Source organism: Paludibaculum fermentans (assembly GCF_015277775.1).
Classification (GTDB): Bacteria; Acidobacteriota; Terriglobia; order Bryobacterales; family Bryobacteraceae; genus Paludibaculum; species Paludibaculum fermentans.
On record NZ_CP063849.1, the window covers coordinates 8379789 to 8610474 of the forward strand.

General features: G+C 63.1%; 202 protein-coding genes and 1 tRNA gene (2 of these 203 only partly in view). 98 read left to right on the plus strand and 105 right to left on the minus strand.

All coding sequences use genetic code 11. From position 1 onward, the window contains the following. The 13 genes from IRI77_RS33185 to IRI77_RS33245 all read right to left on the minus strand — a co-directional run. Positions 1–1136: the start of an InlB B-repeat-containing protein gene (locus tag IRI77_RS33185; protein ID WP_194449223.1), read on the minus strand. It extends 3190 nt beyond the left edge of the window; the window shows 1136 of its 4326 coding nt (coding positions 1–1136); the start codon lies at positions 1134–1136; the stop codon falls past the left edge of the window. A gap of 200 nt (positions 1137–1336) precedes the next feature. Further along, a complete protein-coding gene (locus IRI77_RS33190; RefSeq protein WP_194449224.1) occupies positions 1337–1591 on the minus strand; it encodes a hypothetical protein in 255 nt (84 codons plus the stop codon). 572 nt (positions 1592–2163) lie between these two features. Then, positions 2164–3807, minus strand: coding sequence for a methyl-accepting chemotaxis protein (locus tag IRI77_RS33195; protein WP_194449225.1), 1644 nt, complete (start codon positions 3805–3807; stop codon positions 2164–2166). A gap of 941 nt (positions 3808–4748) precedes the next feature. Then, positions 4749–5597, minus strand: a complete 849-nt coding sequence (locus tag IRI77_RS33200) for a hypothetical protein (RefSeq protein WP_194449226.1) — start codon at positions 5595–5597, stop codon at positions 4749–4751. Next, positions 5594–7321, minus strand: a complete 1728-nt coding sequence (locus IRI77_RS33205; protein ID WP_194449227.1) for a hypothetical protein — start codon at positions 7319–7321, stop codon at positions 5594–5596. The genes IRI77_RS33200 and IRI77_RS33205 overlap by 4 nt, the downstream gene beginning before the upstream one ends. Continuing rightward, a complete protein-coding gene (locus tag IRI77_RS33210; RefSeq protein WP_194449228.1) occupies positions 7305–8000 on the minus strand; it encodes a glycosyltransferase family 2 protein in 696 nt (231 codons plus the stop codon). The genes IRI77_RS33205 and IRI77_RS33210 overlap by 17 nt, the downstream gene beginning before the upstream one ends. A 3-nt stretch (positions 8001–8003) precedes the next feature. Further along, entirely contained in the window at positions 8004–8453 is a 450-nt protein-coding gene (locus IRI77_RS33215) for a PqqD family protein (RefSeq protein ID WP_194449229.1), read from the minus strand. Positions 8454–8480: 27 nt separating this feature from the next. Beyond that, complete coding sequence (locus IRI77_RS33220) at positions 8481–9479, minus strand: glycosyltransferase (RefSeq protein WP_228486449.1); 999 nt, start codon at positions 9477–9479, stop codon at positions 8481–8483. A gap of 200 nt (positions 9480–9679) precedes the next feature. Further along, positions 9680–11863 (minus strand): glycosyltransferase family 2 protein, encoded by a 2184-nt coding sequence (locus IRI77_RS33225; RefSeq protein ID WP_194449231.1) that lies wholly within the window; start codon positions 11861–11863, stop codon positions 9680–9682. Next, positions 11856–13091: an ABC transporter ATP-binding protein gene (locus IRI77_RS33230; protein ID WP_194449232.1), complete on the minus strand. Its 1236-nt coding sequence runs from the start codon at positions 13089–13091 to the stop codon at positions 11856–11858. The genes IRI77_RS33225 and IRI77_RS33230 overlap by 8 nt, the downstream gene beginning before the upstream one ends. Then, positions 13088–13915: an ABC transporter permease gene (locus IRI77_RS33235; protein WP_194449233.1), complete on the minus strand. Its 828-nt coding sequence runs from the start codon at positions 13913–13915 to the stop codon at positions 13088–13090. Before IRI77_RS33235 ends, IRI77_RS33230 begins: the two co-directional genes overlap by 4 nt. Continuing rightward, on the minus strand, positions 13912–15105 hold the full coding sequence (locus tag IRI77_RS33240) for a nucleotidyltransferase family protein (protein WP_194449234.1): 1194 nt from the start codon (positions 15103–15105) through the stop codon (positions 13912–13914). Before IRI77_RS33240 ends, IRI77_RS33235 begins: the two co-directional genes overlap by 4 nt. 172 nt (positions 15106–15277) lie before the next feature. Further along, complete coding sequence (locus tag IRI77_RS33245; protein WP_194449235.1) at positions 15278–15433, minus strand: hypothetical protein; 156 nt, start codon at positions 15431–15433, stop codon at positions 15278–15280. A gap of 141 nt (positions 15434–15574) precedes the next feature. Here IRI77_RS33245 and IRI77_RS33250 point away from each other — a divergent pair, with 141 nt between their 5' ends. From IRI77_RS33250 to IRI77_RS33295, 10 genes are all read left to right on the plus strand, one after another. Beyond that, complete coding sequence (locus IRI77_RS33250) at positions 15575–16396, plus strand: enoyl-CoA hydratase/isomerase family protein (protein ID WP_194449236.1); 822 nt, start codon at positions 15575–15577, stop codon at positions 16394–16396. Positions 16397–16784: 388 nt separating this feature from the next. Then, on the plus strand, positions 16785–17690 hold the full coding sequence (locus IRI77_RS33255) for an alpha/beta fold hydrolase (protein WP_194449237.1): 906 nt from the start codon (positions 16785–16787) through the stop codon (positions 17688–17690). A 141-nt stretch (positions 17691–17831) separates the two neighbouring features. Continuing rightward, positions 17832–19064, plus strand: a complete 1233-nt coding sequence (locus IRI77_RS33260; protein ID WP_194449238.1) for a carbohydrate porin — start codon at positions 17832–17834, stop codon at positions 19062–19064. A gap of 163 nt (positions 19065–19227) precedes the next feature. Further along, a complete protein-coding gene (locus IRI77_RS33265; RefSeq protein WP_194449239.1) occupies positions 19228–20400 on the plus strand; it encodes an AAA family ATPase in 1173 nt (390 codons plus the stop codon). Positions 20401–20851: 451 nt separating this feature from the next. Next, positions 20852–21556: a hypothetical protein gene (locus IRI77_RS33270; RefSeq protein WP_194449240.1), complete on the plus strand. Its 705-nt coding sequence runs from the start codon at positions 20852–20854 to the stop codon at positions 21554–21556. A 324-nt stretch (positions 21557–21880) separates the two neighbouring features. Next, positions 21881–22729 carry a hypothetical protein gene (locus IRI77_RS33275; RefSeq protein ID WP_194449241.1) on the plus strand — a complete coding sequence of 283 codons (849 nt, stop codon included), beginning with the start codon at positions 21881–21883 and terminating at the stop codon, positions 22727–22729. A 350-nt stretch (positions 22730–23079) separates the two neighbouring features. Next, a complete protein-coding gene (locus IRI77_RS33280; RefSeq protein WP_194449242.1) occupies positions 23080–23787 on the plus strand; it encodes a hypothetical protein in 708 nt (235 codons plus the stop codon). A 143-nt stretch (positions 23788–23930) separates the two neighbouring features. Further along, positions 23931–24200, plus strand: a complete 270-nt coding sequence (locus IRI77_RS33285) for a hypothetical protein (RefSeq protein ID WP_194449243.1) — start codon at positions 23931–23933, stop codon at positions 24198–24200. Between the two features lie 216 nt (positions 24201–24416). Beyond that, positions 24417–24611 carry a hypothetical protein gene (locus IRI77_RS33290; protein ID WP_194449244.1) on the plus strand — a complete coding sequence of 65 codons (195 nt, stop codon included), beginning with the start codon at positions 24417–24419 and terminating at the stop codon, positions 24609–24611. Between the two features lie 239 nt (positions 24612–24850). After that, positions 24851–25024, plus strand: coding sequence for a hypothetical protein (locus IRI77_RS33295; protein ID WP_194449245.1), 174 nt, complete (start codon positions 24851–24853; stop codon positions 25022–25024). 238 nt (positions 25025–25262) lie between these two features. On the opposite strand, the gene IRI77_RS33300 is transcribed toward IRI77_RS33295, so the two are convergent. Genes IRI77_RS33300 through IRI77_RS33325 form a run of 6 tightly spaced genes read right to left on the minus strand, consistent with a single transcriptional unit; the run spans position 25263 to position 29866 of the window. Further along, positions 25263–25592 carry a rod-binding protein gene (locus tag IRI77_RS33300; RefSeq protein ID WP_194449246.1) on the minus strand — a complete coding sequence of 110 codons (330 nt, stop codon included), beginning with the start codon at positions 25590–25592 and terminating at the stop codon, positions 25263–25265. Beyond that, complete coding sequence (locus IRI77_RS33305; protein ID WP_194449247.1) at positions 25589–26689, minus strand: flagellar basal body P-ring protein FlgI; 1101 nt, start codon at positions 26687–26689, stop codon at positions 25589–25591. Before IRI77_RS33305 ends, IRI77_RS33300 begins: the two co-directional genes overlap by 4 nt. 9 nt (positions 26690–26698) lie before the next feature. Then, the gene (locus IRI77_RS33310) at positions 26699–27286 is read right to left on the minus strand and encodes a flagellar basal body L-ring protein FlgH (protein ID WP_194449248.1); all 588 of its coding nucleotides are present in this window, start codon (positions 27284–27286) and stop codon (positions 26699–26701) included. Between the two features lie 4 nt (positions 27287–27290). Next, a complete protein-coding gene (gene flgA / locus IRI77_RS33315) occupies positions 27291–28310 on the minus strand; it encodes a flagellar basal body P-ring formation chaperone FlgA (RefSeq protein ID WP_194449249.1) in 1020 nt (339 codons plus the stop codon). After that, the gene (gene flgG, locus IRI77_RS33320; protein ID WP_194449250.1) at positions 28307–29098 is read right to left on the minus strand and encodes a flagellar basal-body rod protein FlgG; all 792 of its coding nucleotides are present in this window, start codon (positions 29096–29098) and stop codon (positions 28307–28309) included. Before flgG ends, flgA begins: the two co-directional genes overlap by 4 nt. Positions 29099–29116: 18 nt before the next feature. After that, positions 29117–29866 carry a flagellar hook-basal body protein gene (locus IRI77_RS33325; protein WP_194449251.1) on the minus strand — a complete coding sequence of 250 codons (750 nt, stop codon included), beginning with the start codon at positions 29864–29866 and terminating at the stop codon, positions 29117–29119. A gap of 497 nt (positions 29867–30363) precedes the next feature. Here IRI77_RS33325 and IRI77_RS33330 point away from each other — a divergent pair, with 497 nt between their 5' ends. From IRI77_RS33330 to IRI77_RS33395, 14 genes are all read left to right on the plus strand, one after another. Then, positions 30364–31779 carry a hypothetical protein gene (locus IRI77_RS33330; protein ID WP_194449252.1) on the plus strand — a complete coding sequence of 472 codons (1416 nt, stop codon included), beginning with the start codon at positions 30364–30366 and terminating at the stop codon, positions 31777–31779. Next, positions 31776–32093: a flagellar hook assembly protein FlgD gene (locus tag IRI77_RS33335; RefSeq protein WP_194449253.1), complete on the plus strand. Its 318-nt coding sequence runs from the start codon at positions 31776–31778 to the stop codon at positions 32091–32093. The genes IRI77_RS33330 and IRI77_RS33335 overlap by 4 nt, the downstream gene beginning before the upstream one ends. A gap of 27 nt (positions 32094–32120) precedes the next feature. After that, on the plus strand, positions 32121–33371 hold the full coding sequence (locus IRI77_RS33340; protein WP_194449254.1) for a flagellar hook protein FlgE: 1251 nt from the start codon (positions 32121–32123) through the stop codon (positions 33369–33371). Between the two features lie 21 nt (positions 33372–33392). After that, complete coding sequence (locus IRI77_RS33345) at positions 33393–33641, plus strand: FliM/FliN family flagellar motor switch protein (RefSeq protein ID WP_194449255.1); 249 nt, start codon at positions 33393–33395, stop codon at positions 33639–33641. A gap of 11 nt (positions 33642–33652) precedes the next feature. After that, positions 33653–33964 carry a flagellar biosynthetic protein FliO gene (locus tag IRI77_RS33350; protein ID WP_194449256.1) on the plus strand — a complete coding sequence of 104 codons (312 nt, stop codon included), beginning with the start codon at positions 33653–33655 and terminating at the stop codon, positions 33962–33964. Next, positions 33961–34683 (plus strand): flagellar type III secretion system pore protein FliP, encoded by a 723-nt coding sequence (gene fliP, locus IRI77_RS33355; protein WP_228486450.1) that lies wholly within the window; start codon positions 33961–33963, stop codon positions 34681–34683. The genes IRI77_RS33350 and fliP overlap by 4 nt, the downstream gene beginning before the upstream one ends. A gap of 6 nt (positions 34684–34689) precedes the next feature. Then, positions 34690–34959, plus strand: coding sequence for a flagellar biosynthetic protein FliQ (locus IRI77_RS33360; protein ID WP_194449257.1), 270 nt, complete (start codon positions 34690–34692; stop codon positions 34957–34959). Continuing rightward, positions 34949–35719, plus strand: a complete 771-nt coding sequence (locus IRI77_RS33365) for a flagellar biosynthetic protein FliR (protein ID WP_194449258.1) — start codon at positions 34949–34951, stop codon at positions 35717–35719. Before IRI77_RS33360 ends, IRI77_RS33365 begins: the two co-directional genes overlap by 11 nt. Positions 35720–35728: 9 nt before the next feature. Continuing rightward, positions 35729–36796 (plus strand): EscU/YscU/HrcU family type III secretion system export apparatus switch protein, encoded by a 1068-nt coding sequence (locus IRI77_RS33370; RefSeq protein WP_194449259.1) that lies wholly within the window; start codon positions 35729–35731, stop codon positions 36794–36796. Positions 36797–36841: 45 nt separating this feature from the next. Further along, the gene (gene flhA, locus IRI77_RS33375) at positions 36842–39007 is read left to right on the plus strand and encodes a flagellar biosynthesis protein FlhA (protein ID WP_228486451.1); all 2166 of its coding nucleotides are present in this window, start codon (positions 36842–36844) and stop codon (positions 39005–39007) included. Beyond that, positions 39004–40131 carry a flagellar biosynthesis protein FlhF gene (locus IRI77_RS33380; protein ID WP_194449260.1) on the plus strand — a complete coding sequence of 376 codons (1128 nt, stop codon included), beginning with the start codon at positions 39004–39006 and terminating at the stop codon, positions 40129–40131. The genes flhA and IRI77_RS33380 overlap by 4 nt, the downstream gene beginning before the upstream one ends. 19 nt (positions 40132–40150) lie before the next feature. Next, a complete protein-coding gene (locus tag IRI77_RS33385) occupies positions 40151–40897 on the plus strand; it encodes a sigma-70 family RNA polymerase sigma factor (RefSeq protein WP_194449261.1) in 747 nt (248 codons plus the stop codon). Between the two features lie 11 nt (positions 40898–40908). Then, complete coding sequence (fliN, locus tag IRI77_RS33390) at positions 40909–41739, plus strand: flagellar motor switch protein FliN (protein ID WP_194449262.1); 831 nt, start codon at positions 40909–40911, stop codon at positions 41737–41739. A gap of 64 nt (positions 41740–41803) precedes the next feature. After that, positions 41804–42211, plus strand: coding sequence for a hypothetical protein (locus IRI77_RS33395; RefSeq protein ID WP_194449263.1), 408 nt, complete (start codon positions 41804–41806; stop codon positions 42209–42211). Positions 42212–42247: 36 nt separating this feature from the next. Here the strand turns inward: IRI77_RS33395 and IRI77_RS33400 are convergent, their stop codons facing one another. From IRI77_RS33400 to IRI77_RS33420, 5 genes are all read right to left on the minus strand, one after another. Next, a complete protein-coding gene (locus IRI77_RS33400; protein WP_194449264.1) occupies positions 42248–43114 on the minus strand; it encodes a PDZ domain-containing protein in 867 nt (288 codons plus the stop codon). Between the two features lie 117 nt (positions 43115–43231). Then, positions 43232–44395 (minus strand): DUF4097 family beta strand repeat-containing protein, encoded by a 1164-nt coding sequence (locus IRI77_RS33405; RefSeq protein WP_194449265.1) that lies wholly within the window; start codon positions 44393–44395, stop codon positions 43232–43234. Positions 44396–44397: 2 nt separating this feature from the next. Further along, positions 44398–45321, minus strand: a complete 924-nt coding sequence (locus IRI77_RS33410; RefSeq protein WP_194453892.1) for a HEAT repeat domain-containing protein — start codon at positions 45319–45321, stop codon at positions 44398–44400. Next, entirely contained in the window at positions 45318–45935 is a 618-nt protein-coding gene (locus IRI77_RS33415) for an RNA polymerase sigma factor (RefSeq protein ID WP_228486452.1), read from the minus strand. The genes IRI77_RS33410 and IRI77_RS33415 overlap by 4 nt, the downstream gene beginning before the upstream one ends. A gap of 89 nt (positions 45936–46024) precedes the next feature. Next, positions 46025–47752, minus strand: coding sequence for a S1 RNA-binding domain-containing protein (locus tag IRI77_RS33420; protein WP_194449266.1), 1728 nt, complete (start codon positions 47750–47752; stop codon positions 46025–46027). A 90-nt stretch (positions 47753–47842) separates the two neighbouring features. Here IRI77_RS33420 and IRI77_RS33425 point away from each other — a divergent pair, with 90 nt between their 5' ends. The 3 genes from IRI77_RS33425 (at position 47843) to IRI77_RS33435 (ending at position 51096) form a co-directional block, all read left to right on the plus strand. Then, positions 47843–49126, plus strand: a complete 1284-nt coding sequence (locus tag IRI77_RS33425; RefSeq protein WP_194449267.1) for a sensor histidine kinase — start codon at positions 47843–47845, stop codon at positions 49124–49126. A 164-nt stretch (positions 49127–49290) separates the two neighbouring features. Then, entirely contained in the window at positions 49291–49629 is a 339-nt protein-coding gene (locus IRI77_RS33430) for a winged helix-turn-helix domain-containing protein (RefSeq protein ID WP_194449268.1), read from the plus strand. 90 nt (positions 49630–49719) lie between these two features. After that, on the plus strand, positions 49720–51096 hold the full coding sequence (locus IRI77_RS33435; RefSeq protein WP_194449269.1) for a sigma-54-dependent transcriptional regulator: 1377 nt from the start codon (positions 49720–49722) through the stop codon (positions 51094–51096). Positions 51097–51100: 4 nt separating this feature from the next. Here the strand turns inward: IRI77_RS33435 and IRI77_RS33440 are convergent, their stop codons facing one another. Beyond that, complete coding sequence (locus IRI77_RS33440; RefSeq protein ID WP_194449270.1) at positions 51101–51961, minus strand: DMT family transporter; 861 nt, start codon at positions 51959–51961, stop codon at positions 51101–51103. Between the two features lie 128 nt (positions 51962–52089). Here IRI77_RS33440 and IRI77_RS33445 point away from each other — a divergent pair, with 128 nt between their 5' ends. Both IRI77_RS33445 and IRI77_RS33450 read left to right on the plus strand, forming a co-directional pair. Continuing rightward, entirely contained in the window at positions 52090–53130 is a 1041-nt protein-coding gene (locus IRI77_RS33445; RefSeq protein ID WP_194449271.1) for a UDP-glucose--hexose-1-phosphate uridylyltransferase, read from the plus strand. A 14-nt stretch (positions 53131–53144) separates the two neighbouring features. Continuing rightward, positions 53145–55010 carry a family 16 glycoside hydrolase gene (locus tag IRI77_RS33450; protein WP_194449272.1) on the plus strand — a complete coding sequence of 622 codons (1866 nt, stop codon included), beginning with the start codon at positions 53145–53147 and terminating at the stop codon, positions 55008–55010. Between the two features lie 9 nt (positions 55011–55019). On the opposite strand, the gene IRI77_RS33455 is transcribed toward IRI77_RS33450, so the two are convergent. Both IRI77_RS33455 and IRI77_RS33460 read right to left on the minus strand, forming a co-directional pair. Beyond that, positions 55020–57395 carry a serine/threonine protein kinase gene (locus IRI77_RS33455; protein WP_194449273.1) on the minus strand — a complete coding sequence of 792 codons (2376 nt, stop codon included), beginning with the start codon at positions 57393–57395 and terminating at the stop codon, positions 55020–55022. A 5-nt stretch (positions 57396–57400) separates the two neighbouring features. Continuing rightward, positions 57401–57988, minus strand: coding sequence for a sigma-70 family RNA polymerase sigma factor (locus IRI77_RS33460; protein WP_194449274.1), 588 nt, complete (start codon positions 57986–57988; stop codon positions 57401–57403). Positions 57989–58230: 242 nt separating this feature from the next. Here IRI77_RS33460 and tssK (IRI77_RS33465) point away from each other — a divergent pair, with 242 nt between their 5' ends. Further along, positions 58231–59583: a type VI secretion system baseplate subunit TssK gene (gene tssK, locus IRI77_RS33465; RefSeq protein WP_194449275.1), complete on the plus strand. Its 1353-nt coding sequence runs from the start codon at positions 58231–58233 to the stop codon at positions 59581–59583. Here the strand turns inward: tssK (IRI77_RS33465) and IRI77_RS33470 are convergent. Continuing rightward, the gene (locus IRI77_RS33470; protein WP_194449276.1) at positions 59573–60934 is read right to left on the minus strand and encodes a hypothetical protein; all 1362 of its coding nucleotides are present in this window, start codon (positions 60932–60934) and stop codon (positions 59573–59575) included. The two genes, tssK (IRI77_RS33465) and IRI77_RS33470, sit on opposite strands and share 11 nt — an antisense overlap. A gap of 73 nt (positions 60935–61007) precedes the next feature. Here IRI77_RS33470 and tssK (IRI77_RS33475) point away from each other — a divergent pair, with 73 nt between their 5' ends. The 15 genes from tssK (IRI77_RS33475) (at position 61008) to IRI77_RS38445 (ending at position 86627) form a co-directional block, all read left to right on the plus strand. Continuing rightward, positions 61008–62357 (plus strand): type VI secretion system baseplate subunit TssK, encoded by a 1350-nt coding sequence (gene tssK / locus IRI77_RS33475; protein WP_194449277.1) that lies wholly within the window; start codon positions 61008–61010, stop codon positions 62355–62357. Between the two features lie 30 nt (positions 62358–62387). After that, complete coding sequence (locus tag IRI77_RS33480; RefSeq protein ID WP_228486453.1) at positions 62388–63110, plus strand: DotU family type IV/VI secretion system protein; 723 nt, start codon at positions 62388–62390, stop codon at positions 63108–63110. A 7-nt stretch (positions 63111–63117) separates the two neighbouring features. Next, positions 63118–66600, plus strand: coding sequence for an ImcF-related family protein (locus IRI77_RS33485; protein ID WP_194449279.1), 3483 nt, complete (start codon positions 63118–63120; stop codon positions 66598–66600). Positions 66601–66721: 121 nt separating this feature from the next. Beyond that, on the plus strand, positions 66722–67249 hold the full coding sequence (gene tssB / locus IRI77_RS33490) for a type VI secretion system contractile sheath small subunit (RefSeq protein WP_194449280.1): 528 nt from the start codon (positions 66722–66724) through the stop codon (positions 67247–67249). Continuing rightward, positions 67242–68741, plus strand: a complete 1500-nt coding sequence (gene tssC, locus IRI77_RS33495; RefSeq protein WP_194449281.1) for a type VI secretion system contractile sheath large subunit — start codon at positions 67242–67244, stop codon at positions 68739–68741. Before tssB ends, tssC begins: the two co-directional genes overlap by 8 nt. Before the next feature lie 45 nt (positions 68742–68786). Next, the gene (locus IRI77_RS33500) at positions 68787–69263 is read left to right on the plus strand and encodes an Hcp family type VI secretion system effector (protein ID WP_194449282.1); all 477 of its coding nucleotides are present in this window, start codon (positions 68787–68789) and stop codon (positions 69261–69263) included. A 12-nt stretch (positions 69264–69275) separates the two neighbouring features. Next, complete coding sequence (locus IRI77_RS33505) at positions 69276–69785, plus strand: Hcp family type VI secretion system effector (protein WP_194449283.1); 510 nt, start codon at positions 69276–69278, stop codon at positions 69783–69785. A gap of 31 nt (positions 69786–69816) precedes the next feature. Beyond that, positions 69817–70542, plus strand: a complete 726-nt coding sequence (locus IRI77_RS33510; RefSeq protein WP_194449284.1) for a type VI secretion system accessory protein TagJ — start codon at positions 69817–69819, stop codon at positions 70540–70542. Then, complete coding sequence (gene tssA, locus IRI77_RS33515) at positions 70529–72469, plus strand: type VI secretion system protein TssA (protein WP_194449285.1); 1941 nt, start codon at positions 70529–70531, stop codon at positions 72467–72469. Before IRI77_RS33510 ends, tssA begins: the two co-directional genes overlap by 14 nt. A gap of 17 nt (positions 72470–72486) precedes the next feature. Continuing rightward, complete coding sequence (gene tssE / locus IRI77_RS33520; RefSeq protein ID WP_194449286.1) at positions 72487–72984, plus strand: type VI secretion system baseplate subunit TssE; 498 nt, start codon at positions 72487–72489, stop codon at positions 72982–72984. Next, positions 72974–74812, plus strand: coding sequence for a type VI secretion system baseplate subunit TssF (gene tssF / locus IRI77_RS33525; protein ID WP_194449287.1), 1839 nt, complete (start codon positions 72974–72976; stop codon positions 74810–74812). Before tssE ends, tssF begins: the two co-directional genes overlap by 11 nt. Next, positions 74776–75915: a type VI secretion system baseplate subunit TssG gene (gene tssG, locus IRI77_RS33530; protein ID WP_194449288.1), complete on the plus strand. Its 1140-nt coding sequence runs from the start codon at positions 74776–74778 to the stop codon at positions 75913–75915. The genes tssF and tssG overlap by 37 nt, the downstream gene beginning before the upstream one ends. A 3-nt stretch (positions 75916–75918) precedes the next feature. Then, the gene (gene tssH / locus IRI77_RS33535; protein WP_194449289.1) at positions 75919–78555 is read left to right on the plus strand and encodes a type VI secretion system ATPase TssH; all 2637 of its coding nucleotides are present in this window, start codon (positions 75919–75921) and stop codon (positions 78553–78555) included. A 29-nt stretch (positions 78556–78584) separates the two neighbouring features. After that, entirely contained in the window at positions 78585–81398 is a 2814-nt protein-coding gene (locus tag IRI77_RS33540) for a type VI secretion system Vgr family protein (RefSeq protein WP_194449290.1), read from the plus strand. Between the two features lie 195 nt (positions 81399–81593). Next, complete coding sequence (locus IRI77_RS38445) at positions 81594–86627, plus strand: serine/threonine-protein kinase (protein WP_194449291.1); 5034 nt, start codon at positions 81594–81596, stop codon at positions 86625–86627. 8 nt (positions 86628–86635) lie between these two features. On the opposite strand, the gene IRI77_RS33550 is transcribed toward IRI77_RS38445, so the two are convergent. The 3 genes from IRI77_RS33550 to IRI77_RS33560 all read right to left on the minus strand — a co-directional run bounded on the left by IRI77_RS33550 (position 86636) and on the right by IRI77_RS33560 (position 89418). After that, positions 86636–86962 (minus strand): hypothetical protein, encoded by a 327-nt coding sequence (locus IRI77_RS33550; protein ID WP_194449292.1) that lies wholly within the window; start codon positions 86960–86962, stop codon positions 86636–86638. Positions 86963–87089: 127 nt separating this feature from the next. After that, entirely contained in the window at positions 87090–88616 is a 1527-nt protein-coding gene (locus tag IRI77_RS33555; protein WP_194449293.1) for an LssY C-terminal domain-containing protein, read from the minus strand. Beyond that, positions 88609–89418 (minus strand): phosphatase PAP2 family protein, encoded by an 810-nt coding sequence (locus IRI77_RS33560; protein ID WP_194449294.1) that lies wholly within the window; start codon positions 89416–89418, stop codon positions 88609–88611. Before IRI77_RS33560 ends, IRI77_RS33555 begins: the two co-directional genes overlap by 8 nt. Positions 89419–89880: 462 nt before the next feature. Here IRI77_RS33560 and IRI77_RS33565 point away from each other — a divergent pair, with 462 nt between their 5' ends. Then, complete coding sequence (locus IRI77_RS33565; protein WP_194449295.1) at positions 89881–90909, plus strand: LacI family DNA-binding transcriptional regulator; 1029 nt, start codon at positions 89881–89883, stop codon at positions 90907–90909. 20 nt (positions 90910–90929) lie between these two features. Here IRI77_RS33565 and IRI77_RS33570 read toward each other — a convergent pair whose 3' ends face one another. The 3 genes from IRI77_RS33570 to IRI77_RS33580 form a co-directional block, all read right to left on the minus strand. Further along, on the minus strand, positions 90930–92243 hold the full coding sequence (locus tag IRI77_RS33570; protein WP_194449296.1) for a HEAT repeat domain-containing protein: 1314 nt from the start codon (positions 92241–92243) through the stop codon (positions 90930–90932). A 13-nt stretch (positions 92244–92256) separates the two neighbouring features. Continuing rightward, positions 92257–93102 carry an MqnA/MqnD/SBP family protein gene (locus IRI77_RS33575; protein ID WP_194449297.1) on the minus strand — a complete coding sequence of 282 codons (846 nt, stop codon included), beginning with the start codon at positions 93100–93102 and terminating at the stop codon, positions 92257–92259. 72 nt (positions 93103–93174) lie between these two features. Next, positions 93175–96045 (minus strand): PAS domain-containing hybrid sensor histidine kinase/response regulator, encoded by a 2871-nt coding sequence (locus tag IRI77_RS33580; protein ID WP_194449298.1) that lies wholly within the window; start codon positions 96043–96045, stop codon positions 93175–93177. A gap of 197 nt (positions 96046–96242) precedes the next feature. Between IRI77_RS33580 and IRI77_RS33585 the strand changes: the two genes are divergently transcribed. Next, positions 96243–96821, plus strand: coding sequence for an alpha/beta hydrolase (locus IRI77_RS33585; RefSeq protein ID WP_194449299.1), 579 nt, complete (start codon positions 96243–96245; stop codon positions 96819–96821). A 199-nt stretch (positions 96822–97020) separates the two neighbouring features. Here the strand turns inward: IRI77_RS33585 and IRI77_RS33590 are convergent, their stop codons facing one another. The 11 genes from IRI77_RS33590 to IRI77_RS33640 all read right to left on the minus strand — a co-directional run bounded on the left by IRI77_RS33590 (position 97021) and on the right by IRI77_RS33640 (position 107479). Continuing rightward, on the minus strand, positions 97021–98379 hold the full coding sequence (locus tag IRI77_RS33590; RefSeq protein ID WP_194449300.1) for a putative bifunctional diguanylate cyclase/phosphodiesterase: 1359 nt from the start codon (positions 98377–98379) through the stop codon (positions 97021–97023). A gap of 86 nt (positions 98380–98465) precedes the next feature. Beyond that, positions 98466–99803, minus strand: a complete 1338-nt coding sequence (locus tag IRI77_RS33595; protein ID WP_194449301.1) for an amidase — start codon at positions 99801–99803, stop codon at positions 98466–98468. Between the two features lie 4 nt (positions 99804–99807). Continuing rightward, a complete protein-coding gene (locus IRI77_RS33600) occupies positions 99808–99999 on the minus strand; it encodes a hypothetical protein (RefSeq protein ID WP_194449302.1) in 192 nt (63 codons plus the stop codon). Next, complete coding sequence (gene aroE / locus IRI77_RS33605; protein ID WP_194449303.1) at positions 99999–101543, minus strand: shikimate dehydrogenase; 1545 nt, start codon at positions 101541–101543, stop codon at positions 99999–100001. Before aroE ends, IRI77_RS33600 begins: the two co-directional genes overlap by 1 nt. Positions 101544–101600: 57 nt before the next feature. Next, positions 101601–102323, minus strand: coding sequence for a hypothetical protein (locus IRI77_RS33610; protein WP_194449304.1), 723 nt, complete (start codon positions 102321–102323; stop codon positions 101601–101603). A 37-nt stretch (positions 102324–102360) separates the two neighbouring features. Continuing rightward, positions 102361–103245, minus strand: a complete 885-nt coding sequence (locus IRI77_RS33615; protein WP_194449305.1) for a tetratricopeptide repeat protein — start codon at positions 103243–103245, stop codon at positions 102361–102363. A 95-nt stretch (positions 103246–103340) separates the two neighbouring features. Next, the gene (locus IRI77_RS33620; RefSeq protein ID WP_194449306.1) at positions 103341–104120 is read right to left on the minus strand and encodes an OmpA family protein; all 780 of its coding nucleotides are present in this window, start codon (positions 104118–104120) and stop codon (positions 103341–103343) included. Between the two features lie 59 nt (positions 104121–104179). After that, positions 104180–105565 carry a PD40 domain-containing protein gene (locus IRI77_RS33625; RefSeq protein WP_194449307.1) on the minus strand — a complete coding sequence of 462 codons (1386 nt, stop codon included), beginning with the start codon at positions 105563–105565 and terminating at the stop codon, positions 104180–104182. After that, positions 105562–106350: a TonB family protein gene (locus IRI77_RS33630; protein ID WP_194449308.1), complete on the minus strand. Its 789-nt coding sequence runs from the start codon at positions 106348–106350 to the stop codon at positions 105562–105564. Before IRI77_RS33630 ends, IRI77_RS33625 begins: the two co-directional genes overlap by 4 nt. Before the next feature lie 7 nt (positions 106351–106357). Continuing rightward, positions 106358–106795, minus strand: a complete 438-nt coding sequence (locus IRI77_RS33635; protein ID WP_194449309.1) for an ExbD/TolR family protein — start codon at positions 106793–106795, stop codon at positions 106358–106360. Positions 106796–106801: 6 nt separating this feature from the next. Continuing rightward, the gene (locus IRI77_RS33640; RefSeq protein ID WP_194449310.1) at positions 106802–107479 is read right to left on the minus strand and encodes a MotA/TolQ/ExbB proton channel family protein; all 678 of its coding nucleotides are present in this window, start codon (positions 107477–107479) and stop codon (positions 106802–106804) included. 163 nt (positions 107480–107642) lie between these two features. On the opposite strand from IRI77_RS33640, the gene recN reads away from it, so the two are divergent. Genes recN through IRI77_RS33655 form a run of 3 tightly spaced genes read left to right on the plus strand, consistent with a single transcriptional unit; the run spans position 107643 to position 110307 of the window. Continuing rightward, positions 107643–109322, plus strand: coding sequence for a DNA repair protein RecN (gene recN, locus IRI77_RS33645; RefSeq protein WP_194449311.1), 1680 nt, complete (start codon positions 107643–107645; stop codon positions 109320–109322). After that, positions 109315–109788, plus strand: coding sequence for a WbuC family cupin fold metalloprotein (locus IRI77_RS33650; protein ID WP_194449312.1), 474 nt, complete (start codon positions 109315–109317; stop codon positions 109786–109788). The genes recN and IRI77_RS33650 overlap by 8 nt, the downstream gene beginning before the upstream one ends. 39 nt (positions 109789–109827) lie before the next feature. Then, entirely contained in the window at positions 109828–110307 is a 480-nt protein-coding gene (locus IRI77_RS33655) for a hypothetical protein (RefSeq protein WP_194449313.1), read from the plus strand. 2 nt (positions 110308–110309) lie between these two features. On the opposite strand, the gene IRI77_RS33660 is transcribed toward IRI77_RS33655, so the two are convergent. The 5 genes from IRI77_RS33660 to IRI77_RS33680 are packed head-to-tail and all read right to left on the minus strand — an operon-like array spanning position 110310 to position 117181. Beyond that, positions 110310–110630, minus strand: coding sequence for a hypothetical protein (locus IRI77_RS33660; protein WP_194449314.1), 321 nt, complete (start codon positions 110628–110630; stop codon positions 110310–110312). A 2-nt stretch (positions 110631–110632) separates the two neighbouring features. Next, a complete protein-coding gene (locus IRI77_RS33665) occupies positions 110633–111397 on the minus strand; it encodes a hypothetical protein (RefSeq protein WP_194449315.1) in 765 nt (254 codons plus the stop codon). After that, positions 111355–114621 (minus strand): efflux RND transporter permease subunit, encoded by a 3267-nt coding sequence (locus tag IRI77_RS33670; RefSeq protein ID WP_194449316.1) that lies wholly within the window; start codon positions 114619–114621, stop codon positions 111355–111357. Before IRI77_RS33670 ends, IRI77_RS33665 begins: the two co-directional genes overlap by 43 nt. Next, the gene (locus IRI77_RS33675; protein WP_194449317.1) at positions 114618–115916 is read right to left on the minus strand and encodes an efflux RND transporter periplasmic adaptor subunit; all 1299 of its coding nucleotides are present in this window, start codon (positions 115914–115916) and stop codon (positions 114618–114620) included. The genes IRI77_RS33670 and IRI77_RS33675 overlap by 4 nt, the downstream gene beginning before the upstream one ends. Continuing rightward, positions 115913–117181: a TolC family protein gene (locus IRI77_RS33680; RefSeq protein WP_194449318.1), complete on the minus strand. Its 1269-nt coding sequence runs from the start codon at positions 117179–117181 to the stop codon at positions 115913–115915. The genes IRI77_RS33675 and IRI77_RS33680 overlap by 4 nt, the downstream gene beginning before the upstream one ends. Positions 117182–117381: 200 nt before the next feature. On the opposite strand from IRI77_RS33680, the gene IRI77_RS33685 reads away from it, so the two are divergent. The 5 genes from IRI77_RS33685 (at position 117382) to IRI77_RS33705 (ending at position 121270) form a co-directional block, all read left to right on the plus strand. Further along, entirely contained in the window at positions 117382–118476 is a 1095-nt protein-coding gene (locus tag IRI77_RS33685; RefSeq protein WP_194449319.1) for a two-component system sensor histidine kinase NtrB, read from the plus strand. Beyond that, positions 118473–119840, plus strand: coding sequence for a sigma-54-dependent transcriptional regulator (locus IRI77_RS33690; RefSeq protein WP_194449320.1), 1368 nt, complete (start codon positions 118473–118475; stop codon positions 119838–119840). Before IRI77_RS33685 ends, IRI77_RS33690 begins: the two co-directional genes overlap by 4 nt. Before the next feature lie 136 nt (positions 119841–119976). Continuing rightward, a tRNA-Ser gene (locus tag IRI77_RS33695) sits at positions 119977–120066 on the plus strand. Positions 120067–120492: 426 nt separating this feature from the next. Beyond that, complete coding sequence (locus tag IRI77_RS33700) at positions 120493–121107, plus strand: hypothetical protein (protein WP_228486454.1); 615 nt, start codon at positions 120493–120495, stop codon at positions 121105–121107. Beyond that, positions 121088–121270 (plus strand): hypothetical protein, encoded by a 183-nt coding sequence (locus IRI77_RS33705; RefSeq protein ID WP_194449321.1) that lies wholly within the window; start codon positions 121088–121090, stop codon positions 121268–121270. The genes IRI77_RS33700 and IRI77_RS33705 overlap by 20 nt, the downstream gene beginning before the upstream one ends. A 1010-nt stretch (positions 121271–122280) precedes the next feature. Here IRI77_RS33705 and IRI77_RS33710 read toward each other — a convergent pair. The 6 genes from IRI77_RS33710 to IRI77_RS33735 form a co-directional block, all read right to left on the minus strand. Further along, complete coding sequence (locus tag IRI77_RS33710) at positions 122281–122961, minus strand: Rossmann-fold NAD(P)-binding domain-containing protein (protein ID WP_194449322.1); 681 nt, start codon at positions 122959–122961, stop codon at positions 122281–122283. Positions 122962–123608: 647 nt separating this feature from the next. Further along, complete coding sequence (locus tag IRI77_RS33715) at positions 123609–124562, minus strand: TIGR01777 family oxidoreductase (protein ID WP_194449323.1); 954 nt, start codon at positions 124560–124562, stop codon at positions 123609–123611. Next, positions 124559–125044 (minus strand): SRPBCC family protein, encoded by a 486-nt coding sequence (locus IRI77_RS33720; protein ID WP_194449324.1) that lies wholly within the window; start codon positions 125042–125044, stop codon positions 124559–124561. Before IRI77_RS33720 ends, IRI77_RS33715 begins: the two co-directional genes overlap by 4 nt. Positions 125045–125052: 8 nt before the next feature. Continuing rightward, positions 125053–125742, minus strand: coding sequence for a TetR/AcrR family transcriptional regulator (locus tag IRI77_RS33725; RefSeq protein WP_194449325.1), 690 nt, complete (start codon positions 125740–125742; stop codon positions 125053–125055). After that, complete coding sequence (locus IRI77_RS33730) at positions 125721–126146, minus strand: DCC1-like thiol-disulfide oxidoreductase family protein (RefSeq protein WP_194449326.1); 426 nt, start codon at positions 126144–126146, stop codon at positions 125721–125723. Before IRI77_RS33730 ends, IRI77_RS33725 begins: the two co-directional genes overlap by 22 nt. Beyond that, on the minus strand, positions 126146–126544 hold the full coding sequence (locus tag IRI77_RS33735) for a hypothetical protein (RefSeq protein ID WP_194449327.1): 399 nt from the start codon (positions 126542–126544) through the stop codon (positions 126146–126148). The genes IRI77_RS33730 and IRI77_RS33735 overlap by 1 nt, the downstream gene beginning before the upstream one ends. A 252-nt stretch (positions 126545–126796) precedes the next feature. Between IRI77_RS33735 and IRI77_RS33740 the strand changes: the two genes are divergently transcribed. Together IRI77_RS33740 and IRI77_RS33745 are read left to right on the plus strand one after the other, a co-directional pair. After that, a complete protein-coding gene (locus IRI77_RS33740) occupies positions 126797–127177 on the plus strand; it encodes a MarR family winged helix-turn-helix transcriptional regulator (protein ID WP_194449328.1) in 381 nt (126 codons plus the stop codon). Further along, positions 127174–127989, plus strand: a complete 816-nt coding sequence (locus IRI77_RS33745) for an NAD-dependent epimerase/dehydratase family protein (RefSeq protein WP_194449329.1) — start codon at positions 127174–127176, stop codon at positions 127987–127989. Before IRI77_RS33740 ends, IRI77_RS33745 begins: the two co-directional genes overlap by 4 nt. A gap of 1633 nt (positions 127990–129622) precedes the next feature. Here the strand turns inward: IRI77_RS33745 and IRI77_RS33750 are convergent. Together IRI77_RS33750 and IRI77_RS33755 are read right to left on the minus strand one after the other, a co-directional pair. Continuing rightward, entirely contained in the window at positions 129623–131209 is a 1587-nt protein-coding gene (locus tag IRI77_RS33750; protein WP_228486455.1) for a Gfo/Idh/MocA family protein, read from the minus strand. A gap of 262 nt (positions 131210–131471) precedes the next feature. Beyond that, positions 131472–133739, minus strand: coding sequence for a GH92 family glycosyl hydrolase (locus IRI77_RS33755; RefSeq protein ID WP_194449330.1), 2268 nt, complete (start codon positions 133737–133739; stop codon positions 131472–131474). Positions 133740–133865: 126 nt separating this feature from the next. On the opposite strand from IRI77_RS33755, the gene IRI77_RS33760 reads away from it, so the two are divergent. Next, complete coding sequence (locus IRI77_RS33760; protein WP_194449331.1) at positions 133866–135485, plus strand: GH35 family beta-galactosidase; 1620 nt, start codon at positions 133866–133868, stop codon at positions 135483–135485. Between the two features lie 5 nt (positions 135486–135490). Here the strand turns inward: IRI77_RS33760 and IRI77_RS33765 are convergent, their stop codons facing one another. The 4 genes from IRI77_RS33765 to IRI77_RS33780 all read right to left on the minus strand — a co-directional run bounded on the left by IRI77_RS33765 (position 135491) and on the right by IRI77_RS33780 (position 138185). Next, positions 135491–136423, minus strand: a complete 933-nt coding sequence (locus IRI77_RS33765) for an ankyrin repeat domain-containing protein (RefSeq protein WP_194449332.1) — start codon at positions 136421–136423, stop codon at positions 135491–135493. A gap of 7 nt (positions 136424–136430) precedes the next feature. Then, positions 136431–136673 carry a hypothetical protein gene (locus IRI77_RS33770; protein ID WP_194449333.1) on the minus strand — a complete coding sequence of 81 codons (243 nt, stop codon included), beginning with the start codon at positions 136671–136673 and terminating at the stop codon, positions 136431–136433. Between the two features lie 93 nt (positions 136674–136766). Then, on the minus strand, positions 136767–137036 hold the full coding sequence (locus IRI77_RS33775; protein ID WP_194449334.1) for a hypothetical protein: 270 nt from the start codon (positions 137034–137036) through the stop codon (positions 136767–136769). 51 nt (positions 137037–137087) lie between these two features. Then, positions 137088–138185, minus strand: coding sequence for a PKD domain-containing protein (locus IRI77_RS33780; protein WP_194449335.1), 1098 nt, complete (start codon positions 138183–138185; stop codon positions 137088–137090). Positions 138186–138272: 87 nt separating this feature from the next. Here IRI77_RS33780 and IRI77_RS33785 point away from each other — a divergent pair, with 87 nt between their 5' ends. Next, complete coding sequence (locus tag IRI77_RS33785; RefSeq protein ID WP_194449336.1) at positions 138273–139229, plus strand: ornithine cyclodeaminase family protein; 957 nt, start codon at positions 138273–138275, stop codon at positions 139227–139229. Here the strand turns inward: IRI77_RS33785 and IRI77_RS33790 are convergent. The 4 genes from IRI77_RS33790 to IRI77_RS33805 all read right to left on the minus strand — a co-directional run bounded on the left by IRI77_RS33790 (position 139219) and on the right by IRI77_RS33805 (position 143193). Then, on the minus strand, positions 139219–141528 hold the full coding sequence (locus IRI77_RS33790) for a xanthine dehydrogenase family protein molybdopterin-binding subunit (protein ID WP_194449337.1): 2310 nt from the start codon (positions 141526–141528) through the stop codon (positions 139219–139221). The genes IRI77_RS33785 and IRI77_RS33790 overlap by 11 nt on opposite strands. Before the next feature lies 1 nt (position 141529). Beyond that, a complete protein-coding gene (locus tag IRI77_RS33795) occupies positions 141530–142048 on the minus strand; it encodes a (2Fe-2S)-binding protein (RefSeq protein WP_194453896.1) in 519 nt (172 codons plus the stop codon). Between the two features lie 88 nt (positions 142049–142136). Further along, positions 142137–142838: a hypothetical protein gene (locus IRI77_RS33800; RefSeq protein ID WP_194449338.1), complete on the minus strand. Its 702-nt coding sequence runs from the start codon at positions 142836–142838 to the stop codon at positions 142137–142139. Between the two features lie 13 nt (positions 142839–142851). Next, positions 142852–143193 carry a PadR family transcriptional regulator gene (locus tag IRI77_RS33805; RefSeq protein ID WP_228486457.1) on the minus strand — a complete coding sequence of 114 codons (342 nt, stop codon included), beginning with the start codon at positions 143191–143193 and terminating at the stop codon, positions 142852–142854. 132 nt (positions 143194–143325) lie between these two features. Between IRI77_RS33805 and IRI77_RS33810 the strand changes: the two genes are divergently transcribed. Next, the gene (locus IRI77_RS33810; RefSeq protein WP_194449339.1) at positions 143326–143652 is read left to right on the plus strand and encodes a PadR family transcriptional regulator; all 327 of its coding nucleotides are present in this window, start codon (positions 143326–143328) and stop codon (positions 143650–143652) included. Between the two features lie 89 nt (positions 143653–143741). Here the strand turns inward: IRI77_RS33810 and IRI77_RS33815 are convergent, their stop codons facing one another. Next, a complete protein-coding gene (locus IRI77_RS33815; protein ID WP_194449340.1) occupies positions 143742–144338 on the minus strand; it encodes a hypothetical protein in 597 nt (198 codons plus the stop codon). 166 nt (positions 144339–144504) lie between these two features. Here IRI77_RS33815 and IRI77_RS33820 point away from each other — a divergent pair, with 166 nt between their 5' ends. Then, positions 144505–145692 (plus strand): ankyrin repeat domain-containing protein, encoded by a 1188-nt coding sequence (locus IRI77_RS33820; protein ID WP_194449341.1) that lies wholly within the window; start codon positions 144505–144507, stop codon positions 145690–145692. 54 nt (positions 145693–145746) lie between these two features. On the opposite strand, the gene IRI77_RS33825 is transcribed toward IRI77_RS33820, so the two are convergent. Beyond that, complete coding sequence (locus IRI77_RS33825; protein WP_194449342.1) at positions 145747–148494, minus strand: TonB-dependent receptor; 2748 nt, start codon at positions 148492–148494, stop codon at positions 145747–145749. Between the two features lie 131 nt (positions 148495–148625). Here IRI77_RS33825 and IRI77_RS33830 point away from each other — a divergent pair, with 131 nt between their 5' ends. Both IRI77_RS33830 and IRI77_RS38245 read left to right on the plus strand, forming a co-directional pair. Further along, positions 148626–149177, plus strand: a complete 552-nt coding sequence (locus tag IRI77_RS33830) for an RNA polymerase sigma factor (protein WP_194449343.1) — start codon at positions 148626–148628, stop codon at positions 149175–149177. 119 nt (positions 149178–149296) lie between these two features. After that, positions 149297–150118, plus strand: coding sequence for an anti-sigma factor family protein (locus IRI77_RS38245; protein WP_228486458.1), 822 nt, complete (start codon positions 149297–149299; stop codon positions 150116–150118). A gap of 88 nt (positions 150119–150206) precedes the next feature. Here IRI77_RS38245 and IRI77_RS33840 read toward each other — a convergent pair whose 3' ends face one another. Both IRI77_RS33840 and IRI77_RS33845 read right to left on the minus strand, forming a co-directional pair. Beyond that, positions 150207–150836 (minus strand): NAD(P)-dependent oxidoreductase, encoded by a 630-nt coding sequence (locus tag IRI77_RS33840; protein ID WP_194449344.1) that lies wholly within the window; start codon positions 150834–150836, stop codon positions 150207–150209. A 12-nt stretch (positions 150837–150848) separates the two neighbouring features. Beyond that, complete coding sequence (locus IRI77_RS33845; protein WP_194449345.1) at positions 150849–151265, minus strand: hypothetical protein; 417 nt, start codon at positions 151263–151265, stop codon at positions 150849–150851. A gap of 432 nt (positions 151266–151697) precedes the next feature. Between IRI77_RS33845 and IRI77_RS33850 the strand changes: the two genes are divergently transcribed. After that, a complete protein-coding gene (locus IRI77_RS33850) occupies positions 151698–152405 on the plus strand; it encodes a hypothetical protein (RefSeq protein ID WP_194449346.1) in 708 nt (235 codons plus the stop codon). A gap of 331 nt (positions 152406–152736) precedes the next feature. Here IRI77_RS33850 and IRI77_RS33855 read toward each other — a convergent pair whose 3' ends face one another. Continuing rightward, a complete protein-coding gene (locus tag IRI77_RS33855; RefSeq protein ID WP_194449347.1) occupies positions 152737–155013 on the minus strand; it encodes a GH92 family glycosyl hydrolase in 2277 nt (758 codons plus the stop codon). A gap of 178 nt (positions 155014–155191) precedes the next feature. Between IRI77_RS33855 and IRI77_RS33860 the strand changes: the two genes are divergently transcribed. After that, complete coding sequence (locus IRI77_RS33860) at positions 155192–156277, plus strand: alpha/beta hydrolase (protein ID WP_194449348.1); 1086 nt, start codon at positions 155192–155194, stop codon at positions 156275–156277. Between the two features lie 23 nt (positions 156278–156300). Here the strand turns inward: IRI77_RS33860 and IRI77_RS33865 are convergent, their stop codons facing one another. After that, complete coding sequence (locus IRI77_RS33865) at positions 156301–156801, minus strand: rubrerythrin family protein (RefSeq protein ID WP_194449349.1); 501 nt, start codon at positions 156799–156801, stop codon at positions 156301–156303. Between the two features lie 227 nt (positions 156802–157028). Beyond that, positions 157029–158405, minus strand: a complete 1377-nt coding sequence (locus tag IRI77_RS33870; protein WP_194449350.1) for a sulfatase family protein — start codon at positions 158403–158405, stop codon at positions 157029–157031. Positions 158406–158555: 150 nt separating this feature from the next. Here IRI77_RS33870 and IRI77_RS33875 point away from each other — a divergent pair, with 150 nt between their 5' ends. The 5 genes from IRI77_RS33875 to IRI77_RS33895 all read left to right on the plus strand — a co-directional run bounded on the left by IRI77_RS33875 (position 158556) and on the right by IRI77_RS33895 (position 163003). After that, positions 158556–159740, plus strand: a complete 1185-nt coding sequence (locus IRI77_RS33875; protein WP_194449351.1) for a glycosyltransferase family 4 protein — start codon at positions 158556–158558, stop codon at positions 159738–159740. Continuing rightward, positions 159737–160657 (plus strand): hypothetical protein, encoded by a 921-nt coding sequence (locus IRI77_RS33880; RefSeq protein WP_194449352.1) that lies wholly within the window; start codon positions 159737–159739, stop codon positions 160655–160657. Before IRI77_RS33875 ends, IRI77_RS33880 begins: the two co-directional genes overlap by 4 nt. Before the next feature lie 125 nt (positions 160658–160782). After that, the gene (locus IRI77_RS33885) at positions 160783–160989 is read left to right on the plus strand and encodes a hypothetical protein (RefSeq protein WP_194449353.1); all 207 of its coding nucleotides are present in this window, start codon (positions 160783–160785) and stop codon (positions 160987–160989) included. After that, positions 160989–162119, plus strand: coding sequence for a glycosyltransferase family 4 protein (locus IRI77_RS33890; protein WP_194449354.1), 1131 nt, complete (start codon positions 160989–160991; stop codon positions 162117–162119). Before IRI77_RS33885 ends, IRI77_RS33890 begins: the two co-directional genes overlap by 1 nt. Beyond that, complete coding sequence (locus IRI77_RS33895; RefSeq protein ID WP_194449355.1) at positions 162116–163003, plus strand: hypothetical protein; 888 nt, start codon at positions 162116–162118, stop codon at positions 163001–163003. The genes IRI77_RS33890 and IRI77_RS33895 overlap by 4 nt, the downstream gene beginning before the upstream one ends. Here the strand turns inward: IRI77_RS33895 and IRI77_RS33900 are convergent. Beyond that, positions 163000–163992 carry an HlyD family secretion protein gene (locus tag IRI77_RS33900; RefSeq protein WP_194449356.1) on the minus strand — a complete coding sequence of 331 codons (993 nt, stop codon included), beginning with the start codon at positions 163990–163992 and terminating at the stop codon, positions 163000–163002. The two genes, IRI77_RS33895 and IRI77_RS33900, sit on opposite strands and share 4 nt — an antisense overlap. Positions 163993–164095: 103 nt before the next feature. On the opposite strand from IRI77_RS33900, the gene IRI77_RS33905 reads away from it, so the two are divergent. Beyond that, positions 164096–164359, plus strand: coding sequence for a hypothetical protein (locus tag IRI77_RS33905; RefSeq protein WP_194449357.1), 264 nt, complete (start codon positions 164096–164098; stop codon positions 164357–164359). A 25-nt stretch (positions 164360–164384) separates the two neighbouring features. Here IRI77_RS33905 and IRI77_RS33910 read toward each other — a convergent pair whose 3' ends face one another. Further along, entirely contained in the window at positions 164385–166622 is a 2238-nt protein-coding gene (locus tag IRI77_RS33910) for an APC family permease (protein ID WP_194449358.1), read from the minus strand. A gap of 47 nt (positions 166623–166669) precedes the next feature. On the opposite strand from IRI77_RS33910, the gene IRI77_RS33915 reads away from it, so the two are divergent. Beyond that, positions 166670–167992: a CCA tRNA nucleotidyltransferase gene (locus tag IRI77_RS33915; protein ID WP_194449359.1), complete on the plus strand. Its 1323-nt coding sequence runs from the start codon at positions 166670–166672 to the stop codon at positions 167990–167992. On the opposite strand, the gene IRI77_RS33920 is transcribed toward IRI77_RS33915, so the two are convergent. Continuing rightward, positions 167961–168440: a SixA phosphatase family protein gene (locus tag IRI77_RS33920; RefSeq protein ID WP_194449360.1), complete on the minus strand. Its 480-nt coding sequence runs from the start codon at positions 168438–168440 to the stop codon at positions 167961–167963. The two genes, IRI77_RS33915 and IRI77_RS33920, sit on opposite strands and share 32 nt — an antisense overlap. A 45-nt stretch (positions 168441–168485) precedes the next feature. On the opposite strand from IRI77_RS33920, the gene IRI77_RS33925 reads away from it, so the two are divergent. Together IRI77_RS33925 and lhgO are read left to right on the plus strand one after the other, a co-directional pair. Beyond that, positions 168486–169685 carry an O-antigen ligase family protein gene (locus IRI77_RS33925; RefSeq protein ID WP_194449361.1) on the plus strand — a complete coding sequence of 400 codons (1200 nt, stop codon included), beginning with the start codon at positions 168486–168488 and terminating at the stop codon, positions 169683–169685. 41 nt (positions 169686–169726) lie between these two features. Continuing rightward, complete coding sequence (gene lhgO / locus IRI77_RS33930; RefSeq protein WP_194449362.1) at positions 169727–170935, plus strand: L-2-hydroxyglutarate oxidase; 1209 nt, start codon at positions 169727–169729, stop codon at positions 170933–170935. 31 nt (positions 170936–170966) lie between these two features. Here the strand turns inward: lhgO and IRI77_RS33935 are convergent, their stop codons facing one another. Further along, positions 170967–172760 (minus strand): SPFH domain-containing protein, encoded by a 1794-nt coding sequence (locus tag IRI77_RS33935; RefSeq protein WP_194449363.1) that lies wholly within the window; start codon positions 172758–172760, stop codon positions 170967–170969. Between the two features lie 211 nt (positions 172761–172971). Continuing rightward, positions 172972–173505 carry a hypothetical protein gene (locus tag IRI77_RS33940; RefSeq protein ID WP_194449364.1) on the minus strand — a complete coding sequence of 178 codons (534 nt, stop codon included), beginning with the start codon at positions 173503–173505 and terminating at the stop codon, positions 172972–172974. Here IRI77_RS33940 and lepB point away from each other — a divergent pair. Then, a complete protein-coding gene (gene lepB / locus IRI77_RS33945) occupies positions 173499–174119 on the plus strand; it encodes a signal peptidase I (protein ID WP_194449365.1) in 621 nt (206 codons plus the stop codon). The two genes, IRI77_RS33940 and lepB, sit on opposite strands and share 7 nt — an antisense overlap. Positions 174120–174130: 11 nt before the next feature. Here the strand turns inward: lepB and IRI77_RS33950 are convergent, their stop codons facing one another. After that, positions 174131–174646, minus strand: coding sequence for a hypothetical protein (locus IRI77_RS33950; RefSeq protein WP_194449366.1), 516 nt, complete (start codon positions 174644–174646; stop codon positions 174131–174133). 86 nt (positions 174647–174732) lie between these two features. On the opposite strand from IRI77_RS33950, the gene IRI77_RS33955 reads away from it, so the two are divergent. Beyond that, positions 174733–175107, plus strand: coding sequence for an ACT domain-containing protein (locus IRI77_RS33955; protein ID WP_228486459.1), 375 nt, complete (start codon positions 174733–174735; stop codon positions 175105–175107). Here IRI77_RS33955 and IRI77_RS33960 read toward each other — a convergent pair. Then, on the minus strand, positions 175104–176135 hold the full coding sequence (locus IRI77_RS33960) for a glycoside hydrolase family protein (protein ID WP_228486460.1): 1032 nt from the start codon (positions 176133–176135) through the stop codon (positions 175104–175106). The genes IRI77_RS33955 and IRI77_RS33960 overlap by 4 nt on opposite strands. A gap of 69 nt (positions 176136–176204) precedes the next feature. Between IRI77_RS33960 and IRI77_RS33965 the strand changes: the two genes are divergently transcribed. After that, positions 176205–177098, plus strand: coding sequence for a metallophosphoesterase (locus tag IRI77_RS33965; protein WP_194449368.1), 894 nt, complete (start codon positions 176205–176207; stop codon positions 177096–177098). Here IRI77_RS33965 and IRI77_RS33970 read toward each other — a convergent pair. Further along, positions 177095–177433 (minus strand): P-II family nitrogen regulator, encoded by a 339-nt coding sequence (locus tag IRI77_RS33970; RefSeq protein WP_194449369.1) that lies wholly within the window; start codon positions 177431–177433, stop codon positions 177095–177097. The two genes, IRI77_RS33965 and IRI77_RS33970, sit on opposite strands and share 4 nt — an antisense overlap. Positions 177434–177619: 186 nt before the next feature. Here IRI77_RS33970 and IRI77_RS33975 point away from each other — a divergent pair, with 186 nt between their 5' ends. Both IRI77_RS33975 and IRI77_RS33980 read left to right on the plus strand, forming a co-directional pair. After that, positions 177620–178084 carry a VOC family protein gene (locus IRI77_RS33975; RefSeq protein ID WP_194449370.1) on the plus strand — a complete coding sequence of 155 codons (465 nt, stop codon included), beginning with the start codon at positions 177620–177622 and terminating at the stop codon, positions 178082–178084. Positions 178085–178282: 198 nt separating this feature from the next. After that, positions 178283–179374: a sugar phosphate isomerase/epimerase family protein gene (locus tag IRI77_RS33980; protein WP_228486461.1), complete on the plus strand. Its 1092-nt coding sequence runs from the start codon at positions 178283–178285 to the stop codon at positions 179372–179374. Between the two features lie 64 nt (positions 179375–179438). Here IRI77_RS33980 and IRI77_RS33985 read toward each other — a convergent pair whose 3' ends face one another. From IRI77_RS33985 to IRI77_RS33995, 3 genes are all read right to left on the minus strand, one after another. Beyond that, positions 179439–180248, minus strand: coding sequence for a GlcG/HbpS family heme-binding protein (locus IRI77_RS33985; RefSeq protein ID WP_194453900.1), 810 nt, complete (start codon positions 180246–180248; stop codon positions 179439–179441). A gap of 257 nt (positions 180249–180505) precedes the next feature. Continuing rightward, positions 180506–181114 carry a DUF1349 domain-containing protein gene (locus tag IRI77_RS33990; RefSeq protein WP_228486463.1) on the minus strand — a complete coding sequence of 203 codons (609 nt, stop codon included), beginning with the start codon at positions 181112–181114 and terminating at the stop codon, positions 180506–180508. Positions 181115–181141: 27 nt separating this feature from the next. Further along, positions 181142–181978, minus strand: a complete 837-nt coding sequence (locus IRI77_RS33995; RefSeq protein WP_228486464.1) for an SDR family NAD(P)-dependent oxidoreductase — start codon at positions 181976–181978, stop codon at positions 181142–181144. Here IRI77_RS33995 and IRI77_RS34000 point away from each other — a divergent pair. After that, complete coding sequence (locus tag IRI77_RS34000; RefSeq protein ID WP_194449372.1) at positions 181977–182753, plus strand: SDR family oxidoreductase; 777 nt, start codon at positions 181977–181979, stop codon at positions 182751–182753. The genes IRI77_RS33995 and IRI77_RS34000 overlap by 2 nt on opposite strands. Positions 182754–182862: 109 nt before the next feature. Continuing rightward, positions 182863–184332: an InlB B-repeat-containing protein gene (locus IRI77_RS34005; protein ID WP_194449373.1), complete on the plus strand. Its 1470-nt coding sequence runs from the start codon at positions 182863–182865 to the stop codon at positions 184330–184332. Positions 184333–184425: 93 nt separating this feature from the next. Here the strand turns inward: IRI77_RS34005 and IRI77_RS34010 are convergent, their stop codons facing one another. Together IRI77_RS34010 and IRI77_RS34015 are read right to left on the minus strand one after the other, a co-directional pair. Then, positions 184426–186306 (minus strand): alpha-amylase family glycosyl hydrolase, encoded by a 1881-nt coding sequence (locus IRI77_RS34010; protein ID WP_194449374.1) that lies wholly within the window; start codon positions 186304–186306, stop codon positions 184426–184428. 228 nt (positions 186307–186534) lie between these two features. Continuing rightward, on the minus strand, positions 186535–187668 hold the full coding sequence (locus tag IRI77_RS34015) for a pyridoxal-phosphate-dependent aminotransferase family protein (protein ID WP_194449375.1): 1134 nt from the start codon (positions 187666–187668) through the stop codon (positions 186535–186537). Positions 187669–187700: 32 nt separating this feature from the next. On the opposite strand from IRI77_RS34015, the gene IRI77_RS34020 reads away from it, so the two are divergent. From IRI77_RS34020 to IRI77_RS34030, 3 genes are all read left to right on the plus strand, one after another. After that, positions 187701–190004 (plus strand): ATP-dependent RNA helicase, encoded by a 2304-nt coding sequence (locus tag IRI77_RS34020; protein WP_228486465.1) that lies wholly within the window; start codon positions 187701–187703, stop codon positions 190002–190004. 3 nt (positions 190005–190007) lie between these two features. Then, a complete protein-coding gene (locus IRI77_RS34025; RefSeq protein ID WP_194449377.1) occupies positions 190008–191198 on the plus strand; it encodes a TlpA disulfide reductase family protein in 1191 nt (396 codons plus the stop codon). Positions 191199–191286: 88 nt separating this feature from the next. Further along, a complete protein-coding gene (locus IRI77_RS34030; protein WP_194449378.1) occupies positions 191287–192657 on the plus strand; it encodes an ATP-binding protein in 1371 nt (456 codons plus the stop codon). Positions 192658–192701: 44 nt separating this feature from the next. On the opposite strand, the gene IRI77_RS34035 is transcribed toward IRI77_RS34030, so the two are convergent. Further along, positions 192702–193910, minus strand: coding sequence for a glycoside hydrolase family 172 protein (locus IRI77_RS34035; protein ID WP_194449379.1), 1209 nt, complete (start codon positions 193908–193910; stop codon positions 192702–192704). A 101-nt stretch (positions 193911–194011) separates the two neighbouring features. Between IRI77_RS34035 and IRI77_RS34040 the strand changes: the two genes are divergently transcribed. After that, positions 194012–194410 (plus strand): DUF4260 domain-containing protein, encoded by a 399-nt coding sequence (locus tag IRI77_RS34040; RefSeq protein WP_194449380.1) that lies wholly within the window; start codon positions 194012–194014, stop codon positions 194408–194410. Here the strand turns inward: IRI77_RS34040 and IRI77_RS34045 are convergent. After that, the gene (locus IRI77_RS34045; RefSeq protein ID WP_194449381.1) at positions 194386–195156 is read right to left on the minus strand and encodes a GNAT family N-acetyltransferase; all 771 of its coding nucleotides are present in this window, start codon (positions 195154–195156) and stop codon (positions 194386–194388) included. The two genes, IRI77_RS34040 and IRI77_RS34045, sit on opposite strands and share 25 nt — an antisense overlap. Continuing rightward, positions 195153–197573: a primosomal protein N' gene (gene priA, locus IRI77_RS34050; protein WP_194449382.1), complete on the minus strand. Its 2421-nt coding sequence runs from the start codon at positions 197571–197573 to the stop codon at positions 195153–195155. The genes IRI77_RS34045 and priA overlap by 4 nt, the downstream gene beginning before the upstream one ends. 53 nt (positions 197574–197626) lie before the next feature. On the opposite strand from priA, the gene IRI77_RS34055 reads away from it, so the two are divergent. Next, entirely contained in the window at positions 197627–198013 is a 387-nt protein-coding gene (locus tag IRI77_RS34055; protein ID WP_194449383.1) for a hypothetical protein, read from the plus strand. A gap of 191 nt (positions 198014–198204) precedes the next feature. On the opposite strand, the gene IRI77_RS34060 is transcribed toward IRI77_RS34055, so the two are convergent. Both IRI77_RS34060 and IRI77_RS34065 read right to left on the minus strand, forming a co-directional pair. Further along, positions 198205–199032 carry a hypothetical protein gene (locus IRI77_RS34060; RefSeq protein WP_194449384.1) on the minus strand — a complete coding sequence of 276 codons (828 nt, stop codon included), beginning with the start codon at positions 199030–199032 and terminating at the stop codon, positions 198205–198207. Positions 199033–199112: 80 nt separating this feature from the next. Next, positions 199113–200093, minus strand: a complete 981-nt coding sequence (locus tag IRI77_RS34065; RefSeq protein ID WP_194449385.1) for a bifunctional heptose 7-phosphate kinase/heptose 1-phosphate adenyltransferase — start codon at positions 200091–200093, stop codon at positions 199113–199115. Between the two features lie 129 nt (positions 200094–200222). Between IRI77_RS34065 and IRI77_RS34070 the strand changes: the two genes are divergently transcribed. Together IRI77_RS34070 and IRI77_RS34075 are read left to right on the plus strand one after the other, a co-directional pair. Beyond that, positions 200223–201395 (plus strand): DNA polymerase Y family protein, encoded by a 1173-nt coding sequence (locus tag IRI77_RS34070; protein WP_194449386.1) that lies wholly within the window; start codon positions 200223–200225, stop codon positions 201393–201395. Beyond that, a complete protein-coding gene (locus tag IRI77_RS34075; RefSeq protein WP_194449387.1) occupies positions 201392–203281 on the plus strand; it encodes a DEAD/DEAH box helicase in 1890 nt (629 codons plus the stop codon). The genes IRI77_RS34070 and IRI77_RS34075 overlap by 4 nt, the downstream gene beginning before the upstream one ends. Here the strand turns inward: IRI77_RS34075 and IRI77_RS34080 are convergent. Continuing rightward, on the minus strand, positions 203263–204408 hold the full coding sequence (locus tag IRI77_RS34080) for a redoxin domain-containing protein (protein WP_194449388.1): 1146 nt from the start codon (positions 204406–204408) through the stop codon (positions 203263–203265). The genes IRI77_RS34075 and IRI77_RS34080 overlap by 19 nt on opposite strands. A gap of 71 nt (positions 204409–204479) precedes the next feature. Between IRI77_RS34080 and IRI77_RS34085 the strand changes: the two genes are divergently transcribed. Both IRI77_RS34085 and IRI77_RS34090 read left to right on the plus strand, forming a co-directional pair. Then, on the plus strand, positions 204480–205571 hold the full coding sequence (locus tag IRI77_RS34085; RefSeq protein WP_194449389.1) for a sialidase family protein: 1092 nt from the start codon (positions 204480–204482) through the stop codon (positions 205569–205571). Beyond that, complete coding sequence (locus IRI77_RS34090; RefSeq protein ID WP_194449390.1) at positions 205568–205915, plus strand: hypothetical protein; 348 nt, start codon at positions 205568–205570, stop codon at positions 205913–205915. Before IRI77_RS34085 ends, IRI77_RS34090 begins: the two co-directional genes overlap by 4 nt. Positions 205916–205921: 6 nt before the next feature. On the opposite strand, the gene IRI77_RS34095 is transcribed toward IRI77_RS34090, so the two are convergent. After that, entirely contained in the window at positions 205922–207511 is a 1590-nt protein-coding gene (locus tag IRI77_RS34095) for a hypothetical protein (protein ID WP_194449391.1), read from the minus strand. Beyond that, the gene (locus IRI77_RS34100; RefSeq protein ID WP_228486466.1) at positions 207508–208284 is read right to left on the minus strand and encodes an ABC transporter ATP-binding protein; all 777 of its coding nucleotides are present in this window, start codon (positions 208282–208284) and stop codon (positions 207508–207510) included. Before IRI77_RS34100 ends, IRI77_RS34095 begins: the two co-directional genes overlap by 4 nt. Before the next feature lie 103 nt (positions 208285–208387). Here IRI77_RS34100 and IRI77_RS34105 point away from each other — a divergent pair, with 103 nt between their 5' ends. The 6 genes from IRI77_RS34105 to ppdK all read left to right on the plus strand — a co-directional run bounded on the left by IRI77_RS34105 (position 208388) and on the right by ppdK (position 218099). Continuing rightward, positions 208388–210445, plus strand: coding sequence for a prolyl oligopeptidase family serine peptidase (locus IRI77_RS34105; RefSeq protein ID WP_194449392.1), 2058 nt, complete (start codon positions 208388–208390; stop codon positions 210443–210445). Between the two features lie 42 nt (positions 210446–210487). Beyond that, positions 210488–211513, plus strand: a complete 1026-nt coding sequence (locus IRI77_RS34110) for a glycoside hydrolase family 53 protein (protein ID WP_194449393.1) — start codon at positions 210488–210490, stop codon at positions 211511–211513. Positions 211514–211621: 108 nt separating this feature from the next. Continuing rightward, positions 211622–212275 carry a DNA repair protein RecO gene (recO, locus tag IRI77_RS34115; protein ID WP_194449394.1) on the plus strand — a complete coding sequence of 218 codons (654 nt, stop codon included), beginning with the start codon at positions 211622–211624 and terminating at the stop codon, positions 212273–212275. A gap of 9 nt (positions 212276–212284) precedes the next feature. Continuing rightward, entirely contained in the window at positions 212285–213202 is a 918-nt protein-coding gene (locus tag IRI77_RS34120; protein ID WP_194449395.1) for a glycine--tRNA ligase subunit alpha, read from the plus strand. Further along, on the plus strand, positions 213199–215307 hold the full coding sequence (gene glyS, locus IRI77_RS34125; RefSeq protein WP_194449396.1) for a glycine--tRNA ligase subunit beta: 2109 nt from the start codon (positions 213199–213201) through the stop codon (positions 215305–215307). Before IRI77_RS34120 ends, glyS begins: the two co-directional genes overlap by 4 nt. A gap of 41 nt (positions 215308–215348) precedes the next feature. Next, on the plus strand, positions 215349–218099 hold the full coding sequence (ppdK, locus tag IRI77_RS34130; RefSeq protein ID WP_194449397.1) for a pyruvate, phosphate dikinase: 2751 nt from the start codon (positions 215349–215351) through the stop codon (positions 218097–218099). Positions 218100–218167: 68 nt separating this feature from the next. On the opposite strand, the gene IRI77_RS34135 is transcribed toward ppdK, so the two are convergent. From IRI77_RS34135 to IRI77_RS34155, 5 genes are all read right to left on the minus strand, one after another. Beyond that, the gene (locus IRI77_RS34135; protein WP_194449398.1) at positions 218168–218791 is read right to left on the minus strand and encodes a hypothetical protein; all 624 of its coding nucleotides are present in this window, start codon (positions 218789–218791) and stop codon (positions 218168–218170) included. Positions 218792–218804: 13 nt separating this feature from the next. Next, positions 218805–219554, minus strand: coding sequence for a hypothetical protein (locus IRI77_RS34140; RefSeq protein WP_194449399.1), 750 nt, complete (start codon positions 219552–219554; stop codon positions 218805–218807). Positions 219555–219661: 107 nt separating this feature from the next. Further along, the gene (locus IRI77_RS34145; protein ID WP_194449400.1) at positions 219662–220033 is read right to left on the minus strand and encodes a VOC family protein; all 372 of its coding nucleotides are present in this window, start codon (positions 220031–220033) and stop codon (positions 219662–219664) included. A 137-nt stretch (positions 220034–220170) separates the two neighbouring features. Continuing rightward, positions 220171–221064 carry a helix-turn-helix transcriptional regulator gene (locus IRI77_RS34150; RefSeq protein ID WP_194449401.1) on the minus strand — a complete coding sequence of 298 codons (894 nt, stop codon included), beginning with the start codon at positions 221062–221064 and terminating at the stop codon, positions 220171–220173. A 22-nt stretch (positions 221065–221086) separates the two neighbouring features. Then, a complete protein-coding gene (locus IRI77_RS34155; protein WP_194449402.1) occupies positions 221087–221677 on the minus strand; it encodes a UbiX family flavin prenyltransferase in 591 nt (196 codons plus the stop codon). Positions 221678–221870: 193 nt separating this feature from the next. On the opposite strand from IRI77_RS34155, the gene IRI77_RS34160 reads away from it, so the two are divergent. Beyond that, positions 221871–222374 (plus strand): PEP-CTERM sorting domain-containing protein, encoded by a 504-nt coding sequence (locus tag IRI77_RS34160; protein ID WP_194449403.1) that lies wholly within the window; start codon positions 221871–221873, stop codon positions 222372–222374. Here IRI77_RS34160 and IRI77_RS34165 read toward each other — a convergent pair. The 6 genes from IRI77_RS34165 to IRI77_RS34185 form a co-directional block, all read right to left on the minus strand. Then, positions 222359–223189, minus strand: a complete 831-nt coding sequence (locus IRI77_RS34165; protein ID WP_194449404.1) for a 3-keto-disaccharide hydrolase — start codon at positions 223187–223189, stop codon at positions 222359–222361. The genes IRI77_RS34160 and IRI77_RS34165 overlap by 16 nt on opposite strands. 116 nt (positions 223190–223305) lie before the next feature. Beyond that, positions 223306–223554 (minus strand): hypothetical protein, encoded by a 249-nt coding sequence (locus IRI77_RS38790; protein WP_407674020.1) that lies wholly within the window; start codon positions 223552–223554, stop codon positions 223306–223308. Then, complete coding sequence (gene aceE, locus IRI77_RS34170; protein ID WP_407674021.1) at positions 223551–225989, minus strand: pyruvate dehydrogenase (acetyl-transferring), homodimeric type; 2439 nt, start codon at positions 225987–225989, stop codon at positions 223551–223553. Before aceE ends, IRI77_RS38790 begins: the two co-directional genes overlap by 4 nt. 154 nt (positions 225990–226143) lie before the next feature. Further along, entirely contained in the window at positions 226144–226980 is an 837-nt protein-coding gene (locus tag IRI77_RS34175) for a DUF2520 domain-containing protein (protein WP_194449405.1), read from the minus strand. Continuing rightward, positions 226931–228958, minus strand: a complete 2028-nt coding sequence (gene uvrB, locus IRI77_RS34180; RefSeq protein WP_194449406.1) for an excinuclease ABC subunit UvrB — start codon at positions 228956–228958, stop codon at positions 226931–226933. The genes IRI77_RS34175 and uvrB overlap by 50 nt, the downstream gene beginning before the upstream one ends. 23 nt (positions 228959–228981) lie before the next feature. Continuing rightward, positions 228982–229818: a YihY/virulence factor BrkB family protein gene (locus IRI77_RS34185; protein ID WP_194449407.1), complete on the minus strand. Its 837-nt coding sequence runs from the start codon at positions 229816–229818 to the stop codon at positions 228982–228984. A 201-nt stretch (positions 229819–230019) separates the two neighbouring features. Here IRI77_RS34185 and IRI77_RS34190 point away from each other — a divergent pair, with 201 nt between their 5' ends. Beyond that, positions 230020–230686, plus strand: the 5' portion of a protein-coding gene (locus IRI77_RS34190) for a M20/M25/M40 family metallo-hydrolase (RefSeq protein ID WP_194449408.1). The gene runs 341 nt beyond the window's last position; only the first 667 of its 1008 coding nucleotides appear in the window; it begins with the start codon at positions 230020–230022; its stop codon lies off the right edge, out of view.

Sequence of the window (230686 nt, forward strand, 5' to 3'; positions counted from 1 at the left end):
TAGGAGGTTCCGGCCAGCGCGACGACCCCGCCCAGGCCCGATGGCACCGCGGCCAGGTCCCCGCTGGTGGCCGTCTGCCATACCACGACGGTTCCATCGGGCCGGATACCCGCACCAGTACCATTCGCCGCGGCTAACACCCGGGACAGCTTCTCCGTGGGCACAGGCAAGGCGGCCGCGCCACCCCACGAGGTGACTTGGCCGGTGGAATCGAGCGCCACGGCGATGTTGATCCCGAGAGAGACCTGCACGACATTGGCCAGGCCCGCGGGGAAGGTCACCAGCGGGTTGGAGCCCACAGAGACGGCGGCCAGGGTGCCATCCGCGCGCACCGCCACGGCGGCGGTACTGCTGGCGGCAATCGACACAATGTTGGAAAGGCCGCCGGGAATGGCCAGTGTTCCGTACCTCGACCACGCGGCCACGGTCCCGTCGCCCTTCAAGGCATAACACGTGAGATCGCCCATCGCGATGGCGACCACACCCGTCAGCGCCTTGGCTTCGCTGGGAGTATCCCGGCCGTAGTAATCCCATTGAACGACGGTGCCGTCCTTCCTGAGCACAAGCGCCTCGCGCTCCGAAACCGCCAGGGCGACGGCGTCGGTAAGCCCCGGGGGCACGAAGTTGAGAGGCAGGTTCGTATTGTTCGTGGAAGCGAGGCCATACAGCCGACCTTCTGACGCAATGCTCGTCACGTCGGTGGCCAGGTTGTCTGCGATATTGGAATCCCCGCCGCCGGAGACCGTCACCAGATTGCTGACCGGGTCGGGCGCGCCAGCACCCACCGCCGCCAGTACGCTAATGGCCGGCAGCATCTGGCCCGGGGCGAAGCTATCGCTCCGCGTGCAGGTGTTGGCTACACAGGTCCAGCCGGGTCCGGACATCGTAGTGATGGCAATGCCCGATGGCATGGATTCCACCACCGAGATCGTCCCGGAAGTGGCCCCTCCGCCGGAGTTGGTGACCCTGATCAGATAGACCGCGTTGGTCTGCCCCCGCAGGAAACTGCTGGTGTGCGTGAGGGCAATGTTCAGGTCGGGGCCAGCCGCGGCCGGGGTCTGGCCGGCGGACGCGCCTGGAATCACCAGGAATAGATAGGCAGCCAGCGCGGGAAAAGAGCGAGTGTTGAGTCGCAAACCAACCTCTGCACTAAAATGTCACAGCCGATTTAGGCAGGTCAATCGGCTTCATCAGTGAACCTGAATAAAACTTCTCCAATCACAGCCCGGACTGCGCGTATATTTTCGGGATCAACTCGAAAATGCCATCGCGGGTACAGATCTAATCTCACCCTATTGCGAGAACGCCCGCGCCGCCCGAAATGACCCGGCTGGGTTCATAAAACCGTCCACACGCCGGTCTTCACCCAGCCCGAATCCCTGGACAGAGGGTCAAGACTCCGTTGATACACATTCTTGGCGCCGGCCATCGGCCCTTTTATAGGGACAAGCACACTCAAATGCACCACGCCGGTTGGATGAGTGACCGTCGCGAGTCCGGTATCGACGGAACAGGCGCTGCTGTCGACGGTGTTCGAGGTCACACCCGGGCTCTCCGGTCCCACGAAGAAGACCAAGTCGCTGGAGCACATCGACAGTCCGATTCCTGCCCAATCCTCCATGCCCGTCAGCCTGACCCGTCATACCGCGAATCACAAAAACGCGATTTCCAATGGAGTCAAACATGGCGCCGCGGGCTGCCAAAGCAGAAGAAACCGCTACGAACCCCGACCGTCAGGGAGGGGGCACCACCGTGTTTCGCACGGCGCATGTTAGTAAGCCGGTACACGCTCCTGGCGCGTCTTCAATGGAGTCCGAGTATCCGCCCTGCGGGCCGCCAAAGCGGATGAATCCACAGCGACCCCAGACTGTCGGGGCCCCTACCACGCTACGAACCGCGACTGGCAAGGAGCGGGCCACGGACACCTACGCGTCCGCAATGGAGCGCCATCACCCACGAACGCTAAACCTGCTCAGTCCGCTATCTCTTTCCATCGCGCCGCCGGCCACTCTGCCCAAACCACTAGAGCCAGTCCGCCCGGAAGGCCCGGCTCTGTGCCCTATCCCCCAAATAGTGCAAAACAGCCTGCAATCAGAAGGCAGCAGGCTGGGGACCTGGAAGAACCTCCTCCGCCAGGCCCTTCCCGGGCAGGCCCTTTAAACGCTATTTGAATCGATCTTCCCGCGAGAGCGCTTCGCTCAGATCGGACGCGCCAAGTGGCATTGGCATTCGCCTCTCGCCGGCAGGCCGGTCGACCGCCGCGTGCAACGGACCCAAGCTGGAATGCGATTCTCCGTGCTGGCGGGACGCCGAGCCTCGGATGCCCACTCGCTGCGTTTGATCGTATTGTCCATGCGCCGCTGCGCCGCCGCCCACCATGGCGGTCAACCGTTCCACAATGTCCTTCAGCGTGTCAGACTGCGCGTTCAATTCCTCGGCAGAAGAGGCGCTTTCCTCGGCGCTGGACGCCGTGGACTGCGTCACCTGATTCATCTGCGCGATGGCTTTGCCGATCTGCTCGATACCACGCGCCTGCTCCTGGCTGCCCAGGTTCACCTCGTCCACCAGCGCCTTCACCCTTACTGCTTCCTCGGTGATCGCCCGAATTGCCGAGGCCACCTGATCCACTCTCACCTTGCCGTGATTGGATCTGGCAATTGATTCCTCGATCAGCGCCGAGGTGTCCTTGGCTGCCTGGGCACAACGCTGCGCCAGATTGCGCACTTCGTCGGCTACCACTGCAAAACCCATGCCCGCCTCCCCGGCGCGAGCCGCCTCCACCGCGGCATTGAGAGCCAGGATATTTGTCTGGAAGGCGATCTCGTCAATCACCTTGATAATCTTTGCAATTTTGTCGCTTTGGGCGTTGATCTCACCCATAGCCGCTACCGATTGGTCCAGCGACTGGTTGGTCTGCGCGAACTTCTCCTGCGAGTGGGTTACCAGTTCGGCGGCGGAACGCGAGTTTTCACTGTTCTTACTTGCCATGGAGTGGATTTCTTCAGTGGAGGCGGAAGTCTCTTCAAGCGCCGCTGCCTGCTCGGACGCTCCATGCGCCAGCGACTGGCTGGAGCAGGCGACCTGCGACGCCGCACTGGCGACCTGCTCGGCGCCTTCACTCAGTTCGCTGACCGCCCGGCGTAGGGCGGAGTTGATCTGCCGGACCACCACTACAACAATGCCGCCCACCACCAGTGATAGGGCCGTCAGGATGATTGTGATCCATCGGTCCCGAGAGACCGAATCCTCCGTCTCGGCGGCAACTTTGGCCATCAATGCGGTCTGCTGGCGCTCAAGCTGCAGGCAGATCCTCCCGATATTGAGCAGCAGAGGCATGGCCTTCTCCTTCAGGATGTCCGCCGCCGCCTCCGTCCGGTCTGAACTCGCCTCACGATAGAGTTCCGTGTGCAATCCAGCGGCTTCCTCCACCGCGCTCTTGATCTCCCGGATCATCTGGCGCGCTTCCGCCGTCTCGATGAGCGGTATGAATTCAGCGATATCCTTGTTGGCCGCGGCCACACTTTCGGCATACTCCTGGTTGTACCGCGCCATGGTGGCCTTGTCCTTCATGAAGGCGCGCGCAAGGATGCCTCGCTCGGCGCCTACCATGTCAGATTGGATACTTTTGATATCGGTCGCCAGGTAGACCTTTCTAGCATTTACGTTAACCACCTTCTTCACACTGGCCTCCAGAACCCTGTTGCTCTGCAGCGCGAGGGCGCTCACTGCGAAACTCAGCACCAGCGCGGCCGCAAAGCTTAGGAACAACTTTCTGCCGACAGTCATCTGCGATACTCGCGATCTCATCTGAATTCGTACTCCCTGCTCGTTTGAAGATTCCCGTCACCACACTTGCGCTTTCAGCGCGTGGAGATCGTTGCCGGTCAACACACAGCAGATCTCCAGCAAGATTTCGACTTTATCCTTTACGCTGGCCAAGCCCGCCAAGAGTGGCGCGGCCCTTTCGGGCGCCGAAGTCCGGTGCGTTTGCGCTTCTTGCTGCGTCCAGAAGGAGCACGCCTGCTAGTGCTCACATCGCGGTCCGCAGTCGCACGGAACCCGGCTTACCCATTCCTTCATCCACGAGGATGCAGTTGCCCCGTTTACGCGAATTCCGGAACAAGCTGAACATGGGGATCATGTTGCTGGCGCAGGCCGATCACGTCGCTAATTGGCGGCGCGGATGTGCCACCGCCACGACCTGCTGCAATCCGGCAACCGCCATGCTGGTGCAGTCACCAAATCTGAAACTCTCACGTTCGAACCCAAAACCAGTCATCCTCCGTCTGAATAGTCGTTTCGGATCGAAGCCCCCTCTTCTCCCTTCAATGCAATCGTTACGGCGTTAGTGCTGCCTCGTGTCTCCGTCCGCACCGCCTCCCCGAGCTACGCTCGAAGCCGGCCAGGCGATGTCGAATGGTCCCGCCTATAGGGCGCTGATGCTCTTATCGGTGAAATTGAGGAAACCTTAGCGGGTCTGTAGGTCGATTCGGTAGCTCAGGGGCTTGCGGCTGCGGGCTGCCCGCCGCCATCCGTGCACGCATGGGTATCGAGGATGGGACTCAGGACGTTGATCCAGACAATCCCCTTCAGCACCGCCTGTCGGCGTTCCGCACGACACGGCCCCGGTCCTCCACGCAGCCTTACCCTCAACACCGTCATGAGTACTGCCCGCACCAGGAGTCCGCTGAACGTCGCACATCATTTTCAGCATCCTGCCGGTCGAACGTGTTCCGGCCAGTAGACCGTTAGTGCCGGCCAGCTACGCGAATACGCCGGTACATACGAAGGGGCCACGTCAGCACCCTCTCGCCGATCCCAAGCGGTATGCTGCGCACCAGGGCCGGGTTCCACTCATGCAGGCGAGTCTTGGCAAGATAATGCCAACGAAGCAGACGCGCGACCTCGTCCCAATCGATCGAGACCCGGCCGATCATGGCCGCGTCACAGCTCCAATGCAGCCCATCGGCATACTCGCAGCCCAGGACGCGCACCAGATCGTGCTCGGCGCTGGTCTCGCGAGCCTTCCACCCCGCCAGTTCCGGCAGCACAACGTCGCTATTCGGCAGCCCGCGCCAGTGTACCCGCACCCCGACCCCGGCACGATTGCGGAGCCGCACCGGAGGCGCAAATCGCAGTTCGAACCAACTGCCCGCTGGAGAACGCCCCTCCACCGTCCACCCGGCCTGCATCAGGGTTTCCACTGCCCGATTCACATCGGCCGGCACCACGTCGAGGTTCAGGCTTTCGATACTCCGCATGACGCCCGCCGGCCAATACCGGTCCGCCCAATCCACCGGACCCGCGGCCTGCGCGGGCACGTCCGCCCCTGCCAGCACCGACACGGCTTCGGCCAACACCTTCCGCCGCATCTGCGCCTGGCTCCACCCCCGCCGGCAGATGCCGGTCAGGATTGCGCGTTGTGGATCGCCTGCAAGCCATGGTTCCAGCCGTGCCGCCAACGCTGGCAACAGGCGAAAGCTCGCCGCATCCAGCCGGTCCATGTTTGCGATGGCCCGCCATGCCCGCCACGCCTCCAAGGCCGGCTCGTCCTCGAGCATTAACGCATCGAGCAGGAACAGGTGTGGCGCCTTCACGCCTGCCTCATTTGCTGCCGCCGGCGGTCGAGGCTCTCCTTTAGCCTGCGCAAGTCCTGTTGAGAGAGCAACGTCCGCGATTCACCGGCCGCCTGCGGAGCCCGCACCAGCACTGCCTCGAGCTCGACGCCGGTGAGTCCCTGCGCCGCGGCATTGGCCAGCCACTGCTGCACCTGTTTACCCTCCTGGGCAGGGTGTGGATCGAACAGGCCGCAGGTTCGGAATGCGCCCTTGCGCACCAGCCATCGCCGCCCGCCGTTCGAGGTCCGGACGGCGATCCAGGCGGCCTCGGGATGTTCGCCGGCGCCGCGTACCCAAGTTTCAAGCGCGCCTGCCACCAACCGATCTCCCGGCTCCAGAAACAACAGGCACTCAGCGAACGACTCGCGGATCGCGCGATTCCACGCGGCGCCCGTGGGCATGCGGTGATCGAAAGTGTGGACCTGCAAATGCACGCCGCCCACGCGCCGTTTCTCTTCCTCCGGCCGCGCGCCATGATCGATCGTAACCAGCGCCTCCACGCGGCCGTAGTGTTGCGCGTCCAGCGATGCCCGTAGCGGTTCCCACTCGCCCGCGTCCTCTTCGCGTAAGTGCACGATCACCGTCACGAACGGGCGATGGTCGTGCGCCTCCGCCGGCAGCACCGGGCCCGTCGCTGCCGCCGCCTCGCGAATGGCGTGCACGATCCCGGCCGGGTCCGTGCCCAGGTTCAGCATCGAATGCGGGACTTGCTGGGCCATGCGGGAAAGGAATCGCACGGTTTGCCCGTTCACGTGTGGCAGGTGGACCAGGGTGCCCGAGGACAACGCCCACTCCACATCACCCGCATCCACAAGACCCAGTGTGGTTTCGGGTTGCCCCGAAATCCGCGGCGTGAGCACAAGGCGCACCGGCAGGCTCTCCGGCATGTTGTCCGCAAACCCATCGCGCAGGAATAGAACTGCCTTTTCAAAACCCGGGGATTCCACGGCGCGGCATCGCGCCGCCAGTTCCGGATATCGCTCCAGGCTGCGCCTGTCCAACTTCGCCGTCGCGTACAAGCTGTAGGCGCGGGGGGCAGGATCGAACGCCAGCGCCACATAATCGTCGCCGATGAACTGCAGGCCGTGGGCCAGGCAGGCAAGCGATGTCGACGATTTGCCCGCTCCGCCCTGTCCTGGCATCAGCACGCCGCGGCCGCCGTCGCCCACCACGGCCCCATGCACCAGTTGGTGTCCGTTGTGCGCCAACCACCAATGCAGGATGCTGCGCAACGGGCACGAAAGCACCCACGCGGGCAGATGCCGGCTTGAGGGAACCCAATAGATGGCGCGCCGTGCTTCGAGGTCCATCAGGTTCACTGAGCCCTCGCCCCACTGATACGCCGAGCGGTAACGCGGGCTGTCGAAGCCCCAGATGTTGCCCCGCGTGGTGAAGTCTTCGTGCGGCCGGGGCGGCGCCACCGGCATCACGCCCGTGGTTTCAGAATCCCACACCAGAATTTCGCAACGCGGCCCGGCGGGCAACTCGGCCACCGGGAAGGCGAGTCCCGGTGCAATTGACTCCACCAGTCCTTCGCCCGCAAAGCGGATGCGCACGGCGGTGCCGGCCACGCGAAAGTCGCGCACCACCTCACCGCATCGCGCCGCGGCACGATGGAAGCCTTCTTCGAGCTGTTCAAAAAATAGAGCCTGATCCCGCTCCGGCGTCAGGGACGGGCGCACCAAGTCAGGATGCTGAGCCATCTTGTCGCCGCTCGGCCGCGCGCCGGCGGTCCAGTGCCGCCTTGATCACCTGCAGGTACTCGCGCCGTACGTCCTTGTTTTGCAACGTGAAGTTGTCCGGGTGCAGCCGCCGTTTGTGCAGGACTTCGTCGAGGGTAAGCGATTTAATCCCTGCCTCCTGCGCTCGCATGTACCAGTCGACGAATTCCGCCTTCAGGTCGGTGCGCAGCGGACCCACGCGATCAAACGCGCGCCGCCGCGCCATCATTCCGGAAATCAGCGGCGCCGGATGCGGCGTTTCATCGCAGATCAGCGTCGCGGCCACCTCTGGCGAGAGGTCCGGACTCCGGAACTGCACCAGATGGTTGAACACGATGTCCAGGTCCGGGTCCTCATCCAGCGCCGCGCTCTGCCTGGCCACCTTCTCGGGCATCCACAGGTCGTCCGCATCGAGGAAAACCAGCACGTCGCCCTTCGATTCCCTGATCCCGAGCATGCGCGCCCCGCCCGGCCCTTGATTGCGCTGCCAGCAATAGCGAACGGGCTCGCCGTAACTCTCGGCGACGCCCCGGGTGCCGTCGGTAGAGCCGTCGTCGATAATCAGGATCTCATCGGGAGGCAGGGTCTGCCCCAGCGCGCTATCGATTGCCTCGCTCAGATATCGTTCCGAGTTGTACGCCGTAATAATCGCACTGATCATCGTCTATGCGCCCTTGGCCTTGTCCACCGGAGGAGCCGGGTGGGGCCAGCCGGCGTCGGTGACGTCGTGCACGGGATCGAGCAACAGCATCTCGGCGACGTCGTCGAACTTGGCAAGGACAGGCGGTGCATAGGCGGGCGGCAGTGTGGTCTTGGGCGGTGTTGCCTTCGCCAGGGGCGTGGCCGCGGCCGCGGGCCGGATCAACTCCTCGGCCTGGAACTCCGCTAGGAGTCCGTCGAGGTCGGCGCTGATGCCCGAAGTCCCCGCATACTGCTGTGTAATACGGTCGCAGATCTCGGGCTGGGAGACTCCCTGGGTGAGCAGTTCCCAAAAGAACATCCCAACCGGATCCAGGCTATAGTAGCGCCCGCTCTGGAGATTCAGCAGGATGACTTCATCGCCGAAATTTTCAAATACAACATCCGGAGAGTTACACTCAAATACAAGATTCATTCAGGTTCAATCCCCACTGTTTACTTTCTATGATACGTGGAATGCGCCGATCGATGCTCGCATCGCGGCGCCCGCTTCTTCCCAAAGCTGTTGCGCGAACCTGGCGCCTTCTTCAACGAGTTCCGCCGCACGCGCCGGGTGGTCGAGCACCTGCCGCACGGCTGCCTCGAACTCCTCCGCGGTTTCCGCGCGCAGGTAGTGCCGGCCAGGAATCGCCCCCAGGCCCTCCGCACCCTTCAGGGAACTGACCACCGGCAGGCGCGCCGCGAACGCCTCGATGATCTTGAACCGCGTCCCACCGCCATGCTTGAGCGGCACAGCCAGCACCGAGGACTGCCGCAGATAGGGCAACATTTCAGGCACCACGCCGGGAACGCTCACGCGCGGATCCTTCGCTTCCGCCACAAGCGCTGGAGGCGGATTGGCGCCGGGCAGCAGAAGTCGTATGTCCGGATATTGCGGGCCCAGGCGCGGCAGCAACTCATGAATCAGAAAATGCGCGGCGTTGACGTTGGGATAGTAATGGTACAGCGCCGGGAACAGCAGCACGGGCCAGGAATTGGGCGCTATTTCTGCAGGCCGGGCGCACGCAACCTGATACTCGGCGGGGTTCACTGCGTTCGGCACGTGGTGCATCGGCGTGGTAATGCCGTACTCGCGGCGCATGATCTCGCCATCTTCCTGGCTGCAGAGCCAAATCTGCTCCGCCGCCCGCACCAGCGCCTCTTCCACGCGGCGGATCCGTTCTGACAGGATGCGGCGCTGAAGCCGTAGCGGTCCGGACGTTTCGATGGCTTCCACCTGCCTGGCGACGTCGATCTCGACATTGTGCGAGTTGAGAATCAGCGGAATGCCGGCATCCCGAATGGCGTCATAGTAGCGATGCAGCCAGATCGTCTCGAGAACGATTGCGTCCGGCTTGAAGCCCAGGACAAAGTGCCGGAACGCCTCCACCGCCCGCTCATCGTAGTACCCGTCCGAGGGAACTCCGTTCGGCCGCCGCATCCAATCGCTGGAAGTCTCCATGCGCGCTGGAGAGCCAATTCCGCACCACGCCGACTCAGCGATCCCGGGAGGCGGAGGGCCGCTGCCGGCGAGTGAAAACACTCCCGTCTCCGCAAACTTCTGCAGCCATTGGATCGTGCCCCAGATCCGCAGCGGCGCACCCCCGATTGGAGGGTATGCCGGCAATGTGCAACACACCACAATTCTCATGATGCCAATCTTTAGATCTTACCTAGGAAGGCCCGCATCTTGATAGTCACCTCGCCTGACTCGCTACACGCGGCCGCTTCCCGCAAATTCGCCAGCGCGCCCGCCGCGTCTCCCGCCACCCAACGTGCCTGGGCCGCGTCGATCGCGAGCAGTGCGTACATTTCCCGCGCCCGCCATCGAAGCTTTTCCCTCGACTCCGCCGGCAGGTAGCTTTGGGCGACCTCGATCGCCGCAAGGGTATCGGCGATCTGCGCCCCAGTGGCCGTGAGCCGGGCCGTCTCGGTAGCCTCGCTTTCCCGGAACCAGGCCAACGCCCGCGGTTCAAACCATACGCGAAAGTGAACGCTGATCCGCTGCCACATCTCCCAATCGAACGCCGAGCGCGCCTGCGCGCAATAACCGCCCACTTGCTCGTAGGCCGCGCGCCGGACCACCATGGAGGCGGCCTGGACCCGGCTGAGCGTGGCAATTCTATCCACCCATCCATCAATCACGCCCGCCGATTCGCGTTCCAGCGCCGAGAGCCGCGTCACCCGCCTCTGCCGGTCGACATGATGATGACGGCAGAATGCCGCACCTACTTCGTCGATAGCGCCGGCTTCGTCCAGCGCGTCATAGAACCCCGGCCCTACCCAATCGTCGTCATGCAGAATGTGGATCCATTCGCCCCGCGCACGGCGCAGGCATACGTTGAATATCTCCGGGTGTCCTGCGCGTTCCGGATGGGCGTAGAACTGCACGCGGCTGCCTCCGAGCGTACGCACCAGGGCCTCGATCTCCGCGTGCATCGGATCCGCGGGCCCATCGCTGATCACCTCAATCTGCATCTGCTCTGGCGCCCGCGCCTGATCCAGCACGCTCTGGAGCGCCTGGCCGAGGGTGTCGAGCCTCCGGTATACGGTCAGCATCACTGACCACAGCGGACGGGGCATTCCATCGCCAACCGGCTCGATGCGCGGAAACACTGGTGCTTCCGGCAGCGGCGGCCGGGAGTCGCGCTGCATCACACCGAGAGTCACTAGCTGCTCGCTATTTTCGAACCGGACGGACTGGCTCTCGTCATAGAACTTCAAATCGCCATCGCGTCCCAGGCCGCGGACGTACTCCCGATTCTGCTCGATCCAATGGAAATCCTGCTGTTGGTTCGCCACTGCCGCCGCGTAATCGGGGAGCGTGGAGAAGAACTTGAAGTGCAGCAGGCATCCTGTCTCCCCCGCGAGGCGGTCCGCCGGAGCGTTGGTCCAGTGCTGTCCCCCGGCCAGGATCGTGCTCGCCCGGTACTTCACCAGGGGAACCTTGCTCAGGATGTATCCGCCCGCCTCACCGAACAGCCTCTGCCTCATGCCTCCGTACAGGAACGGCATATTCGCGAAGGGGCCGGCACTTTCCACGCGCGAATGGAAATGCTGGCGGTCGAAATAAGGGCACACGTCCTCGAACCGCTGTCCCGCCTGGTACACGGTCTCTCGCAGGCTCCGGCTGGAGTACATGTCGAGCAGCACTGCGCGCATGCCCACCGCCCCGCGGTGATCGAGCCCGCGGCACAGCTCTGCGATGCCCCGCGTCTCACAGTCCGGGTAGCAGAACAGTTCATCGGCATCCACGATGAGGCACCAATGCCCCGCGGCGTAGTGGCGCAGAACCGGCTCGAACCAGGCCGCGCCGGAATTCGATTCTCGAAACGGCAGCGCGGAACGCCACAGGCAGACGTCCTCCTGCGCATTCAGGTACGCCCCGCTGCCATCAGTCGAATCGTTGTCGATGGCGAAGAATTGTCGAATTCCCAGCCGCCGGTAGTAATCGAGGAAATACGGCAGGCGGGCACGCTCGTTGCGCAGCACGGAGCACACGACCGGTTCGCCGGGCGCCAGCGACGGAATACGCGAGCCCACGCGCTCCAGTCGGTAGTGCCGGAACACTGCCTCGATTCCTTCCAGCAACAGCAGCACATCGACAAACCGTTTGTGGAGCTGCGATTCATGAGGGTGGTGGTCCAGGGCGTCCCGAAAAACCGTCAGCGCTTCCTCAAACCGGCAGTTGTCCTGCAGCAGGTGCCCCAACCGCATGGCCGCGTCGGCGTGTGCTGGATCGAGCGCCAGCACCTGGCGATAGCCCGCGATCGCACGCGCGATGGTCCCCTTGCCATGCCAGGCCCGCGCCAGGAGATATTGCCTGTGAGCCTCGGCCTTATTCACGCGTCACCGTCCAGTCGAGCTTGGGCCGTGCTCCTCCTTCGATGAAGCCCGTGTAGCGCCCCCGAGCGCCATCCCGCGTTTCGACGGCGTGGAATGCCACGGCATCCGGCTCGCGAAAATGCACACGCGATGGCTGCAACGATTCCATGGCCACTGTCACGCGCATTAACCCGCTGCCCAGCAAATGCGGTGGAATCCACGCCACTTCGCGATATCGGCCGGCCGGCCGGGCCCGGCCATGCCATTCGTTGCCCGCATCGGTGGCCCAGAGAAAGGCGCCGCGCTCGTTGTGCAGAACCAGCGAAGGCAGCAGCCCCGGAGCCTCCCGCAACACTTCGTACTCGATCTCGATACCGCAACCTTCCCCGATATCCACCGACGTGTACGTGGCTCCATCGCGGCCGCAAACCCGCACGCCGCCCAGTCGCACGATGCTGTCGCCGGGAGCTAATTCGGTCTCATCGTAACGCCGTTGGCCCTGCTTTGCGCTGCCCATGTCCAGGTATCTCGTTGCCACCTCGGCTGCGCTCCCCACCGCCACTACGCGTCCCTGCTCCAGGCAGACCACACGCTGGCACAGCCGCAGTACCGTTTGCAGGTTGTGGGACACCAGCAGCACCGTCTGCCCGCCGCGTCCGGCGCGCTCCAGGCGCTCTTCGGTCCGCTTCTGAAAATCGGCATCGCCCACTGCCAGCACTTCGTCAATCAGCAGGATCTCCGGGTCGACGTGCGCGGCCACGGAAAACGCCAGCCGCATGTACATGCCGCTCGAATAATGTTTGACCGGTTCATCCAGATGCCGCTCGACGCCCGCAAAGGCCACGATCTCATCGAAGCACCGCGCGATCCCGGCCTGCGTCATTCCGAGGATCGCGCCGTTCAGGAAGATGTTCTCGCGTCCGGTCAACTCCGAATGGAATCCCGCGCCCACCTCGAGCAGGCTGCCCACGCGCCCTCGCATCTCCACGCGGCCGCTGGTGGGTCGCAGGATCCGCGACAGGATCTTGAGCAATGTCGACTTCCCCGCGCCATTGCGGCCGATCACTCCCGTCACCTCGCCGAACTTAGCCTCGAAGCTCACGTTGTCCAGCGCACGAAACCGGCCCGCTCCAGTTCGTACGGGCGGCTTCTCCAGCCCTATGAGGCCTTTAAACGTGCCATACCCTCCCGCCTGCCCCAGCATGAACTCCTTGCTGACGCCTTGAACGGAAATGGCGGGCCCACTCATACGCGCTCCGCCAAATCCGCATCGAGCCGTTGGAACACCCAGACGGCGGCAGCCATCAGCAGCGCGATCGCCGCGGCCGATTGCGCCAGCAGGCCCCAATCCGGCACGGTTCCGAACAAACACACGCGAAACGCTTCCAGAATTCCTGCCACCGGATTCCAACCAGCCCACCGGCGGATCGCCGGAGGCATCCAGGCGACGGGGTATAGCACCGGGCTCGCATACATCCACAACTGAACCAGAAACGGAACGGCATTTTTCAGGTCTCGCAGCAGGGTGGTCAGGGTCGCGGCCATCACCGCCGCGGCCATTGCCACCGCGACGGCGACCGCACCCACCGCCGGCACCAACAGCCAGCTCCACACCGGCCCATAGCCGTACCACAAAGTCACCGGAAGCACCGCGGCCACCGCCACCAGCCCATCCAAGGTCAGCGCCGCCACGATCGCCAGTGGCAGCACCGCTCGCGGAAAGTAGATCTTATTGATCATGTCGAAATTGTTGAGGAACGTCGGACTGGCGCTCGTCACTGAGTTGCCCACAAAGGTCCACACGGCGAGTCCGCTGAATACAAAAAGCGGATATGGCGGGCCGCCGGTGTCCAAACGCAGGCGCGAGAAGACCGCCCCAAAAATCAGCATCGGCAGCAGGGGCTGGAGGATGGCCCACCCCGCGCCCAAAAAGGTGTGCCGGTAGCGAAGACGCAGGTCGCGAATCGCCAGCCGGTAGAGCAGGGGGCGCGCGTGCCAGTGCTCCAAAAGCTGTGTCCGGAGGGATACGCCTGCCGGAGTGATGATCGTGATTACTGAAGATTCCGGTTTCAATCGGTCCCGTATTTGACCCGTGCTAGCGCCCGGGCGAGTTTCATCGTCCGCAGGTTCGGGATGGAGCGCGCCAACATTGCTATCCGAGCCGTCCAGTTCATCTCGTGTTCCAGCTTCTGTTCGATCACCTTCATGTTGCGGCGATAGCTTGACCAGCTTGTCCCCAGACCGCGGGCGATCTGCCGAAGCGGGCGCGAATGCACCAGGTAAAACACATCCTTGGGTAGCGCGCCATGCCGCATCTGGTAGTGAAACAGCTCCACCAGGCGGGCCGCCGATGCTCGCGACACCGGGCTCACCAGCCCCTCCAAATACCGGCATGCTCTGCTTGCCGGCGTCCCTTCGTCGTAGGAACTCAGAACGCCCAGCACCGCCAAAGCGGGCACTTCGACACCCGCTTCGACAATGCGAGTCATTGCGCTGTGCAGTTCACCGTCCCTCTCGAGGACCTCGCAGCGCAACTTGGTGTCCATCAGGTCCCGGCAGATCATATCCGCGGCAAAATTCTCCCGGACCACATGCCGAATCGTCAAAAGCAGCGCATCGACCGGATCCGGTACTATAATCCACTGGTCGTGCAGCCGTTCCTTCCGGGAGCGCGACAGCAACTCCTCGGCCTTCACTCCGCAGCCATGCAGTTCCCAGTGCAAGTCGATCTCACTGCCATCGGTGTACAGCGTGATCGCCTGATTCCCTGCAAAACCAGGAGAGTTTTCGACAAACTGCGTGTACTCCGCCAGCGTCCCGCCATCTTCACGATGGAACCCGTTGGCTTCGAGGCATGCGACGGCCTGCGGCACGTCCTGGGGCATGACCAGCAAATCGGCGTCGTGAATCGTCCGGCTAGGCGCGTCGCGATACAGCACGGCCATGGAAGCCAGGCCCTTGAACACCAGCGCGCGGACACCAGCCGCTTCCAGTGCCGCGATTCCGGACACGGCTTTGGTGGCTCGGCGAGCGGTATCGCCCCGGGCTCGCAGCAGTTCTCTCCGGAGATGGAGTGTCTCAAGCGGCGCCATGCTGACCCCGGATACACCTTCGGCAAACTGCGGGAGCACTTTCCACTGGATGGCCCGGTTAGTACCGTCGAGGCATCCATTGCCGTCGGCGATCGCCTGGGCCGCCCGCCGCGCGCGCCCTGTGGCTCCGAGTACTAATTCGGCGAGTAACGGGGCTAACCCGTCTGGCATTCCTGCATCACCTTCCCTGTCCGCGGGCATAGACTGGAACAATCCTGGCTAGTTCTCCATAGAGTCCGAGCGACGAGGCCGGGTGGAACGTGATCAGACAGCGAGGAACGTTTGAAGACTTGGTTCCTCAGTCCGAACCAGAATAGCCGATTCGGCGCCCGAACCCTTCATCTTAAGTATGCTTCATCCCAAGCCGCGCACAAAACCGCGCAACTGAGGCCAGAACCTCATCAACCGTCTTCGTCCATACAAACGGGTTGGGCGCCTGGTCGGTGATGGCCACGTAAGACTTGATCGCCGCCTCGAGTTCGCGCGCCAGCGCCGGCATTAGTCCTCATTCGGTGTCGATCCCCCCACTTTCGACGCGGTGCTTGGCGGCGGGGGCCCTGTTTTCAGTGAGTACCTTTTGGAACGTCACGTGCCCTTTCCTGCTCTGTCCGACAGACACGATCCCAATCAGGAGCCCTGCATGAAGCCGATCCAGATCACAGAACATTCCGCCGCCTACTGGCGAGTCACGTTGAATATTGCGCCACTCAACATATTTGGGCCGGCGAACCTCCCCCAGCTCGAACATGTGGTGTCTCTGCTGGAAACCGATGATCGCGTCAAGGTGGTGGTGTTTGACAGTGCCATCGACGGCTTCTTCCTGACTCACTACGACTTCCTGGCGCCAATGGAGGAGTCCGCCAACCTTCCTCCCGGTCCGACGGGGCTGCAACCGCTGCCGGATATGCTCGTTCGTTTGAGCCGGGCGCCTGTGGTTTCCATTGCGTTGATTCGCGGGCGTGCTACAGGAGTAGGTAGCGAACTCGCGCTGGCGTGCGATATGCGCTTTGCCAGTCGCGAGAAGGCCGTATTGTCGCAATGGGAGGTAGGCGCGGGGCTGGTTCCCGGCGGTGGCCCCATGGCTCGGCTGCCTCGGCTGATCGGACGAGGCAGAGCACTGGAAGTCTTGCTGACAGCGAACGATATCGGCGGAGAACTGGCCGAACTCTACGGCTACGTCAACCGCTCCCTCCCCGATCATGAGCTGGATGGGTTTGTCGATACGCTGGCGCGCAGGGTTGCTTCGTTTGACAAACAAACCATGGCAGAGACGAAACGCCTCGTGAATCAGGCAAGCCTGCCTCCGGATTCGGAAATCGCGCCGGAATGGAGCTCATTCATCGATTCCCTGGGGCGGGCGGCTGCTCGTGAGCGGATCGGCCAGCTGATGGATCGGGGCTTTCATCATCCGGGTGATGTGGAGACCCGGCTGGGGCACTACCTCGGCCAATTGACTGTTTGAAGCGCGAAGGGAAGGGCCCGTTTGGCACCGGCCCTTCCCTCGGCCATCGTTCGGACTTCATCCGCATTGCGACGCCAATCCCGATCATCCGAATCTGCTTCGCGAGGCTGTCCTCCATCGATCTCTTTCGCGTTGACTGTCCGAAGTCGTTCATCGCACGCGGAGCAGGTTCAGGTTCAAGCAGAAGCGCCCGAGCTTCGACGCCATCAGAATTTCGCTGTGCGCTGAGACCTTCGATGGTACGCGGTACGGGCGAGCGAAGGGTGCAGTTCCCCAACCAGATGCAACAAATTTGCGCAGTCTACGGCATTCCGTGTTGCCTACTCGCTCCGCCTATGGAATGGAAACCAAATCGTGAGGTGCGGCTGTGCTGAAGAGAAGAACTTTTATGACGACGCTCATGGCTGCGGCCGCTGGATCAACAGCTCTCGGCGACACACGTCTGCCTTACCGCACCGCATACCGCAGCATTGATATCGATCGCCTTTCGATCTTTTACCGGGAGGCCGGGCCTAGGGATGCGCCCGTCCTCCTGTTGCTGCACGGCTTGCCCTCCTCTTCAAGGATGTTTGAGCCGCTCCTCAGCCGGCTGTCTGACCGGTATCATCTGATCGCACCGGACTACCCCGGGTTTGGCCATAGTTCCTGGCCAAACCCAAGGGACTTTGCCTACACGTTCGATCGCTACGCCGAGATCATGACTCGTTTCACTGAGGCGCTGTCCCTTCAGCGCTACACCCTTTACGTGCAGGATTATGGTGGACCGGTGGGGTTTCGGATGGCTTTGTCCCATCAGGATCGCATCGAGGCCATCATTGTTCAGAATGCTGTCGCCCACAACCCGGGCTTGGGCGCAAATTGGGAAACCCGGCGGGCCTTCTGGGCGGACCGCGCGGCGAATGAAAGTGCGCTTCGCGCGAATCTTCTGTCCCTGGCCGCAACACGGACCCGCCATGTCGGTAGCGATCCCAATCCTGAGCGCTACGATCTCGATCTCTGGAACGACGAGTTCAATTTCCTGAACCAGCCCGGCCAGGCCGCCATCCAAAGCGATTTGTTCTACGACTATCGCACCAATGTCGAGGCGTATCCGAAGTGGCAGGCATGGCTGCGCAGGAACCAGCCGCGTCTTCTGGTGCTATGGGGCAAGTACGACATGTCCTTTGATCGATCCGAGCCTGAGGCGTACCGCCGTGATGTGCCAAACGCGGAAGTGCACGTCCTCAATGCCGGTCATTTCGCACTGGATACGGCTTCCGATGAGATTGCGGCTTTGATCCGCGCTTTCCAGTAGTGATCCGCGCTCCTGGCGTGATCGCCCCGGCGTGCGCACCGTTGGCCGCAATCGTGATGCCGGCCAGGAGGCTCTCTTGTATGGAAACTCCAACGCGAGGTTTCTATGAGGCATAGTCCCGCGAACATGGCGAGGGCATCGATGCTCGCGCTCCTGTCTGGCTGCTGCCATGTTCCGGCGGCTGCCCAGGAACTGGTCGAGGTCAGAGGTGAGTCCGGCACGAATAGCCCCTACATGTTGCGAGACTGGGGCGGCGAGCGGACCAGGCTGGCGAACCAGGGCGTCGCGTTCAGCCTCCTGTACGTGGACGATACGCTCTCGAATACGCGCCGCGATGTCGCCAACTGGAGCCGGGTCCGTGGAACCCTGGACATTGATCTCGGGAAAGCCGGAGTAGTGCGCGGACTCAAGTTTCACATCACCGCGATGTGGCAGGCCGGAAGCAACCTGGGAGCCCACCTCGGCGCGATTGCAAACCCCAGCAGCCTGGCCAGTATCAACCTGTTTCGGCTCGACTCCTGGTGGTTCGAAAAGGAACTCTCACGGCAGAAGTTGTTCATCCGCGCCGGCCAGTTCTCCGGACTCGATTCCTACGGCGTTCAACCCTATGGCGACTCCTTCATCAACGAACCGCTCGGCTACGCCATGGGAAATCTCATCCCGGCAACCTATGAACCCTTCTCTCCCGCCGGTACGCCGGCCTTTGAAGTTCGTTACGTCCCGGCCAAACGCGTTTACGTAAAAAGTGCCATCTTTTCGGGCAACCGGGATCCCCTTCATGACGACGAAACCGGTACGCACTTCAAGTTTAAGGACGCGCCCGTCATCGCAGCGGAGGTGGGCTATTTGGTCAAGCCGGGCTTGCTGCCTGCTGGCGATGGGTATGCAGGCCTGTACACCTTTGGCGCCACAATCAATACCGGCCCGTTTGCGAATATCGGCAGCGGCCGGCAGGCTCGGACGAACTATCTCCTGTACTTCACGGTAAACCAGCAGGTCTATTCCTCTCGTGCACACGCCAACAGGCGCATGGACGCGACCGCCACCTTCGATTGGACACCGGAGGACGTCTCCAAGACCTTCTCGCAACTGGCCGTCGGTCTGCGCTATCACGGTTTGCTTCGCCATCGGGATCACGACACAGTCTCGGTGGGATTCGTCCATAGCCGCATCAGTGGAGTCTTGAACCGCTCGCTGTCCCGGGCTGGACTCTCCCCATTCGGGGCCGAGAAGCTGCTGGAGCTGAACTACGCCCTTCGGCTCAATCGGTGGCTCACCTTCCAGCCCGTCTTTCAGTACTATTTCGACACGGGAGCGGATCCGCAACGCCGCAACAATGCAGTGGCTGGCTTTCGCACAATGTTTGTCCTTTAGCCGTATGCGCCAGGGGTTCCGCTGGCAGTCTGCGGTGGACGCGCGGTGAGGGCTCGCGAGTCCAGGGTGCGACACTGCCACGGGCCGCCATCCCTTTATCTCGAATCCCATGGATACTTTGCCTGGAATGGCCCGGCCCGCAGCCAGGATATGCTGAAATCTCATGATCCGCATTCTTGCTGTCCAGGGCTATCGATCCTTGCGCGATCTGTTGCTTCCGCTTGGGCAGTTGAGCGTGATCACCGGAGCGAACGGAAGCGGTAAGTCCAGCGTCTATCGCTCGCTGCGGTTGCTGGCCGATGCCGCCCTGAATTCGGTGGTGGCTTCTCTCGCCCGCGAGGGCGGCTTGCCGTCGACCTTCTGGGCCGGTCCGGAGACAATCCCTCGCGGTGTTCGCCAGGGGCTCTATGGAGTCGAACCCGTCGCCAGGCGGAAGGCTGCGAGTCTCAAGCTCGGCTTTGGCGGCGATACCTACGGCTACAGCATCGATCTGGGCTACCCTCCTCCGCCACCGCCCGAGACCATGTTTGCGCTCGATCCGCGCGTGAAGCGCGAGTGCATCTGGCATGGGCCGGTCTACCGGAAAGCTTCGGCGCTGGTCGATCGCAGAAACAACTTCGTCTGGCTCGCCACAACGCGTGATGAAGAACCGGTGATCCTGACGCAGCACCTCTCTGACACCGACAGCATGCTCGCCAGTGTCGCTGACCCGCAGCGAGCGCCCGAGATGCTGGCCATTCGCGAAGCCGTTCGCGGATGGCGATTCTACGACCATTTCCGCACCGATTCCGATTCGCCTGCCCGCACCGCACAGATTGGCACCTTCGCGCCCGTGCTTCACGATGACGGCAGCAATCTCGCGGCGGCCCTGCAGACGATTCGCGAGATCCGGTCGGACGAAGCGCTCACTTCGACCATCGAGGACGCCTTCCCCGGCAGCCGGCTGGAAGTGGAAGCGCAGCATGGGCGCTTCGAGCTTCAGTTGCTGCAGAAGGGCCTGCTTCGGACGCTGTCCGCGGCGGAGTTGTCCGATGGCACACTGCGTTATCTCCTCTGGGCCGCAGCCCTGCTCACTCCGCGTCCGCCGGAACTTATGGTGCTGAACGAACCGGAGACCAGCCTGCATCCGGACCTCCTGCCGGCGCTGGCCCGTCTGATCCTGGCCGCGGCCAGGAGCACGCAAATCATCGTGGTCTCTCACGCACCGCTACTCATTGATGAACTCATGACCGCCCCGTTGTGCACCCGCCTCCATCTGGTGAAAGACTTCGGAGAAACGAATCTGGAGGGCGCGACCGCATTCAGCAAGCCCAAATGGAATTGGCCTCTCAGGTAAGGTCTGCCCTGCCGGCTGCATCGGGCACGGGTTCGCAGATCACGTCAAGTAACTCGCAAACCGCCCAAGCCCCTGGCCTCTCAGTCGGTTGCTCAAGGGAGGTAGGCGCTGCGTGTGGATTCCAACCGGCTGCACCCGTGGTGTGGAGTGGACTGCCCGCCGCCGCGCATCGCCGCGGATGGGAGGGCTCATCGAGTTTGCCGGCATCGCTCCGGCCAGCTTCCAGGTTCCGCGACTCTCGACTCGGGGATGACCACGCCGTGATAACGCCCCTTTCGGAGAAGCCGCACCATGCTGTAATGAGTGCGTGATGAGATCCGCCTGGGTGATCCTTGTGCTTGAACTGTCAGCTTGGTGTGCGCCCAAACTTCAGCCGGCATTCCCTTCCGAAGTCCGCCCACCAGAGGAGTCGCTCCTGCTTCCCCTGCTGAGAGCCGTTTGCGGCGACGGCGTGCGGACCGTGACCGCGGAAGGCCAGAAGGCGTTGGGCTGCGGCGCCGGGTCGATGGACGAGATATTGGCGTCACGAATGGGGCAGCGGCGTCACCCGTGGATGCCGTACGTCCTTTGGGAAGCGGATGGCGTGATCTTCGGTCACTTCTTATCCCCGGCGAGCGAGGATGCCGCTGTCAATTGCTTTGCCTGCGAAAGCCACCCGGCGCTTTACGGTGGCACGCTGCTGCTCACCAGGAAGTCGGGTCAGTGGGTGCCTGTCTGGTACAAGGCCAGTGTGATCACTCGTCATTGCCGGCGAGTCGCGCTCGCGACCGGACGGCAGATTCTGGTGTGTGAAGAAACTGACGGAGGGATGGGCCATAGTCTCCACGGTCTCTATACCGTCAACTTCACGAATCCCAAATTCGCTTGGCATAGCGTTGTTTTGAGGGCCGACACTTATGGCGACGCGATGCTTGGAGGTGTGCAGCGGCAGTCCATTGATCGAGTCGCCTTCGATGACGCCGGTCCTGGTGAGATTCGTGTGCGAGTTTACGCACGGCACGGACGCATCCATTTGGGCTCCGAGCAGGAGGCTGAACGCCTGCCAGTGCCGAAGGTCTCCAGCTTCGAGATTGACTTCCGCCTGGTCGGGGACACGTTCACCGTCACGCCCGAAACCGCCTCAGCTGCGCGCCTGTTCGGAGTCCGGAAACGGTAATCAACATCCCGGGAATCTACCTTCCCGTTGAGCCCGATGCTCAACGTGCAGGCGAGCACGGGGTGCATCCGCCTGCACGAACATGCCGCGACGATCCCCCACCGCGTCCCACCAGCGCAAGATGCGATCGCAGAAACCCGGCCCCGGGCAACCGTTCCGCGGTGATGTGCTCCAGAGCGGGACGGCGCTGCTCCAGTTCAGCCAGTCATTCCTTGCAGGATATTGCACATATGTACGCGGATGGCCCCCATAAAGCTCCGCACAATCACGTTCGATATTCTCCGCATGTACTGGTTTTTAGGCATACTCGGCATCTTCCTCTTCTTGGCGCTCCGGCGCAGGTTCTCCGCGCGGGCCCGCATCTGTAAGCACGTCTTCGCGGCGCAGCAGGCGCTCACACGGCGGGACTTCCAGGCGTTCGACCAGAACCTGCAGCGGTCCCGGCAAATGGCGGAAAAGCTCTGGAATGAGGGCCTGCGTCTCGAGTTTCGTGGCGATCTGGCACTGCTGGGCGTGCAAGGTGCCTATTGGTGCGGTGATATCGCCGCCGCTGAACAGGAGGCCCGCCGCGCCATCGAGGTCCTCACCTCGGTGGATCCAGCCGACCGCAAGGGAAAACTCTGCATGGTCCACGTTTTCCTCGGCGACATCTTTCTGGACCGCGAGAAGCTCGCCGAAGCGGCAGAGGCGTTCCGTGCTGCGGCGAATCTGGCGGAGCGGAGCACGGCCCCATTCGCGGCCATCTTTCCACTGCAGAAATTGGCGGATGCGCTGCTGGAAGCGGAAAAGCGAGATGAGGCCGTGTCAGTGATCGACCATTGTGTCGAGATCGAGAACGAATTCTACGCGAGTGGTAAGGCTGGGGAGAACCTCTCCCGTGGGATCTCCATGACCGCTCCCGACCAGAGCTTGGTGCGATCCGATTTCGCCACAGCCGAAAGACTCTTTGACGAAAAGGTTCGTTACTTTGCCGGCTCTGCTGCCAACTCGACCGGCATCGACGTGTTGCGCTATCAACTACATCTGGCCGAGGCACAATACCACCAAGGCAACATCGAGAAAGCGCAGGCAACCCTTACCTCGGCCTGTGCCGCCGTGGAAGAGCAGTTTGGATCGCGGCACCCGCGAGTCGAGCGCGTTCGCCGCAAGCTCGAGTCTCTGCGGCAACACTGACCAGTCGGGCATCCTGCCATTCACCGCAGGCATCGAGGCATTGCGGATGCCCTGCATGGGTGCTCAACCGTCCACAAGGTTCTCGCCATAGCGCTAGCCGCGCGTCCCCCCTGCACCTCTCGCCAGGAAACGCGCCGGCCGCCCCCCGAGACGCCCAGTCGCACCGGGCCGGTTTCTCCTTCAATCTCCGCATTAAGGATTCTTCAGTCACCACGGCTCAAGCTCTTTTTTCTCTTTCTTTTCAACATCCGCTCCTCCAAAACAGCCCTTTTCCCCTTGACACCCCCTTTACATTGGAATCGCGCCGGCAACTGTGCCGGCATTTTTTATGGAACAAGGAGATTCACATCATGGCAACCGTTGCTCAGATCACCGCCAACCAGGCGAACGCGAAACATTCCACCGGACCCGTCACCATCGAAGGCAAGGCCCGCGCCGCCCAGAACGCCCGCCGACACGGCTTCACCGCCCAGCACCTCACCATCACCCTCGAGGACCGCGCCAGTTTCACAGCGCTCGAAGCCTCCCTCCGTCTCGACACCCGGCCCGCGAATTGCCTCGAGGAAGAGATCTTCCATCGCATCCTCACCCACACCTGGAACCTGCGCCGCATCGAATCCTTCGAGTGCCTGATCCTTGCCGAAACGGACCCATTGGCCGAAACCGACTCACACGGAGCCCAGCTCGAGCACTATGCCCGCTATCGCCGCGACCTCGAACGCGGCCTCTACCGAGCCATCAAGGAGCTCAGCAAACTCCAAACCGAACGCGCCGCCCTCGCCCAGCAGCATCCAGATGTCGTGAAAGCCGTCCGCGAGAACGTCCCCCTGGCCGAAGTTACCCGCCTGACCAGCAACACCGACGAACTCTTCTTCTACGAAGGCTATGGCCGGCCCCGCCGCGCCTTCGAACACCTGACCACCGGCATCGAGACCAATCACCCCGACAACCAGGACCCTCTGGCTGACCTCCAGCCGATCCGTATTCCACGAAATGAAGCCAATCCGGCCGTCGAAGAGGGGCTGCCCGCCGACTTCTACAAGGTTCCGAAGCACTGAATCCCACCTCCAAGCGAAGGCGCCGCGCATCGACGAAACGAAGCCGCCGGCAAACTCCGCCGCCGGTAGCACCCCCCAGCCGGAAGTAGCGCCGGCCATGCTCTTTGAAAATTTCCCCTCTATCCCCGGTCCGGGGAATCCCCATGCTGCGGGTGCCGACCCTGACGGCCCCCGCGGATCAACGAAACGAAGCCACCAGCAGTGCCCATCGAACCGGCGTGCTCTTCTTTGACGAAGGCGATGGCAGGACCCTTCCGGGCTCTAAATCGCCGCAGCACCGGCATCGATTCCAACCACCCGGCAACCAGGACCCGGCGGCCGGCCTCCAGCCGATCCGTGTTCCACGAAACGAAGCCAGTCCGGCCGACGAAGACGGGCTGCCCAACCTGCTCTTCAACGTTTCAAGGTGCTGAAGACCACACCGTCGCCAGGGCGCGCCTCATTGACGAAACTAAGCCGCCGGCGAATTCCGCCGCCGGCAGTGTCCCCAGCCGGAGCCAACTCCGGCCAGGTTCTTTGAGAATCCCGCCTCTATCTCCAGCCTGGGGAGTCCCCGTACTGATGCCGCAGACGCCAGCGGCCTCCACGGATCAACGAAACGAAGCCGCGGGCAGTGCCCCTCGAATCGGGTGCTCTTCTTTGACGAAGGCGATGGCCGACCCCGCCTGGCACTCAAGCACCGCAGCACCGGCATCGATTCCAACCACCTCGGCAACCAGGACCCGCTGGCCGACCTCCAGCCGATCCGCGTTCCACGAAACGAAGCCAACCCGGCCGCCGAAGACGGGTTGCCGGCCGGGTTTTACAACGTTTCCAAGCGTTGAAGACCACCCCAGCGCCAGGTCGCGTCGTGTTCACGAAACGAAGCCGCTGACGAGCTACGTCGCCAGTAGCGCCCCCAGCCGGAGCCAGCGCCGGCCATGCTCTTTGAAAACTTCACCTCTATCCCTGGTTCGGGGAATCCCTGTACTGCGGTCGCCGGCCCTGACGGCCCCTGCGGCTTAACGAAACGAAGCCACGCGCAATGCCCATCGCACCGGCATACTCTGCTTCAACGAAGGCGATGGCCGACCCCCCTCGGGCGCCGGCACACCACACCACCGGCATCGATTCCAACCCTCCCGGCAGCCAGGACCTGCTCGCCGATCACCCGCTGAATTACGTTGCACGAAACGAAGCCAGCCTGGCCGGTGAGGCAGGACCGCCAAACCTGGGCGACGACCTGACGGGCCTCTGAACACCGCGTCCGGATGGCGTCGCCACGCTTTTGCGAAACAAAGCCGCTGACCGGTTCCGCCGCCAGTTGCACGGCCGGTCAGATCCAACTCCGGCCATCAGCTTGCCCGAACGCAACGAGCTCCACCGCCTGCGATCGATCAGGAAAGTGCCGGGATCATGTCACAAGCCTCCGGGGCAGGAGACCGGCAGACAAGCCGATGGGCTGCGCGCCACTCGTGCACTCAGCAGGATGGGGGCTACTGACTCGTCGAACTCAGTGGCTCGCTGGAGCGGGTCAGCCCTTGCTCGATCAGCGAGGCCAGGCCAAAGCCGCCCTGCTGCGCCATCACCTGTGCAAGGTGCTGCTCGGCGAAGTCGCCCATGGCGGAACTCGCCTGGTCCTCGCCCGTGCCCATCCAGCCGCCACCCGTGGACTCTCTCATGGAGTGCATGATCTGGCCAATCAGGAGAGCTTCAAACTGCGCAGCCGTTTGTTGAATGTGGCGCTTGTCATTCAAAGCGCCTTTTGCGATCTGCGTTGGATCCGGGCCCAGTGGTGTGCCCGTTTGAACGAGTGAACTGGTCATAGAACCTCGATTTCCGCGTCTAGCGCGCCGGCGGCTTTCAGGTTTTGCAGGATGGCAATGATGTCTCGCGGGGTGGAGCCCACCGCCGTCAGTGCGCGTACCAGATCCTCAACGGTGGCTCCTTGTTTGAGTTGGATACTCTTGGCCGGTTCCTCCTTGGCCGCAACGGTCACCGACGGCTTGGTGACTGTCTGGCCCGCGGCTAGCGGAGCGGGCTGGGAGACGTCGAGCGTGGTTTCCACGGCAATGCTCAGGTTGCCATGCAGGATCGCGGCCGGACGAATGCGAATGCCGGATCCGGCGGTGATGGTCCCTGTGCGTTCATTGATAATGATGCGTGCCGGCCGGTCAGCCTCCAGCGTCAGTCCTTCGATCTCCGCCACAAACTCGACGGGCTTCTGAGTCCAGTCTGGAGGGATGCCCACTGAGACCATGCCGGCGCTCTCGCAGCGCGCCGTGCCATCGCCGAAGCGCTGGTTCACAACAGAGGCGAGCCGCGCCGATGTCGTAAAATCGGCCATCCGGAGTTGCAGGTGGATTCGATCGCCCGGCTTAATGCCGGAAGGCGGCGTACGTTCGACAATCGCTCCATTTGGGATGCGGCCCGCTGTGGGGTGGTTGACGGTGGTGGAGTTACCGCTCTTTCCGGCAACAAATCCGCCCGTGACGACCGCACCCTGTGCCACGGCGAAGACCTCACCGTTGGCGGCCTTGAGGGGGGTGAGGATGAGGGTCCCGCCTTGCAGGTTGGAGGAATCTCCAATAGCGGAAACCTGTACGTCGATCCGCGTGCCGGGTTGCGCGTAAGGCGGCAGGTTTGCGGTGAGCATGACAGCCGCCATGTTGCGGACCTGCATGGCCGACGGCGCCACCTGGACACCCATGCGATCCAGCATGTTGGCCAGCGACTGCGCGGAAAAGAAGGTTTGCCGCTTGTCGCCTGTGCCGTTCAGGCCGACAACCAGGCCGTAGCCCAGCAGTTGGTTGTCCCGCACGCCCTCGATCGAGGCGATCTCTTTGACCCGGGTGCCGGACTTCGCCGCCGGCGCTATGGCCATCAGGGGAAAGAGAGCCGCAATGGTAAGTGTGAGCGTCATGGATAGCGCCTAGAACGGGAGAATGCCCAGCATCAGCCTGTAGAGGAAGTTCGGCCGCCGGATAGCGTCGTTGACCACGCCTCGCCCGTCTACCCGCACTTCCAGGTCAGCCAGCCGGTCAGACGAAACATTGTTGTCCGTGCTCAGGTCTTTGCCTCTGAGAATTCCGCGGATCGAGACCTTCTGATGCTCGGAATTGATCATCACGTCCTTCGTGCCTTCAACAACCATGTTTCCGTTGGGCAGCACATGGGTGACCCGGGCCGATACTGTGGTTCTCAGCTCCGTCTCCCGCGAGGTCGCGCCTTGGCCCTCCAGCTTGTTGCTGCCGCTGAGGCCCGCCAGGGAGGACAGCGGTCCAGGAGTTTTCACGGGGCCGCCCATCGCGGAGATCGAGGCACTCGCGTTCGATTTCCGGCTCGTGCTTGTGGTGCCCTTCGAAACCGCCGAAGCCTTGTCCAGAATCACGATAGTCACGAGATCGTTCAGTTGGGTAGCGCGCGAGTCGCGGGCGAGGTCGGCCAGCCGGCCGGATTGATCGTACAGCGAGCCGGGTGACGTGACCGGCGGCGGCGCTTGCCTCTCAGCATCCTGCAAATACCTATCGAGCGAACTCAGCTCCTGTTTCTTTGGCTTTCGCGCCGCCGGCCATGACGGGGCGGCGGACATGGCCAGCACGAGTGCCAGCGCGCATGGAATTCTGGTTGTCATTGGGATCAGCTAATTGGACGGCGGCCCGGCCAGGCGCTTCCACCAGCGCCTTTAACCGCTTGCCGGTTTGCGTGTTCTCGACCAGGATGGATTCGCCCTGCCGGCCTGAGGCCAGCGCGCGGCCCTCGAATTTCACTTGCGCGGATCCTGCTGCCACGGTCACTTGGAGGACGTCCCCCTGCGATACCGCCGCCGGCCTGGTCACGAGGTCGATGCGCATCGCGGTCCCCGGGCGGATGGCGCGCCGGCATTCGAAACCGATCAGGCCAGCTTCCTCGTTCGCCGGCATCGGATCGTGCGGCGCGGCGAGTCGCGTCTCGCGCACAATGTCGCTAGCGGCGATGATGTGCCCCGCCGCAAGCTCTGTGGCCGCATAGAAACCCGCCTGGGGAACCGACACGCGGACCGTAGCCCAAAAGGGTGCACTGCGATGGCCGTCGTAATTCACATGGCCCCGCCAGAGTAAGGGTGCCTTTGCCGCCAGCGGTGCGGGTCGTGCCAGCGACCTCAGTTCAAAGCGAAGTTGCCCGGCAGGCATCGGCATGCGGCAGAAATCGACAAGCTCCAGGTGAGCTTCCGGCGCCAGGGCGGCACGCAGCGCCTTTTCGATCTCCTCTGCTGAGTAAGTGTGCGAAGGACGTTCGACACAAATCGACTCCGCCGGCTGTTCGGCGGGCGGCAGCGCCGGCGCGCCGTGACGCGCCAGAAACGTACTCAGTTGGGCCGCCGACCAGGAGCGCCGAAGCCCTGGTGCCGGCGTGTAGCCAAGAACCGTAGCCGCCGGCAGCTTGGCAAAGGCCGGCAGTATCCCTGCGAGGTCGGAGGCTTGCACCTGCAGACGGTCGATCTGGAGGCAGTCCGAGGCGGCTGCCGTGCGGCACACGAGCGCGAATAGGATGAAGCGTCTCATCGAGTCATGTTGTTCACTTGCTGGTACATTTCGTCGGCGGCCTTTACAACCTTGGAGTTGGCTTCGTAGGCGCGCTGACTGACGATCAGGTCAACGAACGCCTCCACGACGGAAACGTTGGACTGTTCGACATAACCCTGGAGCAGGGCCCCCAATCCTTCCTGCCCGCCGGGCGTTCCCAACGTTGGCTCTCCGGAGGCGTCCGTCGGCGCGTAGAGGTTCTTCCCGATGCTGTTTAGTCCCGAAGGATTAGTGAAGTTTGCAAGTTGGATCTGGCCGCCCAGTTGCGCTGCCGTCTGGCCCGGGAGGCTATAGCTCACGGTTCCGTCCGAACCGATGGTGATGCTTTGAGCTTCCGGCGGGACAGTGATCTGCGGTTCCAGCGCATCTCCGTCGCCGGTGACGATGTTCCCATCGCTATCCATTTGAAACTGTCCGGCCCGCGAGTATGCAATCTCCCCGTTCGCCCGGCGGATCTGGAAGAAGCCCCGGCCCTGGATCACCAGGTCCAACGGGTTGCCGGTCGAGGAGAAACTGCCCTGCGCGAAAGAGATCTCATTCGCCGAGACACGAGTTCCGAGTCCAAGCTGAAGTCCGCTGGGCACGACAGTCTGGGAGCCGGCTGCGGCGCCGGGTTGCACAAGCGTCTGATAGAGCAGGTCCTGGAACTGGGCGCGGCGCATCTTGTAGCCGACAGTATTGGCGTTTGCCAGATTGTGCGCGATGTTGTCGACGTTCGTCTGCTGCGCTTCCATGCCGCTGGCGGCGCTAAACAATGCTCGTATCAAGAGTTCTCTCCTTATTGGCTACGCGGTGACGCGGGCCACCTCTTCGACGGCGCGGCGGCTCATCTCCGCGCCGAGCTGGCTGGCTCTCTGCAGCGCCTCAAACTGTCTGAGCACTCCGACAAGCTTGACCGCGGCCTCGGATGCGGAATAGTTGGAAGCCTCGAGGCTGCCCTGCCGGACTTCGGCGCGCGCCTCGGTCAATCCCTGCACTCCACGGGCATCCAGGGAGAAATACAGCCCCTCCCTGCGTGCGGCCTGCGCCTTCGAGCCCAGGTTGACGAGCTTGAGGCGGCCCATCGCCGCTCCGTCCTGCCGCACAGTGCCATCGGGATCGACTGAGAAGGGGGCCTCCGGGTTCAGCCGGATGCGCCGCGGCTCGACCGTGGAGAGCGCGTACCCATCCATGGTGGTAAGGCGCCCGTCGCGAGTGACCTGAAGCCGGCCGTTGCGCGTGAGCAGCGTGCCGTTGGGGCCATCGACCTGGAAGAAGCCTGTTCCAGACAGGGCCAGGTCCGTGCTGTTGCCGGTCGAAGTCAGCAGCCCTTGTCCGTAGTCGGTGTGATGCGTTTCGATCACCGGCGCGCTGGTCTGGGGAATGCCCCCCTCCTCGGACGCGAGTAGGCTTTCCTCGGCCATGTACAGGCTATAGGCCTCCCGGTCCGCCTTGAATCCCGGCGAGGAGACATTGGCCAGGTTGTTTGCCAGGAGGTCGAGCGTTTCGAGCCGTGAGCGCATGCCCGCGGCGGCGGTCGTAGTGAGTGGGTCCATCGGACAATCCGCGATTACCAGAGCAATTGTGGGACCAGAAAAAAGCAACGAATTCAGCGCAAAAAGCCGATGTGAACTTCAAAGCGGAACAAGCTGAAGCTCCGTTCGGTGCCAATTCGGCACAGTGTTCCGAATAGGGAAAGCGCAAGCTGTTGAGGCTGAGCGACCTTGCGTATGGTCTTCCGCTTGCATGGGTGCATTGCGTGAATGCGATGGCCTTCAGCCCGGATGCGGCACTGATTCATCAAGCAGTGATGCAAGGAACGAGAAGTGTTCCGGAGCCTGCCTCGACACCTGCTCAAGCCACAGAAGAACTCGGGGCGTTTTTATCGGCATTAATTGAGAATTACGGGTCTGAAAAGCCGATATACACAAATGAAGCAGGACCGCCCGAGGCTGCTGGAGGGTCCTCCTCTTGCCCCCGGAAACGGAGTGCGCGCAGTCAGGACCCGTGCGATCCAGTTGGGGACCGCGTGGCTTCACGAGATGCGGCGGCAATGACCGGGCTCAACTTCTTCCCGGCGGCTGTGTTCGTGCCTCCGGTCGATCATCCATTCTCCTGGATGGTGCCGGCCAGCGCCGGCTTGCATGAGGTGGCCACGCAACCCGAAGAGAATTGCCAGCAGGAGCTGCAGGATGCCGGTGCTCCGGAGACCGCTCCTGTAAGGACGCAACGGGCTTCTGCGAGTGGGACTGAACTGCCCTTTCAACTCACGGTGCCTGACAACCCGGATGTCGCGCGACCTCCCTCCGTGGGCGCGACGGATGCTCGCGATGCGCTGCCGGTTCCAGATCGGAAGCCTGCCTCTCCGGTGCCGGAAGCCGTCACTCGGGAGAGGCGGCCGATCAGGGCTGGGGAACTGCCCGGAGCCCAGGTTCAAAAGCGTGGACCGGCAACGACGGAGCGGAAACCTCTGCCGGAAGTCATGACCGGCGAGATGCGGCCTCGATTCGTCCAGGTCGAGACGGCTCAGGATACTCCATCGCGATTGCTGGACCGGGTGGCACCGCAAACCGCGGACCCTGCCGTGGCCCAGCTCTCGGCGCAGGTCACGGCGGCGTCCGACAGGCATCCTGCCCGGCCCGGCATTCTACTGCGTGAATCGGCAGTCCAGGACACGAAGGGCGATCGGCCGGAGGTGCCAGGCGGCACCCCTGCCCCCGCTGTTGGCGCGAGTTCCGCGGAAACGCAGGACCACGCCGGTTCAGACCAGAATCGGGATGCTGACCGGCAGGACCGGGAGAGCCCGGCGGACACCAATGCACGGCAAAAGGTGCAGGGGCGGAACGAGCCGGTGCCATCGAGCGGGATGAGCCACCCTCGGCCGGAATCCCCCCAGGGCGCCTACGTGGGCGGAGCGAATGGCATGCCGGCGGCGGAGCGGCCAGTTCATCCAGCGGAGCTCCGGGAGTCCGGTTCTGCGGCAACGCGCGCTCCCTCCGGGACAAACCAGGCAGCACAAGCCGGCAGTGAGACTTCACAGGTCCAAAGCGTACAGATCCAGATTGAGGATGAATCCGGGACCGGCGTCAATCTGCGGTTTGTGGAGTCGGGCGGCGGCGTGCGCGTTTCCGTGCGCACCCAGGATGCCTCGCTGGCGGATGCCCTGAATTCCAACAGCCATGCTCTTGAGGGCAGGTTGCAGGCGGCCGGGTGGGCTAGCGAGTTCCGTCCGGCGGCAGGCGCTGCTTCCGTGTTGCGGGAGGCTGCTGCTGCCGATGCCCGGCCCGCACAGGAGAATCATGCCCGCAGCGAGGCGGCGCAGCCCGTGGTGCGCGGCACGCAAATGGGGTTTGGCGCCGGCACCAGTGATTCGTCGAGCGAGCGGCCCTCCACCTGGGCCGACCAGAACGAAGACCTGCTGACCGCTATTGCGCTAAGGCGATTGGCAAACAAAGGAGCCAAGTCATGAGTGCGGTGAATAACACATACGGCCCCCAACAGTGGGCCGACCTGGACGGCACATCCAAGAGCGATTCGACGGCCAAGACGGCTTCGACCGGGCCGGACGCGCTGGCGAACAAGGAGGTGTTCCTGCAATTGCTCGTTGCGCAATTGAAGAATCAGAACCCCATGGACCCCGCCGATGGCGTGGAGTTCGTCTCTCAGTTGGCGCAGTTCACGCAGCTCGAACAGTCGCTCTCGATGAGCCAGGATCTGTCCGCGATTCGCGGGGCTTTGGTCCCTGCCACCGACGCAACAGGACAGGACACCGCTCAGCCCTAGGTTCCAGACGATCCATAGAGGAGAAAGATGTTTACCTCATTTTCGACGGCGCTCAGCGCCCTGGGTGCGCATACCACCGCGATTGACGTGGTCGGCAACAATCTGGCGAATCTGAACACTCCAGGCTACAAGGCAAGCGTGGTCGCCTTTAGCGACCTGGTCACTCAGTCGCTGGGCGCGGGGCTGGGCGAGACTCAGGTGGGTTTCGGCGTTGCCCGGCCCACAACGATTCGCCAGTTCTCGCAAGGTGCGATTCAGGCCAGCTCCGGCCCGCTGGATGTTGCAATCCAGGGAGACGGATTCCTGGTGGTCCGCGATCCGAACTCGGACAGCGTGCTTTACACGCGGGGAGGAAATCTCCAAGTCAACAAGGCTGGGAGCCTGGTCACTGCGACGGGGTTCCGCCTGCAGGGCTGGAACGAGGTGAACGGAGTTCTGGATACGACGCAACCTCCGACGGATGTCAGCGTCCCGGTGGGTACTCTGCGCGCGCCCGTGGCGACGACGAACATCTCGTTCGATCTGAACCTGGATGCCTCCGCCACTGCCGGCCCGCCCGCTACCACGTTTTCCACCTCGATCGAAGTATTCGATTCCCTGGGCGGTTCGCACACCGTGTCGGTCACCTTCACCAAGACCGCAAATCCAGGGGAGTGGACTTACGGCATGTCGGTGCCTGACGCTGACCTCACGACCCCGCCTTTCACCGCGGTAACGGGGACAGTTCAATTTGATTCTCTAGGCAAGATGAGTGCACCTCTCGTGACGGACCCCAAACCCGGCATGGTGGTCACTGGACTGAGCAACGGCGCCGCTGACCTGTCCATCGCCTGGAGCCTGTTCAATGGGCCGACGCCGCGGCTGACGCAGTTTTCGGAGTCATCCGCGGTGTCGGCGAATTCACAGGACGGGTTCGCGGCCGCCCAGTTGGTGAGGGTGGGCATAGGGGATGGCGGACGAGTGCTGGCGCAATACTCAAACGGTCAGCAAGTGGCAGTGGGCCAGTTGGCCATGGCCTCGATCCGGAACCCGGAATCGATGATCGCGGTTGGCAACAACAACTACCAGCTCAGCGCCCGGACCGCACTCCCGGCGGTTGGCCTGCCGGACACCGGAGGCCGCGGGAAGATCATGGGCGGGGCGGTGGAGTATTCCACGGTTGATATCGCCAGGGAATTCACCAATCTCATCGTGCTGCAGCGCGGGTACCAGGCGAACGCGAAAGTGGTGACCGCTGTGGACGAAATCAGCCAGGACACGATCAACCTCAAGCGATAGAACCAGGCCTTGGTTTCCGCGATGACGACCCTGCAACAGATCAAGTCCTTGTCCAATGTCCCACTCGATGTCGAAGTGGAACTCGCGCGGCGGATGATGACGTTGCGGGAAGTGCTGGAACTGGAAGTGGGCAGTGTGATCAGAATGCCTCGTTCCGCCGGCGAGAACATCGACATTGTGGTCTGCGGCGCCCTGGTCGGCTTCGGCGAGATAGTCATCATCGAAGACACCATGGGCGTCCGCATCACAGATTTCAACGTGGAGGAGTAGACGTGCCGCTCATGGATCAGTTGCTGGCGGTGGGATTCGTCCTGTGTATTGCTCTCGCAGCGGTGTGGGCGATCCGTCGAAGACAAGGTTCGCACTTCACATGGCCGGCCTCACGCAAAACCGGACAGCGAGAAGTCGCCGTTTTGGAGCGGCTTCCGTTGACCGGACAGCACACCCTCCATCTGGTCAGGGTTGGAAACAGCACCTTGCTGGTGGGGACGCACCCCATGGGGATAGCCTTCGAGGCGACGTCTCCAGCCAGCTTTCAGGATCTGCTGCTCCAGGCATCGAGAGACCGCATCGGACAAGGCGGAGCGGAGTGAAGACCCTATTCATCGGAGCAGTGGCCCTGCCGCTCGGCGCCGCGCCAACGGTGGCCGGGCGCATGCTGGACGGCGGACTCAAGGGTGGTGAGGGTTTGACAGTTCCACTCCAGATCCTGCTGATGATGACGGCCCTGACTGCTCTGCCGGCCCTCATCGTCTCGATCACTCCATTCCTGCGGATTACGGTCGTCCTGCACTTCCTCCGGCAGGCCCTGGGTACCCAGACGACCCCGTCTAACCAGGTAGTCGTCGGCCTCGCCCTGTTTCTGTCCCTGCTGCTGATGCGGCCGGTGCTCGTCGAGGCTTACGAGGCCGGTTGGCTCCCTCTGGAACAGGGGCGGGTTACGCGCACGGAGGCGTGGGAGAACGGCTCGAAGCCCCTGAAGAAGTTCCTGATCCGCTTTGCTCGCGAAAAGGACATCGCCCTGATGCTCGAGATCACCAGGACACCGCCGCCACGATCGGCGGCCGAGCTCGATCTGGGAATCCTGGCGCCTGCCTATGTGTTGTCTGAACTCAAGACCGGGTTCCAGATTGGCGCCGTGCTCTTCCTGCCGTTCCTGATCATCGACATCATCATCGCGTCCGTGACCCTCTCCATCGGCATGGTGCAACTGCCGCCGGTGATGGTCTCGGCGCCCTTCAAGATTCTGCTTTTCGTTCTGGTGGATGGCTGGAATCTGGTCGTTGGTTCCCTGATGCGAAGTTTCAACTGAGGACTTATGAATTCGCAAATCGTGGTCGACGTAATCCGGCAGGCGCTGATGACAGCCTTCTGGTTGAGCCTGCCCCTGCTGGCCATTGGGTTCATCGCGGGCATTGTCATCAGCCTGCTGCAGATTGTGACTTCGGTGCAGGACCCGGCGTTTGGCAGCGTACCCCGGCTGGTTGCATTTCTAGCCGGTATCGTCCTGTTCCTGCCATGGATGCTCATGCGGCTTTGCAGCTACACTATCGCCCTGTTTGGCGACTTTGGCCGTTATGCCCGTTGAATTTCACTTCGAGATCTCGACGGCCCTGGGCTTCCTCCTGGTGGTGGCCAGATTAGGCTCCGCATTGCTCTTTGTTCCGATTCCGGGGATCAAGGCCGCTCCTGAACTCACCAGGGTTTTCCTGATCTGCGCGATGTGCGTTTCACTCTTTCCTCTGTGGCCACGGTACTCCGCCGCTGACTTCAGCCTGGGTATCTTCGTGCTCTGGCTGGTGGGCGAGATGCTCTTCGGGCTGGCTACCGGCCTGTTGGTGGCCTTTCTCTCGGACATGCTGGTGTTCACCATCCAGGCTGTCTCCGTCCAAGCCGGGTTCTCTTACGCTTCCTCCATTGATCCGAACAGCGAGGCGGACAGCAGCGTGCTCCAGATCGTGGCGCAGTTGATGTCGAATCTCCTGTTCTTCAGCGCGGGCGGCGACCGCCTGGTGCTGCAGGCATTTGCGAACAGCCTGCGAGTTTGGCCGCCAGGGCATGTCGAACTGGGCTGGCCGGCCGCCAGAGTCGTCGCTGGCGCTGGGGCGATGATGATGGAGCTGGGCTTGCGGCTGGCTCTGCCGATCGCGGCTCTCCTGTTGCTCACCGATATCACGCTAGCCTTGCTGGGCCGCATTCAGGCTCAGCTTCAATTGCTTTCCCTCGCATTTCCGGTGAAGATGCTCGGGTCGCTGGCGGCGTTGGCCGCGCTCACTTCGCTGGCGCCCCTGCTGTTCCAGGCGGGACTGGAACGCGTTCAGGCGATGGTCGGAGCGCTGGTCCGATAGGGAGAGACGATGTCCGATCGTGATCAGCGCACAGAGAAACCTTCCGCGCAGCGGCTGAAGAAGTCGCGCGACGAGGGGCGCTTCCCGGTGAGCCGGGAGTTCGTGGCGGCCGTCCAGTTTGCCGTTTTCACGGCTTTCGTGACGGGGCTGATCGAATCCTGGTGGCCTTCCGCGTTGAGGGGCATGCGGGCGTGGTTGGCCGGCGCGTGGGCTTGGGAGCTCAATCGGCAAGGTGTCGTTGCGGCGGTTCAGACTCAGATCGCGCCCTTGGGATTCCTCGTGCTCGGAATGGGCGGAGCCCTGATGGCCGCCAGTCTCATGACGCAATTGGCCAGCACCAGCTTTGGGTTTGCCCTGTCCAAGCTGGCGCCGGACTTCGGCCGGTTGAATCCAATCTCCAATCTCAAGGAACTGCCAGGCCGCAACCAGCGCGCCCTGGTCGAGGCTATCATCCTGTTGCCGGTCATGTTGACCGTGCTGTGGCTGGTCGTGGCCGGCAGCCTGCAGGAGTTTCTCCGGCTGCCGCTGATGAGCCTGAACAGCGGCATCGGCGTGGTAGGCAGTTCGCTCTCCGATCTTCTGTGGAAGGCCTCTGGCGCCTTTCTCGTATGGGGCGCAATTGACCTGTTCCGTCAGCGTCAACGCTTCCAGCGCGACCTGAGGATGACCAAACAGGAGATCAAGGAGGAGTTCAAACAGAACGAAGGCAATCCGGAAGTCAAGATGAAGATCCGCCGCATGCGGCGTGAACTTCTGCGCAGGCGGATGATGTCCGAAGTGCCCACCGCCACGGCGGTGATCGTCAATCCAACGCACTTCGCGGTGGCGCTCCGGTATGAGTTGCAAAGCATGGCCACGCCAAAGGTGGTGGCGAAGGGCAAGAACTATCTGGCGCTCCGAATCAAGGAAAAGGCGCTCGCCTGCAAGGTACCAGTGATTGAGAATCCTCCCCTGGCGCAAGCACTGTATAAGCATGTGGAGGTTGGCCAGGAGATTCCAGCTCACCTGTATCGCGCAGTGGCTGAAGTCCTGGCTTACGTCTTCCGTCTGATGGGCGGACGACGACCCGGCGCGTAGACGCCTGAATGGCCGGAATATCCGGCGAGAGAGAAGCGACAAACGATGACCACACCGGTAGCGCCTGCCTCAGCCAGCAGTGTTGCCCAGCACCCGTCTTCGCTGGGACGGCCCCGGACTCAGGGTTACAAGCCCGCGAGTGCGCCGGGCGCTCAAGCCGGCCTGGGTCTGAACTGGCGGGAGATGATCAGGCCCGAGGTCGCCGTGCCCATTTCGGTGCTCGGCATCCTCATGGCAATGATCACGCCATTGCCGGCGTTCCTGCTGGATATTCTGATCAGCGCCAATATCACCCTGTCAACGATCGTGCTGCTGGTGTCGATGTACATCCGGCGCCCCGCTGATTTCAGCGTCTTCCCCACCACCCTTCTGTTGATGACGCTGTTCCGGCTGGCACTGAACGTGTCGAGTTCCCGGTTGATTCTGCTGAATGGCAGCAAGGGAACCTCCGCTGCCGGCGAAGTCATCGAGTCGTTTGGAAACTTCGTGGTCGGCGGCAACTTCGTGATCGGTGTGGTGATCTTTCTCGTGCTGATTGCCATCCAGTACGTGGTGATCAATCACGGTGCGGTTCGCATTTCGGAAGTGACTGCCCGATTCACCTTGGACGCCCTGCCCGGGAAGCAGATGTCGATCGATGCCGATCTGAATGGCGGACTCATCAATGAAGCCGAGGCCAAGGCGCGGCGGAAGTCTCTCTCGGCGGAGGCCGAGTTCTACGGTGCGATGGACGGGGCCACCCGGTTCACACAGCGCGACGCCGTGGCCAGCATCCTCATCACGGGCATCAACATCATCGCCGGGTTCCTGATCGGAGTACTGCAGCACAACATGCGCATGGCGCAGGCGCTGGAAACTTACACAGTGCTGACCATCGGCGATGGACTGGTCACCGTGATTCCTGCGCTGATGATCTCGATATCCGGCGGATTGATCGTCACGCGGGCCAGCTCCGAGCAGGAGATGGGCGTGGACTTTGAGAAGCAGATCTTCGGCGCCCACCAGCCGCTGCTGCTTGCTTCCGGTGTGCTGGGCGCAATGGCGTTATTCCCCGGACTGCCGAAGATCCCATTCCTCCTGCTTGCCGGCGGCGTCGGCTATACGGGCTACCGAATTCGGCAGAAGCAAAGAATGGCTGTAACGGCTCCACCTGCTCCACAGCCCCAGGCCGCAAAGGACAGCCTTGAATCATTGATGAAGGTGGAGCCGCTCTCCGTCGAAGTAGGGCTCGGGCTGGTGAAGTTGGTGGAGGGCGCGGAGAACTCACCGCTGCTGCGCAGGATTGCGGGCCTGCGGCGGCAATTGGCTTCGGAACTGGGCTATATCCTGCCGCCGGTGCGAGTGACGGACAACCTCTCGCTGAAGGTCCGCGAGTATGTGGTCCTGCTGAAAGGCGCCGAGATCGCCCGATGCGAGTTGCCGCAAGGTTGCGACCTGGCCATACCGCCCCCCACAGGATCCGTGCCGGTGCAGGGGATGCCCACGAAGGATCCGGCCTTTGGGATTCCAGCCCTATGGATCAGTGCGGAACTGGCGGAGCGAGCACGAGCCGCAGGCTGCACCGTGGTGGACCCGCTAAGTGTGATGACCACGCATCTGTCGGAACTGGTACGGCGCCACTGCCACGAGATCTTTTCGCGTCAGGACGCGAAGCGGGTCTTGGACCGTGTCTCTGAAGAGAACCCCAGAGTGGTCGACGACCTGGTCCCAAAGCTGCTTCCGTTGCCCACCGTGCAAAGGGTATTTCAGAACCTGCTGCGCGAGCGGGTCTCCATCCGGGACGCCAATACCGTGCTCGAGAGTCTGGGCGAGGCGGCCGGCGTCACACGCAATCCGCTGCTGCTGACGGAGTATGTCAGGCAATCGCTGCGGCGCTCCCTCGTCAAACCGCACCTCAATACCGCCGGGGAGCTACCCGTATTCTTTCTGGACCCGGAGTTGGAGCGTGCCATCGAGCAGGCAGTGGAGCACGGAGAGAGTACCTCGCATTTGAATCTTCCTCCGCAGAAGGTGGGCGAACTGTTGGAGGCTGCCCGCTCCGCTGTGAATTCCGGCAAATCGGGTTGGGCCCTGCTGGCGAGCGCAGGCTCACGTTCGTTCGTGAGGCAGATGCTGGAGGCCAATCACCCGCAGATCACCGTGCTCTCCCACGGTGAGGTTCCCCCTGGCACCAAGGTCGTTTCCATGGGCGTGTTGAGAGGCGCCAAATGATGTCAAGCCGCAGGACTTTTTACGCGAATAGTGTGGAGTCTGCCGTCGCGCAGGCACGCCAGGAACTCGGCGATGAGACCCTGTTGGTGGAAGCAGGCGCCACCAGCGGCGGCGATCGCCACCTTGGCCCGTATGCGGCGACGGTGGAAACCGAGGCTCCCTCCGTCGGCTCGATTCCAGATCCGCCCGCAATACTGGAAGCAATGCGACGGGAGGGCGACCACACCGGTCTGGAAGCCATCCAGTCGGAGATTGGACGGCTATCAGTTCTGGTGCGCAGCCTCGCCTCCCATTTGCCCAGCTTCTCCTACATGCCGGAGCTGACCGCGGCGGCGGCTCACCTGGAGGCATCCGGCCTCCCTCAACTGCTGGTGAGTCAGATTCTGGAGCGCGTTGAGCGGCGCTTGGGGCTTCGGCAATCGCAGGACCGGCTGAGTGAACTGCCTGTTCGCCGTGGGATTGCGGCGGAGTTGGAGAGTCTGCTTAGCGTGGGCTCCGGGCCGGAACAGCCGGAGGGCCACCGCCGGGTTCTGGCGCTTGTCGGGCCGCCGGGTGCGGGCAAGACCACCACTCTCACGAAGTTGGCGATGCGTTACGGGGTATCGAGCCGTGCGCCGTCAGTGATTCTCAGCACTGACTGTTATCGTGTCGCGGCCGCGGAGCAGCTTCGTGCCTATGCCGCCATTCTGGGGCTGCCTTTCGCCCTGGCCGAAAATTCAGGCGCCCTTTCGAGATTGCTGGTAGAGCAGCGGCACAAAGAAGTCGTTCTCATCGATACACCCGGCTGCGGGCCCAGTGACCTGGAGTGCTTCGAGGAGTGGGCCCGGGCGTTCACCAGCCACCCCGAAATCGAGAGACACCTGGTGCTGCCAGCCACGGCCCGCTACGAGGACCTGATGCGGGGGTGGCGCCGGTGGGGCCGGCTCAAGCCTGCCCGGCTGATCTTTACACATATCGATGAGACGGCATTCCACGGCAGTTGGCTTGGGTTTGCCATATCGACGGGGCTGCCCATTTCCTGCCTGGGCACGGGCCAAAGGGTTCCGGAGGATCTGGAGATGGCGTCGAAGCCCCTGTTGATGGATTTGCTGTTCGGCGGCGCAGCCAGGGCGGCGAATGCCTGAAACAACGAGGTGAAGTGAGATGAATCCCTATTCAAAGGCTGCCGTCGTATGCGGCGAAGATCGCGAGCAGCTGATTCTGGAGCATCTGCCGCAGGTCAGATTGATTGCCCGGAGGATCCACGAACGGCTTCCGGAAAGCGTAAGCCTCGACGATCTGATCTCGACTGGGATAGTCGGCCTGATCTCCGCCATCGATCGGTTTGATCCCAATCAAAACGTCAAGCTCAAGACGTATGCGGAGTACAAGATCCGAGGCGCCATTCTCGACAGCCTGCGAGGGCTCGATTGGGCGCCGCGCCAGCAGAGACGGCGCAGCAAGCAGATTGAGCTTGCCATTGCGGGGCTGGAGCAGGAACTGCAAAGGGCACCCACCGAGGAGGAGATCGCCGCGGCAATGGGCGTCGAGCTGGAAGAGTATCACGAGTGGCTGGTGGAGATTCGGGGGCTGAACATCGGCAGTCTGGAAGGCTCTCCTGGAGAGGAGGGGCGCGACCTTCTGCGTTTCGTCTCCGACAAGGAAGCCGACTGGCCCTCGCGAGTTCTCGAGCGAAGTGAGTTACGAAAGATACTGTCGCAGGCGATCTCGCGCATGCCCTACATCGAGCGCACGGTGATCGGCCTCTACTATCACGAGGAACTCACCTTGCGGGAGATCTCGAGAGTGGTCAACCTGCATGAATCCCGGGTTTCGCAACTGAAGACCCAGGCCATCCTCCGTCTGAGGACCTTTCTTCGCAAGAAGTGGCCGACTGAACGAGGGATCTGAGAGAGACCACCATGGCTGAGACGACAGAGTGGCTTGCCAAGGAATGGGCACAGGGCCTCGGCCCGGCGATCGGCGCCATGACTGGAGCTTTGGCCCAGGCCGCCGCGGTGAAGCGGGAGGTGCCGCCGGATGTCCCAACGTCTGCCCTGATCTGGCGCCAGTTGTTGGATGCCGGGGAGGAAACGGCGGTGTGGGTATGGCTCCCGGAGTCCATCTGGCTGGCCGTGGGGAGACAGGTTCTCGAATCGGCGGGTCTGACGGAGGAGGGCGGAACATCTTCCGACACCGCGGAAGCGCGCAGCACGTTCCTGGAAGTGCTTCAACAGTCGCTGTCGCCCATCAGCCGAGGGGTTGGCGGCCGCCTGGAACGGGAGATCTGCCTGCTCGCCGGAGAACAACGGGACGCCGTCCCGGCCGGGCTTGAATGGAAAGCAGTGACCGTCCGCACGGCCATAGGAGATCTGGGCTGCGGTTGGATTGCAGCCAATAGGGAATTGCTGGACTGCCTGCAACCAGCGGCCGATGCTCCACAACAGGAGCCGGAGGAAAAGCTCTCATCGAAGGGCGGAGGGGGCCGGCCATCGCGGACGCTCGACCTCCTCATGGAAGTGGAACTGCCGGTGGGCGTCTCGTTTGGCCGTGCTCAAATGCGGCTGAAGGATGCCATCAAGCTCACCACCGGCAGCATTGTTGAGCTGAATCGATCGGTGGCGGAACCGGTGGAGATCATCGTGAATAACTGCGTTATCGCACGCGGCGAAGTGGTCGTGGTCGAGGGCAACTACGGTGTCCGGATCAAGGAGATCATCAGCCGGGATGAGCGTCTTCGTACTTTGTTCTAAGGATATTGGGACTCGCCGGCTAAAGATTTGGACTTCATCAGCCGTTATACGGAAGGGGTTGGCCATGGATTGGATTGTTCATCCGATTAGTTACTACTTCCTGCTCGCCGTGGGCTTGTCGCTTTCCCTCTTTCTCTTCATCTCAGTCAAGAAAGAGAATGCCGGGCTCCGCCAGGAGTTGGCCGCTGAGCGGCGCCAGAGAGACGCCGCCATGATTGCCTTTCAATCGTCGTTGAGCCGGTTGGAAGTCGCGCTTCAGGAAGCAGGCGAGCACGCCGACGCACCGGCTATGCCGCCTCCGCCGCCCACAGCCTCGATGAACATCAACAAGCGAGGCCAAGCTCTCCGCATGCACCGCCGCGGAGAATCGCTGGAGCAGATTGCCGCCACCCTGCAGGTGCCGCGGAGTGAAGTCGAACTCCTGCTGAAAGTGCACCGCGCCGTCATCGACCAGGCCCGAACGGACGGCTGATGCGGCAGGCGGCTAGTGCACTGAATACGGTCCAGGCTACCGGACGCTGATCGCCTGACCGCGCGGCCCTGTCCGGTCGCTGCTTTCATCATCGATTGCGACTGTCAGCGTAAGCTCTTTCTTCTCCCGCATGAGGACCACCGGGTAGGTTTGACGTGAATTCGTTTTTGCCGCACGGATGGCATTCGTCACGTCGCGGGGTGAGGTCACGCGAGTCTCGTTCACCTTCATCAGTACGTCGCCCGCCTTGATCCCCGCCTTCTCTGCCGCGGTGCTCTTCATCACCGAACGCACGAGTACGCCTTCCTTGACTCCGAAGTACGTTGCCAGTTGCGACTCGCCAAGCGATTCCGCTTCGACGCCCAGCATCGTGCTGCGCCAGGACATCATCGCTTTGGGAATGTCCGGCATCGCCATCTCTTTGGGCATTTCCACCCGGAAACTCTCCAGCGGGGCCGCGCTGGAGAACGACGATTTCCTGGAGCCAATGGTAGCCGCCAGCGTCTGGTTCGATCCCGCACGATTGATGGCCAGTTTTACGGTGCGGCCGGCCGGTGTTTCGCGTACGAACCGGACGAACTGTTCGGTACCTTCCACACGCTGACCGTTGTACTCGAGCACGACATCATGAACTTTCAGGCCGGCTTTCGCGGCGGGACTGTCGTCATCGACGCGGGTGATCTCGACACCGTACTCGTCCTTGAGCTTCAGGGCTTTGCTGCGTTCTGAATTGATCTCCTGGACGCCCACGCCCAGAAAGCTGCCGCCCAGCCCATATATCTTGATCACTTCCGGTCCGCTCGAGGCCGCCGGCGCGGGCGTCTGCGCGGAGAGAATCACCACGGACGTCGAAAGAAGAACGATCCGGGTGAGTCTCGAGGCAATTTTCAGATCCAACTGCATGTCACGTTTCCCTTCTTGCCTCCGGGCTAGCCCGGAGTGCTTCGTTCCGGTCGAAGCCGGAACGGCAAGTGAGCGGTTCAACTGGAATCAGCGGCGCGCCGGCTACCGCTTACCCCACTATTTCATACGCCGAAGAAAGATCGCTCCGTTGGTCGCGGAGAGCATCAGCACCGGGCCCCCGCCATTCAAAGATCCCTGCGCCAGCACCCTGCGGTTGCGGCCAACCTGTGAGGGCTGGATCTGGATCTCCGGGAAGTCGGAAACCACGCGGCCGAGCCACGTCGACGACTCATTCAGCGCCTTGACCGTCACTGGCATTTTAGACGGAACTGATACCGTAATGTCACCCCGGGAGGTCGCAAGAAACGAGTTCTCGATCATCAGCCCCGGCGCCAGGGTGGCGTAGATGTTGCCGCTCGCCGTAGCTGCGCGCAACGCGCCGGAAACGCTCTTCAGCCGGATGGTTCCACCGCCGGATTCGCACCTGACACCTTTGGCGCTGCCAATCTGGATCGTGCCCCCGCCGGTCTCGGCCGTGACGACGCCACCTGCTTGTTCCACCTCAATGAGCCCTGCCGAGGTATGCGCGAAGACGGACTCCGCCACTTTGCCCACGTGTATGTTTCCCGCCGTGGAGAGCCTGAGCCAACTGGCGGCTTCTTCCACCAGAATCTCGCCGCCCGCGGTTTCCAGGACCGCTTCCTTGCCCACCTTGCCGACTTTGATGCAGCCGCCGCCTGAGAGACCGCGGATGCTGCCTGTGACGGACGAAAAGGTGAGGCACCCCCCGCCCGTGCGGGCGATGACGTTCCCGTCGATATCGTCCATATCGACGTTTCCGGCCGCCGTAACGGCCTCAATCTCGCCTTTTAGGTATTTGCCGCTCAGCGAGCCGTTCCGGCTCTCCATGTAGACCTGCCGCATTGTGCGCGGGATCGTGACAACCAGTTCCGAGGTAACCACCGGTCCGTCTGGAGTCGTAGCGACCAGGATGCAGACGCCGCCGTGTTCTTGGGCCCGCAGGCGGGCAGCCTGAATCTTATGTTCGGCTTCCGCCCGGGAATTACCAGCAGTCTTGCACGACCATTTGAAGCCGACGTCGTGCCGGTCGTCCGTCAGGACAGTCAACCGGCCCTGGGTCACCACCTTGAGTTTGGAGGCCTGGCGGCAGGCGGAACCCATGGTGGTGCGGTTCCATCCTGCTGGATCGGAACTCCAGGCCGACTCCTGTGCGTGACCGGTGAGGCCGGTTAGCACCAGGATCGGAAGCAGATGCCGCATGACTAGAAAGTACCGACGGAAGCCCTCATCTCGGTCAAAGCCTTCTGGCTCTTGGACCGGACGTAGCTATTCTCTTCACGGCGAAGGAGTTCCTGCAGCACTCCAGCCACTTCGGGCTCTTTGTTTTGAACCAGGAGGTCGATCGCCTGGGTTCGAACGCCTGGGTTGTCGTCCGAAAGCAGAACCTGGGCTAGGACTTTGCGCGTTTCCGGATCCTGCGCATAGGCCTTGAGGCCTTCAAGAGCCTTCAGCCGGACGCCGGCGTTCGGGTCGCCCCGCAATGCATTGAGCAGCGCGCGCCGGACTTCGTCATCCGAGCATTGCCGCTTCAAAATGTCGATGGATTCAACGCGGAGGCCCGGGTCGCCGGGATCCACCGCAGCCGCCAGCAGGAGCCGCCGGATGTTGGCGTCTTTGACATCGCCGCTGACCTCGCGCTGATGCGTCTCGTCGAACATCACGCGGACTCGTCCGGATTCGTCCGGGTCCACATAGCGCACACGGCTCACCATCGGAGCGGTGTCACTGGAGGTACCCATGTGGGAGAGGACGGGGGAGTCGGAGGGAACGAGGCGGGCGGCGAAAAAACCAAGGGCCAGCATTGCGACGGCACCAATCGGTCTAAGCCACATTGGCGGGGCCACAACCCAGTTTCGCCACATGCTTGCCAGTGCGATGCGTCGGCGGGGTGCCGATCGCTCTTCCTGGACTTTAACGGCCAGATCGCGGCGGCAACGGGCCAGAAGGCCGGCCGGGATCTCGGCCTCACCCGGATCCAGCATCGAGTTCATCGCCTCAAGCCGGACGCGTTCAATCTGGCACTCGGTGCAGGACTCAAGGTGCTGTTCGACCAGTTCCTCTTCGTCAAACGACAGTTCGCCGTAGACAAGGAACACAAGTTGCTGCTTGGCAGTCTCGCAGGTCATACGAATTCTCCCAATGCCGAACGCATCTTCTGGGTGGCGCGGAACAGGCAGTTCTTGGCGGCTTCCTCGGTGGTGCCCAGCGCTTCGCCGATGGCGCGCAATCGCATGCCCTGATAGTGCCGCATCTCGAAGACCATGCGCTCGCGGGCGGTCATGCCCGTCAGCGCCTCTTCGATCTTGCCGCGCAATTCTCTACTTAGGAGTGAACGTTGGGGGTCGCCGTGAGCACGCTGCTCGGGGAGGGAATCCAGCCGATCGAGGGGGCCGTCCTCGGTCTCCATGATCGTGGATTCGGTCTTGCGTACTTTCTTCTTACGGAGATGATCGAGGCAGAGGTTAGTGACGATGCGATACAGCCAGGTGTGAAAGCTGCAATCGAAGCGAAAGCTCTGCAGGTTGCGGTAGACCCGGAGAAACGCCTCCTGATAGACGTCGTAGGCGTCTTCCGGGGACCGCAACAGGTTCATTGCCAGGCGCAGCACGTTCTGATCGTAGTTCCGGACCAAATGCTCAAATGCATCCTGGTCACCCGCCTGAGCGGCACGGATCAGCGCGGCCTCGTCCATCCTTGATGTCGACTCGGCGGTTCGGGCCATGCCGACCTCGATCGCCAAAGAAGCTCCACTTTTCACCGTTACCTCTTGCGGGGCGTTCCCCGAAGAGTCTAGACGAGGTAGACGAGAAAAGGTCTCGTTAAGTTCCGTCAATCCGCCAGTTCGACCTCGATCCGGCGGTGTGCGGCCTCCATGGCCGTAATGCGGAAGCGGCGAATCTGACCAATGCGCAACGTGTCCTTGGAATTGGCGGCGGCCGAGGAGGCTCCACCTTTCCAGCGGGAGGCGAGCATGGCGGCCAGATCGTCCACATCAGCGGCCGACGGACCGGCCGATTGAGCGGCTGCCACGTCCTCGCGGGTCTTGCAGCGGGCATGGACGCCCTCGCCCAGTTCGATCTTGGCGTGAGAGCTGTGCACTTCGACCACCCGGCCGGTGAGCAGCTCGGCAATCTGGTGCTCGGAGATGAACGTATCGGCCGAGGTCGGTTCCAGCTGCTTCATGCCCAGCCGGATCCGCTTCTTTTCCTTGTCGACCTCGAGCACGACGGCCTTCACCTTCTGGCCGGCATTGAGCATCTCTTTGGGGTGCTGAATGCGCTTTTCGCGGGTGATGTCGCCGACGTGGATCATGCCTTCGATTCCATCGCCAAGGTCGACGAACGCGCCAAACTGAGCCAGGTTGGTGACCGCGGCTTCCACCACGGTGCCTGCCGGAAACTTGGTTTCCACCTGATCCCAGGGGTTGCCGAGTGCCTGCTTGAGGCCAAGCGAGATGCGCTTGTCGGCGGCCTTGATCTCAATGACCACGGCTTCGACTTCCTCGCCGATCTGCAGGACATCGCTGGGCTTACGGATGCGCTTGGTCCAGGACATCTCAGAGAGATGGATGAGACCGTCGACCCCGGGTGCGATTTCGATAAAGGCGCCGAAATCCGCCAGGCGGACCACTTTGCCCTTCACACGGTCGCCAGACTTCAGGGTGGCGATGGTCTGCGACCACGGATCAGGTGTCAACTGCTTGAGACCAAGGGAGATCTTCTTGGCTTCGCGGTTGATCTTGAGAATTTTGGTCTCGATAGACTGGCCGGGAGTAAACAGCGAAGATGGCTTCTCCACGCGGTGCCAGCTCATATCGGTGACGTGCAGCAGCCCGTCGATGCCGGGGGCGATTTCCACGAAGGCGCCGAAGTCGGTCAGGCTGCGGATGCGGCCCTGGACGACCATGCCTTCCTTCAAACCGGAAAGCGCGGCCTGCTTGGCCACAGCCGACTGCTCTTCGAGGACAGACCGGCGGTCCACCACCACGTCGGGACGGTCGGGATTGGCGACGTCCAGTTTCGTGATGCGGCACTCGATCTGCTGGCCCACGAGGCGAGCCAGGTCGCTCATTTCGCGGATACCGCTGCGCGAGGCAGGCAGGAAGGCGTGTACACCGTCAGCCACCTGTACTCGGAGGCCGCCCTTGACCAGTTCGCTCACCATGCCGGCGATGACGTCCTTGGCTTCGAAGGCTGCCTGGAGACCGGTAAAGTCCTTGGGCTGCTCCACGCGAATGGTGGAAAGGGTGTAGTACCCGTCATCCGTGCGACCGCTGATGTTCACCAGCAGGATGTCGCCGGGGGCCAGATTCGCGGGCAGACCGGGGGTATCGGGCTTAAGGATTCCCTCCATCTTACGGCCGACATTGACGACGATTGCTTCTTCCGACACCGAGACGATGGTGCCTTCCATTGCAGCGTCGTGGCCTTCTGCGCCGTGATGCTCGGCTTCGAACTGCCGTAACACGTCCCCGAAGCTGGTTTCTTCGGGTGTAGCGGCCGACGGTTCAACCGGATTAGTGGCGTCGATGTTCTGTGGGGATTCGAGGGAATTCATGGACAAACTCGCGAGACGATACCTATTGTGCCACAACACGGCAACGGGTTGGCGCGGGATCTCGACACCCGGCTGCGCTAAGATGGCGGCTTGCAGGACGAATCGCCCACTCCCCGGTGGAAACGGATTCTGTACCCTCAGGATCTGGTTTGGCTTCTGCTGTTCTCCGCGCTTGCCTGGGTGAGTCCCACGCGGGGTACGGCGGAGTTGGAGATGCTGACGGCCCTGGCTATTCTCCAAGTGGTTGCTCCGCGGATAGAAGCACTGAGTTCGCGGAGAGGGAATCTGGCCGTCACGGCGGTCAAGCTGGTGCTGGGATTCCTCCTGATCGGTGTGACCGGCGGGATCGCCTCCAGTTACTACCTGATCCTTATACTGCCGGTGGTTTCGGCGGCAACCACCCTTGGGGCCCTGGGTACTACCGCCGTCACTTTGGTCGCCTGCATTGCCTACCTGGCGTTCATCCCACTGGCCTACAGCCTGGACTACATGATGGACTGGGTGTACCTGCGGGATCTGAGCCTTCGCGTAATCTTCCTGCCGGTGGTCGCCTACCTGACGTACGGGCTGGTGGAGGCGAATCGCAATGAGGCACGGCGGGCCCAGGCGGCCGCGGCTGATCTGGAAGAGGCCAATCGCCGGTTGCGCGAGGCCGAGGCTTCGGTCCGGCGCAGCGAGAGGCTGGCCGCATTGGGGCAGTTGACGGCCGGACTGGCTCACGAACTGCGGAACCCGCTGGGCACGATGAAGGCGTCAGCGGAGATCCTGATGGAGAAGATCGAGCCCGGCAACGAGCTGGGCCACGAACTGGCCGGTTATATCTCCACTGAGGTGGACCGCACGAATTCGCTCATCACCCGGTTCCTCGAGTTTGCGCGTCCGGTGAAGCTGCGGCTGGCGCCGACCGACCTGAATGCGCTGATCGACATGGTAATTGACCAACTGGGCCGGATTACCCCGGATTCGCCTCTGCTGATCCACAAGAACTACGACCCGGGAATTCCCCTCATAGAGGCGGACGCGGAGCTGCTGGAGCGGGTGATTCTTAATCTGATCCGCAACGCCGTGCAGGCATCGGAGCCCGGCCGTACGGTGACGGTAAAGACCCGTGGCGGACCAGGGATTGTCGAAATCGCGGTGATTGATCGCGGCCACGGGATTCAGCCGGAACATCGCGAGCAGATCTTCAACCCCTTCTTTACCACCAAGCCGAGCGGGGTTGGGCTGGGTCTGGCGATCAGCGCCAAGATCGTGGACGAGCATGGTGGACGGATCACGGTAGAGAGCCAGCCGGAGCGCGGATCGTTGTTCCTGGTGACCCTGCCGCAGGCCCCGCCGAGCGATCGCAAGGCGAAAGCCGAATCCGCGCTTTAATCTATGTAAACTCGGCTCGCGAGAGAGATATTTCTTCAGCGAGCCGAAACTTTCTGCGAACAATTTTCGACGCGGTCCGTCTATTGAAAGCATAGGGCCATGACGCCTTTGGCACTGACCAAGGACGGGAGCCCTAGGAACCTCACTTGAGGAGTCGAATGATCATGAGTTCGCTTGCAACTATGAATGGGCTGACAATCGGCGCGACGGCAGTGGCCGTTGCGGCACCTTCGGCCGTGTCCTCCACGCGGCTGACCCGAAAAGAGCGTGAACTGCTCACAACTCTGATGCAGAATCCGGGCCGGTGTATCAGCCGGGAGACGTTGCTTCGAACGGTCTGGAAATATTCGGACGGGGCGCGCACGCGAACAGTCGACGTGCACGTGCAGAGACTGAGGCGGAAGCTGGGGCGTGAAGCCGCGGCCATCAAAACCATTGTTCGCCTGGGTTATTGCTGGTTTCCTGAACCCGAAGTAATCAGCCGTCCGACGCCGGTCTGGTAACACCCTCCCCGCGATCCAGCGGAACCGCGCACCCGCCCGGCGACGTCTCAATTGTCGAGACGTATCGCTTGAGAGATGATAAGGGCGGGCATGATGGCGCGCATCCTAATTGTTGAAGACGAAGAAAAACTACGCCGCGTACTGAGCCTGCAGCTTGAGTCGGCCGGATATGAGGTTGAGACTGCGGGCTCAGCCGAGGCGGCGTTGCGCATGAGCGACCGGGCCAACTTGGTGTTGACCGATCTGCGCCTGCCCGCCATGGACGGACTCTCGCTGCTGCAGGCTATTCAGCGGCAAAACGCGCGCCTGCCTGTGGTCGTCATGACTGCTTTCGGCACGGTGGAGATCGCCGTCGAAGCCATGAAGAAGGGCGCGGCCGATTTTCTGCCGAAGCCGTTCTCGATGGACCACCTCATGGCCGTCGTGCGCAAGGCGCTGGAAGTTCAATCCCTGCGTGAAGAGAACACGCGGCTCAAAGAGGAACTCGGGCACCGTTATCGCTTCGAGAACATCATCGGCTCAGGGCCAAAGATGCAGGAGATCCTGGCGTCAGTGCTGCGCGTGGGGCCCATGCGTACGACTGTCCTGCTGTGTGGCGAGAGCGGCGTCGGCAAAGACCTGATCGCGCGCGCCATTCACCACCACTCACCGCGCAGTGCCCACCCGTTCGTCAAGATCAACTGCACCGCCATCCCCGAGAATCTGATGGAAAGCGAGCTCTTCGGCTATGAGAAGGGTGCGTTCACCGGAGCCGCGACCAGCAAGCCAGGCAAGTTTGAACAAGCTGAGGGCGGCACGGTTTTTCTGGATGAGATCGGAGACGTGCCGACCGCCGTGCAGGTGAAGTTGCTGCGGATCCTGCAGGAGCGCGAGTTTGAGCGCCTGGGCAGCAACAAGACCCGCCAGATCGATGTCCGCGTGATTGCGGCTACAAACGTGGATCTACGCCGGGCCCTGGAAGAAGGCAACTTCCGTGAGGATCTTTACTATCGGCTGAATGTCTTTCCGCTGACGATCCCCCCACTGCGGGAGCGTGCGGAGGACATCCCGGTGCTGGCGGAGAACTTCCTCCGCAAATTTGCGAGGGAGTTGGGCTCGCAGGTGGAGGGTATTTCCGAGGCGGCGAGCCAGAAGCTGATGGCCTATCACTGGCCGGGCAACGTGCGCGAGTTGGAGAATGCCATTGAGCGCAGCCTGCTTTACGCGACGGGAACGCAGTTGCAGCCGGAAGACATCCGATTGGACCACGCGCCGCGGCGAGCGGTCCCTGGCAGCGCCGGAAACGGGAATGGCTCAGCGATCGTGAACGATTTCCTGCCGGAGGGGGTTTCGCTGGAGGAGCACGAGCAGCAGTTGATCCGGGAGGCCCTTCGCAGGGCGGCGGGCAACAAAAGCCAGGCGGCGCGGCTGTTGGGGCTTTCGCGCAACGCGCTGCGCTATCGCCTGTCGCAGATGGGGCTGGAATAGCTGGTCAGGCTGCGCGGCGCTCGTGCCAGAGCTTCACGAAGGTGCTGGCCAGGATCACGCCTCCGCCCGCTAATGCGCGTGCGGCCGGACGTTCACCGTGGAAGAACCAGGTAAAGATGGGATTGCACACAGGTTCCAGCAGCAGCAGGGTGGACGCTTCGAAAGCCGGCACCTGTTTCATGCCCCGCGTCAGCAACAGATAGGCCAGGCCGATCTGCAGGATGCCCAGGTAGAGAAGTACGGCGGTGTCCACTCCAGAAATCGAAGGAATGGGCAGCGCCATGGGCATGGAGATCGCGAAGGCTAACGAATTACCGGCGACGACCGTAGCCAGCGCTCCGCCCTGGTTGCCCGGAGTGTGAGCCAGCCAACGGAGGCCCGCGAGTGTGAAGGCGTAGGCAGCGCCCGAGATCGCCGCATAGATATTGCCCAGGGCCGGGTTGGGCGCCGTGGCAATGGGATTCTCAACGCCTGTGAAGAACAAGGTCATGCCGGCGACCAGGGCCAGCGTGAACAAGATATCGCGTTTGTGGATGCGTTCTTTGAGGAACAACGGGCCGATCACCAGCAGGTAGGCCGGCGCGGTGGATTGAAGATAGATGGCATTGGCCGAGGTAGTCAGCTTGATGGCCAGGACGTAGGTGACCAAGGTGGCCGCGTAAGTGAGGCCCACGGGCCAGACGCGCCAAGTCCAGCCTTTCCTCGCCTCAGGAACGAGAGCCAGCAGGGCGATCGCCGCTACGATGCTCCGCAGGCCCGCGGTCTGCCAACCGTTCAAGGTGGTTCCCTTGATCGCCGCTCCTCCGGTGGAGAAGAGCAGGGCTGCGCCCAGAACCATCAGGCGGCTGAGGAGAATGGTGTTCACTGATGCGGCGGCTCCGAATAGGTGAGTCTAGCAGGCTCTGGCCGCAGACCCGCTGCTGCGCGGCTTCCGCCACAGGCTGCTAGCCGTGCTGCGTATCGCGATAGGATATCCGGGAGAGCTGTGTCTGAATGATTGACCTCAAGGAACATCCCCACCGCCGATTGAATCCGCTGACCGGAGAATGGGTTCTGGTTTCTCCGCACCGGACAAAGCGCCCCTGGCAGGGGCAGATGGAAAAGGTCCCGCCCGAAACGAGGGCGGCCTACGATCCGAAGTGCTATCTCTGCCCTGGGAATGAGCGCGCGGGGGGCCATAGAAACCCCGCTTATTCCGGGACGTTTGCGTTTGACAATGATTTTGCGGCGTTGATCCCCGGCACGCCGGCCGGCCAGGTGGCTCCGCATGCCCTGCTGCAGGCTGAGGGAGTGTCGGGACTTTGCCGGGTGATCTGCTTTTCCCCGAGGCACGATTTGACCATGGCGGAGATGGCGGTCGAAGAGATCCGCAGGGTCGTGGATACGTGGACTGAGCAGTACGTCGAACTGAACGGAACTCCCGGGATCGCCTACGTCGAGATCTTCGAGAATCGCGGCGAGATGATGGGCTGCTCGAACCCGCATCCACACTGCCAGATCTGGTCCAGTTCCACAATTCCGAACGAAATCGCAAAAGAAGACGCGGCGCAAAATTCCTATTTTCGTGAAAATGGCCGCACGCTGCTGTCCGATTATCTGGAGTTTGAGCTTTCGGCCGGCGAGCGCCTGGTGAGCGTCAATGAGCATTTTGTGGCGCTGGTGCCGTGGTGGGCCGTGTGGCCGTTCGAAACGATGGTCATCAGCCGGCGGGCCGCGTCCGGCCTGGACGAACTGACATCGGATGAGCGCAACGGACTGGCGGATATCCTGAAGCAGCTGACTACGCGCTATGACAACCTGTTCGAGGTGTCGTTCCCCTATTCCGGCGGATTCCATCAGCGCCCCGCCACGAGCAGCAGGGAAGCCTGGCATCTGCACGCGCACTACTATCCGCCGCTGCTGAGGTCCGCCACGGTGCGCAAGTTCCTGGTTGGTTACGAGATGCTGGCGATGCCCCAGCGGGACATCACGCCCGAGGCGGCGGCGTTGCGGCTGCGCGAACTTAGCGATATTCATTTCAAACTAAAGATCTGACAGGAGCCCCATTCATGCGTGCGATGCGAATTACCGGCAGGGTGCTGGTTGTCCTGACAATGCTGGCGTGTGCGGCCTTGGCGCAGCCGGCGTTCTATCTCAAATCCGGCGACCGCGTTGTCTTTTACGGCGACAGCATCACCGATCAGCGGTTGTACACGACGTTTGTCGAGACCTTTGTCCGGACGCGATATCCCCAGCTGGATGTCAGTTTCGTGCACTCAGGTTGGGGTGGCGACCGTGTCACCGGCGGAGGCGGCGGACCTATCGGCCTGCGGTTGCGGCGGGATGTCGCGGTCTACAAGCCGACCGTGGTGACCATCATGCTCGGCATGAACGATGGCCGCTACCGGCCCTTCGACCAGACGGTTTTCGACTGGTACAAGACGGGGTTCGAGTCGATGGTGCAGGATCTCAAATCGCTTGCGCCCGCGGCCCGGATTACTCTCATCCGCCCTTCCCCGTATGACGAAGTGACGCGCCCGGCGATGGCCGGCGGCGGCTACAACCCGGTGCTGGTCAAGTTCGGTGACCTGTTGCAAGAGATGGCCGCCAAGCAGAGCATGCAGGTGGCGGATCTGAACGGGCCGGTGGTCAAGATGCTGGAACGGGCGCAGGCCACCAATGCTGACTTGGCGGCGCGCATCATCCCGGACCGCGTGCATCCCGGCGCCGCGGGTCACCTGATCATGGCGGCCGCGCTGCTGGATTCCTGGGGCGCTCCCGGGGTGGTGAGCGAGGTCGAGATCGATGCCAAGGGCGCGAAAGTGGTTGTGGGCAAGAACACCGCCATTAGCGGTCTCTCGGCCTCGAACGGAGTGAGCTGGAGCCAGACGGATCAAGCGTTGCCCATGCCTGTTGACCTCAACGACGCGGCAACCGCGCTGGCGGTCAAGTCTGCCGATTTCCTCGAGAAGTTCGACCGGGAGACGCTGAAGGTGAGCGGCCTGAAGCCCGGGCACTACGCCTTGCGGATTGATGGATTGCAGGTGGGCGTGTTCACCGCCGAGCAGTTGGGCGAAGGCCTGAACCTGGCCGCCTGGCCCACGCCGATGATGAAGCAGGCGAACGAAGTCCACGCCCTGACGATGAAGCGGACTGGGATCCACAATACGCGCTGGCGCACGATCGAAGTGCCGTTGGAAGCCGACCACCTGGCCGGAGCGAAGGCCGCGATGGATGCGCTGGATGCTCTCGATACGGAGCTGGACGCGAAGCAGCGGGCCGCCGCGATTCCCGTGGCTCGTAAGTATGAATTGGTTCCGGTGACGGCCGACGAAGCAAGGATTCCGGCCGGGTTCACTCCGATCTTCAACGGCAAGGACACAACCGGCTGGCACATCAGCACGACGAATCATCATGGCACGACGCCGGACTGGCACGTGGAGAATGGCGTCCTGGTGGGCATGCAGAACCCGGTGGGCAAAGGCGGGATCCTGCTCACCGACAAGAAGTACAAGAACTTTGAGGTCTACCTGGAACTCAACCCGGATTGGGGCTGTGACGGCGGGCTTTTCCTGCGCTCCAACGAACGGGGCGAGGCGTACCAGGTGATGATCGACTATCGCGACGGTGGCACCCTGGGCGGAGTCTATGGGGAGCGGCTGAAGGACGTGACCTCGCTCAGCATCAAGGACTGGGAGAAGTACTACAAGCGCGGCGAGTGGAACGTGATCAAGGCCCGGATCGAAGGGGAGATCCCACGCATTTCGGTGTGGATGAACGGTACTCTCGTCACGCAGTGGTCTGATGTGGCGAACCATTCCGTTGACGGCGCTTTGGACGGCATGATCGCCGTGCAGGTGCATGGCGGCACGCAGATCTGGAAGGAAGGCGGCAAGCAGAAGTTCCGCAACATTGCCGTGCGGGAATTGCCCTAACCAAGCCGGCTACTTTTTGACTACGGCCGTCTCGGCGATCAGCTTGCGCAGGTCATCGAGGCGGCCCTTGATGACAGCATTCGCCGGGTCCTCCTGCACCTGCAGGGTGGCCCGGCGTTCTGCTTCCCGGTAGTCGTCCAACGCTGCTGCCGTTTCGCCTGCCTGCTGGTAACAGTCACCGCGGGTTTTCAGGAAGGTGACGAGGCCGTAGCCGAACTGCCGGTTTTGTGCGTCCCGCTGATAGAGATTCCGGAGGGTCTCGATGGCCGGATTGAGTACCGCTACGGCCTCTTTGGGGCGGCCGAGGTTGAGGAGGGTCGCGGCCTGCCCACGAATCAGGGTGACGCGGATTCGCATGTTTGCCAGGGAGGAGTTCTCCACCGCGTCCATGCGATCCAACGCATCGAGGGACCGGCGATACCAGGGCAGGGCCTCTTCATTCCGGCCGAAATCCTGCATGCATTGCCCGAGTTTCATGCAGGCAATGCTGACGCCACGTCTGGCGCGCGTGAGCACGGCCGGGGCGACGTCGGTCCGTTTGGAGAGCACCTCGACCGTGGCCAGTTGACTCTTGAATGCCGCGATGGCGCCCTCTTTGTCGATCACGACTCCAGTGCCGATTCCGGCCAGATGGTCGCCCAGGGTGCCGCGCGCGCCCGAGAGCTCCACCAGGATCTCCGCCGAGTTTGGAGCCCGCGCATCGAGTCCCTCCAGCAGCCGGATGCAGTGCCGCATGTATTCCACCCCTTTCGGAGTTTCTCCGGAGTAGGCGGTCACCTCACCCAGGCTGGAATACAGCAGGGCCCGGGACTTCTCCATCGGAATGGGCCCGGAGCCTTCGGGGATTCCTTTCAGCAACTCCAAGCCGCGCCGGTAGGTCTCCAGCGCTTTCTTGGTATCTCCAATGTTGGTGGAGTAGGGATTGCCGTACAGATTCCCCAGGCGTGCGTAGGCTTCCGCCAGTTCGCCCAGCATGGCGGGATCGCCCGTCGCTTCCTTGGCCAGGTTTTCGTAGTGCGCCAGGGACTTGGTAATCAGCAGTTGCTGGGCGGGCGTGGAACCAGGCATGTCCTTGACGATGTCGAAGAGGTCGAACAGGCTCAACCGGGCGAGGTCGCGCACCTGGACAAACCGTTTTTCCGCCCTTAGCCGTTCGGTTTTGGCAATGTGCGCTTCCCAGAGCGTCGTGATGAGACCTGCGATGAGCAGGAGGACCGCGGCTGTCGTCGACAGGACGCCCGCCCTGTGGCGGCGGACGAACTTCCCGATGCGGTAGGCAGTGGTCTGCGGGCGCGCCGTGATGGGCCGCCCTTCCAGGTAGGCCTGGATATCCGCGTCGAACTGCTCGACGCTGGCGTAGCGCTCCTGCGGTTCCTTGCGCAGCGCCTTGGCCACGATGAGGTCCAGGTCCCCGCTCAACTCCTTGCGGAGCGCAGGGGATTGGACCGCGTGACTGGGCGGCGGGCATTCCTCGTTCTGGATGGCGATGAACCATTCAGCCACGGTGCGTTGAGTGGTGGAGTAAGGACTGCGGCCGCACAGCAACTCGAAAAGCATCACGCCCAGCGAGTACACGTCGGATTGTGCGTTGACCAGTTTCCCCAGGGCCTGCTCCGGGCTGGCGTAACGTGGCGTCATCATGACCGAGGTCGTGGACGTCATGTCCTCGTCATCGGGTTCGTCCACGAGTTTGGCGATACCGAAGTCGAGCAGCTTCACTTCGCCGCTGGAGGCAACCATCACATTCGATGGCTTCAGATCCCGGTGAATCACCATGTTGTGGTGGGCGTAACTCACTGCTGCGAAGACGTGGCGGAAGATCTCCAAACGGGCCCGAATGCCCAGGTTCCGGCTGTTGCAGTATGCGTCCAGGGGCTGGCCCTCGACGAACTCCATGATGAGGAACGGCATCCCGTCGGCGGAGAGGCCGCCGTCGAGCAGGCGCGCGATGTTCGGGTGTTCTAGGCCGGCCAGGATCTGCCGTTCCGCCAGGAACCGGCGCCGCAGATGTTCGGAATGCAGCCCGCGCCGCAACAGTTTGGCCGCGGCCTTCTTCTGGAACTGGTCGTCGGCGCGGTGCGCCAGGTAGACGTCGCCCATTCCACCCGAGGCCAGGGCGTGGTCAATCTGCCAGACGCCCAGCATGGAGCCGAGGGCGGGATCCACCACCGGTTGCTGGGGCGGATCAATCAGCGCCGCGAGAGCTGCCGGATTCTCGAAGAGAGCGTCGGCCGCCGAGGTGGCATCGATCATCCGCAGGACGGCATTCAGCATGATGTCGTCGCCGGCGCAGCTCTGGCTCAGGAATTGGGTTCGTTCGTCCCTGGGCAGAATTCTGGCTTCGTGAAACAGCTGCTCGACGCGTTGCCAGCGCGAATCGGTCATATTCTCTATAGCGGATCGGAGCGGTGCGATTCCATCTGTATTTGGAGCCAACTCTTTGCAAAAGCCCAATCCCGTTCCACTGTCGCCCGGCCAACATTGAGGACGCCCGCAATCTCGTGCTCAGTGAGTCCCGCAAAGAACTTCATCTCGACGACGCGCGCCTTGCGGGCATCCAGGGCTTCGAGCCTGGCCAGGGCCTGGTCGATGGCCAGGATGTCCATGTCGGGATTCGTGGAGGCGATTGCGTCCTTCATCTCAACCTGAATGGCTCCGCCCCCTCTTCGCTGGGCCTGGCGGGCTCGTGCGTGGTCGACCAGGATATGGCGCATGACAGTGGCGGAGACTGCGAAAAAGTGGCCGCGATCCCGGATATCCACCGCGCTCTGTCCGATCAGGCGCACGTAGAGTTCGTGCACCAAGGCCGTCGGCTGCAGTGTATTCGCGTTTTGTTCCCTGGAAAGTGCACGACGGGCCAAGGCGCGCAGCTCATCATAGACCTGCGACATAAGCACGTCTCGAGCACTCAGGTCGCCGTCACTCCAGCGCCTGAGCAATTGAACCGTATCGTCCGCCGAAGACCCAGGAGAGGACATGATTTTGAGAGGCCGAGGAACCCCTACAGGGTTTGAGCATAACAGGGATCCGGATCGCCGTGGGCCGCATGAGGGGACAGTGAGGGTTTCCACGCTTACGTTAATGATGAGGTTCATTCGAGGGTCGAGAGCGGCGCTCGGGGTGCCAACCCGCCCGGGATGGTCTGGCCGAGGTGCTTCGGCTGAAGCCTGGAGACAGCATGGCTATTGCCGGTGCAGGCTCTGTGCTAACGTGTGATTCGATGCGGATCCTCCAGCCGGTACTGTGGTCCAAAGGGACATTTCTGACGCCTCAGCATTTGCAGGCGCAGGACCGGTTTATCGAGAGCCTGCTGCACTTTCGCGCGGAGGCGCTGCATTACAGGCCGTGGGGTTTCTCCCGGCTGAAGCTTGATCATGAGGCACTGAATGGAGGCGCGGCCGGACTCAGGGAGGGCAGCGGGCTGTTTCCGGATGGCTCTCCGTTCGAGATTCCCGGTGCGGATACGCCGCCCGCCGCCAAGCATCTAGCCGAGTATTTCCGGCCCGGGCAGGAGACGCTGGACATCTTCCTGGCCATTCCCGAATACCGTGAGAACTCAGTGAATGTCTCGGTGCCCGGCCGCGGGCTCGACACACGCTATCTGGCTGAGGTGGCTGTGTTTCGAGACGAGAACAGCGGCCAGACCGAGCGGCCGGTGCAGGTGGCCCGGAAGAACCTGCGGATCCTGGTCGAAGGAGAGAACCGGCAGGGGCACTCGCTGCTGAAGCTTGCTCGCGTCCGGCGAACCGCTGCCGATACCCTGGAGTTCGACCCTCGATTTGTGCCACCGCTGTTGGATATCCGGGCGAGTGAAACGGTGGTAGGTACGGCGCGCCGACTGTTGGAGATCCTCTCCGCCAAGAGTTCGATGCTGAGCGCCTTGCGCAGGCAGAAGAACCAGAGCCTGGCCGAGTTTACCGTCGGTGACATCGCCAACTTCTGGCTGTTGTACTCAGTCAATTCGCATTTGCCGGGGCTGCGCCATCTCTATGAAACGAGAGGCGGACACCCGGAAGAGTTGTTCGCGCTGATGCAGTCGCTGGCGTCGGTCCTCACCACATTTTCCATGGAGGTCCAATCAAGAGATCTCCCCTCGTACGATCACGAGGACCTGGGTGAACGGATGGCCGAGCTCGAATCGGTACTGATGCACCTGCTGGAGACGGTTGTACCCAGCAACTTCGTGTCCCTGCCGCTGCGTCTCGTCCGCCCGTCCATCTACGGGGCGACGCTGAGTGAAGAGAAGTACCTTCAGAACACCAAGCTGTATCTTGCGGTTGCCGCGGACATCGGCGAAGCCGAGTTGATGGTGAAGGGGCCGCAACTCATCAAGGTGTGCTCCGCTACCCACATTGAGCACCTGGTCCGCCAGGCATTGCCGGGTGTACCGATTGCTCATCAGGTGGCTCCGCCTAGTTCAATTCCTGTGAAGTTGAACTACCAATACTTCAGCCTCAGCCAGTCGGGCTTGGCTTGGGAGGCCATAGAGCGGGCACGCAATCTGGCCGTTTATGTGCCGGGCGACTTCCCTAACCCGAAGCTGGAGCTGATCGTTCTGTTGCCTACCTCTTGAACACCAGAACAACTACCGTGATCAACAAGAGAATGAGCAGGAAACTGAGTACCGCAACCAGGATCCCCAGTAAATTGTTCTTCTTGGGTGGCGGCGGCAGTGGTACGGCGCCGGGCATCGGGGCGGAATTGAACGGCGGGGCTGGAGCCATGTCTCCTGATTGCTGGAGATGAGGTCCCTGCAACACGCGGGTGAATTCGCTGGGGCCGGCGGGCCGCGCGGTTTGCGCCAGCGGCATGGAGCCGGGACGGTCCGAGCCGGAAAACAAACCCGTTGCGCCTGCCGGAATCGGCGAATGAGCTGGAGGCGCGGGTGTGGAGCCTTGGGCGGGCAATCCGTGCTGATCTTTGCCGAACTGGATCGTGAAATCGCTGGGACCGCTGAAGGGGCGGCTGGCGGGATCGGACGGGGGTGGTGCGACGACCCCGCGTTCGATCTCCTCAACGGGCAGGGAACTCGCGCCGAGAGGCGATCCAAAGAACTTCGCGAAATCGCCCTCGTCCGACCTGGGGGGCGGCGGAGGAGGCTGCAGCGGGGACTGGCCTGCCGGCGGCCGGTAGGCGGGAGGCTGGGGCACCGGCGGTCTGGGCGGCTCGTTGACGAGCGGACGATACTGCGGTTGCGGCTGGGCCTGGGGCGTGGCGGGCTCCGGCTGGAACGGCGGTTGGGGGACTGGAGACGCCGGCTGTGCGACGGCACCTCCAAACATCCGGGTGAACTCGCCGGGCGTGTGCGCCGCGGCTGGCGGTGCAATGGGCTGAGCCGGAGTCACTGGTGCAGCCGGCTGAAAACCAACCGGGGGGACCGCCGGGGGTTGGGCCGCGGGTTGAGCCGAGTCGAACAAGCGAGTGAACTCGCCCGGCTCCGCTTTCGGCGCGGGCGGCGGAGCAGGGGATTGGGCCGGCGATCCGGCGAACATGCGCGTGAATTCGCCGGGTTCCGCCCTGGGCGGTTGCGGGGCAGGGGCACTGGGAACGGGCGGTGGAACGACAGGCAGCGGCGGAGGTTGGGGCGAAGCGGCCAGGGAGACCGCCGTCGGCTCGTCATTGCCGCCGTGGAGTCTCGTGTTGATCCACTGTTCGAGATTTGTGAAGTTTTCATCGAACGTCGTCACGACGTACGGCGGCTCGGCTGCCTCCTGGACTTCCACGACCACGCCCATCAATGTGGTTGGGTCCAGCCGCATCTGATCCCTCAGATGGAGGAGGAGCGGTGAACGCCTGCTGTCGTCGCCCATACCCCACAAGTGGAGCAACACGTTCCGTCCCGTTTGGATCTCCCGGGCTTGGAAGGACTTCGGTTCCCCGTTCCGGACCAGCTTCACCAACTCGTATCTGCTATAGAAGCTCATGGTTCCCGCCGCCTCGATCGAGTACTATTATAAGTCTCGCGGAGGAGACGGCTCGCCAGAAAATGGAGTGCATATGAAGACGCTGAGCCGTGTAGTCTGGTCGGAGGGAATGCACCTCGGGCCGCAGCATTTTCAGGCTCAAAACCGGTATTTCGAGAACCTCGTCCACTTCACGGCCGCTAACCTGGCCTATGAGCCCTGGGGGTTGGCCGCGTTTCAACTGGACAAGGACGCGATTCGAAACGGCCTGGTCACGCTGATCCACGCGAGCGGAATCTTCCCTGACGGGCTGGTCTTCGCCGTGCCCGATCCTGACTCCGGTCCGGCTTCCCGCGCCATTGCCGAAGTGTTTCCGCCGATGCGGGAATCCGTGGACGTCTTCCTGGCTATCTCGCCGTTTCAGGAGATCAGCGCCAACTGTTCGGCCAGTGAACAAGTGGAGCCCGGGCTCCGTTATGCGCCGCAGACGGTGGACATGCCCGACGAACTTACGGGCATGGACTCAAAGCAGTTGCGGCTGGCGCGCAAGAATCTCCGCATCCTGGTGGAATCTGAACTCCATGGCGAACTGGCCATCCCGATTGCACGGGTCCGCCGCGACGCCGCCGGGCAGTATGTCTACGACTCGAACTTTGTCCCGCCGGTGCTGCGCATCCAGGGCAGCGAACGGCTGATGGTACTGCTTCGCAGGTTGGTGGAGATCCTGGACGAGAAGAGCCGGGCGGTGGCCAAGCCGAAGGATCTTTCGGCCGGGACGGCTTCCGGCTTCTCCGCGCAAGGGATTAGCAATGCATGGTTTCTGCATTGCGTGAATGCGTCGCTTACGCCCCTGCGGCACCTCTGTTTCAGCAAGTCGGGCCACCCGGAAGAGTTGTACACGGAGATGGCGCGCCTGGCCGGGTCGCTATGCACATTTGGCCTCGACTCGCATCCCGCGAACCTGCCGCTTTACAACCACGCCAAACTGGCTGAGTGCTTCGATACTCTCGATCACCACATCCGGACCCACCTGGAACTGGTGGTGCCCAGCAATTGCGTGAGCATTTCGCTGACGAAGTCAGCCAACTACTTCTGGGAGGGCCAGATCGCCGACTCCAGGACGCTGGTGCATTCCCGCTGGATCTTTGCGATCCGTTCCAAGATTGGCGAGGCGGAACTGATCTCGGGCACGCCGCGACTGGTCAAGGTATGTTCGAAGGAGTTTGTGCCTAAGCTTGTTGCTCGCGCCCTGCCGGGGATGACCCTCAAGCACATCCCTGTGCCGCCGCCGGCAATTAACCCCCGGGTGGACTACCAGTATTTTAGTGTTGATAAGGCAGGACCCTGCTGGGAGCACATGGTCCAGTCCCGTCAGGTGGGCGTTTACGTGCCCGGCGAATTGCCTGATCCTGAGATTGAGCTGCTGGTTGTACTGGAGTCATAAAGTAAGGAGCCGGAGCCCCGTCAAAATTCTATGAATGCATCGCCTACGGCAGTCCCCTCACCGGAAACCCCGGCCCAACGGCGCAACGAGAATCTTGCCTTAGTTTTCCAGGAGATGTTGACCGCGGTGGTACGGCTTCGCTCGAACCGCCAGGCGGTCAACGATGCGGAGTCTTTCCGCAATCAGGTGCGGCAGGCCATCCGCCTGGCGGACCAGGAAGGGCGCAAGCTGGGCTATACGGAGGACGACATCCGCCTGGGCGTCTTCGCTGTGGTGGCGTTTCTGGACGAGTCCGTTCTCAACCTGCAGAACCCGGTGTTCTCCGACTGGGTCCGCAAACCGCTGCAGGAGGAGTTGTTCGGCCGGCATACGGCAGGCGAGATCTTCTTTGAACAGCTTCAGCACCTGATGGGCCGCCGCGAAACGACGGAGTTGGCCGATCTGTTGGAGGTCTATCAGCTCTGCCTGCTGTTGGGTTTTGTCGGCCGGTATTCGATCAGCGGCCGTGGCGACCTGAGGGCGATCATTGAGGCGCTGAACGACAAGATACGGCGGATCCGCAAACCTCGCGGCGAGATTTCCCCTTCCTGGCAGTTGCCGGAGCAGAAGTTCGTGCAGAGCGGGGGCGATCCCTGGGTGAAGCGCCTGCAATGGGTGGCCTTGGGATCGGGCATTCTGGTTCTACTTCTCTTTGTCATGTACAAGGTTTTTCTGGGCTCGGGGCTGACATCGCTCCAGAGTCTGGTGCGCTGAGGCAATCATGCTTCCGACCTCTTATTACTTCATTGCCGCTTTCGGCATGGTCTCGTACCTGGTCCTGACGTGGTTCCTGGTCGACCTGCTCAAACTGCCTTATTCCGCGGTCTGGATTGCCCGCATTGTGATCTCCGCGATCGGACTGCTCGCCGGAGGCCTGTTCCTCTGGTGGAAGGCGAAACGGGGCGTGGCAAAGGGCGACGGCACGGCGGCGCAGCTTCCGTCCGAATCCGAGGAGATGGACCCGCTGTTTCGGGATGCCGAAACCCGCCTGGCTGCATCCACCCTTGGCCACGATGCCAAGGTTGGGACCCTGCCCGTCATTTTGGGCATCGGCGATCCCGGGTCGGCCAAGACCTCCACTTTCGTGAATTGCGGCGCCGAGCCGGAGTTGATCGGCGGCCACGTCTACCAGGAGGGGTACATTATCCCCACGCGATCGGTGAACCTCTGGTTTGCCCGGAACGCAGTCATGGTGGAGGCCGGTGGACAGGTTTTCTCCGATGGGAATCGATGGAACGCATTGCTGCAGCGTCTGCGAGCAGCCCGGCTTCGCTCTCTGTTCTCCAAGAAGCAGCAGGCGCCGCGATCGGCGGTTGTCTTCTTCGACGCTGAGGCGTTTCTGAAGCCAGGCGCTCAGGAGAATGCCACCGTCGTGGCCCGGCGGCTGAATGCCAGGCTTGGGGAAGTGAGCCGGACGCTTGGCGTCCAGTTGCCGGTTTATGTGATTTTTACGCGTTGCGACAGGATTCCGTTCTTTGCCGAGTTTGTCGGCAATTTCTCGGAAGACGAGGCGCGTCAGGTGGTGGGCGCCACCGTGCCGATGGCGTTCAACGCGCGCGTGGGTGTCTACGCCGAAGAAGAGATCCGGCGTCTTACCTCCGCCTTCCACGATATTTTCCTGGGGCTGGCGGACCAGCGGCCCGCCCAGTTGGCGCGCGAGGCCAATGCCCAGAAGTTGCCGGGTGTTTACGAGTTCCCGCGCGAGTTCCGGAAGATTCGGGCCCTTGCCGTGCAGTTCATGGTGGACCTTTGCCGGCCCAGCCAGTTGCAGACCAGCCCTTACCTGCGCGGGTTCTACTTCTCAGGTGTGCGGCCCGTCGAGGTGAGGGAGGTCGTGCAGGCGCCCCGCTTGCAGCCAGGTTCCTCGCGATCGAGCGGAGCGACCGGCATCTTCTCAATGGGCGAGAGGGGCGAGATGGTGGAACAGCCCCAGCAGAGTGTCCAGATGCGGCGGGTTCCGCAATGGGTCTTCCTCAGCCGGTTGTTCAATGAAGTGATCCTGCGCGACCAGGCAGCGTTTCAAGCCAGTGCCGCGGGCGTGGGAACGGATAACGCGCGCCGTCTGCTGCTGGCCGCCGCGGCAGGGTTGGCACTCGTTTTCGGGGTGGGCTGGACGACTTCGTATTTCGCCAACCGGACGCTGCAACGTCAGGTATCGGAAGCGGTCGCTGGCATTGGTTCAGTTTCCGGCGGCGGCCAGGATCTAGCGCCGCTCGATGCCCTGAAGCGGCTGGACTCGCTGCGCGAGAACGCTGAGCTATTGTCACGCTACAGCAGGGAAGGCGCGCCCTGGAGCCTGCGCTGGGGCCTGTACACAGGCGACGACCTGTTGCCCACAGTCCGCCGGTTGTACTTCAGCCGGTTCAATCAGTTGATGTTCGGCGCCACGCAGGCTGATCTGCTGGACCACCTCAAAAAGCTGCCCTCCAGTCCGGGACCAACCGACGAGTATTCCTTCACCTATGACACGTTGAAAGGGTACCTGATCACTACTTCGCACCACGACAAAAGCACTAAGTTGTTCCTGTCCCCATTGCTCCTCAAACGGTGGGCGGGCCAGAGAACCGTGGATGCCGACCGGCGCTTGCTGGCGCAAAAGCAGTTCGACTTCTACAGCGAGGAATTGAAGTTCGCCAATCCCTTCAGCTCTGAGAACGACACGCTCGCGATTGAAAGGGCCCGCAAGTTCCTGGCGCAGTTTGCGGCCACCGAGCGGATCTATCAGTTCATGCTGGCGGAAGCGAGCCGGCGGAACCCGGCCATCAATTACAACCGTCAGTTCGCCGGCTCCGCCCAGGTGATTCTCAACGGGAAGGACGTGGCCGGAGCATTCACAAAGGATGGCTGGGTGTTCATGCAGGATGCCATTAAGAACTTTGAACGGTTCTTCGCCGGAGAAGAGTGGGTGCTGGGATCGCAGACTTCCGCCGCGCTGGACCGCGCCAAGATCGAGCCGGAATTGCTAGCCCGCTATCAGTCAGACTTCACCGGCAACTGGCGCGACTACCTCAAGAACTCGACCGTCCTCCGTTACGCCAGCGTGGATGACGCCGCGCGCAAATTAGGAATGATGTCGAACAACACCTCCTACTTGTTGGCGTTGTTCTGCCTGGCGAGTGTCCACACCTCGGCCTCTACGAACGCAGACATCAAGTCGGCGTTCCAGCCGGTCCAGTTTGTGACTCCGCCAGCCTGTCCCGATCGCTACATTGAAGCAGCGAACCAGAACTACATGAATAGCCTGGTCGCGCTGCAAGCTTCGCTGGAGCAGGTGGTTCGCGCCAAGAACCCCAGTGACCCTTCCGTCAATGCAACGCTGCAGGAAGCGTCGCGCGCCAAAACAGCGGCCCGGCAAGTCGCCCAGAGTTTCCGCATCGACAAGGAAGGCCACGTCGAGCAGATGGTTCAGAAGCTGATGGAGGATCCCATCACCTATGTTGAAGCGCTGCTCGGCCGTTTGGGACCGGCCCAGATCAACGGAGAGGCACGCCGCTTCTGCGTCGACTTCCAGGGCGTGGTCAACAAGTATCCTTTCAATACCTCGTCGCAGAACGATGCCTCCCTGGAGGAGATCAACACCGTCTTCAAACCGGGTAGCGGGTCCATGTGGGTGTTCTACGAGCAAACGCTCAAGAACCACCTCGTTCGCCAGGGATCCCAGTTTGTCTCCGGCGGCAGTGATTCCAGCATCCGCATCACTCCGCAGTTCCTCAGATTCTTCAACCGGGCGGCCGCCTTTAGCGACGCTCTGTACCGCAGCGGCGGCTCGCAGGATCCGCAGCTCAGCTACACCTTGAAGGCCCTGCCTGCCGAGGGAATCCAGGGGCTGACCCTGACCCTGGATGGGCAGACGCTCAAGTCGACTGGCGCCGGCGGACAACAGGCGTCGTTCCAATGGCCGGCTTTGCGGACTCGTGAAGCACGCCTGGCCGGCAGCCTGGGCGGAACCGAGTTGGGCTTCCTGAGTTACAACGGGCTGTGGGCGGTGTTCCGCTTCTTCGGAGACGCCGATCGCTGGCAGGCTTCGGGCAGCGGCTACAACTTCGAGTGGGTGCCGCGACAGGGGCAATCCGGCCAGCCCATGACACTTTCGACCGGTAAGCCATTGACTGTCAGGTACTTCCTGGATATGGGGACAACCGCCCCCATCTTCCAAAAGAATTATTTGTCAGGCTTCCAATGTGTGAGTCAAGCCGCCCAGTAATTGCGCTTGATCAATTGAAGCGTCACAGAGTGGGTCCTTGACTCCGGTCCTGGATGGTTTTAGATTAGGCGACAGTCCGAAGCGAGCCTTTTGGGAGGGCGCGCAGAGGCGGAGGAGAAAAATGGCAAGAGAGAGTGTCCATGCGAAGCTGGAACGCGTGCGTCCGCCGCGTGTCCATGTGACTTACAACGTTGAGGTTGGTGACGCTGTCGAGATTAAAGAGATCCCCTTCGTGATGGGGGTGCTCGGTGATTTCAGCGGTCAACCCGAAGAGCCGCTGCCGCGCATCAGGGAAAGGCGCTTTGTCGAGGTCACGCCCGACAACTTCGATGGCGTCCTGGCCAGCATGAAGCCCCGCGTGGCGTTCACCGTCGAGAACAAGTTGAGTGACGACCCCAATGCCGGCAAGATCGGTGTCGATCTCAGGTTCTCCAGCATCGAGGACTTCGAGCCGGAAAAGGTCGCCCGCCAGGTGAACCCTCTCCGCGAGCTGCTCGAGCTCCGGACCAAGCTCAGCGATCTGCGAGGAACCCTCCAAGGCAACGAGAAACTGGAGAAACTTCTCCAGGATGTACTCGGCAACTCGGAGAAGATGCAGCAGATCAAGGATGAGATGGATAGTGCTGAGGGAGGCGAATCCAATGGCTAAGTTGAAACCGGCGGCGGCCGCTGCCGCGCAGAACGTCACGGTGGAAAAGACCAAGCAACCGGGCCTTCTCGACCAGATTGTCGATCAGGGGCGGATGGCCCGCGATCCCGCGCAGCGCCAGTGGGGCAAGTCCCTGGTGAGCGAGTTCGTGAGTCAGATTCTACAAGGCGAAATGACGGTTTCGCACGATCTGGAGGCGATGATCAATCAGCGCATCTCCCAGATCGACCATCTCCTTTCGCTTCAGTTGAACGAGATCCTGCACCACGAGAAGTTTCAACAGCTGGAGTCGACATGGCGCGGACTGCGGTACCTCCTGGACCAGTCTGAGACCGGGACGCAACTGAAGATCAAAGTTCTCAATGTCGGCAAGAAAGAACTGCTTCGCGACCTTCAGCGTGTACCTGAGTTCGACCAGAGCCAGGCGTTCAAGAAGGTCTATGAGCAGGAGTTTGGCGTATTCGGCGGCGAGCCGTTTGGCGCCTTGATTGGGGACTACTACTTCGGGCGCGGACCGGAGGATATTGAACTGCTCGAGCGGATGTCGCAAGTGGCCGCTGCAGCTCATGCGCCGTTCATCTCCGCCGCATCGCCGGAGCTCCTGAACCTCGAGGATTTCACCCAGCTCGACAATCCGCGAGACTTGGCCAAGGTGTTCGACACCACGGACTATGCCCGTTGGAAGGGCTTCCGCATGAACGAGGATTCGCGCTACATCTGCCTCACCATGCCGCGAGTCCTGATGCGCGTGCCCTACGGTCGCGAGACCAGGCCCGTGGATGAGTTTTCGTACGAAGAGAATGTGGACGGTCTGACTCACGATCGTTACCTGTGGGGCAATGCGGCCTATGCGCTGGGCTCCAAGATGACGCAGGCGTTCGCGCGCTATGGCTGGTGCGCGGCGATCCGAGGTGTGGAGGGTGGCGGTCTGGTGGAAGGGCTGCCGGTTCACACGTTCTCCACCGACGACGGCGACACTGTCATGAAGTGTCCTACCGAGACGATCATCACCGACCGGCGCGAGAAGGAATTGGCGGATCTGGGGTTTGCTCCCCTGGTCCACTGCAAGGGCACGGACTACGCGGCCTTCTTCAGCGTGCAGACCTGCCAGAAGCCGAAGTTGTATGACAAGCCGGAAGCCAATGCCAATGCACGGCTTTCCGCGCAACTGCCGTACCTCATGGCGGTCAGCCGTTTCGCGCACTATCTGAAGTCGATGATGCGGGATAAGATCGGAAGCTTTACTTCGCGAGCCGAGTGCGAGATGTTCCTGGGCAACTGGATCGCGAACTATGTCACTTCGGACGATTCTGCCTCGGCAGCGGTCAAGTCCAAGTATCCGCTCCGTGAGGCGCGGGTTGAAGTGGCGGAGGTGCCCGGCAAGGCGGGTGCGTATAAGGCGGTGGCGTTCCTGAGGCCGCACTTCCAGTTGGACGAGCTGAGTGTTTCGCTCCGGCTGGTGGCTGATCTGCCTCAATCGGCGCGCAAGTAGAGGGCGCGCTGGGCATACTGGGGATTCGAACAGGAGGAATGAACTATGTCTGCGATTTGGCATCTCAAGATTCCAAATATCGATGGCGAGAGCGAGATCCAGGGTTACCAAAACCAAATCCAGGTTCTTAGCTTTAGCTGGGGCGCCAGCAACACGGCGGGGGTCTATGGATCGGGCAGCAGCCATGGCGGCAGCCAGATCCAGGAGTTTCAGTTCTCCAAGAAAGTGGACTCGGGCAGCCCAAAGCTGTTTGCTCACTGCGCCAGCGGCAAGCACATCAAGGAAGCGACGCTGACCGGCACACGCTCCGGTACAACCGGTGGCCGCGAAGAGTACATCAAGTATCTCTTCACCGACTTGATCATCTCTTCCATCAACTGGGCGGCTGGATCGGACCAGCCGTCGGAGAGCATCAGCTTCAATTTCGGCAGTATTAACGTCCAGTACTTCCAGATCGAGGGCGGCAAGAAGACCGACCAGGTCTTGGGCGGCTGGGACATCCAACAGAACGTGGCGCAATAGGGGGCATGAGTCATGGCTGATACTCCTCATCTACTTCAGGTTGAAGGCATCAAGGGCGAGTGCAAGGAAACGAAGTACCTCACCTGGATCAACATCGAGTCGTTCTCCTGGGGCATTTCCAACGAAGTGACGACGAAGGGTACCGCGCGCAGCGCCGGTGTCCCCGACTTCGCCTCGTTCACGGTCACCAAACCAACAGACAAGGCTAGCCCCAAGCTCTTCCTCGCCTGCTCCAGCGGCCAACACTTCAAATCGGCGAAAGTCGTCTTCCGTCGAATGGGCAAAGCGGTGACAGCCGGTCAACCCTCATCTCTCGATGAGTTTTTCGAATGGACCTTTGGCGACGTGATGGTCAGCAGCTATCAGAACGGCGGGTCTGACCAGGCCTCGGCTAGTGAAAGCATCTCGTTTAGCGCCGCCTCGGTCTCAATGAACTACTTCGTGATGAAGAATGGCCAGCGCACCGGTGGAGTTATGGCGGGTTACGACATCCGCAAGATCACTGAGAGCATCGGCACATAGTGGTTTCGCGCAATAATGCGACAAGCTCGCTATGAACCCTCATCAACTGTTCAATGAAGGCAGGCTGACCGAGGCGATCAACGCCGTGGTCAGCCTGCTTCGAGACAACCCCGGCAATGCGCAGCAGCGGACTTTTCTGTTCGAGATGCTGTGCTTTGCCGGAGAATACGATCGCGCTGACAAGCACCTGGATCTCCTCGCCGGTGGGACACACGACCGTCAGATGGGCGCCATGCTGATGCGCGCCGCTGTCCAGACGGCCCGTACCCGCGACGACATGTTCGCCAACGGCGAGGTTACGCCCGCCGCCGCTGGCCCGCCGGTCTCCGGTGTTCTCAACGGCAAGCCGTTCAGCTCGATCTCCGACGCCGATCCGCGAGTGGGACCACGCCTCGAGGTCTTCGCGGCCGGCAACTACCTGATGCTGCCCATGGCGCATCTGGCCGAACTCGACATGGAGCCGCCCAAGCGGCTCAGAGACCTGCTTTGGGCACCCGCGCATCTGCGCTGTGGCGCCAATTTCGGCGGCGGCCAGGATCTTGGCGACGTAATGCTTCCAGCACTCTCGCCGCTCTCCAGCCGTCACTCGGATGATCTCGTTCGCCTGGGCCGGGTCTCCTCCTGGGAGACGGACGGCTCGACGGAAATGCTGTTCGGTCAGAAGTTGCTGCTCGTGGATGGCGAGGAATTCCCGTTCCTGGAGATCCGTTCGCTTAAGATTTCCACGCCCTCCGGAGAAGCAGATGCCGTTACGTGAGGACATCCTCAGCCCGATTGCCGGAGACAATCCGAGTGGTCAGGATATCCGCTACACCCCGTTGTTCGAACAGATCAAAGAGGCCAGGCGGGAAGAAGAAGCCCTGTCTCAGGGGGTTTGGCAGCGGGTTCTCAAAACGGCCGATTGGCCGCTGGTCATCCGGCTGATCTCAGAGGCCCTGGCCAAGAAGTCGAAGGATCTTCAGTTGGCGGTCTGGCTTGCGGAAGCCCTGGTGCGCCGTGATGGCTTCACCGGACTCCAGGAGGGCGTCAATCTGTGCAATTCCCTCCTGGCTGAATTCTGGGATTCGCTCTATCCGGAACTGGAAGACGGCGACCCCGAATTGCGCTCCGTGCCGCTCGCCTGGCTGGCCTCGAAACTCGACACGCCACTGCGCCAGGTTCCGCTCACGCCGCATGGGATCAGCGCCCTCCAGTTCGCCGAGTCACTGCAAGTTCCTTCAGAAGAGGAGGCGGGTGGAAGCTCGAGCAAGGCGGATGCCCGGCGCGAGGCGGTCAACGAGGGGAAGACGACGCCGGAGGCAGTTGACGAAGCTCTTCGCGCCACGCAGTCGGCCTTCTTCGGGCAAAACATTGCCGTGTTGGAAGCGGCGCGCGAATCGGTCGACCAGTTGAATCTCATCGCCGACGAGCGTTTCGGGGAATACTCGCCTGGCTTTAGCGATCTCAAGGAGTGCCTGGACCAGCTCATCAATTCGACCCGCATTCTGTCGCAACGCCGTGCGGCGCCCGGTGAAGCCGCGGCTGCTCAGCCGGCCCAACGGGCCGAGCGCCAGCAACAGGCGTGGGTCGAGGACGACAAGCCGCTGTGGTCGTCGTCGCCCGCGGACGACGATACGCCGCTCTGGCAGACCAGCGACTCCACCCCCTCCGAGGAGCCACAGCAATCCGGGTTTCAGGAAGAGACTCCGCTCTGGCAGTCTTCGGTGGAGACTCCGTCCGAACCCGCCAACATCTTCGAAGAGTCGCCACAGCCGCAGCATTGGAGCCACGACAGCGGCAGTTCCGGGGGCTTTCAGGCGCGTGAGCCGGCGGACGCCGTCGATTGCGCGGCTCGGCTGAATTCCATCGCTCAGTGGTTGCGCAAAGCCAATCCGCGCAGTCCCGCTGCCTATCTGCTCCTGCGCGGCTTCCGTTGGGGGGAATTGCGCGCCCTCGGAGCGGAGCTCGATCCGGAATGGCTGGAAGCGCCTCCCACCGACATCCGGCAACAGATGCGCCGCTTCGCGCAGGAAGAGGATTGGGCGCAGCTGCTGGAAGCTGGAGAAGAGGCAATGGCCCAACCCTACGGCCGTGCCTGGCTCGATCTGCAGCGTTACTCCCTGATGGCCTGCGATGAGTTGGGCGAGGAGTACGGCTTGGTCAGCCACTCCATCGTCGGGGCCCTCAGCTCGCTGCTCCAGGAATACCCTGACCTGCTGGAGTCGACGCTCACCGACGATACACCCACGGCGAACGCCGCCACGCGCCAGATGCTGGCGGCCAAGGGGTGCCTTCCCAATTCCAAGGGCCCCACCCGTCCAGCGCCGGCGTTGCCCGATCGCAACGATGACACGATGATCGAGGACGCCATCCGGCGAGGACGGGTGGAGGTGGCGCTCGAACTGGTGTCGCGCCGCATGGCTCTCGAAACCAGTGGGCGCGGCCGCTTCCAGCGGAAGATTCAACTGGCGAGAATTCTGGTGGCTTCCGGACGCCACGCGGTCTCCCTGCCGCTGCTGCGCGAACTGTCGGCGGAGATCAGCCAGCGCGGGTTGTCCGAGTGGGAGATGCCGGCGATCGTGGTGGAGCCGCTGGTTCTTTTGTATCGCTGCCTCGAGCATGAGCCGGAAGCGGCGGACGAGCGCAAGTCGGTCTACACCCTCATCTGCCGGCTGGATCCTGTCAAAGCGTTTGAGTTGTCCTGACGCGGAGTTTGGGGACCATGGCGGAACGGCGGAGTCGGCAAGAAATACTTCCATCGCTACTCGACCGTCTGACCGACGAGGAACCTCGCAACCGGTCTGAGGGCGAGGTATCGCGCGGCCAGGCCCTGCGCGACCTGAAGGCCAGCCTGCGGCGCGATATCGAGTGGCTGCTGAATACCCGGCGCCGCATCACGGAGATCCCCACTGGCTCGGTCCAACTGCCCGAGTCGCTGTTCAACTACGGTCTGCCCGACCTGACTGGCTTCGCCTTGAACACGGAACGCGACCAGGCCGAACTCGTCAGCCTCATCGAGCAAGTGATCGCCACGTTCGAACCCCGCCTCCGCACCGTCATCGTTTCCATGCAGCCCATCACCGCCGCCGCCCGCATCATCCGGTTCCAGATCGAAGGGATTTTGAGGGTGGAACCTGGCCCTGAGCGCATCCAATTCGATACCCTACTGGAACTGACCAGCGGAACCTACAAAGTGGAGGGGGGGCCCGGTGCGCAGTGATCTGCTGAACTACTACGAACGCGAATTGGCCTATGTGCGGCAACTCGGCGCGGAGTTTGCCTCCAAGTACCCGAAAGTAGCCTCGCGTCTGCTCCTCGAGCCGAACCGCTGCGAAGACCCCCACGTGGAGCGCCTCATCGAGGCCTTCTCGTTTCTCGCCGCGCGCCTCCACCTCAAACTCGACGACGAGTTCCCCGAACTCACCCAGGCCCTTCTGGGGATCCTCTTCCCTCATTACATCCGCCCGCTGCCGTCCATGACGGTGGCGGAGTTCTCCCTGGATGTTGAACGCTCCGGACTCACCACCCGGACGGTCCTGCCGCGCGGGTCAGCCCTCTTCTCCCGTTCCACCGGCGGCGTCCGGCTCCAGTTCCGGACTGGTTTTGATCTCGAGCTCTGGCCCATCCGGGTGGCGGCCGCGCAGTGGGTGACACCCGAGCGGTTGGCTCAGCCGATCCGCACCGCCGATGCCCCCGGCGCCCTCCGCGTAGAGCTCGCCTGCGGCCATGGCGCGTCGTTTGCGGCCCTGCCCATCAACTCGCTCCGCTTCTTTCTCAACGCCGAAGCTAGTATCGTCTACCCGCTCTACGAGATGCTGGCCGGCCGGTGCCTGCGGATCATCGCTCGCGACCTCAATCCGCGCTCTCAGAAGTCGCCGGTTGTGCTCCCGGCTTCGTGCCTCCAGCCCTGCGGTTTCGCACAGGATGAGTCGCTGATCCCGTATCCGCGGCGCTCGTTCGATGGCTACCGGCTGCTCCAGGAGTACTTCGCCTTCCCCGAGAAGTTCCTGTTTCTCGAGTTGAAGGGCTTGGAAGTGCTGCGCGAGGCCGGGTTCGGCGAGAACATCGAGCTGGTCTTCCTTTGTGGCGACTGTGAACGGCCCGACTGGCTGCCCATGCTGCAGCTTGGCGTCAGCGAACGGACCCTGCGGCTGGGCTGCTGCACGCTCGTCAATCTCTTCCCGCACACGGCTGATCCGGTCACGTTGGACGGCACGCGCTTCGAGTACCCCGTCGTGCCCGATGCCCGCCGCCCCGACTCCTACGAGGTCTTCTCCATCGAGTCCGTTGTCGGCACGAACCCGGTCACCAGCGAGGTTCTCAACTTCGACCCCTTCTATTCCGTCAGGCACAGCCCCTCCGGCCGGCAGGGTGAGCTCTTCTGGCACGCTACCCGCCGCGATTCCAGCGTGCGGATGGATGACAATACCGATCTATGGCTCTCCACCGTCGATCTTGCCGGACAGCCCCGGCGGCCCGAAATAGACACCTTGACCGTCCGCTGTCTCTGCACCAACCGTGAACTGCCGTCCCGAATGCCGTTCGGGGAGGAGGGCGGAGACTTCGAGCTCGACGTGGCTTCGACGGTCACTCGGGTCATTGCGCTGCGCAAACCGACCCCCACCATCCGGCCGTCTTTGGGAGGTGCCGTCCTCTGGCGGCTGCTCTCGCAGCTTTCCTTGAACTATCTTTCGCTGATCGAGGAGGGGCGTGACGCGCTCCAGGAAATCCTCCGTCTCTACACACCGCCCGCCGGATTTGGGGAACGCCAGGTGGAGGGAATTGCCACACTCACCAGCCGTCGCCACTTTGCCCGCGTAATGGGCGATTATGGGATCTCGTTTGTGAGGGGCATGAAGGTCCAGGTGGAACTCGACGAGGAGTGCTTTGTGGGGGCGAGCGCTTATCTTTTTTCCAGCGTCCTCGATCGTTTCCTCGGACTTTATGTCAACATGAATGGGTTCAGCCAGCTCGAAGTGTGGAGCCGGCAGCGTAAGGAGATCCTGAAGCAATGGCCCGCAAGGTCAGGCTACGGAATCCTGCTCTAAAGCAGCGGGCGGCTGGGGGCGCGCCGGATGTGCCGTCGACCCCGCACGTCCAGACACCGTCCTCCGTTCCTGCTAGCCCTGCCGACACCGGGCCCGTGCTGCCCCAGCATCTGCTGGAGCACCCCCAGGACTATCGTTTTTTTCAGGCGGCCCGCCTCCTGCAATTGCTCCAACCGGAGAGCGCCCCCCTCGGCCGGTTCGAAGACCCGTCGAAAGAAGCCGTCCGGTTTTCCGCTCACCAGACGCTGGGTTACCCGGCCAGCGAGATCCAAGCCCTCGATGTGCCGGAGTCCGGCCAGCCCAAAATGGCGGTGAACTTCCTGGGCCTCACGGGACCTGTGGGCGAACTGCCAGTGACTTATACCTCCTACATCACTGAGCGCCTGCGCGCCGGCGATCGGACAGCGGCGGAATTCTTCGACCTCTTCAATCACCGGCTCACCTCGCTCTTCTACCGCAGTTGGGAGAAGTACCACTTCCAGGTGCCCTATGAGCGGGGCGAGGAGTCCGGTCTCAGCGATACCCTGCTCCACTTCGTCGGCCTCGGCACTCCGCGGCTGCAGAACCGCCAGGACATCCCCGACGAGTCGCTCAAGTTCTACGCCGGGCTGCTCTCCCAGCAGCCGCGTTCCGCCATCGCCATGCAACAGATCCTGACGGACTATTTCGACGTTCCCGTCGAGGTCGTTCAGTTCGTCGGCTCATGGCGCAAACTGGATCCGGGCAGCCTGTGCCTGCTCGACGACGACCCGGACGCCGTGCCCGCTGCGCGGCTGGGACTCGGCGCCGTCGCGGGCGACGAAGTCTGGGATCAGCAATCCACCATGCGTCTGCGCATCGGCCCGCTCACGCTCGATCGCTACCGTGAGTTCCTGCCGGACGGCGCAGCCTTCCCCGCCTTGCGGGCACTTGCCCGTTTTATCAGCCGGGATGAGTATGATTTCGAAGTGCAGCTCGTTTTAAAGCGCGAAGAGGCCCCAGGCTGCCTGTTAGGAGCCGAGGGAGAGGACGCGCCCCAGCTCAGTTGGCTGAGTTGGATCAAATCAAAGCCAATGGATCGGGACCCTGACGACACGGTCTACCGGTTATGGGAGGTTGCTTAACAGATGGCCGCAAATCTAAAGTCGCTTGTCAGCAAGCTAAATGACACCGCCCGACAGACCCTGGAATCCGCCGCCGGACTCTGCGTGGCGCGTACTCACTACAACGTCGAAATCGAGCACTTCCTGCTTCGGCTTCTCGAAAACTCCGATGGCGACAGCAGTCGCATCTTCCACCACTTCGGGCTCGACCCATCCCGCCTCGACGCGGAGTTGAACAAAGCCCTCGACCGCTTTAAGCGCGGCAATGGGCGCACGCCCGCGTTCAGCGAGTCGCTGATCCAGATGTTCAGCGACGGGTGGACCCTCGGCTCGCTCGAATACAATGCCGCGTCGATCCGCACTGGCTTCACCGTACTCGCGCTGACCCAAAACGAAGCGCTGTGGCGGATGGCCCGTGAATCCAGCCGTGAATTGGGCCGGATCCAGCCCGAGCAGCTCAAGAGCGAGCTCATGGGCATTATCGCCGGCTCCATCGAAGACGCCGAAGGCGACGAGGCTCTGGAAGAAGGCGCCACCCCTGCCCCTGCCCGCAAGACAGGCGGGAAGACCCCCAACCTCGATCAGTTCACCGTCAACCTGACGGAGCATGCCAAGGCCGGCAAGATCGACAGCGTACTCGGCCGCGATACCGAGATCCGCCAGCTGGTCGACATCCTGATGCGCCGCCGGCAGAACAACCCCATCCTCACTGGTGAGGCCGGCGTCGGTAAGACCGCCGTTGTCGAAGGCTTTGCGACGCGCGTGGCCAATGGCGACGTGCCTCCCGCGCTCCGCAATGTGACGGTCCGTACCCTCGACCTGGCACTATTGCAGGCCGGTGCGGGTGTCAAAGGTGAGTTCGAGAATCGCCTGAAGGGGCTCATCGAGGAAGTGAAGTCCTCCGCGACGCCCATCATCCTCTTCATCGACGAGGCCCACACCATGATCGGCGCCGGCGGTCAGGCCGGCCAGAACGACGCCGCTAACCTGTTGAAACCCGCCCTGGCGCGCGGTGAACTGCGGACGATCGCCGCTACGACGTGGTCGGAGTACAAGAAGTATTTCGAGAAGGATCCCGCCCTTGCCCGCCGCTTCCAGGTCGTCAAAGTGGAAGAGCCCAGCGAGGACGTGTGCTGCACCATGCTGCGCGGCATCGTTACTTCGCTCGAGAAGCACCACAATGTGCGAATCCTCGACGAAGCGGTGAACTCGGCCGTCCGCCTCTCGCACCGCTATCTCGCTGGACGCCAATTGCCCGACAAGGCAGTCAGCATCCTCGACACCGCCTGCGCCCGCCTGGCCCTGGGGCAGAATTCGACGCCTCCGGCCATCGAGGACGCTACCCGCGAAATCGACGACCTGGCCGTTCAGGTTCGGGTTCTGGAGCGCGAAGTGGCGGTCGGCGCCGACCATACGGAACGCCTGGCCAAGATCGCTGAGCGCAAGCAGAAGGTGGAAGCGGAATTGGCCGCCTTGCAGGAACGCTGGACCAAGGAGAGCGGCCTGGTTCTCAAGGTTCGCGAACTCCGCCAGGCCATCGAAACCGCAACGCCCGGCTCCGACGTCTCCGCCCAGCGTGCCGAGCTCGACAAGCTGTCGGCGGAGGTCGCTGAACTCCAAGGCGAGACGCCGCTCACTCGCGCTTGCGTCGACGCCCAGATCGTCAGCGAAGTCCTGGCTGCCTGGACCGGCATCCCCGTCGGCAAGATGCTGAAGGACGAGATCCAGACCACGCTGAACCTCGCCAGCCTGATGGGCCAGCGCGTCATCGGGCAGGACACCGCCCTGGACGTCATTGCCCAGCGCCTGCTCACCTCCAAGGCTTCGATGGACGATCCCAACCGCCCCATCGGCGTCTTCATGCTCATCGGGCCCAGCGGCGTCGGCAAAACCGAAACCGCGCTCGCCCTGGCCGACCTGTTCTACGGCGGTGAGAAGAGCCTCATCACCATCAACATGTCGGAGTTCCAGGAATCGCATACAGTCTCGACCCTGAAGGGCTCGCCTCCCGGCTATGTGGGCTACGGCGAAGGTGGCGTGCTCACGGAAGCCGTGCGTCGCAGGCCTTACTCCGTCGTCCTGCTGGACGAAGTGGAGAAGGCCCACCCCGACGTGCTCGAGCTCTTCTACCAGGTGTTTGACAAGGGGCACATGGAAGATGGCGAAGGCCGCGAAATCGACTTCAAGAACACGATCATCCTGCTCACCTCCAACGCCTGCACCGACACGCTGATGAAGCTGGTCGCCGATCCGGAGACTGCGCCTTCGCCCACAGGGCTCATCAAGGCCATGAAGCCGGAACTCGACAAGATCTTCAAGCCCGCGTTCCTCGGCCGCATGGGGCTCATCCCCTACTTCCCGGTTCGCGACGAGGCGCTGAAGTCCATCATCCGGCTCAAGGTTGGCAAGGTGCAGAAGCGCATCCTCGAGAATCACCGCATCCCGCTCTCCTACGACGAAGCCGTGGTGGACGAGATCGCCAATCGCTGTACCGAAGTGGAAAGCGGAGCCCGCAACATCGACAACATTCTCGGCAACACTGTATTGCCCGAGATCTCCCGGGTCCTGCTGACTGAGTTTGCGGAGGGACGCCGTCCCGCTGCCTTCCAGATCGCCGTGGGCGAAGGCGGGCAGTTCGTTTACACTTCAACGCCCAGCTAAACCAGGCCGGGTGCGCGGAGGCACTGTGTATGGGGGATCTGAAGCAGGCGAATCGGTTTCTTCAACTGGAAACGCCTCTCGGGGAAGACCGGCTGCTGCTCAAGTCGTTCGAGGGTACCGAAGAGATGTCTGGGCTGTTTCGCTATCAGCTCGAGATGGTCTCTGAGGAAAATGACCTGGACCTCGATCAACTTGTCGGCAAGCCGGTCAGCTTCGGAGTGCGTCTTCGGGAGAAGAAGGAGTTCCGCTGGTGGAACGGGGTCGTCAGTAAGGCTTGGCACTATCCTGACGAAGACAGGCTGGTGCACTACGGCGCGGAAGTAGTGCCGTGGTTCTGGTTTCTCACCCGTTCCACCGACTGCTTCATCCGCCAGAAGATCGAGGTGAAAGACGTCCTCAAGGATGTCTTTCGCCGCTTCGGCTTCAATCAGTACTCCGATCAGGTCAAACGGCCCCACACGCCGTGGCCCTATCTGACTCAGTATCGCGAGACGCACTTTGCGTTTCTCAGCCGCCTCATGGAGGAAGAAGGGATCTACTACTTCTTTCAGCATGAGAAAGGCAAACACACGATGGTGTTCACCGATGACAACGGCGTACACCAGCCCAGCCCGCATCAGTCGAGGATGAAGTTCCAGACGAACCGCGGGCCCGGTACCTTTCACGCTGAAGATTCGATCTACCACTGGGAGTTCCACAGCCAGTTCGAATCAGGAAAGTACGCCCACGCGGAGTGGAATTTCCTCACCCCCGAAATCAGCCTCAACTCTGAGGTGCCCGCCAAGACGAAAAAGGCTGCGGTGAAGCAGTACGAGATCTTCGACTACCCGGGCGAGTACGAAGAACGTCCCGAAGGCGACAGTTGGGCCACAACGCGCATGGAAGAGCAGGAACTCGATGACGAGTTCTGCAAAGGCTCCGGCGATAGCCGTGCACTCTCTCCCGGCTTCAAGTTCGATCTGTACGGGCACGATCGCAAGGACCAGAACCGGCAATACGTCGTCACCGAAATCAAGCACAGCGCCGAGGAAGGCAGCTTCTTCGCCGGCGACCTGAGTGGCCCGGGCCGCTACACCAATTCCTTCAAGTGCATTCCGGCCACCGTGCAATACCGGCCGAAACGGAAGACGCCCAAGCACACCATGCGCGGCGTCCAGACCGCCATTGTCGTGGGCCCCAAGCCGGAAGAGATTCATACTGACGATCATGGACAGGTAAAAGTCCAGTTCCACTGGGATCGCGAGAAGAACAAGAAGGACGAAGACCGCTCCTGCTACATGCGCGTAGCCCAGCCCTGGGCCGGCAAGAACTGGGGCGGCATGTTCCTGCCCCGCGTCGGCCAGGAAGTGCTCGTCGATTTTCTCGAAGGGGATCCCGACAGGCCCATTATCGTCGGCCGGGTTTACAACGCGACCCAGAAGCCGCCGTGGGAGTTGCCCAAGAACAAGAACTGGAGCGGTTTTAAATCGCGCTCCACCCGCGAAGGCTCAGCCGACAACTATAGCGAGTTGCGCTTCGACGACACGAAGGGCAAGGAAGAGTTCCTTCTCCACGCCGAACGCGACATGACCATCACCGTGGAACACGACACCAACGAGCATGTCGAACACAATCGCTATCTCACGGTCGACGGCATCCAGAGCGAGCAGGTGAAGCAGGATCTCCATTCCGATGTCGAGGGCGAACGCCGCGAACAGGTGGGCAAGAACCTGTCCCTGAACGTGGGCGGGCAGGCGCACCAGAAGGCCGCGAAACTCTACACGCTCGAATCCGGCGGCGAAATCCACCTGAAGGCCAAAGGCCGCATCGTTCTCGACGCCGGCGCTGGCATCACATTCCTTGGGCAGGGTGGTTCTTCCTACATCGATGTCACCGCGGCGGGCATTGTCATTCAGGGACCCATGGTCTACCTGAATTGCGGCCTCCCCAACGCCGGCCTCGGCATTCCCTCCATGCCCGAACTGCCCATCAAACCTGGCGACCTCATGCAGGGCGGCTTAACGGGACTGACAGGCCCTCTCGCTGGCGCAGCCGCCGGAAATCTGGGCGGAGCGCTTGGCGGGATTGCCGGCGCGGCGGGCGGCCTGATGGGCTCCGTCGGCTCTCAGTTGGGCGCGGCTCTTGGCGGGGCAGCGGCGGGTGCCGCTGGCGGCCTCACTTCCGCCTTGGGCCCGTCTGGTGCCCTGGGCAGTGCCGCCGGCCTTCTGGGTGGTGCCGCCGCCCAGGCCGGCGCGAGTCTCGCAACGGCCGTGGCCGGCGTCGCACCGGGGATTCAGCCGGCAAGTGGCGGTCTCCTCGGGCAGGTGCAGGCGGGGGTGCCTGGCATCGGTGGGATAGCCGGAAGAGCGCAGGAGGCCCTCGGACAGGTCGCTGGCCAGGTGGAACAGGCGGCCGGGGCATTGGCCGGTCAGGCGCAACAGGTGCTTGGGCAGGTTGGTGCTCCCGCTCAGCAGGCCCTCGGCCAGTTTGTCGACCAGGCGCGGCAGGCAGTAGGGCAGATCGCTGGCCAGGCACAGCAGGCTCTTGCCCCGGTCGCCGGCCAGGCTGAACAGGCAGCCGGCCAGGCAGCCGGCAAGGTCCCTCAAGCTATTTCCTCCGCCACTGGGGCAGCCGCCGGGCAGGCCGCTGGGCTATTCGGGCAGAATCCGGCATCCCCTGCCGCTCAGGCTGATGCGGCTTCCAATACGCCAAGCACGGTTGGGCTGCCGGCGGCCGCCGGTTCTCCACTTGCATCCTCACCGGCCGGCGGTGAGGTATTCCTGCCCGCGGCCGAACAGCCCGTCGCACGGCCCGACCCCAGGCCTCGACCCATTTCCAAGGAGGATGAAAACACATCGCGGTAGGGCCGGCCGCCGCTCGGCCCGGAGCAGCTTCATTCGTCCGCAACCCGAGCCATCAGGCGTCCGTCCCAACCCATGGCTCCTCCAGCCGCCCTGAATCGCGGTCCAGCGCCCTGTACGCGAGGTGGAAACACTCGATTTTACGCTGTAGATTGATATAGTAATCTGACTGAATTCGTAACTTGAAGGAGAGATGCGATGCATCCCCCGGTGTCCGGCCGCTCCCGCTATGAGCTGCGGGAAGTCCTCGGACGTGGCGGCATGGGCGTTGTCTACAAAGCGTATGACACGCTCATGCACCGCGAGGTGGCCCTAAAAACCATTCTCGACGTCCAGAGCAAAGCGGCTCTTGACCTGTTCTACCGCGAATGGGGCCTCCAGGCCTCCATTACGCACCCGAACATCGCCGAGATCTACGACATCGGCGAGATGCAGCACGAGGGAGCGGTGCGCCCCTACTTCGTGATGCCGCTCCTGCCCGGCACCACGCTCACGGAACTCATCCGCACCTCCAGCGCCCGCCTCACCATCGATCGCGCGCTCGGCATCCTCACCCAGGTCTGCCGGGGGCTTCAGGCTGCCCACGATCGCGGCCTGATTCACCGCGACCTGAAACCCAGCAACGTTTTCGTCCTGGAAGACGACTCCGTCCGCATCATCGATTTCGGCATTGCGCACGTCGAGACCTCCGCCCAAACCAGCGTCCGGGGCACTCTCGCTTACATGGCGCCCGAACTGCTCCAGATGAAGCCGGCCAGCGTGGCCAGCGACATCTTCGCCCTGGGCGTACTCAGTTACGAATCCCTCACCCGCCGCCGCCCATTCGAAGGCTCGAATGACGCCGAACTTTCCCGCGCCATCCTCTACAGCAGCCCTCATCCCATCTCGGAACTGGTGCAGGGCGTTCCGCTGAATGTTTCCCGCACCATCCACAAGGCGATGGCCAAACAGCCCTGGCACCGCTACGCCAGCGCGCGCGAATTCGGCGAGACGCTCATCAAGGCGCAGCGCGGCGAGCCTATCGATTTCTTCGACTCCGCCAAAGTGCTGCCCCGCGTCGAACGGGCTTCCCGCGCCTATGAACGCGGCGAGTATCAGGTCGCCACCGAGATCCTCAATGAGCTCGAATGTGAAGGACATATCGAACAGGAGATCCTGCTGCTCCGCCGGCAGGTGGAACAAACCCAACGCCAGTTAACTGTTCGCGGGTTTTTGGACAGCGCCCGCCGCTTCGCCGAGGAGGAAGAGTTCGCCCTTTCTCTCCGCAAGGTCCAGGAAGCGCTCGACCTCGACCCCGAGAACACCGACGCCCAGGCCCTGCGCAATGAGGTGGAGAAGCAGCGGCGTGCCCGGAAGATCGAGGAATGGGCCGCGCTGGCCAAGAAGCACCTCGAGAACAATGCGTTCACCCATGCCCGCACCGCCCTGCAGAGCCTCCTGGAACTCCGCCCGAACGAACCCAATGCACTGGCGCTGCTCGCCGAGATTCAGCGCAAGGAGCAGGAGTTCGAGAAGATCCGCCAGGAGAAGAGCCGGTTAGTGGCCAGCGCCCGCGACGCCTGGCAGCGCGGCGAAGTCACCAGCGCTTTGACGAACCTCGAGAAATGGGTCAATCTCGACGGCCAGGCGCCGGAGACTGATGCTGAGCGGATGGTCTCGCTGCAAAGCTTCTACAAGCAGGTGCGCGGCGAGCATGAAGCGCTGAAGAACTCCTATGACAAGGCGCGTCACCTGCTCTCCGAGGGTGATCACGCCGGGTCGCTGGCCATCTGCAATCAGTACCTGGCCAAGTATCCAGGCCATGCCCTGTTTCAAGCGCTGAAGTTCGACGTCGAAGAACGCCAACGGCAAAACCTCTCCGCCTACATCGCCGAGACCGACCGGCGCGTCGACAACGAAGCCGACCTGGATCGCCGGGTCGCTGTTCTCGAAGAAGCTCTCCGCCAGCATCCCGGTGAAAGTCATTTCGAACGCGCGCTGAAATTGACCCGCGACAAGCGCGATCTCGTCTCGAGCGTCGCGTCGCGCGCCCGGCTCCACGAGGACGAGGGCCGCTTCGGCGAGGCGCTGGACCAGTGGGAAGTCCTCCGCGCGATCCATGCCTCCTTCCCCGGCCTGGAGTATGAGATCGATCGCGTTCAGAAGCGCCGTGACTCCCAGGCCCTGGTGGATGCCCGCTCAGGCTGGATTCGCCAGATCGACCATCACATCGAGGCGCGGGACTTCACCAAGGCGGCCGCCTCCGCGTCTCAGGCTCTCGCCGAGTTCCCCGGCGACCAGGAACTGATCGAACTGCGCAAGATGGCGGACGAGAAATACGCCCAGGTCAACCTGGCCGTTTCCCTGCTTGAGCAGGGCCGCGCCGTCGCCGCCGAAGGACAACCGGAAGCGGCGCTGGAACTCCTGCACAAGGCCTACCAGACCGATCGGGACAATCCAATGATCCGGTCGGCGCTCGTCAATGCCCTCGCCTTGCGGGCTAAGAACGTCGCGGACACCGATCCCACCAGTGCCGACGAGCTGGTCGGACAGATTCTGAAGATTGATCCCGGCCATACCATCGGCTTGAATTTGCGGGCCCTGCGGGCAGACAAGAAGAAGGAAGAGTTCATCGGCTGGTGCACCGCCCAGGCACGCAAGCTGCAGGCGGCCGGCGACCTGGAAGGCGCCATCGTGATCGTGCAGGAGGGCCTTTCCAAATACCCCAACGATGCCCGCCTGAATCAGCTTTACACTACCCTGGATCGCACCCAGGGCGGCATCCGGAAGATGCCCCAGCCGCCTCCACTCCCCGCACCTCCGCCGCCGGCTGCTGCCGCACCCGGACCACCGCCACCCGTCGTGCCACCGAAGCCCGGGCCGGCGCCCAGCGTTCCTCAGCCGCCAACCCGGGTTCCCACGATGGCGCCCCCGGTCGTACCACCACCGCCGGGGCCTGGCGGCAACGTGCCTCCTCCTCTGCCTGTGCAGTCGCCTCCCGTGGTGCCGCCTCCGCCTTCCGCTGCGGTGCCGCTGCCTCCGCAGGCTTCCGTGAATGTGCCGCCGACCCCACCATTGCCGCCGCCGGGCCCAGGTGTGCCCCCGCTTCCTGTCACTGAGCGGCCCATTGCCGGTAAATCTCCCCTGCCGGCAGAGCCGGCGGTGCCGCCCACCACGGTCATTTCACCTGTCGCTCCGCCGACGGTTCTGAAGTCACAGGCCCCACCGCCGCCTCCGGCCAAGCCTTCTTCGCTCGCCACCCTGGTCAACAGCTCAAAAACCATACGCTATGGTCTGGTGGGAGCGGCGGCTCTCATCCTGATTGCCAGTGTCGCGGCAATCTTCAAAAAAGCTCAGCCGGTGGGACCAGTTCTCGTCAAAGTCGAGGTGCGCACGACACCGCAGGGCGCGAAGATCTCAATCAGCGACCAGGATCGCGGAGTCTCCAATCTCAAGCTGGACTTGACACCCGGTGAGTATCGCGCGGCCGCCGAGTTGGAGGGCTACCAACCGACATTCAGTACTTTCACGGTACGACCAGGTGCCCCGATAGTCGTTGATCTGACTCTGCTGCCCTGGAAGCCCGCCGTGCGCGTCGTGAGCGAGGCCGAAGTGACTCAGGCCACTCTTTCCGGCCAGACCATGAATCCCGGTGCGCCAGGCGAGTATGCTGTTGATTCGCTGGGAGAAGGCTCTTACCAGTTGCGGATCGTGTCACCGAAGGGGGAGGTCAGTGCCGGCCTCCAGCTTTCGCCCCGCTCCGTGGCAACGTTGGCCGGGCCCATCCAGGTCAAGGACTTGGGGCTGATGCTCGTGAATCAGTATCTTGACCGCGTTGTGATCTATTACAGCGATCCCACCAGCAAGGTGAGCCTCGACGGCCAACCTGCCCAGCCGGTGCCCGTGGATGGCTTATCCATCAATGGGGTGAAGACTGGAGCCCACACCGTGAATGTCGAAGTCGGCACCACTACCCGCACCCTGACGTTCACCATGGCGCAAACGCCTATCGTTCAGGCGTTTGTCCTCGGCAAGGCCGAGGCTGATATGGGCACGATTCTGGTGAAGGCCGGCGAGGAGAACGTCAGCGTCACGATCAATGGCTACCCGCACTATCTGAAGACCCGCCAGGGGCAGGTCCGGCTGGTCAGCATTAAGCCGGGTACTTACAAGTTGGCGATTGCAAAGGATGGCTTCGAGGTGCCGCCCGCCCAGAATGTTGAGGTGAAGAAGGGCGAAGAGGCGATCGTCGAGTTCAAGCTGAAACAGATCGCCAAATTGGCCACCGCTAAAATCCAGGGCGCTCCGGGCGCTCAGCTTTTCATTGATGGGCAGGCCGCTGGTTCGCTGGCGCCCGACGGAACCTTCTCTGTGGATGTTGCGCCAGGCAGTCACAGTTTTGAGCTGCACCGCGGTACGGCGAAGTCCAAACCTGTCACCCGGGACTTTAAATCGGGTGAGACCGTACAGGTTGCCGTCGATCTGCCCGCCCAGCAGGTGAATGGCACGGTTCGCTTCGAGGTCACCCCCTCGGATGCCACCCTCACGATACGGCGCGCCAACGAGCCCGAATCCCAGGCGCGGCCGGTGAGCCAGAATCCGCTTTCCCTGCCGGAAGGATCTTACATCGTCTTCGCCGCCTCTCCGAAGCATACGTCTTCGGTCGCGAACCTAAATGTCCAGAATGGGGTGAGCCAGACGCTGACCCTCTCTCTGCGCGCCCTGGAGGATCGCCAGCCCAAGAAAGCCGCCGAGACCCATGGGCTGGGAGACTTTGACGACCCGAACGGCTGGTCGAATGAGGGAGAGTGGAACGTCCGGAAGGGTGGGAAGTATGTCACCTACCGTCTGGCAAACACGGCGGCTGTCTTCCAGTTCCAGATTCAACAGCGCAAAGGTAAGCGGCTTCAGTGGTTCCTGCACTATACGGATTCTCGCAATCATGTGCTGTTCCGTCTGGACAAGACCAGCTTTTCGCGGGTCCTGGTGGCCGGCGGAAAATCGACCGATCAGGCCAGAATCGAGCACCATCTGCAGGATACCGGCACGTACGAAGTCCGCATCACCGTCGATTCCGATCGCATCGTCCACGAACTGCGGAATGGCGATCGCTGGGTGGTTGTCGACTCCTACAGTGAGAAGGGAGTTGATCTGGCTGCCGGTAAGTTCGGGTTCTACGTGCCGGAAAGCCTGATCCCAGGGCACGACGAATACGGAGTGAAGAAGTTCACAATGGTCACGAAGCCGCGCTGAGCGCCCGGCTAGTCCGTGCCGCAGGAAGCAGGGAAGATCATGCACAGCAGGCGGCGCGCCACGGGCATCCGTTTGGCCTTGCCCGTTCGTGCCCCCGTCTCGTTGTCCTGGATCTGGGCGCCGCTTTCCCTCATCCGGTTCAACAACTTACGCCCGGCGTCATCCACTTCCGTGACTCCGGTGACATCCACAACAAGGTCTTTCTTGCCCAGAATCGATTGTGCAGTCTGCCAACTGCACTCCAGTTGGCGGATTGACCGCTCATCCAGCGGTCCTCGTAGTTGAAAACGGAAACAGGCGCGTTCGTCGTGTTGGTAGATCGTCAGCGCTTCCATGGTTCATAGATTTAGACGCGTTCACTTGGGAGGACGTTGCAATTCCTCTTCGGATTGTTCGACGCGCGTTGTCTACCAATCAGGTGGGTTGCTGTTGGAAGTGGGTTCTGGGGGATAAGGGTTTGGGCTAATCCAGCGGACTCTCGAGGTCCTCGCCGGCACTCTCAATGAGTATCGGCCGCTGCCTGTGTTTCCGGAACGAATTGATTCCCTGAAATGCGAGATAGTACAGATTCCCGCGGATGATGGCGTGCCGGTTCTCGAGGATAAACCGGCGCAGCAGCCGGGCGGAAGGACGAATCCGCTGGGGTGGAATCTGGGAGGCGGCGGTCAGGTCCACGGTCGGGGTGCATGCCTTGAGCCGTACAACAGCCATCCGTCCGTCAGTGGAGATGCGGCCATAGGGTTCATCGGAAAAGTCCGGCCGGTCGATCAGGTCGTCGTCTTCCACGCAGCCCGCAAAACTCAGGTCCTCCACCACTTTGTGCCGCTCTCTGTCGATATACGGGTCGATACGATGTGTATACGACATGCCTCCGGCACGCACCCGGATGCCGGTGTCGTGCGTCGCGGCGGCTACCCACACCTCGCGCCCCTCATATTGATCGGGCTGCTTCCAGACCCGGATATGGTGGCGCTTGGCGATGGTGTTCAAGGACCGTTGGAACACCAGGTCCGGCGGGCGCCCGTGCAACTGCAGCAGGGATACCGGCGCTGTCGGATAGGCGTCCTGGGTCGTCATCGCCTTGTAGCCGCGCAAGACCGTCTGGGGCGCCATGGTATCCGCCGTAAACCAGCCTGATCTTTGGAACGCCTGCTCAAGATCCTCGCGGGACCCGATGAACAGGAGATTCGTAATGTCCGCTGACTTTCCGCTGGTGCCGCGGGTGGTGAGCAGCGGCTGCGCAGCGGCCAGGGATACAAGCTCAGCCGGGGGGGACGGCAAGAGAGATGTTGGAACAGCCGGCAAAGGCTGGAACCTGCTTCTCGTGCTCAGCACGAGGTCTGCGCCGGCGGGCAAATGGATCTCCGGCTCGGGAAAGCGCACCAGCAGCATGCGCAAACCGGCGATCGCCGGGGCCATGGCGGGGTGGAAGTTCGACTGCAGCCACGTGAAATGGGCAATGCCCGAGAACCCAATGGAGGCCCGGCCAAACATGGACAGGTCCGGGCGCCGCCACATCCCCAGCAACAGACCGGGCGGTCCGCTGGTGGCCAGGATCCCCTTGATGCGGCCATTCTCCAAAACCTGCTCGCGGGCGTTGTCTACTTCCATCAGGCGCGCGGTGAAAGGCTGTTTGTCCCCGCCTGGCGGCTGCCATTCGTAAAACTCCAGCTGCATGGACGCTCTTTCATGGATGAAGCCGCGCCCCACTCTGGTTGTCTTGGCCACTCGTCCACGCACGATGCTGTTGCGCGGAATCAGAATCCGTCCATCCTGCTCCACGGGCGCTACGACAATCGCCTGGAACTCGTCGCCCGGCCTGGAGGAAAAACTCGACAACGGCGAGAGCAACCTGACCGTAACCACGGTCCCTGAATTGGTAGGAAGCGTGTTGAATGCCCCTGCGTTCGCCAGTTCCGGCGTCAACAGCAACACCCAGGCCAATACAGCAGCGGCCCGACAGGCCAGAAGCGTGAAGAAACTAACCACGGCTGATTCTCCGGCTGATTCCAATGGCAATAAAACTCAGGAGAATGCTGGCGGCGCCGTCCACGGCATAGTGATAGCGCCCGTAGACTGTGGCGATGGTGATCAGGACCGCCATGACCATCAGCAACCTTCCGACCCAGGGTTTCTCCGGCAGCGCATACCGCATGCTGAGGGCGCACGAGAAGGCTGTCGCCACATGGCCGCTGGGGAAGACGCCTGTTTGGATGTCACCCCAGGACAAAACCCACAAGTTGAAGCGCCGGAAAACCGTATCCACGGCTGGCAGGTCGAGGTGTGCAAACTCCAGCCTCGGCGAGGCCGATGGAAAGAAGGGGAGCAGTGCGTAGACCAGCAGCGTGCTCAGCAGATACGGAAATAGAAACTCGTCAACGCGGTGGCGGCGGCGGTATATGTAGAGCGCCGCGATCGACAACGGCGGAATTGAATAGAGCAGGGAATAGGCAAGCTCCAGCACCGACGGAATCAGCCTGCCCTGGCTCTCGATCAGGCTGCGGAGCGACCAGCCATCCAGCACCACTCGGTCCCACTGCAGCCAGGTCGACTCCAATCCCCGCAATGTGTGGGAGGAGGCAAACCAGTCCATTTGCCAGTAGGCGAGCAGCACCAGCGGCGCCGGCGCCCAGTCGCGGGCAATCTCGGCCGCCTTCCGTCCGCTGGAAGCAGCTGCGTAACCCAACGCCAGCACCACGACCGGGGCCGCATAAGAAGCGAACCGTTGCGCGGGCGTCAATTCAAACCGGTACGCGAGGACTGCAGTGTAGAGGAAGAAAAAGACCAGCAACCACTCCGCGGAACGAACGGACGCAAAGGTGTCGCTCCATATTCCTGGAGCGGCGTTAACTGTGCCAGATTCTGAGAGACTGCGCTGGCCAGTCCCGTTCATCCCGATTTCTGGTTGCATCGCCGAACTGCTTGGCTCTTGCCCTCATCCAGCGTCCCTCGACCCGTTACGAGGAAGGAGCATGGACTATTCAGGGTACTTTATCAGAGCGAATGCCCCAATGGGGTAGTTTCTCGCCCACCTTAGACAAATTTAACTATATCTGGTACTGGGTGGTACTCCCACTGAACGCTGTTCTTTCAACCAGTTTTGAGGGGTACACCTGTCAATCGATGGCTTCGTTCGGCTTCCACGGCACGGGCCCATCCCGGCGTTCCGGGCCCGGATTGCTGTATTGTTGGAGTAAGGCGGTGCGCCTCCAATTCGAGACACGCGTCGCCCTCCCCGAATTGAGCCCATCGAATGCCGAGAAACCTTGAAGAAGTAGCCAAACTGGCAGGGGTCTCCACCTCCACCGTATCCCGAGTACTGAACAATGTAAGCGTGGTGAAGACGTCCACCCGCACACGCGTGCTGAAGGCGGTGGCGCAGCTCAATTACCATCCGAATCTTCACGCCCGCACGCTGGCCGGCGGCAAAAGCCGGACGATCGGGATGATCGCCTCCAACATGGAGAATCCCTTTTTCTTCGACGTCTTCAAAGCGTTGGAGGCACATGCCCAGGCGAGCGGGTACGAAGTCGTCGTTGCCAACACGGACTACGATCCCCAGCACCTCGTCAGCAGCATCCGCCTGATGATTGGACGCCGCGTCGCCGGCCTCGCCGTCGTCGTCTCCGAGATGGACCAGGAATTGATTCAGGAACTGGCCCAGTCCCAGATTCCATGCGTCTTCTATGACGTCGGCTCCGCGCGCCGCAACATCACCAACATCCGTGTCGACTACCGCAAGGGGGTCGAACGCATCGTCGAGTATCTGTACGACCTCGGGCACCGCAGCCTGGCCTTTATCGGCCACCACTCCGGCTTGGGGCCCACCAGCGAGCGCGAGAGGGCCTTCGTTGCCTCGGTCTCCCGGCATGGCAGCGATGTGGAATGGCGTACCGTGGTCGACCGCGACGGCCTCGATGGTGGCCGAAATGCCACGCGAGAGTTGTTGGATGGCGGCTTTCAGCCCAGCGCCATCATCTGTGTGAACGACTTCATGGCCGTCGGTGTCCTTAGGGAATTGCGGGAAAGGGGCCTCTCCGTGCCTGGTGACGTGTCGGTGACCGGGTTTGACAACATCAAGCTATCTGAGTACAGCGCCCCGCCGCTGACGACGGCTCACATCCCTCGCGCAAAAATTGGAGAACTGGCGTTCACTGCGTTGATGCAGAACGAGGAAACCGTCCTGCCCGCTGGACGCGAGGTGGTCATCGAGCCGGAACTCGTGCTGCGAGGCTCCACTGGACCTGCCGGCCGCGGAGCCGCTAGGAAAAAGGTCTCCTAAGCGGGCACTGCCACTTCTGTCTATTGGATGCTGGACTTCAGGATGCGCAGGCTCCGCAGCGCCTCGCGTGCAACAGCCGGATCCTCGTCCTTCGTAAGTGCTTCCAGCGCCGGGATTGCCTCCGCCGTCTTGGTAGTTGACAAGGCCTGGGCTATGCCCGTTTTCTCGTCCGGTGTCGAGGTGGGCTGAATCGCACTGATGATTGCTTTGCGCGTGTTGGGCTTCTTCAACGCCAACTCGCCGAGGAACGGCAAAGCCACATTGCGCCAGGCACGCTGATTCAGGTTGTTGATCAGAAAACCAAGCGGATTCAGGCTGCCCGTATCCGTGTCGCCGAGCATGACCAACGCAAACGCCTGGCACAGCCGGGGAGAGCTCTTCTTTTCTCCAGCCCAAGCCTTCTCCAGGGTCGGACGGTCTTCCGGGACTTCCAGGCGGCCCAGGCCCTCCGCGGCACCGCCGCGCACGTCGTCGTCCTTGTCGCCCAGGAGCTCTACGAACAGGGAATGATTGGCTGGCTCTGGGATCTGCGCCAGGGCGACGACCGCGGCCCGCCTTACCTTCTTGCTCTTCGCATTCTCCAGCACTCGCTTCAGCTCCGGGATCGCCTCGCGCGGTCCCAGGATGCCCGCCGTTTCAATGGCTGCTATTTGAACTTTCTCGTCAAGATCCCGCACCAGGAATACCAGGCTTGGTCCGGCTGACCGGTCGCGAATCTTCTGGATGGCAATCAGGGACTCGTACATCAGCCGGCTGTCCTTTGACCGCAGGGCCCCTGTCAGCGCCGGCAGGCCCGCCTTCGCCCGGAGAATGCCCAGTGCCCTCGCCGCGTTGGCGCGGGAATCCATAGACGATCCACCGGATACCAGCTTGGAAAGGGCGTCCGTGATCTCTCCGCGGATGGGCGTATCCGGGTCAATCGCCTCGTCATTGCCGTCCACCCATTTGCCTGCCACCATATCGCCGGCGCGCCGCAGCGACGCGGAGATCCCGTGGGACACATACCCGGGCAGGTAGAAATTCACCAGCCCGTCGGTGGCGCGAATCTGCACTTCCGGGTCATTGTCGCCGCAGGCCTCGGTCAAAGGCTCAAGGCTGCGCTGCGTGCCGATCTCGACCACGGCCTTTACCGCCTCGCGACGCACTTCGACGTCGATGTCCTTGAAGTACGGCGTGATCTTCGGTATGGCCGTCGATCCCTGCTTGACGTAGTCCCGCAGGCCCTTGATCTTGAGCTTGTTCGTCTCCTTGTCCTGCCATCCAAACGAAGGCGCACAGAGCACAACCAGCCCCGCGCCGAGCAGTCTCAGGGTCGAACTGACAGGCAATTTCATGGGAAGCAAACAGTTAACGGACGAACTCTACCTGGACACGGTTCGGAATCAAGCCTGCTTCGAAGCCAAGGTCCAACAGCTTCTGGGCTGCCTTGGGGATGATTTCACCCGCGTCGACAGTGTAGTGATTGACGTACATTCCAACGAACTTCTCAGCCAGGGCCGGTTCCATGTCACGGGCGAACTGCATGGCGTAATTCAAAGACTCTTCGTGGTTGTCCAGCGCGTAGGTGATGCTGTCCCGCATCAGGCGGCTGCATTCGGTACGGATATCGTCGGGCAGCTTGCGCAGCAGGGCATTGGCGCCCAGGGGGAGCGGCAGGCCGTACGTGGATTTGAACCACTTGCCCAGATCGGTGATGTGGTGGAAGCCGCCCTTGGAGTAGGTCAGCTGCGCCTCGTGAATCACCAGCGCCGCATCGACGGTCCGTTCGCGCAGCGCATCCAGCACCTTGTCGAACGGCACGACCACGGCTTCAAAATCCGGCTCCATGATCTTCAGCGTCAGATACGCCGTGGTCAGCTTTCCGGGGATCGCGATGCGCTTGCCCTTCAGTTCGTCGATGCTCATGGGCGCATTCGAAACGAGCATGGGGCCGTACCCGTCGCCAATGGAGGATCCGCTGGCCAACAGCATATACTTGTCGGCCACGTAGGGATAGGCGTGATACGAGATTGCTGTCAGGTCGTACACCCCCTCCATCGCCTTCCGGTTGAGCGACTCAATGTCTTCCAGCACGTGGCGGAACTGAACGAGACGGGAGCGGATTTTTCGCGTTGCCAGCGCGTAGAACATGAACGCGTCGTCAGAGTCCGGGCTGTGCGCGCAAACGATTTCCAGCGGAGAAGAAGGCTGCATAGAGGGAGAAACCTTAAATATACCAGACGGGGTCCCCTCCGGATGTTCTCAGTCAGACCAAAACGGATAGGATTATTGCCCGGCCAGCGCTTTGAGCTCCGGGTGTACAAGTTGCATCACCTGCACAAGTTCTTGATTCGCCGCGGCAGCGGAGGTCAGATCCCCTGCCTTTGCATTCTGTTCCACACGCAGAGCACAGACTCGGGCCCGTTCCGCGCCGAACTGGGCCAGTAAGCCCTTCAATTGATGGGCCGCGCCAAGAATGACATCCACCTTTGCCTGGTCGAACCCGGACTGCACAGTACCCATGAGCTGTGGGTACTCCTCCAAAAATAAGCCGGCCAACTCGGCCAGAAGCTCCGCGTCGCCACCGACGCGATCCAATGCTGATTCCTGATCTAGTTCTTTCATCTTTCTCTCCCGTTCCACTGTGGGGGGCTCCCTTTCACTTTCGCGCTTTGATGGCGGATTGCCAAGTGCGAGAGCCTCAATCTTCTGAATGAGCTCGAGCATGCGAATCGGTTTGCTCAGATATGCATCCATGCCGGCCTCCAGGCACAGTTCGGCGTATCCGGGCATGGCGTGTGCCGTCATAGCGATGATCGGCAGGTGGCGCTGCCGCGCAGACTCCTCCTCCCGGATTCTGCGCGTTGCCTCAAGACCATCCAAATCAGGCATTTGCACATCCATCAGGACAAGATCGAAATTGCCGGACCGGGCCGCTTCCACGGCTTGGCGTCCCGTGCTGACGAGCTGCGGCCGGTATCCTGCCTGTTCCAGCATCCTCACCACCAGCCGCTGGTTCACCGCATTGTCCTCGGCGACAAGAATCTGGAAAGGCCTGCTCCCCCGCGGCAGGATGGTCTCCGATGCGGACGCGGCTGGTTGGTGGCCTGGCTGGTGGGCATCAGCTACCAGGGGGAATGGGACCGTGAAGGCGAACGTACTACCGGCGCCTTTGAGGCTGGTGACGTATATCCTGCCGCCCATCAGGCTCACCAGTTGGTCCGAGATCGAAAGGCCCAGTCCCGTGCCGCCTCGCAGCCGGGTGCTCGAGGTGTCGCTTTGGACAAACGCGTCGAAAATCTCAGCGCGGCTCTGCTCGTCGATGCCGATGCCGGAATCTTCAACCACAAATTGGAGCAGCGCGGAGGCGCCGGGCGCCGGCAGCCGTTCGACCCGCAGTCGCACGGTGCCGCTATCCGTGAATTTGACGGCATTGCCCACCAGGTTGATCAGCACTTGCCGCAGCCGCCCGCTATCCCCGATCAGGCGCTCCGGAACATCTTCCCCAATGTTCCAGGCGACGTCCAGCCCCCGTGTCGCGCCGCGGTGCACCAGCGGCCGCATCAGATTGTCCACCACCCGCCGGAATTCAAAGACATCCGGCCGCAGTTCGATACGGCCGGACTCAGCCTTCGACAGGTCCAGCAGGTCGTCCACCAGGCTGAGCAGGGACTCCGTCGAGAACCGGACCAGTTGCAGATACTCCCTTTGTTCTTCGGTAAGCGCAGTGGCCAGGGCCAGCTCCGTCATGCCGAGGATTCCGTTCATTGGCGTACGGATCTCGTGGCTGATATTGGCCAGGAACGTGGTTTTGGCGGCGCTGGCCGTCTCCGCACTCTGCGCCACCTCCTTCGCCCATTGCGTCGTACTTTCCAGAAACTCGTTGGCGGTCCGCAACTCCTGCTCCACCCGGACCCGTTCCGTGATATCTCTCAGCACCATCAATAGCAGCGTCGGCTGTCCCTGCCGGTCAAGGAACGAGTTCGTGATCTCCAGCCACAACCGCCTTCCCGACGCCAGATCCAACTCCCTGACTACGGCGGTACCCAGCGATCGGGCACGGAACGCCGCCTGGAACCGTCTGAGTTCCTCTTCCTCGTGACCGGGCCATTCTCTCCAGGCGGCAGTAAAGAGCCGTCCCTCCAACTGCTCCCTGGACCGCTCCGCAAGCCCGCAGAATGCCGGGTTTGCCGCAAAAATTGTGCCGGACTCCTCCACGAACACCATCGCGTCGCCCGCGCTGTCCCAAATCAGCTGGAACTCCAGTGCTGCTTCGTTGCGGCGGCGCTCCGCTTCAATTTGCTGGGTGAGGTCCGTGGCCGTGATCACAACAAATTCCGGGACACCTTCCTCGCTACGCAGCAGCGAGGCGGACCATGATATCTCCACAGTGCCGCCCGCCTTGTGCTGGAGCGTGGCCAACCCGAACTGTGGGCTGCCTCCCGCGGCCAGCCGTTCCAGGCAGGCCTTGGCGCCGGCTCGTTTATCGGGCGCGACCAGATTGGCCAGCGCCTCGGCCGACCGCACTTCCGACTCGTGCAGCCCGGTGAGCCGCTCACAGGCCCTGTTCCAGCGGATCAGGTTCCCCTGCATGTTCAGCACCGCAATCAGCGCGCTCGACGAATCCAGCACCACCCGGGTGAAGTCCCGCTCTCGCGCCAGTGCGAGTTCAATCCGTTTCTGGCTGGAAATGTCCTGGCCGACGCCCAGCAGGACCCGGCCCCAGTAGGGTGAATCCATCAGGGTCTTGGTGAGCAGCAGCGTCCGTCCGCCCGATGGGCTGTCCCCGTCCACCTCCGTCTCCACCTGCAGCGGGTCGATGCCGCCATCGAACACACGCTGGTCCTCGGCTTCAATGGCTACGGCCTTGTCCACGGGCACGAAATCCCCATCTGTCCGCCCCACGATTCCGTCCAGGGTGCGATTCATTCCTCGCCGTACCTGGGTGTTCGCAAAGACGAACCGCGATGCGTTGTCTTTCACGAATACCCAAAGCGGCAGCGCGTCCAGGAACCGCTGCAACTCGGTGCGGACCGCGAGTTCGGTGCGCTCCCGCTGGCTGCGCCGCGAGCGCTGCCGCAGAATCCAGCCTAGGCTGGAACCCAGCACGATTCCCATCGCAATGACGAAGAAGATCGCGGGACCTTCAAATCTCAATCGAATTCCTCCCCCACATCACCACGGCCGCCACTCGCAGAACTTCAGGTATGGGCCATGTTACAACACCTATCATGTTCTCTTCGTCAGTAAGTGGGGCATTTCCCATTCACCGTCCAGCCCGATTTCTGCTGGACGTCCCGGAGGCGTTGGAGAGCTCCCGCCCCGTTCTGGTAGTGGCGCTCCACGGGTATGCCATGAACCCTACGGAAATGATCGGATTCACCAGGAATCTGCTCGGTCCTTCTCCGGTCATTGCGGCGTTGGAAGGGCCGAATTCCGTATTTCTCGGTAAGGATCCGCGTGCCGCGCGTTCAGGCTTTCACTGGGGTACGCGCGACACGGTCGATTTTCACGTCGACGTTCACCACCAAATGGTCCAGGGAATGGCCGGCTTGCTGGTGGAGGGCTTCCCGGCCGGCGCCGGACGGCTCCTGCTCCTTGGATACTCCCAATCCGTCGGTTTGAACTACCGCTTCGTCGCCCGCAATCCGCGCGTGTTCCGGGGTGTCATTGCCCTTTGCGGTGGCATCCCCGGTAACTGGGATGCCACCGGGGCGGATCCGATCGAGAGCCCCATATTCCACTTGGCCCGGACCGAAGACGAGTTTTTCCCCGCCAGCGAGGCGCCCGCCGTGGAAGCGCGCCTGCGCCGGCGTGCCTCCGACGTCACGTTCCACATGGAGCCCGGCCGCCACCGATTCCCCTTGAAGGCGGCTACCCCCGTGCGGGCGTGGGTCGATCGCGTCTTTAGTGAGCCGGTTGCCGGCGCGTAGGCATGGGCGTCGAGTCCCAGCGAATGGTAAACCGCGGTTCCAGTATTGAATGGGTATGGTTTGAACCGTTCGTACGGGATAGCTCTGCGGATTCCCTGGGCATACTCAATTCAACAGAGAATACAATTTCTCCTCCAAACCTTGGCCGGCCTTCAACCTCCTCCGAAGGCCGGCCACGATCATTTCAGGCCGCGGGGCGTCAGTAGCCGCCAGGCCACGGGGCATGAAAGTGCGTCGTCAGGCGCTCTGGCTGCATCATCAGTTCGGCAATGCCCGCGGAGGGCACCGGGTTGCCGATGAGGTACCCCTGAACCATGTCGCAGCGCGCGGCGCGCACGAGTTCCAACTCCCCTTCCGTCTCTACCCCCTCGGCCACAACTTCGAGACCCCGGTGATGAGCGAGTACGGTGATGGTATGCACGACCGGCAGGCTGCCCGAAGGTTTGGTGATCTCACTCACAAACGTCCGGTCGACTTTGACTACATCCAGCGGCAACCGGTGCAGATAGGTGAGCGGTGAATACCCTACACCGAAGTCATCGATCGCGATGCGCACGCCCGAGGAGCGCAATTCACGCATTCTTGCGGCCGATTCCTCAATATCCCTCAGGATGGTCCCTTCCGTGATCTCGAGTTCCAGCGCATCGCCATTGAGTCCGGTTTCCCTCAGCACGCGCCGCACCATCTCTACAAAGTGAGGACAGGAGAACTGCAGCGGTGAAACGTTAACGGCGACCCGCGGTACGGCCAGTCCTGCTTGGCGCCACGCCATCATCTGACGGCACGCGGCCTCCAGCACCCACGCACCAATCGGCGCGATCACCCCGATCTCCTCGGCCAGCCGGATGAAAGTCTCCGTCTGCACCCTGCCCAACTCCGGATGATTCCAAACCAGAAGGGCCTCCAGGCCGCGCAGTTTCCCATCGCGATCCACTTGCGGCTGGTAGCGCAGGGTAAGTTCATTGTTTTCCAAGGCCCGGCGCAGCGCACCCTCCATCTGGTAGCGCTCCTCCGGACGCAGCCCGTTCGGATTGGTGGCCCGTTCCAGCACGCCTCCTCCGCGTGCCTTCGCCCGGGCCACCGCCAGCGAGGCCCTGCGCAGCAATTGAGGCGCGGAGCCACCGTCTTCGGGATATATGCTCAGCCCCAGGCTGGCTGAGGCGAAGATCTCCCGCTGGTCCAGTGGGATTGGAGGTTCAAGGATGTTCAGGATGGCTGCCCCGCTCAGCATGGCCTCCCGCTCTTCGAGGCCCGGCACGACAATGGCGAAGTCATCGCCGCCCAGTCGCGCGAGAGACCCGTTTCGCGGCAGCCATCGGGAGAGCCGATCCGCCACTTCCCGCAGGATTCGGTCGCCGGCATCATAGCCCAGCAGGTCATTGATATGCCGGAATCGGTCGATGCCCAGGACGCAGACGCCGATTGCGCCTTCGGGTTTCCCATGGATCGTCCGTTCCAGGACAGCTTCCAGGGCTCCGCCCCGCATCAACCCTGTCAATGTGTCACGATCCACAGGGCTCGGCTCCTGCACCTGCTGTGTTGCTGCGTTAGCGGGCATGGGACTATTCTTAGCCAATTCTTCTTGTTTTCCTATGGAAAAATTGCGCTAAATGCTTCGCATTTGTCCCACTTTTCCTATCCGGACTAGGCGGGTGGTCTTTGCCTGTGCCAGTCCGCCTGGGACTGCGCATGATGTGCCGCCTGCAGCAGCGTGTTTTCGCAGTTTGCCTTTGCAATCAAGCAGATAGACTGGACTGCATTGTCTCCGCGCGGTCCAGGGAGGGCAAGTACAGGTAGTCCCGCCAGATCCGCGGCCTCGATATGGCTCGAGAAACCAGGGGGCCTCCCAGGCGTACTAGCACCCTCATCTCCCGAAATTTCGCCTCGAAGCGCCGATTGCAATGGCGCAATCAGAAGATCCAGGGGGGCGAGCAATTCCAGCATGGCCGATTGAATCTGCCGCCTGACCCGGGTAGCTGTCAGGTACTGCACCGCCGGGAGCTCAAGGCCGGCCCTGAGGCCCTCCGCCTGGGATCGATCCGAAAGGCGGTCGACGCTGCCCGAGGCGACCAGATCCGCAAAGGCGGCCGTACTCTCCGCGGCCAGGATCGTGCGATGGGCTGCTCCGAACGGGAAGTCGGGCAGGCGCACTTCAACCAGCGTTGCGCCCGCCTGTTTGAGCAGGTCGAGGACCGCGCGCAGCGGCGCAGCCGGAGGCGTGGCGAAATCCTGGGGCGCGAAGCCGATCCTCATCTCGGAGACCGGCTTCTCATACTGCAGCGCAAAGTGAAAACTCTTCCCGCTGGACCCCGAATCCCTGTCGTCTCCGCCAGCCACGGCGTGCAGCACATGGCCGCAATCCTCGGCCGAACGGGCAATGATGCCAACCCGGTCCACCGTCCACGCGACCGGCAAGGCGCCAAACCGGCTCACCAGCCCGTACGTCGGTTTCAGGACCGTGAGCCGTTGCGAACTGGCCGGCACCAGCAGCGAACCGCCCGCTTCGACACCCAATGCATACGGCGTAAACCCGTTCGCCACTGCCTCGGCGGCGGGGCAGCTGTGTCCGGGCATCAGGCTGCCCGCTCCGCCCAACTCGCGCGCGATGGCCTTGGCGGCCAGGACCGCGCCTGCCTTACCCAGCCGGTCTACGATGGCTGCATTTGTGTCGAATACCTGGCCTGCGAAAATCGATGTGCCCCAGGTGGTCGGATGCCCAACAACACTAAGGGAATCCTCCACACAGAACGGCACGCCCTGCAACGGGCCGCGGGTCCGGCCTCTTTTCAACTCCCGGTCCACGTCACGAGCCTGTTGGTGCGCCGCGTCCTTGAGTATCAGCGCCAGGGTGCGCCGGCCCCCTGTCTCCATCCGGTCATGGAAGGCGCGCGCCAACTCGACGGCCGTGAAATCCTTCCTGACGAGCCGCTGGTTCAGTTCGACGGCGGTAGCGAAGAAAACCTCGGGCGGAATCGAAGCCATGGCATCAAGGTTGAAAGCGGAAGGCTGGAGGACACTCACGCGGCAGCTTCACTTTTGCCAGTTCCGCGCCATCCTGGCGCAGCCTCTGCCGTTGGCCGTCGGCCGCTGCCGCCTGCACGGCCGCGCTCAGCGGCGCCGCCGGCAGTCCGAGAATCAGGGCCAGGGCACGACGGGAAGGCCGCGAATCCTTACGCATCAGTGCGCCGCCTTGTGGTTCTGATGGTTGCTGATCGCCTGCTGCTCCGCTAGTGCCTCGGTAGCGGCGCGTTCCATGACAGCCTTGGGGGCGGTTTCGCCCGTGAACAACGTGAACTGCCGGGCAGCCTGCTCCAGGAACATCTCCAGTCCGTGAATCACGGCTTTGCCCTGGCTGGCGGCGCGCCGCAGCAGTTCCGTCTCATGAGGCGTATAGACCAGATCGAAAACCAGGTCGGCCGGGATCGTATCCTCGAAGAAACAGGACTCCGTGTGCGGCCACATACCCAGCGGCGTAGCGTGAATCAGGGCGTCAAAGTGCCGTTGCTTGGCCTGTTCCGGCAGCAGCGGTTCGGCATCGCAGATCTTGGCCAGTGCCCTCACCCGGTCCGGATTCCGGCCGGTAATGGCCAGCTTCGCTCCGGCATCTGACAGCGTAAAGGCGGCTGACCGGGCGGTTCCCCCGTTGCCCACCACCAGCACCGACGACTTGGCCACCCGGATCCGCTTCTCCAGCGGGACCCGGATTCCCTCGGCGTCCGTATTCGTACCGCGCCACTTGCCGGCCTTCTTGAATACCGTGTTGATCGCCCCGATACGCTTCGAAAGGGGATCCACGGCGTCGAGATAGCGAATCACCCGCTGCTTGTGCGGGATGGTGACGCTAAAACCGGTCAGTGGCAGCTTGTCCGCCAGGACGAAGAAGTCTTTCAATTGTAGTGGTGAGACCAGGAACGGGATGTAGAGTCCGGCAATCCTCCGCGCCTGCAGTGCCCGGTTGTGGACTGCGGGCGAGATACTGTGCCGCACCGGATCCGCGATCACTCCAAACAGCTTGGGCGCCTTGAGCGTTTTGTCCACCCGGTACAGGTTGCGCAGTGTCCGTGCGGAGACCTGTCCGGCCGCCGTACCTTCCACCGCCGACGGAGCCGCGTACGTGTATACCCCACCCATGAAAGGAGATAGGACGCGCGTCGGAAAGCCGGTCTCGCTCATTGCGAGCAGAATCACCGGCACCTTGGGGTAGGCTTTGGCCAAAGACAACACGCGAAGGTTGTCGGACGGTTTCCTGGCTGTCGTGACGATCTTGTACGCCGCGGCAGGCACCTTCAGCATGCGCCGCATGACGGGATCCATCGCCGGAGTGCCTTCGAAGTTGTGGTAGCTGACAATCACCTGGGCACGGCCTTCCAGCAGGCTCATGTGCGCCATCGGCGTCTCAGCGCTCTCAATTTCGACATCCACTGCGCGGGCGCCGGCATCCACCGCCGCGGCCAGAATCCGGAACTCCTCCTCGATGCTGCCATTGAACCGCCCATGGTTCTGGTGCCTGCGGCAGGTCGCCAGCAGGAAGGCATCGGGATAGAGGCTCATGAACTGCCGGATCACGGCCATGCCGTCCATGGGGCGGGGTAGGTAATCGAGCCTGAACTCAAGGAAGCGCTCGCCGGCATCGGCTTCCTTGCGCGCATGTTCGAGCAGCTTTTCGGGGTCCGCCAGACCCAGGGCAATGCAGATGCGCGGAAGAGAGGAAGGAGAAGGCATTGTTACGATTTACTTCGATTGAAGTGAGGATATCATTTGACCCGCCCCCGCTGTGCGCTAGTTGGTGAGGGGAGGCTCGGCATCGCTGGCGGCCCGCTGGGCATCCAGCCGGGCGCGCCACTCCGCCAGAAGGGCAATCGGATCCTCAACATGCAGGCGCTCGGCGCCACCCGCACAGGCCGCCAGCACTTCGTCGAGCGTGGTGACCCCGCTCGAAACCTTCATCCGGCAGACATCCTTCAGCACTCTTTTCCCGAGAAGCAGATCGGCAGCGGGCAGGCTCACAAAAGTGACCTCGCAGCGCTTGCAGATCTTCATGCCGATTACCTTCAGATCTTCCGTCAGGCGTGGATGGTCCAGGATCACTTTCAGCGTGACGCCAGCCTCCAGGCACGACCGGCCCATCTGCAACAGTTCGGTCTCCACATGTTGGAACTGGCGGGATAACAGCTTGCCGAGGTTCGGCACTGTCTCGATCTCTTTCGCGCCGCGGCGGATCAGATCTCGCGCTTCGTATAACTTGACGCCGGTGGTCTGCCCGCCTTCCGGATAACCCGCCGTGGATGCCGGCAGAATAGGGGTACCCGACAGCATCCGAACGGCGAAGTCCAAATCAGAGGGCCGGACCGTGATGCAGGCGACCCCTGCTGTCTGCCCGCGCTGGATTCCGTCAGAAACCTCCTCGTCCGTGAAATCCGGACGCAGCACGGCATACTCCAGGCGCTGCGCCAGGTCTTCGTAGGTCTTGAACTCGACGGCGGTCTCGGTGGCAGGGTTCATAGAAATCTCCCGGTTCGACGACTCGGGCGAAGGCCGCCTACTTCTTGCGGGTTGAGCTGCGCGGAGTCGAACTCAGGCCAAGGTCCTTCAACTCGGCGCGAGCGCGCGTGGCCGCATCGGAATTCGGATTGGCCGTGATAATGGCGCGGAACTCCTTCTCGGCGTCGGAACGGCTGCCCAGGCGGAGGAGCGTGCGGCCCTTCATCAGGTGCGCATCATTCGTCTTGGCATTCTTTGTGTAGGCCACCAGTACCTTGTCGAAGGCCGGCAGGGCTTCATCAAACTTCTTCTGGTTGTAGAGGATCTCGCCGATGTGGAACTGCGCGCTGGAGGCGAAATCCGTGTCGCCGAACCAGGCCAGGTAGTCGTTGAACTCCTTCAACGCCAAGTCGTAATTGCCGCCTGTCTTGTCCCGGAAGGCATCCTGATAGAGGCTCTGGGCGGACACACCGGGCGGCGGGCCGGAGGAGGAAGGGGCAACGGCTCCACCCGCTGAGGGCGGCGGCGGCGGTGCCTGCATCGTCTTGATCGTATTCTCGAGATCCACCATCCGCTGGTCCAGCTTCCCGATGCGGGTATTGATCTCCGCTACAGTCTCGCGGATGTACCCGAAGTCGTTCGCCAGGCTGTCGACCTTGCCGCTGACGCCGGAGAGCGGGCCATTCATCTGCTTCTCCAGCCGGTCTTTCAATCCGCTGTCGAGGACGGTCAGCGCGCGGCTGTTGCCCGCAAGCTGGTCCTGAATCGCCTTCAAGGTCGCCTCAATGTTGGAAAGCCGGTCGCTTTGCGACTTCGCGTTAGTGCGGACCTCCTCCTGGAGTAGAGCCAGATCGCGCCCCAGTTCGACGATCTCTTTTTTCTGGGCGAACGAGGCGAACGGCAACGCGAGAACAAGCACGGAAGCAATTGCGGTGATTCTCATGGACGATCCTTTCTCATTTGGCACCCCACCGGTGAGTAGGGGCAAAACGGGGGTGCGCCCGGACGACGCACCCCCTGATGTGACAAACAGGCTACTTACTGGACGCCGACGAAATGAGCCCGCCGGTTTTTCTGCCAGCAATCTTCATTCGAATCCGTACAGAACGGCTTTTCCTTGCCGTAGCTGACCGTCTTGAGACGATCCGCCGGAACGCCCATCTGCGTCAGGAATTCCTTGACGCCGGCCGCACGGCGGTCGCCCAGGCCGATATTGTACTCGGCTGAGCCGCGCTCGTCGCAATGGCCTTCCAGGGAGATCACCGCCGACGGGAAGTCACTCAGGATCGACTTCAGGGCATCGGCGTTGCGCTGCAGGGTGGCGCGGCCGTCTTCCCTGACTTCGCTCTTGTCGTAGTCAAAGAATACGTCCTGGATATCCCGCGTAATCCGATCGGACAGCGAAGCAGTGGCCTTCGGCTCCGGAGGCGGAGGCGGAGGCGGTGTGGTCACGGTGACAGTCACGGCGGAGACCGCATCGCCGCCATCGCCCTTCGCGGTCATTCTGTAGGTGGTGGTCGCCGACGGGAACACCTGGCGGCTGCCCGATCCGGCTACGACGCCGATGCCGTTGTCGATGGTCACTTCCGTCGAGTTCGAGACATTCCACCGCAAAGTCGAGGACTCGCCCCGCACGATCGTGGATGGTTCGGCCGTGAAGCTGCTGACGACGGCGGCCGGGCCCTTCTCCACCTTTGGTTGATCCTTCACCACGGGAGTCGGTGGAGGTGGTACGACGGGCGGTTTCTTCTTACAGCCTGCCGCGAAAAGAAAGAAAGACAGGGCCAGCATCGTGCCAGCGATGTGACGTTGTTTCATGACGACCGATGAGCCTCCTGTGCTCGATTACTCAAACCGGCTCGGAACTCCATAGTGGTTCACTTGGTCCACACCGGCTTCTCGTTGAACCCCTGTGTGGTGACCTGTTTCACTTCTGTTCCATCAGCCAACATCGTGAAAATCTGGCTGCCCCCCGCCCGGTTGGACGAAAACACCAGGTGGCGCCCGTCCGGCGCCCAACTCGGATTCTCGTTTCTGCCCTGGCCATGAGTCAGCTGTACGGTCTCCCGGGAGGCCACATCCATGATGAAGATGTTCCAGTTGCCGGGAGCAAAGCCGCGGGTCCAGGCGAACGCAATGGCCTTTCCGTCGGGGTGCCAGGCCGGGTTTGAGGCCTCGCCTTCTCCCGTCGTCAGGCGCATCGGGTCTGCACCGTCCATATTCATTCTATATATTTGCTGCAGTCCGCCGCGCCCCGAAACGAAGACCATGTCCGTTCCGGTCTTCGGATTCACCTTCGGCTCGACTTCGATGGCGCGCGAAGTGGAAAGCCGGCGCAGGTTGCTGCCGTCCAGATTGGCAATGTAGATCTGGGCGAACCCGCTGATGCTCGACGAGAACAAGACCGATTGGCCGTCCGGCGAGAAGCCGGGCGTCGCGTTCATCGGTGCTTCCGGGTTGAGGAAAGGGATGAACCGGCCTGTCACGGTGGAGTACATCATAATGCGAGGTTGCCCCTTCGCATAAGTGGTAAATGCAAGCCTCGTACCATCGGGTGAGACCGCAGGGAACGTCGTGATGGATCTGAACGAAGTAATCGGCTTCTGGTTCGAACCATCGAAATCCATCGACCAGATCTCCTTCGATCCAGTCCGCGTCGAAATGAAATAGATCTTCGACCCCGCCAGCGACGGCGCTCCAAACTGGGCCAGGATGTCGGCGGCATAGTCGTGCCCCAGCTTGCGGGCTCCATCCGCGGTCAGCGGTGCGTTGTACAGCTTGCGGAACAGCTTCGCACCCGTGACATCCGCGACCGAGGCGTTGTACAGGTGCCCGAACACCACAAACTGCCCGCCCTGTTCAGCCGCATAGCCGAAGCCCAGCAGGGTGGCGTTCACCGGAGATCCGCTCCAGTCCGTCAGGCACCGTCCGCCGCAGTTGGCCGGCGTAGGCGGTTCGCCGCGCCGTCCGGGCGTTGGAGCCGGGGTGGGGCGCAGGTCTGATTCCTGCTGGGGCGGGTTCAGCGGGTAGAAACTCTTCGCCACCATGTTGAAGAGGCCCGAGCGCTGGATATCGTCAAAGACCGTCTGGTTAAAGGTGTCCACCAACGGGCCGGCTCCACCGGCACCGCGGAAGTCCGGCAAGGCGATTTTCGGCTTGTCCTTCTTGATGATTTCTATCTTGATCCGGTCCTGCGACTGGCTGTAGGCGAGCGCGGCCAGAAACCCGACGGCGAGCAGGCTGAGTGAGATTGTTTTTTTCATCGTTTCAGTTGGAACCAGAACTCAATGTGCGCCGGATTCCCTTCACACTCCCGAGGAATGGGCTGGAAGGGCGCGGCTTCGGTGATGGCGCGCTGCGCCGAATAGTCAAGCGTTCGGTTGCCGCTCGACTGGGAGACATTGATGCCCGTAACCTGGCCGGAGCGGGCCAGGTCGAAGGTGATGATCGCTGGCGGTAGAGTATGAATGCGTGCGTCGACCTGGCCGGTGCGCCACTTCTGGCCTACCCTGTCGCGCAGCAAGGTCGCATAGGCCCCGCAGTGGCTGCCAAAGGGAGAATTGGCGCCTACCCCGACCCCACCCGATCCCGGCGCCATGCCATAGATCGGTGACGTCGCAGCCTGCCCCGCGTTGCTATAAACCTGGTTGCTCTCGTATTCCCGCTTATCAACGCGGTTCGAAGCCCGTTCCGTCCGCTCCGCCTTGTGCTTCTTCTTTGACTTCAGCGCGATCGCCTCGCGGTCGTCCTTCACGGCCTCTTTGGTCTTCGGCTTAGGCTTTACTTCCTCGGGGATCTCCGACTCGGTGTCTTCCGCCACCGGGTTCTTGGGACCCGTCCGGCCCGGCAGCGGAATCCGCTGGACGGGCGTGACGGAAACAGAGCCGCCCCCCATGGAATTCGGGTCGCCCCAGGAGACGGTCTTGCCGAACTGGAACACCGTCAGGAGGCCGATCGTACCGAAGAGAGCACCGTGCAGCACGAGAGAGCCGATGAGCGGTCTCTTCAGCGAGTCTCGTTCTGCCAGTACGTCGACGTGTTGGTCCATGTGCCGATTACTTCGCCGGTCCGGAATCCTCGGGTTGTGTTACCAGGCGTACGTTCATTCCTGCGCGGCCCAGCACATCCACAACCTGGGCAATGGGTTCGTAAACCGTGTGGCGGTCGGCCCGCAGGTACACCGCCGTGGCGCCCGGGAAACGGCGCTTGATCTCGGGCCCGATCTCGTTGATGTTCACCTTCTTCTCGTTCAGAGAGAGGTTGCCTTGCCGGTCCAGGGTGGCCACCGGCAGTTCCTGGGTACTGTCATTGCCGGATTTGATGCGCGGCACTTCCACTTCCAGGCCGAACTCCATCACATGCGCCGTCAACATGAAGATCACCAGCAGCACCAGAACGACGTCTACCAGCGGGACGATGTTGATCTCAGCCAGCGCGCCGCTGCTCCTGCCGTTGCGGCGTCCGAATCCGCCATTGTTCATCGAGAAGGCCATGAGCGTTTACTCCTCGAAGTGGCGTTCAGTCAGGTTGAGGAATTCCAGCGCGAAGTCTTCCATCCGCGCGCCAATCTCTTTGATGGAGTGGCCCATCACGTTGTAGGCGATGGCCGCCGGGATGGCGGCCGCCAGGCCCGCCGCGGTAGCCACCAGGGCGTCTGCGATGCCCGGTGCGACGGCGCGCAGGCTGGCGCTGCCGGCTGAACCCAGTCCCTGAAACGCGTTGATGATGCCCAGTACGGTGCCGAACAGTCCAATGAATGGCGACACCGTCGCTGTGGTCGCCAGCCAGCTCATGCTGCGCTCCAGCCGCGTGAGCTCTTCGCTGATCCCCAACTGCAGGGTCCGCTCCAGCGCGACCTTGTTGACGATCTGGCCTCTCGACTTCATCTGCCGCACCACTTCCTCATACCCGAAGTCAAATACCCCGGTCAGCGGTGCCTTGTTGAACTGCTCCGCGGCCACGGCCACGGCGTCCAGGTTCGGAGCCTTGCGGAAGGCACGGAGGAAAGTTGTATTCGCTTCGGCAGCGGTCTTGAACTGGCTCCACTTGGCGAAGATGATCGTCCAGCTCAACAGTGAACCGATGAGCAGGATGGCCAGAACGATCTTCGAGATGAGGGAAGCGCCCAGAACCAGTTCAACGATGGAAAGCTGCAGGAACGCGCCAATGAATGGCATGGTCGACGATTGACTCCTTCAATGTCCTTCAAATTCCATGATATCCAAGGATCGCCCGGCGGGCGGACTCCTGGAACAATTTCGCCTCTTTATGTACGACGATCCGCGGCTCGCGAAAAGTTGCCAACAACCGGCCGGGCCGTTGAATTTATACTTGGTCTGAATGCTGGTGGAACTCGTCGTCGAGAACTTCGCGGTGGTGGAGCGGCTGCGGTTGCCCCTACACGCGGGGCTGAACGCCCTGACGGGCGAAACAGGCAGCGGTAAGAGCTTGATGGTGGACGCCTTAAGCCTGCTGCTGGGGGGGCGCGCCTCGGCCGACATGGTGCGCACCGGGGCGTCCCGGGCCTTCGTGTCCGGCCGCTTTGAAGTGCCGGCCGGCCCGGAGTTCAGCCGCGTCCTGGAAGCCGCCGGCCTGGAAGCAGAGGATGGAGAAATCCTGCTGGAACGTGAGATCCTGGCCTCCGGCAAGTCGCGCGCCTTTGTCGCCAGCCGGCCCGTAGCCGCCTCATTTTTAAAGGAGTTAGCCCCTTTTCTCGGCGATATCCACGGCCAGCACGATCAGCAGAAGCTCTTTTCCGGCGACTCGCAGCGGGAACTACTCGACGAAGCGGCCGGCGTGGCCGAGACCCTGGCCGAGGTGGAGAGCGCCTATGCGGATTGGCACGCCCTGGTCCGCACCCTCCAGGATCTGAACCGCACTGAGCAGGAAAAACTGCGCATGGCCGACCTCTGGAACATGCAGCGCAAGGAGATCGAGGCCCTCGAACTCAGCGCCGGCGAGGATGCCCAGCTTGAAAACGAGAAGCGGGTCCTCAAAAACGTCGCCCGGCTCAGCGAAGCGGCCACTATCGCCCACGACGCCCTCTCGGAGTCCGAGCATGCGGTCGCCAACGGCTTGGGTCTGGCGCTAAAAAAAGTTGAAGAGTTGGCGAAAATTGACGAAAGTCTCTCCGGCCTGCTCGAGACCCTCCGCCCTGCCCAGATTGCGGTGAAGGAAGCAGCCATGGAGCTCAGCCACTACCTGGGCCATCTGGAAGCCGACCCCAAGCGTCTGGAAGACCTGGAGAACCGCCTCGCCCAGATTGAAAAGCTCAAGAGGAAGTACGGCTCGACCATCGATGAGATCCTCACTTTCTACGCCCAGGTCTGTGACCAACTGAACGCCGTGGAATCCGCCGGCGAACGCCGCGCGGAACTGGAAACAGCCATCGCCACCCGGGAAGCCGAATACAAGGTGAAGGCGGAACGGCTGCGGGCCCTGCGCTCCAGGGCCGCGAAAAAACTGGAAAAGGCGGTCGAAAGCGAATTGGGCGGCTTGGCGATGAAAGGCACCTCGTTCCGCATCGCCATGAAGCCAGCGGATCCCGCCCCGCACGGCATCGACGCCGTCGAGTTTCTGGTCTCCGCCAACGTTGGCGAGGAGCTTCGCCCGCTGGACAAGGTCGCCAGCGGTGGCGAACTCTCTCGCGTGGCCCTGGCGTTGAAGACCTGCATCGTGCCGAAGTCCCACGGCCGCGTCGCCCGCACGCTCGTCTTCGACGAAGTAGATTCAGGCGTCGGCGGAGCTGCCGCGGAAACCATCGGCCGCCGGCTGAAGAAGATCTCCGAATCGAATCAAGTGCTGTGCGTCACGCACCTGGCTCAGATCGCCGGCTTCGCCGATCATCACTACGTCGTGTCGAAGCGCGAATCCGCCGGCCGCACCTCGGCCCAGGTGGATGAGATGCTCGGCGACGAACGCGTTCGCGAGATTGGCCGCATGCTGTCCGGCCAGCACCTCAGCGCCGAGGCCCTGCGCCATGCCGAGAAGCTGATAGAGGAGTACGCCCGCCGTGGCTGACGTCCAACTCATCACCACTGATCTGATCGAAGCCCTGCGCGTCCGTGCCGCTGCCGCCCCTCGTCTGCGCATCAACCATAACTTTCACAGCGGTCCTGCGGACAACCCACACCGCTTCCTCAACGTAATGATGCGGGGCACCTACGTCCAACCGCACCGCCACAAGATACCCGCCAAGGCGGAAAGCTGGGTGCTGATGAACGGCAGCGTCCGCCTCTTCACCTTCGACGAGCAGGGCGTCGTTGCCGGCAGTTGGCTGCTCTCGGCGGAAGGCCCGGGGCGTGGGATCGACGTCGCCCCGGGTCTCTGGCATACAGTCTGTGTTGCCAGCGATTGGGCTGCCGTGTACGAGGTGAAGCCCGGCCCCTGGGATCCGGCCACCGACAAGGAGTTCGCGCCCTGGGCCCCAGCGGAAGGGGATCCGGGCGCCGTGAACTATCTGGAAAGCCTGCTTTCCCTGCCGTAGCTCCACACCGGCTAGCATAGAGGTAAGGAGCGGGCGCCAATGAATCGAACTCTGTCCAGACGAGCCTGGCTCTCCGTGTGTCTATTGCCCGCGGCAATTACCGCAGGCTGCAACGCCGTTGGGTGGCAGGCGGGCGAACTCTGCAAAGCATGCCAGCGCCCCGTTCACAAGAACTCCCGCACGGTGGCCCTGCTCGACGGGAAGCAGGCGGTCTTCTGCTGCCCGGCCTGTGCCCGCTCCGAGCATCTGCAATCCACCAAGTCCGTCCAGATCGTCGAACTCACAGACTTCAACACCGGCAAGCCGCTGGCGACCGCCGGCGCCTACGTGGTCCGCAACAGCGACGTGAATCCCTGCACGGAGCACACGCACGCGCCGGGTCCCGACAAAAGGCCCATGCAGACGACCTTCGACCGTTGCAGCCCCGGCGAACTGGCCTTCGCGGGCAAATCCGATGCCGAAGCCTTCGCCCGCCAGCACGGCGGCCAGGTGATCGACTTCGCAACCCTGGCCCGATAGTTCTACTTCGCCGCCTCGATCTTCTCCACCTGGATCGTCTTCCCGCTCAGCGTACCCGTCACCTTCACCTTGGCCGCCGCGAACTTCTCCGGCGCCGCCTGGTCGCTTAGCGTGTACACGTTCTTCCCGTCATACAGCGCGTACTTATACCGCTTGTCCATCTTCACGCAGTCGCGCACGCATTTGGCGTCATTCGCGGCGCCCATGGCTTTGTGGTCGCCTCCGCACATCGTGTCCGTAATCACGCCGGTGAAGACCTGCGACCCTCCGGCGGCCATCATCAGGCCGGCATACATCAGGGTGAGGGGAATTAGTTTCTTCATGATCAATTGCCTTTCTCGGGTATCGAAGTCAGCAGCTCAAGACCATGAACGGCGTTGAGCTTCCGCCAGGCGAGGTTGAATCGCTTCTCGTCCAGCGGCTGCTTAAGTTGAAAATTGAAGCCCTTGCGGCTGCCATAGTGCGTGCTGGCGCGCTCGAAGGACGTAATGGTCAGTTGATACGGATCGGAGCTGCTGATGTTCTCGATGTCCTGGTACCGCCAGGTGCGCGACGCTTCCTTGCGGTCGGTCACATACACCACCCGGTCGTTCGCAAACCCCAGTGTGCCCTGGGAGCCGTTCAGCTTGCCCAGTAGTTTGACCGGCAGTTCCCACAAGGCCTGCACCTGTTCGTCCGCCACCGCCGCGACGAACCTGCGGTCCAGCCGCGTCTTCAGCATCTCGTACACCGGCCGCACATCCTGGCCCGGCAGCAGCTTGAACTCGTACTCCTGGTCGAGCCCCAGCGCCCACTTCCGGTCCTGGTACGTCACGATCCGGATCTTCTCCGGCGAGATGTAGAGCTGCTCGATGTCCTGGTAGCCCCAGTGTCCATGGTGCAGTTGATCCGGAGTCTTCTTCTTCCGGCTCTGCTCCTGGAACGTGATGCCATGCTCATCCACCACCAGCGTCGCCGGCTGATCCTTCCGCACCAGCAGATGGTCGTGCAGCGCCTGGAACCGGAACTCGGCGGCCTGCACCGAAACCGCCGCCAGCGCGAACACGGCTAGGCCTGTGCGTGCGATTGCTTTTTGACTTCGCTGTTCCATTTCCAAACCTCGTAAATTGCGGGATACACCACCAGCTCCAACAGGAACGACGTGAAGATGCCGCCGATCATCGGCGCGGCAATACGCTTCATCACATCGCCGCCCGCTCCGGCCGACCACATGATCGGCACCAGACCCAGGAACATGCAGGCCACGGTCATGAACTTGGGCCGGATCCGCTTCACCGCGCCGTCGTGAATCGCATCCTGCAGTTCGCCCAGCGTCGACATCCGCCCGTCCTTCTTGGCCTTCTCATAAGCCAGGTCCAGGTAGAGCAGCATGAAGACCGCCGTCTCGGCATCGACGCCCATCAGCGCGATCAACCCCACCCACACGCCGATGCTCATGTTGTAGCCCAGCGCGTACAGGAACCAGATCGCGCCCACCGCCGAAAACGGCACGGCCAGGATGATGATCAGCGTCTTCGTCAGCGACTTTGTATTCAGGTACAGCAGCATCAGCACCAGGAACAGCGTCACAGGCAGGATCACCGTCAACCGCTCTTTCACGCGCTGCATGGCCTCATACTGTCCGCTCCACGCGATCGTGTACCCGGGCGGCAGCTTGATGTTGTCGCGGACCAGTTTCTTCGCCTCTTCCACATAACTGCCGACATCCCGGCCCGCCACGTCGACGTACACATACCCGTTCAGCAGCCCGTTCTCATCGCGCAGCATCCCGGGCCCCGTCACCGTCTTGATGCTCGCCAGTTCCGAGATCGGCACCTGTTTCTTCGCGTCCATCGTCGGCACCAGCACCCGGCCCAGCATGTTCACATCGCTGCGGAAGTCGCGGAAATAACGCACATTCACCGGATACCGCTCGCGGCCCTCAATGGTCGTCGTTACGTTCTCCCCGCCGATCGCGCTCATCAGCACATCCTGCGCGTCCGCGATCGTCAGCCCATACCGCGCCAGCTCATCCCGCTTCCAGTCGAAGTCGAGGAAATACCCGCCGCCCGTCCGCTCCGCGAAGACGTTGCGAGTTCCCTCGATCCTGGGCAGCAGCGCTTCCACCTCGCCGCCCAGCCGCTCGATCTGGCGCAGGTCGGACCCGTAGATCTTGATCCCCACAGGAGTCCGCACGCCCGTCGTCAGCATGTCGATACGGCCCTTGATCGGCATGGTCCACGCATTCGACGCGCCCGGCAGCTTCAGTGCCGCATTCATCTCTTCCACCAACTGGTCCTGGGTGATGTGATCGGGCGTCAACCGCCGGAACACGCCCTTCGACCACTCCGGCGCCCAATCCGAATACCACGTGCTCACCTTGCGCCACTCCGTCTCGGGCTTCAGCACGATCACCGTCTCCATCATCGACAGCGGAGCCGGATCCGTCGACGTCTCCGCCCGGCCCGCCTTGCCCATCACCGACTCCACTTCCGGAAACTTCTTGATGATCCGGTCCTGCACCTGCATCAGCCGCTGCGCGTCGTTCACGGAAATGCCCGGCAGCGTCGAAGGCATGTACAGCAGCGAGCCCTCATTCAATGGCGGCATGAACTCCGAGCCCAGCTTCTCGAAGACCGGAATGGTCACGAGAACCATCGCCACGGCGGCCGCAATCACTGCGTACTTCCACCGCAGCGCCCAGCGGCACACGGGATCATAAATCCGGATCAGGATGCGGCTGATCGGGTGGTGCTCTTCCGAGTGAATCGTCCCCACCAGCACCGCGTTCGCCACCCGCGCCAGCCAGGCCGGACGGAACTGGAACTTCTGCATGTGCGTGAACAGCAGCCGCATGGCCGGGTCCAGCGTGATCGCCAGCACGGCGGCTACGATCATCGAGAAGTTCTTCGTGTACGCCAGCGGCTTGAACAACCGCCCTTCCTGCGCCTCCAGCGTCAGCACCGGCAGGAAGGACACCGCAATCACCAGCAGTGCGAAGAAGCTGGGCCCGCCCACCTCCTTCACCGCATTCACCACCACCCGGTGGTAATCCTCCTTGCGGCCGGTCCGTTCCCACTCTTCCAGCTTCTTGTGCGTCTGCTCGACAACCACAATCGCCGCATCCACCATCGCCCCAATCGCAATCGCGATGCCGCCCAGCGACATGATGTTCGACGTTAGTCCCATCATCTTCATCGGGATGAACGAGATGATGATTGCAATGGGAATCGTGAACACCGGGATGATCGCGCTGGGCACATGCCACAGGAACACCAGGATCACCAGCGAGACGATGATCATCTCCTCGGTCAGCGTGCCCTTCAGGTTTTCAACCGACCGCAGGATTAGGTCCGACCGGTCGTACGTGCTGACAATCTTGAGCCCCGCCGGCAGCCCCGGCTCCACTTCCTTGATCTTGGCCTTCACGCGCTCAATCACGTTCAGCGCGTTCTCGCCCTGCCGCATCACGATGATCCCCGACACCACGTCGCCCGTGCCGTTGTAATCCGCCACGCCGCGCCGCATGTCCGGACCCAATGTCACCGTACCCACATCACTCACCCGGATCGGCACCCCGTTCTCACTCGCGCCCAGCGCGATCTTGCCGATGTCTTCCTCGCTCTTGGCGTACCCCCGTCCGCGCACCATATACTCCGCGCCGGCCATCTCGATCAACCGCCCGCCTACGTCGTCATTCCCCTTCCGCACCGCCTCCACCACCCGCATGATCGGGATGTTGTAGGCCTGCAGCCGGTTCGGATCCACGTTGACCTGATACTGGCGCACGAACCCGCCGATGGGCGCCACTTCCGCCACGCCCGGCACCGACTTGAACTGGTAATTCAGGAACCAGTCCTGCAGCGACCGCAGCTCCGCCAGCGACCGCTTGCCCGTCGTGTCCACCAGCGCATACTGGAACACCCAGCCCACACCAGTCGCATCCGGACCCAGTTCCGTCTTCACACCCTGCGGCAGCCTCGGCAGCACCGACGACAGATACTCCAACGTGCGCGACCGCGCCCAGTAGATGTCAGTCCCTTCCTCGAAGATGATGTAGACGAACGAATACCCGAAGTCCGAGAACCCGCGCACGTCTTTCACCTTCGGCGCGCCCAGCATCGTGGTGACGATGGGGTACGTGACCTGGTCCTCCATGATGTCCGGACTGCGGTCCCACCGCGAGTACACGATCACCTGCGTATCGCTCAGGTCCGGAATCGCATCCAGCGGCACCGTCCGCATCGAGTAGATTCCGCCCACGACAGCGAACCCCACCAGGATGAACACCAGGAACTTGTTCGCGGCCGAGAACTCAATAATCCGGTCGATCATTGCTTTGCCGCCTGCCCATGATCGTGCGTCGCCGCGCCGGTGCCCGGTGACCGCATCTGGCTCTCGCTATCGATCAGGAAGTTGCCTGACGTCACCACCTTTTCGCCCGCCGCCAACCCCTTCAGGATTTCGATCCTGTTGCCGATCCGGTCGCCCGTCTCCACCGCGCGCGGCTCCAAATACCCGTCTCCGCGATCCACAAACACCGTCTTCCGCAACCCCGCGTCCAGCACCGCATCCGCCGGGACACTCACGCGCCGCGGCGACGACACTGTGAAATCGACGTCCACGAACATGTCCGGCTTCAACAGCAGCCCCGGATTCTCCGCCTCCAGCCGCACCTTCAGCGTGCGCGTCATCGGGTCCACCTGGGGCTGGATATAATTCACCCGCGCCGCGATCTTCCGTCCACCGGCGTAGCTCAACGTCAGCGTGGCGCCCATTCCTTCGCGGATCATGCTCATCTCGTTCTCGAACACATCCGCCATCACCCACACGCGGCTCAGGTCCACAATGCTGTAGAGCTCCGTCTCCGGCATCACGCGCTGCTTCGGAAACGCATTGCGCGTCATGACATAGCCGCTGATCGGCGCATGCAGCGTGATATTCGTCACCGGCAGCCGCGACTTCTCGATCCCCGCGATCTGCTCCGCCGTCAGGTCCCACAGCTCCAGCCGCTTCCGGGCAGCGTTGATCAGTGACTCGCCCTGCGCGCCGGTCCCCGCCAGCGTGCTGTTCCTCAGGATCTCGCGGCTCTTGAGAGCTAGCAGATACTCGTGCTGGCTCGCCAGTAGCTCCGGGCTGTACAACGTCAGCAGCGGCTGGCCCTTCTCCACCAGCTTGCCGGTGAAGTTCACAAACACCTGGTCGATCCAGCCCTCTGTCTTCGACTGGACCCTCGCCTGGCGCGTCTCGTCGATCGCCACCTTGCCCACCGCCCGGAAGCTGTGCGACCCCGCCGCCTCTTCCGCTACGCCATACCGCACGCCAATCAGTTGCTGCTTCTCCGCTGACACATGGATCGTGCCCGCCGGCATGCTCGCCAGGTCCCCGCCCGCCGCCTTCGTGCCAGCCGAATCCGCCTCGTCCGGCACCAGCCTCATTCCGCAGATGCCGCATTCGCCCGGCTTGTCCGACCGGAAGTTCGGATGCATCGGGCAGTGGTACCCGTGCGGCTTCTCGGCCTGGTGCAAGCCCTTCGCCTCGCGCGGACCATACCACCGCCCATACCCGAAACCGCCTACGAACGCCGCCGCCAGCAGCACCAGGGCCAGGAGGACCTTCAGAACCTTCATGGCAGCAGGCTCCTCCCCGTCATCTCTTCCAACCGGCTCACGGCGAGGTAGTAGTTCTGCAGCTCTTCGTAGTAATTCATCTCGTACTCGACCACCGTGACGTAATTCATCAGCACGGTCAGAAAGTCCACTGATCCGGTCTCGTAGGACGACAGCGACGACTCCAGCGCCAGGCTCGACTGCGGAATGACCGTCTGGCTGTACAGCTTGATCAGTTGGTTCGACGTCTCCGCCATCAACTGGTCGTCCTTGATCCGGAAGTGCAGCGACTGGTTGCTCGCTTCGTAATCGCGCCGCGACGCCGCCAGCGTCTGCGACTGCTCCGTCACCGCTGGCCGCTGCTTGCGGAAGAAATAGAGCGGGATCTTGAAGTCGGCGCTCAACTGATACATGGGCGGCATCGAGCCCATGTTGAAGTACCCCGCTTTGATCGTGTAGTCGGGATAGTATTCCTTGCGCGCCATGTTCACCGCCAGCTCCGCGCGCTGGATCATCTTCTCGTCCTTCAGCAGCATCGGCGAGTTCTGCTTTGCCGCCTCGTACAACTCCTCCAGTCCCACCTTCATCTCCTGCGGCAACAGCGCATCCGGCTTCTCCAGCGACGACCCCGGAGCCCGGTTCACCAGGCTCACGATCTCCGCCTCCCGCGCCCGCTTCTCGCGCTCCAACTGGATCCGCTTCGTCGCCAGAATCGAGATCTGCGTCTGGGCCTTGAACACATCCTGCTGCGCCGCTTTGCCCACCGAGTACCGCGCTTCGGTGATTTTCAGCAGCCGCCTCAGCAGGTCAATGTTGCGATCCAGAACCTCCACGACCTCAAACGCGTAAGCCCGCCGGTAGTACGCCTGCTTGATCCTCGACACCACGCTCAACTGCGCCTGCGTGTAGTTCTGGAACTCGGCCTCGTACTCCTTCACCGCCATATCGCCCTGCAGCTTCCGCTTGCCCGGCCACGGCACTTCCTGCGACACCATGAAGCCGATATTCGACGTCGGTTCCTTGCCTAGTCCTGCGCCTGGCCACGGCCGCCCGTTGCTGGCAAACCCTGGCGAAAACATCGGGTCCGGCAGGCTGCTCACCTGGCCCGGCCGCTGCCGCGCCGCTTCATACCGTTTCTGCGAGGCCAGGATCTCCGGATTGTTGCTCAGGGCCTCAGCCAGCAAGGCCTTGAGGCTGCCGGGCGGTTCGGCGGCCCGCAGCCACCCCAGTGCCATCAGCACCGTCAGGCTGAACCGGATTGCGAAGATGGGCGGGCGTGTATCCATCACTGTCCAGACAAGGGCAGTTCCTGGGCCAACCTCGCGGACTTGTCTATCTCTTTCCGGGTCAATGCTTTGTGCTCGGCACCAGCCCGCCGCCCGTGTCGAACCTGGAGACTTTCAGACGGCGATTGTCCAAAATGAGGCACCGCCGGAAGTCCGCTCGCCGCGCCCATCTACGTTACACTCCCTACATCGGGACCCCTGTGGAGCCAGAACGCCAGAAAACCAATTGGGTCGCCATCGCCCTGGTCGTGGCCGCCATCGCCGCCATCAGCGCCGGCCACTACTTCACCCCGCCCAGCCAGTTGATGTGGCATGGAGTCTTCCAGCGCGCCTACTACCTGCCGGTCGTCTTCGCCGCCATCACCTTCGGCTGGATCGGCGGACTCGCCGCCGCCGCCACCGCGGGACTCGCCTACCTCCCGCACATCATGACCGCCTGGACCGGCATGCGCCACTACGAACTCGAGCAATACGTCGAGATCATCATGTTCTTCGCCGTCGGAGCCGTCACCGGCATCCTGGCCGACAAGGAACGCCATCGCCGCCTGCAACTCCAACAAACAGCTCAACAACTCAGCCACGTCTACCAGGAACTCCAGAGCACCTTTGAACAGGTAAAACGCGCTGATCGCCTCTCTGCCATCGGCCAGCTCGCAGCCGGCCTGGCCCACGAGATCCGCAACCCCCTCGCCAGCATCGACGGCGCCGCCGAAGTCCTGCTAGTGGGCGGCGAACCCGAAGAGGTTCGCCAGGAGACCCTTGGCATCATCCGCAAGGAATGCGCCCGCCTCAACCGCCTGCTCTCCAGCCTCCTCGACTTCGCCCGCCCCCGCCATCCGGAATGGCGCGAAGTGAACGTTGCCGGAGTTCTCGACAAAGTCCTTGAACTCGTCGCCCACTCCGCCAAGAATGGCATCCGGTTTGCCAAAGAGTTTCACGGCGGTCCGCCGCGTCTGGTCTGCGACGAGGAACAGTTGGCCCAAGTCCTTCTTAATCTCATCCTGAACGCCACCCAGGCCATGCCGAGGGGCGGGGAAGTGCGCGTCGACGTCGAATCCAGCCGCGAAAGCCTCGAGATCCGGGTCAAGGACCAAGGCGAAGGCGTGCCCGAGGAACTGCTCGACCGCATCTTCGATCCCTTCTTCACCACCAAGGACACCGGCACCGGCCTCGGCCTCTCCGTCGTCCACCAGATCGTCTCCCAGCACGGCGGCAAAGTGGCTGTCACCCGCAATCCCGATAGAGGACTGATGTTTACCCTTTCGTTCCCGCAGAAACAGGCCGTACAACCGTGACCGGCAAACGCATCCTGATTGTCGACGACGAGGAGAGCCTGCGGCGCGTCACCCAGCTCCGCCTGCAGCAGGCCGGCTACGAAGCCTCTACCGCCGCCGATGGCGATGAAGCCCTCGCCTTCCTCCAACGCCACCCTCAGGATCTGGTCCTGACCGACCTCCGCATGCCCGGCATGTCCGGTCTCGACCTGCTGAAGCGCATCCGTCAGGACTACCCCGAAATCATCGTCATCGTCGTCACCGCCTTCGGCACCATTGAGTCCGCCGTCGAAGCCATGAAACACGGAGCCTTCGACTACATCATCAAGCCGGTGAACTCCGACGCCCTCCGCATCATTCTCGCCCGAGCCCTGGAGCACCACGAACTCCGCCGCGAAGTGCAGTCCCTCCGCACCGCCATCGACCGCAAGTTCGGCTTCGAAAGCATCATCGGCCGCTCCAAAGCCCTGCTCTCCACCCTCGAGAACGCTGCTCGCGCCGCCCAAAGCGCCTCCACCGTCCTGGTCCGGGGCGAAACCGGCACAGGCAAGGAACTCCTGGCCAAGGCCATCCACTTCAACAGCCCGCGCCGCGACCGCCCCATGATCGTCATTAATTGCGGCGCCATCCCCAGGGAACTCCTGGAATCCGAGCTCTTCGGTCACACCCGCGGCTCCTTCACCGGAGCCGTCGTCGCCAAACAAGGCAAAATCGAGATGGCCGACCAGGGCACCCTCTTCCTGGACGAAATCGGGGAAATGCCGCTGGAGCTCCAGGTGAAGCTGCTGCGCCTCATCCAGGAACGCGAGATCGAAAAGATCGGCGCCACACAACCGGTGAAGGTCGATGTCCGCATCATCGCCGCCACTCATCGCAACCTGCAGGCCATGGTCGAAAACGGCACCTTCCGCGAAGACCTCTACTACCGCCTCGCCGTCATCCCGCTGGAACTCCCGCCCCTCCGTGAGCGCCCGGACGACGTGCCTGAACTGGTGGCCATGTTCTTCCACAAGTTCAAACAGCGCCTGGAGCGGCCCGATCTCATCCTGCCCCAAACCCTATTGCCCCACTTCTCCACTTACCGCTGGCCCGGCAACGTCCGCGAACTGGAGAACATCGTGGAGCGCCTGGTAGTCCTCTCCCCAGGTCCGGAAATCACGATCGCCGACCTCCCCGAAGACCTCCGCCGCCAGCGCGACCCCCTGGAAGCGATCCAGCTTGAACTCCCCCCGCAAGGCATCAGCCTCGAAGCGGTGGAGAAGGAGCTGGTTTTGCGGGCCCTCCAGAAGTGCAACTGGAACCAGACCAAGGCGGCGGACTACCTGGACATCAGCCGCAAAGTCCTGATCTATCGTATGGAGAAGTTCGGATTAAAGAAGGACTAGCCGGTCTTCCAGCCAATCAGCTCTGGATAGGAGGGCGGACCCCCAGGTCCGCAGGCGGTCCCCTGACCGCCCTTCTTCCCCAATCGAGGCCCCCCATCGTTGCGGAACCCCCCTGGATTCAGCTAGTCTAGTGTGTGGTGAGGTGCGAGAGTGGTTGAATCGGGCGGTCTCGAAAACCGTTGAACCTTTACGGGTTCCGTGGGTTCGAATCCCACCCTCACCGCCAGTTCCAAGGCGTTCGCGACAGGAACTGGCTCCGGCCGTTAGCTTCTCCAAACTAACCCTACTGTCGGCCACAGGTTTGTCCCAACTGCCAGCCACTGGCTCTCCTCCTACTTCATCGCGACATCCTGAATAATCTGATAACCCGGTCAGCGGGATCCCCGCGCCGCATAACCCTGCACGCCCTACACACCGGAGGGCCCGAGCCTTCGGCCGCATTGCCATGATGAGAACCCCCGGCATCCCTTAATAGCAGGTGGCGGTACTAAAGGAAATGCCGTCTCCCTTTAATTGCGCGTGGGTGAAGTCCAGCCAGGGATGCCCGTTAGGATCCCTTTCCCTATCACGCCTGGTCCGCTCGCTTCGACGCGGGCGGAATGCAATTGGCGATTGGTCTTCGGAGCCGGCGACGCCCAGCCAACGCCCCTGGATGTTCACATCGGCGTCCATCGGCGTCCATCGGCGGCCTGATTCGCAATTCGCGATTCGCGAATATAGATTGGATGGCATGGTGCTGAAGCCACAAGACGTGTATGTGGTGCTCAAGATCTTGGCATCCCGGGCGGATCGTGCGCCGTACTCCCAACTGGCCGCGGAGTTGGTCATGAGCCCATCTGAGGTGCACGCTTGCGTGCGCCGCTCGGAAGGTAGCCGCTTACTCCACGGGCCGCAAAGGAAGAATCGGCGGAACTTTGCCGCGCTCGAAGAGTTCCTCGTGCACGGGCTGAAGTATGTCTTTCCGCCCGAACGGGGCGAAGTCACCCGCGGGGTTCCCACCTCGTATGCCGCCGAGCCGCTTCGCGGCCTGATCACGCAAGGGGATGACCTGGTTCCCGTCTGGCCGTACGCGGAGGGCAAGCAGCGGGGCATCGCGTTTGAGCCGCTGTACAAGACTGCCCCTATCGCCGCTCTGCGCGACTCCTGTTTCTACGAGTATCTGGCCCTCGCCGACGCCTTGCGGGACGGCCGCGCCCGTGAGCGGAAGGCGGCCGAGGCGGGACTGTGCAGGCGTTTCAGGGAAGCAAATGAACGACTCAAATCGTGAGCAGTTAGTTGTCGCTGCACGGCTCCTGCGCCCGCTGCTTGGGGAACTCGTGTTTGTTGGCGGGACGGTCACCGGCCTCCTGATTACGGACCAGACCGCTGCCGGACCGCGAACAACATTCGATGTGGATGCGATCGCCGAGATCACCTCCTACGCGGAATAGGAAGCGTTTGGAGAGCGGCTGCGAGCTTTGCAATTCCATGAAGACGCCCGGGAAGGAGCGCCTCCGTGCAGGTGGGTCCAACACGAGACGACGCTCGATGTGTTGCCCCTTGACGAGAATATTCTCGGGCTCTCCAACCGCTGGTATCGATCTGCGATGGAACCTTTGGTCATTGAACGGTTGCCGGCGACCTCGAGATCCGCATTATCACAGGTCCGTATTTTCTCGCTACGAAGCTCGAAGCGTTCAAGGGCCGTGGGCAGGGCGACTTCTTCGGTAGTCACGATCTGGAGGACCTCATCTCAGTCGTGGATGGTCGCGCGGAACTTGTCGCGGAGGTCCAGGCGGGTGTCGCTGACCTCCGCGCCTACTTGCGCGCCGAGATCAGTGGCCTACTGAAGACGCCCGGATTTCTTGACGCACTGCCCGGATATCTCATTCCGGACGCGGCGAGTCAGGCTCGAATCGACCCCGTGCTCCGGCGCCTGGAAGCAATCGCATCGCAGTAGGCGCCTGGTCGGCTGTGGAACGGGCGACGCTTGGAATCACAGAATGGGTGCGGAATGACCGCTGGCGCCGCCTTCGGCGATCGCCAAGTCATTGAAAATGCGTGCGCTTGTCAGATTTTTGCCCATTCATGATGCGGGTATATATACCCGCATCATAGATGGGCGCGGTTTCGTGTAAAGAATCCCTCAATCCATTGTAAATAAGCCACTTACCTCCCTCTTCTTGAGCAAGCGTGAGAGATCCAATTGCTACAGGTATATATACCTGATCCAACCAATCATTCACCCGACCATCCACAGCACTGCCCCTCTCGCCCAGGAGCGGCATGACGACTCTCGCCAGGCGGTTCGATACGACCGTAACGACGTCCAATGAGGCAACGCATCTCCACGCGGGAGAGCCTTCCCCGTGTTGCAAGTCTTTCGCCTCGCCTTCGAGCGGGGACATCCCGCAACGCCATAGTGCCGGCCACTCGAAGGCCGGCTCGACACGGCCACGGGCTACCGGGTGAGCGCCCGAGACCGCTGCTTCATCGCTCCATTTTCGAAGTATGCGACCCCGGTAGTCGTGCTATTCGTGAATTCGGCCGCGAAGGCGCGTCCAATGTCATCCTGTTCGATCGTTCCGAACCGTCCCGGAATGAGGCGTCCCAGCCAGGCAACGTAGGCGGGCGTGTGCACGTTGCCGCCAATGATGCCGGGGCGGAAGATCGCGAGGCGCTTGAACCCGATCGCTGCGACCTTCTCCTCCTTCAGGCCCATGACGCGCACGTAGCGGATCCTGCTCTTCGAGTTGCTGCCCACTGCGGAGAGGAGCGCGAATCGCTCAATGCCGCCGTTGTGGCAGCCTCGGGCAAAGCCACCGGCGACCCCGAGTTCGAGGGCCTTCAACTCTTCCTCGGTCCACTGCGCACTGCCTTTGCCGACACCAACACAGGAGGCCCCATAGACTGGGTTGCCGAGCGCCCGCATACTCATCGCGAGTTTGGTCACTTCCGCTGGAAACCCGGCCGCTCCCGTGTCCAGAATCACCTGCCGCAAACGATCGCTCGCGGCCAGCGGCGTCGCCTTGCGGTTGACCATCACGACTTCAGCACACGACGGCAGGGCAACCAATGCCCGCACCACGGCGGCACCCACCTGCCCACTACCACCGATGATCAGGACGCGAAAGGCTGGCATGCTTCAAGCGTACAGGTGAATCGGCCGGACAAATTTCTCCCCCCGAACCCAAGGGTCATACATGACGACAGCGCCGCGCTCCCATAAGGTCGGATGAATCGGATGCCCTTCAGCCTGACCGGTCCCACCGCGAATCGCCTAAACCCGGCCTCCAAGTGGCGGAGGAATCACCCAGGAACTCAGCCCAGACGGCCCTCTCCTTTCCACGATTCCGCCGGTCCCCTCAACCATCGAACCCAGAACGGCGATCCCCGCCCGCCCTTCGGACAGAGCTCCGCGGCATATCCAGCAGATACTACAAGGGCGCCGGGCTGAGCCGTCTCACTGCACGATGCCCCTTCCGCAGGACGTTCCGGCTGGGGCATCCGGGTGCAACGGTGGCGGCGCGAATGCGGACCCTAGGGCCGGAGCCGCACTCGACCTGCACTTCTTCACCAGCCTCCATGGTGGGGCGGCTACCAGCTGAAGTTCAAGCTGATCGAGGAGGCCAAGTATGCACCCTGGGCAAGAACCTGGAGGCCGGAACCGTGGTATCGCCACCTTCGCTGACAGGACGGCGTAACGCCCAGAACGTGCACGGACTGCAAGCACCACCCAGGCATTGCCGAAAGACCGATGGACGCCCGTGGCCCTGCGCGCCGCGCGTGCTAACCGGAATTCCGGCGTGAGCGGGCAACCAGGTCTCGGGCTGCAGTGGGCCACTCCGGAAAAGCAAACGGAAATCCGGCGGCCAGCAGGCGGCCCGGCAGAACACGGCGGCTTTTCAGGATTAGCTCCGATTCGGTGCGCATCAGGAAAGCGCCGGCCTCAATGAGCCACTGCGGGTTGGGCAAGGCAAGCCGGGCGCCCCACGCTTCGCGCAAGGCTCGCAGGAAATCGGAATTGGGGAGCGGTTCCGGCGAAGAGACGTTCACAACGCCGCTCAACTCTTCACGTGCGATCAGGAACTCGATCGCCCGGACGAAGTCCGCTTCGTGAATCCAGGAAACAAACTGCGTCCCCGAGCCGTGTCTGCCGCCCACACCATGGCGGACGAGGCCCAGGAGAGTATCGAACACTCCTCCGCGGTCCGGGCTGAGGGTAAGGGCGCTGCGGATAGCGATCTTGCGCGTGAGCGGAGTCGGCGTCGAGAAGAACGCCTCTTCCCATCCTTTTGCAACTTGAATCGAAAAGTTCCACGTATCAGGAGCGCCCGGCTCGTTACCGCCCAACTCGCCGTCTGCTTCCGTCATCGCGCGATCCAGGGCGTGCCTGTAAATGGTCGCAGTGCTCGCGTTGATCCACAGCCGGGGCGGCTCAGCCAGAGAAGAGACGACCTGATTCAACAACCGGGTGCTGAGGATCCGCGACTCGTAAATATCAAGTCGATTTCGCGTGGTGTACCGGCAGTTTACGCTCCTTCCGGCGAGGTTGACGCACACATCGCTCCGTTCGAGGTCGGCTACCCAGTCGCCAGGGGTGACGCCGTCCCACGCGCGAACGCGCCACGGAGCTGGAGCAGGATTCCGGCTCAACACCGTGACGATGTGCCCGTGCGCGTGGAAATGACGAGCCAGCATCCGGCCTACTTGGCCGCTGCCGCCCGGAATGACGATTCTCATGCAGGCAGCAGCCTTTCCCAAGTGCCGGATTCCGCGAGTTCCTTCAGAACCGCATTCCTCTCTCGCAGCAGGCTTCGCATGTACCTGCGAAGCACCAGGATCTCGGCCACGCGCCCGATGACCGGCAGCGGAGCGGCGAAGCGGAATAGATCTTCCATCTCCGTCATGTCCGGAGAGGTCGCCCGGAAAATATGATCGTGCTGCATGGACTGAAAGGGGCCCTCGACCATGGTGTCTTGAAAGTACACGGGCCGATCCATCGCGGTGATCTCGCTCGTGAGCCGCTGCCAGACGGCAAAGTGCTTCGCGCGCCAGGTGACACGTTGTCCAAGGTCGACCAGCCCGGAATGGATGCCGCCCTCGGCAACGGCCGCCTCACCCCAATGAACATTTCCGGCGAGGTGTGCCTCGACGCTGCGCGCCAGGTCGAAGCAACGTGCGATGGGCGCCCGGATGACAGTAACTTCTCTTAGCGTGACCATAGCCGTACTTACACCGCAGCGCCCTTCACGATCTGGACTATCTCCAGCGCGGCTTTGCGTACGGGCCGCATCAGGGGCAGTGCTGAAACTCGAAGCAGCAAGGCAATGCTCCTCGCCGCGATCGCGAGAAGCCGATGGCTGTTCTCCTGGTTGGGTGACTCGTCGATGACCCAGAAGTAGATGGCCCCCATCTGAAAGAACCAGAGAACGTCGGGCAAGTGCGGTTCGAGGTCCTTCGGAATCCGCAGGCCGCAATCGACCACGATGCGGCGAAACCAGCCGATGTCGATGGCCCGGATCTCCCGGGTCTGCGCGCTGAAGGGCGACAGTGGATATCCGGGATCGGCGCCGTTTCGCAGCAGCGCGCGCATGATTCGTCTGTGAGGCGCAAAGTGAGCCCACTTCACTCGAATCAGTGCTAGTAAACGCTGTTCCAGTCCGCTGGCACCATCCAGGGCCGCCTCGATCTTGCGCTGCATTTCGTCCGAGGAACGCCGATAGAACTCCATCACGATCGCGTCCTTGGACGGGAAGTAGTAGTATGCGGCGCCGGTGGCTACGCCGGCCTCGTCCGCGATGTCTCGCATCGTGGCCGCCTCGAACCCGCGGTCATGGAACAGCTTCAGGGCGGCGCTCAGAATCCGCTGGCGCGTCTCTTCGCTCTTCGGCGTGGGTTTTACCTCGACCCGGTCTGGCATCGCGGAGCCGCCCCCTTCCTGAGCTGTTGCTCAATGTCCCGCTCGCTTCGAAGACGCAGCGCGCTGGAGAGTGCGAGACGGTTTCCTGAAACGGCGGCAAAAGCCTCCCGGGCCAGCAGCAATAGCGCCGGGCTGGTCAACCGGAAAGCAAGCTGGCGGTAGTCTCTCAACGCCCAAAGACAAACGATCCTGCCGCGATTCCCTAACCAGACTTCACCTGTATCCGCCACCACGGACAGCTCGCCCGGCGAGAGCTGCGGGAACGCGCGCTGAGCTTCCGCGGATCCGGCCGCCACGAACCTAAGTCCAATCAGGGGAACTTGCCGTCCGATCCAATCCTTCGCAAACGTGCAGAGACCGCAGGCCGCGTCGTAGACGATCGTGATGCTTGTGACAGGCGGCATTACGACTCCGAAGGGATGGATATCCGGGCGTCGGGCGGCATCGGCGGCCGCAGCTCCGCCTGCCCTCGCCGTCTCAGCCGGCTAAAGACATAGATATTGAGAAAGTGCATCGCGCCCAGCACGATCAGCACCAGGCCGAGTTTCTCGCACACGAGCTCCATCGCAGCCCTCGCATCCCCCACTTGGACTGTCGTGCGCAGAGCCAGCGCAACGTAGCCCACGTTGATGAGATAGAACCCGACAACCAGCAAATGGTTCACGGAATCGGCCAACTCGCGGTTGCCGTGGAATGCATCGATCAGGAAACTACCGCCACTCCGCCGCAGCGTCCGGGCCACCCAGACCGTCACGGCGAGGCTAATAGCCAGATAGGTGACGTAACAGACGACAATGTACATGCGCTCCCTCCTTTCGAAGGCATCACAAATGTTGAACGCGTTCAAATTGAAGGGTACTCCTCACGCTGGCTCGGGTCAAGAGAAATATGAACATGTTCAAAACCGCACTTGCCTGACGAAGACCACGGGCCGGATCTTCGGCTTGACATTTTGTTAGGAACCTAGCAATATTGTTAGGTGCCTAGCAAGTTTAAAGGGCAAGATTCGGTTGGAGCCTGGGCGAAGCGTTGCTATTTCGCGGGTCGAGCCGCGATGGAGGCTCTCCTCCAGCCGCACGGCCTCGGAGCCACTCAATGGTATGTGCTGTATCAACTGGCTCATGACGGGCCGACCATGCAGCGCGATCTGCTGCGTATGCTCCACATCGAGCGAGCGACGCTTAGCGCTGTTGTGGGATCGCTGGTCAGCAAAGGTCTTGTCGAGCAAGTGCCAGACCGCGTCGATCAGCGGCAGAAACTTCTCCAGTTGACTGCGGCTGGCAACAAGATGTGGGGTAGGTTGCCCGATCTAACGCTCATCCACAAGGTGGCATTCGATGGTATCGACGCCGCATCGATCGCCACCGCGATCAAGGTGCTCCAGACTGCTACCGAACGCCTTGAGAAGTTTTCACGAAATGGAGTGGACGTATGACAATCCTGGTAACTGGCGCGACCGGACTTGTGGGAGCGAGGCTCGTGCCACGTCTCGTCGAGGCCGGCATCGGCTGCCGCACCCTCATGCGCGGCGGAAAAGAAGCTCCCGCTGGAGCGACGGCCGTGGAGGGCGACCTTCTTGATCCTGCGTCGCTGGCACCAGCGGTCAAGGGCGTCTCGGCGATCATTCATCTTGCCGCACTTTTCCGCACGCCCGACACCGGCCTGATCTGGAAGACCAACCTCGAAGGTACGCGCAACCTCATCGTCGCTGCGCAGGAACATGCTCCCGGGGCACGCTTCATTATGGCGAGCACCACCAACGTCTATAACGTGGACAGCCCGCGCCCCAGCCGCGAGGATGACGCTGCGAATCCGGCAATGGCTTACCCGGCCAGCAAGATCGCGGCCGAGAACGAACTGCGTCAAAGCGGACTGAACTGGTCGATCCAGCGGTTCGGCTTCGTCTATGGCGACAAGGACGGACACCTGGAGTCGCTGCCAAACCTTGTGCGCAGGGCGGGATGGCATCCTGCCCAGAGGATGAGCATGGTCCACCATCGTGATATTGCCGTTGCGATGAAACTCGCACTCGCTGGGGCGATGGACGGGCGTATTGTCAATATCGTCGATGAGGCGCCAACCTCAATCTATGAGCTCAGCGAGTTGGTTGGCGAAAGAATGGAGCCGCTGAACGAGCCGCTGAAGAATCCATGGCACCTCCACGTCGATGGATCACTAGCTCGTCAGTTCGGATTCCAACCAACTGTGAGGACTGTTCATCAGGCCGCGCAGGAGAATCTGATGTGACGGGTCTTGATGCCTGATCCCCAGGCCACAACGCCAAATGGCCCACACTCGCATCCAGCTTGTGAGAAACCATGCGGACAGACAAAGTGTCGGACCGGAATGCCCGTTAGCCTGACTTTCTCTGCAGAGCCCCGGCCGATCTCAGCATCGCGCCCACACGGGTCATCTCCGAAAGCATCGCCCGGAAACGCTCGGCCCACGCCAACCCCGGCCTTCCAGAGGCAGCTCTTACCCAAGCGAATCCACGCCCGCTTACCCTACTTCTCCCCCATTTTCAGCGTTAAGCGATCTTCGATGCCCGCGGAAGTCACTATATTTTCCTTTTTGATTCAGCAACTTCCAAATCCCCGGTCCGGGAACCAGCCAATCCGTGTGCCATGATCAAGCAGTCTGTGGCGGAAGTCCCGCAAGCCGCGCGGCAAGCGCTTGCGAGCCCAGGGCGCGAAGATCCGGCCGAACTAGTGCCGGCCACTCGGAGGTCGGCTCGACACTGCCATGGGCCGCAACCCCTTACCGCCCTTTGTGTTCGCTCCGGCGCCGGTCTTCCACCTCCGAGAGGGAGGGTCGCTGGGAGGCAGCCGCAAGATCGCGTTGAGGTTGCATTTCGTGACCGGCGGCGGTGCAAACGCGGCTGCGCGACTTCCGCCACAGTTTGCTAGGCTCGACTGGCTTCGAACCCGGTCGAGCGGATCGGACAACCACTGCAGGCGTCCATCCGAAGTTCTTTGACAGCCGAACCGCATCCCGCTAATCGACGCCGATGCTCCAGTTCCTTTGTCCCAGGCTGGAGCGTCGGCATCGGAGCCCGCATTGCCGCCATTCCGGGTTGAACAAAGCCATTTTGGAATGCGCACCGAAAGCCGATCGGGCCGCCGTCTCGGCACTTTTGGCCAAACAAACCCACTTTCAATCGAAAACCACCAGCTCGGCAATAGAACAGACAAACCCATTCCGGCCTCGAACGTCCCCGGCCCCCACCGGTGCCAAGCCTTGAATCCAGCGCACGTGAGGGAACAAAGCCACTTTCGACCGGACCCCTGAAAACAAGCCCGGCACGATCCACCACCTGGAACGCCCATCCACCGGTTTTGAGCGAACAAACCCACTCGGACCTGGACCCCAGCCACCCGGTTCGCCCCATCGGCCTCCCTAATCCACTCTCGCTGAGCGAACAAAGCCACTTGCACCGGATCCCAACAACCCAGCCCGCCCCATCAGCCCCAGCCTCGCTCAATCCACAGCTTCTGAGTGAACAAAGCCATCTGGAACAGGGATTCTCGAAGCCAGCCTCCACAAACCGCACTCTCCTCCAGGCATTGCCGCACAAGCGCTAACTTGTTTCCGGGAATATCTCCGCCTGCGATTTGCGCCTGCCAGGGCTTCGGCTTGCAGTCTGTGGCGGAAGCCCGCGACTGAGCCAAGGTCCGCCGAACCCTGCAGCCAGGCCCGCCGGGCGTTCAGTCCCGGAGCGAAGCGACGGGCTCGCCCACGCACCCAATTCGTCCCCTCTCACTCCATCGGCAGCCGGAGAGCGTGCGGTTCGTCCAGGCGCGGACAAAACAAAGGGGGCACGATCTCAACGATCGATGCCCCCATTTCGAAGAAACAGAACTCAGCTGAGTCGACGCCGAGCCTACAGCTTCAACTCCCACCCCTTGCGAAGGAATGGCTGCAGATACTTGTTCGCTTCCGGACTGTTCGTAAACCGGCCCTTCTCCCCGTCATAATTCAACTTGCCGGGCACCCGCAGCGCAATCGCCCCCAGCGCCAGCCACTCAATGTACTTCGCCGCCACCGGGAACTGGGACACACCCGGAGCTCCGCCCTTACATGCGCGGATCCAATCCTGCTGATGGTTGATGCCCCGCTGCAGCATCTGCGGCGGCAGTTTGTACTCCGCCCAGCGCGACGCCGGCAGCAGCCACACACCCTCGCCGCGGGTCGTCGTGGCCATGTACCCCTTCGAGCCCACGAACACCGCTCCATTGCCCGGAGCCCGCATCTTCGCCTCCGCGGTCAGCGCGCCGCCCGGTCCACCCGGACCACCAGGTCCACCCGGCCCGCCCGGACGCGGACCCATGCCCGGAGGCCGCGGTCCACCCGGAGCGAACACACCCGGAGCCGGCTTTCCATCAATACCCAACCGGTCGCCAACCATCATCGTTCCGTCGCCCGTACTCAGGAAGGGCCGACCCTTTTCCGCCAGATTGTTCATCGATGGGAACAGCCGGTCTCCCTCAGCCATGCCCGGAGGATTCTCGAAATCGCCGCGCATATTCTGGTAGGCGTGGACCGTCACTGGCGGCATGTTCGCCCGGGCAGGGAACTCAAACACCAGGTGCGCCCGCAGCGGCCACAGCCACTCGCTCTTGCCCTCCACGAACACACACTCCACGCTCGTCGGCGAGGCCTTGTCCAACTGCAGCGCCAGGTGCGCCGGCCCCAGGTTGTGCACCAGCCAGTCGCCCAGCGAACCGCCCGTCGAGAAGTCCTGGAACGCCCGCCACTGGTTCGTCATCAGCGGATTGAAGTCCCGTGGCTTCGCCGGGCCGAGCCACAGATCCCAATCCAGCGTCCCGGGGACCTCTGTCTTTTCCGGACCCGTCTCGGGGATCTTCGGCTGCCCGCCGTAGATGCCGCCCGTCCACGCATGCAGTTCCTTCACCTCGCCGATATCGCCCGACCATAGGATCTCGCACGCCGTCTTCGTGGCTTCGTGATTGAAGCCCTGATTCCCCATCTGCGTGGCCACTTTGTACTTGGCGGCCGCTTCCACCAGCAGCCGCGTCTCGTGCACCGTGCGCGTCAGCGGCTTCTCGCAGTACACGTGCTTGCCGTGCTGCATCGCGGCCAGCGCGATGGGCGTGTGCATATGGTCCGGCGTCGCAACCATCACCGCGTCCACCGTCTTCTCGGTCTCCAGCAGCTTGCGGAAATCCTTGTACTTTGTCGCCTTCTCGTACGTCGTGAAGGCCTTCGCGGCCCGCTTCTCATCGACGTCGCAGAGCGCAACGACATTCTCCGTGGGCGTCACGCCCATCAGGATCTCCGGACCCCGGATGCCCACGCCAATCGCGGCGATGTTCAGCTTCTCGTTCGGCGATTTGTAGCCGGCAGCCCGCAGGGAAGCCACGCTTCCGAAGCCGCCTGTCGGAATTGCGCCGGCCAGAAGAGATCCATAAAAGAAGTAACGTCTCGAAAATCCGCCGTCTGGCATCATGGCCTCCTAATCGATATGAAGTGCGGCTGGTTGGCTCTAACAGGCGTCGCTGTCAGGAGGGTGCACCGGCCTGGAGTCTTCGGACACCGAAAGGCGCAGCACTCATCCGCTCGTTTCTGCTCGTTGATTCTATTGCGATTGCCTGCCGAGAGCAAGCAACCGGCCCCCACGGCGAAACCCGAGCACCTATCGAAAGGCCCGCGCCGCGAAGGGCGGACTCTTCCGCCCCACGCACCCAATCTTGTTCATCGGGATCTGATCCCTACTTCGTCATCGACGGCGGAGCCGCTTCCACCGCCGAAGCAAACTGCTTGTTCGGCTCGGCGCCCATTCGGAACACGATCTTCCCTCCATCCGCGATCGCCGAATGCGGGAACCACGCCTTTTCATACGGCTTGCCATTCAGGGTCACCGACTGGATGTACTTGTCATCCGCCGACTTCCTGACAGCCTCCACCACCAGTTTTCGGCCCGCGCCCATGTCGATCGTCGCCCGGTCAAACAGCGGCGTCCCGAAGACATAGTTCGCACTCGCCGGATCCACGGCATAGAAGCCCAGCGCGCTGATCACATACCACGCCGACATTTGGCCGCAATCTTCATTGCCCGACACTCCATCGTCCGGCGTGTTGCCATACAGATGATCCAGCAGATACCGCACGCGCTCCTGCGTCTTGTACGGCGCTCCGCCATAGGAATACAGGTAGGCGATGTGATGGCTCGGCTCGTTGCCGTGCGCATACTGCCCCACCAGTCCCGTCATGTCGGCCACCTTTTCCCCCACCGTCTCCGTCGACTGTGCGAACAGCGCATCCAGCTTGTCGATAAATGCCTGCCTGCCGCCCAACAGGTTGATGTAGCCCTTCGGATCCTGCTGTGCCCCCCACGTTGCCTGCCACGAGTTCGCTTCCGTGTAGTCGCGCCACTTCTTCGAAACACCGGTCGTCTTTGGATCGAACGGACCCGCCCACTCGCCATTCTCCAGCCGCGGCCGGACAAAGCCTGTCGACTTGTCCCATAAATTGCGATAGTTCCCCGCCTGGCCCAGCAACTTCTCGTACTCGCCCATCTTCCCGAGTTCGCGCGCGATCTGCGCCACGGACCACGCGTCGTAACTATACTCCAGCGTCTTCGTGGCCGACTCCTCTTCCTTATCGCTCGGAATGTAGCCCAGCTTACGGTAGTAACCCAGCCCGCGGTAATCGTCTACCATCGCCCGCTGGTACAACTTCGCGTAGGCCCGCTCGTAGTCGACACCCTGGATGCCCTTCATCATCGCCTCGGCGATGACCGGAGCTGAATGGTAGCCAGTCATGCAGAATGTCTCCCGCCCCTGCAGCGGCCAGATCGGGACACCCGCCGGACTCTCTTCGCCCATCCGGATCAGGCAGTTCAACAGGCCCGGCAGCCGGTCCTGCTGCATCAGCGTGTACAGCGGATGCAGCGCGCGGTACGTGTCCCACAGCGAGAACGTGCTGTAGTTGTGCTCTCCGGCCTTCATCGTGTGGACCGCATTGTCCATGCCCCGATACTGCCCGTCGACATCGTCAAACAGCGTCGGCGCCAGCATCGTGTGATACAGCGCGGTGTAGAAGACCTGCGCCCGCTTCTCGTCCTTGGTTTCGATGGCCGCCCGCGAAAGCTCCTTCCTCCAGCTCTCCTTTGCCTTGGCCTCGACCTTGGCGAAATCCCAGTCCGGAATCTCCGTCTCCAGGTTCTTCATCGCTCCTTCGACACTCACCGCCGAAAGCCCCACCTTTACCTGGATCACTTCGCCGGCCGTCGTCTTGAAATGCACCAGCGCCTTGACACTCCTGCCCTTGGCCTCACGCAACGCCGCGTCCAAGGTCTTGCCATCGGCGACGATCTCGGACCGCCCGAACGGCTTCGAGAACTTCATCGCGAAATAGATGTATCGGCCCTTGGCCCACCCATTCACGCGCCGCCCGCCGGTCACCGTCGAATCGCCCACAAACTTCAATTCCGCTTCTGTGACCCTCTGCGGTCCGCCGTTGGCGTGCGCCAGATCCACAATGAAATGGCTCGAGTCGCTGGCCGGGAACGTGTACTTGTGGAACCCGGCGCGCTCAGTGGCGGTGAGCTCCGCCTTGATGTTGTAGTCCTTCAGCAGCACCGAATAGTAGCCGGGCACCGCGGTCTCGTCCTGATGGGAGAACCGGGACCGGTAGCCCTGCTCCGGATTCTCGCGCGTGCCCGGCTCAGTCTTTGCCGGACCGGTACCCGGCATCACCAGCACATCCAGCAGGTCGCCCACGCCGGTGCCGCTCAGGTGCGTGTGGCTGAAGCCCATGATCGACGAATCGGAATAGTGATAGCCCGAGCACCAGTCCCAACCGCTGTCAAAGGTGTCGGGACTCAGTTGCACCATGCCGTGGGGCAGCGTCGCGCCGGGGTATGTGTGGCCGTGCCCGCCCGTGCCGATGAAGACGTTGACGTGGCGGCTGGGATCTCCCGCGGCGAAGAGTGTTATGGACGAAAGCAGTAAAACAGGTATGAAACGATCAAACATCACTGAGTAAAACCTCACTTTGAGTGTATGCCCGCGCCACCCGCCGCGCCGCATGGGGTTCTTCCGCCGTTCAATCGCTGTAGAATGGCCCTCGGTCATTCCTGGCCGCGACGAGAGGATCTTTGTATGCTCCGATTGTTCAAACCCGCCCTGCTGGCGGCTGCGCTGATCTGTTGCGCTGTTGCCGCGCCCATGCCGCAGATCGTCAAACAGGGGCGCAAGTTCACGCTCCTGGTGGACGGCAAGCCCTTCATCCTCCTGGGCGGCCAGGTGAACAACTCCACCGGGTGGCCATCTCGCATGCAGGAGATCTGGCCTGTCTACAAGGCCCTCCACGCCAACACGGCCGAGATCCCGGTCTACTGGGAGATCGTCGAGCCCAAGCCCAACGAGTTCCACTTCGAAGCCGTCGATCAGATCATCCGTGACGCCCGCGCCCAGAACCTGCGTCTCGTCCTGCTCTGGTTCGCCACCTGGAAGAACGGCGTCATGGACTACGCGCCCGGGTGGGTAAAGGCCGACACCGCCAAGTACCCCCGCATGATTGATTCGGGCGGCAAACCCGTCCGCGTCCTCTCACCCCACAGCGAGGCAACCATGCACGCGGATCGCAACGCCTTCGCCGCCTTCATGCGCCACCTCAAGGAAGTGGATGGCGACGCACACACCGTCATCATGGTGCAGGTCGAGAATGAACCCGGCTCCCTCTTTACTGACCGCGATCACGCCCCCGCTTCCAACAAGCTCTTTGAAGGACCCGTACCCGCCGCGCTGACCACCGCCCTCAAGAAGAACGCCGGCACCTGGACCCAGGTCTTCGGTCCGGAGGCCGACGAAGCCTTCGCCGCCTGGCATGTCGCGAAGTACGTGAACGAAGTCGCCGCAGGCGGCCGGAAGGAGTACGGCCTCCCGCTCTACGTCAATGTCTGGCTGCGCGAGCGCAAGAACTTCATGCGCCCCGGCGAGGCCTACCCCAGCGGCGGAGCCACCTCCAACGTGCTCGACATCTGGAAGGTAGCGACCCCTTCCATCGACGTGATTGCGCCCGACATCTACGTGATGGACTACGCCGGCTACCGCGCCGTCTGCGAGAGCTACGGCCGGCCCGACAACGCCCTGCTCATCCCGGAAACAGGGGGCTTCGGAGCCTTCGCCCGCTATATGTTCTACGCCCTGGCCGACTACGACGCCCTGGGCTTCGCCCCCTTCGGCATCGATCGCATCGGCGCGGGCACTGTCCCGGACGGCGTCCCCGGAGTCAGCGCCGGCACCAGCATCGCCGATCTCGTCCGCCCCATGATGGACAACTACCGCCTGCTCGGCCCCGCTCTCGACCAGATCGCCGCCTGGCAGGGCACCGGCAAACTCCACTCCGCCGTGGAAGAAGATCAGATCACTGAGCGCCTGCTCACCTTCACAGACTATGAGGTGCTCGCCCAGTTCGGCAGGCCCGAGGTCAGCTATGGCGGCACCTTTGCGTCGGGGACGGCCCGCAAAACCGGCCGTGCGATGGTCTCCGAGATCGCACCGGATGAGTTCGTGATCCTCGGTTTCGACACCACGATCCGCTTCGAACCCCGCCGCGGCTCCAAGCTCAAGAGCGCCCAATTCCTCTGGGTAGAAGAGGGCAAGTTCGAGAATGGCGAATGGAAGGCCGCCCGCCGGCTCAACGGCGACGAGACCTTCTTCCGCCTGACACTACCCTCGCAGGGGGCAATCCTGCGAGCGAAGCTGATGTCTTATTGACCGGCTCAGTGCTGCCGCACGAACGCGATGACTTCGGCCAGTCCTGGTTCATCTCCGTATACACGCAGATGGGATTCCAGCATGTCCTTGTAGCCCATGCCGTCGGGCGTGCGGTACTGTTTCCAGTCCGCGCCTCGCTCCAGTAGCATCAGTGCCGCCTTCCAGTTCGAGGAAGTCGACGCCGCGAACACCACGCTGTTCCCCTGCGAGTCGCGAGCCTTGATATCCGCGCCGTGATCCAGCACCATCTGCAAGATCTCCGGAGGCACCGTCCGGCCCGCCGCTCCATAGAAGACCGGCGTACCGAAGGAATCCTTGGTATTCGGCTTGGCGCCGGCTGCCAGCAGCAATTGGACCGGTTCCGGCCCTGTCTTCCCGCTGAGCTGAATCGCCAGACTCAGCGGTAGCTCATCGCCAGACCCGAGGTTTGGATCGGCCCCTGCCTTCATCAGCGCCCGCAGCACCTCCAGATGGTCCGGAGTGGCGCGCAATTGCCGGAAGGCCAGCATCAGCAGAGTGGTGTCCGCAAAACCGCGGCTGTTCACATCGACTTTGGGCGCCAGCGACGCCACCGTAGCGGCATCGTTCTGCGAGATAGCAGTGGCGATATCACGGACGGGTCCTGAGCGGAAGAACGTCAGGTTGCCCTGCGAGTCGCTGTTCAGCCGCACCTGCGCCTCGGTGTAGCCCTTCAGCAGGACGAGAATCAACACCGGCGACAGCGCCAGCAGGAACCCGGTCCCGCGCAGCAACCGCGACGAAGTCCCGTGAAACAGGAAGATCGACAGCGCCAGCACCAGCCCGGGGACCAGCAGCATAACCCCGGCCACGCTGATCGAACTCGTCTTCGAACTTGTGGCCGCGGCCAGTCCGAGCACAAACATCAGGAAGATCCCTGCCATGTCGCAGAGAACAATGAGCCAGAACAGAAGTTTCATGGGTGCTTCACCGCCACAGAGTCATCGCAACTCGGTAAATTGTACCCTGGTGCTCCGGGTCAGCCTGAATCACCGCATGAACACTGGCCGGAAAGAGTGCGGCGCCGTGGACATCCCGCAGTTCAAAGTCGCGCTCGCCCGGGACAATCTCATAGCCAAACCACGCCCGCAGCAGCGGTGCCGTCTCCGCGCGGTGATCGGAACACAGCCGCAGAAAGTCGTAGTAGCTGATCTCGTAGCCGGTTTTCAAAGTGGAAGCCCCAGAGGTACTAGCGTTCCAGTATAAGCCCTGATCCGCCCCGCAGATGTGGCCTCGCAAACTCAACCGTTTCGCGCAGCGGCTTCATGCCCGCCTCTGTGAGCTTGGCCCCGTCTTGCCGCGTCCGTGTGGCGAACTCCAGCCAGCCCTCGTTGCTCCAGTTCGAATGCCAGTAGCGGCGTGCGAGCGTGCAACTGCCATCCAGCCCGCGTTCGTCACCGCCGTGCCCGGTTGGCCCGGATCGACGACATAGACCTTCACTTCCTTGATGGTGAGATCGGGCAGGTCGCCTGTCTTCAGTCCGACCGCTTGCGCGGCCGCTCCGCCCGGATTCAACCGGGCTCCCGCGCCCATCGCCAGCATGTTCCGGCGACGGACGCGTCTGTCATCATGGCGCCTCCCGCCCTACTTCACGGTCACGTCCCACACCTTGGCACGGCGCGACTTTCCGGCGGGTCCCTCAACGTACAGGGTGACAACGTACTGCCCTGCCTTCTCGTACGCGTGGATCGGATGCTGCTCCGTCGATTCTGTGCCGTCGCCGAAATCCCACTTCCAAGACGTCACCTGGCCCACAGTCCGATCCGTGAACGCGATCAGACGGCGGTCCATGTCCGCCACCACGAAGGACCATTGGGCTTCGAGCTTCTTTCTCAAATTGGGCTCCAACGGCATCAGGCGGAACGCGACCAGGTCAGACGCGTTGCCGTACATCGTCTGCTTGTGGGAGAGGTTCCAGAAGCCCGTGTGCGTCTTGGCGTTGACGTCGTCGTAGTCCAAGATCGACCACGAGAGCCCGATGATCTTGTTCTCCCAGAGCTTCGACTCGACCGACCGGTCCGGCCCGTCGCAGCTCGCATAGTCGAACGGTGTAATCCAGAACTCCAGCGTTAGGCGGCCCGCCTCACCCGGCTTGAAGTTGTACTTGTACGCCGCATTCATATACGGCAGTTCCTTGATCCACGGCTGGCAGCCCCACGCCAGTGCCCAGTCCTTGCCCTCCGCCGGCGTGAAGATGTGATAGTTCTGCGCATGCACGCCATGCATGGAGAAATGCGCGTCCCAGCGCGGAATGTCTTTGTTCGGGTGCATCTGGGCGATCAGCGGGCCGCCGGACAGGTCGCCGTCCACCACCACTTCGAAGATGTCGTTGTGCAGGTCGTTGCGCGAGAAGTCCCAGTAGTTGTCGTACGCCTCATAGAGGAAGTAGAGGCGGTTTATGCCCTTCACCCAGCCCACCTTCACACGCACATCGAGATCCTTGCGGTCGATGTTCGTGCCTCGGCCATGGACTGTATCCATCAACTGGTCCGTCCCGATCATGTAGCTCTCCGGCACCATTGACCAGTCATCCGTGTTGCCGTCCACTCGGGGGATCTGGTCTGCAGGGAACTGGAAGATCTGGAAGGTGACGCCAGGGCGGGCCAGCGACTGCGGTTGCGCGTGCAGCAGCGCGGCCAGCACGGGCAGCAGCAGTACGCGGAGGGCGGGATGGGAACTCATGACTCTCCATCTAATGCGAACGCGCGCTGCTCAGCAACCCCCTCGTGCTACTTTGAAACCACCTGACGCTTCAGAAGGACCCAGCCCATGCGCTTCATTGACCGCGAGGAAGTTGCCCGCCGTCTCACCTATCCGCGCTGCATCCCCATCGTGCGGGACGCGATGATCGCGTTCTCGAAGGGCGAGACCATCCAGCACCTGCGCTCCATCCTGACCCTTTCACCGGGCCGCCTGTTCGGCATCATGCCCGGGGCGCTGGGTACGGATGTTCCCTTCGGCGCGAAGCTGATCAGCGTCTTCCACGGCAACGCCGCGCTCGGCCGGCAGTCGCATCAGGGTGTGGTCGTCTTGTTCGATCCCCTCACCGGAGAGCCCGTCTGCGTGGTCCATGCAGGCGAACTCACGGCCATCCGGACAGCCGCGGCCAGCGCGGTGGCCACTGATGCCCTCGCCCGTCCCGATGCCGCCCGCCTCGCCATACTGGGCTCCGGCGAACAGGCCGGAACGCACATCCAGGCCATCGCCCAGGTCAGAAAGTTGGAGTCGATCCGCATCTGGGGCAGATCCCCGGCACGGGCCGCTGCCCTGGCGGAGCGGACGGAAGCCGCCTGCCCGGTGCTGCCGGCTGCCTCTGTGGAAGAGGCCGTCGCGGACGCCGACATCGTCTGTACCGTCACCTCTTCGGCCGAGCCCATACTGCAGGGCCGGTGCCTGAAGCCGGGCACACACGTGAACGTCGTGGGCTCCAGCCATGCGGGTCCGGTGGAGGTCGACAACGACCTGGTGGTGCGGTCCCGGTTCATCGCGGACAGCCGCGAGGGCGTACTGCTGCAGGGCGCCGAGTTCCTGCGGGCCAAGCAGGCCGGCCTGATCGGAGACGATCACCTCGTGGGCGAGATCGGCCAGGTCCTGGCCGGCACGATTCCCGGTCGCCAGTCGCAGGACCAGATCACCGTCTACAAATCACTGGGTCACGTCGTGCAGGACTTGGCCACGGCGTGGGCCCTGTACACCCAGCCGGACGAGCAACGGATCAACCCTTGAGCAGTTTCGTCACGTAGGCAGGGGTCAACGGAATGCGTCGTGGGTGCACCCCCGTGGCGTCGAAAAACGCAGCCGCCACCGCCGGAGCGCAGATGCCGTTGGCGGCCTCTCCACCTGTACCGAACCCCTGGTCATCGCGCGAAACCTGGACAGTCCGGATCTCAGGCATCTCAGCCATCGTCAGGATTTTGTACTTGCTCCAGTCCGTGCTGGTGACCCGTTCCTTGTCGAAGGTCACCTCCTCCTTCAACGTCTCGCTGAGTCCCATGACCAGTCCGCTCTTCATGCAGCGGTCGAGCTGGCGCGGGTTGATGATCTTGCCGCACTCCAGGCCGATCGTGAATTTTGTGACCTGCACCACCCCCGTTGCCGGCGTCACGGCGATCTCGGCGATCCCCACCCAGTAGGCGTTGGAGCGCTTCATGATATTGACCCCTCGACCTGTCAGCGTGCCTGGCCCGTCTCTTCGCGCCTCCGGCTTAGGTGAGGGTCGCGGGGTCCATCCGGCCGCCTTCGCGGTCGCCTTCAGGATGTCGATCAGCCTCTGGTCCGTCGTATGGTCGAGCCGGTATTGAATGGGATCGGCGGCGGCCGTTGCGGCAGCTTCGTTGATGAGTCCCTCCAGGACGAAGTTCTGCTGGCGCTGCCCCGGCGTACGCATAATATTGCCGCGCAGGCCGCCGGCGGGCGTTTCCCCAGCCAGGTTGCCCATGCCGAAGCCGCGCTCACAGAAGTTCGGAATGCGGTCATAGGCCCACTCCAGCGCGAGGAAATTGGAGGACTTCGAGGTGCTGCAGGGCAGGCCGGCCAGGATCGCGCCCAGCAGCCGCGCGTCCATCTGCTTCGGCATGTAGGAGTCGAGCTGAAGCGCGGCTATGCGGCCGCTGGCGTCGAGGCCAGCCTTGATATCCGCGACCCAGCCGGGGGATACAGTGGACCATGCGAGGTCCTCCTGCAGGGTCCACTGGACGCGCACGGGCTTGCCGGTCATCTGTGAAAGGACCACCGCGTCCGCCTCGGCTCCATCGCCGCCAAAGGTAGTGCGGCCATACTGCCCGGCCTGATCCAGCCAGCGGACCACGACCTTCTCCACAGGGACGCCAAATGTGTGTGCGAGCTGTGCCCGCAGGCCCTGGGAGTGCGAGGAGTGGGTCCACACAGTGACCGCGCCGTCGGGCTTTACCTCAGCAACTGCGACAAACGGACCCATGGGGGCGTGGCGCACATACGGCTGCTCGTAACTCGCCGAGATGGTCCGGGCCGCGCCTGCCAGCGAAGCGGTGACGGTTTCGGCTTTGCCATGAGCCTCACTGGGCGCGCCCCAGTTGACTGCTCGCAGGGCAGCCGTCAGATTCTCGCTTCCGGGGAGGCCGGCCCACGCCGTCCATTGGGTTGTGTTCGCAACGGCCCGCGCGGCGCCGATCGCTTCCCACTCGTCGGGTGAGACGACCGCCACGAGGTTGTTCTTGCGGACGACCTGCGCGGTGGGAAAGCGCTTCTTGTCCAGCGTCCCCAGCGCGAGCAAGGTGGAGCCAAGCGTCGCGGGCCGGATCATGCGGGCGTGCAGCATGCCCGGCAGCCTGACGTCACAGCTCCACTGCGTCCGGCCCGTCACCTTGTCCGGAATGCCTGGCATCGGATACGACTTGCCCACCACGCGGTACTGGCCAATGGGCCTCATGGGCGGGTCGCCGGCGACGACGTAGCCATCGAGCCCGGCCAGGCCGTTGCCCGTCGTCGCATCGACGCGGGCCGGCGTACCCGAGATCGGAATCTTCAGGTCCAGCTGCTGGCCCTGCACGAGCTGACCGTAGCTGATACTCTTGCCGCCGCCGGAGACGCTTCCATCCGTGACGCTGAGCTCCGCGGCCGGCACTGCGAGGCGGGCAGCGGCCAGGCCGAGCAGCGCCTGATGCGTATACGCGCCGACCTTCCGAAAGTTCATCGCCCCTGTGAGGAAGCCCGCCGAATAGCCCCCATCCGGCGTACGATCCGTATCTCCGAGGATCAGCGTGATCGTCTCGGGCCGGACGCACAGCTCCTCGGCGAGCGTCTGGGCGTAGAAAGCGCTCATCCCGGTGCCGGTCTCTGTGCGGCCGGTGCGAGCCACGATTGTGTTGTCGGCACGGATCTCCAGCCACGAGGGGAGTCGCGTGGGATCGAGTGCGCTGACGGCCGCGGCAGGCCTGTCCGGCTGCTGTGCCGGCAGCGCCAGCGAGACAAAGAGCGCGCCGCCCGCCTGCACGAGACTGCGCCGCGTGAGGGTGGAACTGATGGGGACTGCTGTGCGGGGCCGCATGTCAATCGGCCTTGCCCGCCGTCATCGTCCTGGCCGCAAGCAGGACGGCATCAATGATCGCCGCATACGTGCCGCAGCGGCAGAGGTGTGGCGAAGGCGGCGTATTCGTGAAGGCGTCCTTGATCTCCTCGACCGTTGGATTCGCATTTCTGGAGAGCAGGTCGACCGCCGCAATCATCATGCCGCTCTGGCAGTAGCCGCACTGTGGCACCTGTTCGTCGATCCAGGCCTGCTGCACGGGATGCAGGGCGCCGGCGGAACCAGCCTCGGCTGGCGGATGGTCCGCCGCCCAGAGCGCGGACAAGCCTTCAATGGTGGTGACGCGTTTGCCGTTGACGGACCCCGCCGGCGTGGCGCAGGAGCGAACCTCCTTGCCGTCCACCAGCACGGCGCACGCGCCGCACTGCGCCAGCCCGCAGCCGAAACGCGGGCCCGTGAGGTTCAACTCATTGCGTAGCACATAGAGCAATGGGGTTTGTGGTGCGGCGGCGATCGCCTTCCGCGCGCCATTCACAGTCATCGTGAGTTTCGAAGCCAAGAACAGTCCTCCTGCAGAGACACGAATCGTATGTTGCCTGCGAGTGCGGGGCAGACGGCCGAGACCGGGTTCAGCCGGCCATCGGGCCGGACCGGCGGGCAGTGGCCACCAGGTACCACGCCGGCCAGCTCAGCGCCCAGTTGGGCAGCCACGGCCCGCTAAAGGCCCACGTCGGAATGGTAAGCGCCGTTACACTGACGGCGAGAAGGATAGCCGGTCCGGGCCGGATGCGCGCCAGCCGCAGGCCTTGCCCGGCGCCCCACAGCGCGGGGATCAGGAACAGCAACAGGCAGAATCTCGACAGGGATTCGATGTTGAACCGCGCGAAGCAGAACAGGCAGGGCAGGCCGCTGAGGGCTGCGCTCACCCACAGGGTGCGGCGCGAAAGCGAGCCGACGGCGAAGCCGCAGGTCCACGACCATCCGGCGAGCAGCAGCGCCTGCCAGCAGAGCAGCGAGAGTCCCGGTGGCAGCGACCACCCCGTGCCGCGCAGCAAGGCGGCGTCGATGGTCTGCTGCCAGGTCCTGCTGACGGTTAGGGAGAAGCCCATGAGCAGCAATGTGCACGGCCACGCCAGGCCGAACGCGGCCAGCCAGGGCCGCCAGTTCCGCCACAGCAGCAGGTGCCGCCGGAAGGCCAGCCCGGCGACGCCAAGGAACATGCGCGGCGTGCTCTCGCCTGCCTCCATCAAGTCACCCAACACCGCCTCGCGCTCGCGAGACTCGAGGAGTTGGGATACCGCGTCCACCAGGGTCAGCCCGAGGTTTCTCATGTCCGCTTCTCCGTCATGCCAACCGTTGGGTCCGGTTTTCCGCCCACGAGACGCCGATGCTCAACCGGATCACCGCCTCGTAGAAGTCCTTGGCCGCGGTGACACCCTTCGGCGTCACCCGCACCATCCGCTTCGCCCGGCCCCCTCGCTGCGCGGTCGCCTCGCCCATCCAGGTCTCGACGAAGCCCTTGGACTCCAGCCGGTCTACTGTGGTGTAAAGCGCGCCGATCGAGCAACGCCGGCCGGTGGTCGATTCAATCTCCTCGCGCATCGCCGCGCCATAAGCGTCGTCGCCGAGCCGGGCAGCCGCCGTAATCAGAAGGTATTCAAACTCGCCCAGCATGATTTGAATCACATTGTGCTACTAATGCCGGATCGTGTCAAGAGCCGCCTGCGGTCGGGAATGCAAACTTCTCGCCCCGCCGCGTGTAAACAGATTGCCTCCGCCGCCCAATTTGTGAGTCCCGGCCGTATAATCAGGCAGTCTATGGGAAAGAACGACCTGCTCCCCGGCACTCTCGACATGATGGTCCTCAAAACGCTTACCCGAGGAACCCTCCACGGCTACGCCATCGCCCAACTCCTCCGCCAGCTTTCCGAGGACATCCTGCAGGTGGAAGAAGGCTCGCTCTATCCCGCCCTGCAGCGCCTGGAACTCAACGGCTGGATCGAAGGCGAATGGGGTCAGTCCGCCAACAACCGCCGCGCCCGCTTCTACAAACTCACTGCCGATGGCCGCAAACAGCTCGCCTCCGAAACGGCCCGTTACCGCGAAATGTCTGGCGCCATTGCCCGGGTCATGGGCTTGGCCTGATCTCGTGCCGCTGGAATACCGTAATTGGGATGACACTCTGGGTTTGTTCGCCGCTCGCGCTCATCCACGGCAACATGCACTCTGGGCTGCTATCGCAGCTCCAGGTACGGCCGCAGCAGCGCTGTCAGCTCCTCGGCACTCACGGCCGCCGCCGCTTTCTCCGAGGCAAACCGGATATTGAAGCGAGAACCGTGCCGTGCCCGTTCTTCCCGCTCCAACTGCTCCCGCAACGGCCGCACCCTCCGCCTCCGCACCCGGTCATACTCGCTCTCCAGCCGCCGGCGGCGCTCCTTATCCCGGGTACCCATCATGCTGGAGCGGAGCCTCCGTTCCTCCTCCGTCGTGCCCCAATGCACGGAGTCATACCCGGGCAGACCCAGCAGTTGCCGGTTCGTGAATCCCCCACCATCCAGTTGAAACTCGATGTGGTCGCCCTTGAGCTTTACCAGTGTGACCGCCGCCACCTGGCCCCGCCGCAGTGCAATCCCATACTTCGCCAACCGCCCACCGGCCTCATCCGAGTGCCCGGCCGGAGCCTCGCGCGCATACACATCGACACCCGAATCGTCGCCCGGCATGTCCACCAGCAGCGTCACCTGCCTTCCTCGAAAATGCTCCTCCATTGCCGTTGGCGGCTGGCCTTGCAGAGCCGCCGCAAGACCGAGAAACAATAGTGATCGCATCATAGAGGCAGCCCATCCCCTCACTCGCTGATTTGGAGCAAGGCGCGTCGGAAGCCGGGCCGCCGCCCGCGTGCTCCGCAACCCCGCGCCAAACTCTCTAGAGTATGCCGCAACATCGGCTCGTTTGCGTCCGCGCGAACCGTGCCGCAAATCGTGGACAATGTCTGGTATGCCGCAAGCCCGCCCCCCGCGGAATCCGGATGGCAGCCCGCCCTGCCTGCACCAGGCCGTTGGCGGCACCGCGGCGTGGCGCCGGCTCTCCGAAGCGTTCTACGGCCGCGTCGCACAGGATCCACGTCTCCGCCACCTCTTTCCGGGCAAGTCCTTTCACTGCGCCATCGAGGAACTCACCGCCTTCCTCGTTCAACTCTTTGGCGGGCCCGGCGGCGATACCCAGCGCCGTTGGTGGCTCAGTCTCCACGAGTCGCACCAGCGCTTCAAGATCGGGCACGAGGAGCGCGCCGCCTGGCTGGAGAACATGCGGTCCACCCTCGACGACATGCCCATGGCGCCGGAACACCGCGCCGCCCTGCTCAGGTTCTTCGAGGACTCCTCCGCCCATGTCGTGAATACCGGCGGCCCGGTCCCCACCGCCGCACTCCCGGCAAACCAGCCCGCCGGCGCAACAGAACAGGAGATTGCCCGCCGCTGGCAGGGCCAGTGCGCCCTCGACCAGTTCGTGGCCGCTCTCCGGGCAAACAATGCGGAATCGGCCCTGTCCCTCATGGATGGCCAGGTCCTGCTCGAGCGGTTCCAGTACGACCGTTCCGGGCTCGCGGGCGTGCTCGGACTCATGCTTGGGGTGGACCACCCCTCCATCCAGGCGTACGTCCACACGCGTCTCACCATGGACCCGACCCTCGTAACCGAGCGCTTCGCCGGCCGCACCCTCCTCCACCAGGCCGCCGCCCTCGGCCACCGGCCGTTCGTGGAACTGCTTCTGCGTCTGGGTGCGGATCCCAACGGAATGGACGGCGGCGAGCACACGCCGCTCTATTCGCTCGCCAACGAATACCGCGGCAACGATGGCGGGCCGCTCGTCCGGATTCTCGTGCAGGCCGGCTCCAAGGTTGACGCGAATGGTGGAGCCAAACGCTGCACCGCCCTCCACATGGCCGCTCGCCGGGGCAGCGTGGAAATTGCCGAGGCCCTGCTGGACTGCGGAGCAGCCATCGAAGCCCGCGACAGCCTGGGCGAAACGCCGCTCCGCCGAGCCGTCAATTGCGACAAGATCCGGGTCGCGGCTCTCCTTCTCAACCGCTCAGCGGACCCGCACTCCCTGGGCAGCAAACGCCGCACCCCATTCCTCGCCGCCCGCTCAGAGGCGATGAAAGCCCTGTTGCAGTCGCGCAAATGAACTCGCGCCCGCCGGCCCCGCACGTGCTGATCCCAGCCCGGATGGAACGGGCCTTCAGAACCGCAGCCGCAGCCCAGCCCACGCCCCGCGCGGGGCACCCGGAGCATAGAACGTCGACTGCTGTACCGGATATTCTCCATTCGAAGTCGCCGGAAATGGCCGGGCCACGAAGTTCCCTTGCGCCGTGAACCCCGTCGGACCCAGTTGCGCCGCCGAGTAGTAACACCGGTCCAACAGGTTGTTGATCCGCGCGAACAACTCCACCCGCCGGTGCAGTTGATACCGCGCCCCCAGGTTCACCACCCCATACCCGGCAGACCGCCCCGGACCCAGATAGTACGTCCCATCGGGCTGATGCTGGTTGTTCTCGTTGCCCCGCGCATACGAACCGGAGGCGCCAATCACGTTCAGATCCACCAGCAGCTTCGACGTCACCTGGACATCGGCATAGGCCTTCACCAGGTGGCTCGGGATGAGCGGGATATGGCTGCCTGGCTCAATCTCGATCGTCCCCTCCAGCCCGCGCGAGACCGTCCGCGCCAGATCGTTGCTGCTGTTCCCGCTGCCATTTACCGCCTCGCTGCTCTCAAACGTGGCCCGCAAAAACGTGTAGCCACCTCCATACGTCACCCTTCCGGCGCGCGCACTCATATCCAGTTCCAGGCCCTGCCGGCGTGTCGTCTCGAAGTTCTTGAAGTAGCCGAACCCCGTCTGCTGCGACGCGACAAACAGAATGTCATCGTGATTGGTGGCCCGGAACCACCCCGCGCTCCAGCGCAGCCCATGCTCGCCGCTGCCCCGAACGCCCGCCTCGAACGTCCTCGTCACCACCTGCTGCAAGGGCGGATCCCCCGCCATCGCGTTCGGCAGCTTGCACGGCGTCTCCGGGTCCGCGCAACCCAACTCGATCGACGTCGGCGCCCGGCTGCCCTCCGTATATCCGCCATACAAGCTCACCGCTCCTGTCACGCGATACGTCGCGCCGGCCGCCGGATTGAACCGCCGGAACTCGTGCCAGCCCGTCAACGAGCCGCTGCCCGCCGCCGGACGGATCCGGTCGAGGTTGTCGATCGTCGTCCGGTTGAACCGCCCCGAGACCGTGAGATTCAGCCGGCCCGCCGTCAGCGTATCCGTGGCGTACACACTGGCGCTGTGCATGCGCCCGCTCAGGTTCACCCGGACGTCGAAGGGTTCGCCGTCCACGTCACCGCCGGTCACGCCATCGCCGAATGCGCCCGTGCCCACCACGCTCCGGTCCGGAGCCAGGTACCCCAGCTCGGACGATTGTTCGAACCCCACGCTGTTCCCGTCATACGCCGCTCCCGCGGTCAACTGGTTTCGGTACCGGCCCATCCGCCCGAACCAGCTCACCTGCCCGGATAGTCCGTAATTGCGCTGCTGCGAGGCGCCGCGGTTGATCAGGCCGTTGCACTTCTCCCCGGGCTCATCGCCCAACAGAACATTGCCGATACAGCGCCAGAACGGGAATGGCGTGTTCGCCGCCGTGGCGCCGGATGTGGGGAACCCCGTATACCCGGCCGCCGTCAACGCCGCCCGCTCCGCCGCACCGGGCTGATAAACCGACTGGTCCAGCGAGTTTTCGTTGATGTCGCCGTTCAGTGTCCTCGTGCGGATGTGCCGGAAATAGGCATTGCCGGAAAAGGTCAGGGCATTCGAAAAGCTGTGCCGCAGTTGCAGATTCACAAACGGCGAACGGTTCGCCGTCTGGTCCGGTTTCGTATAGACGCTGCGGTAATCGCGCTCCAGCAAACGAAGCTCCTGCAGCCCGTTCCCAATCAGCGTATTGTTCGCGTACGCCAGCGTCAGGCCAATCGACGTCCTCTCGCGCTGCCGCCCGATCTTCCCCAGAAACTGCCGCACATTCGAAGGCGACGACGCGCGCCAGCCATCCTCGAAGAACAGGCTGCTCGCCAGGTACCAGTGGAGCCCCTTGGCGGTCGACCCGCCGTGCTCCAGCTCAGCCGTCTTCCGCCCGAAGCTGCCGCCGCTCAATTGCACCGAAGTGCCCGGATGGCTGATGCCGTCTTTCGTCCGCAGTGAGAGCGCGCCGCCCAGCGTGTTCAACCCGAAGAGAGGATCCGACCCTGCGATCATCGCCATCTCGGCCACCGCCACGCGCGGAATCAGATCCCAACTCACCACATCTCCGAACGGCTGGTTCAGCCGCACCCCGTCCATGTAGACCGACACACCCTGCGGCGTCCCCAACAGCGGCGAGGCCGTATAGCCGCGAAAGTTCACATCCGGCTGCAGCGGGTTCCCCTGGATCTCATTCACATAAACATTCGCCAGACGCCGGTTCAGGAAGTCGGACACATCCAGCGCCCCGCTGGCTTCGAGATCCCGGTCTGTCGCCGCCTTCGCTGGGGCGGGCATCTCCTCCAGCAGCCGGTCCAGTCCGGCCAGAGGAGTCGCGCTCACCACCGAAACGGCGTACGAAGACGCTCCAATCTCCAGGCGGATCGTGCGCTGCACCGCGGCGTTCCCTGCGATCTCGAGAGTCTCCGTATAAGTGGCGAAGCCCTCCTTGGTGAGCCGCAGCCGGTAGCGGCCCGCAGGCAGCCCGGACACCGTGCCCAGCCCGCGCCGGTCGCACTGGAAACTCCGCCGGAACCCCGAGTGCAGGCCCTCCAGCCATCCGTGCGCCTCCACCGCCGCGCCCGACCCATCTTTGACCTCCACCTGGATCTCGCCGGCAGGAGCCTGCCCAACGAGAGCCGGCAGGCACGACAACAACAGCAGAACAATCAGGCGCATCGGACGCTGCCAGAACAGAGCCATATGAGGAACATTCGTGCCGGGCCCCATCTGTTCAGGGTATTTTCGCCTGCCCCCAGCGCAGCCGCGAAAACGCCCCAACCCTCATGCCCCCGCTTGCTACAATCAACCCCATCCCCCCGGGCGCACGCACCATGTCAGAATTCTCCTGGACCCAACTGGCTCGTATCGTCTCTACCCGGGAACAGGATCCACCCAATCCCACCCACGACGAAGTCGTCCGCTTCTTCACGGAACTCAGAACCCCGCTCCTTCGCTATCTCTACACCCTGGGACTCCCGCTCAGCGAAGGCGAGGACGTCGCCCAGGAAACCTTCCTCGCCCTCCACCGCCATCTGCTCGAAGGTAAGCCGCGCGACAACCTCCACGGCTGGGTCTTCCGTGTAGCCCGCAACCTCGCCCTGAAGCGCCTGCAGCGGGCTGCCACCACCGGTGGAGAACCCGATTTCCATGACCTCACCGACCCCGCCCCCAACCCGGAGCAGCAGGCTGTCCGCACCCAACAGCAGCGCGCCATCCAGTCGGTGATTGCCGCCCTGCCGGACCTCGACCGCCAGTGCCTCTATCTCCGCGCCGAAGGACTCCGCTACCGCGACATCGCCCAGGCTCTCGACATCTCCCTGGGCTCCGTAGCCCAGGCCCTCAGCCGGGCCCTCGACAAACTCGCCCGGGCGGCCCAACGCTAACGCCATGGCAATCTCCAGGAAAAAACAATGAACAGAATCGGGGTCGAGGGAATATCGCAGCAGGAGCAGCCTCGCCGCAAGCAGGGCTTGGACCACAAGCCGAGCGGTGGCGCATCAGCATGAAGCCGGAAGCGCACATCTCAGAAGAGGAACTCGTCCTGGCCATGGACGGCGAGTTGGAGGCGCCGCGCGCCGCCGAGGTAAGCCGCCACCTGCTCCACTGTTGGGAGTGCCGCGCCCGCCGCACCCGCCTGGAGCAATCCATAGCCGACTACATGGAGCTCCATCGTTCCGCCCCCTGCCCGGCCATCCCACCGGTGGAGGGACCCGCGGCCAAACTCCGGGCCAGCCTCCGTCTTGAAACCGCGCCAACCGCCGCGCAGCCCTGGTGGCGTTGGGCCTGGACGCGAGCCACACCCTCCCTCGTGGCCGGCTCCCTGGCGCTCGTCATCACGCCGCTGGCCCTGATCCTCTGGCTAAGCTCCGCCAAAGTGGAAGCCGCCGGCCCGCTGCCCGATGGCCGCCTGACACCCGGAGCGGCCCGGATCATCTCAAAACAGCAGGTCTGCGTCGCCCCCGCCGGAGACGAAGGCCGTCTCGTCCCGGCCCAACTCGCCCGGCGCGTCTTCGAGGAATACCGCATCTCGAACCCGAGGCCGCGCAGCTACGAAGTGGACTACCTCATCAGCCCGTCGCTCGGCGGCTCCAGCGAACTCAGTAACCTCTGGCCGGTCCCTTACGACCAAGGCCTTTGGACATCGAGAGTGAAAGATGCGCTGGAAGACCACCTGCGAACGCTCGTCTGCGAGGGTCAACTGGACCTGCCCACCGCCCAGCGCGAGATCTCAACCAACTGGATCGCGGCCTACCAGAAGTACTTCCGGACCAAGAAGCCGATGGCAGCGCACGCCCGCTTCGTCAAAGACAGCCCCTGGGAATAGCTGCGGCTGTCGAAATGCACTCTTAATGGCCCGCGCCCAGGCCGCCGGCCCGCGAGTCGCGGAGTGTCCGGCCGCCGGCCACCCGGCATCAGTAGCCCACCAGCGGTGTTTGGTGAAGGTACGCGTCACTGCGCAATTGCGCCAGTACGAAGGCCGCCGCGTCGGCTCGGGAGATGGAACGGATCGTGACGCCCTCCAAGTTGGTCAAGGCCCGCAAATGCCCGCGCTGCGGACCGTTGGTGAAGGCCGCCGGGCGCACAATAATCCAGTCCAGGGAACTGGCCCGGATCAACGCCTCCTGCCGGTCTTTGTCCGCGTAGGTCTCTTGGGTGATCCAGGGGAACACGATCCTGTCGTAAAGGAAGCCGCCGTGGCCTCTGCTGTCGCCGGCCCCGATGCCGGTCACGCAAACCAGGCGCCGGACACCGTGCGTCTCCATGGCGTGAATCAGGATCCGGGTTGCGTCGGAGAACATCGTCGTCGGCGCGCGATGACTCCTCCGGCCGAGCGAGAATACGACCGCGTCTTGCCCACGCACGGCGGCGGCCACGGCCACCGGGTCCAACGCGTCCCCTGCGACCGTACGCAAGCGTTCGTGCCTGGCTTCGAGCTGGGAAGGATCCCGGACCAACGCGGTCACCTCATCGCCCAATGCGAGAGCCTGCGGCACCAGATGCCGGCCCATGCTGCCCGTTGCGCCGAGAATGAGTACTTTCATGACGTCACCCCGCTATTGCTGCCGAACTCGCCAAGCCAGCCCCACCCCTGCCATCACGGCGCCCAGCAGCATGTAGAACGGCTGCAGCGGTGGGTCGCTACTGTAACCAATGATCGCGACCTCGACGGCCAGCCAGATCAGCAGCGCCACCCCGATGCTGAATGCGGCATCGGGCGCCCTTGGATTTCGGCGCCACGCCAACCAGGCCGCCGCCAGCGGGCCCAGCCCAAGGATGGTGAACAGAATCACTCCTGGCACGAAGTAAGTTGCAAACGGCGAGCCCTGCAGCGCCGACAGGGGGAGCGGGATGATCTCGCCCCGTGGCCCAAGCATCAGGGCGGCGCCGCCCGCAAGCGCGCCCAGGCTCAGAAAGATCTCCAGCGAAATGGCGGCCATTGCCAGCGGGCGCAAGGAAGGCGTTTCCGGCATGACCTAGATTGAATCACGAAACACCCCCGCTGCACTGGGTCTTTTCAGATGCCGAGGTATCAATCCCGTGCGAGATTCGCGGGCTGGAAACCGTGGAACTCACCGAAAGCTGCTGGTTCCTCTCTACAAGTCCGCCGAGCCGACAGACAGTGAGTCCAAAACGGTGGCCCGGGTCCATCCAGAAGTTCCACCCCTGCGCCATAACCCACAAGGAGTATAGTGCTCAGCCGCGCCATACCACTCGCCCGGACCCCACTTGTTCCCCAATTCCCGCACTAAGTAATATGAGGTCACCGCGTCTGAAACTCTTTTTTCTCTTTCTTTGCAACACCGGCCTCTCCAAAGCAGCCCTTTTCCCCTTGACACCCCCCTTACCCTGGAATCGCGCCGGCACCCACGCCGGCCATTTTCATTTACAGGGAGTTTGACATCATGGCTACCGTTGCTCAGATCACCGCCAACCAGGCGAACGCGAAGCATTCCACGGGCCCCGTCACCATCGAAGGCAAGGCCCGCACTGCCCAGAACGCCCGCCGCCACGGCTTCACCGCCCAACACCTCAGCATCACGCCCGAAGACCGTGCCGCGTTCACATCCCTCGAAGCCGCCCTGCGCCTCGACACCCGGCCCGCGACCAGCCTCGAGGAAGAGATCTTCCACCGCATCCTCACCCACACCTGGAACCTGCGGCGCATCGAATCCTTCGAGTGCCTGATCCTCGCCGAAACGGACCCATTGGCTGAGACCAACACCCGCGACGGTCAGCTCGAACGCTACGCCCGTTATCGCCGCGACCTCGAGCGCGGCCTTTACCGCGCCATCAAGGAGCTCAGCAAACTCCAAACCGAGCGCGCTGCCCTCGCCCAGCAACACCCCGATGTCGTCAAAGCCGTCCGCGAAAACGTCCCCTTGGCCGAGGTCACCCGCCTGACCAGCAACACCGACGAACTCTTTTTCTACGAAGGCTATGGCCGACCGCGCCGGGCGCTCGAACACCTCACCACCGGCATCGATACCAATCACCCCGACAACCAGGATCCGCTGGCCGACCTCCAGCCGATCCGCGTTCCACGAAACGAAGCCAACCCAATGCGCGAAGACGGGCTGCCCAACCTGAACTACAACTTCTCGGGCCTCTAATCACCAAGCCCAGGCGAAGCCGCCGCCCATCGACGGAACGAAGCCATTGACGACCTCCGCCGCGAGTCGTGACCACAGCCGGAGCCCCATCCAGCACCGCTCTTTGAAATCCTCACCTCTGCCCCCACCAGGGGAGCCCCGACCGCACACGCCGCGCCACAGCTGTGCCCGTGCCTCGCCCAGTTCCTGAGCGCAAGCGACGGGCTCCCCCGAGGACTCCAGTCCCTGAACCCTTGAACTGGTGCGACGAAACGAAGCCACACCGCCGGCCTGCCGGCCGCCGGACCATCTCGGCGCCCGCGCCACGCCCGGCAGTGCGGCCCCGTCTCCTCTATTTACCTGCCTGCCCGGCGCCGCCCGTGCTCGCCGCATACGTCTCGTCCGGCGTCGGCAGCCCGCCCGTCGCCCACTTCTCATTCGGCTGCGCACCCATCCGGAACCGCAGCGTCCCTCCGTTCACAATCTCGCTGTGCGAGATCCACGAGCGGTCCAGCGGCCGGCCGTTCAAGGTCGCCGACTGCACATAGATCTCATCCTCCGACTTCCGCGCCGCTTCCACCGTGAACCGCTTCCCATTCTCCAGCCGGATGCTGGCCTTCTGGAACAGTGGCGACCCGATGGCATAAATCGGCTGCCCCGGATTCACCGGATAGAACCCCAACGCGCTGAAGATGTACCAGGCCGACATTTGCCCGTTGTCCTCATCGCCCAGCCAGCCCGCCGGACCCGGCTTGTAGTTCCGCACCATTACTTCATGCGCCCACTTCTGCGCCTTCCACGGCTGGCCCGCATAGTCGTACAGGTAGATCACGTGGTGTACCGGCTCGTTGATGTGCGCATACTGCCCCATCTCGCCCATCTTCGCTTCCGTCATCTCGTGGATCACCTGCTTGTAGCCGCCCACCTTGAAATCTGTCGTCGTGCTGAACAGTTCGTCCAGCTTCTTCAGGAACGCATCGCGGCCGCCCATCAGCGCCATCAGCCCCGGAACGTCATGCTGCACGGACCAAAGCCATTGCCACGCGTTGCCTTCGGTGAACACTCCACCCCAGTCCAGCGGATCGAACGGAGTCAACCACGACCCATCCCGGTTCCGCCCGCGCATGTAGCCCGTCGACGCGTCATACAGGTTGCGGTACGACTTCGCCTGCTTCATGAACCGCTCGTAGTCATCCTTCTTGCCCAATGCCCGCGCCACCTGCGCGACGCAGAAATCGTCGTACGCATACTCCAGCGTCCGCGCGGCCGACTCCTGCACGCCGCCATCGGCCGGCACGTAGCCCAGTTTCAGGTAATCCTCGATGCCCAGCCGCGCTTTGAAGACCCCGGTGCCCGGCAGCGTCGCGTCCTTGCGGATCGCGGCATACGCCTTCTCGATATCAAACCCGCGGATCCCCTTCATGTAGGCGTCAGCCACGGCCGAGTCGCCGTGCGTGCCGATCATCACGTTGCGCTCAATCGGGTTCGGCCATGTCGGAATCCATCCGCCCTCTTCATACGTATGCACCATCGCCCGCATGATCTCCGCGTTGCGGCTCGGGCTGGCCACCGTCAACAAGGGGAACTGGGCGCGGAACACGTCCCAGAAACCGATATCCGTGAACATGGGGCCCGCGTGCACCTTGCCGTCGTAGAGCCCGTAATGCACCGTCTCGCCCTTCGCGTCCGTCTCGTTCAGCATCCGCGGAAACTGCAGCGAGTGGTAGTAAGCCGTGTAGAACGTCTTTCGCTGCTCGGCCGTGCCGCCCTGGATCTCGAACGTCGCCAGGGCGCGATCCCACACCTGCTGCGCCGCCGCGGCCGCCGCGTCCACATCGGCCTTGGGCAGTTCGGCCTTCATGGCGCGTTCCGCCTGCTCCAGGCTGATCAGCGACGTACCCACGCGTACCGTCACCACCTCGCCCGCGCGGAAGCCAACATACGCGCCCGTATGCGGGCCTGAGCGTTTCTTCGCCTCGTCCTTGGCACCCTTGATGTCCCACGTGCCGGACGACGTGAAAGGCTTGTCAAACTCGGCCACGAAATAGACCGCGAACCCGGGCACCGACCCGCGCGCCGTCAGCGAGTTCGTCCCCGTGATCCGGTTCGACTCCGGGTGGATCTCCACTGAGCTGCCGCCGTTGTTGGCATCCAGCACCACCCAGGCGTCGCCCTCCTTGGGAAACGTGAATCGTAGAATCCCGCCGTGCGCGCTCGGCGCCATCGAGACTTTCGTCTTGTAGTCGTCCAGCAGCACGTCATACCGGTAGGCCTTCGCCGTCTCGTTCGCATGCTGGAACTTCGAGCCCCGCTGATCCGGCAGCACTTTCAGCGGACCCGTGCCGGGCATGATCGAGAACGAGCCCCAGTCAATGGTCCAGGCCGAAGGACGATGCGTCATCCGGAAGCCCCGGATATTGTCCTTGGCGTACTGATAGGGCCAGCCGCCGTCGCCGGTCTGGGCGGTCCAGGCCGCCATTGCATAGGGGATGAAGATGGCCGGATAGGTGTTGCCGCGAGACAACTCGTATTTGGAATCGGTGCCCACCAGGGGGTCGGGCAGATCCGACAGGCGATCCGCGCCGGAGCACAGCGACAGGCAGAGGAGGGGAAGAAGAAAACGTTGCATGGCTAGGGGTATAAATCCACCTACCATGTTAGTCCGAATGAGATGCGCGGCTCTGAAACACCAATGCGTGGCCCCGTCAGGACCGGTTGGGGAATCGGCCCTGCCCGCCTTCCCTGGGCTTGCTCCCGCCCGGCAACAACGGCAGAATTGAGCTTCGCCCCCTGGCGATCCCAATCCGATGCATCATATCCGGCACTCCGCCTCCCTTCTGTTCCTCCTGGCAACCGCCCTCCTCCAGGCGCAACAGCCCTCCGCTGAGCCTCGGCCCACCACGGCCGCTGAGGCGCCCCAACGCGATACCAGCTACATCGACGCCCAGGGAACCGCCCACATCACCCGCGTCGTGCCGGTTCCGAAGACCCTCAGTCCCCAGGCGCAACGCTCGCTCAGCCGCCAGGTGCCCGATCAGGGTCCGCCCCAATCTCTGGCCGAGCGGCGCAAAAGCACCGATGCCTACACCGCCCGAGCTCGCGCGGAATGGACCCGCCTGTGTCCCAATCAACTGGTGGAAGACAAAATCGCCGGTGTCCCTGTCCGCATCGTCACCCCGGAAGGAATGCCCGCGTCCAACCAGGACAAGGTTCTGCTCAACCTCCACGGCGGCGGCTTCAACTCGGATTCCGGCTCCTATACGGAGTCAATTCCCATCGCCTCCTACACGAGGATCAAGGTGGTCGCTGTCCTCTACCGCCTGGCGCCGGAGCATCCGTTCCCGGCCGCTGTCGATGACTCCATCGCTGTCTACAGGGAGTTGCTGAAGACCTATAAGCCCGGCCGCATCGTGATCTATGGCACTTCGGCCGGAGCTATTCTCACCGCCCAGGTGGCCGTCCGCCTCAAGCAACTGGGCTTGCCCCAACCCGCCGCGCTCGGCATCTTCAGCGGCATGGGCGACTTCTCACGCAATGGGGATTCGTTGGCCCTGTTCAGCCTCGGCGGGCTATCCGGACATCTGGAGCCGCCCATCGACGAGCCGCACGACCCCGAATATGCCACCACCACCAACCCTCGGGATCCCGTGCTCTCGCCCATCTTCTCTGACCTGCGCGGCCTGCCGCCCACCCTGTTCATCACCAGCGGCCGCGACTTGCTGCTCTCCGGCACCGTCGATCTCCACCGCGCCTATTACAACGCAGGCGTGGACGCGCGTCTGGTGGTCTTCGACGCGCTGCCCCACGCCTTCTGGTACAACCCGAATCTGCCGGAGGCCATCGAGGCCAATCACATAATGGCCGGCTTCTTCCTCCAGCAGTTGATGAAATGACCCGCCGCCGCCTTCGCGACTGACTAGCCAACCAGGCTGAACCGCTCCGCCTTCGCGCCGCAGATCGGGCACGCAGCCGGCGGCTGCCCGAACTCGATGTGGCCGCACATCGGACACAGGTAGAAGTTCAGCTCCGTCAGGTCCTTCCCCTCCGCCACCGCCTGCAAGGCGAGCTTGTAAAGTTCGGCATGCACCGCTTCGGCCTTCATCGCGAAGCCGAACATGACCCGTGCGCGGTGGTTCTCCTTCTGCGCTTCCTCCAGCATCGGCGGGTACATCGTGGTGAACTCATAGGTCTCACCTTCAATGGCGGACTGCAGGTTGTCCTTCGTGGTGCCTACGCCGTCCATGTTCCGGAAATGCGCTTCGGCGTGAATCCGCTCCGCTTCCGCGGCGGTCCGGAACAGCTTCGCCACATTGGGAAATCCATCGGTCTCGGCCCGCTTGGCAAACGCGCGGTACTTCTGGTGCGCCTGGCTCTCGCCGGAGAATGCTTCCTTCAGATTGTCAGTAGTATTGCTCATCGTGAATACCGTCCTTATTGAGGTGTAAGAAGACGAAACCTGCCGCGCCCAATCGCGAGACCCAGGTGTCATTACGGCTTGAGCATATCACGGGCAAGCAGTGTAATCAGGCCTTAATATCGATAACAAAGGCTCCGAACGCCCGGCCGTGACTGGTTTGGGCCAGGCTCACGCGCGCTCCCCTTCAGCGCTCTGCTTCTCGATGGACACCTGCCCGGATGGCCGGGCTACGAGTAGAACTCCTTGCGGTGCTCTTCGGCATACGTCTTCAGGCGCGCCGCCACCTCGGGATACTGTTCGATCACATTCACCGTCTCGAACGGGTCCTTCTCCATGTCGAACAGGGAAAGCTCGATCGAGGCCTGCCGGAACCTGCCCGGCTTTCCATCGTTGCCCGCCTCGATCAGCGTTCGGTAGTTGTGCGGCACGTGCAGTTTCCAGTGCCCATCGCCGCTGATCACCCCTTCGAAATTGGGCCCCGTGCAGAAGGCGTAGTAGTCGTGCGGATTCCTGGCCCCCGGCTTGTCCACAATGAGATCCCAAACGTTCCTGCCGTCAATCGGGTTCTTTGGCAGCGGAGCCCCGGCCAGACCCGCAAACGTGGGCAGCAGGTCAATCGAGCTGAACGCCTTCACCGACGCCGAACCCGCCTGGATCCGGCCCGGATACCGCATGATGCACGCGCTGCGGGTTCCGCCATCGAAACCGGTTCCCTTCGCCTCCCGGAACGGAGTCGCACCCGCATGGTTGCCGTACGATGTCCACGGACCATTGTCCGAGGTGAAGACGAGCAGCGTGTTGTCCTCCACCCCGTTCTGGCGCAGAGCCTTCGTGATCTCTCCGACTGACCAGTCGATCTCCATCATCACGTCGCCATAGACGCCGGCGCCCGATTTCCCTTTGAACTTCTCGCTCCGGAACAGGGGCACATGCGGCATGGAGTGCGGCACATAGAGAAAGAATGGATTGGCCTTGCTGCGTTGGATGAAGTCGACCGCGTGCTCCGTGTACCACGTCGTCAGCATCGGCTGGTGCTCCGGCGTCATGCGCGGGATCTTTACCTGGCCGTTCTCCCAGAACTGCAAGGGGAACTTGCTGTAGGCCTGGGGGTTCTCCGGATGAAACTCCCACATGTCGTTCGAGTACATCAGGCCGCACGATTCATCGAAGCCTCGAGCCGGCGGACGCGTCTCCGGCTGGTCGCCCACGTGCCACTTGCCGAAGACCGCGGTGCGGTAGTTCTTCGCCTGCAGCACCTGGCCCATCGTGGCGAAGCCGGGATCGAGCCCCCGAGCTCCTGGTCCGTGCGCTCCAAAGACCTTGGTGCGTCCGGGATAGCACCCGCTCAGCAGCGCCGAGCGCGACGCCGAACAAACCGCCTGCGGCACATAGAAGTTGTTAAAGCGGCAGCCCTCGCTCGCCAGCCGCTCGACATTCGGTGTCGGGTAGTTGGGGTGCCCGAATGGCTTGAAGTCAGCCCAGCCCGAATCGTCCAGGAAGATGAGCACGATGTTCGGCGCGCTCGCGGCGCGCACCGCCTGTGGAAGGCCCAGCGAGGTGATGCCGGCGAAGGCCGTTTTCTGGAGGAAGTCTCTGCGGTTCATCTTGGTGCCGCCTCAGAATATCAGGCGCCGGACCCGCCCGCATCGGCCAGCAGTGCGGGACGGAGGCTTCGCGAGGTATCCTTTACAGTCAGGTTGCTCCAGGCGGGAGGACGCTTGGAGCCCACTCTCTGAAAGCAGACTAGCCGACGCGTGAAGACGCTGTACATCGCGTTCGACATCTTTCCCCGCGCCAAAGGGTCTTCGAGCCACATCGCCTCGATGGTCACGGCGCTGGAGCGGACCTTTGGCGCCGTGGAGCTGATCTGCCTCGGCACGCCCGAAATGCCGGCCTACCAGCGCGAAGGCGGCATCGAGATCTACCGCTTCCGCAAGCTCCATCGCGACCTGCTCGCGCGTGCCACCGCGTTCGCTCAGTTCGTGGCTCAGCGCGTCCATAGCCTGCGCGGCAGCCTCACCCTGTCCGTCTTTCGCGACCCGTGGGGCGGCTATCCGCTGCTGCGTGCAACGCCCGGGTGTCCTGTCATCTTTGAAGTGAATGCACTCCCCACCTGGGAACTCGGCTATTCGCGGCCGGCGCTCGCCGCCAACGCGGCTTTGAGGGCCAAACTCGGAGACATGGAACGGCGTTGCCTGCGCGAGGCCGCCCGCGTACTGTGCGTCTCTTCCGTCACGCGGGATGCCCTCGCCGGATTGGGCGTCCACCGTGCGAAGATCGACGTAATCCCCAACGAGGCGCGCGACTTGTTCTTCGCGCCGCCCGGCGGGCCCTCCCCCATTCCGGCGCTGGACTCCGGCAAATGGTTTGCCTATATCGGTAGCCTGCAGTCCTGGCAGGGCGTGGAAGCGATCATCGATGCCTTCGCGCTGGCGGCGCCGGATTGCGAGGACAGCCGGATGCTGATTCTTCACAGCGGCCAGGCCCGTCTGGCACGGCCCGTCGAGCGCGCCATCGCCCGCCGCCAGTTGGGCGGCCGGATCCTGCTGCACCCTCCTCTCGATCCGGAAGGTGTGGCCGGGGTGCTCCAGCGGGTGCGCTTCACCGTGGTGCCGCTGGCCGATACGCCGCGCAACACGGTGCAGGGCTGCTGCCCGGTGAAGATGATAGAATCCATGGCCGCTGCCGCGCCGGTGATCGCGTCCGATCTCGCCGTGTGCCGGGAGTGGTTGCAGGATGGCACGGAAGGTTTGCTGGCGGCCCCGGGCGGCACTCGGGATTGGGCCCTGGCGATCCGGCGCCTGATGCGGGATGAGCCCTTGCGGCGGAGTCTCAGCCAGGGCGCCCGCCGGCGCGCCGAGGCGTGCTTTGCGCCGCCGGTCATCCAGCGGCAATTAGAGCAGCAGTTTCTGACCGCAGCAGGAGGAGGCAATCGATGACTGAGGCACCGCCGGCCGTGGCGCGCGGCCGATTCAAGGGATTTTCCCCGGAGGCGCTGGCCGCCATCCAGACACGGAGTATCACTGGTTCCTGGGAACTTCGCAAGCTCCTCAAGGTGATGACGGAGCTTTCCCACTTCGACGAGGTCAACGACGCCGCGATCAAAAAGGCCAAGACCCGCATGATGGTGTGCATCTTCGCGGCGGTATTCTGCTTCGTCATCGCCTTCTTTTTGATGGCCTTCACTGAGTCCTTGTGGAGCTTTCTGTTGCCGCTGGCCGTCGGCGGCGCGGCCGCGTTCTTCGGCATCAACTATTCGCGGCTGAAGAAAGCAGACCTCATCAACGACTTCCGGCTGTGTCTCCAGCCGGGACTGCGCGACGTGGCCCAGGACCTGGACCCCGAGAAGAAGATCCGCGTCCGGATGGACCTCGCCGGGCCGGTCCAAAGTAAGCAGAAGTCCAAGCAGAACCTGCCTCCAGGACGGTTCGTCAAGGTGACCGAAACCATCTTTGAGGACCCGTGGTGCGAGGTGCGGCTGCCCCTGGTGGATGGCAGCACCGCGCTGCTGGAGTTCGACGTGGAGTGGACCAAGATCGAGCGGGAACGCCGCAACGGCCGCGGCAAGATCAAATCCAAGACGAAGTGGCGCAAGAAGTGCGCCGCGTCGGCGACCCTGCTGCCGCCCGCGCCGGCCAGTTGGAACGAAGCTGCATTGCGGGCCCGTCTGGATCCGCGAAAGGAGAAGGCACAGTTGCTCGAGAAAGACGGTGTCACGGGCGCAAGGCTGCAACGGCATTGGGTGTTCAAGGGAGCCGATGATCCGCCGCCGGAGGCGCCGCCGGCCCGCGAAGTGGTGGGCCTGCTGCTTCGGCTTTACTCCGCGCTGGCTCGCGGCAGCGAGGCCTCCAAATGAGCTGCCAGGCACAAGTTGGTCTTCTGGTCCTGCGTGTTTGCGGCCAGCCTGCGATGGGCGCCTGTTCGAGCTGCGGACTGCCGCTATGCGGGCTCCACCTCGGAGCGGGCACGTGCCCCTCGTGCATGCTCACCCGCGGAAATCCCGAGGAGAACGACCTCACCCGGGAGGCGGCCAATCGCCATCAATACTACGAGACCTACGGCGGAGGGCATCAGTATGGCGACGCCCGTTTCTTCAATGAAGGCGACAGGCAGTCGCTGCACCCCGCCGCCGCGGGCTTTGCCGCCACCACCGGGCACTCCGACGACTACGATCCCTTCGAAACATAATGCACCGCCTGCTCTGGGTCACTGAACACTACCCCCCGGTGAAGGGCGGGATGGCCGTAAGTTGTGCCCGCGTGGTGCGAGGCCTGCGCCGGCGCGGGCTTTCGGTGGATCTGCTCGCCCTGAATGGCGCGCACGAGCCCGTCGAAGTGCGTCCCACCGACGGCGGCGCGGATCTCCGGATCCGCCGCGACCGGTCGCCCGAGGTTGCGCCCAACCTCGCCTGGAGCCTCGTGCGCGAACGCCACCTGGCCGATCCTTATTCCGCCATCGTCTCCTTCGGGGCGTCGAAAGCCGGGTTCGTCGGGACCACCTTCGGAGCCTGGTTGGATCTGCCCAGCCTCGTCATGGTGCGCGGCAACGACCTGGACCGCGACTGGTTTTTGCCCCGCCGCGGAGGCTGGGTGCGGGAAGCCCTCTCGCGCGCCACGGCCATCGGCGCGGTCTCCACCGAGAAAGTCGAACGCATCGCCCGCCTCTATCCGGGCAAATGCGTGCTGTGGACCCCGAACGGTGTGGATTCGAAGCGCTGGGAACTGCTGGCCGCGGACGTTCGCCGGCGGGACGAGGTCCGGTCGCTGCTCGACGCCGGGCACCGCCGCATCTGCGGGCTGTTCGGGGAGCTGAAGTTCAAGAAACGGATCCCCTTCTGGCTGGAAGCCGTGCGCGATGCGGGCCTGCTTTCAAGCATCGCGTTGCTGGTGGTAGGGCAGCTCGACGAGGACACCACGCGGATCCTCGACGATCCGGCGATCGCTCCGCGCAGCCTCCGCCTGCCGTTCCTGCCGCAGGCCGAATTGCCTGCGCTCTACTCGGCCTGCGATTTCGTGGCGATCCCCTCAGCCTTTGAAGGCATGCCCAACGTGCTGCTGGAAGCCGCGGCCTGCGGAGCCGTGCCGCTGGTCTCCGACGCCGGCGCCATGCGCGATGTCGTGGAAGACGGCGTCACCGGCTTCGTCTTCCGGGCCGAGAACCGCCAGGCCGCCGGCGAGGCGACGCGGCGAGCGTTGGAACTCTCCAGCGAACAACTGGCCGCAATGTCCGCTGCCGTCCGCGCCCGGATCCGCGATCGCTTCTCTCCGGAGCGCGAGATTGACACCATCCTCGACCTGATTCACCGGGCCGCCCCGTGAACCGGCCGTCCATCCTGTACTGCGCGCCCGGCTCTGGCCTGGGCCATGTCAACCGGGCGCTGGCCGTCTGCCTGGAACTGCAGGAACTCGGCGTCAGCGCCCAGATCGTCACCAACTCGCCCTTCGCGGCCGGCCTCGCGCAACTGGCCCGGTTCCCCATCACCCGCATCCCGGCGGAGCGTTGGCAGGCCGATGTCCGTCACTTCGCCGCCGCGGTCCAACCGGAACTGATGGTCTGCGACACCTTTCCCCGAGGCATGCGCGGCGAATGGAAGGATGGCCTGCCTGTGCCTGCCATCTACATGGCCCGGCGGCTGAATCCTGAAGCCGTGTCCACCTTTCTCGGCGATCCAGGCTGGCCGGACGGGATCGTCCAGGTCATCGCAGCCGAGGAACTGTCCGGCGAACACGACGCTGCCCTGGCCGCGAGCAAGGTGCCGGTGGTACACCTGCCGGGCCGGATCCGACTGCGGCCCGGCTTGCTGCCGACGGAGATTCCTGCGGAGCTGGAGCGCCTCCTCGATACCGGGCGGTGCTGCCTGGTGGTCCACGGCGGGCCCGCCGCGGAAGTGGCTCAGTTGGCCGGCCTGGCGCGAAAACAGGGTCGACCGGTCGCGATCACCCCTTGGGGCGAACGAATGGAGGGCCTGCCGTCTTTCGAATACTACCCGGCCGGCAACCTCATGGCCCGGGCGGCGCACGTGTTCACCGGAGCCGGCTATAACGCGATGGCCGACATGATGTTCCTGAGCGAGGCTCATACCGCGGTGGCGTTTCCCCGGCGGTTCGACGACCAGGCGGCCAGGCTGGCGTCCTGGCGGCAGGCAGTCCAGGACGGAACGCGTGAGGCGGCGCAGGCGATCGCAGCCGTCTTGGCGGCCTAGTTCAGCTTGAGAGTCCCCACCGCGGTCATCCCCGGCCGCACCAGCGTCGACGGGCTGGAGAACTCGACCACCACCTTGCCGTTCTCCACCGACTTCACCGTGGCGGGCAGCCCGTTGCCCGGCAATTCCGCGATCAGTACCACCGCGGGTTGCCCGGCCTTCAGCCGCTTGAAGACGGGCGGCTCCGGCTCCAGCACGAGCTCGAGTTGGGACAGGTCGGTGGCGATGGTGATGAGGTCAGGCATGCCCTTGTGCACCTCTTCGCCCGCTGATTTGCCGATGGAGATGACCAGGCCGTCCGCCGGCGCCAGAAGATCGGCCGAGGACAGGCTCGTCTTCGCCGAGTCAAGATTCTGTATCTTCTCGGCCAGGGTCTTCTTCGCCAGGTCAATGTCCTTGATCACACCCTGCACCCGGTCCTGCAACGTGTTGGAAAGCGACTGCAGGGTGTCGGATTCCTTCTTGGCCGCCTCGTAGTCCTGCTGGGCCTTCTGATAGGTATTCCGCGGCGTCGCGCCTTCCGTATTCAGCATCTGCTGGCGCTGGTAGTTGCGCTCCGCCCGCTGGAATTCGATCCGTGCCCGGGAGGCGTCTGCGGCGGCGCGCGAGTCTTCCAGGCGCGCGGCGATCAACTGGCTCTCCGCTTCGTTCACCTTGGCCTGGGCGCGCTCCACCTCCAGTTCGGCTTCGTGCGCGGTTTCCTTTAAGGTCTCATTGGCCACGCGTCCCAGGATCTGGCCCTCAAATACCTCGTCGCCGGGCTTGACCGGGAACTCCTCGGCGACACCGTCGAGAGGCGCCGCCACCTGCACCAGGTTCACGGCGCGGATCGAGCCGGTAAGGTGAACCTCAGTCCCGGGCGGCAACGCGGGTGCGCTCGCCACCTGGACGGACTTGGCTGGTTTTTGACGCAGGTAGTAGGTGAGAGCGCCGCCGCCGGCTGCCAGGAAGAGAGTCCCGCCGGCGAACAGAAGCCATTTGCCACGCATACTTTATGATAGGCGAGGGTGGCGGGCCAGGCGTAACAGGTGTGGGGTAGGTGCCTTTTGGGGTCGATTTTTGATAAAGTGTGGCTCTTGGGTAGGAGGCCGCATGTCTGCGATTCGCCTTGGCGACGATATTGACGATTACTGCGTCAAGTGCAAAAGGATGACCAATCACTCCATCCTTTCGCTGGTCGATTCAGAACCTGCGAAAGTTCGTTGCCGCACGTGCTATAACGAGGGGCCGTACCGCAGAGGAGAGATTCCTCCGTCGAAGAAAGACCTGAAGAAGGCCGCTCTTTTCAACGAAGTACTCAGCGCAATTCCAGGCGCCACCCCGGAAGCCGAGGACAAGGACAAGAAGCCCAAATAACGGGTCGGGCCTGAAACTACGAAACCTAACTGCCGGAATCGACCGGCGGGTTTCGCATTTCGTTCTTCAGTTCGTCTACCAATTCATCCCTCCTCGGGGAGTCCAGTTCACTCTCCAGCCGGCGCAGGGCCGCTCCCACGACGTCGCGGTGGTGCAGGTTTGAGCCGAAGCCTTCCCTCGAAGTCAGCCGCAGCCAGATCTCGTGCAGGCGGTCGACATCTTCCGGCCAGAGCCGGGGTGGATGGGGGCCCAGGTTGACGTAAGTGGACTGCCGGTCCTGCGCGATGATCTCCAGTGAGAAGGGATGCCGCGGTTCCGGTAACTGCTCCCAGGCCAAGCCGATGCGGCGTGCCAGTTCCTCGCTGGCCATGGTGTGGGATACGCCTGTGACGAGCCTTGACGCCTTTAGGTTCTGGGCCGCCTGGACCATGGCGACAAACGGGTCGGTCGCCGGCACTACCAGCAGGTCGACGGGCTTGCCTTCCTTCTCGGCCAGGGTCACCACGCGGGAGAAGAGCTCCTGTTCGTAGGAGCTGAAGATCTGGTCCTCGGCCAGGCCATACTCACCTGCTCCGGTGGAGATGGGGCGAACCGTGGCCACAACGATGTCGTGCCGGCGCAGGTTGGTCTTCTCCAGGACGCGCCGCAGGTGCTCCATGTTGTACGGGTCGCGGACCGCGACCAGCACGCAGCCAGGACGCGCGTGCATGCTCGTGGTGCCGATTTGAGGCTGGTGATCGAGGTTGAACTCCTCCAGCCCCTTGACGTCCTTGGACTGGCGCCGTTTCGCGTTCAGGTATTCACTCAGGGTGAAGATGATGAACAGGACGATGGTGAAGCTGACACCGTAGATGGTGGCGATCTTCTTGGTGAACAGGTTGGCGATGGCGACCAGGAAGAGGGCCATCGTGGTAACGCCCAGGCCGATTGGGATCTCCAACTTGCCGAAGTGCAGGTTGAAGGGCATCTTGTATTCCTGGTCGTGCCGCTGGAAGCGGAGCGCGAGCACGCCCATCCCCTTCAGGGCAAAGCTCCAAACCACGCCGAAGGCATAGGCTTCCCCCAGCAGGTAGACATCGCCGCGCGAGAAGACGATGGTCGCCAACTGGGCGATGGTGATCATGGCCACGATGCGCGAGGTGGTGCCGTAGGTCTTGTGAGGTTTGCGGAACCAAGGGACCAGCACGCCGTCCTCGGCCACACGGTTCAGCACGCCGTTGGCGCCGATGATCGAAGTATTCACCGCGCCGGACAGGATGAGCGCGCCGACGATCACGACAAAGATGTGGAAGCAGAGCTTCAGGATCTCCGGCCCCGCCAAGCTCATCGCCAGGCCGCCGATGAGGTTGTCGTAGTAGTTCGAGCGCACGGCATCCGGGATGATCATGACGGCGAAGAGCGAGATCAGGCCGGTGGACATCAGCGCGTAGACGCACACGATGTTCGCCGTGATCTTCAGATTCTTCATCTTCGGGTACGCGATTTCCCGGTAGATCTGGGCCAGCGTCTCAAAACCGCTCATGGCGAGCAGCGAGTGGCCGAAGGCGATCAGCATGGCGGCCGCCCAGATGGTGGGCCACACGGTGCCGTGCAGCCAGCCCAGCGAATGGGGCTCGAAGGTGAGATTCTTCAGCGTCGGCGCGGGCGGGAGATGAACGTTGTCCTGGAACAGCAGCGTGATGGGGCACCAGATCAACAGAATGACCACCATCACCGTGGTGATCTGCATGATGCGCAACGCTTTGCTGGAGGACTCGTGGATGCCCTTGACGTTCTGCCACCAGAAGTAGATGGTGACCACCACGCCGAAGCAGGCGGAGAAGTAGTTCGGGTTGACCCTGACCGAGGAGTGGGCGAACTCCGATAGCTCGTTCAGCAGACGCCCCAGGTACTGCCCGGCGGATACTGATGATATTGGTCCGGTTAGGATGTAGTCGACGACCAGGGCGGAGACCGAGAGCTTGGCCATGCGCGGCCCGATGGAGTCGCGTACGACTACGTACACGCCGCCGCGTACGAACATTCCGCAGCTTTCCATGTAGATGCTGCGTACGGCGAAGCCAAAGAACATGACGCCGAGAACAAACCACGGTGCTGACTTGCCGATGGCCTGTTCTGTAATGCCGCCCACGTAGAACATGGTGGAGGCCAAGTCGCTGAGAACGATGGAGGCTCCACGCCAGAAGGAGATGAAGGACAGTGCTACGGTAGTGGCGACTACAACTTTGGTCGTTGCGCCCGGCCGGTCGAAAGTATCAGCCATGGGTAATGAAATCGTGCCCTAGTGAACTATTCTACGATCAAACGGACATGTCCGACCTGTTGAACAGATTATCGGCGGAGGTGGCGACGCGACTACGAGGTGCGGGCCGTCAGGTCTACTACGTGGGTGGCAGCGTGCGGGACGAGCTACTTGGCGTCGAAGTACACGATCGCGATCTTACCACCGATGCCACTCCGGCTGAGTTGAAAATGCTCTTTCCCGGAGCCTTGGAGGTGGGTGCCCACTTCGGTGTGATGCTCATCCGCCGGGATGGTGTGGAAGTCCAGGTGGCTACCTTTCGGACAGAGAGCAGTTACCGGAACGGCCGGCATCCCGAAGAAGTACGGTTTGAGACGGACGTGGTGGCCGACCTGCGCCGGCGCGACTTCACGATCAATGCGCTATTGCGGGATCCGTTCACCGGCGCGATCCTTGATCCGCTGGGTGGAATGGCCGATCTCCGGGCCGGCATCATTCGCGCCATCGGCAATCCGGCCGAGCGGTTCCAGGAAGATCACCTGCGGATGCTGCGGGCCGTGCGCTTCGCGGCGCGCCTGGGCTTCGAAATCGAGGCCGGGACGATGGATGCCATCCGCACGCTGGCTCCGCAGATCAACCGGATCTCCGCCGAGCGGATCCGCGACGAACTGGTAAGGATTCTCACCGAGGGCGGAGCCCGGCGCGGTTTCGAACTGCTGGATTCCAGCGGGCTGCTGCTGGAGATCCTGCCCGAGGTGTCGGCCATGAAAGGCGTCCAGCAACCACCTCAGTTCCATCCGGAAGGAGATGTCTGGATTCATACGCTCGGGTTGCTGGAACGCATGGGCACACCGCCGATCGAGTTGGCGCTGGGCTGTCTGCTGCACGATGTGGGCAAGCCGCCCACTCAGACGTTTGAAGACCGCATCCGGTTCAACGGGCACGACCATGTAGGAGCGGGGATGACCCGCCGGATCCTGTCGCGGCTGCGCTTCCCTTCGGATGTGATTGAGGCGGTTGAGTCGATGGTGGACCAGCACATGAAGTTCAAGGACGCCGGACGGATGGGCGTGAGCGCATTCAAGCGGTTCGTCCGGCAGCCCGGGTTCGATGAACTGCTGCAGTTGCACCGGTTGGACATCCTGGCCAGCGGAGGCGGGTTGCGCAGCTATGACGCGGTGAAGGACCGGTATGAGGCGCTGCCCGAGGAACAACTGCGGCCGCCACCCCTGATTACGGGCCGCGATCTGATCGAACTGGGCTATCAGCCAGGTCCGGCGATGGGCACGATCCTGCGCAGCGTGGAGGAACAGCAGTTGGAGGGTCAACTGCAGAGCAAGGAAGAGGCGATCGCCTACGTCAGACGAGTTTGGGCGCCAGCAGCCACTTGAGGACGCCGCGCGGCCTGGGTCCGGCACTCACCAGATCGATGCGTATCAAGGCGCCTTTTTTGTAGTCGATCTCGAGGGATGGGGCGCCCAGGAGGAACGCGGCCAGCCGCCCGCACAAGGGTTCGTGGGAGGCACACAGGATCTGGGCGTGATCGCGGTGCAGCCGCAGCTCTTCCCACGCAGCCAGTGGATCGGCATCCGGCGTAAGGGCCTGCGTCTGCAGGACATCCCCGGTGTAGTTGAGGGCCTTCACGGCGATCTCCGCCGTCTGCATGGCCCGTTTGTAGGGGCTGGTAAGAATCAGGGTGGGAGCAACGCCCGAAGCGAACGCTCGTTTCAGGGTGGCCTGCAGCTTTTTGCGGCCGTCCAGAGTGAGCGCACGATCGGCATCCCGCTGGCCTGCAGTGGGATCCTCAGCGATCCCGTGGCGAAGGATGTAGATCTGCATCGCGCTGTTCTGAATGTCATTGTGTCACACTGAGTTGCGTCGCACATGAAGCCGGATTTCCAGCGAATCGCATACTGGTGCGCACTTGGGGCGGCCGCCTCCTGTGCCGTCTCGATTGCCGCGTGGCAGGTGCTGTTGGGCGTGTGCCTGGCGGCCATGCTTTTGGGCCGTTTGCCGTGGCGGGTGCCGCGTTACTGGCAGGCCCTGACGGTGTTCGCCGTCTGGACCCTGCTGTCGCTGGCGCTGAGCGACGCTCCGCGGTCCGGCATGCCGCAGGTGAAGAAGTTCTACGCCTGGCTGACCTTGTTTGCCGTCCTTTCCGCCTTGCGGAAGGCGCGGGACGTCTACTGGCTGGCTGTGGCCTGGCTGGCCGGGGGGACGCTTTCGGCGATCGACGGACTGCGGCAGTTCGGGCTGAAGTGGTCGAAGGCGGCGGCGGCCGGCAAGGACTTCTACAGCTCTTATGTGGCTGACCGCATCACCGGGTTCAACAGCCATTGGATGACCTTCAGCGGGCAGATGATGATCGTCCTGCTGCTGTGCCTGGCGCTGTGGTTTTGGGGCCGTCCCGAGAAACGGCTGCGATGGGCCTTCGCCGTGTGCCTGCCGTTGGTTGCATTGGCCTTGGTGCTGGCCTTCACTCGAGGCATGTGGATCGCCACGGGTGTAGGGGCGCTCTACCTGCTGTGGTGCTGGAAGCGGTGGACGGTGGCCCTCGTGCCGGTGCTGGCACTGGCGGCGTTCCTGCTGGGGCCGGCCGCGTTGAAGGATCGTGTGATGTCGCTGGTGAAGCCACATGGCCAGATGGACTCCAACGACCACCGGGTGTATGTGTTCCGGACCGGGCTGGAGATGATCAAGGCGCATCCCTGGTTTGGCTTGGGTCCGCAGCGGGTAGGGCCTCATTTCCGGGAATACATTCCGGCTGACTTGCCCAAGACGCTGCCCGACGGCTACTACGAGCACCTGCACAACATCTACATCCACTTCGCCGCCGAGCGCGGGTTGCCCGCGATGTTCGCGGTTATCTTCTTTTTCGCCGCCACCTTGTGGGACTGGCTGCGCCAGCTGGGCCGCGGTGCGGGGGAGGCGGAATGGGTGTTGCGCGGCGGCGTAGCCATCCTGATTGGTGTCCTGGTGGCCGGTTGCTTCGAGTACAACCTGGGCGATAGCGAGATCCTCGGCATGACCCTGGCGGCGGTCGGCGCGGTGAGCGGGGTGGCCCGGTCGTCGTCGAATTCCTGACAACGGTATCCTGATCAATAGGGGACAACCCCAAGGAATTCATGTCAGAGCCTCATATTCTTGTGATCGGCGGCGGAGCGGTGGGCCTGGCCTCGGCTGTCCGCATCCTGCAACGGATGCCGGACGCCCAGCTGACCCTGCTGGAGAAAGAAGAGGGCGTCGGCCGTCACCAGACCGGCAATAACTCAGGCGTCATGCACTGCGGCCTGGCCTACCGGCCCGGCACCGCCAAGGCGCGGCTGGCCGTGCGCGGCATCCGCCAGTTGACTGAGTATTGCCAGGAGAAGTCGATCCGGCACGACGTCTGCGGCAAGCTGGTGGTGGCTTCGAAACAGGAGCAGATTCCGCGGCTGCACAACCTGCTGGAGCGGGGCACGGCCAACGGCCTGCGCGGCCTGGAGATTCTGGATCCGCCGCGCATGCGCGAACTGGAGCCGCACGTCGGCGGGCTGGCCGGGTTGCGGGTGCCGGAAGAAGGAATCGTCGACTACCCGCTGGTGTGCGAGACGCTGGCGGCCGACATCCAGGCGCGCGGCGGCTCAGTCGAATGCGGCGCCGGTGTGCGCGGATTGACGTATCGGGGCGGGGAATGGATCGCGCAAACCGGCCGCGGCGAGTTCAAGGGCGGCTACATCGTCAGTTGCGCCGGGTTGCAGGCGGATCGCGTGGCGAAGCTGGCCGGTGAGCGGCCTGAAGTGAAGATTGTGCCCTTTCGCGGCGACTACTATAAGCTCAAGCCGGAGAAGGAGTACCTGGTCCGCAACCTGATCTATCCGGTGGCGGATCCGGCGTTCCCGTTCCTGGGTGTGCACTTTACGCGCATGATTGCGGGCGGGATCGAGGCCGGGCCGAATGCCGTTCTCTCGCTGAAGCGCGAGGGTTATACCCGGACTTCGTTTGACCTGCGCGATGCGGCGGACGCCCTGTCGTTCATCGGCCTGTGGCGCTTCCTGGGTAAGCACTTCCGGATGTGCACGGCCGAGGTGCGCCGGTCGTTCAGCAAACAGCTCTTCTGCGCTTCGCTGCAAACACTGGTGCCGGAAGTTCAGCCGGACGATCTGGTGGAGGCGGGCGCCGGGGTCCGGGCGCAAGCCATGAAGCCGGAGGGATCACTGGTAGAGGACTTCGAGATCATCGCGCGGCAGAACGCGGTGCACGTGTTGAATGCCCCGAGCCCTGCCGCTACCGCCAGCCTGGCCATTGGCGAAGAGGTGGCCGACCGGTTGTGCACCGTGGTGCGCGGGGGATAGCCCGGGGAAGGGCCACCCCCCCTGCGATGGCTTAGCCCTTCTTCGCCAGTTGGCTGGCGAGCAGGGCGACCAAGGCCTCAGAGGCGGTGGCATTCGCGCCGCCGCCACCCACCAGGACATCCGGGGTCAAGCGGACGCCCTTGTCGGCCAGGGCCGTGAAGATCTGCAGCAGGCCGTAGTACTCACCCATCGCTTCGACACCCTTGCGGGCCGCCTCGGCGCGAGCAAGACCGACGGCCTGAATGGCCGTGGCTTCGTTGGAACCCTTAATGGCCAGGATCTCGGCTTCGGCCGTACCGCGGCGGCGGATGGCTTCGGCCTCGCCGTTGGCGCGGGTCGACATAGCAGTCGAATCGCCTTCGGCCTGGCGGATATTGGCCTGCGCCTTGCGCTGGGCGATGAGGATGTTCTGTTCTTCGTTCACGAGTTCGCGCTGCTTCTCGGCCAGCGCCTTCTCGGCCTCGAGGGTCTTGCGGGTCTCCTGGGCCAGGCGTTCGGCGTCGTAGGTCTTCTTCTGTTCCTCGGCGATCTTGCGTGCGATCAACGGCTCCATCAGGGACGGCGGCGGCGTGATGTCGCCGATGAGGCTATCCACGCTCTGCACGTCGTACTCGGAGATGGCGCGGCTGATGTGCTCGCGGGCCTCTTTCTGGCGATCGGAGCGGGCCGACAGGAAGTCGAGGACCGTATAGTTCTGGGCGCTGTTGCGGAAGTAGTTTCCGACCAGCGGCTCCAGCACCTGGTTGACGAGATTGCGGACGGAACCCACACGGCTGATCACCCAGGGCGCTTTGGTGGCGCCGATGTTGATGATCTGGCTGACGTCGAGGTTGAAGGTGAAACCGTCACGCGAGCGCACGGTGATGGTGGAGAGCTTTTCGTCCAGTTTGTGCGCCTCGCTGCGGGCGTTGGCCCAGTTCAGCACGATGTTGGTGGTCGGCACCAGTTCGATGCGCAGACACTCCATGTTCAGCGGGTGCTTGCCGGGGTAGAGGGGTTCTGACCAGACGCCCTTGCCGCCACGGGGCACGATGTTGCCGTGCGTGAACGATTCGCCCGAGATGTCCTTTTCGTCGCTGCCGACGAAGCTGACCACGACGCCGACGTAGCCGATGGGGACCTCGAAGAGGTCAGCCAACTTCACATCGACAAACCAGGGATTCAGGTTGAACTGGCCGGCCATGATGATCTGTTCCTGCAGGCCGCGGTGGCCGCCGGCCTGGATGAACGCATCCGGGTCCTGGAAGTTCGCATGTCCTTCCACAATGGGGGCAGCCATCTGCCCCTTGGGCATCGGCGCGCCGTCCATGACGGTGACGATCGCCACCTTGTCCGGAGGGATGTTGGTCAGGTCGCTCTTGAACACGTCGAACAGGACGAGGTTGATGCGATACATGCCGGCTGTCAGCACGGCGGCTTGTTTGCCCTTCTGCCCGCCGTTGCGGAGGAAGGCTTCGGCGTCCTGGAAGTTGTCGCAGGAGACCTTGCGGGCGAGGATGCGGTCCATCGGGAGCAGATGGCCGTCCTTGGCCAGAACCATGCCGATCTTGCCGGATTCAATGGTAAGAATAGGGCGCTTGTCGATGCGGTACATCCAGGGCCAGTACCAGAAGTGGAGTCCAGGGGCGAGGGTGCGGGCCTGATAGCCGGCTTCGCCTTCCAGGGCAACGATGCGGCCCTGCGGCAGATCCTTCGAGCCGAACTTCTTCACGATGTGGCCGACCTGGTCTTCCCGGATCAGCACCCATCCGAGGAGAAACTTGCTGAGTACCACAACGCTGACGATGATCAGCGCTGCCAAGAGATACGGAACATACGCGGACATACTAACTCCTTGTACAAACTGGACATCAAGACTCAATTGGGGTATTCCTTGCGCTACGCGGGCCGGACGGCTGCGTTCTATGGCAAGGTTTCGAGGTGGGTCATCTGCTAGGTGGACCAGCCTGTTGGGGCTGACCTCCATCAGCAATATACTCCCAGATCGCCCTGTTTGTTCCCGAAATCGGACAGGAATCGGAAGGTAGGTGGGGCCGCTACTTTGCGCGCTGGAGGAAGGCGGCTACGGGCAGGACGAGGAAGCTGGCCACCCAGACGTAGAACGCGGGGAGTACGCGGACGATGGCGGTTTTCGTTACGCCGCCTTCATCTCCGGGCAGTTCCCGGCCCAGGTCGTTGAAGACGGTGCAGGCGGCGGCGACGGCGAGAAGGCAGGCGATGGCCGCGGGTACCGGCTTGCGCATCAGAGTGAAGGCCAAGCCTAGGAAATAGAGGGGATTGGCGTACCAGCCCAGGACGCCAGCAAAGACTCCAGACCAGCCCACGGCCAGAGCTCGAAGACCCAGCATGATGTCGTCGGGCGTACCGCTTTTGCGAAAAGTGAGGGCAGGAAGACAACAAGCGATACCGTACAGGACCAGACTCACCAGTAAGCCGCTCTTCATTTTGGGTATTGTAGCCGAGAGGGCCGGTTGGCCGAGAGCGAAATGTACGCCTTGGTCCAGGAACAGGGCGTCGGTGTGTTGCGTATCGACAAGCAGCACTGAAAGGACTACCGTACCTGATGCCATTCTTCGAATCCCCGTTTACCCGCCGCACCCTGCTGCTGGGGGGCTGCGCCGCGGCTGTGTTGCTACTGGCTACTCCGTTCGTCGCCCGAGCCTTTGTGGTGCCGGGCGCTTCCATGGAATCCACGATTCTCGTGGGTGACCACCTGATTGTCGGGCGGCTGCACTCTCCGCCAAGGCTGGGTGACCTGGTCTCGTTCCACCCGCCACAGAGTCCGGAACAGAGCTTCATCAAGCGCGTTGCCGGTTTGCCCGGCGACCGGCTTCACTTTGTGAACAAGGTACTCTTCCGCAACGGCGAGGCGGTGAACGAGCCTTATGTGCAGCACAGCACATCCTTCGTCGACCCATACCGGGACAACTTCCCCTCCGAGCCGAACTTCCCGCTGCCCGATTCAGGGAAGAAGATGCTGGCGGAGCATCTCGTGAACGGGGAGATCGTGGTTCCGGCCGGCTGCTATTTCGTGTTGGGCGACAACAGAGACAACTCGCTCGACAGCCGGTATTGGGGGTTTGTCTCCGAGACGGCGCTGCAGGGGACGCCGCTGATGGTGTACTGGTCGAAGGATCCTAACGGCGGCACGCGCTGGTCGCGAACCTTCCAACCGCTAAAATAACCGCCTGCCGGTCAGATGAGCAGGCCGGCCAACGCAAGCAGGGCTGCGGCCGTGGAGGCGCCCCACCTGCCTGTGTAAGGGAGAAGGGCCAGTCCGGCCGCCAGGACGACGGCGGCGACAATGAGTTCGACACCCAGGACATGGGCGCTGGCGGACTGCAGGAGGCGAATGCCGGCGAACACTCCGGTGACCAGGGCTCCCACCGCCACGGCCGCCCATTTTCCGTTGATCCGCCACAGGCAGGCTGCCGAGGCTGCGACCTGCATGCTGAACGGGAAGAACAGACGGCGGTCGCCAGTCCAATGGAACAGGGCCAGCCAGAAGAGTCCGCCGGCAGCGGCCTGCAGCATCGCCCAGCCGCCGGATTCCCTGGTGCGCAACGTCACAACCAGAATGGCGGCCATCAGGGCCCACGGCCAGCCGCCCAAAAATGCAGCGGAGGTCAGCAGGGCCACGGCGGCAAGATTTGACGGGAGCGTGCCCTGGAAGGGTTCCCCTTGGGCCGGCAGTTCGATTGAAAGGGCCATCCGACCTATGATTCCCAGGCGAGGCCGGTGGATGGATTAAATGTTGAGTCCCGAGCTCTGGTAGGCTCCAGGGGATGGGCCATCGATTGCAGTTCCGGCAGCTGAAGGGTAGTTGGGCGGTTTGCCGGCTGGGTGCCGAGGACGCGATTCCGGATTGGGCGGGGCGTGGGCCGTTTGTTTCCATCACGCGAACTCCCGAGGAGTTGTCGGTGGTCTGCCCGGCGGATCAGGCGCCGGATGGGATCCGCGCTCAAGCTGGTTGGGCGTGCCTGCAACTGGCGGGGCCTTTCGATTTCGCACTGACCGGGATCCTGGCGTCATTTCTGCAGCCCCTGGCGGAGGCGGCGGTGCCGATCTTCGCGCTGTCGACCTTCGACACCGATTGGGTGCTGATCCCGGAGCCGCATCTGGCGCGGGCGCTGGACGCGCTACGCGCCGCCGGACATGACCTGATCGTTTAGCGGCCGGCGGGCGGCGCCAGCCAGACGTGGACTGGTTCGTCGCGGTCGCAGGTCAGTTGTCCATCCTTCAATTTCAGTTCGGCCATCTGCAGGAGCGTGTGGCGGCCGGAGTTGGGCACGGAGGGATCCGCGTCGGCCCCGCTCTGATGCGTGAAGTAGATGATGTAGGCCCGGTCTCCGCTGACGACGACATCGGCATGCTGGCCTTTTTCGCGGTCTGTCGGCAGCTTGCCGCCGTCACGCAGGATAGGTTCCGCCTGGGCCGTCCACTTGTTGGTATCCGGCGACGAGTAGACCGCGATGCCCTTCCACATGTCGGTGATCATCCAGTAGCGGCCCTGCCAGAGGAAGACTTTGGCGCCTTCGCCGGCACGGTCGTCGACGGCGACGCCGCCCGGGTTCCACTGGTTCAGGTCCGGGCTGTCGGCGTAGTAGATATGGCTCTTGTCCCGTTCGTTCTTGTACCAGAGCCGCCACTGGCCGTTCTTCAGCCGGATGACGGTGGCGTCGATCACGCGGTCTGACGCCAGGGGCAGTTTGACGCCATGGCTCCAGTGCAGCAGGTCGGTGCTGGTGAGATGGACGATGTCGCGCGGCGCGTTCCAGTCGGGAAACGTGCCCGGTACCACGGAGAGGAACATGTGATAGACCTTGCCGTCGTCAATGACATCGGGCGCCCAGAGCGAGTAATCCGGCTTGCCGTAGTCGATGTCGGCCACGCCGCGGTACTTCCAACTCGCTCCGTTGTCGATGGATTCCGCGATGCCGATGCGGGTGCCATGCACCCAGGCCACGCCCGGCAGATCGGGCACGTTGGCGCGACGGTTGGTGTAGAGCATGAACCAGCGCTTCTCGGCGCGGTTCCAGACGAGCACGGAATCGGCGGCGCCGTCGTGGACGGGGTCGCGGAAGAGTGGCTTGGCGGCGATCTTGCCCTGTTGCGCTTTCACTGGCGTAGTGAGGCAGCAGGCGGCGCCCAGCACCAGCAACAGGGACTTCGTGAGACGAGGAAACAGCAGTGCGTTCACGCCGACTATCGTACTCCGTCCCGTTGGACGGTCTCGCGGGCGGCGGCGCGAAGGGGCGAAACTGGAAGGATGCACGGATTCGCTCTGTTCCTTGGCGTCGCGATGCTCGCACAGGTCCCTGTATCGGCCCAGCAGCCCCTGTTCTCCTTTGGGGCGATCGCGGATGTGCAGTATGCCGACAAGGATGACGCGATCGGCCGGCAGTATCGCGTGTCGACGGCGAAGTTGGCGGCGTGCGCGAACCTGTTGAATCGGGAGAGGCTGGAGTTTGTGGTGCACCTCGGCGACCTGATCGATGAGGGCGCGGGCAACCTGGAGGTGATTCGGAAGGTCTATGGGCAGATCCAGGCGCCGCGGTATTACGTGCTGGGCAACCATGACTTCACGGCCGGGCGCTCCACGTTGATGTCCGTCCTGGGACTGAACAGGCCTTACTACGACTTCTCAGTAAAGGGATGGACCTTCGTTGTCCTGGATGGCATGAACGAGAGCGTGGCGGGCGGCTGGCCGGAGGCGGATCCGCATGCGCAGGCCGGGCGGGCCACATTGGATGCCTTGAAGAAAGCCGGCCTTTCCAACGCCCAGTCCTGGAATGGAGCCGTGGGTCCGGCACAGAGGAGATGGCTGCAGGAGACGCTTGCCCGCGCAGCCGGTCAGGGCAACCGCGTCATCGTCTTCAGTCACTTCCCGGTGCTGGCCGCCTCGTGCCGGCCGGAGCACCTGCTGTGGGATCACGAGGAGGTCCTGCGGATTCTCGAAGCCAGCTCCGCCACAGCAGCCTACCTGAACGGACACGACCATAAGGGCGGGGCGGCGTTGCATTCGGGCATCCCCTACGTCACGTTGCCCGGCATGGTGGAGCATGCGGTGAACGAGAGTTGCCAGGTGGTGGACGTGTATCCGGACGGGCTGGTGGTCCGCCAGGCGGGCGCGGGATCGGGCCGCTCCTTCCCGTTGCGCTAGACGAGCGAGTATTGGAGGTGCTCGCCCCGGCCGATGCGGACCGCGTCGGCGACCTCATAGATTAGGATGATCCCGTCGTCTCCGAGTCCGGTGCGCGCGACGCGGTTCAGCAGTTCCACCACATCATCGGCACGTTCGTGGGAAACGAGCATCTCCAGGCGCACTCTTGGGGTACTGGCCCGATATTCGGCTCCGCGGTAGAAGGCCCGGGGCCCGTCGGGGCCGCCGTGGTCCATGATCTGGGACATCATCACACCCACGATGCCCTGTTGCTCCAGCGCCGCCTGGACGTCGTCGAGCCTGGCCGGATGGATGTTCGCCTCGATCTTCAGCATGAGTTGGAATTGCCTCCCAACCCGAGACTATTCTGAACTCCGTAAGGAAGTCATGACCGGGGCATAAAGAGAGCATAAAGCCGCCGCTGGGGCCGCCGGGCGGGAAAATTCCTACAATCCGTCCGCAGCCGCCGGAGACTACACTGAAGCCATCAAGGCCGAATCCGTCTGGGAAAGAGAGTCACCATGAGCGAGCAGCCCGTGCAGCAGAACGTTGTCATCAAAGACGTCCGCCCATACCTCCGCCTGCGGCGCGCGGCGGAGGCGATTGATTTCTATATCAGGGCGTTTGGAGCGGAGGAGGTCCTGCGGCTGACCGAGCCGGGGGGCCGCATCGGCCATGCCGAGATCAGGATCGGACCGGCGACTGTCTACCTGGCCGACGAGTATCCTGAGTTCGGCATTCGCGGACCCGAGTCGCTGGGCGGAGCGACGAGTGCCCTCCAGTTGGATGTCGATCAGGTCGACGCCCTGGTGGAGCGGGCCAGCCAGGCGGGCGCGACCATTGTGCGGCCGCCCGGGGATGAGTTCTACGGGCAGCGCGCCGCTGTTGTGCGCGATCCCTTTGGACATGAGTGGATGTTCGCCCAAACGATTGAGGCCGTTTCGCCGGAGGAGATGCAGCGCCGCTTCGAAGCGCTGCTCGAGTAGTCCGCGGTACACTGCGCTGTCAGGCAAAATACGTCCGCCCTGTAACCTTTCGATAGCAGAACGCGCATCCTGTTAGTGTGCGATGGGATCCGGTCCTGGTTCGGTCCTCGGCAGCGCGATGGATCGGGCCAGTCAGGGGATGCCCGCGCAGGTATGCATTTCGAAACAGCTCATACCAATCGAGAAGGGAATATTAAATTGCAGAACAGACCTACTCAAGGGACCGGACGGCGGACCTTTCTCCAGACCGCAACGGCCGGTGTTGCGCTCGCCGGCTCAGTCAACGCAGGGCCTGGGACAGGCGTCGCGCGCGCTCTTACTGAGAAGGAAAAGCTCGCACGGCTGGCCTCCAACACCTGGCCGCTTAGAACTCTCTTCAAATCCCGGCCCACGTCCCGGCCGGTTGGTCCGGAGGTGGAAGCCTTCCGGAAGAAATACGGGCAGATCACGATGCTCGACTTCCCGCAGTTCACGAAGGACACGTTCCCCGGCGTCTGGCACATGGATCTGTGGTCGTCGCTGTTTGGCGATGTCACGGACCAGAGCATGTACGTCGGCTCCACGGTGATGATGGGCGAGAACAAGCGCACCGTCTACGAGTTCGACCCCTCTACGCCGTCGTCCAAGAAGTGGCTCACCACGCTGGCGGGCAAGATGGCCGCGGGCGGTGTGCTTTGCCACCACATCTCCAACAATGCCCCGCGCGACATCTGCGATCTCGATCCCGAGAAGCGCAAAGCCGGCATCGACGTGGCGAAGAAGTGGCTGGATGGCGCGGCCATTCTCGGCGCCAAGACGATGCGTGTCAATACCGGCGGGCCGCGGATCGCGCCCAGCGCCGTGGCCACGTCCGACTACCCGCGCAACGACGAAGTGGTGAAGTACCTCAGCAACGCGATTGAGTCCTTCAAGGAGATGGCCGACTACGGGCAGAAGGTCGGCGTCAAGGTCACCATCGAGAACCACTGGGGCCTCAGCGCCAATCCGCTGCACGTGCGGATCATCCTCGACGAAGTGAATCATCCCTTCTGCGAAGCCTCGCCGGACTTCTGCAACTGGGAGCACGAGTACATGCTGTATCACGCGCTGGACGATCTTGCTCCTTACGCGCACTCCACGGTGCATGCCAAGACCTGGAGCCGCTGGAAGGAAGTGGATGTGCAACGGTGTGTGCGCATCATGACAGCCAACAAGTTCCAGGGGATCTTCGCGCTTGAGTACGAAGAGGGTCCGTGGGATGGCGTCGACGGCGCCCGCTACCTGATGAAGGAAGTACTGGCCGCCCTCTAGTAGTTGGACTTCACAAATGCCGGCAGGCGCAATCCGTCTGCCGGCATTTGTGCGTCTGGTGGACTTACGGCCGCACAGGCGGCAGGGTACTGGACCCGCTGGTATTCAGACACGAGGGATGGCCGAAGCCGCTGGCGCTGTTGCCCGTGCCGCCATTGGGATTGGCGGTGATGTCGAAGATGATGTTGTCGGGATGCGTGGGATCGGCGTTGAACAGGCTGGCCGGTCCGGGTACGGCGGGCACGGCTCCGTTCACCGCCATGTGGTCGAGTTTGAGGAGGTTGCGCACCCTCCACGCGATGTTGTGGTCGGCGCACGAGGTGTCTCCGCTGACGCCGACGCCGCCGATGATCCTGTGACCCTCGGCATAGAGGGCCAGTCCTCCGCCGAACACGTTCACGCCGCCGATCGTGTTGCCCACCATGGGGTCGTTGGACGTGCCATTCTTGGAAGCCGGGCCTTTGTAAGCGACGGAGGTGTCCACCGGGTTGCTGTGTTGCAGGCCATACAGGCTGCCACCCGGTTGCACGGCGGAGTAGAGGTTGGCCGTGGAGAGAGCCAGGCCGCCCACTTGCCCCGAGCCGTTGTCGTTCGACGACGCGTCGAGGCTGAAGGCGTTCGCGGCATTCGCCTTTTGCGCCGAGATGACACGGCTGCCGGGCCACTGCGCGCCGCGATTTTCTCCCGAGAAGGCCACGGCGCAGACCACGCCGTCGCGGTTCACGAGGGTGGCCCACATCTGATTGTTGAGGCCGCTGGTTTCAGTGGCCGTGGCGGAGGCCAGCGCGCTCTTCAACTCCGCATAGCCCGGCAGACGCGAGCACTCGGAGTTGTTGTTGCCATTGCCGGGAGAGTCGTCGAACGCAGCTCCCATGGCAATGAAAGAAAAGGTGAAAAGCAGGCAGAGTGTCAGGCTCTTTGCCGGACCCCAGGGTCGAATCATGTTCGTCCTCCGAAACGAGATCTCTCCTGGCTACCGATGTCTTCGGATGCCAGGGACGTTCATGACCGGGCCTCCCTCCGCTGGCTTTGTTCCGCTCTTTGCCTGGCGGTTCGAAAGCCCCCGGAGCCAATTGAATATAACTCAATACAGATAATCTGGGAAGAGAATCTTCTGTTCGCGGCCGTCGTCTATTCGCCGTTGCGCAGGTCCTTTAGCGGCTGGGGCGTGTAGGAAATCGAGCTGAAGCGTACCTCGCAGCCGTGCCCCATGGGCGATTGCACCAGGAAGCCGGCCTGCAGCGGCAGCGGCGCCAGGCCGAACGCCCGGACAAACTGCCACGGCCCTTCCGCGCTGGTGGCGTAGTGAAAGGCGTAGCCTCGTCCGATGCGGGCCACGCGCAGGAATACGCGATTACCGTCGATCACCACGGAATTGCAGTCGTCCGAAGCGCCGCAGGTGACTACCGACACCACCATGGGCTGGCGTTGGGGCGAGTACTCGAAACAGAGCTTTGCCCAGTTCGAATCGTCCTGGTGGAGCAGCAGGACGCCGGCATCGAAGGTGCCTTCGAACTGGACCTCCACGCAGGCGCTGAGCATGAACTCCGCGTCCGGTTGGAACAGCAGCATGGCCGCATCCAGTTTGCGGGCGTCGCCGATTGGATCCAGGAACAGATCGGTGCCCGGTTGAGCCTGTCCTTGCAGTACATCCTCACTGGCCGTCCAAACATTGGGCACCGTGGAGTGAAGCGCCGCAGGCAGGCCCGGGAGCAGAATGGGTTCTTCGGTCAAAGTCATCACCTCGTATTCAGGTTGCGGAAGCGGCTAGCGCGCTGTCCAGCCGCCATCGATCAACATCGTATGCCCGGTAATCATGGAGGCCGCGCCTGAGGCCAGGAAGACGACAGCGCCGGCCACCTCCATGGGTTCGCCAATGCGGTGCAGCGCGGCGATGCGTTCGACGACATCGGCCCGGAAGGCGTCGTCGGCCAGGACTTCCGCATTGCCGGGTGTCGCGATGAACGTGGGCGCCACGGCGTTGACGCGAATCCCGTGTTTGCCCCACTCCACCGCCAGGCATCTGGTCATGTGCACCAGCGCGGCTTTCGTCATGCAGTAGACGGAAACTCCAGGCAGGGCCACGAAACCGGCCTGCGAGCTGAGCGTCACGATCGAGCCGCCCTGCTGCCGCATCATCACCTGGGCGGCTGCCTGGCTGGCGAAGAAGGCGCTCTTTACGTTCAGGGAGAACTGCCGGTCGTACTCCGCCTCGGTCACGGCTTCAGCCGGATTCACCTCGGCCATGCCCACGTTGTTGACCAGGATGTCCAGGCGGCCGAATTGCGCGGCGGCGGACTCCACTGCCTGGTGAATCTGTTGCAGCGACGACACATCCATCTGGAGCCGCAGGGCCTTGCGGCCCATTGCTTCGATCTCCTCCGCCAAGCCTCCGTCGGACGAGGCATCGCGCAGGCCGAGGGCGACGTCGGCTCCGGCATGTGCCAGGGCCAGTGAAATGGCCCGGCCCAGGCCGCGCGCGGCGCCTGTCACCAGGGCGGTCCGGCCCGTCAGATCGAATCGTGGATACTCAGCCATCCCGACCAGCTTACCCGCTCCCGCATCCTGCCGGCCTGGGGTGATAGACAATGGAGCATTCGCCATGAATTTCTCCACGCCGACAGAGACCACTCCACGAATCGCGCTTGTGACCGGAGCCGGCAGCGGCATTGGGCGGGCCTGCGCCCTGGCGCTGCAATCCGCCGGCTATTCCGTGGTGCTGGCGGGCCGGCGCGAGGCGGCACTGCAGGAGACCGCGGGGCTTGCCACGCCTGGAGGCGGCAGTATGCTGGCGGTGCCCACGGACGTCGGCAAGCCGGAGTCCGTCCAGGCGCTGTTCGCGGCCATTCGCAGCCACTTTGGACGCCTGGACCTGCTCTTCAACAATGCCGGCGCCAATGCTCCGGGCATCCCCATGGAGGAGTTGTCGTTTGAGCAGTGGAACGCGGTGGTGGCTGTGAATCTTACGGGCCCGTTCCTGTGTGCCCAGCAGGCCATCCGGCTGATGAAGGAGCAGGAGCCGCGGGGCGGCCGCATTATCAACAACGGCTCGATCTCGGCGCACGCACCGCGGCCGGGTTCCGCGCCTTACACCGCGACGAAACATGCGATCACGGGCCTGACGAAGTGCATCTCTCTGGATGGCCGCGAGTACGACATTGCCTGCGGCCAGATCGACATCGGGAATGCGGCGACGGAGATGACGCAGCGGATGACTTCCGGGGTGCGGCAGGCCAATGGATCGACCATGGTGGAGCCTCGCATGGATGTGAGGCATGTTGCCGACGCTATCCTCTACATGGCCGGACTGCCGTTGGATGCCAATGTCCAGTTCCTGACTGTCATGGCCACGACCATGCCGTTCATCGGGCGCGGCTAGGCACTTTCTTCAAAAACTCGTTCCCTGGGCCCCGAACCCGTGTCTGACCGAGCAATCCCGGACGCATGCACACCGCACGGCCGGTACTGGACACAAGGGGATTCAACAAATGAAACCATGGATCGCGCTCTGTCAGGATACGTTTGCCCGCTCACTGAAGCGTGGCACTTTTTTGCTTGCCGTCCTTTCGGCGGCCGTCTGCGCCCAGGCGCAAACACCGGTTACTCTCTTCGGCGCATTGTCCAATTTCGATGTGCTCAACGACACGAAAGAGCCGGCCTATGGGTTCGAAATCGAGCTCCATGGCGTCTCCAGTGTTGGCGGGACCTTCAATTGGAATCGCTTTGGCGCGGCCAACATTGTGCCGTTCCAGGGCGGCGTTTATGTTCGTTACCTGTCCGGCTATGATCCGGCGACGAAGCAGTACCTGACCGCGACACCGGCGGCTGTCGACTTCACCCCGACCAACGGCCATCAGTGTGTCCTGGGCACGCTGAACTACCAGACCAGCGGCTGTGAGCACTTCGGCGTGTGGACGTACCAGAATCCGACCGCGACCTACTATTACTGGCTGGTGGCGGATCCAGCCAACCCGGGCACGTTGAAGCGCTATGGTTCACCGGTTTCCATTCCCGCGCCAGTTTGGACTGTAATCCAACCCGCCAAGCCGGCTGATCCCGTGCAGGTCGCCGCCGACATCGTGGCGCCCATCCAGCCCGTTGCCGCTTTCCAGTATGGCGATGCGCAGTGGATGAAAGTGTACAAAACCGAACACAAGCGCAAGGTCGGGCTCGACGAGCTCGTCACCGACAACGCTGTCGTTCCGGAGGATCCGGCCCAGGTGGAAACCTCCTGGTATCTGGTGCAGGCCAAGATCGGAGGCAAGGGCAAACGCAATCAGAAGCGCAACCAAGGAGCCCTGGGCGGCGGTTCCCAGGCAGTGGTTCGCCGCTATGAGTTCTACAAGTTTGCGGGCACCTACGATGCCATCACGCACGAAGCGATCTGCGCGGACGCGCTCTGCAACGTGCCGGCCGATGCCGAAGTGGGCAATTACATCGGGGCCCAGATGGCTGCCGCGGATCTCGATGGCCCCGCAGTGGTCGATCTGACCGTCGCCACCGCAGGCAGCGGCCTGGTCACCGGCAACGTCGGGTCCATCAAGTGTCCGGGCGTCTGCTCTGCCTCGCTGAACACCGGCACTTCCGTTACTCTCACTGCTGCCGCCGCCAAAGGCGTCGTGTTCGCCGGGTGGGGAGGCGCCTGCCAGGGCACAGCGCTCACCTGCACGTTCACTATGAATGCGGCGACCTCGGTGACCGCCTCCTTTAAGTCCTCGTTTACGCTTTCAGTGAACCGGGCCGGTAAGGGCGTAGTGACGAGTGCTCCGGCCGGTATCGACTGCGGCGGGCGCGGCAGCTGCTCCAACACCTTCCCGCAGGATGCCCAGGTGACGCTGACGGCGGTACCCGATCCCGGCTCGGCCTGGACTGGGTGGGGCGGCGCCTGCTCCGGCACCGCGCTCACCTGCACCGTCAGTATGACCAAGGCCACTTCCGTCCAGGCCAACTTCCGTTAGCTGTTCAGGGATTCGGGCATCGGCCCGAGCCGCTCTCCACCAAACCGCGCGCCCGGAGCGAACTTCCGCCCCGGGCGCACTTTCGTTGGCGAATCAATCCCGTTTGAAGAAGATCGCGCCCCAGTTTGAGCCGACCTCCACGCTCAGGCGGCCACCCTGGGCCGTCACGGTGTGGCCGCTGATTAGGTCCGTCCAGGGGCCTGCGTCCGGGACCTCGAAGGAGACCCATTGCGTGTACTGGGCAAAGTTCAAGGCTATATAGAACCGTTCCAGATGCCCCTGGCCGTCGTCGCCCCACCGGTGATAGACCACCAGGTTGCCGGCGCGGTCGAGGCCGAAGCCGTGCTCATTGCGCTGGGTATTCGATTCGTCCCAGTTGTTGGGGTAGAAGTTGGTGCTGCGCAGGCCGGGATGCGCGTTCCGGATGCTCATCATCTGCTGGTAGCGGGCGAAGAGGGTGGGGCCCGGTTCGGCGTCACGCAGCAGCCAGTTTAAAGGGCGCGGGACGACACGGCCATCGCCGTCCTCGGGCATGTCGTTGTCGAGCCCGAACTCCTGCCCGTTGTAGATGAGCGTCGCTCCGGGGCTGGTGAAGAGAGCGATGATGTACGGCTGGGTCAGGTACCAGAAGTCGCGCCCACCGGCTTTCAACATGAAGCGGCGATGGTCGTGATTCTCGATGTAGATCGTCGGTGTGTGATCCGTGCCGAAATCGCGATGTGCGTCCAGCAGGCGCATTAGGCCGGGGTCCACCTGGGGACGGCCTTCGGGCCGGTTGCCGAGGTAGTCCATATTTCGGCTGCGGAACGGGTCGAGCCAGCAACTGGTGGCGCCCACTTTGTTGGTGACGTCGATGGCCTCGAAGTCCCAACTGTGTTCCAGGATCAGGGCGAAGTTTTTGTTGTCAGTGTCCACGCAGTGGGCGCGGATATCCGAGAGCAGCTTGGGCAGGCCATGCGCGCGGTCGTCGGCCTTGTAGATGCCCAGCGTGTTGTCCAGGCGGATGCCGTCGATCTGGAACTTGTCCATCCAGTAGAAGCAGACATCGCGGATGTACTCATACGTGCATTGGTTGGCGTAGTCCAGATCCTGGAAATAGCTGTGGTCGGCGAAGTTGCCGACATAAGGCGAATCGGCGGGTTCCTGGTAGAGCCAGTAGTAGGGGAAGCCGCGATCGGGCGGGGAAGCGTCGGCGTGATTGAAGACGCCGTCCATGATGACGTGGATGTCGCGCTTGTGGCACTCGTTGATGAGCCGCTTCAAGTGGACGAGTTTGTCCAATTCGGTGTCCGGGTTCAGGGTGTACTTGTGGGCCACCGAGAAGTACTGCACCGGGTTGTAGCCCCAGCTGAAGTCCTGTGTCGTATCCACCGGGTAGGTCCAGGCGGTCCACGGCATGAACTCGATGGCGTTGATGCCCAGGGCTACGAGGTCATCGAGTTTCCGGGCGATGGTCTGCAGCGGGGCCTCGTCCGATCTCTTCAGGTTTGCCGTGAAGTCATCGATCATCAGTTCGTAGAGGATGAGGTCGCCGTAGGGGCGGCGCGGACTGGCCAGCGGCTGGACCGTAGCCACGGAACCGCCCACCACGAAGGCGGAATTCTGATTCTCGGTGCCGCCGTACCGGGAACACGGATCGGTGATCTGGCGCGGCGCCGCTTCCGTGAAGTGCAGCAGGTATTTGTACTCGTAGAAGCCGTCGGGCAACGGCGCCGAGACGAAGGTGTACACGATGCCCTTCACCGTGGCGGTTTGGGGATCCGTGTAGTTCGACGGGCTCATCCGGACGGGGTGGTCAGGATCCCAGATGCGAGTCAGCGGGTTCTGGAAACCGCCGATCACGAACACATCGGTCAGGCCTGGCGAGCCGCCGCTGGTGTACTGGTCGGGGTCCAGCGTGTTGTCGGGTACAAAGAGCTTAAACGTGACGGTTTTGTCGTTCTGGTCGACAATGGCGCCAAACTGCTCATACATTCGAGGGTCCTCCGAGGGTAGGGTGGCCGCAGTGCAGCCTCAGCCTGGGCGTTGGGCACGACAGAACATTCTCCCCTGGCTGCACGCGTAGCTGTTGCTCCGCCTGGTCCTGCCTCTTGTTTGCGGGCAGGCTCCGGCCTATTGCATTGCGCGGAATGGGGATGACGCGATCCCCACATACATTGTGTAGTTCAGGGCCCGGCCGTTTCGGTAACCGGGCCACCAGCTTTACTTGCCGTAGCCTTCGGCCTGGAAGGCGTCTTTCAGGGCACCCAGCAGGAGTTGGACATTCTCCGGGCTGGAACCGTAGCCCATCGTGCCGATGCGGAAGACTTTGCCGCCCAACGGCCCGAGACCGCCCGCGATCTCGATGCTATGCTCCGCCATCAATTTCTTGCGGACGTTCATGTCGTTCACGCCGGCAGGAACGAAGGGGGTGTTCAGCGTCCACAGGCGGTGGCCTTCGGCGACCAGCATGCCCACGCCGATCTCCGCCAGTCCGGCGACAAAGGCTTCGTGGTTGGCCTTGTGGCGGGCCCAGCGGTTTTCCAGACCCTCTTCCGTGATGATGGCCAGGGACTCGTGCAGGGCATAGAACATCGAAATGGGCGCCGTGTGGTGGTAGCGGTGGGCGCTCTCGTAGTAGTCCAGCAGGAGTTTGAGGTCCAGATACCAGCTCACCGTCGTCGTTTTGCGGGCCTTCAGCCATTCGAGGGCGCGCGGGGAGCAGGTGATGGGCGCCAGGCCGGGCGGGCACCCCAGCGCTTTCTGGGTGCCGCTATAGGCGATGTCGATTCCGGATTCGTCCACCAGGACCGGCATGCCGCCCAGGCTGGTGACGCAGTCGGCAATGACGAGCGCGCCGGCCTCGTGCGCGGCCTTGCAGATGGCATGGCCGGGCTGGTAGGCGCCGGTGGAGGTTTCCGCCTGGACGAAGGCGACCACGGCCGGCTTGGTGCTGGCGATGAACTCGCGCGCCTCGGCGTCGGTGTAGGTCTCGCCCCAGGGCTTCTCCAACCGCACTACGTCGCCGCCGTGACGGCGCGCCATCTCCGTCAGCCGATCAGAGAAGTAGCCATTCGCGAAGACGGCCACCTTGGCGCCCGGCTCCACGAAGTTGGTCACCGCGCATTCCATGCCGGCGCTGCCGGTGCCCGAGATCACCATGGTGAACTCGTTGGCCGTGCCGAAGCAGGTCTTAAGGCCCCGGCGAATGTCCTCATTCACCTGGAAGAAGAAGGGATCCAGGTGGCCCACAATGGGCTGCCGCATGGCTTCGTAGACGCGCGGATGGACCGGCGACGGCCCGGGTCCGAAGAGCAGCTTCGTGGGTGCTTTGAGTGCGGAGGCTGTGGTGGACATCACTGACCAGTTTATTCTGAATGGTAGGTCTCGTGATCGCACTCCCCGTCGATGCGCTGATCCCCTCGATTCTCGAGTCGCTGCGCACCACCCCGAATCTCGTACTGGAAGCCCCGCCCGGAGCGGGCAAGACCACGCGCGTACCGGCTGCCCTGTTGGGCGCGCTGAAGGGTCAAATCCTGGTGTTGGAGCCGAGGCGTCTGGCGGCCCGTCTGGCGGCCCGGCGGGTCGCGTCGGAACTAGGCGAACAGCCCGGCCAGACGGTCGGGTATCAGGTCAGGTTCGAGCAAGTGGGCGGGCCTTCCACGCGGCTGCGGTTCCTCACCGAAGGCGTGCTGACCCGGCAGCTCCTCTCCGACCCGGACTTGAAGAATGTGGATGCGGTGATCCTGGATGAGTTCCATGAACGGCATCTGGAGGGTGACCTCGCACTAGCGCTGCTGCACCGGTTGCAGCAGACCCGGCGGCCGGATCTGCGGCTGGTGGTGATGTCCGCTACCCTGCACGGCGAGCCGATCTCCGCATTTCTCGGTGGGTGTCCGGTGCTGCGCAGCGACGGCCGGTTATTTGACCTTTTGGTCGGGTATACGCCGCATTCGGCGGATTCGCTGGAGACCCAGGTGGCGGAAGCCGTGGAAGCGCTGGTGAAGGAACAGAGCCAGGGCGACATTCTGGTGTTCCTGCCCGGAGCTGCCGAGATCCGCCGCTGCCAGCGGGCATTGCAGCGCTTTGCGGACCATCGCGGTGTGCTGGTTTTGCCGCTCTATGGCGATCTTTCTCCGCAGGAACAGGATCGCGCCGTCGCGCCCTCTGACCAGCGGAAGGTGATTCTGTCCACGAATGTGGCCGAGTCGTCGATTACGATCGAGGGTGTCCGGGCGGTGGTGGACTCGGGCCTGGCGCGGATCCCCAAAGACAATCCCTGGACCGGCCTGGCGCGCATTGAAATTCAACGGGTTGCGCAGGCGTCCGCCGTGCAGCGGGCCGGCCGTGCGGGGCGCACCGGGCCGGGGCGCGTCATCCGGCTTTACACCAAGGAAGACTTTCTGCGCCGTCCGGCCTACGACACGGCTGAGATCACGCGCCGGGAACTGGCCCAGTTGTGCCTGGACCTGCATGCCGCGGGGTTGCGCAATCCCTTGGATCTGCAGTGGTTGGACTCTCCGCCGGAGGCCGCGCTGGTTGCGGCCGAAGATCTCCTGCACCGGCTGGGGGCGTTGGACGCAAACGGCGCGATCACCCCTTTCGGACGCCGGATCGCCGCCCTGCCGCTGCATCCTCGCCTGGCGGCGTTGGCGATCCACGGCGGAGTCGAAGGCTGTGCCGCTGCCGCGGGATTGGCTGCCGGCAACCGTCCCCAGGCGGCGCAGATCGAAGACCAGCTTCTGCGGCTGACTTCGCCGAAACGAAGCCAGCACGATCCGCTACCCCAGGCGTACCTGCGTGCATTTCCAGACCGCGTGGCCCGCCGCCGCAAGTCCAACGAACTGCTGCTGAGCGGCGGGGCTTCGGCGGTCCTGTTGAACGACAAAGGCGTCGAAACGGCGGAGTTTGTGGTTGCCCTGGATATCGAGGACCGGCCGGACCAGGGGCTCCCGATCGTCCGGCAGGCGTCCCCGATTCAGGCGGACTGGCTGCTGGACCTGTTCCCTGACCGTGTTACGGCGCGCGAAACCGTCACCTGGAACCGCACGGCGGAGCGGGTGGAGGCCGTCAGCGCGCTGCTCTACGACAGCCTGGTACTGGAAGAATCGCGCGGGCAAACCTCTGATTCTGAACAGGCGGCCGCGCTGCTGGCGGCAAAGGCCGTCGAGGCAGGGGTGCACCGGTTTGCCGAGGCGGAGTCCATTCAGCTTTTGAGGAACCGCGCGGCGTTTGCCGGTCTCCCCGATGTCGATCTGGAATCGGCGCTACGCAGGTTGAGCCACGGGTTGAGCTCGTTCCGCGAACTGGAACAGATGACTCGGGACGGCGGCCTGGAGCGCGCCCTGGTGGACGGGCTCGGGCCGAATGCGCAGCGCACGCTGGAGCGGGCGGCTCCGGAATCCATCAAACTGCCGTCGGGCCGCCGCGCCAAAGTGCAATATGCGCCGGGCCAGACCCCGTGGGTCGCCTCCCGCTTACAGGACTTTTTCGGCATGGCTGAGTCGCCTAGAATCGGAGACGGAACGCCGCTGGTGGTGCACCTGTTGGCGCCCAACCGGCGGCCCGTTCAGATGACCCAGGATCTGGCGGGCTTCTGGGAACGCCTGTATCCCCAGGTACGGAAAGAGTTGTCCCGGCGTTATCCAAGGCACTCCTGGCCGGAAAATCCATATAATGTCTATAGAGATTAAGTAATGAAACTCCAAGCCCTTCTCTTCCTGTTGCCGGCGACCCTGCTGGCGCAAGCGCCCAAAGGTATCTGGGACGCTGCGGTGACATCGGAGGGGCAGCCTGTGGCCTTCCGGTTGGAGTTTGCAGGCAGCGTTCCGCTGCGGGGCGCCATCCTGGACGGCGAGAAGAGGATCTGGTCGAGTTCCGGCACTTTTGCCAAGGGTTCGCTGGAGCTGAAGTGGGACTACTTCGACTCCGTCCTGAAGGCGTCAATGGAGAATGGGGTGTTGAAGGGCAGTTACGTCCGCCGCAAGCGAGTGGGCCCGGTGACGCTGCTGTTCACCGCAAAACCGTTCCAATCGCCGGCGCCAAGTACCGCAAAACCGGCTCAGTTTGCCGGCTTGTGGCGGCTGGAGACCGAGGCGAAGCAGGGTGTAAGGGTGATGGACGGCCGGTTCCGGCAGTCGGGCGACCAGGTGACAGGGACGATCCAGCGGATCGATGGCGACTTTGGGACGCTCAGCGGCCAGGTCGACGGGAACCACCTGATCTTGACGCATTTCGACGGGATCCGGGCGACGCGTGTTGAATTCGAGATGCAGGCCGATGGAACGCTGCGCGGGGCGACGACGGGCGGCCCGAAGTTCCGCGGCGTGCGGGCGGAGAAGGCCACTCAAATGGGGATCCCGGAGCCTCCGGATCCGACGCGCTACATCGCGGTCAAGAATCCGGCGGAACCGTTTGCTTTCCAGTTCGACGATCTGGACGGCAAGCCGGTGTCGCTGGCCGATGCGAAGTTCCACGGCAAAGCCGTGATCGTCACTATCACGGGAAGCTGGTGCCCGAACTGCCACGATGAGGCTCCGTTCTTGCTTGACCTTTATCGCAAGTATCATGCAAAGGGCTTGGAGATTGTCTCGTTAGGCTTTGAATATACAGGGGAAATCGAGCGTGACCGGGGGCAACTGAAGGCGTTTGCCCGGCTGTTGAACATCCCCTGGACGGTGCTGTTGGCCGGCACGACGGAGGACGGCGAAGTCCAGCGAAAGCTGCCGCAACTGGCGAGCTTCGGCGCATTCCCGACGACGCTGTTTCTGGGGCGCGACCACCGTGTGGAAGCCGTGCATGCGGGGTTTGCCGGGCCGGCGAATCCGGAAGAACACCGCAAGTTAAAAGAAGAAACGGATTCGTTGGTCCAAAAACTTCTCAAATAAGTCTAAAGAATCGGGGCTCAGCTGCGATGTGTAGGACTTGGGACTCAAAGCCAGAACTGCGACTCGTGTCTCCGCCGCAGAGGCGGCCTTGGAACTGCGGGCGGATCAGGACCTGGCGCATCGAAGCCGCGTCTCCAGCGTAGCCCAGGTCTTCTGTGTGGCTCTGCTGGGGTTGGGCGGAGACTACTACCGCGATCTTCCTGTTTCCTTCTCCCTGCTGGCTGTGTGGATGCTGGCGTTCATGCTGATGCGGATCCGGCTCACCCTGCGGCGGCCGGATGCAACTGCTTCCTATAGCGAATTCCAGCTGCTGCTTCAGGCCAATGTGGTGGGGACTGCCTGTGGTTGGGGCGCGTTCTTCGGCCTGGCCGTGTACTCCTACCCGGTGGGGTCGTGGAACTCCAACTTTGCGTTGCTGATGATGCTGGGCATCGGCTCCGGTTCCATTGCGACGCTCATCTCACACTATGATCTGCTGCGGCTGAATCTGGTGGCTTACTCGCTGCCCGTGATTCTGATGCTGGTGCTCGATTCCGGACAGCGCGGCATTGTGCTGGCCTGCGGAATTCTCGCTTACAGCCTCTTCATGATCTGGCAGGGCCGCAATCTGAACCGGTGCTATTGGGCTGGCTTGCACGATCATGCACTTCTGAAAGTGAAGGTCCAGGAACTGGAGCAGGCGCGGCTGGAGGCGGAACGGGCGAACCGGGCCAAGAGCGAGTTTCTGGCGAACATGAGCCATGAGCTGCGGACGCCGATGAACGGCATCCTCGGCATGACGGGGCTGACTCTGGATACCGAACTGACGGCCGACCAGCGCGACTATCTGGAGATGGTGCAGACTTCAGGGAATGCGCTGCTGCGGCTGCTGAACGAAGTGCTGGATCTTTCGAGGATTGAAGCGGGGCACCTCGAACTCTTCGAGGATGCGTTCGAGCTGCCTGTCCTGGTGGATGAGGTCCGGCGGATGTTCGCGGTGCAGGCGCACCAGCGCGGCCTCGAGTTCCACTTCAAGATCGGGCCTGACGTGCCGCGCATGCTCATCGGCGATGCGGGGCGGCTGCGCCAGGTGCTGATCAACCTGATCGGGAATGCCCTAAAGTTCACAGCCCAGGGCGGGATCTTCGTTGATGTCGTGATGACGGATGCGGACGGGCAAACTGCCGCCGACGCCCTGACGGTTGAGTTTTCCGTAAGGGACACCGGCCTGGGGATTCCCCTCGAAATGCAGGATGCGGTCTTCCGCTCGTTCGTGCAGGTGGATGGCTCACTACGGCGGCAGCATGGCGGTGCGGGCCTTGGCCTGGCGATCTGCTCGAAGCTCGTGGAACTGATGGGCGGGACCATTACGCTGGATTCCACCCCTCAAACGGGTTCAACGTTCCGATTCAGTGCGAAGCTCCGCCGGGTGGCCAGCGGAGCGGCGGAAGCGTCCGTCCAGATGCCGATCTCCGCCTGAGTCGGCCCCACTTTGAAATCACCTCGCCAAGCGGGCGCGGGTGCTCACTTCGCCTCTGGCGGCGACGGAAGCGCGGCCGTACGCTGCGCCACGGGGGCCAGCGGCGGCAGACCATTCTCGGCGGCATTCAGATAGAACAGGGCCACGGCGCTGACGTCCTGGCGCTGGTACATGTTCACCCAACTGTCCGCTGGCGCCGGATCCGCGGCGAGGATATAGCCGTCAGGCTTATCCATCAAGGGGACGAGTTCGCCGCCCACATCGATGCTCACCGGCCGGATGGCCGCGCCGCGTTCGAGCAACTTCACCACATTCGCCTTGCTGTCGCCGCCCATCTGCTGGAGTGTAACGCGCAGGCCGGTGTGGAAGTAGACGGGATCGGGCACATGGTAACGGTAGAACGCATACTGCCGGGTTTCCTTGTCACCGACGGTGCTGCCCATGAAGCGGGTCTGGTAGAGCCCCTGGCCCCAGCCGGTGCCGATGTAGTCCTCCGTGCCGGTTCCGGCGATGGTGGGCTGGGCCGTGTCGCCATCCAGGAACATCTTGACCTCGCCCTCGCCCCACCAGCCGGTGAGATCGGGAGCGGCGATCACGCCGACATGTGTGCCGAGGAAGCGGCCCTCGCCCTTCACCTGCGGCAGGATTTCGAAGTCGTGGCCGAGCTGCGTGGGCTGCTCGCGGCGCCAGATGGCGTGGAAGTAGAGAGCCTCCGGATCGGGTTTCGCCGTGGCGAGGAAATCGACGTCGTAGAAGAGATGCTTCACCAGGTGGCCCGATTCGTTGGTGAGTGTAATGCGGGCGCCGGTGCGGAACGGCATGGGTATATAGCAGTTGAACGAGCGGCCCTCGGGGTTGACGAAGAACTCATTCTCCAATTTGACGGCGCGGCCATGGATGGCTCCGAAGAAGTCTCCGAAGGGGACCGAGACGGCCGGGGTCTTGGCGCCATCCCAGTACATTTCCAGCTTCAGGGTGCGCAGCGTGGCGGGATCGCGATCGGAGATGGTGATCCAGATGCGGCGGACGCTGCCGCTGCCCTGGACGTCGAGCAGGGTCTTGGTTTCTCCGGCGGCCAGCGGCTGAAACGGCCGGCCTTTGGCGCCCTTGTTCTCGAGGCCGGCCTGACCCTTGGCCGCTTTGGGGTTTTCGAAGGTAGCCCAGCGCGTCTGAGCGGCGGGCTGCCTGCGATAGAGTTCCTGGGCCTGGCTGGTGAACGACAGGACGATCATTACGGCAGCAAGGGGTTTCATGCGAACGCAAGTGTACCACTGCTGTTTTGCAGGCGGCCAAGCAGGCAGCGTGACGCCGAAGTCCTGAATCGTCCGCCGCTTCCGGATAATCCTACGAGACTGTGACCCCTCGACCACTCCTGCACCTGGAAGGCGCCGCCGTGTTTGCGTTCAGCCTCTTCGCCTATCACTCGAATCACGGCAGTTGGAGCCTGTTCGCGCTGCTCTTTCTGGCACCCGATCTCTCGATGCTCGGCTATCTGGCCAACGCCCGGACCGGAGCCTCTGCCTACAATGCGTTCCACACCTATGTGGGTCCCCTGCTGCTGCTTTTGTACTCCATTGGGGCCGGCCGGCCCATGCTCTTGCCGTTGGCATTCATCTGGCTCGCGCATCTCGGCTTTGACCGGATGCTGGGTTACGGGCTGAAGTATCCGACTCACTTCAAGGACACGCACCTGAGCCCGGACCGGCACACATTCAACACGACCGTACTTCAGGCTGTGGCGAAGACGGAGTAGCGGGTGGTGCGGCGGAAGCCGAGGCGGCGGTAGAGGTCGAGTCCGGCGGGGGAGGACTGCAGGACCAGTGGGCCGCGCACACCGCGCTGCCGCATGTCGGCGACGGCGTGGCGCATGACGGCTTCCCCCATGCCGCGTCCGCGCCAGGAGGGCAAGGTGGCTACCGAGTAGATGCCCAGGGCTCCGGCGGCCTCGATGACGGCGGTGCTGGTGACGGCATAGCCGTCGAAGTAGCCGAGCCAGATCTCCAGCGGCGCATGCCAGGGCTCGCCCGATTCATAGATCCGCTGCGAAATGGCGGTGGGAATGTGGAAGCACTGCGAGACGACGCGGGAGAAGTCGGAGCGGGTGGTGCGATCCTCTACTTTGCGGTACTCCAGTGGGGGCAGTTCGCGACGTGGAGCGGGCATCTCGTCCGTCTCCATGCCCGGCGATTCGGCGATGCAGATGAGGCCGGCGTTCTCGAAGGTCTTCAGGACGCGGCGGGCCGTGCGGGCGCCGAGAAAGTCCTCGCAAACCCAGAATGACCACTGGCGCTGCTTCGCGGCGTAGTGCGCCTCGGCGATGCGGATGCGGCGCTCCATCTCGCCTTCCAGATCGGAGACGGGATCCGTCAGCAGGGCGATGTTGAAGACGGAGTAAGTCACGGGAGAGGTGATGAGTTTCACGCCTCCGCGCATCTCCCACGGACCGTAGAAAGAGAGAGAGGCGGACAGGTTGCCCGCGTTGCGTTCCCAGCCTCTCATAGAAGACTCATCGGGTCGACATCCACCACCAGCGCCGTGGCCGGCCACTTGTCGTCCAGGGCGTGCTGGCGCAGGCACTTCAACAGCTCATTCAGTTTGGGACGCGAGATGGCTTTGATCAAGGTCTGATAGCGGAATTCGTTCTTGAGGCGCGGGACGGGCGCCTCGGCCGGGCCGAGCACCTTGATCCCCTCTTCCGGCATGCCCAGCAGGTTGGCGATCTGGCCGCTCATGCGCAGGGCGTCCTCCTGCTTCTCCGCGCGCACGACGATGTTGGCCATGGCGCAGAAGGGCGGGTAGCGCATGAGGCGGCGGAACTGCAGCTCCTTCTCATAGAACTTGCCGAAATCCTGTTCGGCGGCGCAGCGGATGGCGTAGTGATCCGGATTGATGGTCTGGATCAGGACCGTGCCGGGCAGCGAGTGGCGGCCGGCGCGGCCCGCGACCTGGGTGAGCAGTTGGAAGGCCCGTTCAGCGGAGCGGAAGTCGGGCATGGCCAGCCCGATATCGCCGGACACGACGCCCACGAGCGTGACGTTCGGGATGTCGTGGCCCTTGGCAATCATTTGCGTCCCGACGAGGATATCGTAATTGCCCTCCCGAAATCCGCCGAGGATTTGCTCATAACGATTTTTTCCGGTGACCGTATCGCGATCGAGGCGGGCAATGCGGGCGCGCGGCAGGTGGCGGTGGAGCTCGTCCTCGACCTTCTCACTGCCGCTGCCCAGAAAGTAGATGTGCTCGCTGCCGCAATGAGGGCAGACCTGCGGCACCCGCTGGGCGAAGTTGCAGTAGTGGCACAGCAGGCGGTTGTCGCGGCGATGGAAGGTGAGGGCGACGGCGCAGTTGACACACTGGACGCGTTCTCCGCACGAGCGGCAGGCGACCGAGGCCGAGAAGCCGCGCCGGTTCATCAGCAGCACCGTCTGCTCGCCGCTCTCGATCTTGGCGCCGATGGCTTCGATCAGTTTGCGGGAGAAGAGGCCGTTCTGGCGGGTCTCCAGGAACTCCTCGCGCATGTCGATGAGTTCGACCGTGGGCATGGGGCGGTCGCCGACGCGGACCGGCAGTTCCAGCAGGCGGCTCTTGCCGCGCTCGACGTTGTAGCGGCTCTCCAGGCTGGGCGTGGCGGAGCCGAGCACCACCACCGCCTTGGCTTCACGGGCGCGGACGATGGCGACGTCGCGGCCGTTGTAGCGCGGCGTCTCTTCCTGTTTGTAGCTCTGGTCGTGCTCTTCGTCGACGATAATCAGGCCCAGGTTGGCGACGGGGGCGAAGACGGCGGAACGGGTGCCGACCCCAACCTTGGCCAGGCCGCTGCGCAGGCGGCGCCACTGCTCGGCGCGTTCACTGTCGTTGAAGGCGGAGTGGAGGATGGCGACCTGGTCGCCGAAGCGCGAGTGGAACTGGCCCGCCATGGCGGGGGTGAGGGCAATTTCGGGGACCAGGAGGAGGGCTCCGCGGTCGAGCTGGAGGGCGGCCTCGATGGCGCTGAGGTAGACCTCGGTTTTGCCTGAGCCGGTGACGCCGCGCAGGAGGAACGTCTGGTAGTGGTGGGCGTCCAGCGCCTTGCGGATCTCGTCGTAGGCGGCCTGCTGCTCGGGGTTCAGGTCGTGGCGGGGCTTTGCCCAGGAGGTGTCGGCGGTGAGGGCCTCGGGCTTGAGAATCAACAGGTTGCGGCGAGCCATGGCGCGCGCAGCCTGGGAGGCGCCCTTGACCAGGAGCTCCAGTTCCTCCAGATTGTGGGTGCCGGGGTGGAGTTCGAGATAGGCGACGAGTTCGCGTTCCTGCTTGGTGAGTTTGACCTCGGCCGGGCGTCCCTGGAATTCGACACGCAGGCGGGCGGCGGGGGCGCGCATGGGGTCGCGTTCGGCCAGGTTCTGCTCGAGTTCGATCAGCCCTTTCTTCTCCAGGCTTTTCAGGAGCTTTTTGGCTCCGGGGAACTTGCGCTCGAGGGTGGTTTCCGAGAGGGCACGCTGTTCCAGCAGGCGCAAGAGGTCGACGGCGGTGTCGTTGCCGGGTTCGCCGATGAGGAGTTGCCGGATGACGGAGTGGCCTTTGTCGGTGAGGGCCCAGACGCGGGTGCGGCGGACCTCGCCGGTGAGCGGAGCCATGCTGCGCAGGACCTCGCCCAGGGGAGCGCAATAGTAGTCGGCTACCCACCGGCCGAGGGCCAGAAGTTTCTCTTCCAGAACGGGTTCCGCGTCGAGTAGGCGCAGGGCTTCCTTGGCGGTGACGGAGGGCGGATCGTTATGGGCGCGGAGGATCACGCCGGTGAGTTTGCGGGAGCCGAAGGGTACGATGATGCGGCACCCGGGCGCTACGCGATGGCGCAGCGTTTCGGGCAAACGATAGGTAAAAGGCCGATCGATAGGAACGGGCAGGCTGACGTCGATGTATTCAAAAAAGGTCGGCACGCAGTAACCTTTGGCACGGGCAACGGCTCTTTCATTGTTGCAGGAGCTGTTCCATGAAAACTTTCATCACTCTTTTTGTGTGTGTTCTGATGCTTGCGGGCGTTGCCCTGGCAGCCGCCATCGACGGCCAGTGGGTTTCCGAGCGCAAGATGAATCGTAATGGCGAAGAGATGACCATTACGCAAACGTTTGACCTGAAGTCCGACGGAGCCAAGCTGACGGGCAGCATCGCCATGAAGATGGGCGACAACGAGCCCCGTACCAGCGAAATCAAGGACGGCAAGATCGACGGCAACAAGTTCTCGTTCACCGTGGTGATGACCACGCCGAACGGTGAGATGAAGACGGCCTATGAGGGCACGGTCGAAGGCGACAGCCTGAAGGGCACCGCAGCGCGCGAAGGCGGCCAGGCTCGTCCGTTCGAAGCGAAGAAGAAGTAGTCCGGGCAGCGAAAGTTTCGCAAACAGAAGCGGCGCACCGGCCTGAGGGCTGGGGCGCCGCTTTTCTGCGTTGGAGGGGCGAGTTGGCCGCACCAATCCATGCCGGTTCTCCCGGTTCCGCCGTATTGCCCAGGGCGCATGAACCGGGGAAACAAACTGCCGCCGGATCCGCGGGGTGCTCCTGCCGCCCACTATCGTTTTCGCTCTATTGCTCGTTTCTCTGCGGCTGCTGGTGGCTTGGCGGTCACGGCCTGAGATTCGACAGGGTTCACCACGAGGCGCAGCAGGCGATCCTGCTCCGCATATGCTGGGATATAGACTGGCCGGAACGTCTTCTTCAGGACTCCCGATGCGTCGTAGGCAGTCACCCGATAGTATCGATCCCGGGTCGTAGCCGCCTTGTCGGGATCGAAGAGTCTGGGGATCCCTCTGCTCTCGTCGTCGAAGTTGGATGGTTTGTTCCCGAATGGGAAGATCTCATCCCAGGGACCGCTGGCGGAATTCGATCGATATATACGCAGCCTTCGAATGCCGGTCTGCGTGATCGCGACGATAACCGAGTTGATGTTTCCATCATTTGAGCCGTCGAGATCGTTGTCCGAATTTATCTCTGTTGTGACGGACACCCAGAACGGGGCGGCCTTGGAGTCGAGTGGCGAAAGCGGCGGCGGCAGTTCGACGTGGGCCTGGAAATAGTAGACGCCGATCTTGTCGATGGGGAGGGTCATTTGCAGCGTGTGGCTGCCGTCGTGCGCGGCAGCATCACCGTTCAGGCCATCGTCGTGCATGGCGCCGAGCGTGGAGAGGGTTTTGCCCGCTTCATCGGACAATCGAAGGACGACGGATCGAGGTGGTGACTCGGATTTGACCCGGGCCACGATTCTGGTGGATGCCCGGCCTGCGTTGCGAGGCGCGCTATCGGGGCTGATGGTAAGGTCCACACTCGCGGGCTGCCCTAAAAGGGAAACAGCCATCAAAAATATCGGTACGGAAAAGCGAGATAAAGCCACTGCGCGCATCGTAGATAAAATTGTCACGTGCGTCAATGGTACGAAGCGTATACTCCGTGGTTTCGTGGGGGGGCGGGGAAGAACCTGCGCTATTCCCCGTGGATTTCCCGCACACTCTCTTCCAATTCCCGCGGATTGACCGTGGCCGTGCCCAGTTTGCCGACCGCGACTCCGCTGGCGTGGTTGGCCAGTTCGGCGGCTTCCGCGGGCGAGGCTCCGGCGGCGAGGCCCAGTGTGAAGACGGCGATGGCGGTGTCTCCGGCTCCGGAGACGTCGAAGACTTCGCGGGCCCGGGTGGGGGTGTGATAGACCGCTTCGCCCTGATGGAGCAGCAGCATGCCCTGCTCGCCCATGGTGAGCAGGACCATCTCCGTACCCCAGCGCCGCAGCAGTTCAGTTCCTGCCGCCTCCGGCTCCGCTTCGTCTCCTAACCCCGACGCCGCGCGGGCCTCCTTCAGGTTCGGCTTCACGGCTGTGACGCCCTGCCACGGCAGCGGATTCTTCGGGCTGGGATCGACAGTGATGATCTTGCCCTTGGCAAGACGGCACAAGCCCTGGGCGACCTCGGGCGTGAGGAAGCCCTTGGCATAGTCGGAGAGCAGCAGGGCGTCGCAGCGGCTGAGGGCGTCTTCCAGGCGGGCGAGCAGGTCGCGGGCCTGGCGTTCGTCGGGCTTGAGGCGCGATTCGCGGTCGATGCGGACCACCTGCTGATGGCGGGCGACGACGCGTGTTTTGACGATGGTGCGGCGGTTCGGGTCTTCCAGGATGCAGGTGGAGTCGATGCCGGCGTCGCGCAGGAGGCCGGTGAGGCGTTCGCCTGCGGGATCGGCTCCGGTGAGTCCGGCGACGCTGACGCCCGGGGTGAACTCGCGTAGGTTGCGGGCGACGTTGGCGGCTCCGCCGGCGTAAAAGGACTCGCCGGTGACCTCGACGACGGGCACGGGCGCCTCGGGCGAGATGCGGGCGACATTGCCCCAGACGAACTCATCCAGCATCAGGTCCCCGGCGACCAGGACCCGGAGATCCGCGAAACGGCGGATCAATTCATTAGCGCGGCGGGCGTTCAACATCCAGATTCCAGTATCCTATGCAGGCAGAATCAGTATCCTATGCAGGCAGAATCCAGTTGCTCTGCAGGCGGTGCACACGGGCCTTGCGCGGGCCCTGGTTTAGTGTAAGAATTTACACTGAAAGCCAACATGCGCACCGTGGTCCATTGGGATGGCGACCGGTTCTTCGCCTCCATCGAGCAGGCTGCCGATAAGCGGCTGCGGAGCAGGCCTGTGGCCGTGGGCGGCGCGCGGCGCGGGGTGGTGCTGTCGGCGAGCGTGGAGGCCCGGCGGCTGGGCATTCGTCCCGGCTGGCCGATGGCGCGGGCGCGGCGGGCGGTGCCGGCCCTGGTGGTGCTGCCGGCGCATTTCGATCTCTACGAACGATTTTTCGACCAGATTCTGGGGCTGTGCCGTGAGACGACTCCGCTGGTGGAGCCGGCTGAGGTGGGCGCGGCATGGCTGGACCTGACCGGAGCGGAGCGCTGGAACCGGCAGGACGCCGAGCATGTGATTACGAAACTGCGCGGCACGGTGCACGAGTGGCTGCGGGTGTCGATTTCAGCGGGTATCGCCAGCAACAAGATGGTGGCGCGGATTGCGGCGCGGCTGCGCAAGCCGGGCGCGCAGATGGTGGTGCCACCGGGGACGGAGCGTGTGTTCCTGGCTCCGCTGCCGCTGCGGATCTTGCCCGGGCTGGAGATGGGCTCCCTGGACGCGCTGGAGGTGGCGGGGCTGCGCACCATCGGGCAGTTCGCGGGCGCGCCCATCGATGCGCTGGCGACGGTGCTGGGCCGCGGGGCGCTGCCGCTGCTGCGCCGGGCGCAGGGCGTTTCGGAGGAGCCTGTCGGCCGCAAGCGGGTGTCGGAGCCGGGGTGGAGCGAGTTTCTCGAATTTCCGGAAGACGTATGGGAGGAGCCGGTGCTGCTGGCGACGTTGCGGCGCATGCTGGAGCGGCTGATGGCCCAGGTGCGCGCGGCTGGTGTGGAGGTGCGGCGGTTGGCGCTGGAAGTGCGGTATACGGATCACGAAGAGTCGCGGAAGAGTATGGAACTGGCGGAGCCGACGGCGCTGGAGAGCGAGACATTCGCGCTGTTGCCGGGGCTGCTGGAAGGGGCGTGGACGCGGCGGGTGCGGCTGCGGGCGCTGACGTTGAAGGCGGGCCGCGTCTATCGGCCCTCGCCGCAGATGGACCTGTTTGCGCCGGATTCCACCCGGCGCGAGCATGACTTGAAACTGGCTGCGATTGTCGACCGCCTGCGGCGGGAACACGGCGCCTCGATTGTGCGCCGCGGCGACGAACTGCAGTTGAAAACGGCATGACGGCCGAGACGATACCGGGCGCGCGGGTGGGGCATGCGGTGTTCGGGCACGGCACGGTGGTGCGGGCGTGGAGCGAGCGGGTGGAGATCCGCTTCGACTCGTTTGGCGCGCTGACGCTGCCGCGGCGGACGCATCCGCTGGTGGTGGTGAGTACGCCGGAGCCCGAAGGCGCGCAGGTGGATCAGCGGGTGCTGAACGAGATCCGCGCGGCGGTGCAGGCGGAACGGCAGGCGGGAGCGCGGCCGGTGGAGTGCGAGGTGGAAGAGGTCTACCGGGACGGCCCGCTGTGGTGCCTGCGCGTGGTGTCGGACGAACTGGATGTGTCGTTGGAAGGGGCGCGGGCGTGGTGGCCGGATCCTGGCAAGGGCGCGGCGGAGATCGTCTCGATCCTGCCGGAAGAGGGCGTGCTGTGGCTGCGCGGCCCCAGTGCAGCGGTGCCGTGCGCGGGCCGCAAGATCTACCTGTACCCACCGGAGTTCCTGCAGAAGCTGTCCGACTTGTGGCAGGACAAGAACTGGTCGGCGCAGGCGCTGGAGTGGTATGAGGCGATGCGGGCGGGTGCGAATCCGGCCGGCGGTGAAGGGTTGGAGGATGCCCCCTATCCCTGGCTGAGGCGGGCGCAGCGGCGAGCCTTCGCGCTGCCGCGGTGGCGGTTTTCGCTGCTGCACGGGCCGCCGGGTACGGGCAAGACCACGACGCTGGGGGCGCTGCTGGCGCAGTTCCTCATCCAGCGGCCGGAGGGGCGTGTGCTGCTGGTGGCGAATACGAACGCCGCGGTGGACCTGGCGCTGCTGGCCGTGGACAAGCAGTTGGAGCAGCGCGGCGAGCGTCCGGTGTGCCAGCGCATCGGAACGAACTTCGATACCGCGCAGTATGTGACGCGGCCGCACCTGCTGCCGGCGCACAGCCTGCACCTGCTGGACTCGCTGGCTAAGTTGGAGGCGCAGTCGGCCGATCCGGCGGACGGGCCGACGTATGCGAACTGGAAGGACGCGGTGGGCAAGGTGCGGTCGAAGCTGCGGACGCGGATCCTGGCGGCCTTGAAGCGGGCGCGGCTGGCGGCGATGACGACGGCCCGGGCGCTGATGGGCGTGCAGGATTTGAAGGACACGGGCGCGTACGACCTGATCGTCTTCGACGAAGCGAGCCAGGTGAGCCTGGCGCATGCGCTGGCGCTGCTGCCGCTGGCACGGAGGGCGCTGTTTGCCGGGGATCCCAGGCAACTGGCTCCGGTGGTGAAGGCGTCGGCGTCGAACGGGCCGGCGGCGCGCTGGCTGGGCCGGACGGCGTTCGATGTGGTGGAGCAGGGCGAGGCAACCGAGTTCCTGGACGAGCAGTCACGCATGGCAGAGCCCATCTGCCGGCTGGTGAGCGAGGCGTTCTATGAGGGACGGCTGCGGGTGGCGGGCGATGCGCTGGCCAGTCCGCTGTGGCATGCCGAGCGGGCCGGACACGAGTTGCGGGTGACGCCGGTGCGGAGCCAGGCATTGTGGTCGCCGCTCTATCAGGGGCTGGTGCGGGAAGAGTCCGCGCGGGCGATTGCGGAGCTGGTGCCGCGGTTGTTGCTCGACACACGGCCCTCGCAGATCGCGGTGGTGACTCCGTATCGCGCGCAGCGGGCATTGATCGAGCATCTGCTGCGGCGGCAGGGCTGTGGCGGTGTACTCATCACGACGGCGCACGCGGTGCAGGGCAGCGAGCGTCACACCATCCTGTTCGATCCCGTGGACGCGGCGGGCCGGTTTCTGAGCCGCGAGGATCTGGGGCCGCGGCTGATCAACGTGGCCTTGAGCCGGGCGCAGGCGCGGCTGCTGCTGTTCCTGTCGGATTCTGACTGGAAGAACCCGGCGCTGGCCGGAGCGCAGGGCTACCTGGCGGCCCAGTAGGCGCGGTGGCCCAGGTAGTCGGGATCCGGCAGATTGCCCAGGATCACGCGGCGCAGCTCCAGGATGTCCACTTCGCCCTGCTTCTGGTAGAGCACCTTGCCGCCGGGCGCCAGCAGGACGGTGTAGGGGACGCCGGCCTCCCACTTGGCATCGAAGGCGGCCTGCATGGCGTAGGTATCTTCGGAGGCGAACTGCAGGTTGGTGCTGGACGCGTGCTGTTTCTCCAGGGCCTTGATGACGCCGGCGCGCTCATCGGGCAGGTTGGTGGCGACGGTGACGAGGTTGAAGTCGCGGCCGCGGTACATGCGGAAGGTGGTCTCCAGGGCGGGGAACTCGCTGATGCAGGGTCCGCACCAGGTGGCCCAGAAGTTGACGAGCACCACTTTGTCGGTGGCGTTAGCGCGCAATTTCCTGAGGTCGTCGATGCTGGCGGCGGTGATGGTGACGGACTCCGCTTCGATCTTCTTCATCTCCTCCACCTGGCTGGCGTGCTTGGAGCGCCACTTGGTGGAACAGCCGAAGACGGGCGTGTGCGGCACGGCGACGGGCTTGCCGGCGAGCATGGCGTCGAGCGCGTTGCGCAGATCCTGGATCTTGACGAGAGACTCGCGCTGGCTGTTGTCGATGCGGCCTTCATAGCGCAGCTTGCGTTCGGCATCGAAGACGAAGACGTGCGGCGTGGCCTTGGGTCCGTAGGCCTCGGCCACGGCTTGTGTCTCGCCGTCATTGAGGTAAGGAAAGTTGAACTGGCGGTAGGCGGCACGGAGCTGCATGTCTTCGAAGGTGTCGCCGACATCGGTGTAGCCGAGTTCGTTGAGGCGCACGGCATCGGCCGCGTTGGGCTGGATGGCGACGAAGGTGACGCCCTTGCCGGAGTAGTCGCTGACCAGTTTCTTAATACGGCCTTCGTAGAGTTGGGCCGTGGGGCAGTGGTTGCAGGTGAAGACGATGGCCAGGATCGGGCTGGACGAGTACTCGCTGAGCTGGTGCGTCCTGCCGTCGATGCCGGGCAGGGAGAAGTTGGGCGCTGGAGAACCGATAGCCAGCGTGCGGTGAGTGTCTTCCTCGCCGCAGGCCAAAGCGGCCGCGGCCAGGCTCAGGAGGACGAAGGCGGAGCATCTCGACATGGGCTCATCTCCTCGGGTAATGGGTACAGCCTATCGCGGATCGGGCCGCCAGTTGAAGGATAATCGTCACCATGATTCTTGCACTCCTTTTGCTGTGGAGCCAGGCCGCCGCGGCGCCGCCCGGTGTGGTGATCGATCATCATCCCGGGAAGACGCAGCAATACATTGGATCGCCGTCCATCGCGATTGGGCCCGGCGGGGCGTATGTGGCGTCGCACGACTTCTTCGGCAAGGGATCGACGCAATCGACGTCGGCGGTGTCGCGCGTGTTCCGCTCCACGGATCGGGGCAAGACGTGGACGAAGACGGCCGAGTTTTCTGATCAGTTCTGGTCGAACCTGTTCATGCACCGCGGGCAGCTTTACCTGATGGGGACGACCTATGAGTACGGGCGGATCGTGATCCGCAAGTCGGTGGATGGGGGCGTGACGTGGAGCGCTCCGGCGTTCCTCACGGAGGATACGGGCTACCACACGGCTCCGGTGCCGATGGCGGAAAAGGGCGGCCGGTTGTGGCGCGGCTTCGAGTTTCATCCGCAGGGCAAGTGGGGCTTCTTCGAGGCGTTCCTGATCTCGGCGCCGCTCAAGTCGGACCTGATGGATCCCAAGAGTTGGACGAAGACGGAGCGCCTGCGGTATCCGAAGGAACTGGCCGGAGAAGGGGACCACTGGCTGGAAGGCAACGCGATCGTCGACCGCAAGGGCGAGATGCTGGACATACTGCGCGTTGCCAATCTGGAGAAGGCCGCGATTGTGAAGCTGAAGGGCGGAAAGTTCGAGTTTGAAGGACTGGTGCCATTCCCAGGCGGCGCGAAGAAGTTCACCATCCGCTGGGATAAGAAGAGCAAACGCTACTGGACGCTGTCGAACCCGGCGCTGGAAAAGTACGAGCGGTCGGCCAAGGATCCGGCATCAGTGCGGAATACGCTGGCGCTGATGTCATCTCCGGACCTGCGGCACTGGACGGTGGAGAGGATCGTGCTGTCGCATCCGGATGTGGAGAAGCACGCGTTCCAGTATGTCGACTGGCAATTCGATGGCGACGATCTCATCGTGGCGTCGCGTACGGCGTTCGACGACGAGGAGGGTGGAGCACCGCGCGGGCATGACGCGAACTTCCTGACCTTTCACCGCGTGGAGAAGTTCCGCACAAATCCGAAGTGAGCCGGACGGTGGAGTTCGTACAAATCAACGCGTCGACGAAGCAGGACCGGCATGGGGTGACCGGCCAGGTGAAGGACGCCATTGTCGCCGCCGGCGGCTGGGTGACCGGCTTCCAGCAATTCTCGAATGTTTCGGTGTGCATCCAGTTCGAGATGGCGGCGGCGTGCATGGCCCCGCTGGTTGCGCGGCTGGAGGGTCTGGGCATGCAGTTCTCTGAAGCGTCGCGGCGGCTGCCCGGCGAACTGGCAGCGAAGCCGGAGGCCGAGTTGATGGGGACGTTCCAGCTCACGTTCTTCCACTCGGATCCGGACGAGCGCATGATCGTACCGGCGGTGCCGGGCTGAGGGGGGTCAGTCAATCTCGTGGTAGATCGTGCCGGACTCGGCGGACACCAGGCCGAGGTGGAATCGGATGGATTCCCCCAGGGCTTTGAGTGAAACGCGAGTGATGGCCCAGGCACCGGCGGCCACAATTGCGGTTACGCCCAGGACAGCCAGCCGCGAGTGAAAGATCACGAAGTATTGAACCGCGACGATGGCGGCCATGACAAGACCGCCGCCCAGCATCAGCGGCATCATGAACGGGCTGCGCGTGGTTTCGGGTTGTTTACCGAACGGCAGGCCTTCGATCAGACGCAATTCCAGGCTCAGATAGAACGACGCCATTGCCATGCTGAACGCGGCGAACAGCAGCGCGTCGAGCGGTCCCCAAAACCAGGCGGTGATCAACAGCAGGATTACGTGCGGCGCGAGGATGATGCGCGTCCACAAGGCGGCGTGAGTTCCATTCGCAATGCCTTGCAGGCTGCCCGAAGGAGCCAGCAGAAAGATCCAGGCGCCCTTGTAGTCAGAGCCATAGGCCAGCAGCGTACTGATGAAGAACAGCAGGCCCCCGATGATGTGCGGCACCAGGTGGACGGGCGAGAAACCGGGAGCGAACACGCTGGCGGAAGGGATGCGGCGCATCTCGATGAACGGGAGGATGAGCATGGGCAGCATCGGCACCAGTTGGCGGCGGAACTGCCAGTCTCGCCACATCATGGCCGAGACATAGTGGAAGCCGGCCCGGGCCGGAGGGCCGCCGTACAGCCGGGCCGCCAGATCGCCGAGCCACGAGCGCCTGCTGCCCCGGGCGCGAGTGCCGCGTCCCTGCACCATGCTCGAGACGCGAATCAGGAAGTCGCCCGAGAGGGCTCGAATTCCGGAGATGCTCACGGCCAACGCGACGACTGCGAAGCCCGCGATGAGCGTGTTGCGCCAGGTTGGATCCTGCGGCAGTGCGATCTGGAAGGGCAGGCGGGTGAACACGCGCGGCACGAACTGCAGCAGAGAGAGGAAGATCAGGGGCACCAGTTCGATTGCCTGGCCCCACGACTTAACGCGCGACGGAGGGGCGATGCGCAGCAGCCAGCCAAAGATCGAGCAGCAGAGTAGGGCGATGAACAGACCGGCGGCCAGCGTGCCGGCCAGGTGCAGTAGCGGGTAATAAAGGGGACAGCCGGGTATGAACAAGGCCACCAGGGCAGGCACAACATTCAGGCCGGGTGCAAGATAGAGCACGATACGCAGAAGGTGCGTCAGCTTGGCGGCCGTATAGGTCGCGCCGTCCACTGGTTGGTGCGCCAGTATCAGTGCTTCGGTAGGATTCACCAGGCTGTTGCTGGTCTCCGTCAGCAGGATGGTGAACAGCAGGAAGCCGGTCATGAAGAGGAAGACTCCGGCGTAGCCCCGCAACGATGCCGCTGCCATCAACATTAGAATGCTGAACAGTCCGGCCATGACAGCATAGAGCAGTGTGGCGGCCTTCAGGGTGAAGCCGTCGCGGCCCAGGTGGCCCAGCATCTCGCGCCGTTCGCTGATCTTGCCGAACAAACCAAGCAGCAGCCAATAGCGCACCGGGTCGATGCCGCACATGCGCAGCAGTGGGTTGAGGGCTTTCATGGCCTGAGCGCATCGACGATGCGCGCGACACCGGGATCCGTATCCACCGAGTGGGTCAACTGGCGGAAGACCTGCTCCAGCGTCGCCTGGCTGGTGGCCTCGCGCAGGGCCTCCGGCGTGTCATTGGCGATGAGATTGCCCTGGTGGATGATCATCACCCGATTGCAGATCTTTTCCACCACGTCGAGCACATGCGAGCTGTAAAGGATGGTCTTGCCGGCCGCGGCCAGCGCCGCGAGCAGATCCTTGATGAGGATCGCGGCGTTGACGTCGAGGCCGGAGAGCGGTTCGTCCAGCAGTAGCAGGTCCGGATTGTGGAGCAGCGCGGCCGCGATCAGGATCTTCTGCCGCATGCCTTTGGAGTACGCGTTCAGCCTGTCGCCCGCTTCGGCGGTCAAAGAGAATGTTTCGAGAATGGCGGAGATCCTCGCTTGCAGCAGCGGCTCCTCCACGCCATGCAAGCGGCCTGAGAGCTCCAGGAACTCCTGGCCCGTGAGCGACTCGAACAGCATGGCGGATTCCGGCACATAACCGATGCGTTGTTTCACGTCGACTGCGCGCTCGGGCAGCGGCAGTCCATCGACTGTGATGGCTCCCATTCCTGGCGTGAGGATGCCCGCGATCAGCTTGATGCAGGTGCTCTTGCCCGCCCCGTTCGGCCCGAGCATCCCCATGATGGCGCCGCGATCCACGGTAAATGAGAGCCCGTGCAGCACCTCGGCCCGGCCGTACCCGAACCGGACATCGACAAATACGACCATCGGATCCTGCAATTGCTAACTCCTGGCGGGCATTATAGACACAATTGCACGCTGACTTTCCCTCTGTCAGCAGCCAATCATTTGGATCCAGCGGCAGCGTGCTACGCTTTTGCGCATGAGATTCTGGCTCGTATTCCTCAGCGCCCTCTGCGTCGTGGCCCAGAACAAGCCACCAGCCTCCGCCGTTCACCCCATCACCGAGACATTGCATGGCACGGCGGTGACCGATCCTTACCGCTGGCTGGAAGATCAGCAGAGTCCCGAAACACGCGCCTGGATCGACACCCAGATGAAGTATACGCGGGCCGCCCTGGATCCCCTGCCGCAAAGGCCGCGCTGGAAGGCCCGGCTCACCGAGTTGCACCGTACGGAGACCACCGGCCTGCCCCGCGAAAGGGGCGGAAAGTACTTCTTCGAAAAGCGAGGCGCGAGCGAGAACCGGGCCTCCATCTGCGTTCGGCGGTCGCTGGAGGGGCCTGACGAAGTCCTGGTGGACCCAGCCGCTGTTTCAAAGGACGAAACGGTCAGCGTCGACCTTCTGGACGTCACGCCGGATGGCAAACTGCTGGCCTTTGGCGTCAGGAAAGGCGGGGCGGACGAGTATGAAGTGCTGCTGCTGGATGTGGATCGCCGGCAGCCGTTGCCGGACCACCTGCCGCCAATGCACTACATCAACGTGCTGCTGGTGCCCGACCACTCCGGAATCTACTTCACAGACCTCGATCCCGGCAAGGGTCCGCGCGCCTTCTTCCGGCCCCTGGGCCGCGAAAACGTGGAGCCGAAGCAGATCTTCGGTCAGGGCTTCGGCGCGGAGTACATCCTGGAGGCGAATCTCTCAGAAGACGGGCGCTTCCTGACACTGAACATGGTGCAGGGGTCCGCCGGCAACCGGACCGAAGTCTGGCTGCTGGACCGCCTGAAGGGTGGACGGCCGCAGCCGATTGTGCGGGACCTGGATGCGCGCACCTATGGATTCGTCAGCGGCGGCAGGCTCTTCCTGATAACGAACTGGCAGGCGCCCCGAAGCAGGGTCTTCGTCGTGAATCCGGAGCAGCCGCAGCGGTTCTTCTGGAAGCTGATTGTGCCGGAAGCGCCGTGGAATCTCGAGAGCCTGGACGTGGCGGGTGAGCGGCTGCTGGTGTCCTATACGCGCAACGCCAGCTCCCTGGTGATGGTTCTGGAAGCCGACGGGCGCTACGCCGGAGAGGCGGAACTGCCCGGCCTGGGAGCGCTGAGCGGTGTCTCCGGCCGCTGGGGGTCGAAGGAGTTCTTTGCCGGCTACGAGTCATTCACCACACCGGCCATGGTCCTGCGGTTTGACGCGAAGACCCTGGCGCGCACCACGTGGTATCGCAATCCGGTGCCGGTGGACAGCAATGCCTTCGAGTCGAAGCAAATCTGGTTCTCGTCCAAAGACGGCACCCGGGTACCGATGTTCGTTGTGCACAAGAAGGGCCTGCGGCTGGACGGAACGAACCCTACGCTGTTGACCGGCTACGGCGGATTCAACGTGAGCAACACTCCGTACTTCTGGTCGGCTGGAGTTGCCTGGATGGAACAGGGCGGCGTCCTGGTGAATGCGAATCTGCGGGGCGGCGGCGAGTTCGGCGAAGAGTGGCACCGGGCTGGGATGCTCGCGAATAAGCAGAACGTGTTCGACGACTTCATCGCCGCGGCCGAGGAGTTGATCCGTCGGAAGTACACCAGCCCGGGCAAGCTCGCCATCCTGGGCGGCTCCAACGGGGGCCTGCTGGTGGGCGCCGCCATGGTGCAGCGGCCGGAACTCTTCCGGGCGGTGGTATGCGAGGTGCCGCTGCTCGACATGCTGCGCTATCAGAAGTTTCTGGTGGCCGGGCTGTGGGTGCCGGAATATGGCTCCGCCGACGATCCGCGCCAATTCGAGTACCTGCTCCGCTACTCGCCTTACCAGAACGTGAGGGACGGGGTGAAGTACCCGGCCGTCCTCTTCGTGACCGGCGATTCGGATACACGCGTGGCTCCGCTGCACGCCAGGAAGATGACGGCGCGGGTCCAGGCGGCGACCTCCTCCGGACTGCCGGTGCTGTTGCTCTACGACACAAAGACCGGACACTCGGGCGGAAAGCCGGTTTCCCAGCTCATCGAGGACGAAACGGACACCTTCTCCTTCCTGGCGTGGCAATTAGGCCTCTAGCGCGGCGGGGCTGTGGTAGTGTTCCGGTGAGAGGAATCGCTCATGCTCCGTGTGTTTGCAGGATTGGTCCTGCTGGCCGGATTCAGCGCAAAGGCGGCGGATTACGCCGTGGGCGCCGACCTGTCGTTCCTGAAGCAGGCTGAGGATCGGGGCACGCGGTTCAAGGAGAATGGGGAAGCCAAGCCGGGCCTCCAGATCCTCAAGGACCACGGCTACAACTGGATCCGGCTGCGGCTGTTTCACACGCCGGCGGAGCTGCCGAACAATCTCGAATACACCATCGCCACGGCGAAGGCGGCCAAGGCGCTGGGCTACAAGTTCCTGCTGGATTACCACTATTCCGATACGTGGGCCGATCCCGGCAAGCAGTTCATCCCCAAGGCCTGGGAAGGGTTCAGCCACCAGCAACTCGTCCAGACCGTCTTCGAGTACACTCGCGACACCATGCGTGCTTTCGGGGCAGCCGGAGTCCTGCCCGATATGGTCCAGGTGGGCAACGAGGTGTCGAACGGCATGCTGTGGCCCGACGGCAGACTGCCGGACCATTGGGATTCGTTCGCGGATCTGGTGCGGGCCGGGATCAATGGCGTCGACGCGGGGCGGGGCAATGGAACGCGCCCGCGCATCATGGTCCACATCGACAAGGGCGGAGACTGGCAGGCAACCAAAGCCTTCTTCGACAAGTTCCACCGCTATGGGCTTGGCTATGACGTCATCGGGCAGTCGTACTACCCTTGGTGGCACGGGTCTTTACTGGATCTGAAGGAAAACCTGGACTTCATGGCGAATGAATATCGAAAAGAGATCATCCTGGTGGAAGTCGCCTACAATTGCCGCCCCGGAGAGTATCTGAACAAGCCCGGCCCATTCCCGGAGACCCCCGACGGACAGGCCGCCTTCCTGGAGGAGGTCCAGCGGCTGGTGGTGGCTACGCCCCACGGCTTGGGCAAAGGCATCTTCTGGTGGGAGCCGGCCGTGACCGGCGGCCTGGAGCGCCGCGGCTTCTTCGATCCGCAATACAACGTCCTGCCGGTGATCAGCGTCTTTGACCGCTGGGTGCGGCACTAGTGGCGGCGCCGGCCGTGAGTAATGAAGCCATGCGGATAGCGCGCATGAAAGCCCTGCCAATTCAGACGTCTCAGTGTGATAACCTGAGAAGGAATTTGAGCGCCAGCGATGCCGGCACGCGTCAGTGAGGCGTTCGTCCTCCGCACCTACCCTTTTCAGGAAGGGGACCTGATTGTCAGTTTCGACACTCGCGATCAGGGCAAGTTGCGGGGCGTCGCCAAGCGGGCTCGAAAGCCGAAAGGTCCCTTCGGATCTTCGTTGGAACGACTCTCGCAGGTGAGGATTTCCTATTACCAGCGGGAGGGTGCCGAGTTGGTCCGGATTGACTCCGTGGAACTGATACAGACGCAGTTTGGTCTGTCCAGTTCATACGAGGCCGGCGTGGCGCTCGACTATTTCGCGGAGGTGTGCGACCACTTGCTACCGCCCTCGGAACCCAACGAGCGGTTCTACCGGCTGATTGGCGCCGTGCTGGCCGAATTGCGCGCGGCGGCGCTGGATCAGAGGCCGGCGGCGGTTTGGCGCACCATTATGTATTTCACGTTCTGGGCTGTGCGCTTGTCGGGCTTCCTACCCGAACTCCGGGTGAGCGCCGCCAGCCGCGAACTGGCTCAGGCCATGGCCGCCCACCCCGTGGCGAACCTGGCCGCCATCGACTGGACCAAGGATACGGCGGCCGACCTGCGCCGCTTCCTCTACCGCGAGATTGAATCGCATATCGAGCGCAAGCTCCTCACCGTCCCCCTTATGGAGGCTCTCTAAGTTCCCCGCATGGATTCCTATCAGGAGACAATCTTCAAGCTGAAACGCTTCTGGGCGAAGCACGGCTGTGTCATCCAGGAACCCTATGACATCGAGGTCGGTGCCGGCACCATGTGCCCCGAGACCTTCCTCCGTGTTCTGGGCCCGAAACCCTATAGCGTCGCCTATGTGCAGCCCTCCCGCCGCCCGGCGGATGGCCGCTATGGCGAAAACCCGAACCGGCTCTACAAGCACTCGCAACTGCAGGTGATTCTGAAGCCGGCCCCGGCGAATGTCCTCGATCTCTATCTGGAGTCGCTGGAAGCCATCGGCATCAAGCTCGACCAGCACGACCTGAAGTTCGAGGAAGACAACTGGGAATCACCCACCCTCGGTGCCTGGGGCATCGGCTGGCAGGTGATGATGGACGGCCAGGAGATCACGCAGTTCACCTACTTCCAGCAGTGCGGCGGTGTGGACCTCGACCTCGTTCCGGCGGAATTAACCTACGGCCTGGAACGGCTGATCGGGTTTCTGCAGGATCGCAAGTCGGTCTACGACATCGAGTGGGTGGCCGGCACGACCTATCGCGACGTCCGGTTCCGCGACGAGCAGCAGTTCTCGGTCTATAACTTCGAGAAGGCCGACGTCGGCATGCTCTGGAAGCTGTTCGACCTGCACGAGGCCGAATCTCAGCGGCTCATCGACGAGTTCCGCGGCCTGGACCCCGAGAAAGACGCCTATGAGAAGAAGCGCTTCCCGCTGCTCAGCGCCTACGACCACGTGCTGAACTGCTCGCACACCTTCAACCTGCTGGACGCGCGCGGCGCGATTTCGGTGACTGAACGCGTCGGCGTCATCGCCAGGGTCCGCAAACTGGCGGTCGGCGTAGCCACCTCCTGGGTGGATCAGCAGACTCTTCTCAACGCCGTCGAGGTGGCCCAATGAGCGAAGTGAAGCCATTCCTCCTCGAACTCGGTGTGGAAGAGATTCCGCATTGGATGATCGTGCCCGCGCTGGGCGACATGGAACGCCTGTTCCTGGAACTGTGCCAGACGCACCAACTGGTGCCCGGGGATCTCAAGTTCGACGGCACGCCCCGCCGCCTGGTTCTGCGCGCGGCCGGGCTGCCCGAACGGCAGGCCGATCGTGTCGAGCTGGTCATGGGACCGCCGAAGTCCGCCGGCGCCGGCGCCGCGATGGGCTTTGCCAAGAAGAACGGGGTCACGGTGGAGCAGCTCTCCACCGAAGTGACGCCCAAGGGTGAGTACTTCGCCCTAAGCCGCAAGATCGAGGGCCGCGAGGTCCGGCAGATCCTGGCCGAAGCGCTGCCCACGCTGATCTCGAAGATCCCGTGGCCCAAGGCCATGTACTGGACCGGCAAGGGCGGCACGACGTTCATCCGGCCCATCCGCTGGATCGTTGCCCTGCTGGGCGACTCCGTCGTGGAGTTTGAGCTGGCCGGCGTCCAGTCGGGCACGCTCTCTCGCGGCCATCGCCGCCTGGGCGCCGATGAGATCGCCTTCGACCACACCAATTACGAAGAGCGCCTGGAGAAGAACGGAGTCATCCTCTCCGCCGCGAAACGCCGCAAGCGGATCCAGGACGGCATTAAGAAGCTGCTCAAGGGCAAGGGCCTGGAACTGATCGCCGACGATTCGCTGTTGGACGACCTGGTGTACCTCACCGAGTATCCGACGCCGATCCTGGGCTCCTTCAATCCCGAGTTTCTCGCCCTGCCGCAGGAAGTCCTCTCCACCGTGATGCGCCATCACCAGCGCTACTTCACGATGCGGGACGGCGAGGGCAAGATGGCTCCGCACTTCCTGGCCATCATGAACATGAAGGCCGACAAGAAGGGCTACGTCGTCAAGGGCAACGAGCGTGTGCTGGAAGCCCGCTTCAACGACGCCCGCTTCTTCTGGGACCAGGATCAAAGCAAGAAGCTGTCCGACCGTGTCGAGGATCTGGCAAACGTCACGTTCCAGGCCAAGCTTGGTTCCTACAAGGACAAGCGCCTGGGCGTGGAAGCCGGAGTCTGCCGCATCGCCGCGGCCCTCAATCTCGATACCCGGCTGGCGCGCCGCTCCGCCGAACTCTGCAAGACCGACCTCATGACGGAGATGGTCAAGGAATTGACTGAACTCCAGGGGGTGATGGGTGGCCTGTACGCCAAGGTGCAGGGCGAGCCGGACGAAGTCTGGAAGGCGATCTACGAGCATTACGAGCCGGCCAGCATGGAGTCCGAAGTGCCGTCGAGCGACTACGGCAAGATCCTCTCCATCGCCGACAAGCTCGATTCCCTGGAAGGCTGCTTCGCGCTGGGCATGATCCCCAGCGGTTCGAAGGATCCGTTGGGCTTGCGCCGGGCGGCTCAAGGCATCGTGAAGACGATCGTCGAAGGCCGGCTACGGCTGAACCTCAAGAAGCTCGTGAACGAGGGCGCGGAGGAGACCAACCGTACCTTCCTGCGCATCCGTTCCGACTACAAAGAGGATCGCGCGGCCGACGGCGAGCTGAAGCTAGCCAAACAGATCTGGGAGTTCCTGCTCGACCGCGTGCGCTACTACTTCCGCGAAGTACGGCACTACGCGTACGACGAGCTCTCCGCCGTGCTGGCGGCCGGTCCCGTGGACCTGGTCGACATCGAATCGCGGCTGTATGCGTTGAAGCTGGTCCGCCAGACCGAGGAGTTCGAACCCCTGGCGGCGGCGTTCAAGCGCATGCGCAATATCCTCAAGCAGGCCGGCTGGCAGAGTGGCTCCGTGAACCCGGCGCTGCTCGAAGAGGGCGCGGAACGCGAACTTTTCGACGAGACCAGCCGCGTACTGGCCAAAGTGGCCGTCTACCGCCAGTCGGAAGACTACATGGCCTCGCTCAATGTGATCTCCACGCTCAAGCCGGCGGTGGATCACTTCTTCGACAAGATTCTGGTGAACGCGCCGGATCCGGCCGTTCGCGACAACCGGCTCGCCCTGTTGGGCGGGCTCTACAACGAAGTTTCCTCGATCGCCGATTTTTCGGAGATCGTGACCTCATCAACGACCGAATGAACTCATTATTCTGCTGAGAAATTCAGGAGCACGATAGCGCTATGAGCAAATACGTTTATTCCTTCGGCGGCGGGACCGCTGAGGGTGACGGCACGATGAAAGACTCGCTCGGCGGCAAAGGCGCAGGCCTTGCCTCCATGTGCCGGGCGGGCGTGCCGGTGCCCGGTGGTTTCACCATCATCACCGACGTGTGTAACGTCTTCTTCGACAACGACAAGAAGGTGCCGAAGGAAGTCGACGAGCAGATCTGGAAAGCTCTGGATCAACTGGAAGCCCTGATGGGCAAGAAGCTGGGCGATGCGGCGGATCCGCTGCTGTTGAGCGTGCGCTCCGGCGCGAAGTTCTCCATGCCCGGCATGATGAACACGATTCTCAACCTCGGCCTCAACGACAAGACCACCAAGGGCCTGTCCGACAAGACCGGCAATCCGCGCTTCGCGTACGATTGCTATCGCCGCTTCATCCAGATGTTCGGCGAAGTGGCCTTCGGCGTCGAGATGGAGCACTTCGATCATGCCTTCGATACCCTCAAGGCAAAGAAGAAGTACAAGCTCGACACTGAGATGACGGCCGATGACCTCAAGGTCATCGTCGAAGAGTTCAAGAAGATCTTCAAGAAGCACGCCAAGCGCGACTTCCCGCAGGATGCCCGCGAGCAACTGCTGCTGTCCCGCAACGCCGTGTTTATGTCCTGGTGGGCGCCCAAGGCGTCCTACTACCGCAAGATGGAGAAGATCTCCGATCGTCTCGGCACCGCCTGCAACATCCAGGCGATGGTCTTCGGCAACATGGGCGACACCTCCGCCACCGGCGTCGGCTTCACCCGTGACCCCGGTAGCGGCGAGAAGGTGTTCTACGGCGAATTCCTCGTCAACGCCCAGGGCGAAGACGTTGTGGCCGGCATCCGTACCCCGTCTCCCATCTCCGAACTCAAGGACTGGAACGCGGACGTCTACAACCAGCTTCGCGACATCACGTCGAAGCTCGAGCTGTCCTACAAGGACATGCAGGACTTCGAATTCACCGTGCAGGAAGGCGTCCTCTGGATGCTGCAGACCCGCAACGGCAAGCGCACCGGCCCGGCCGCTGTCCGGGTTGCGGTTGACATGGTGACCGAAGGCCTGATCGACGAGAAGACGGCCGTCATGCGCGTCGCACCGGCCCAGCTCGACCAGCTGCTGCACCCCGTGTTCGACACCGCTTCCCTGAAGTCGCTCACCAAGCTCGCCACCGGTATCGACGCCTCCCCCGGCGCCGCCGTCGGCCGCCTGGCCTTCACTTCGGAAGACGCCGTCGAAATGTCGGCTAAGTCCCCCGTCATCCTCATCCGCAAAGAGACCACGCCGGACGACATCCACGGCATGGACGCCGCCAAGGGCATTCTCACCGCCGTCGGTGGCAAGAGCTCCCACGCGGCCGTTGTGGCCCGCGGCATGGGCGTTCCCTGCGTCGTCGGCTGCGGCGCCATCTCGATCAACGAGCGCGGCAAGGTCGCGACCGTGAAGACGGCCGACAAGACCGTCACCATCAAGGAAGGCGACTGGGTGTCCATCGACGGCGCCACCGGCGGAGTCTATCTCGGCCAGGCTGCCACCAAGGATCCCGATCCCAACTCGCCCGTCTTCGCCAAGTTCATGAAGATGGCCGACGTGTTCCGCGGCAAGTTCGGTGTTCGTGCGAACGCCGATATCCCGCGCGACGCGAAGGCTGCCCGCGCGTTCGGCGCCGAAGGCATCGGCCTGTGCCGCACGGAACACATGTTCTTCGCCGAAGACCGTCTGCCGCACGTCCAGGCCATGATCCTCACCGACAACGTGAAGGACCGCACCAAGGCGCTCGCCAAGCTGCTGCCCATGCAGCGCAAGGACTTCGCCGGCCTGTTCGAAGCCATGAACGGCTTCCCGGTGGTCATCCGCACCCTGGATCCCCCGCTGCACGAGTTCGTCCCCAAGCGCGAAGAGCTGATGGTCGACCTCGCCAAGCTGCCCACCGCCGACATCAAGACCAAGAAGGAAATGCTGTCGCGCTACAAGAACTTCGCGCCCGACGTGAAGTCGCTCAAGACCGTGCTGCCCCAGTTGCTGGCCCGTGTCGAACAGCTGCATGAGTTCAACCCCATGCTCGGCCACCGCGGCTGCCGTCTCGGTATCACCTATCCCGAGATCACCGAAATGCAGGCCCGCGCTATCTTCGAGGCCGTTGTTCAGGTCGCGAAGAAGGGCAAGACGGTCATTCCCGAAGTCATGATTCCGCTCATCGGCGGCGTCGAGGAACTCGAGAACCAGAAGAAGATCGTTAAGGCCATTGCCGAGGAAGTTCTGGGCAAGGCCGGCCTCAAGAAGCAGAAGTACATGATCGGCACCATGATCGAGATCCCGCGTGCCGCTCTCACCGCCGATCGCGTGGCCACCGAAGCCGAGTTCTTCTCGTTCGGTACCAACGACCTGACGCAGACCACAATGGGCCTCTCCCGCGACGACTATACGAAGTTCTCGAAGGAGTACGAAGAGAAGAAGATCTTCAAGAATGACCCGTTCGGCGTCATCGACCGCGAAGGCGTCGGCAAACTGATCAAGCTCGCTGTCGACCTCGGCCGTTCCACCAACCCCGAATTGGAAATCGGAATCTGCGGCGAGCACGGCGGTGACCCGAGCTCCGTCGAGTTCTGCTACCAGGTCGGCATGGACTACGTGTCCTGCTCGCCCTACCGTGTGCCGATCGCCCGTCTCGCGGCTGCCCAGGCAGCCATCGCGAAGAGCGAAGGTTCCGCGGAAGCCAACCGCACCGCGTAGTTCGAACCCGAGTCGGAGAAAGGGCCGCGCCTCCCATCTGGGGGCCGCGGCCCTTCTCCTTTTGGGGACTATGCGAGCAAAGCCGCCGACGAGTGGACCCCTGGCGCATACCCGGACCGGAAACACGCCACCATCGACCACGGCGTCAGCACCTCAGCGGTCTCTCCGCTTCTGCGCGCCCGCCGCCCGACATAGCCCGACGGCGACCACTCCAGCAGCGAGTCGCCCCTCACGAGGTACAAACCGCCTTCCTGGCGGACAAACGTCCCATCGGGCAGGAGTTCCAGCGGTTCGCGATAGGTGGCCTTCGACCCATCGGCGTCCATCCGCTCCGCATGCAGCACCCGGTCCATCGCATCCACGTAAAGCCTCTCCCCTGCGACCCGCCCTGGCCACACGCTCAGGAACTTCAGGAAATCCGCCCGGCGGCACTCCGCGCACGGCCGGTGTCCCGCCGCGAACGCCGTGGCTTCGTCCAGGAAGAACAGTTCCGTATACAATCGCGGCGTCATCACTACCCGGCGCCGGTCTTTGAACTGCAGCACGCATGTGATCCATTGCCGGCTTTTGAACGGCCGCACGATCTGCCGGTGCTCGTTGTGGATCGCCCCGCCGCGATTGCCCATCAGCGTGCCCCGGGCCTCGGTCGCGATCAGCTCTCCTTCGGGCGTCACTCGGTTCTGTAGCGGCATCAGCGGTTTCTCCTCACTTGGCGCTGGCAATGGCCCGGCCCGCCGACCACGCTGCAATCTCGGCCAGAATCGCCGCTTCCACGCTCTTCCACACCACCGGATCGTTGTCCATCTTCCAGTGCGAAACGCCCATCCGGCGGCTGATCCAAGGGTAGTCCGACATGTCCACTGTCCGGAACAGATATGTGAACCGGACATTGCCCAGAATCGTGGTTCGAGCCGGGTCCATCGCCTTGATGCGCCCCTCGCCCTGAATCGGGCCCGGATCATGCTGATACAGATTCAGCGCCCGCGAGACGTTGGAGGGGATCCAGTCGTCACCCCGCCCCACACTGTCCACCTGGATGGTCAGCCGCACGGGGATGCCCTGCTTCTTCAACTCGGAGGCCAGTTGCACACAGGCCGCTCCGCCGAAACTCTGCCCGTAGCAGATGAACTCGACGCTCTGCTTCTCCGCCGCGTCCAGCCTCCGGTTGCGGTTCTGGTCCAGTGCTTCCAGGATGAACTTCCTGACAGTCTTCCGGTCGTGGTTGCCTGCCGTCTCCACATAGACCCCCGGAAGCTGCTTTCGGCGCAGGTCGAGCGCTACCTTCCGCACGCTCCGCTTGTCGTTATCCCAGTGCTCCCAGGCGCCCAGGAACCCGACGATCAACAGGCTGCCGGGCGGCATGGGAGCCGGCGTGCGAATCTCCTTGCGGTCCAGACGCAGATCCGCCTTCAACACCGTAGCCAGCAGCAGCAATAGAGCCCAGCACTTCTGCATCGGTCTCAACCGGGACACGCAAGACAGCGCCCTGGAAGGAATGACGCACAACGCCGTCAATCCGGTTCAATTGAATAGTATCCGGCCCTCCATCCGGCGGCGCAAAGTCATTTGGGGCCGAAGATGGTCAGCCGGTGTCCGTCGGGATCTGTGAACGTCGCTGCCCACGATCCCGGCGAGACCTCCCGAGGTTCCTGGACAAAGCGGCAGCCCCGATCTTTCAACGCCGCAAACGACGCTAGGACGCCGTGTACCGAGAAAACCAGTTCCATCGCCCCTGCCCTCGGCTGGACCGCGCGCCCCAAAGGAACACTCAGGGCCAGCGTCACCGGACCTGCCGCGAAGAAGGTAAACTCCTCTGACGAACTCCGCAGCGGCAGTGAGACCACATCGCGGTAGAACGCAACCGATCGAGCCAGGTTGTCGACTCCAAACATCACCAGGGAAACCGTCGAGGGAAGATTCTCGTTGTGCGCCATACCGTGTCCTTTCGCAGACTCAGAAGGTGTTTGCGCCGCTGCGCCCATCGCGAGCAGCAGAAAAAGCGAAGCAGCTCTATTCATGAGATTCACGATAGCCGCCTGGACGCCGGACGACTGTGCCGATCTTGCGAATTTCAGGACCGGCGGACGGCCGATGGCGTTACTCCGTACGCCTTGCGGAACGCCCGGCTGAAAGCGGAAGGACTATCAAAACCCGATGCGAGCCACGTCTCCGTGACCGTCTGGCCCGATCGCAATTGCGCGTGAGCGCGGCTCAGCCGCAAATGGGCCAGGTACCCATGCGGGGTCTGCTCGAAGACCTGAACGAAGGCGCGATGGAAATGATACCGCGAAAGACACGCGATCCGGGCTACTTCTTCCAGCGAAACAGCCCCGCCCGACTGGCCGTGCAGGAACTCACGGCCCTTCTCCAGGCGTCGAAAGAGCTCTTCCCGAGTGGAAGCCTTCACCGCCGGCACCCGGGCGACGCGGTTTCTGATCTGCTCGTAAAGCAGCAGGAGACGGTTCGAAAGCAGCAGGAACTCCTCTTCGAAGCCGCTGGGGAACAGTGTGGCGGCGCTCCGTTCCGCCATCATTTCGACCGCGCCGGTCATCACACCTTCCGCATCGCAGTGCAGCCGGGAAAGAAACGGCAGCGCCGGGGCCCGGCGCTGAGGATCCTCCAGCGAATCCTCGACTTGGCCTGTCGCGTCCTGGGCCGCTTCTTCCACAAACCCATCGCGGAAAAAGGCGCAGGCAGTCTCCACGCGTCGTTCCGAGTCGATGTTCATGGAGTATTTCTCTCCGGCGCCGAGAACCAGGAAGCTGGCTGGATCCACCACGAGTTCCTGCCCGTCCACAAGCCATGAGACGGAGCCCCTCAGCACGGTCTTGATGGACAACGGCCCGGCGAACTCCTCCACACGGTGCCGCCGCGCGCTGGCATGCAGCAGGACATTGTCCGCGCCGAACCGGGCGCCATCCGGAAACAGGAAGGGCTTCGAGCCATTTTGCAGGCGGGCGGCCATACAGGGCAGGGTAGCAGGGGAATCAACCGGCGTCGGAAGTTGGGTTCTTCATCCCCAGCCATTCGAAGTACAGCTCATTCCGGATACCGACCCGCGCCAGTGCCCGCCCGACGGTCGCGTTCACCATGTCGTCCAGAGTCTTCGGACGCCCGTAGAACGCCGGCACCGGTGGGAAAATCACGGCTCCATGCTCCGCCGCCTCGCTCATCAGCCGCAGGTGCCCCTTGTGCAGCGGCGTCTCCCGCACCATCAGTACCACCGGCCGGCCTTCCTTCAACTGGACGTCGGCCGCCCGCGCCACCAGGTCGGACGAGTAGCAGTTCGCCACCGCCGACAGGGTCTTGATCGAGCAAGGCGCCACAATCATCCCCAACGTCTCGAACGACCCGCTCGCAATCGATGCGCCGATATTCGCCGGCGGATGCACCACGCTCGCCAGCGCCTCCACCTCCCGAGGTTGCCACTCTGTCTCCTGCGCAATCGTGGCGCGGCCCGCCGGGCTCACCACCAGGTGCGTCTCAATCGACTTGTCCCGGGCGAGCGTTTCCAGGATCCGGATGCCGAAGATGGCTCCCGAGGCTCCGGTGATGGCGACAATCAGGCGTTGTGGCAATTCAAAAACTCCAACGGGACGTGTGTCTATCAGGGTAGCCAATCGCGCTGGATCGCCGCCGGCACAAACCTGTTGTCAAATCTGATCCCATTTCCCGATCCGCCGCGCGTATCTGTGCAGGAGCCCAGCCTGCCAGGCGCCATCCAAGGCACCGCCGGCCGGGCTCCTCCAAACAGAAAGGCTGGATCCCGATATGAAACTGGCAGCGCTGTGCCTGGCGCTGGTCCTGGGGGCACTTTGTCCGCAGGCCGGCGCGTCGACTCTCCAACTCACCCAGGGCGGGTGGGACCAGGGCGGTCCCCTCACCATCCTCTTCACCGGCGTCGACACCGACCTCAGCGGCGGCATCGACACCGCCGAACTCACCGCGTTCTCCGCGTCGTTTCAGCTTGACGGCGGCGGCATCGCTACCCTGACCCTGGCCGACCTCGGCTCAGACGGCTTCTACTACGCTTCTCCCGCCGATTACTTCGTCAAGGCCGACGGCCCGCTCTATAGCCTGTACGAAATCGCGTTCGCCGGCAGCGTGTTCGGCGCTCTCTCTGACTCGACGAGCGTCGTTGCCATAACCGGCGCACCCCTCCAGGTAGACGGCGCGTCCGCCGTGCCCGAGCCCGGCACCGCGCTTATCGTCGGCCTGCCGTTGGTGCTGCTAGGCCTGCGCCGCCGCAAGTCCGCACCTCACTGCGGATCGTAGCCCCTCAGCCGCCGCACCCAGATGTTCCGGAACCGCACCGCGTTGCCGTGGTTCTGCAACGAAAGCGCCTCTTCCGGAGCATGCGGCGCATAAGTGGCGACCTTCGCATGGATCGCTCGCCCAATCACTTCCTGCCGGTTGTGCATCAGTACGCCGTTGTGGAACAACGTGATGTAGGCCGGCTTCACAACCTTATCGCCGTCGAACTTGGGCGCCTCGAACACGATGTCGTAGACGTTCCACTCGCCGGCCTTCCGCGTCGCATTCACCATCGGCGGCCATTGGCCATAGATGGAAGCGGCCTGCCCGTCGGCATAGGTCAGATCCTGGTATGAATCCAACACCTGGATCTCATAGCGGCCCATGATCTCCACCCCGCTGTTCCCACGGCTCTGGCTGGTGCCGGACACATCGGCCAGCTCCTGCCACTCGATGTGGTACTGTGCGTCGCCGAACTTCTCCTTGGTCGCGATGCCGCCCTTACCCGGCACCACTTCCACATAGCCGTTCTCCACCTTCCACTCCGGCGGACCTTCCTTGCCGCCGCGCAGCTTGGCGACCCATTGCGACAGATCCTTGCCGTCAAACAGCACAATCGCGTCCGAGGGCGCGCCGCCGGGCTGGGTGGCCGCCGTCACCTTCGGCGGATGCTTTCGCGTATTGTCGTGCACGCGCCATTTCTGGCCCGGAATCAGCGGAGTATCGTCGTAGCCGAGGTCCCTGTTCTTGTGGGCGGCCTCCTGGCTGAAGCAGGCCGTGGCTGTCAATGCGGTAAGCAGGATGAAATGGAGCGGCTTGGGTCGAGAGAAGATCATGTTTAACCTGACCTCGACATCATATTACGGCGGGCGGCTTCAGCGGGCGGCGTGCGTCCAGACGCAAAACGGGGGCGTGCATCCAAATGGATCCACGCCCCCGTCCTGAACTTAAACTAATTGCGAGCCGCGTTCTTCTTCTCGGGATCAATGCCCAATTCAAAGATCGCCTGCTGCGCCTTATGCGCATCGAACTGGCCCCAGCGCGAAAGCTGCGAAATCGTCGCCGTGACAATCGACTCCGCATCCACTTCAAAGAAGCGCCGCAGGTAAGGACGCGATTCGCTGCGCCCGAAACCGTCGGTGCCCAATGACGTCAGGCGCCCGCTCAGCCAGGGGGAAAGCTGGTCAGAGATCACCTTCATATAGTCGCTGGCGGCCACAATGGCCCCTGTGTGCCTTCCATCACCTGCTGGATATACGGCCTGCGGGCCGGCTCAGCCGGATGCAGGCGGTTCCAGCGGTCCGTATCCAGCGCTTCACGCCGCAGTTCGTTGTAACTGGTGACGCTCCACACATCGGCCGGAATCTGGAACTTCTCCCACAGGATTTTCTGCGCGCGCAGGGCCTCGTTCAACATCGAGGCGCTGCCCCACAGTTGAGCCTTCGCCGGACCGTTCTCGCTGGCATGGACCCTGTAGATGCCCTTCAGGATCCCTTCGCGGGAGCCCTCCGGCATCGCCGGCTGCGCATAATTCTCATTGCACAGCGTCAGGTAGTAGAAGACGTCTTCGTTCTGGCCGTACATGCGATGCAGGCCTTCCTGGATGATTGTCGCGATCTCGTACGCGTAGGCAGGATCGTAACTCACGCAGTTCGGCACCGTCGACGCCAGCACGTGGCTGTGACCGTCTTCGTGCTGCAGGCCCTCGCCGTTCAGAGTCGTCCGGCCGGCCGTCGCGCCCAGCAGGAAGCCGCGTCCGCGCGAATCGCCGAACGCCCAGATGGCGTCGCCTACGCGCTGGAACCCGAACATCGAGTAGTAGATGTAGAACGGAATCATCGGGATGCCGTAGTTGGCATAGGCCGTGCCCGCCGCCGTAAAGCTGGCCAGGGAACCCGCCTCGTTGATGCCTTCTTCCAGCACCTGCCCGTCCGTGGCTTCCTTGTAGTAGAGGAACTGCTCGCTGTCCACCGGCTTATACAGCTGGCCGGAAGGAGCATAGATCGAGATCTGGCGGAACAGGCTTTCCATGCCGAACGTGCGGGCTTCGTCCGGAATAATCGGAACCACCAGCTTGCCCAGCACCTTGTCCTTCAGCAACTGCTTCAGGATTGCCACGAAAGCCATCGTCGTCGACACCGGACGGCCGCCGCTGCCCACCAGGGAGTCGTTGAATTCCTCCGCGGGCGGAGTCTCGAGGTGCACCGGCTTCACCTGCCGGATCGGCAGGGGCCCGCCCAGCACCTTGCGGCGCTCCTTCAGATACTTCATCTCCGGCGAGTCTTCGGAAGGCCGGTAGAACGAAACGGTGTGAACAGTCTCTTCGGGAATCGGAACCTGGAAGCGCTCGCGCAGCTTCAAGAGTTCGTTCTCGTTCATCTTCTTCTGCTGGTGCGTCGTGTTGCGGCCCTCACCAGCCTCACCCATGCCGTAGCCCTTGACGGTCTTGGCCAGGATCACCGTCGGCCCGCCCGTGTGCTCGTAGGCCTTCTTGTAGGCGTTGTATACCTTTACCGGATCATGCCCGCCGCGCCGCAGGGCGAAGATCTCGTCGTCGGTCATGTCCTCGACCAGCGCGAGCAGTTCCGGGTACTTGCCAAAGAACTCGCTGCGGACATAGGCGCCGCCGCGTGCCTTGAAGCTCTGGAATTCGCCGTCCACGCACTCATGCATGCGCCGGATCAGCAGGCCGGTCTTGTCCTTCTCCATCAACCGGTCCCAGTCGCTGCCCCAAACCAGCTTGATCACGTTCCACTGGAAGCCCCGGAAGACACCTTCCAGTTCCTGCATAATGTTGCCGTTGCCCCGTACCGGGCCGTCCAGCCGCTGCAGGTTGCAGTTGATCACGAAGATCAGGTTGTCCAGCTTCTCGTTGGCCGCGATCTGCAGCGCGCCGCGCGATTCGGGCTCATCCATCTCGCCGTCACCCAGGAACGCCCAGATCTTGCGGTTCGTCTTCGGCAACAACCCACGATTTTCCAGGTACTTACAAAAGCGAGCCTGGTAGATGGCGTTGATCGGCCCCAACCCCATGCTGACGGTCGGGAACTGCCAGAAGTCCGGCATCAGCCAGGGATGCGGATAGGAGCTCAAACCGGGGGTCTCGCGCAGTTCGTGCCGGAAATTCTTCAGGTGCTCTTCGCTCAGGCGCCCTTCCAGGAACGCCCGCGAGTACATGCCCGGCGAGGCGTGGCCCTGAAAGTAGACTAGATCGCCCGGCTGATCCCCGCTCTCCGACGGGATGGACCCGCGGAAAAAGTGGTTCATGCCCACTTCGTAAAGCGTGGCCGAAGAGGCAAAGGTGGAGATATGGCCGCCGATGCCGTCGTCGTACTTGTTGGCACGCACGACCATCGCCACGGCATTCCACCGCACAATGCTCTTGATGCGCCGCTCCAACTCCCGGTCACCTGGGTAAGGGACCTCATCATCCACCGCGATGGTGTTCAGGTAGGGCGTGGTGACGCCAAGGGCGGCAGGCACGCCCTGGGTTGCTGCAGTCACGGCGAGGCGTTCGAGCAGGTAGCGAGCCCGCTCCGGGCCGCCCTCTTCGATCACCTGATCGAGTGCTTCGAGCCATTCCTGCGTCTCAACAGGATTCAAGTCTTCCGGCTTTTCTACTTTGTTTCTGAGCATGGGATCCAGAGGGGACAGCTAGTTTGATTTTACCCTGATTCCGGTGGCGTACGGGGTCCACTTAATCGATGCATAAACTTGGCGATAGGACGCGGGGAACGGCGAAAGAAGGGCGGACCCGAACCCGGGGCCCGCAACGGCGCTCCTCACCAGCTTAATCCGGACTCGGCAGGCTTGGGGGCGGCGGGTCTCCCAGCCATTCCGGATCCTGTCCCACATAGTCCAGCACCGCGATCAGCGAACGCTGGTAAAACGCGGCCAGAACGGGATCCACTTCCCCCAGTGCCGCCAGTTGGTTCAGCACCGCCGGACGCCGTGACATCGACCCCGGGCTCAGCCACGCTTTCCGGCCATGCGCCCGCTGGCTCCGAATCGCCATCTCGACGACGAGGCCCAGTATCCGCCGGGCCTCCAACTGGTTGAGTCCCGACGCGCGCAGACTCCGCATCGCCCCATCCAGCACCGGCGAGAGCAGCGAGTTGGCCGCCATCAGGCCCGCACCGTACAGCGCCTTGGAGTGCGGCTTCAATTCAATGCAACTCAATTCGGCCTGGGTGGCCCATCGGCTCAGCATCCGCACCGCGACCGGATCGCCCTCAATCACCAGCACTCCCTGATCTCGCGAAGGCGCCAGCGCGATCGAACCCACCGCCGCGCGAAGCGCCCGCATCGGCTGCAGCGCCGAGGCGTCCAAATCATCGTCGATCAACGCCAGAACCTTCGATTTCCACACCACCGGAGCGTCCCGCAGCAGTTCCAGGATCGCCGGCAACTCCAGCGCCGAAGCTTGAATCAGTACCAGCCGACACTGATTAAGCTCCCTCGCGTCGGCCGGCCGGCCCGCTCGCAGCGCGTTCGCATAGCGGGAGGCCAGGCGGCGGCTCGACGCCACCACCGGCCCAAGATCGCGGACAAGAGAGGGATACCGTGTCAGCGGAGATTCAATCATTCGCCCCGAGGCGATCAGTCCCACCGGCAGGTGTTTGCTCATAGGGAGTTGGCGACTTCAATGCCTTGACTCGATCACGATACTGCGCCGCCTTCTCGAATTCAAATGCTTTCGCAGCTTCCCGCATCTTCCGCTCGAGATCCTCTATCAGGTTGTTTCGCTGCTCCAGGCTCAACAGCTCCACTTCCTCATCGCCAGCCAGCGGCGGAGTGACGTAATCCATCTCCGCTACCGCAATCAGACTCATATCGATCGGTTTCACGATCGACTGCGGCGTGATGTTGTTCTCGACGTTGTAATCCACCTGGATGCGCCGCCGGCGGTCCGTCTCTGAAATCGCCCGCTTCATGCTGTCTGTCATCACATCCGCATAGAGAATCGCCCGGCCGTTCAAATGCCGTGCCGCGCGTCCAATCGTCTGGATCAACGAGCCCATCGATCGCAGGAAGCCTTCCTTGTCCGCGTCCAGAATCGCCACCAGCGAAACCTCGGGCAGGTCCAGCCCTTCCCGCAACAGATTCACGCCGATCAGTACATCGATGTCGCCGCGCCGCAGATCCCGCAGGATCTTCACGCGATCCAGCGCCGACACCTCCGAGTGCATGTATGCGTTCTTGACACCCAATTCGGCGTAATACTCGTGCAGGTCCTCCGCCATCCGCTTCGTCAGCGTCGTGATCAGCACCCGCTCGTTCTCCGCCACCCGCTTCCGGATCTCGTGCAGCAGATCGTCCACCTGCCCCTTGATCGGCCGCACCTCCACCGGCGGATCCACCAGGCCCGTCGGACGGATCACCTGCTCCACCACCACCCCGGCCGTCCGTTTCAATTCGAACGGGCCCGGCGTCGCCGACACATACAGCGTCTGGTGCACGCGGTTCTCAAACTCCTCGAATGTCAGCGGCCGGTTGTCCAGCGCGCTGGGCAGCCGGAAGCCGAAGTTGACCAGTGTGTTCTTGCGCGACCGGTCGCCATGATACATGCCCCCGATCTGCGGCACCGTCTGGTGGCTCTCGTCGATCATCAGCAGCGCATCGGCCGGCAGGTAATCCAGCAGCGTCGGCGGCGGCTCGCCCGGCAGCCGCCCGCTGAAGTGCCGCGAATAGTTCTCGATCCCGTGGCAATAGCCCATCTGCCGGATCATCTCCAGGTCGAACATCGTCCGCTGGTACAGCCTCTGCGCCTCGATCAGCTTGCCCTGCTTCTCCAGTTCCTTATGCCACCACGCCAGTTCCTGCTCGATGCTCGCCACCGCCTCCTGCTTCGTCTCCGGAGGCATCACATAGTGTGTCTTCGGGTAGATGGGCAGCCGCACATAGCTTTCCTTCACCTGCCCCAGCAGCGGATCGATCTTCGACAGCGCCTCGATCTCGTCGCCCCACAGCTCAATCCGGTACGCGTCGTCGTCATAGGTGGGCCAGATCTCAATCACGTCGCCCCGCACCCGGAACGTCCCGCGCCGGAAGTCGAAGTCATTGCGCTCGTAGAGGATCTCCACCAGCTTCGACGTGATCTGCTCGCGCGGCATCCTGTGACCCTTCTCCAGCATCAGCAGCATGCCGTAGTAAGCTTCCGGCGAGCCCAGGCCATAAATACAGCTCACGCTGGCCACAATGATGCAATCCCGCCGCTCGAACAGCGTCTTGGTTGCCGCCAGCCGCAGTTTGTCCAGTTCGTCGTTGACCGTCGCTTCTTTCTCGATATACGTATCCGAAGCCGGTACATACGCCTCGGGCTGGTAGTAGTCGTAGTAGCTGACAAAATACTCGACGGCGTTGTGAGGAAAGAAGGTTTTGAACTCCTGGTACAACTGCGCTGCCAGGATCTTGTTATGCGCCATGACCAGCGCGGGCCGCTCCGTCTCCTGGATCACCTTCGCCATCGTGAAGGTCTTGCCGGATCCGGTCACGCCCAGCAGCACCTGATGCTGCTCGCCGTCATTGATTCCTCTTACGATCTGTTCAATCGCCTGGGGCTGATCGCCCCGCGGTTCGTAGTCGATGCCGAGCCGGTATGCCACGATTCCCAGTATAGGGACCGCGCTCAGAGCTTTTTGCCAAGGTCCGATTGAGCGTTGAATTCACAGCCGATCATCGCCGACAGCGCCAGCAGGTACATCCACACACACAGCGCCATCACCGCGCCGATGCTGCCGTACAGCAGGTTGTAGTTGGCGATATTCCGCACATACCAGGCAAAAACCAACGTAATGCCCAGCCACAGCCCGGTCGCCACCAGCGAACCCGGCCAGATCTTGCGGCCCCGCCCGGCATCCGGACCGAACAGATACAGCATCGCCGTCACCACCACAATCGTGCCCAGCGCCAGCACATACCGCACCACCATGCTCACCAGCTTCACCCCGCCCTTCAGCGTCTCCCCCGCGTCCAGCAGGCCCAGCAGACGCATCGCGCCGCTCTCCGTCATGTCGCCGAACAGCATCAGCGCCGACGCGCCCACCACGGGTCCAATGGCTACCAGCACCAGCCACATGGCGATGCCGCGGTTGTGCAACATGCCCCGGCCGCTCTTGCGCTGATAGGCCGCCTGGAACCCTTCCATCAGGCTCATCATTACGCCCGACCCGGCCCATAGCGAGAGCAGGATGGCCAGAATCGGCAGCGCCAGCGGCCGGCTGCCGTGCGACAGGATCTGCCGGATCAGGTCGCCCACACCCGGCGGAACCACCTTGAACAGCGCGCCCAGGATCTTCATCGAAAGCGTGCCGGCGTTCACGTGCACCAGAATCGCCGTCGTCGTGGTCAGAATCGGAAAGAAGGCGAGCAGGGCCGAATAGGCTGCGCCTTTGGCGAAACCCAGGCTGCCGTGCTCGTAAGCGCAGAGGACAGCACGGCGGAATCTGCTCCAGTTCTGGTTCACTTCAACCGGCAATTATCCCAGAAAAGCCGGGCACAATTCGGAGACTCCGGCATTGGCCGCCCGATCCTCCCTGGCAACCACCTGCGCCACCTCGAAACCGGCTCTCCCGCCCGGCGGTATCCAAGGACAAGATGGCCAATTTGGGCCCATGGGTTGATCCAAGACCTGCAGGTTCGATATCTTGGAGTTTCCCCATCCATCATGGATGTCTTCTCTCTCACACGCGCGCTGGTGGACATCGAGTCCATCACCGGGAATGAGGAGCCGGTCGGAGACTACCTGCTCTCGCTTCTCGGTGAGCTGACGCGCGCCCACAACGGCCACCTCGAGTCCATCGAAGTCGAACCCCGCCGTTTCAACGTCTTCGCCTGCTTCGGCACCCCCACCGTCACCCTGTCCACCCACCTGGACACCGTGCCGCCCTTCTTCCCGTCCCGAGAAGACGAGGCGAACATCTGGGGCCGCGGCGCCTGCGACGTCAAGGGCATCATCGCCGCCATGATCTGCGCGGCGAAAGATCTGCTCGCCGAGGGGGTCCGCAACTTCGGGCTGCTTTTCGTTGTCGGCGAGGAACGCAACAGTGCCGGCGCCTATCACGCCGCCAAAACTCCGCGCGGATCGAAATTCATCATCAACGGCGAGCCCACTGAGAACCGGCTGGCCCTGGGCAGCAAAGGCGCCCTCCGCTACGAACTCAAAGCCTCCGGCCGCATGGCTCACTCGGCCTACCCGGAACTGGGCGAATCGGCCATCGAGAAACTGCTCGATGCCCTGCAGCGCATCCGCGCCCTTGCCCTGCCTGTCGACGCGATTCTGGGACCCTGCACCCTGAACATCGGCCAGATCCAGGGCGGCCGCGCACCCAACG

Bases quoted from the DNA above. Each gene is read 5' to 3' on its own strand.
- IRI77_RS33190 (WP_194449224.1), bottom strand. From the start codon at position 1,591: ATGTGCTCCAGCGACTTGGTCTTCTTCGTGGGACCGGAGAGCCCGGGT.
- IRI77_RS33195 (WP_194449225.1), bottom strand. From the start codon at position 3,807: ATGAGATCGCGAGTATCGCAGATGACTGTCGGCAGAAAGTTGTTCCTA.
- IRI77_RS33205 (WP_194449227.1), bottom strand. From the start codon at position 7,321: ATGGCTCAGCATCCTGACTTGGTGCGCCCGTCCCTGACGCCGGAGCGG.
- IRI77_RS33210 (WP_194449228.1), bottom strand. From the start codon at position 8,000: ATGATCAGTGCGATTATTACGGCGTACAACTCGGAACGATATCTGAGC.
- IRI77_RS33215 (WP_194449229.1), bottom strand. From the start codon at position 8,453: ATGAATCTTGTATTTGAGTGTAACTCTCCGGATGTTGTATTTGAAAAT.
- IRI77_RS33220 (WP_228486449.1), bottom strand. From the start codon at position 9,479: ATGGAGACTTCCAGCGATTGGATGCGGCGGCCGAACGGAGTTCCCTCG.
- IRI77_RS33230 (WP_194449232.1), bottom strand. From the start codon at position 13,091: ATGAGTGGGCCCGCCATTTCCGTTCAAGGCGTCAGCAAGGAGTTCATG.
- IRI77_RS33240 (WP_194449234.1), bottom strand. From the start codon at position 15,105: ATGCCAGACGGGTTAGCCCCGTTACTCGCCGAATTAGTACTCGGAGCC.
- IRI77_RS33245 (WP_194449235.1), bottom strand. From the start codon at position 15,433: ATGCCGGCGCTGGCGCGCGAACTCGAGGCGGCGATCAAGTCTTACGTG.
- IRI77_RS33250 (WP_194449236.1), top strand. From the start codon at position 15,575: ATGAAGCCGATCCAGATCACAGAACATTCCGCCGCCTACTGGCGAGTC.
- IRI77_RS33255 (WP_194449237.1), top strand. From the start codon at position 16,785: ATGACGACGCTCATGGCTGCGGCCGCTGGATCAACAGCTCTCGGCGAC.
- IRI77_RS33260 (WP_194449238.1), top strand. From the start codon at position 17,832: ATGCTCGCGCTCCTGTCTGGCTGCTGCCATGTTCCGGCGGCTGCCCAG.
- IRI77_RS33265 (WP_194449239.1), top strand. From the start codon at position 19,228: ATGATCCGCATTCTTGCTGTCCAGGGCTATCGATCCTTGCGCGATCTG.
- IRI77_RS33280 (WP_194449242.1), top strand. From the start codon at position 23,080: ATGGCAACCGTTGCTCAGATCACCGCCAACCAGGCGAACGCGAAACAT.
- IRI77_RS33285 (WP_194449243.1), top strand. From the start codon at position 23,931: ATGCTGCGGGTGCCGACCCTGACGGCCCCCGCGGATCAACGAAACGAA.
- IRI77_RS33295 (WP_194449245.1), top strand. From the start codon at position 24,851: ATGGCCGACCCCCCTCGGGCGCCGGCACACCACACCACCGGCATCGAT.
- IRI77_RS33300 (WP_194449246.1), bottom strand. From the start codon at position 25,592: ATGACCAGTTCACTCGTTCAAACGGGCACACCACTGGGCCCGGATCCA.
- IRI77_RS33305 (WP_194449247.1), bottom strand. From the start codon at position 26,689: ATGACGCTCACACTTACCATTGCGGCTCTCTTTCCCCTGATGGCCATA.
- flgA (WP_194449249.1), bottom strand. From the start codon at position 28,310: ATGAGACGCTTCATCCTATTCGCGCTCGTGTGCCGCACGGCAGCCGCC.
- IRI77_RS33325 (WP_194449251.1), bottom strand. From the start codon at position 29,866: ATGGACCCACTCACTACGACCGCCGCCGCGGGCATGCGCTCACGGCTC.
- IRI77_RS33330 (WP_194449252.1), top strand. From the start codon at position 30,364: ATGACCGGGCTCAACTTCTTCCCGGCGGCTGTGTTCGTGCCTCCGGTC.
- IRI77_RS33335 (WP_194449253.1), top strand. From the start codon at position 31,776: ATGAGTGCGGTGAATAACACATACGGCCCCCAACAGTGGGCCGACCTG.
- IRI77_RS33340 (WP_194449254.1), top strand. From the start codon at position 32,121: ATGTTTACCTCATTTTCGACGGCGCTCAGCGCCCTGGGTGCGCATACC.
- IRI77_RS33345 (WP_194449255.1), top strand. From the start codon at position 33,393: ATGACGACCCTGCAACAGATCAAGTCCTTGTCCAATGTCCCACTCGAT.
- IRI77_RS33350 (WP_194449256.1), top strand. From the start codon at position 33,653: ATGGATCAGTTGCTGGCGGTGGGATTCGTCCTGTGTATTGCTCTCGCA.
- IRI77_RS33360 (WP_194449257.1), top strand. From the start codon at position 34,690: ATGAATTCGCAAATCGTGGTCGACGTAATCCGGCAGGCGCTGATGACA.
- IRI77_RS33365 (WP_194449258.1), top strand. From the start codon at position 34,949: ATGCCCGTTGAATTTCACTTCGAGATCTCGACGGCCCTGGGCTTCCTC.
- IRI77_RS33370 (WP_194449259.1), top strand. From the start codon at position 35,729: ATGTCCGATCGTGATCAGCGCACAGAGAAACCTTCCGCGCAGCGGCTG.
- flhA (WP_228486451.1), top strand. From the start codon at position 36,842: ATGACCACACCGGTAGCGCCTGCCTCAGCCAGCAGTGTTGCCCAGCAC.
- IRI77_RS33380 (WP_194449260.1), top strand. From the start codon at position 39,004: ATGATGTCAAGCCGCAGGACTTTTTACGCGAATAGTGTGGAGTCTGCC.
- IRI77_RS33385 (WP_194449261.1), top strand. From the start codon at position 40,151: ATGAATCCCTATTCAAAGGCTGCCGTCGTATGCGGCGAAGATCGCGAG.
- fliN (WP_194449262.1), top strand. From the start codon at position 40,909: ATGGCTGAGACGACAGAGTGGCTTGCCAAGGAATGGGCACAGGGCCTC.
- IRI77_RS33395 (WP_194449263.1), top strand. From the start codon at position 41,804: ATGGATTGGATTGTTCATCCGATTAGTTACTACTTCCTGCTCGCCGTG.
- IRI77_RS33400 (WP_194449264.1), bottom strand. From the start codon at position 43,114: ATGCAGTTGGATCTGAAAATTGCCTCGAGACTCACCCGGATCGTTCTT.
- IRI77_RS33405 (WP_194449265.1), bottom strand. From the start codon at position 44,395: ATGCGGCATCTGCTTCCGATCCTGGTGCTAACCGGCCTCACCGGTCAC.
- IRI77_RS33410 (WP_194453892.1), bottom strand. From the start codon at position 45,321: ATGACCTGCGAGACTGCCAAGCAGCAACTTGTGTTCCTTGTCTACGGC.
- IRI77_RS33420 (WP_194449266.1), bottom strand. From the start codon at position 47,752: ATGAATTCCCTCGAATCCCCACAGAACATCGACGCCACTAATCCGGTT.
- IRI77_RS33430 (WP_194449268.1), top strand. From the start codon at position 49,291: ATGAGTTCGCTTGCAACTATGAATGGGCTGACAATCGGCGCGACGGCA.
- IRI77_RS33435 (WP_194449269.1), top strand. From the start codon at position 49,720: ATGATGGCGCGCATCCTAATTGTTGAAGACGAAGAAAAACTACGCCGC.
- IRI77_RS33445 (WP_194449271.1), top strand. From the start codon at position 52,090: ATGATTGACCTCAAGGAACATCCCCACCGCCGATTGAATCCGCTGACC.
- IRI77_RS33450 (WP_194449272.1), top strand. From the start codon at position 53,145: ATGCGTGCGATGCGAATTACCGGCAGGGTGCTGGTTGTCCTGACAATG.
- IRI77_RS33455 (WP_194449273.1), bottom strand. From the start codon at position 57,395: ATGACCGATTCGCGCTGGCAACGCGTCGAGCAGCTGTTTCACGAAGCC.
- IRI77_RS33460 (WP_194449274.1), bottom strand. From the start codon at position 57,988: ATGTCCTCTCCTGGGTCTTCGGCGGACGATACGGTTCAATTGCTCAGG.
- tssK (WP_194449275.1), top strand. From the start codon at position 58,231: ATGCGGATCCTCCAGCCGGTACTGTGGTCCAAAGGGACATTTCTGACG.
- IRI77_RS33470 (WP_194449276.1), bottom strand. From the start codon at position 60,934: ATGAGCTTCTATAGCAGATACGAGTTGGTGAAGCTGGTCCGGAACGGG.
- tssK (WP_194449277.1), top strand. From the start codon at position 61,008: ATGAAGACGCTGAGCCGTGTAGTCTGGTCGGAGGGAATGCACCTCGGG.
- IRI77_RS33480 (WP_228486453.1), top strand. From the start codon at position 62,388: ATGAATGCATCGCCTACGGCAGTCCCCTCACCGGAAACCCCGGCCCAA.
- IRI77_RS33485 (WP_194449279.1), top strand. From the start codon at position 63,118: ATGCTTCCGACCTCTTATTACTTCATTGCCGCTTTCGGCATGGTCTCG.
- tssB (WP_194449280.1), top strand. From the start codon at position 66,722: ATGGCAAGAGAGAGTGTCCATGCGAAGCTGGAACGCGTGCGTCCGCCG.
- tssC (WP_194449281.1), top strand. From the start codon at position 67,242: ATGGCTAAGTTGAAACCGGCGGCGGCCGCTGCCGCGCAGAACGTCACG.
- IRI77_RS33500 (WP_194449282.1), top strand. From the start codon at position 68,787: ATGTCTGCGATTTGGCATCTCAAGATTCCAAATATCGATGGCGAGAGC.
- IRI77_RS33505 (WP_194449283.1), top strand. From the start codon at position 69,276: ATGGCTGATACTCCTCATCTACTTCAGGTTGAAGGCATCAAGGGCGAG.
- IRI77_RS33510 (WP_194449284.1), top strand. From the start codon at position 69,817: ATGAACCCTCATCAACTGTTCAATGAAGGCAGGCTGACCGAGGCGATC.
- tssA (WP_194449285.1), top strand. From the start codon at position 70,529: ATGCCGTTACGTGAGGACATCCTCAGCCCGATTGCCGGAGACAATCCG.
- tssE (WP_194449286.1), top strand. From the start codon at position 72,487: ATGGCGGAACGGCGGAGTCGGCAAGAAATACTTCCATCGCTACTCGAC.
- tssG (WP_194449288.1), top strand. From the start codon at position 74,776: ATGGCCCGCAAGGTCAGGCTACGGAATCCTGCTCTAAAGCAGCGGGCG.
- tssH (WP_194449289.1), top strand. From the start codon at position 75,919: ATGGCCGCAAATCTAAAGTCGCTTGTCAGCAAGCTAAATGACACCGCC.
- IRI77_RS33540 (WP_194449290.1), top strand. From the start codon at position 78,585: ATGGGGGATCTGAAGCAGGCGAATCGGTTTCTTCAACTGGAAACGCCT.
- IRI77_RS38445 (WP_194449291.1), top strand. From the start codon at position 81,594: ATGCATCCCCCGGTGTCCGGCCGCTCCCGCTATGAGCTGCGGGAAGTC.
- IRI77_RS33550 (WP_194449292.1), bottom strand. From the start codon at position 86,962: ATGGAAGCGCTGACGATCTACCAACACGACGAACGCGCCTGTTTCCGT.
- IRI77_RS33565 (WP_194449295.1), top strand. From the start codon at position 89,881: ATGCCGAGAAACCTTGAAGAAGTAGCCAAACTGGCAGGGGTCTCCACC.
- IRI77_RS33570 (WP_194449296.1), bottom strand. From the start codon at position 92,243: ATGAAATTGCCTGTCAGTTCGACCCTGAGACTGCTCGGCGCGGGGCTG.
- IRI77_RS33575 (WP_194449297.1), bottom strand. From the start codon at position 93,102: ATGCAGCCTTCTTCTCCGCTGGAAATCGTTTGCGCGCACAGCCCGGAC.
- IRI77_RS33585 (WP_194449299.1), top strand. From the start codon at position 96,243: ATGAACCCTACGGAAATGATCGGATTCACCAGGAATCTGCTCGGTCCT.
- IRI77_RS33590 (WP_194449300.1), bottom strand. From the start codon at position 98,379: ATGCCCGCTAACGCAGCAACACAGCAGGTGCAGGAGCCGAGCCCTGTG.
- IRI77_RS33595 (WP_194449301.1), bottom strand. From the start codon at position 99,803: ATGGCTTCGATTCCGCCCGAGGTTTTCTTCGCTACCGCCGTCGAACTG.
- IRI77_RS33600 (WP_194449302.1), bottom strand. From the start codon at position 99,999: ATGCGTAAGGATTCGCGGCCTTCCCGTCGTGCCCTGGCCCTGATTCTC.
- aroE (WP_194449303.1), bottom strand. From the start codon at position 101,543: ATGCCTTCTCCTTCCTCTCTTCCGCGCATCTGCATTGCCCTGGGTCTG.
- IRI77_RS33610 (WP_194449304.1), bottom strand. From the start codon at position 102,323: ATGAACCCTGCCACCGAGACCGCCGTCGAGTTCAAGACCTACGAAGAC.
- IRI77_RS33615 (WP_194449305.1), bottom strand. From the start codon at position 103,245: ATGAGAATCACCGCAATTGCTTCCGTGCTTGTTCTCGCGTTGCCGTTC.
- IRI77_RS33620 (WP_194449306.1), bottom strand. From the start codon at position 104,120: ATGAAACAACGTCACATCGCTGGCACGATGCTGGCCCTGTCTTTCTTT.
- IRI77_RS33625 (WP_194449307.1), bottom strand. From the start codon at position 105,565: ATGAAAAAAACAATCTCACTCAGCCTGCTCGCCGTCGGGTTTCTGGCC.
- IRI77_RS33630 (WP_194449308.1), bottom strand. From the start codon at position 106,350: ATGGACCAACACGTCGACGTACTGGCAGAACGAGACTCGCTGAAGAGA.
- IRI77_RS33635 (WP_194449309.1), bottom strand. From the start codon at position 106,795: ATGGCCTTCTCGATGAACAATGGCGGATTCGGACGCCGCAACGGCAGG.
- IRI77_RS33640 (WP_194449310.1), bottom strand. From the start codon at position 107,479: ATGCCATTCATTGGCGCGTTCCTGCAGCTTTCCATCGTTGAACTGGTT.
- recN (WP_194449311.1), top strand. From the start codon at position 107,643: ATGCTGGTGGAACTCGTCGTCGAGAACTTCGCGGTGGTGGAGCGGCTG.
- IRI77_RS33655 (WP_194449313.1), top strand. From the start codon at position 109,828: ATGAATCGAACTCTGTCCAGACGAGCCTGGCTCTCCGTGTGTCTATTG.
- IRI77_RS33660 (WP_194449314.1), bottom strand. From the start codon at position 110,630: ATGAAGAAACTAATTCCCCTCACCCTGATGTATGCCGGCCTGATGATG.
- IRI77_RS33665 (WP_194449315.1), bottom strand. From the start codon at position 111,397: ATGGAACAGCGAAGTCAAAAAGCAATCGCACGCACAGGCCTAGCCGTG.
- IRI77_RS33670 (WP_194449316.1), bottom strand. From the start codon at position 114,621: ATGATCGACCGGATTATTGAGTTCTCGGCCGCGAACAAGTTCCTGGTG.
- IRI77_RS33675 (WP_194449317.1), bottom strand. From the start codon at position 115,916: ATGAAGGTTCTGAAGGTCCTCCTGGCCCTGGTGCTGCTGGCGGCGGCG.
- IRI77_RS33680 (WP_194449318.1), bottom strand. From the start codon at position 117,181: ATGGATACACGCCCGCCCATCTTCGCAATCCGGTTCAGCCTGACGGTG.
- IRI77_RS33700 (WP_228486454.1), top strand. From the start codon at position 120,493: ATGTTCACATCGGCGTCCATCGGCGTCCATCGGCGGCCTGATTCGCAA.
- IRI77_RS33705 (WP_194449321.1), top strand. From the start codon at position 121,088: ATGAACGACTCAAATCGTGAGCAGTTAGTTGTCGCTGCACGGCTCCTG.
- IRI77_RS33710 (WP_194449322.1), bottom strand. From the start codon at position 122,961: ATGCCAGCCTTTCGCGTCCTGATCATCGGTGGTAGTGGGCAGGTGGGT.
- IRI77_RS33715 (WP_194449323.1), bottom strand. From the start codon at position 124,562: ATGAGAATCGTCATTCCGGGCGGCAGCGGCCAAGTAGGCCGGATGCTG.
- IRI77_RS33720 (WP_194449324.1), bottom strand. From the start codon at position 125,044: ATGGTCACGCTAAGAGAAGTTACTGTCATCCGGGCGCCCATCGCACGT.
- IRI77_RS33725 (WP_194449325.1), bottom strand. From the start codon at position 125,742: ATGCCAGACCGGGTCGAGGTAAAACCCACGCCGAAGAGCGAAGAGACG.
- IRI77_RS33730 (WP_194449326.1), bottom strand. From the start codon at position 126,146: ATGCCGCCTGTCACAAGCATCACGATCGTCTACGACGCGGCCTGCGGT.
- IRI77_RS33735 (WP_194449327.1), bottom strand. From the start codon at position 126,544: ATGTACATTGTCGTCTGTTACGTCACCTATCTGGCTATTAGCCTCGCC.
- IRI77_RS33740 (WP_194449328.1), top strand. From the start codon at position 126,797: ATGGAGGCTCTCCTCCAGCCGCACGGCCTCGGAGCCACTCAATGGTAT.
- IRI77_RS33745 (WP_194449329.1), top strand. From the start codon at position 127,174: ATGACAATCCTGGTAACTGGCGCGACCGGACTTGTGGGAGCGAGGCTC.
- IRI77_RS33750 (WP_228486455.1), bottom strand. From the start codon at position 131,209: ATGATGCCAGACGGCGGATTTTCGAGACGTTACTTCTTTTATGGATCT.
- IRI77_RS33755 (WP_194449330.1), bottom strand. From the start codon at position 133,739: ATGTTTGATCGTTTCATACCTGTTTTACTGCTTTCGTCCATAACACTC.
- IRI77_RS33760 (WP_194449331.1), top strand. From the start codon at position 133,866: ATGCTCCGATTGTTCAAACCCGCCCTGCTGGCGGCTGCGCTGATCTGT.
- IRI77_RS33765 (WP_194449332.1), bottom strand. From the start codon at position 136,423: ATGAAACTTCTGTTCTGGCTCATTGTTCTCTGCGACATGGCAGGGATC.
- IRI77_RS33775 (WP_194449334.1), bottom strand. From the start codon at position 137,036: ATGGGCGCGGGAGCCCGGTTGAATCCGGGCGGAGCGGCCGCGCAAGCG.
- IRI77_RS33780 (WP_194449335.1), bottom strand. From the start codon at position 138,185: ATGAGTTCCCATCCCGCCCTCCGCGTACTGCTGCTGCCCGTGCTGGCC.
- IRI77_RS33785 (WP_194449336.1), top strand. From the start codon at position 138,273: ATGCGCTTCATTGACCGCGAGGAAGTTGCCCGCCGTCTCACCTATCCG.
- IRI77_RS33790 (WP_194449337.1), bottom strand. From the start codon at position 141,528: ATGCGGCCCCGCACAGCAGTCCCCATCAGTTCCACCCTCACGCGGCGC.
- IRI77_RS33795 (WP_194453896.1), bottom strand. From the start codon at position 142,048: ATGACTGTGAATGGCGCGCGGAAGGCGATCGCCGCCGCACCACAAACC.
- IRI77_RS33800 (WP_194449338.1), bottom strand. From the start codon at position 142,838: ATGAGAAACCTCGGGCTGACCCTGGTGGACGCGGTATCCCAACTCCTC.
- IRI77_RS33810 (WP_194449339.1), top strand. From the start codon at position 143,326: ATGGGAAAGAACGACCTGCTCCCCGGCACTCTCGACATGATGGTCCTC.
- IRI77_RS33815 (WP_194449340.1), bottom strand. From the start codon at position 144,338: ATGATGCGATCACTATTGTTTCTCGGTCTTGCGGCGGCTCTGCAAGGC.
- IRI77_RS33820 (WP_194449341.1), top strand. From the start codon at position 144,505: ATGCCGCAAGCCCGCCCCCCGCGGAATCCGGATGGCAGCCCGCCCTGC.
- IRI77_RS33825 (WP_194449342.1), bottom strand. From the start codon at position 148,494: ATGGCTCTGTTCTGGCAGCGTCCGATGCGCCTGATTGTTCTGCTGTTG.
- IRI77_RS33830 (WP_194449343.1), top strand. From the start codon at position 148,626: ATGTCAGAATTCTCCTGGACCCAACTGGCTCGTATCGTCTCTACCCGG.
- IRI77_RS38245 (WP_228486458.1), top strand. From the start codon at position 149,297: ATGAAGCCGGAAGCGCACATCTCAGAAGAGGAACTCGTCCTGGCCATG.
- IRI77_RS33840 (WP_194449344.1), bottom strand. From the start codon at position 150,836: ATGAAAGTACTCATTCTCGGCGCAACGGGCAGCATGGGCCGGCATCTG.
- IRI77_RS33845 (WP_194449345.1), bottom strand. From the start codon at position 151,265: ATGCCGGAAACGCCTTCCTTGCGCCCGCTGGCAATGGCCGCCATTTCG.
- IRI77_RS33850 (WP_194449346.1), top strand. From the start codon at position 151,698: ATGGCTACCGTTGCTCAGATCACCGCCAACCAGGCGAACGCGAAGCAT.
- IRI77_RS33855 (WP_194449347.1), bottom strand. From the start codon at position 155,013: ATGCAACGTTTTCTTCTTCCCCTCCTCTGCCTGTCGCTGTGCTCCGGC.
- IRI77_RS33860 (WP_194449348.1), top strand. From the start codon at position 155,192: ATGCATCATATCCGGCACTCCGCCTCCCTTCTGTTCCTCCTGGCAACC.
- IRI77_RS33865 (WP_194449349.1), bottom strand. From the start codon at position 156,801: ATGAGCAATACTACTGACAATCTGAAGGAAGCATTCTCCGGCGAGAGC.
- IRI77_RS33870 (WP_194449350.1), bottom strand. From the start codon at position 158,405: ATGAACCGCAGAGACTTCCTCCAGAAAACGGCCTTCGCCGGCATCACC.
- IRI77_RS33880 (WP_194449352.1), top strand. From the start codon at position 159,737: ATGACTGAGGCACCGCCGGCCGTGGCGCGCGGCCGATTCAAGGGATTT.
- IRI77_RS33885 (WP_194449353.1), top strand. From the start codon at position 160,783: ATGCTCACCCGCGGAAATCCCGAGGAGAACGACCTCACCCGGGAGGCG.
- IRI77_RS33890 (WP_194449354.1), top strand. From the start codon at position 160,989: ATGCACCGCCTGCTCTGGGTCACTGAACACTACCCCCCGGTGAAGGGC.
- IRI77_RS33900 (WP_194449356.1), bottom strand. From the start codon at position 163,992: ATGCGTGGCAAATGGCTTCTGTTCGCCGGCGGGACTCTCTTCCTGGCA.
- IRI77_RS33905 (WP_194449357.1), top strand. From the start codon at position 164,096: ATGTCTGCGATTCGCCTTGGCGACGATATTGACGATTACTGCGTCAAG.
- IRI77_RS33910 (WP_194449358.1), bottom strand. From the start codon at position 166,622: ATGGCTGATACTTTCGACCGGCCGGGCGCAACGACCAAAGTTGTAGTC.
- IRI77_RS33915 (WP_194449359.1), top strand. From the start codon at position 166,670: ATGTCCGACCTGTTGAACAGATTATCGGCGGAGGTGGCGACGCGACTA.
- IRI77_RS33920 (WP_194449360.1), bottom strand. From the start codon at position 168,440: ATGCAGATCTACATCCTTCGCCACGGGATCGCTGAGGATCCCACTGCA.
- IRI77_RS33925 (WP_194449361.1), top strand. From the start codon at position 168,486: ATGAAGCCGGATTTCCAGCGAATCGCATACTGGTGCGCACTTGGGGCG.
- lhgO (WP_194449362.1), top strand. From the start codon at position 169,727: ATGTCAGAGCCTCATATTCTTGTGATCGGCGGCGGAGCGGTGGGCCTG.
- IRI77_RS33935 (WP_194449363.1), bottom strand. From the start codon at position 172,760: ATGTCCGCGTATGTTCCGTATCTCTTGGCAGCGCTGATCATCGTCAGC.
- lepB (WP_194449365.1), top strand. From the start codon at position 173,499: ATGCCATTCTTCGAATCCCCGTTTACCCGCCGCACCCTGCTGCTGGGG.
- IRI77_RS33940 (WP_194449364.1), bottom strand. From the start codon at position 173,505: ATGGCATCAGGTACGGTAGTCCTTTCAGTGCTGCTTGTCGATACGCAA.
- IRI77_RS33950 (WP_194449366.1), bottom strand. From the start codon at position 174,646: ATGGCCCTTTCAATCGAACTGCCGGCCCAAGGGGAACCCTTCCAGGGC.
- IRI77_RS33965 (WP_194449368.1), top strand. From the start codon at position 176,205: ATGCACGGATTCGCTCTGTTCCTTGGCGTCGCGATGCTCGCACAGGTC.
- IRI77_RS33970 (WP_194449369.1), bottom strand. From the start codon at position 177,433: ATGCTGAAGATCGAGGCGAACATCCATCCGGCCAGGCTCGACGACGTC.
- IRI77_RS33975 (WP_194449370.1), top strand. From the start codon at position 177,620: ATGAGCGAGCAGCCCGTGCAGCAGAACGTTGTCATCAAAGACGTCCGC.
- IRI77_RS33985 (WP_194453900.1), bottom strand. From the start codon at position 180,248: ATGGGAGCTGCGTTCGACGACTCTCCCGGCAATGGCAACAACAACTCC.
- IRI77_RS33990 (WP_228486463.1), bottom strand. From the start codon at position 181,114: ATGACTTTGACCGAAGAACCCATTCTGCTCCCGGGCCTGCCTGCGGCG.
- IRI77_RS34000 (WP_194449372.1), top strand. From the start codon at position 181,977: ATGAATTTCTCCACGCCGACAGAGACCACTCCACGAATCGCGCTTGTG.
- IRI77_RS33995 (WP_228486464.1), bottom strand. From the start codon at position 181,978: ATGGCGAATGCTCCATTGTCTATCACCCCAGGCCGGCAGGATGCGGGA.
- IRI77_RS34005 (WP_194449373.1), top strand. From the start codon at position 182,863: ATGAAACCATGGATCGCGCTCTGTCAGGATACGTTTGCCCGCTCACTG.
- IRI77_RS34010 (WP_194449374.1), bottom strand. From the start codon at position 186,306: ATGTATGAGCAGTTTGGCGCCATTGTCGACCAGAACGACAAAACCGTC.
- IRI77_RS34015 (WP_194449375.1), bottom strand. From the start codon at position 187,668: ATGTCCACCACAGCCTCCGCACTCAAAGCACCCACGAAGCTGCTCTTC.
- IRI77_RS34025 (WP_194449377.1), top strand. From the start codon at position 190,008: ATGAAACTCCAAGCCCTTCTCTTCCTGTTGCCGGCGACCCTGCTGGCG.
- IRI77_RS34035 (WP_194449379.1), bottom strand. From the start codon at position 193,910: ATGAAACCCCTTGCTGCCGTAATGATCGTCCTGTCGTTCACCAGCCAG.
- IRI77_RS34045 (WP_194449381.1), bottom strand. From the start codon at position 195,156: ATGAGAGGCTGGGAACGCAACGCGGGCAACCTGTCCGCCTCTCTCTCT.
- IRI77_RS34055 (WP_194449383.1), top strand. From the start codon at position 197,627: ATGAAAACTTTCATCACTCTTTTTGTGTGTGTTCTGATGCTTGCGGGC.
- IRI77_RS34060 (WP_194449384.1), bottom strand. From the start codon at position 199,032: ATGCGCGCAGTGGCTTTATCTCGCTTTTCCGTACCGATATTTTTGATG.
- IRI77_RS34065 (WP_194449385.1), bottom strand. From the start codon at position 200,093: ATGTTGAACGCCCGCCGCGCTAATGAATTGATCCGCCGTTTCGCGGAT.
- IRI77_RS34070 (WP_194449386.1), top strand. From the start codon at position 200,223: ATGCGCACCGTGGTCCATTGGGATGGCGACCGGTTCTTCGCCTCCATC.
- IRI77_RS34075 (WP_194449387.1), top strand. From the start codon at position 201,392: ATGACGGCCGAGACGATACCGGGCGCGCGGGTGGGGCATGCGGTGTTC.
- IRI77_RS34080 (WP_194449388.1), bottom strand. From the start codon at position 204,408: ATGTCGAGATGCTCCGCCTTCGTCCTCCTGAGCCTGGCCGCGGCCGCT.
- IRI77_RS34085 (WP_194449389.1), top strand. From the start codon at position 204,480: ATGATTCTTGCACTCCTTTTGCTGTGGAGCCAGGCCGCCGCGGCGCCG.
- IRI77_RS34095 (WP_194449391.1), bottom strand. From the start codon at position 207,511: ATGAAAGCCCTCAACCCACTGCTGCGCATGTGCGGCATCGACCCGGTG.
- IRI77_RS34105 (WP_194449392.1), top strand. From the start codon at position 208,388: ATGAGATTCTGGCTCGTATTCCTCAGCGCCCTCTGCGTCGTGGCCCAG.
- IRI77_RS34110 (WP_194449393.1), top strand. From the start codon at position 210,488: ATGCTCCGTGTGTTTGCAGGATTGGTCCTGCTGGCCGGATTCAGCGCA.
- recO (WP_194449394.1), top strand. From the start codon at position 211,622: ATGCCGGCACGCGTCAGTGAGGCGTTCGTCCTCCGCACCTACCCTTTT.
- IRI77_RS34120 (WP_194449395.1), top strand. From the start codon at position 212,285: ATGGATTCCTATCAGGAGACAATCTTCAAGCTGAAACGCTTCTGGGCG.
- glyS (WP_194449396.1), top strand. From the start codon at position 213,199: ATGAGCGAAGTGAAGCCATTCCTCCTCGAACTCGGTGTGGAAGAGATT.
- ppdK (WP_194449397.1), top strand. From the start codon at position 215,349: ATGAGCAAATACGTTTATTCCTTCGGCGGCGGGACCGCTGAGGGTGAC.
- IRI77_RS34135 (WP_194449398.1), bottom strand. From the start codon at position 218,791: ATGCCGCTACAGAACCGAGTGACGCCCGAAGGAGAGCTGATCGCGACC.
- IRI77_RS34140 (WP_194449399.1), bottom strand. From the start codon at position 219,554: ATGCAGAAGTGCTGGGCTCTATTGCTGCTGCTGGCTACGGTGTTGAAG.
- IRI77_RS34145 (WP_194449400.1), bottom strand. From the start codon at position 220,033: ATGGCGCACAACGAGAATCTTCCCTCGACGGTTTCCCTGGTGATGTTT.
- IRI77_RS34150 (WP_194449401.1), bottom strand. From the start codon at position 221,064: ATGGCCGCCCGCCTGCAAAATGGCTCGAAGCCCTTCCTGTTTCCGGAT.
- IRI77_RS34160 (WP_194449403.1), top strand. From the start codon at position 221,871: ATGAAACTGGCAGCGCTGTGCCTGGCGCTGGTCCTGGGGGCACTTTGT.
- IRI77_RS34165 (WP_194449404.1), bottom strand. From the start codon at position 223,189: ATGATCTTCTCTCGACCCAAGCCGCTCCATTTCATCCTGCTTACCGCA.
- IRI77_RS38790 (WP_407674020.1), bottom strand. From the start codon at position 223,554: ATGAAGGTGATCTCTGACCAGCTTTCCCCCTGGCTGAGCGGGCGCCTG.
- aceE (WP_407674021.1), bottom strand. From the start codon at position 225,989: ATGCTCAGAAACAAAGTAGAAAAGCCGGAAGACTTGAATCCTGTTGAG.
- IRI77_RS34175 (WP_194449405.1), bottom strand. From the start codon at position 226,980: ATGAGCAAACACCTGCCGGTGGGACTGATCGCCTCGGGGCGAATGATT.